The sequence below is a fragment of the Caulobacter sp. GW821-FHT10A06 genome, from assembly GCF_059415805.1.
The window spans coordinates 1-230,686 of sequence record NZ_JBWKNY010000005.1; the positions used below are offsets into that span (position 1 = coordinate 1).

Sequence of the window (230,686 nt, forward strand, 5' to 3'; positions counted from 1 at the left end):
AGATCCTCCCCCTAGCGGGGGAGGTGGCGCGAAGCGCCGGAGGGGGAACAAGTCCTGGCTCCGGCTACTTCCCCCTCCGTCGGCTGCGCCGACACCTCCCCCGCTAGGGGGAGGGTCTTTGACAGCGCTACTCGATGAACGCTTCGACCACTTCCCGCGTCCCCACCAGAAACGCATCCGCCACGAGCGCCAGCGGCCGCACATCCACCTCGGACACGCCGCGCTCGACCAACCCCGCGAACCGATCGTAGAGCCCCGGATACTCCCGGTTCTCCCCAACCTCCACGGCGGCCCCGTCGATCTCCAACTCCGCCCCGCCTAGCGACAACTTCAGCACCCCGTCATCGGTCCACGCCGTGATGTCCCAGGTCTGCGGCCCCGTCTGCAGGAAGTCCAAGTCAGCGCTAATCTCCGCCCCGCCCAAGGTGGTCATCTCCACCCGCCCCGCGATCGGTGACTGCACGTTCTCCGGCACCTGCAACCGTGCATCCGTCACGAACACCTCGGCCGGCATGATCTCCGTCAGGATCGACAGCGCGTTGATCGCCGGATCGAAGACGCCCATGCCGCCGGCCTGCCAGATCCAGGTCTGGCCGGGATGCCAGCGGCGGACGTCCTCGCGCCATTCGATGGAGAGTTTGCGGACCTGGCGCGAGGCCAGCCAGGCCTTGGCCTGCGGCACGCCGGCCGCGAACCGCGAGTGCCAGCTGGTGAACAGCACCACGCCATGCTCACGCGCCACGGCGGCCAGTTCGGCGACCTCGCTGACCGTGGCGCCGGGCGGCTTTTCCAGGAACACGTGCTTGCCGGCGCGCAGGGCGACCAGGGCCGTCTCGCGGCGCGCCTGGGGCGGGGTGCACAGGGCGATGGCGTCCAGCGCCGGGCCGTCCTTCAGCATCGCCTCGATGTCGTGGAAGACCGGGATCCCGCCCAGGTCCGGTTTGCTGCGGCTGGCGGCGGCGACGAGGTCGAAGCGGGGATCCGCGGCGATGGCGGGGATGTGCTGGTCATGGGCGATCTTGCCCACGCCGACGAGGCCGATCCGGATCAAGCGTAGTTCCTCCCGTCGGCTTCGCGCCGTCAGCGCTAATTATATTATAAATGGGGCGGCGCAAGGCGGCGGGCAAAAAAAGAGCGTCACCCGGAGGCGACGCTCTTGAAGAGGGAAGAGACATAGATGAGCCCGGCGGGACAGGGGTAGGCTAGATCCCGCCTGACCCGCCTACTTCGCCGCCGGGGATACCGGCAGGCTCCGGGCCGCCAGGGTGACCTGGGCGGTGGAGGAGAGGGCCCGGGACGAGGATCCCAGGGCGATGTCGTACTGGCCGGCCGCGATCGACCAGCCATGAGCCTTGCCGTCCCAGGTCGCCAGCAGACGCGGGTCGACCGTGACGGTCACGCGCTGCGTCGCGCCGGGGGCCAGGGAGACCTTCTTGAAGCCGGCCAGGCGCTTGGGCGCTTCCCAGCCGCCGGCCTTGGGGCCGACATAGACCTGCGGCACGTCTTTGCCGGCGCGGGCCCCGACGTTCTTGACGTCGAAGCTGACCGTGACCTTGTCGCCGGCGGCGCTGGCCGTCAGGTTCGAATAGGCGAACTTGGTGTAGGACAGGCCGTAGCCGAACGGGAACAGCGGCTCGATCTTCTTCAGGTCGTACCACTTGTAGCCGACGGCGGCGCCTTCGATGTCGTAGTCGGTGTCGAACAGCTCGCCCTCGGCCTTGCCGACGCCGTCCAGCTTGGGACGTGGCAGGTCGGCCACGCTCTTGGGGAAGCTGACGGGCAGGCGGCCGGTGGCGTCGATCTCGCCGGTCAGGACGCGGGCGATGGCCTCGCCGCCGGCCGTGCCCGGGAACCAGGCCTCGACCACGGCGCCGGCCTTGTCCAGCCACGGCATGACCACCGGACCGCCGGTCAGCAGCACCACGACGGTCTTCTTGTTGGCCGAGGCCACAGCGTCGATCGTGGCGTCTTGGGCCTTGGGCAGGTTCAGGTCCTGGACGTCCCAGGACTCGGTGGTCCACTGGTCGGCGAAGACCAAGGCCAGCTCGCTTTGCGCGGCCAGCTTGGCGGCGCGGGCCGGATCCGTGCCGTCGTCATAGACGATCTTGGCGTTGGGATAGCGGGCCTGCAGCGCCTTCAGCGGCGAGGACGGATAGTAGATCACCGGGCCCGGCCAGGTGGCGGGCTCCAGGCCCTTCACCGCGCGGCCGCCGGCCGGATAGACCTGCGACGAGCCCCCGCCCGACAGCACGCCGACATCGGCGTGGCCGCCAATCACGGCGATGGTCTTGGCGGTCTTGGCCAGGGGCAGCAGGTCGCCGTCGTTCTTGAGCAGGACGATGCCCTCCTCGGCGTCGGCCTGGGTGATCTTGGCGTGGGCGGCCAGGGTGGCGGCCGGCAGGTCATGACCCTTGGGCTGGGTCACCGGATGGTCGATCGCGCCGCTGGCGAACAGGGCGCGCAGCACGCGGCGGGCCATGTCGTCGATGCGGGCCTGGCTGACCTTGCCCGAGGCGAGATCCGCCTTCAGCGGCGCGCCGAACCAGGCCTGCTGGTCGAAGGCCTCGCCGGCCGACTCCTGGTCGAGGCCCGCATTGGCGGCCTTGGCCGACGAGTGGTCGGCGCCCCAGTCCGACATGACGTAGCCCTTGTAACCCCAGTCCTTCTTCAGGACGGTGTTCAGCAGCCAGTCGTTCTCGCAGGCCCACTCGGTGTTGACGCGGTTGTAGGCGCACATCACCGAGTGCGGGTCCGACTGCTCGATGGCGAACTGGAAGGCCAGCAGGTCCGAGGTGCGGGCCGCGGCGTCGCTGATGTTGCTGCTGACCACGAAGCGGCCGGTTTCCTGGCCGTTCAGGGCGTAGTGCTTGATCGTCGAGATGATGTGGTTGGACTGGATGCCCTTGATCTGGGCGGCGACCATGACGCCGGCCAGCAGGGGGTCTTCACCGCCATATTCGAAGTTCCGGCCGTTGCGCGGCTCGCGCATCAGGTTCACGCCGCCGGCCAGCTGGACGTTGAAGCCCGAGTCGCGGACCTCCTTGCCGATCATCGCGCCGCCCTTGAAGGCCAGCTCGGGGTTCCAGGTGGCGGTGGTGGCCATGCCCGAGGGCAGGGCGGTGCGCTGGCGCAGGTCCTGGTGGCTGCCCTGGGTGGCGACGCCGACGCCGGCGTCGGTCTGCCATTGGCCGGGGATGCCAAGGCGCGGAACGCCCGCCACGTAGCCAGCCGAGGCCTCCAGCGAGTCCTTGTGGCGCGTGTACTTCGGTTTCATGTCCGAACCGAAGTAGCCGAAGATGACCGTGAACTTCTCGTCGTTGGTCATCGCCTTCAGCACTAGGTCGGTGCGGGCGTCGGCCGAGAGCTTGGTGTTCATCCACGGATGGGCCGGCTTGGTCGCGGCGGGCTTCTTCGCGGCGTCAGCCAGGGCCGGGGCGACGGTCAGCGCGGACGCCGAGGCGCCGATCAGCAGGGCGAGCGAAAGGCCCCGCCAGGTCGCCAGCGAAGTCGTCTGGGTCATGTTTCCTCCGTGGTCTCGTTCTTGCGCCCCGCGCGGCGCTGCGGCCACGTCGAGGAAGGGATTAAGGTCGTCTGCGAGGCGGCGGACCGTCTCGGGCGGGACCGGTGGACTCGCGCACCACCAGCGAGTGCTGCGCGAGGAAAGGGGTGTTGGTCTTGCCGGCGCCCTCGTTGGCGCTCCAGGCGGCGAAGGTCTGCATCGCGCGCAGGGCCATCTGGTCGAACGGCTGGCGGATGGTGGTCAGGGTCGGCCAGATCACGCCGGCGATGGGCGCGTCGTCGAAGCCCACGACGGACAGATCGTCGGGGATCCGCAGGCCCCGGCGCTGGGCCTCCATGCAGGTGGCGGCGGCCATGTCGTCATTGGCGGCGAAGATCGCGGTCGGCGGATTGTCGATGTCCAGAAGCTTCTGGGCCGCGTCGATGCCGGTCTTGAAGGTGAACTCGCCCTGCACGATCAGCTCGGGCGACGGACGCGGCAGTCCTCGGGCGGCATAGGCTTCAAAGAAGCCGTTGCGGCGGTGGGTGCTGGCGGCGTGATCCGGATGGCCGGCGATGTGGCCGATACGGGTGTGGCCCAGCGAGAACAGGTGCTCGACGACCTCGCGCGCGGCGGCGCGGTCGTCCATGCCGATGGCCGGGAAGTGCGGGTCGGGCGTGGTCGGCGTGATCATCACGCAGCGCACGTCCAGCTCGCGCATCAGCTCCTTCATCGGGCCGAAGTCGCACTCGGGCGGCAGCAGGATCATCTCGCGGATGCCGCTGTCGGTGACGAATGCGCGGACGCGGTCGGCCCAGCCGGGGATGGGGCCTTCAGACAGGTCGACCGACAGGTGGCGGCCGGTCTCGACGCAGGCCAGCAGCAGGGCGTGGTGGACGCGGGTGTGGTAGCCGCCTGACGGGTCGCCCATCAGCACGCCGACCGAGCCGGAACCCTGCGAGCGCAGGCTGCGGGCCACGGCGCTGGGCTGATAGCCCAGGTCGGACATGGCCATGCGGACGCGATCGCGCGTCTTGGCGCTGACGCTGTCGTGATCGTTGAGAACGCGGGAGACGGTCTTGGGCGAAACGCCCGCCCGCTCGGCCACGTCGTTGATCGTCGTCATCGGTCCCCGTACCCGCTCTAACGCCAAGCTTCCCCGGCGCACCCCATCAGCCAATGGCGGCGCCCGCAAGGCGGCAAGCAACCAAACGAATAGTCCATGTTGTCCTGTCTGTCATGTCGTCAGGACAAAAATGGGTCAAAAAGAGTCGACCTATAGGACAAATTAAGGACATTTCACGGGGCAAATGCGCCTATTTCCTGGGTTGTGACATATCTGTTGTGCCCGTTTGCGTGACAGGGCGGCAATGTTGCGAAGTAACCGGTGTCTATTTGAAAAAATCGAATGAAAGCAATGTTTATGGCGCTTTTGATTTAACGGGTTCAGCGGGAGTTGCGTTCTAAAGCTACGCCCAGGGTTGTGCTGCGACACGCCGAAAACCCTTGTCCCACAAGAATGACAACGTTGACATTTTTGTTGACTTGGCCGGGACATCTGACGAATGTGACATCGTTCGATGAAGGCGCGGGGCTGGAATCGGATGAACGGGCGCCGGGGCCGCCGAGGGTTTTGGACAATCGCCAGACAGCGGTTGGACAAGGCCAGCAAAGCCTCAAACGTCTTTCGACAGCCGCCGTCAGAGCGGCGGCGCGAGAGGCGGGCAGGCGGCCAATAAGAACGACTTAATTTGGGGAGCGAGAATTGTCACAGGAAGCAAGGACAGCCGTGCTCAAGCGCGGCCTGACGTTGGCGCTTGTCGCCGGCGCATCACAGCTGGCCCTGGCCACCGGGGCCTTCGCCCAGGACGCCAACGCCAACGACGCGACGGTCGAGGAAATCGTCGTCACCGGCGTTCGCGGGTCTCAGATCAAATCGGTGGACGTCAAGCGCCGCGAGGCCTCGATCGTCGACGCCATCTCGGCGGAAGACATCGGCAAGCTGCCGGACGTCACCATCGCCGACTCGCTGCAGCGCATCTCGGGCGTCCAGATCCAGCGCGACGCCGGTGAAGGCAAGACCGTCAACATCCGCGGCCTGCGCCAGGTCATCACCCTGCTAAACGGCGAACAGTATCTCAGCGCCGGCAACATGGGCTCGGCCCAGCCGGACCTGCTGGACGTGCCGTCGCAGCTGATGAACCAGGTGCTGGTCTACAAGTCGACCAACCCGAACAACGCCCTGTCGGGCATCTCGGGCACCATCGACCTGCGCACCCGCCGTCCGTTCCAGTTCGGCGAAGGCCTGACCTTCACGGGCGCGGCTGAAGCCCAGCGCGGCGACCGCACCAAGAAGGACGACTACCTGCTGAACGGCGTCGTCAACTGGCGCAATGACCGGGTCGGCCTGATGGTCGGCGCGGCCGCCAGCAAGTCGAACCTGGGCAACAACTATTCGGGCACCGTCGGCCTGTCGGGCAACAACGACTGGGGCGGCGGTTTCTCGCAAAGCTACATCTCGCCCCACGGCTACGAGAGCTTCAACCGCGTGGTCGAGCGTAAGCGCCTCGGCATCAACGCCGCGTTCGAGGCCGACCTGGGCGAGGGCTTCACCCTGATCGCCGAGGGCTTCTACGCCAAGCTCGACGAATACAACCGCGCCGTCGGCATCAACATCTCCAACCGCTGGGACGGCGGCGCCTTCGGCACCTGGAACAAGCCGACCGTGTCGAGCCCGGTGGGCATCGGCAACTGGGTGGCCGTCGACGAGTACGACATCAACGCGTGGTGGGTGAACAGCTTCACCGTCAACCGCACGACCAAGTCCAAGACCAAGAACTTCAACCTGGGCCTGGACTACGACAACGGCGGTCCGTTCACCTTCGAAGCCCGCGCCATCCGCGCCGACGGCGATCGTCTCAGCATGAACGGCCAGGCCCAGGGCGACCTGAGCAACTGGCGCTATGCCGACGGCCGCTTCAACCTGTTCCGCGACCCGGCCGACCGCACGCGCGGCACGTTCTATCCGAAGGCGATCTGCGACAAGTTCGCCGCCTCGCGTCGCACCAACGCCGTCACCGGCAGCGCCGGCGGCTGCTATCTGGATCCGAACCCGCAGGGTTACGGCGCCAACCCGCAGCTGCACTACAACATCAGCGGCGATCACCCGGTGTGGAGCGGCTTCGACCGTCCGCTGGCCGGCGGCCTGGGCGCGGGTAAGTCCCTCAAGGACTACATGGCGAACAAGGACAGCTACGCCATCGGCGCCTTCTCGTCGGAAGGCAACAACGAAGTCAATTCGGACATGAACGTGTTCCGCGCTGACGGTCACTACAAGTTCGACGACAAGCTGCTGGGCTTCATCACCAAGGTCGACGCGGGCGTTCGCCAGAGCAAGCGCACGGTCGAGGTCGAGCAGTTCCACCTGTTCTCGGGCTTCTACGGCGGCACGCCGGGCGCGGTGCAGGCCAACGGCTCGCCCGTTCCGGCCGGCGGCTGCGAGGCCCAGTGGAAGGCCATCGACGTCGTCATGAACCAGAACCAGTGCCAGGCGGGTGAGTTCGTGCCCGATCCGGTCACGGGCAAGCCGGTCTTCCAAGGCTACACGGTCAATGCGCCGACCGGCCTGTCGACCTACAACAACGTGCAGTGGGTCGACGACCTGGGCGGCATCACCAGCGGCATCCCCGGCTTCTGGGCCATCGATCCGCACGACTTCGACGACGCGGAAGCCTTCCACAAGAAGGTGTTCGGCGGCGCCATCCGCGTGCAGGTCCCCGGCCAGACCTACGACGTCCGCCTGAACGAGCAGAGCGCCTATGGCGTGATGAACTTCGAGGCTGGCGGCCTGTCGGGTAACTTCGGCCTGCGCGTCATCGAGACCGAACTGACGGTCAAGCAGAACCTGACCGGCGACACCCGCAACTACGGCGACACCAACGCCGACGCGGGCGACCAGGTCACCCGTCGCAAGTACACCGACTGGCTGCCCTCGCTGAACGCCAGCTATGACTTCAACGACAAGCTGAAGTTCCGCTTCGCCTACTCCAAGACGATGCAGCCGCTCGACCTGGGCAACTACGGCGGCGGTCTGAAGATCAACACCGCCGACTGCGGCGCGGCCCTGCCGAACGTCCGCTGCGTCACCAGCGCGGAATCGTCGGGCAACCCGATGCTGAACCCGTGGCGGTCGACGAACTTCGACGGCGCCATCGAGTACTATGTCGGCCGCGCCTCGATGTTCAACATCTCGGCCTTCAAGCTGAAGATCGACAGCTTCGTCACCAACGGCGTCACCACCGGCCGCTTCCCCGACCAGGACGGCGTCATCCGCCGCACGGTCAATGTCACCCTGCCGATCCAAGGCGACGGTGGCTCGGTGAAGGGTGTCGAAGTGGGCGCCAAGCTGGCGGTCAGCGACTTCATCGACAATGCCGGCTTCTTCTCGAACTTCGGTGTGGACACCAACTACACCTACTCGCCGAGCAACGAGTCGCGCACCGGTCTGGACGGCGAAGAGCTGCCCTTCCAGGACAACTCCAAGCACCAGTTCAACCTGATCGGCTGGTACCAGAACGACAAGCTGCAGGCGCGCGTCGCCTACAACTATCGTACGGACCGCCTGGCCGAGGTGATGAGCAACAACATCCCGATCTACCAGGACAGCACGGGCTATGTGGACGTGAACGTCAGCTACAACGTTCGCGACAACATCACCGTCTACTTCAACGGTTCGAACGTGACCGGCGAGATCGAGGATTATTACGCTCGCTTCGCCAAGGGTAAGACCCAGTACATCCGCCAGAACGAGTTCGAGCCCCGCTACACGCTGGGTGTCCGCGCTCGCTGGTAACAGCCACCCTCTAACCTCCTGCGGCCGCCGTGGAATCCCCACGGCGGCTTTCTTTTTTTGAGAGCCCAGCTGTCCGGCTCACGCGCGAGCCGATAGCCTGGAGCCCAACCGGACAAAGAGCCGGGAGTCGGGAGTAAGGCGATGCAGGACAAGCGTATCCGCAAGCTGGTGATCGTGGGCGGGGGCACCGCCGGCTGGATGGCGGCCGCGGCGCTGCGGCGGCACTTCCAGGGCGGCCCGATCGAGATCACCCTGGTCGAAAGCTCCGAGATCGGCACGATCGGCGTGGGCGAGGCGACCATCCCCACCATCCGCGGCTTCTACCAGCAGCTGGGCCTGACCGACATCGAGGTGATGCGGGCCACGGGCGCGACCTGCAAGCTGGGCATCCGCTTCAACGACTGGGTCCGCGAGGGCCAGTCGTTCATCCATCCTTTCGGCCTGTTCGGTCAGGACCTGCGGGGGATCAGCTTCCATCACTATTGGCGCAAGCTGGCCCAGGCCGGCGAGCCGACCGACATCGCCGACTACTCGCTGGGCGCCTCGCTGGCGGCGGCGGGCAAGTTCATGGCCCCGTCGCGCAACCCGCCCTCAACCCTGTCGATCTTCGACTGGGCCCTGCACTTTGACGCGGCCCTGTTCGCGCAGCTGATGCGGCGGGTGGCCGAGGACAATGGCGTGCGCCGCATCGACGCCAAGATCACCAAGGTCAATCTGCGACCCGAGGACGGCCACGTCGCCTCGCTGGACCTGCACACCGGCGAGACGGTGGAGGGCGAGCTCTTCATCGACTGCTCGGGCTTCCGGGGCCTGCTGATCGAGGAGGCGCTCCAGACCGGCTATGAGCACTGGAACGACGTGCTGCTGTGCGACCGCGCCTATGCGGTGCAAAGCGAAGGCGTCGGCGACCCGATGCCCTATACGGACGTCACCGCCCAGAGCGCCGGCTGGCGCTGGCGCATCCCGCTGCAGCACCGTTACGGCAACGGCTATGTCTATTCCTCGCGCCACATCAGCGACGAGGACGCCCTGGCCGAGCTGAAGGCGGCGATCCCCGATCCGCTGCTGCACGAGCCCCGCCAGATCCGCTTCAACCCCGGCCGCCGCAAGCAGGTCTGGAACAAGAACGTCATCGCCCTGGGCCTGGCGTCCGGCTTCCTGGAGCCGCTGGAGAGCACCTCGATCGCCCTAATCGAGACGGGCATCGAGAAGATCAAGATGCTGTTCCCGGACAAGGACTTCGCGCCAGCGCTGGTCGACGAGTTCAACGACTGGTCCAAGCGCGAGATGGAGCGCGTGCGCGACTTCATCATCCTGCACTACTGGGCCAACAAGCGTGGCGACACGGCGTTCTGGCGCGACTGTAACGCGGTGACCTTGCCGGAGACATTGCAGCACAAGGTCGACCTGTTCACCCAGCGCGGCCACTTCATCCGCTACCGCTGGGAGATGTTCCAGCCGGCCAGCTGGATGGCGATCTATGCCGGCTTCGAGCTGTTGCCCGACATGGTCGATCCGGCCCTGGACGGCATCGATCCGGCGACGCTCAGCGCCCCCTTGGCCGAGATGCGCAAGGCCATCCGCGAGGTGGTCGCCGCCGCCCCGCCGCACGGCGCCTTCCTGGACCAGTATTGCCGACCCGCGCCCATGGCGGCGCAGTAGGACTTCGCGATGACCAACACCAACCCCAACGCCATCAAGAAGATCGTCATCGTCGGTGGCGGCTCGGCCGGCTGGATCTCGGCGGCGATGCTCAGCCACTACTTCAAGGACGGCGGTTGTGAGGTCGAGCTGATCGAGTCCGAGGAGATCGGCACCATCGGCGTGGGCGAGTCCACCATCCCGCCGTTCCTGCAGCTGATCTCCAGCCTGGGCATCGACGAGCGTGAATTCATCCAGGCCACCCAGGCCAGCTTCAAGCTGGGCATCCGCTTCGAGGACTGGAAGCGCAAGGACGAGCGCTACTACCACCCGTTCGGCGCCATCGGCGGCCAGATCGGCGCGCACGAGTTCTACCAGTGCTGGCTGCGGGCCAAGGCCAACGGCCACCCGTCGGGCCTGCAGGACTTCGCGCCCGGCACGGTGATGGCCGACCAGTGGAAGTTCATGCTGCCGTTCAAGGCCCAGCGCACCCTGATCGCCGGGGCCGGCTACGCCCTGCATATCGATGCGCGGCTGGTGGCCAAGTTCCTGCGCGACTTCGCCGAGGCGCGGGGCGTCAAGCGCACCGAGGGCATCGTCACCGACGTGGTCACGCGCCCGGACGGCGGCGTCGCCAAGGTCATCATGAAGAACGGCCACGAGGTCGAGGGCGACCTCTTCATCGACTGCTCGGGCTTCCGCGCGCTGCTGATCGGCAAGACCCTGGACGTGCCGTTCAACGACTGGTCGGACGTGCTGCTGTGCGACCGCGCCGTCGTCGTCCAGACCGAAAACGTCGGCCCGCCGCACCCCTACACCCTGTCCAAGGCCGAGGCCGCCGGCTGGCGCTGGCGCATCCCGCTGCAGCACCGCGCCGGCAACGGCTACGTGTTCAGCTCAAAGCACCTCAGCGACGACGAGGCCCGCGACACGCTGGTTCGCAACGTCGAGGGCCAGATGCTGATGAATCCCATGTTCATCGCCTTCAAGACCGGCATGCGCCAACGCCCGTGGGAGAAGAACGTGGTCGCGGTGGGCCTCGCCGGGGGCTTCATCGAGCCGCTGGAATCGACGGCCCTGCACCTGATCTATCGTGGCATGGACTACCTGCTGCGGTTCTTCCCCGACCGCGACTTCGCCCCCTCGCTGGCGGCCGAGTACAATCGCCGCGTGACCGCCGACTACGAGGAGATCCGCGACTTCATCGTGCTGCACTACTGCACGACCCAGCGCGAGGACACGCCATTCTGGAAGGCGGTGCGCGCGGCTCCGGTCCCCGAGACCCTCAAGACCCGCATCGAGCTCTTCAAGGCCCACGCCGTGCTGCGTGAGGGCGTCGACGAGATGTTCCGCAACCCGTCCTGGCAGTCGGTGATGGAGGGCATGGGCATCCGGCCCGACCGCTATCAGCAGCTGGTCGACACTGTGCCCTACGAGGTGATCCGCCAGACCCTGGACCAGTCCAAGCCGATGCTGGCCGCCCAGGTCGCGGGCCTGCCCAGCCACGGCGAGTTCCTGGCCCAGAACTGCCCAGCGCCGCCGCCGGAAGCGATCGCGGCGCCGTTCAAGACGGTCGCTTAAAGCCGCTTCACCGAGATGATCTTCACGGGCGGGTTCAGGATCTGGCCCTTCATCGACGGCACGTTGGTCGGGCCGTCGGTGCGGCCGGACAGGATCTTCTTCACGACGTCCATGCCCGAGACGACATAGCCGAACACCGCATAGCCCTGGGCCGCGTCGGACTTGCCCGGCTTGGCGTCCAGATAGGGCTGGGGGCTGGCGCAGATGAAGAAGTCGGCGGTGGCCGAACCCGGCGCGTCGCGGCCCATCGAGATGGCGCCGGTCTTGTGCTTGAGGCCCGTCTTCAGCGTGCTCTCGTGGGCGATCGGCGGGGCGCGGCGGGAGTAGGGCTTGGGCTGGCCCTGGATCGAGCCGGCGCCCGGCGCGCCCTTGGCCCGGTTGGCGCGGAAGAACTGCCCGCCGTCGAAACGATGCCGATCGGCATAGGCCAGGAAGTTGGCGGCCGTGATCGGGGCCTTTTTGTCCTCCAGCTCGACGACGATCGTGCCCTTGTCGGTCTCGATGGCGACGCGCGGCTTGCCGGCGGCGAAAGCCGAGGTCGAGGCCAGCAGGGCGAGGGCGGCGCCGATGACGGCGCGGCGGACGATCTGGGTCATGGAGTCCTTCCGAAAGCTCGGCGCGGACCCTAACCGATGGCCGGCGCCCGCGTGAAGAGCCGGCGCGGATGCAGGAGGCCCGGCAGGCTGGGCAGCAGCTTCATGCCGAAGTTCCAGCAGTTCCACGCCACGACGCCGGCGATGATCGCGCCGGCCCAGGCGAAGACCAGCGAGGCGTCGGTCACGCGGGTCCACACGCCCATCACCTTGAAGTGCAGCAGGTAGATGAATAGCGACGCCCCAGCGATCATGTAGACCGGCTTGGACAGCAGGCGTGGCCACGGGATCTTGGGCACGAAGAGCACCAGCGCCGCGATCGGGGCCAGAACGGCCGCGTCGCCGATCGTGTAGAACGGCGAGCTGGCGATGGCGTAGGCCGCCGCGGCGATCGTGAAGGCGATGCGGCCCTTGCCCTTCAGCAGACCGGCGAGCGCCGCCAGGGCGAAGGTCGCCATGTGGGTGGTCGGGGCGTGCTTGAACACCGACATCATGTCCAGCGGCGCGCGGCCGAAGTCGGGCACGAAGAAGAACGGCAGGATGAAGCGGCCCAGCAGGCCCACGGTCAGGACGGTCACGGCCGTCGCCAGGGCGGGCTTGGTCACCTTCAGCACCCGGTCCAGCAGCCAGAACACCGCGCCGTACAGCAGGATGACGTGGAAGGTGCAGTGGATGTACCACATCACCGGATCGTGGCCGCCATAGGCGTTGGGGCCGTCGGCGGGCAGGCCGCGATAGTCGAGGAAGTCGGTGTAGAGCAGCAGGCTCGACAGCCGCACTGGGTCGTGGGTCACAAGCTTCAGCGCCGTATTGGCCAGCTCGTAAGCGAACAGCGGCAGCAACAGGCCCTTCAGCAGCCGGCCCATCGGCTTGAGCGAGCGCTGGTGGTCCATCTCGTTCAGCTGCAGCGTGCCGAAGATGTAGCCCGACACGAACAGCAGGGCGCTGGTGGCGCTGCCGCCGGTGAAGATCAGCTGGAAGTGGCTGGCGACTACGCCGCAGATGGCGACGGCGCGCAGCAGGATGGCGCTCTCGATCCAGCCGAACAGTCCGGCCTTGGCCGCTTCGCCGCCGCTGGTGGCGGCCAGCTGCGCCAGGGTCATGGTGGTCCAGCTCTCGGGGACCTGGCCCAGGGCCTCTTCCAGCGACAGATAGGCGGTGACGTAGGACAGGCTGTCGCCGCCCAGGCTGGCGAAGCTGTCGTCGACCCCGACCTCCCGCGCGAATAGGTCGCTCCAGTCGGTGACCAGCGTCTTCTCCAGCGGGCTGGTCGCGGCGCGGGTCGGCGCGGCGGCGGGACGGGCCTGAGCCTGGGCGATCAGCGCCTGGCGATCGACCTTGCCGTTGGGCAGCAGCGGCAGGGCGGGCAGGACGAGGATGGTGTCCGGGACCATGTAGTCGGGCAGGCCCGCGACCAGGCGCGTGCGCAGGGCCTCGGGATTCAGGGACAGCTCGCCGTTCAGCGGCTGCACGAACAAAGCCAGGCGCGCGGTGTCGACGCCGATGTTCAGGGTCACGGCCTGGGAGACGTAAGGCGCGCGAAGGGTGGCGGCGGTGACCTCGGCCATCTCGACGCGATAGCCGCGGATCTTGACCTGGTCGTCTCGGCGGCCCCGGATCATCACGGCGCCGTCGGCGCGACGTTCGCCCAGGTCGCCGGTGTCGTAGGTCTGCGGGCTGGGCGGAGCAGGCGGCGGCAGGCGGCCTTCGGTCACCGGGCCCAGGGTCAGGAACGACGAGCGGATGACGATGGCGCCGTCCTCTTGCGTCTCGACCTCGAAGCCGTCGGTGCTGCGCCCGATCGGCAGGCGCTCTTCATCGTCGGCGTGGCGCGGCACACGGTAGAAGGCGGCGGCCTGGGGCGTCTCGGTCGCGCCGTAGAAGTTGACGCTCTCGACCTCGGGCGCGATGGCGCTGACGGCGTCGACCAGGCTGCGGCGCAGCACGTCGCCGCCCCAGAAGACGTAGCGCAGGTCAGGCAGGGCGGGGGCCTTGCCGGCGGTCAGCAGCTGGCCCAGCGGCGGGGTCATGTGGGCGGCGGTCGGGCGGACCTTCGCGAACCACGTCGCCAAACCGCCAGGGGCGGTGAGTGTCGCCTGATCCGGAATGTGCAGCGACGCGCCCAGGCTCAGCGGCGTGAACACGTCACGCAGCACGGGGTCGTGCGACAGCCCCGACAGCAGGGTGAAGCGGTCCGGGGCGCCCAGGTCGAAGGTGCGCGCCTGCCAGCCGACGAAATTGACCAGCGGCCGGTGCGAGACCGCCACGCACTTGGGCTCGCCGGTGCTGCCGGAGGTGAACAGCAGATAGGCGGGGGCGTCAGGATCGACCGTCGGCAGGACGGCGTCCGTGGCCTCGGCGGTCAGCGACACCGGCAGGCGAGGCAGGTCCGAAAGATCCTCCGGCGCGGGGCCGGCTTCCAGCAGCAGGCCGGGGCGGCAGATGTCGAGCATCTTGCGCAGGCGGGGCAGGGGATAGGCCAGGTCCAGCACCACGAACGGCGCGCCGGCGCGGGCGCAGGCCAGCATGGCCACGACCAGGCGCGGACCGCGTGTTGCCAGAATTCCGGTCAGCACGCCCGGCGTCAGCTGCGCCGCCAAGGCGCGCGACAGGCTCTCCAGCGCGCCATAGGTGACCTCGCCCTTCGCATGGGACAGGGCGACGAAATCCGGCGTGGCGCGGGCCTGGGCTTCGAACCGGCTGTGGATCAGGGACGCGGGCATCGGGCGGCGTTATGTTGCGGAAGGTTGCCGGATGTTGCCGATGCGACCTTAAGAACCCGTTCCGCCCGCAAAACCAGCGTTCTTCAAAACGTGGTAGCGCTACCGGAAATCCTCGGTCTATGAATCCCGTTCTGTGAGTTAGGCTTTAAGCGACCGGCGGGAAAAGCACGGCGCATCGAGGGAAGGGACAAGCGTAATGGGGGCTGACAGCCAAGCCGCGCCCGCTAAAGGGCGCGACGCGCTGGTGATCGGGGCGTCGTCCCTGGGCACAGTGTTCGAGTGGTACGACTTCTATCTCTACGGCTCGCTGGCCGCGATCATCACCAATCACTTCTTCTCGGGCGTCAACGAGACGACCGGCTTCATCCTGGCCCTGCTGGCCTTCGCCGCCGGCTTCGCGATCCGGCCGCTGGGCGCGGTGATCTTCGGACGCCTGGGCGACATCTGGGGCCGCAAGAACACCTTCCTGATCACTATGCTGCTGATGGGCGTCTCGACCTTCGTGGTCGGCCTGCTGCCGTCCTACGCCCAGATCGGCGTGGCCGCGCCGATCGCCCTGGTGGTCATGCGCCTGGTCCAGGGCCTGGCCCTGGGCGGCGAGTACGGCGGCGCCGCCACCTACGTCGCCGAGCACGCCCCGCCCGGCAAGCGCGGCTTCTACACCAGCTGGATCCAGACCACGGCGACCGTGGGCCTCTTCCTGTCGCTGGCCGTGATCCTGGTCACCCGCACCCAGCTGGGCGAGGAGCAGTTCAAGGCTTGGGGCTGGCGCATCCCATTCCTGGTCTCGATGCTGCTGCTGGGCGTGTCCCTCTGGATCCGCCTGAAGCTGCACGAGAGCCCGACCTTCCAGAAGATGATCGCCGAGGGGAAGGGCACCAAGAAGCCGCTCGCCGAAGCCTTCGGCAACTGGAAGAACCTGAAGATCGTCCTGCTGTCGCTGGTCGGCCTGACCATGGGCCAGGCGGTGGTCTGGTACACCGGCCAGTTCTACGCGCTGTTCTTCCTGGAAAAGACCCTGAAGCTGGACGGGGCCCACGCCAACACGCTGGTGGCGATCGCCCTGCTGATCGGCACGCCGTTCTTCGTCATCTTCGGCTGGCTGTCGGACAAGATCGGCCGCAAGCCGATCATCATCCTGGGCTGCCTGCTGGCCGCGGCGACCTATTTCCCGATCTTCAAGGGCATCACGACCTACGCCAACCCGGCCCTGGCCCATGCCGAGGCTTCGTCCCCGGTGGTGGTGTCGGCCGATCCGGCCACCTGCGCCTTCCAGTTCGACCTGATCGGCAAGGCCAAGTTCAACACGCCCTGCGACGTGGCCAAGGCCTATCTGGCCAAGGCCGGCGTCAGCTACAGCGTCCATGCCGGTTCGGCCGGCTCGCCGACCTCGGTGCAGGTGGGCGCTGTAAACCTGGAAGGCTTCGACGCCAAAGGGGCGACCGGCAAGGCCTTCGCCGACGCCCGCAAGGCCTGGGAAGCCGATCTGGGCGACCAGCTGAAGGCCGCCGGCTATCCGGCCAAGGCCGATCCGGCCAAGGTCGACAAGCCCAAGGTCATCGGCCTGCTGGCCCTGCTCGTGATCTATGTGACCATGGTCTACGGCCCGATCGCGGCCATGCTGGTCGAGCTGTTCCCGACCCGGATCCGCTACACGGCCATGTCGCTGCCCTACCATATCGGCAACGGCTGGTTCGGCGGCTTCCTGCCGACCACGGCCTTCGCGATCGTGGCGGCGACCGGAAACATCTACTCCGGCCTCTGGTATCCGGTGATCATTGCCGGGGTGACCGCTATCATCGGTGGGCTGTTCCTCAAGGACACCCGCAACAACGTGATCGACGATTAGGCAGTCGTGGAAACAACCCGGCGGCCGCGTCGCCGCCGGGTTGCCATCCGCCGTTCTATGGGCTTGGCTGCTCCCCAAGGGGAGCGTTGATGACGCAAGACGACGAACACAGGCGCGCCTGGTTCCGGCGGGAGATCCTGCCTTTGGAGCCGGACCTGCTGGCCTATGCGCGGCAGTTCTGTCGTGACGGGCAGACCGATCCCGAGGACCTGGTCCACGAGACCTTCGCCCGCGCCATCGCCTGCAAAACCTGGCGGGAGATCGGAAATCCCGCCGGCTTCGCTACCCGCATCCTGCGCAACTGCGCCCTGGACGCCCTGCGCCGCCGCAAGGTGCTGACCATCACCGCCGTCGCCGACTTCGACCGGATCGAACCGATCGACGAGACGCCCGGCGCCCACATGATGCTCGAATCACGTGAAGAGCTGCGCGCCCTGGCCGACGCGATCGCCGAACTTCCGACGCAATGCCGCCGCGTCTTCACGTTGAGAAAAGTTTATAGTCTCTCGCCGGACGAGATAGCGGTTCGGTTGGGGCTGTCCGTCTCTACTGTAGAGAAGCACTTGGTGAAGGGCCTTCGGTACTGTTCCGAGAAGCTGGGACGTCGTATCGGGCGCAAGAATAAGGTCGACGAAGGACGCTCATGGAGCGCGAGACGGGATCACGACGCGAAACGGTGAGACAGGCGGCCGCCCTCTGGGTGGTCCGGCTTGACGATCCTTCGTGCTCGGCCGCCGACCGCGCCGCCTTCGAGGCCTGGCGCGCCGAAAGCCACGAGAACGAAGCCGCCTTTGAACGCGAGGCCGCCGCCTGGGCGCGCCTGGACCGCCTGCGCGCCATGCGTCCGGGCATGGAACGGCCTGACCGTGACCTGTTGGCGCCCGAGCGCCGCCTGACCCTGCCGCGCTTCAGCCGCTCGCCGTGGGCGCGGGGCATGGCCGCCGTCGCCGTGGCCGCCGTGGTCGGCGCGGGCGTCATGACCTTCGGCTCCGGCACCGCCTACGCCACCGCCATCGGCGAGCGCCGCGTGGTTGTGCTCAGTGACAACAGCCGCATCGAGCTCAATACCGATAGCAAGGTCGTGGTCCGCTACCGCAAGGGCGTGCGCGAGGTGAAGCTGGTGCGCGGCGAGGCCGTGTTCGAGGCCGCCAAGGACGCGCGGCCCTTCGTGATCAAGGCCGCCGACGCGGTGATGCAGGCCGACGCCGGGGCCGAGATGGCCGTGCGCCTGCGCTCGGACGGCGCGGCCGTGACCGTCAAGCGCGGCGCCGTCGCGCTGGATCCCGAGCCCGCCGAGCGCAAGGACGAGGTGCGCCTGACGGCCGGCGTCGCGGCGATCTACAGCTCGGCGGGCCACCGCTCGCGCGTGGTGTCCGACAGCGAGATCGACCGGGCCCTGGCCTGGCGGCAAGGCGCAATCGCCCTGAACGGCCAGTCGCTGGAGCAGGCGGTGGCCGAGTTCAACCGCTACAATCGCCAGCAGATCAGCATCGCCGACCCGTCGATCTCGGGCCTGCGCCTGGCCGGCTATTTCCAGACGACCGAGCCCAAGAGCTTCGTCACCGCCGTGACCAGCACGTTTCCGGTGCGCGCCTCCGAAGACAGCGACGGCGGCATCCGCTTATCCCGCCGGGGCTGAAAAAGTTCGCGTTCTGATGGCGGAAGTTTGAGCCATCATCGTCGGTGATGGTGAAGGCGCCTTCCCATGGGGATGGATGGCGCCCCGAGGGGTTACCAATAAAGATGTCGATCGACACCCGCCGCCGCGCTGTCCGCGGATTCCTGATGGCGTCCGCCGCCGTCCTGGTCCTGGCAGGTCCGACGCTGGCCCAGGAGGCCCGTCACAGCTTCAACATCCCGGCTGGCGATGCGGTGACCGCGCTGCAGGCCTTCGCCAGGCAGTCGGGCAAGCAGGTGCTGTTCCCGTTCGAGGCCGCCAGCGGCAAGCGCACCCCGGCGGTGAGCGGCGACGTGGCCGACGCCGACGCCCTGGCCAAGCTGGCCAAGGCCGCCGGCCTGGTCGTCGCCTCGGACGACGGCAAGACCATCACGCTGCGCCAGGCCCCGGTTGAATCCTCCCCCCAGTTCCAGAGCGCGGGGGCCGGCGCGACGAATGAAGAGCCCCAGATCGTCGAAGCCGTCATCGTGGTCGGCTCGCAGATCGAAGGCGCCCGCACCACCGAAGCCCTGCCGGTAACGGTGGTGGGTGAGAACGACATCATCGCCACGGGCGCGGTGTCGGGCGACGAGCTGTTCCGCGCCATCCCGCAGGCCGGCGACGTGCAGTTCCAGGAAGCCCGCACGACCGGCAACCTGAACGACGCGCGCGGCGACGTGGCTTCGCTGAACCTGCGCAGCCTGGGCACCGGCAACACCCTGGCCCTGCTGAACGGGCGCCGCGCCGTGCTGGCGCCAGGCAGCCAGACCGAGAACCTGGTGCCGGTCCAGACCGTCAACACCAACGCGTTCCCGGTCGCGGGCGTGAAGCGGATCGAAGTCCTGCGCGACGGCGCCGCGGCCATCTACGGCACCGACGCGGTGGCGGGCGTGGTCAACACCGTGCTCGACACCAAGTTCCGGGGCCTGAAGATCGAGACCCAGATCGGCGGCTCGGAAGGCACGGGCTACCGCGAAGGCTCGTTCAACGTGAAGGCCGGCACGCGCCTGAAGGACGGCACCCGCCTGACCTTCTTTGGCAACTACACCGGTCGCAGCCGCCTGATGGCGACCGAGCGCGACTATGCCGCCAGCGAGGATCACCGCGCCCAGATCGCCAACACCCCGTGGGTGGACAACACCACCTTCGACAGCCGCTCGACCTCCAGCCCCTGGGGTTCGTTCACGCTGATCCCGTCGACCACGACGGTGCGCCAGGGGACGACCGCCCTGACGACCTCGGGCGTGTTCCACATCGAGCCGGTCAGCAACACCGCCGCCGGCTGCTCCAGCACCGTTCTGACCGGCAGCCTCTGCATCAAGTCGGGCACCATCACCGGCACGACCGACCGGGTGCTGCGCTACGACGAGAACCCCGACCGCACCCTGCGCGGCGGCGTCGAGCGGACCAACTTCTTCTCGACCGTCGAGCACGACTTCGGCGACGTCACCGCCTATGGCGAGGCGGGCTACTATCACGCCCTGTTCACCGGCAGCCGCGAGCAGTCGGCGCCGCTGACGACCGCCCCGATCACCATCGCGGCCAACGCCTACTGGAACCCCTTCGGACCGGTCGGCAGCGTGAACCGCCTGGCCAACCTGACCGGCGTGCCGACCGGCGGCGTGGCGATGAACATCACCACCTATCGTGTGGTCGACACCGGCCCGCGCACCTACACGGTGACCGACGACAGCTACCGCCTGCTGGGCGGGCTGAAGGGCGCGTGGAACGGCTGGAAGTGGGATTCGGCGCTGCTGTATTCCAAGGCCCGCACCAAGGACATGACGCACAATGCGATCAGCAACACCCTGTTCCAGCAAGCGCTGAACCGCACCGACGCCACGGCCTACAACCCGTTCAACGGCGGCAGCCTGGACAACTATTCGATCGGCGACGCCACGCCGAACGACCGCGCCACGATCAATTCGTTCCTGGTCAACGTCTATCGGATCAGCGAGACCTCGCTGGCCCTGGCCGACTTCAAGGTCTCCAAGAAGGACCTGTTCCGCCTGCCCGGCGGCGATGTCGGCATGGCCGCGGGCGTCGAGTGGCGCCGCGAGACCTATGACGACGATCGCGACGATCGCCTGGACGGCAAGATCAAGTACACCAACAGCGTCACCGGCGTGACCTACGGCACCGACGTGCTGGGCGCCTCGGGCTCGCCGGACGTGCATGGCAAGCGCTCGGTCAAGTCGGCCTTCTTCGAGCTGGCCGTGCCGATCATCTCGCCCGAAATGAACATCCCGCTGGTCGAGGAAGTCAGCCTGCAGATCGCCGCGCGCGGCGAGGACTATTCCGACTTCGGCAGTGTCTACAAACCCAAGGGCGCGATCTACTGGAAGGTCGGCCAAGGCCTGGCCCTGCGCGGCTCGGTCTCGCAGAGCTTCCGCGCGCCGAACCTGCCGCAGTTCTACAGCGACGGCGCGACCGTCTCGAACAGCCGCATCGACTACGGCGCGTGCCGGATCAACGGCACGACCTGCACCAGCGTCAGCACCATCGAGTCGCGCAGCGGCAACAAGGACCTGCAGCCGGAACAGGCCGACAACGCCACGGTCGGCTTCGTCTATCAACCCACCTTCATCCCCCGCTCGTTCGGCAAGCTGACCCTGACGACCGACTTTTGGTCGATCCGCGAGAAGGGCGTCATCGGCGTGGTCGGCGGCTATAACGCCATCGCGCTGGACTACTATCTGCGCCTGCACGGCTCGTCGAACCCGAACGTGGTGCGTGACGCGCCGGTTGGCGGGGTCGCCGTCGGTAACATCGCCTACGTCAACGACACCTATCAGAACCTGCAGCCGCGCATGGTGCAGGGCGTCGACTTCAGCCTGGACTACGACCTGGACGACACCCCCTGGGGCGACTTCGGCTTCTCGGTCAACGTCGCCAAGCTGCTGAAGTACGATCAGGCGCCCAGCCCGGTGGAGTCGCTGCTCCAGGCCGCTGTCGCCGCCGGCGAGCTGCCGGGCCTGACAATCTCGTCGGCTGGCAACCAGATCAAGATGGACGGCTTCCCCGAGTTCCGCGGCACCGCCAACCTGACGTGGCGCTACAACGGCTGGGGCGCGGGCGCCTTCGTGCAGTATGTGGGCGAGGTCTATGACACCGGCCCGGCCCAGGTGAACGGCCAGTACTTCCCGGTGAAGGACTGGACCACGCTCAGCCTGTACGGCCAGTACGCCTTCAAGGACGGGATCTTCGACGGCTCGACCATCCGCATCGGCGCGCGCAACGTGTTCGACAAGGACCCGCCGATCGCCTCGTCGAACTTCGGCTACCTGGGCGCGCTGCACAACGCCACGGGCCGCTACTGGTACATGAACCTGAGCAAGAAGTTCTAGGACATCCCCCAGCGGGGCGGCTCTCCGGAGTCGCCCCGCTTTCGCGTGCGAGGCTCGCCTTGAAACCCTTCCGCCTGCTGACGACGGCCGCCTCGGTGCTGGCCCTGCTGCTCACGCCGATCGCCGCGACCCCGGCCTTCGCCCAGAAGAAGCAGTTGCTGGAATATCCCAGCATCCACTCGCCGGTGGTGGGCGAGAAGGGCATGGTCGTCAGCCAGAACGCCATCGCCACCAAGGTCGGCGTCGAGATCCTGCGCCAGGGCGGCAACGCCGTGGACGCGGCGGTCGCCACCGCCTTCGCCCTTGCCGTGACCTTGCCGCGCGCCGGTAATATCGGCGGCGACGGCTTCATGATGGTCCACATCGCCAAGACCAACGAGACGATCTTCATCGACTATCGCGGCGTCGCCCCCAAGGCCGCCCAGCTCGAGACCTTCGTCGACGACAAGGGCAAGGAGATCGACGAGGTGGCCTCCAAGGGCTACCGCGCCTCGACGGTGCCGGGCACCGTCGCGGGTCTCTACATGGCCCACCAGAAGTACGGCAAGCTGCCCTGGAAGGCGCTGGTCGAGCCGGCCTTCAAGCTGGCCAACGACGGCGTGGTGCTGTCGCCCGACGAGGCCTTCGTGTTCAGTTGGGGCAAGCAGCGGCTGTCCGAGAGCGAGGCGGGCAAGGCGGCCTTCTACAAGCCCGGCGGCCAGCTCTATCGCGCCGGCGAGACCTTGAAGCAGCCGGACCTGGCTTGGTCCCTGCGCCAGATCGGCGACAAGGGCGCCGACGCTTTCTACAAAGGCGAGATTGCCCAGCGCTTCGCCGCCGACATGAAGGCCCATGGCGGCCTGATCACCGCCGAGGACCTGGCCGCCTATAAGCCCGCCGTCCGCCAGCCCCTGACCGGCACCTATCGCGGGCTGACGGTGATGACCTCGCCGCCCGCCAGCGCCGGCGGGGCCACGCTGCTCGAGATGCTGAACATCCTGGAGACCTTCGACCTGAAGGCCTCCGGTCCCAACTCGGCCAAGACCCTGCACCTGGAAGCCGAGGCCATGAAGCTGGCCTATGCCGACCGCTCCAAGTTCTTGGGCGACACCGACTTCGTGAAGGTGCCGCTGCAGGGCTTCACGTCGAAAGCCTACGGGATCGAGCGCGCCAAGCTGATCAATCCCGACAAGGCCACGCCCGCCAAGGACCTGGGCGCCGGCGATCCGTGGGCGTTCGAGAGCCACAACACCACCCACTTCTCGGTGGCCGACGCCGAGGGCAATGCGGTGTCCAACACCTTCACCCTGGGGGCGGACTTCGGCTCGGGCGTGATGGTGGCCGGCGCGGGCTTCGTGCTGAACAACCAGATGAACAACTATTCGCACACGGCGGCCTACTGGGCGAAGAAGACCGGCAAGGCGCCGCCGCCCAACGCCTTGGCGCCGGGCAAGCGCGTGCTGTCGACCATGATGCCGACCATGATCTTCAAGGACGGCAAGCCGTGGCTGGTCACCGGCACGCCGGGCGGCAGCACGATCATCGACACGGTGCTGCAGGTCATCGTCAACACGGTGGACTTCAAGCTGAACGTCGCCGAGGCCACGCACCAGCCGCGCATCTTCCAGGACGCCACCGACGTCCTGCGCGTCGAGCCGAACTTCAATCCCGACACGGTGGCCCTGCTGAAGGGCATGGGCCACCCCATAACCTCGGACGAGACCATGGGCTCCGCCCAGTCGATCATGATCGACAATGGCCTCTATCTGGGCGGCGCGGATCCGCGTCGACCCGGCGCCGAGGCGATCGCGCCCTAGAGGTCGATCCTCCCACCGGAGAGATCTCGACGGACACGATCCATCGGCGCCGAGGCTGCCCCCTCGGCGCCGATTTTCGTTCTACTTCTGGCTCACCGCCGGCCCGTACAGCAGTCCGTTGAACAGGAACTTGAACGTCCCGTACGACTGGGCCCGCTGGGTGATCTCCGGCCCAAAGGCGAAGACCTTGCCCTTGCCGATGTCGATGTCGAGCATGGCGGTCGAGCCCTTCAGCTTGTCCTGGCCGACGGCCCAGCCGCTGCGCAGAGGCTTGTCGGTGTCGAACCAGGCCACGCGCGAGACGCCCTTCACGTCGGGCTTCACGGTGAAGGCCGGGCTGCGGTCGAAGAAGACGTCGACGTCGCTGCCGGCGCCGTAGGCCAGGGGCTGTTTCGGGTCGACCTTGGCGCGCAGCACCGAGCCGGGGATATAGAGCTCGCGGTTGGTCAGGGCCTTGAGCTTGCCGTCCTCCAGCTTGGCGGTGGCGACGTCGACCGGGGCGCCCAGGGCGGTGGCCAGACGGGTGGAGGCGCCGATGGCGACCACCGTGCCGCCGCCCTTCACGAAGTCGGCGATCTGGGGAAGGGTCTTCTCATCGCTCACGCGGCCCAGCCAGGCGCGGTACTGCTCCGGGATCTCGTCCGGCTTGGGCTGGGTCGAGGGACGGCCGGCCTTGAACGGGCCGTCGGCCGGGGCGGGGACCACGCCGTCCGGGAACACCAGCACGTCGTAGTCCTTGGCGATGTCGCCGGCGTCCAGGCGCTGCGGATAGACCACCTGGAAGGGCGCCTCGAACTTCTCGAACATCCAGCGGTTCCAGCCCGAGGGCATCGAGCCGCCATAGACGTCCACCAGACCGATGCGGACCGGCTTGAGGGCAATGGTCGCGCCAGAGGGCTTGGCGCCGACGGCATAGGCGTCGATGCCCAGATCCTTCACGCCGGCCGCGATCACCGCCTTGGCGGCGGGCGAGGCGGGCACCCAGATGGCGCCGGGACCAAAGGCGGTCTTGCCGGCCTTGGCGCCGTCCTTGACCCAGAACACCGGCGCGCCGGCCTTCAAGAGGCGGTTGGTCAGGGTGAAGCTGCCGTTGGTCTCGTGGCTGACCAGCCAGCCCGCGCCGCCGGAGCCCTTCACCGAACCCGGCGCGACCGTGATCAGGTCAGGCACGCGGGTCGTCGGGGCCTCGAAGCCGTCCAGGATGCGGTCGAACTTGATGCCCATCTGGTAGGCCAGGGTGTAGCCGGTGACGTCGTACGGCGCCTTGGGCGGGCCGCCCGGATAGTCCAGGTCGTGCGGGTGGTCCTGCGGCTCGAACATGTCCAGCACGTGGGGGCGATAGGCCTGGGCCGTGCGCACGACGTAGGAGCTGGCGGGATAGGTCTTGCCGGCGATCACGAAGGCCTTGGACGCCTTGTCGACGTCGACGCCGGTCTTGATCAGGGCGTTGAGGAAGGCGACCACGGTCGGCATGTCCGCCTGGTCGGCGGGAATGACATAGGCGCGGGCGTCGCGGCTCTCGGGCGTCTGGATCACCGACTTGTACAGCGTCGGATCGACCGCCTGGCCGAACGGGCCGGGCTTGCCCTTGCCGGCGGCCGTCAGCTCGTCGACCTTGGTCGGGGTCATCGTCCAGCTGTCCTTGCCGCCACGCTGGATGCTGTTGTCGCCCATCTTCCAGATGTTGAAGAGCAGGCGCTCCTTGTTGCGCGAGGCGTAGTCGATCACCGCGCGGTTCATGGTCCACTGGTAGTCCAGCGAGTCCTGCAGCTTCCATTCACGCGGGGCGATGGGGGCTGGGCGGTCGTTGCTGGGCAACTGTAGCTCGGGCACCAGATTGACCGTCGTCGGGGTCGGGCCGCCGATGATCTCGGTCAGCAGGCCGATCGCGTTGTGGAAGTAGGCGACGGACCGCTCCATGCCGTTGTGCCAGGTGGAGTAGGGGGCGGCGCTGCGCGCGCCCGAGCCCTGCTTGTCCTCGGCCACGAGGCGGCTGTGCATGGCCATGCCGACTTCCTGCAGCTCGGTCATGACCAGCGGGTCGTAGTTGAAGTTGAACGGGTCGCGGAACGGCGGGACGAACACCACCATGCCGTTGGGGCCGGTCTGGTGCTGGTTGTAGACGATCTGCGGATACCACTCGCGGAACAGCTGCTTGTTGACGTTGGTCGTCTCGGCCATGGCCGACATGAAGCTGTCGCGGTTGTTATCGTGGCCGATGTACTTGTGGTACAGGCGCGGCAGCGAGTTGAACTCGCGCTTCTTCGGATCCTGGTTGCGCATGTACCAGTCCGCGATCATCTCCAGACCGTCCGGATTATCCTGCGCGAACAGGATGATGCAGTCGTCCAGCATCCGCATCGTTTCGGGATCGGTCTGGGTCAGCATCCGGTACAGGACCTGGATCTGGCCCTGGGTGGTGATGGTCTCGTTGGCGTGCAAACCGGCGTCGATCCAGACCACGGCCTTGCCCTGGGCGGCCAGCTTCGTGGCCTCGTCCTTGGAGACGCCCTCGGCCTTGGCCAGCTTGCGGGCGATGGCCTTGTAGTCGTCCAGCTTGGCCAGGTTGGCCGGCGAGGAGACGATGGCCATCCACTGGGTCCGGCCTTCCTCGGTCTTGCCGATGTCGACCAGCTTCATGCGGTCCGACTGGCCCGCCAGGGTCTTCAGATAGGCCTCATAGGCGGTGTAGTCGGCCAGGAAGTAGTCGCTGCCCACGGGCTGCGCGAAGGCCTTCTCGGGCGGGGTGATGTCGGCGGCGAGAACGCCACTGATCCCACTGAAAGCCAGCACCACGCCCAAGGCCGCACCGGCCATCGCTCCGCTACGCGTCATTTCCAACCCCGTAAGCCTCGGCGGACGCATCGACGCGTCAGCTCCTCCCTAGACTGACGTAAGCTGAGAGCGTTTCCGCACCTGCGGCAACGGCCGGATCAGCCCATTTTTTAACGACCAAAGAAAAAGGGGCCGCCCTTTCAGGCGACCCCCTTCCATCTCATCGGACCATACTCACGCGGTCCGTACGCGAGATAGCTCTCGCGCGGCGGCGCCTAGTACTTCAGGCGGACGCCAACGCGGAAGTAGCGACCCACGGCGCCCGACTGCGAGTAGGTCGGGTTCCAGTTCACCGCGGCGTAGTTGGCCGGGTTGAACATCGGGCCGACGTCGAACAGGTTCAGCACGTCGGCATAGACCGTGGTGTGGTCGTTGACGTCGTAGCCGCCGGTCAGATCGACGCTGATGAAGTCCTTCGTATGGCACTTGAAGTCAGCCGTGCCGTAGAGGCAGCTCTGGTCGCCGACATAGCTTTCGTCGATCGAGCGCAGGCCGCTGACATAGTTCAGGGTGCCGGTGGTGGTGAACGGACCGCGCGTGAAGGTGTTGCTCCACGAAGCGCGGTACTTCGGCGTGCCGGCGCCCGACGACAGCACGTACGGCGCCTGCTTGCCGACGTAGTTATACGTCGTGCCGCCTTGCGTGTACTTGAAGTCGAACAGGACGGTGGCGTCCAGGTTGCTGGTCCACTTGATGTCGGCCGGCAGGTACATCGTGTTCTGGACGTTCAGGTCCATGCCGCTGGTCCGCAGGGAGTCAGCGTTGATGTACGGCGAGGCCACCGACAGGATGCGGGGCAGGGCGTTCGGCGCGTCCGGATCCGGCAGGTCGGCGATGACCGTGTAGCCGGCCGGGATGGCTTCGCCGGCGTAGTAGGCGGCGATGGCGTCACCCGACGAGGCTTGCGCGATCACGTCGTTCTTCTTGATGTGATAGTAGTCCAGCGAGATGCTGAACGAGCGCGTGGGGGCCCACACGGCGCCGAAGGTGTAGCTGGTCGACTTCTCCGGCTTCAGGTCCGGGTTGGCCACGGTGATGTTCGAGAGCGAGTAGGTCTTGGTGTACTCGCTGCCGCCGTGGGCCGCGACGAAGTCGGGGTAGTTCGCGAACGAGAAGTTCGTGAAGCCCTGGCTGGCCGAGTCACCCGATTCCGAGAACGACGGGGCGCGGAAGCCCTTCGAGACGGTGGCGCGCAGGGCGACCGTCCGGATGGGCGTGTACTTCACGCCGATCTTCGGGGACAGGTTGCCGCCGAAGTCCGAATAGTGGTCGTAGCGACCCGAGACGTTGACTTCGAGGTTGTCCAGAACCGGCAGGCCCAGTTCGGCGAAAGCCGAGGCGACGGTGCGGTTGCCGATGGTGCGGGCGTTGCCCAGGCCTTGGGCGTCGTTGACCGGGTTCAGGGCCGGGTCGTTGACGGCTTCGTAGCGGAACTCGCCGCCGATACCCAGCTGGGCGGGGCCGCCCGGCAGGTTGAAGACGTCGCGCGAGGCCTGGAAGTTGACCGAGTCCAGGTCGCTGGTCGAGGTCTTGGCCAGGGCCGGAGCCAGGGCGTCACGGACGGCTTGGCTGTTCTTCGACGGGTCGACGAAGTTGTAGGTGCCGTTCTTCACCGCATCGATCAGCGCGTTGTAGCTGATGAAGCCGTTGTTGACGCTTTCCAGCCAGCCGTGGGCGATCACGACGTTGGCGCGGTAGTTCCAGTCGGCCGCCGAGCCTTCCACGCCGCCCGTCAGGCGCAGCATGCGGTTGGTGTAGTTGGCCGTGTTGGCGATGTCGCTGAAGCGGTAGCGGATCAGCGCGTCATAGCCTTGCGCCGCGAACGGGTTGTTCGGGTTCAGCTGGCCGTTCGACAGCAGAGCCGGCAGGACGATGTTCGACAGGTTGTGCGGGGTCGACGACGAGATCGTGCGCGGGGCGCCGGTGGTCGAGGTCTTGGACTGCACGAAGCTGGCGGCCAGATAGGCCTGGAAGTTGTCGTTCGGCTTCACGGTAAAGCGACCGTACGTGCCGATGCGCTCCTGCTTGGGCTGGACGTCGCCGAACAGGCCGGTGTTCTGGGCGCAGTACGTGCCGCCGGCCGAGGTGGTCAGCGGGGAGTCGCTGGCGCAGGTGCGCAGCGGCTGCCACAGTTCGCCGTCAACCGCGAGGCCGGTCGAGATGTCGCCCGGGGTGCCCATCGTGGCGCGCTTGATCTGGCCGTAGAAGGTGCTGCCGCCGGCGCCCGGGTTGTCGTTCGTGCCGCCCGGGATGCCCAACAGGTCGAACGTGTTGTACGGATAGCCGCGCTGGTCGATGCGGATGCGCTTGTCCAGCTGGTACTCGACGTCGAAATAGACGTTGAACTTGTCGGTGTTCAGGTCGCCGTAGCCGACGTCGCCGTTGAAGCGATACTGGTCGCCGCCACCGTGCTGGGACGTGCCGACCGACAGGTCAGCGCCCATGCCCTGGTAGTTCGACTTCATGATGATGTTGACCACGCCGCCGATGGCGTCGGCGCCGTACAGCGAAGAGGCGCCGTCCTTCAGGGTCTCGATGCGCTCGACCGCATTGAACGGGATCGAGTTCAGGTCGACGAAGCTGCGTTGGCCGTCGTCGGCCAGCGGGTACGACGCGTTGCGCAGGCCGTCGACCAGGACCAGGGTCGAATTGACCGTCAGGCCGCGCAGGGCGACGCCGGTCGAGCCGGCGGCGAAGCCGTTGCCGAAGGCGGCCGGGACCGAGCCCGAGTTGTCGGCCGACAGGCTGCGGATGGCGTCGGCCACCGTGGTGATGCCTTGGGCCTTCAGCGACTCTTGGGTCTGGACGGTGACCGGCGACGGGGTCGCGGTGTCGGTGCGGCGCAGCAGCGAGCCGGTGACGACGACGGCTTCAACCGAGTTGTCGTCCTGGGCCGGCGCCGCGGCGGTCTGAGCGTTCGCGGCGAAACCGGCCAGGGTGGCCACGCCGACGATCATCGAGGTGGCGAGCAACCGACCCCGGGTAAGCTGATACTTCATTGTCGATCCTTCCGGGCCGCCCTCGCCAGCGCGAACGCCGACGTCCTTACAGCCCGATGCAAGATGATGTTTCCCGCCACGATCCGGCGGTTGGCGGGCGGCTTAGGACTCGCAGGCAGAAGCGGTCAATCGCACGCATAGAAGTGTAATGGTTTTGTCTTGAAGCTGTCTCTTTAAGGCAACGTCACAAATCAAATGAGGCGCGAATAAGTCATTCGCATCTCATCTCTGAAACAAGGTTGAAATCTATAACGCCGGTCATGGAACATAACTGAAATTACGCTGTTCGAAGAACGGTGAAGCTTTAAATGTTGTGTTCGTTAAGATTCTAATAGTTGGTTCTATTGAATAACAACGTTCATATCGGCAAGCGCCAGCGTACCCGAAATCGCATATGCGCCGGGGTTTGCGGGCTTCGAAACGACGGGATTGCGCGAGGCTAGAAGCGGCCGCGCGAGACTTCCGAGGCGGCCAGCAGGAAGGCGCCGGATCCGTACAACTGGGTGTCGCCGGCCTCGACATGGTCGGGCGCGTAGCCGACCTGCTGTACCCAGCCCAGCTTGCCGTCCGGCTGCACCGCGCGGGCCAGGGCCGACCAGCCGAGGCGCGCCGAGCGGGCGTACTTCGGATCCTTCAAAAGGCCCTGGTTCACGCCCCAGGCCAGGCCGTAGACGAAGAAGGCCGTGCCGCTGCTCTCGGGCGGGCTGTGCTCTGGCGCCAGCAGCGACACTGACCAGTAGCCGTCGGGCTTCTGCAGGGCCGTGATCCGCGCCGACATCTTGCGGAACAGCGCGACGTAGCGCGGGCGCTCTGGGTGGTTGGCGGGCAGGGTTTTCAGGATGTTGACGACGCCCGCATAGACCCAGCCGTTGCCCCGGCTCCAGAAGATCTTGCGGCCCTGGTCGTCGCGGCGGTCGAAGAAGCGGCTGTCGCGGAAATAGAGGCTCTCGTCCTTGTCCAGCAGGTAGTCGGTGGCGGCCCAGAACTCCTTGGCGCCATAGGCGGCGTAGCGCGGGTCCTTGGTCGCCGCCGACAGGGCCGTCCAGGTCGGCGGGGCCATGAACAGGGCGTCGCTCCAGCACCAGCGGGCCTGGCAGGGTTGCTGCTCGGTGCCGTCGATGAACTTGAGGTCCGCGGTCGGCGGATCGGCCAAGATGGCGTCGAAGCGGGCCTTTACCGGGGCGATTTCGGCGGGGTTGTGGTCGCGGGCGTAGGTCCAGAGCCAGGCCTGGGCGATGACGTGGTCGTCGGCATGCAGCGGGCGCTTGCCCAGGCCCCAGCCTTCCTCGTCGCCATGGTTCCAGATCGCGCCCGCATAGGTCAGGTCGCCGGTCCGCTCGGCGAAGGCGGTCAGGCCCACATAGAAGGCCCCCTGGATCCAGCCGCGCGGCTTTTGCGTGTTCTCGCGGTGCGTCTTCACATAGTCGAACTGGCCATCCATGTGCCACAGCTGCCAGTCGGCGACGGCGCGGCCCAGGGTCAGGGCGGAAGAGGGCAGGTCGACCACCTGCGTTGGCGCGGCAGGCGCGGGGGCAGCGATCGCTGGGGATGCGCTGAAAGCCAGGCAAGCCAAGGCGGCGGCGACCAGTGCGCGCATCGTTCTCTCCCCTCGAAGGTCGTTCTCCACGCCTCTGACGGGCGCTGTCGATCATCGGAGGTTGTCTTACCGATCAGGCCAAAGCCAGACAATTTTGCTGCAACAGGGCTTACCAATTTGGTCAGGCCAATCCTTGCGCTGGAGGCCGGCCACGCTAAGGTGCGCGCCTTCAGTTCCCTGGGAGGGGCCCATGATTTCCGCTTCGATCCGCGCCTTGGCGCTTGCCGCCGGCCTGGCCACTGCGCTGACCGCTGCCCCGGTGCTGGCGCAAGGACCGGTGTGCAAGGCCGACGACGGTTATGCGGGCGCCTTCGAGGGCCGCCGCACCTTCCGCTGGAAGCCGCAGTGGCTGCAGGCGGCCAAGGCCAACCTCTCCGATCCGTCTCTGGCCCCGGCCTACAAGGCCCTGATCGCCCGCGCCGACAAAGCGCTGGCCGGCCCCTACTACGCCGTCACCGAAAAGACCCGCACCCCGCCCAGCGGCGACAAGCACGACTACATCTCGATGGGCCCGTACTGGTGGCCCGACGCCAGCAAGCCGAACGGCGAGCCCTATATCCGCAAGGACGGCGAGGTGAACCCCGAGCGCAATACCGAGGCCTTCGACGCCGTGCGCATGGACAATATGGCCAGCGCCGTAGAAGCCCTGTCGCTGGCCTACTACTTCACCGGCGAGACCAAGTACGCGACCAAGGCGTCCGAGCTGCTGTACGTCTGGTTCCTGGATCCCGACACGCGGATGCGCCCGCACATGACCTATGCGCAGGGCGTGCCCGGCCGCACCCTGGGCCGCGCCGAGGGCGTGCTGGACACCTTCCGCCTGCTGCGCGTGGTTGAGTCGATCGGCCTGCTGGCCCCCTCGGGCGCGATCAAGCCGGCCGAGCAGAAGGCGCTCGAGCACTGGTTCGAGGTCTACACCATGTGGATGCAGGCCGCCGCGACCGGCAAGGAAGAGCGGGCGGCCAAGAACAATCACGGCATCTGGTACGACTACCAGCTGGCCACCTTCGCCCTGTTCGCGCGCAAGCCGGACCTGGCGAAAGAGGTGCTGGCCAGTGTCGGCAAGGGCCGCATCGACCCGCAGATCGACGCCGACGGCAAGCTGCCCGAGGAGCTCGCACGCACCAGAGGGCTGCACTACAGCTACTTCGCCCTGGAGCCGCTGGTCGGCATGGCCGAGCTGGGACCCTGCGTCGGCGTCGACCTGTGGGGCTACAAGGGGCCGAAGGGGCAGGGTATCCGCGCCGCCTACGACTACCTGGCCCAGTTCGTCGGCAACGAGAAAGCCTTCCCCTACAAGGACCTCAAGCCCGAGGACGCGACCAAGGAGGCGCTGCCGCTGTATGACGTGGCGGCCTGGGCCTATGGCGACGCGGGCTTTGCGGCCAAGGCCGACCAGATCGCCCAGCAGACGCCCGGCGCGGCGAGCCGCCTGACCATCGCGCCGTATCGGAAATAAAATGCAGGGCGGCTGTCGGGATGTCCGTCGGCCGCCCGTTCCTTGGGGCGTCACTCAGGGAGAAGAGACATGAGAAAGCTGATCGTCGCCGCCTTCGTCAGCCTGGACGGCGTCATGCAGGCTCCGGGCGGGCCGACCGAGGATCCGACCGGCGGTTTCACGCTTGGCGGCTGGACCGCCCCGCTGTTCGACGACGAGACCGGCCAGGCGATCGGCGGGATGTTCGACAAGCCCTTCGACCTGGTGCTGGGGCGCAAGACCTACGAGATCTTCGCCGCCCACTGGCCGTTCGCCGGAGCCGACGATCCGATCGGCCAGGTGTTCGGCAAGGCGACCAAGTTCGTCGCCACTCGCGATCCCGGCTTCAAGCTGACCTGGCAGAACAGCCGCTGGCTGGGCGCCGATCCGGTCGCCGAGCTCAAGCGCGTGAAGGCCGAGGATGGCCCGGATCTGCTGACCCAAGGCTCGGCCGATTTCCTGCAGACCCTGTTCGCCGCCGACCTGGTCGACGAGCTGCACACCCTGACCTTCCCGGTCGTGCTGGGCCAGGGCAAGCGCCTGTTCCAGGCCGGCGCGGCGCCGCGGACCTTCCGCCTGACGCAGAGCCAGACCTCGCCGTCGGGCGTGGTGGTCAGCCGCTACGAGCGCTCGGGCGCGGTCGAGACCGGCTCGTTCGCGCTGGCCGAGCCGAGCGCGCTGGAGATCGAGCGCCAGAAGAAGCTGGCGGCGGAGGGCTAGATCGCCGAGCGGCGGGCCAGCTCGGTCCGCCGCGCGGCCACCTCGTTGCGCGCCCGTTCCAGGGCGTCGATCTCGGTGGCGGTCAGCAGGTTGTCGATCACCCGGCCCAGGTGCTCGCGCATGGCGTTGCGGGCGGCGGTGGGGTCGCGTTCGCGCAGGGCCATCAGGATCTCCTGGTGGTCGTCGATGCGGGGGCGCACGCCAACCTGGCGGGCGCGTTCCAGCATGGCGCGGCACAGGGGCGACTTGTAGCGCAGGTCCCACAGGTTCTCGACGACGGTGACCAGGGCGCTGTTGCGGCTGGCGCTGGCGATAGTCACGTGGAAGCGGCGGTCGGCGCGGTCGCCCTTCACGTTGTTGTCGTTCTCCACGACCATGTCGTCGAGGATCTCGGCCAGTTCGGTCAGCTCTTCTTCAGTGATGGTGGCGGCGGCCAGGGCGGCGACTTCGCCCTCGATCAGGCGGCGGGCTTCGGTCAGCTCGAAGGCGCCGATGTCGAGGTCGGGCTCGGGGCTCTCGGGACGCGGGGCCTCGGTGACATAAACGCCCGAACCGTGGCGGGCCTCGACCAGGCCGCGGATTTCCAGGGCGATCATCGCTTCACGGACGGTCGGGCGGCTGACCTTGTAGTCTTCGGCCAGATCGCGTTCCGACGGCAGGCGCTGGCCAGGGCGGTGCACGCCATCCCGAATCGCCTCGGCGATCGAGTTGGCCACCTGTTGGTAGAGCTTGCGGGTTTCGGCCGTCGTCGTGGTCATCGTCTACTATCCATCCGACGCTGCGTCGGGCGCCCAGCAACCTATTGCAAGGGCCGCGAGCGCGCTACAGCGCACACATTCGGCCTAAGTGGCAAGACCACTAGCATCTTGCCAGATATGTCTATAGAAGTGGTCAGGCCACTTTACGGTTCCGCTTAGCGCATTAGGTCCATGTTGAAGATCATCGACGCCAAGGTCATCGTCACCTGCCCCGGCCGCAATTTCGTGACGCTGAAGATCACGACCGAGGACGGGACCACCGGCGTCGGCGACGCCACCTTGAACGGCCGCGAGCTGGCGGTGGTCAGTTATCTCAAAGATCACATGATTCCGTGCCTGATCGGTCGCGACGCGCATCAGATCGAGGACACCTGGCAGTTCTTCTACCGTGGTTCGTACTGGCGTGGCGGCCCGGTGGGCATGAGCGCCCTGGCCGCCGTCGACATGGCGCTGTGGGACATCAAGGCCAAGGTCGCGGGCCTGCCGCTGTACCAGCTGCTGGGCGGCGCCAGCCGCGTGGGCGTCACCGTCTATGGCCACGCCAACGGCGAGACCATCGAGGACACCATCGCCGAGGCGGTGAAGTACAAGGCCATGGGCTACAAGGCCATCCGCCTGCAGACCGGCGTGCCTGGTCTGGCCAGCACCTACGGCGTCTCGGGCGACAAGATGTTCTACGAGCCGGCCGACGGGAACCTGCCGACCGAGAACGTCTGGTCGACCTCGGCCTACCTGCAGCATGCGCCCAAGCTGTTCGCCAAGGCGCGCGAGGTGCTGGGCTGGGACGTGCACCTGCTGCACGACGTCCACCATCGCCTGACCCCGATCGAGGCCGCGCGCCTGGGCAAGGACCTGGAGCCCTATCGCCTGTTCTGGCTGGAGGACTCGGTCCCGGCCGAGAACCAGGCCGGCTTCCGCCTGATCCGCCAGCACACCACCACGCCGCTGGCCGTGGGCGAGATCTTCTCGAACGTCTGGGACTGCAAGACCCTGATCGAGGAGCAGCTGATCGACTATCTGCGGGCCACGGTCCTGCATGCCGGCGGCATCACCAACCTGAAGAAGATCGCCGCCTTCGCCGACCTGCACCACGTCAAGACCGGCTGCCACGGGGCCACCGACCTGTCGCCAGTGACCATGGCCGCGGCGCTGCATCTGGGCCTGGCGATCCCGAACTTCGGCCTGCAAGAATATATGCGCCACACGCCGGAGACGGACGCGGTCTTCCCGCACGCCTACAGCTTCAACGACGGCATGCTGCATCCGGGCGACAAGCCGGGCCTGGGCGTCGACATCGACGAGGAACTGGCCGGCAAGTACGAGTACAAGCGCGCCTACCTGCCGGTGAACCGTCTCCAAGATGGGACCATGTTCAACTGGTAAGCCTTAAATTGGCTTGACAACTATCCGTCGGCGGCAAGATTGGTCATGCCAATTTGCCGCCGACGAGCGACCCATGCGACTGCGCACTCTCCTGTTCCTGACGGCCGCCCTGGCTGTCGCCACGCCCGTCGCCGCCCAGCGCGGTCCGCTCTACGCCGGCGCCGTCGCGCCGATGAACCAGACGGTCGAGAAGCGCCTGCTGCCCCAGACCGCCGTCCTGCTGCACAAGCTGCTGGCCGAAAAGCGCGACATGACCCTGGACGGGGTCAAGGTGTTCGAGGCCGACGACAAGTTCCTGCCCGGCAAGATCGCCATCGGCCTGGCCTATCTGATCGTCGACACACCCCGCACCGATCCCAAGTTCGCCGAATACGTCGCCGCCTATCGCCAGATCGCCGACATGACCGTCGATGATCCCAACGACACCTGGGGCATCTACTACTACTGCCAGGCGCTGCTGATGCTGCAGGAGGCCGGGCTGCTGGACCAGGCGGTCTCGCCGGAAGCGCTGGCCAAGCTGAAGGCCAAGCTGGACTGGCGCCGCTTCGTGCGCACCGACGACCTGACCCTGATCAATCTGCCCAACAACTATTACGGCGTCGCCTTCAGCGTGGCGCGGCTGCGCAACCGCCTGGGTTGGGAGGACGCCAGCGCCAGTGAGGCCCTGCTGGGCAAGACCCTGGAGCACTACCGCAAATATTCCGGCGAATACGGCTTCGCCGACGAGACCGACGGGGAGGGGCGCTTCGACCGCTACAGCGTCCTGCTGATCGGCGAGATCAGCCACCGCCTGATCGAGGCCGGCATGCCCGCGACGCCCGAGGTGCGCCAGTGGCTGCGCCGCTCGGTCGACCTGATGCTGCCCCGCCTGAACCTGCGCGGCGACGGCTTCGAATACGGCCGCAGCATCGGGACCTATGGCGAGACGGCCTTCCTGGAGGTGCTGACCGCCGCAGCCAAGCTGGATGTGCTGACGCCAGAAGAAAAGACCATGGGCTACGCGTTCTCATCGCGCGTCGCGGCCCGCTACATGGACTTCTGGTTCGACCCGAAGATGGGCTCGGTGAACCTGTGGGAGCACGGCCGCCGGACCGACACGTACCGGGGCAAGCACCGGATCCTGGGCGAGAACCTCAGCCTGGGCCGGCAGTACATCTACACCAGCGCGATCTGGAACGAGCTGGGCTTCAAGGACAGGGCGCCCGACGCCGGCTACGCGGCGTGGCTGGACAAGCTGCCCAAGCGAACCGTGACCTGGTTCGCGCGGGGGCAGAACGATCGCCTCTTGGTCACGATGCGCGACAAGGGCCGCGTCATCGGCCTGCCGATCATCAACGGCGGCGACGGCCAGCACCAGAACACGCCCTACTATCCGATCCCGTTCTCGCCGGGGATGCTGCAAGGCGTGGCCGACGCGACGTTCCCTCAGCTGTTGCCGCGCATCACCCTGGCCGATGGCGCGCAACTGGCGCCGCTGGCCTATGCCGCTCACGTGAAGATCGCCGAGCAGGGCGCGACGACCACGATCACCTACGACCAGGATCGGCTGGACCGCCTGGGCGGCAAGGCGCCCGTGGCCGACGACCGCTTCAGCGCCAAGACGACCTATGTGCTGGAGCCCGGCCGCATCCGCCGCACCGACATCTTCACGCCCAAGCCCGGGGTGACGGTAAAGGCTGTGGACCTGGCCTTCGCCAGCTTCTCCGGCAAGGCGACCACCAAGGGCGGCGCGACGACCTTCGGAACGGGCGACGTCACCGGCTTCAAGGTCGAGGGTCTGACCTGCTCCACCCGGCCTCTGGCGGACGACAAGGCCTATCGCGCGCCGACCGGGGCGATGACCGCGCTGACCAGCTGCACGGGCGCGGCAGGGGCCAGTGGTCCCATCACGGTCAGCTGGACGATCGCCTATAGATGAGTGGTGGCAAATCGACCGAGTTCACCCCTTCTAGTCACGGAAAAACCAACAGTTCTCACAAAGCTTTGTCGTCTAGGTGACGTAGAATTGTTGTTGTGGCACCGGCGATGCAATGTTGTCCGTTTATGATGTATTTCCATGGTTTATGCGTGTGTTCGACAATGAATGTCGAGTTTACGACCAACATTTATTCCGCATAGCGCTGCTATTTACTCGTCATCCCCGAATTGGGGTGTTAACCTCCAAGCATCATCGGCACGGTCTCTCGAGCGCCGGTGGCTGAGAGACGAAGCTCCGGCTTTCGCTCCCGCTCGATAGAGGCGGAGCACCCACATGCCCACCTTCCTTTTCTACCCGCGACGCGCCGACGGCGTGTCCCTGACTTTCATCGCCGAAACCGCCGAGGACGATGCCGACGCCCTGGAACTGGCGGGTGAGATCGCGTCGGCCCACGACTGCGTCGGCGTGTTCGTGTGGGAGCCCGCGGCCGCCGCCGAGGGCAAGGACCGTTTCGTCGGTGAAGTGGATCGCCACAACGGCGAGACGTGGCATGAAAAAACGTCCGCTGGAGCTTCCGTCTCAGCCTAGGCGTTATTGGGCGACCTTCAGGAGTCGCCCGTGGACAAGCTGTTCGCCAAATTCGCCAATGTCACCGCCAAGGCGACGGGCAGTCCGCCGGCCTTCCTGATCTGCGTCGCCTTCGTGGTGCTGTGGGCGGTGACCGGGCCGATCTTCAAGTTCTCCGAGACCTGGCAACTGGTGATCAACACCGGCACCACCATCGTGACCTTCCTGATGGTGTTCCTGATCCAGAACACCCAGAACCGCGACGGCATCGCGCTGCAGACCAAGCTGGACGAGCTGATCCGCGCCTCGACCGACGCCGAGGACGAGTTCATCGGCATCGAGAAGCTGACCGACAAGGAGCTTGAGGCCATGCACGCCCACTGCAAGGCCCGGGCGGACCGCCACATGCAGGCCTTCCAGCGGGTGGCCGCCGAGGCGGATGCGCGGGCCAAGAAGACGTCGGCCAAGGGCGGCAAGAAGGCGCCGTCCGCCCGCTCTCGCGCGGCTAGCCGGGCCAAGGCGCTGCAGGCAGGGCATCCCCAATAGAGCGTGGCAGCCGAAAGTGTGAGCGGTTTCGGCGCCCGCCACGCGCCACTTTCGAGTCTGTCAACATCAGACCTTCGTAGGGTGGACGTCAGACCTCATCGGCGATAGCGGTAACATCCAACGGGCCCCGACCAAGGACGCCCGACGGGGGAGCGTCGCCTTGCCGAAGCTGAAAGCGCTGCGTTGGTGGATCATCGGCCTGGTCATGCTGGGCGCGATCGTCAACTACCTGACCCGCTCCACCATGGGCGTCGCCGCGCCGACGGTCCTCAAGGACCTCGACATCTCGGTGAAGGAATATTCCTGGATCACCAGCGCCTTCCAGATCGGCATCATGATGCAGCCGGTGTGCGGCTATGTGCTGGACACCCTGGGCCTGCGCACCGGGTTCGCCGTCTTCGCCGCCGCCTGGTCGCTGGTGGCCATGGCCCACGGCCTGGCCAACAACTGGCAGGCCTTCGCCTTCCTGCGCGGCCTGCTGGGCCTGGCCGAGGGCTCGGCCCAGCCGGCGGGCATGAAGACCGTCGCCACCTGGTTCCCGGCCAAGGAGCGAGGCTTCGCCGGCGGGGTGTTCAACATCGGCTCGTCGATCGGCTCGATGCTGGCGCCGCCGCTGGTGGTGTGGGCCGTGCTGAGCTGGAACTGGCGGGCGGCCTTCGTGCTGACCGGCGCCATTGGCGTGATCTGGGTCGTGCTGTGGCTGGCCTTTTACCGCTCGCCCGACCAGCACCCGTCGATGACGGACGAGGAGCGCGAGCGCATCGCGGCGGGGCAGGAGGCGCACCTGACCGACGCGGGCACGAAGCCGTCGGTGATCTCGATCCTGAAGCAGAAGAAGTTCTGGGGCATCGCCCTGCCGCGCTTCCTGGCCGACCCCACCTGGGGCACGCTGTCGTTCTGGGTGCCGCTGTACCTGTCGCAGACGCGGGGCTTTGACCTCAAGCAGATCGCCATGTTCGCCTGGTTGCCGTTCGTGGCGGCCGACCTGGGCTGCATGTTCGGGCCGGTCATCGCCCACTTCCTGCAAAAGCGCGGGGTGTCGCTGATCAATGCCCGCCGCTGGGCCGTCACGGTCGGGGCGGCGATGATGACCGGCATGGCGTTCGTGGGCCGGGTCGAGAGTCCCTACGCCGCCATCGCCCTGTTGTGCCTGGGCGGCTTCGCCCACCAGACCCTGTCGGTGACCGTCATCACGATGGCCTCGGACCTCTTCCGCCGCGACGAGGTCGCCACGGTGGCGGGCCTGGCCGGCATGATGGGCAATCTGGGCGTGCTGATCTTCTCGCTGCTGATCGGCGGGCTGGTCAGCACGATCGGCTACGATCCGTTCTTCATCGCCCTGGGCGTGCTGGACATCCTGGGCGCCATCATCGTCTGGACCTTCATCAAGGACCGCATCGCGCCCAAGGCCGAGCCGGTCAGTCAGCTTCCTGTGTCATGAGTACGCCTGTGATCCGCAACCCCATCCTGCGCGGCTTCAATCCCGATCCCTCGATCGTGCGGGTGGGCGAGGACTTTTACATCGCCGTCTCGACCTTCGAGTGGTTCCCCGGCGTCCAGATCCACCATTCGCGAGACTTGAAGAACTGGCGGCTGCTGAGCCGCCCGTTAGTCCGCGCCAGCCAGCTGGACATGCGCGGCGATCCCGACGGCTGCGGCGTCTGGGCCCCGTGCCTGACCCATGCGGACGGCAAGTTCTGGCTGATCTTCACCGACGTGAAGCGTTATGGCCGCACCACGGTGGGCGGGGCGTCGGGCGCGTCCTTGCGTGACTTCCACAACTACCTGGTCACCTGCGACACGATCGATGGGGAATGGTCCGAGCCGGTCTATCTGAACAGCTCCGGCTTCGACCCGTCGCTGTTTCATGACGACGATGGCAAGAAGTGGCTGGTCAACCAGCTGTGGGATCACCGGCCGGGCAAGAACCGCTTCGCCGGCATCGTGCTGCAGGAATATTCCGCCGTCGAGGGCAAGCTGGTCGGCGAGCGCAAGGTGATCTTCGAAGGCACGGCCATCGGCCTGACCGAGGCCCCACACCTCTACAAGCGTGACGGCTGGTATTATCTGGTCACCGCCGAGGGCGGCACCGGCTGGGGGCACGCCATGACCATGGCTCGCTCGCGCAATATCGACGGGCCGTACGACCTGCACCCCGACACCTACGTCCTGACCTCGCGCGATCGCCCGCACGCAGCCTTGCAGCGCGCCGGCCATGCCGACCTGGTCGAGACCGCCGACGGCGAGACCTATGCCGTCTATCTGTGCGGCCGTCCGCTACCCAATCGCGGCCGCTGCACCCTGGGGCGCGAGACCGCGATCCAGAAGCTGACCTGGGGCGAGGACGGCTGGCCGCGCACTCTGGACGGCTCGGGCGATCCCACGTTGGAGACCCCCGCGCCGGACCTGCCCGAGCAGACCTGGCCCGCCGCGCCGGTGCGCGCGGACTTCGACGGCCCCGACCTGCCGATCGACTTCCAGTGGCTGCGGACGCCCTGTCCTGCCGAGATCTTCAGCCTGACCGCCAAGCCGGGCTCTCTGCGCCTGTACGGCCGGGAAAGCGTGGGCAGCGTCTTCCGTCAGGCCCTGGTCGCTCGCCGTCAGCAGGCGCACTGCTATTCGGCCGCCACGGTGCTGGACTTCGAGCCGGCCCACTACCAGCAGGCCGCCGGGCTGATCTGCTACTACAACGGGGCCAAGTTCCACTATCTGCACGTCAGCCACGACGAGGACCAGGGCAAGCACCTGCGGGTCATGACCTGCACGCCCGACAGCCCCTCGGCCGATAGCTTCACCACCCAGATCCCGCTGGCCTTCGGTCCGGTCGAGCTGCGCGTCGAGGTCGATCTGGAGCGCCTGCGTTTCGGCTTCCGGCAAGGGGGAGGGGCGTGGACCTGGCTGCCGGAGGTGTTCGACGCCTCGATCCTGTCAGACGAAGCCACCATCCCCGGCGCGCCGGCCTTCACTGGCGCCTTCGTCGGCATGGCCTGCCAGGACGCGTCTGGCATGGCCGCGCCAGCCGACTTCGACTGGTTCGACTACGAGGAACGCGCATACCAGCCGTAGAAATTGTGAATTGAGTGAACGGCGTTCAGTCGTAGGGTTCTGGAAAGTCCAGGGAGGACGCCATGAACGCTCCGGTCTCGATCTCGCAGCAAGACGCCGTCGACTATGCCGGCCTGACCGTCACCCCCGTCAGCACGGTGCTGGGGGCCGAGATTTCAGGCCTGGACCTGACCCAGCCGCTCACGCCCGAGATCGTCGCGGCCATCCGCGCGGCCCTGTTGCGCCACAAGGTGGTGTTCTTCCGCGACCAGGACATCGCCTACGAGGATCATGTTCGCTTCGGGCGCTATTTCGGCGAGCTGGAGGGCCATCCGGTCACCGCCCACGTGCCGGGTTTCCCGGAGATCCTGCACATCGAGGCGGCCGACGGCATGAAGCTGCGCGAGGAGATCGTCCCGATCGTCCGCGCCGCCAACAAGTGGCACACCGACGTCACCTTCCGCGAGGCGCCCTCGATGGGCGGGGTGCTGCGCATGCGGCACATGCCGCCGCTGGGCGGCGACACCCTGTTCGCCGACACCGCCGCGATCTATGCCGACCTGCCGCAGAAGCTGAAGGACCAGCTGGAAACCCTGACGGCCGAGCACGACATCATCCAGAGCTACGGCTACCGGGTCGACGAGGCCAAACGGCAGGAGCTGCGGGCGGCCTATCCGCCGATGGTCCATCCGGTGGTGCGCACGCATCCGGAGACCGGTGACAAGCACCTGTTCGTCAACAAGGTCTTCACGACGCGGATCCTTGGCCTGCCCGAGGACGAGGCCAAGACGCTGCTGGCGGATCTGCTGGATCGGGTGAAGGCGCCAGAATATCAGGTCCGCTTCCGCTGGACCCCGAACGCCATCGTGTTCTGGGACAATCGCGCCACGCAACACTACGCGATCTTGGACTACTGGCCCCAGGAGCGGATCGTCGAGCGCGTGACGATCAAGGGCGACAAGCCTTTCCTGGCGGCTTAGAGCGCCAGGCGGGCGGCCTCGATCAGGGCGATCCAAAGCACCAGCGTGGCCGTCAGCGGCGCCACGCGACGCTCAAGCGTGGCGCGGGCGTCGAAGCTGTAGGCGGCGGTCTTGGACGACATGGCGGGCTTCCGGTTCGCAATCGTTTTCATGCGGGCGTTCATAAGAGCGGTGTCGGGCGTAACTCTCAAGCAATTTCCAGTTGCGCGATTTAATCGCGTGCTGGGTTTTGGGTTGGCTTTGCCTTCGTGCGGGACGGATCCCAGGGAAGGTTTGAGCATGACCGGGAAAACAAACCGGCTGGTCTTGCCACATCGGGCCCGGCCAGCCGGCTTAGCACAAAAAGGTGTCGGACGCGGTGGGGTGCGCCGAGTGATCTGACCATCGTCGAGTCTGCGACTTATGGCAACGTTCCGTTCTGTCGCACTCCTGCGACAAACGCGCGCAGAGGCTTAGCCGACTTGGGTTCGCGGCGTCCCGACAACGGGTTTCAGCACCCGGAAGGCGACGAAGACCATGACGGCGGTGACGGTCAGGCAGGCGGCCAGGAACAGCATCGGCGCCAGGTTGTTGCCCGTCCGGTCGCGGATGATCGGCACCACGTTCTGGGCGACGAAGCCGCCCAGGTTGCCGACGGCGTTGATCGCCGCGATGCCGGCCGCGGCGCGGGCCCCGGTCAGGAAGGTCGGCGGCAGGCTCCAGAAGCCCGGCTGGCCAGCGAAGATGGCCGGGGCGGCGATACATAGCAGGGCGAACTTGGCCCAGGTCCCGGGCACGACGACGCTCAGCACCAAGGCCACGGCAGCGATCAGCGGCGGGCCGGCCACGTGCCAGACAGTGAAGCCGCGCCGGGCAGCGTGGCGCGGCACCAGCCACAGGGCCGCGCCGACCAGGATCCACGGGATGATGTTGATCAGGCCGTTCATCGTATTGGACACGCCGAACGCCTTGACGATGGTGGGCAGCCAGTAGCTCAGGCCATAGGCCCCCAGCGGCATGCCGACATACAGCACCGCTAGCAGCAGCACGCGCGGGTCCAGGATTGCCTTCCAGGCGCCGGCATGGCTGATCTCGGTGCCGCCGTTCTCGGCCTTCAGGGTGTCGGCCAGCCAGGCCTTCTGCTCGGGCTCCAGCCAGGGGGCGTGTTCGGGACCGTTGGGCAGCTTCCACAGGACGTAGGGGGTCATCAGCACGGCCGGCGCGCCGGTGGCCAGGAACACCCACTGCCAGCCGGCCAGGCCGCCCAGGCCGTGCAGGTCCAAGAGCGCGCCGCCGACCATGGCCCCGACCGCATTGGCCAGCGCCGAGGCGACCATGAACAGCCCGACCATCCGCGCCCGATGGGCCTGCGGGAACCACAGGGTCAGGACGTACAGCACGCCGGGGAAGAAGCCGGCCTCGGTCACCCCCAGCAGAAAGCGCAGGATGTAGAACATCGTGGCGTTCTGGGTGAAGCCCAGCGCTAGGGTCACTAGGCCCCATGTGAACATGATCCGCGCGAACCAGACCCGCGCGCCCACCCGGGCCAGGATCAGGTTGGACGGCGCCTCGAACAGGAAGTAGCCGATGAAGAACAGTGACGCGCCCAGGCCATAGGCGGCCTCGGACAGGCCCAGGGCCTGGACCATCTCCAGCTTGGCGTAAGAGACGTTCTGCCGATCGATATAGGCGATCAGATACATCACGCAGAACAGCGGCATCAGCCGCGCGGTGACCCGGCGGACGGTGGAGACTTCCAGGCTCATGCGACGGTCACCGGGGTCAGGAGGGCGGCGGCGGGCGTATCGCTCCAGCCGTCGGACGTGATGGCGAAGGCGGCGCGCGCCCGGATGTCGTCGGACGAGGCGCCGACCATCAGCTCGATGCGGCCCTTCTGGATCCGCCACTTGCCGGCGTCCCAGAAGGCGCACTGACGGGCCGAAAGCTTGAAGGTCACGCGCTTGGTCTCGCCGGGCTTCAGCGCCAGGCGCTGGAAGCCGCGCAGCTCCTTCACGGGGCGAGCGACGGCGGCGACCGGGTCGCGCATGTACAGCTGCACCACCTCGTCGGCGGCGACCTTGCCGGTGTTGGTGATCGCCACGGTGACGGCGATCGTGCCGGCGGGACCGATCTCGGCCTTGTCCAGCGTCACGTCCGAATAGCCGAAGGTCGCGTAGCTGAGGCCATGGCCGAACGGATAGACCGGGCCGACGTCGACGTCGTGGTAGCGGGCGGTGTCCTTGGCCAGGTCCGGATCGGCGGGACGGCCGGTGGGGTAGTGGGCGTAGGTCTCGGGCAGGGCGCCCGACGCGCGCGTCAGGCCCATCGGCAGGCGACCGGCGGGCGAGGCGTCACCCAGCAGGATGTCGGCCAGGGCCGGACCGCTCTCGACGCCCAGAAGCCAGGTCATCAGCGAGGCCGGGGCCTTAGCCAGCAGATCGGGAATGGCCAGCGGACGGCCGCCCATGACGATCAGCACGACGGGCTTGCCGGTCGCCAGCACGGCGTCAGCCAGGGCCTTCTGGGCGCCGGGCAGGGACAGGTCCGAGCGGCTGCGGGACTCGGCGCTGTGGTCGAAGTCCTCGCCGACGACCAGCAGGGTCACGTCCGCCGCCTGGGCCGCCGCGACCGCCGCCTGTACGCCCGAGAGGTCGTCGCTGCGCGGGGCGGCGCCGGCGGTGAAGGTGACGCCGGGCAGGCGGGCCTTCAGCGCCGCGACCAGGGTGACCGCGTCGGCTTCCTCGCCGCGCGCCTTCCACGAGCCGATGGCGCTGCGGGCGTCGTCGGCCAGGGCCCCGACCACGGCGACCTTGGCGGTCTTGGCCAGGGGAAGGAGGGCGCCGTCGTTCTTCAGCAGCACGACCGACTTGCGGGCAGCGTCGCGGGCGATGGCGCGGTGCGGGGCGCTGACCATCACGGTCTTCTCCCGCGCCACGTCGCCAAAGCGATAGGGATCGTCGAACAAACCGAGGCGCGCCTTGGTCAGCAGGATGTGCCCCACGGCCTGGTCGATCAGCGGCAGCAGCGCGGCGTCCTCGGCCACGGCGGTCTTCAGGTGCGCGGCATAGACCCCGCCGGCCATGTCCATGTCGACGCCGGCCTTCAGGGCCAGGGCGGCGGCCTGGGCGGGGGTCTCGGCGATGCCGTGGGAGACCAACTCGGCGATGGCGTTCCAGTCGCTGACGACGATGCCGTCAAAGCCCCACTTCTCCCGAAGGTGGCCGCGCACCAGGGCGGCGTTGGCGGTAGTGGGCACGCCGCCGATGTCGTTGAAGGCGGTCATGAAGCTGCCCGCGCCGGCCGTCTTGCCGGCCTCGAAGGCGGGCAGGATCACCTCGTTCAGCGTCCGCTCCGACAGGTCGGCGCTGTCATAGTCGCGGCCGCCGGCGACCGCGCCATAGGCTCCGAAGTGCTTGACGCAGGCCAGCACGGTGTCCTTACCGGCCAGGTCCTTGGTCTGGAAGCCTTCGGTCTGGGCCACGCTCATCACCGAGCCCAGGTACGGGTCCTCGCCCGCGCCCTCGACCACCCGGCCCCAGCGCGGATCGCGGGCGACGTCGACCATCGGCGCGAAAGTCCAGTGCAGGCCCGCCACGCTGGTCTCGACCGCCGCCATGCGGGCGCAGGCGCGATAGCTGTCGGGATCGAAGGTCGCGGCCATGGCCAGCGGCACGGGATACAGGGTGCGGTAGCCGTGGACGACGTCGATGGCGAACAGCAGCGGGATCTTCAGTCGCGACTCCTCGACAGCCACCTTCTGCAGGTCGGTCAGGAACTGGGCGCCAGCCACGTGCAGGTAGCTGCCGACGCCGCCCTTGCGGACCAGGTCCAGGGCGGCCGCGTCGATCTTGGAGTTCAGGGCCTTCTGCCGACCGCCGGCCGGCTGGTGCATCTGGCCGATCTTCTCGTCCAGGGTCATGCGCGCCAGCAGGTCCTTGACCCGCTGGGCATGGGCTTTGGTGACAGGCGCGGCGCGGCCGGGGCGGGGCGCCAGCAGCGTGGTCGCCAGGGCGAAGCCGCCCGCCATCACATCGCGCCGCGTCGTCATGCAATTCCCCGCTATTCTTGGGCGTAAGCCGGCTTTTGGGATAACGCCCCCGCCATGGGAGCGCTATCGCAAAGCCGCGCCCGCCCTCTGCGACTTTGGTCGTAGAGAGCCCGGCGGGACGGGTGATTACTTCCCGGCTTCCTTGTCCTTGTAGAACTGCTGCAGCACCCAGAAGGCCGGCTTGCGGCGACCGGTCGGCGAGACCAGGCCCTTGCGGTTCCAGCCCTGCTGATAGATCGGATGCTGGCGGCGTGGGCTGCGGAAGTCCTTGAGGATCCACGGCGACATGCCGCGCAGGGACGGGATCTTCGCCGCCATGGCCAGGGTCTTCTCGTAGTACTTCTTCTGGAAGTCCTCGGAGAACTTGCGCATCAGCACCGGGTCGCTGAAGCCGGCCAGGGCGTCGGCCCCGAACTCGGAGAACACCATCGGCTTGTCGGTGGGCTTCCAGGCGATGTTGGGCACATCGTCCAGGGCGTCATTGCCGTACCAGCCGTTGTAGGTGTTGATCGACAGCACATCCAGCTTGTCGGCCAGCGGGTCGTTCAGGCTGGTCAGCGGGTGACCGTCCACGGTCTTGCGCTCGGTCAGCAGGGCGGCGGTAACCAGGCGGCTGTCGTCCAGGGCGCGGACGTCGTCGACCAGCTGGTACAGGAAGCTGTTGCGCGGCCCCTCGACCGGGGTCTCGTTGGCCACGCTCCACATGACGATCGAGGCGCGGTTGCGGTCGCGGCGGATGTTGTCGGCCAGCATGTCGCGCGCCAGCTTCAGGGTGCGCGGATTGCCGAAGTCGACCAGCCAGTAGACGGGGATCTCGCTCCAGACCAGCAGGCCCATCTCGTCGGCCAGGCGGGTGGTGACCTCGCTGTGCGGATAGTGGGCCAGGCGCACGAAGTTGCCGTGCAGGCCGTCCTTGACCTCGCTGAGCAGGGCGCGGGCCCCGGCCTCGGTGATGGTGCGGGCGGGATTGTCACCGAACTCCTCCTCGTGCACCGAGATGCCGCGCAGGAAGATCGGCTTGCCGTTCAGCAGGATGTCGCGGCCCTTGGTCTCGATGGTGCGGAAGCCGACCCGGTCGGTCAGCTTGTCGTCGCCGGTCTGGACGACGACGTCATACAGCTTGGGCTTCTCGGGCGACCAGCGGACCAGGCCCTTGGGCGCGGCGGCGGAGGCGGTCAGCACGCCGTTCGCGTCGGTCTTGCCGGCGACGTCGAGGCCCAGCTCGGCGACACGGACATGGACCTGCTGGTTGGCCGCCTGGGCGCCATCCAGCTTCACGGTGGCGGCGATCTTGCCGTCCTTGGTCAGGCGCACCCAGGCTTCGTCGATGAAGGTGCCGGGCGTGATGACCAGGCGCATCGGGCGGGTGATGCCGCCATAGTTCTCCCAGTCGGTCACGGGCGGCGGCACGCCGTCGGCCTGGGGCGTGGAGTCGACGCCGACCGTCAGCTGGTTGTTGCTGGCCCGTACGGTGTCGGTGACCTCGATCGAGAACGGCGTGAAGCCGCCCTCGTGCTCGCCGACCGCCTTGCCGTTTAGGAACACCTTGGCGGTGTAGTTGACCGCCTCGAAGCGCAGGAAGGCCCGCTGGCCGGGCTTCAGCGCCGGCGTGTCGAAGCGGCGCGTGTACCACATCAGGCCCTGGTAGTAGCGCAGGGTTGGATCGTGGCCGACCCAGCCTTGCGGCAAGGTCGCCGTCGCCGCGCGGTCCATGTCGTACTCGTAGAGCGCGGTCGGCTTGGCCTTGGTCAGGGCGTCGACATCGACGTCGTCATAACGCCGATGGCCCGCGCCCGGCGCGCCGCGGTGGAAGCCGGCCAGGCCGTCGCGATACGGGTCGACCGAATAATGCCAGGTCCCTGACAGGTCCTGGCCGTCGCGATTGTCGGCCCGGGTCAGGGTGGGCGAGGAGGCCAGCGCTCCGATCGGCGCCAGCAGGACGAACGCGCACGCCGCGCTCGCCAGAGCCTTCAAACCCGTACCCATCGCGTCCTCCACTTTTGGTTGGCGCAGTTGAAGCACGGCGAGTGGTCAGGGCGCAAACTAAATTGGTCAGGCCACTTGGTGCAAAAGAAAGGGCGGCCCGAGATCGAGCCGCCCCAACTCCGTTCTGTGCTTGAGCCTTAGAAGCTCTTGCGGACCGTCACGCCGTAGGTGCGCGGGGCGTTCGGATAGCCGCTGTAGCTGCCGTCCTGGGCCACGGTCGGGAAGGCCGAGATCAGGCTTTCGTCGTTGGTCAGGTTACGCGCCCACAGGCCGATTTCCAGCTGGCGAGGGGTGTTGATGATCCCCAGGCTGGCGTTGACGATGTTGGTGTCATAGCTGGCCAGGGCCGGCGACACCGTTTCCGTCAGCTGGACCTTGCTGCTGTGGTCATATTCCACGCGCGCATAGCCGTTCCAGTTTTCGCTGATGTCGTGGTTGATCGTCGCCGAGGTCGAGAACGACCACTTGGCGATGCCGGCCGGGGTTTCGCCCGTCAGGTTTCGGAAGTTCGGGATGCGCGTGGTGACCGGATCCCGCGGGCAGCGGACGGTGTCGTAGGCCACGCAGGCCGCGCCGGTGAAGCTGTCGTACTTCGGATCCAGATAGGTGACCGAAGCCGCCAGGTTCAGCCACTGGACCGGACGCCAGGCGCTGTCGACCTCGAAGCCCTTCACGGACTCCTCGCCGGCGTTGACTAGGCTGTAGCCGAGGCCGGTGAAGGCGTTCGACTGGAAGCCCTTGATCGACTGCTTGAACACCGCGACGTTGGCGTAACCGCCCGGGAAGCTGGCCTTCACGCCCAGTTCGTAGACGTCGACATTTTCCGGCTGAGCGCTACGGCCCACGCCGTTGGCGTTCGGCGGACGGCTGTCCGACGACAGGTTGAACGCGCCGGCCTTCCAGCCCGTGGAGTAGCTGGCATAGGCGTTGATCGCGCCGAAGTCATAGGCCGCGCGAATGGCGTAGGTGATCTTGTCGCCCTTCAGCTGACCGGACTCGCTGGCGTTCGGATAGTTGACCGGGCCGTGGGTCGGGTCATTGCCGTAGAAGAACTGCAGGGCGCCCAGGGCGCTGAAGGCGTTGGCCGGAAGACCCAGGGCCGGGAACTGCGGCACGGCGCTCAGGTTCAGCGCCGAGAACGGGTCGTTCATGACCACGTTCGAGCGGGCCTTCTTGGTGTCGTTCATGTAGGCGAGGCCGCCGGTCAGGGTCAGCTTTTCGGTGACCTTGTAGTCGAACTGGCTGAACAGCGAGTACGAGTCCTGCTTCATCTTATAGTAGTCGCTCAGGCCTTGGCCGGCCTGGAAGTAGGTCGAGCCGGGGCGGATCGACGGCGTCACCAGGCTCTGCAGGAATTCGAGCGTGTAGATGTTCGACCGGCCGGTCAGGGCCGGGCGGATCGCGGCCGGCAGGGTGGCCGTGTTGACCACGCCCGACAGCGCGTCGGCGAACGCGCGGACGTCGCTGCCGTAGGTGATGGTGCGGCCGGTATCCAGCTTTTCATTCTGGTAGAAGCCGCCGATCAGCCAGTTGAACGGGCCTTCGCCGTTCGAGGCCAGGCGGATTTCCTGGGTGAACGTCTTGATGGCGTTGGCCGTGCGGTTGTTGGAGATGTCCGCGCCGGTGAAGTCGATGTCCTGGAACGAGGCGTTCTTCTGGTTCCGATAGGCGGTGATGGCGGTCAGCTTGGCGATGCCGAAGTCATGATCCAGCTGGCCCGACACGCCCTTGCCCGACAGCTTGTTGGCCGGGTCGGTGTTGAAGATGACGTCGCGGTCGAAGATCTTGGTGGTGTCGCTGATCGGCTTCTTCAGGATGCCGCCGATCGCCAGGGTGGCCGGACCGTTGAAGATCGAGGTCACGCCGCAGCACGTCTCGTTGATCTTGTTGTAGTCGGCGATGACGCGGAACGAGGTCTTGTCGGTCGGCTCCCACAGCAGGTCGCCGCGGATCGACCAGCGATCGCGGTCGTTGACGTCGTTGCCGGTGGTCAGGTTGGTGAAGTAGCCGTCACGCTTGTTGACGCTGCCCGACAGGCGCACGGCGACGGTGTCGCTGAGCGGGCCGGTGATCGTGCCCTTGAGCTGGCGGGTGTTGTAGTTGCCGTAGGTGCCTTCGACCTTACCGCCGAACTCGAACTGCGGCTTCTTGGTCACGATGCTGATCGCGCCGGCCGACACGTTCTTGCCGAACAGGGTCGATTGCGGGCCGCGCAGCACTTCGACGCGCTCGATTTCCGGAAGGTCATCCAGGGCGGCGGCGGAACGCGAGCGATAGACGCCGTCGATGAAGATGCCGACCGAGCTTTCGATGCCGTCGTTGCCGTTGCCGTTGCCGAAGCCGCGGATGACGAAGTTTGTCTGACCGGCGGCGTTGAATTGTTGGACCTTCAGCGACGGAACGACCGATTGCAGGTCGATCAGGTCGCGGACCTGGGCGCGTTCGATCGTCTGCTGACCGGTGACGGCGACCGAGATCGGCACGTCCTGCAGGGTCTGTTCGCGCTTGGTGGCGGTGACGACGATTTCTTCGATGGAGGTGCTATCGGCCTGCGTGGATTGTTGAGCGAAGGCCGGAGAGGCGATGGCGAGCGCCAGGGCTGAGACCCCCAGCAGATGGACGTTTCTCATAACTAACTCCCTGTTTTTCTTTATTATCGGCCGCGTTTCTTCCCATCCCGCCTCGAGCAATCGCGGGTTTCTTTTGGGGAAGGACGACCATTGTGACGTAGGGGAAGGGCGATCCTGGCCGGCCGACCGGTCCGCGAGACGCGGTCGGTTGACCCTGGTCCTGGATGAAGACGCTTTGCGTCATGTTTCCGCCCCAGCCCGTGCGACCTTGCATGCCGCACGTAACTGACGCTGATTTTAATATGAACTCGATATTCTAACGCAAGTTAGAATTTAACGGATTGATCCCGACGCCGTTCGTGACAAGTGTGAAATATCGACGTTCCCCGACGGAAGAATCGAGGACGTCCCGGAGGAGAGAGCGCGGTTGGCGAAGGTGGGGGATCCCGTGGTTCTGGTCGAAGAGACCAGGCCGATGGCGCAGAGCCTGAAGTCGGTGAAGAAGCGGGAGGCGATCCTGCGCGCGGCCATCGAGACCATCAACGCCAAGGGTTTCGCCGCCGCGACCATGACCGAGATCGGCGCGGCCATCGATCTGCGCGACGCGGCGCTCTACTATTATTTCCCCAACAAGCAGGCCCTGGCCTTCGCGGGCCACGAGCGCTCGCTGGAACGCTTCGAGTCGATCCTGGCGGTGGTCGAGGCCGATGGCGGCACGGGGCTGTGCAAGCTGCGGCGGTTCTTCAAGGCGCTGCTGGACGACGCGGTGACCAACGGGCCGCAGCTCTATTTCGGCGACAGCTCGTACCTGGCCGACGACCAGCGCAAGGCCATCGAGGCCTGGACGGCGCGGCTGTCCAAGCGGCTGGAGCGGTTCCTGGAGGAGGGCATGGCCGACGGCACGATCGTCGCCTGCGAGCCGCCGCTGGTCGTGCAGCTGCTGGTCGGCATGCTGATCTGGCTGACCAAGTGGACGCCCGGCACGCCGGGCCTGACCAACGAGCGCCTGCTGGAGGCGATCGAGACGACGGCGTTGCAGGGGCTTTCGAAGGCCTAGAGGCCCAGCTCCGCGCGGACCTTCTTCGTCAGCTTGGCGGCGATCAGGCCGTGGGCGCTCTTCAGCCAGTCGGCGACCTCATCGGCGTCCAGGTCCGAGAGATCCTCGAACCGCACCCATTTCGCGCGGGCCAGATAGGGCGCGGGGATGGCGCGGCCGGTCTCGGTCAGGACCTCGAACGCCACGTCCGAGACCTTGAACGAGATCCCGCCCTTCGGCACGGCATTGCCGCGGACGGCGAACATCTTGCCGCCGACCTTGAACACGTGGTCATCGCCCCACTGGATCGAGAGCGTCGCGCCCGGCAGGGCCAGGCACGCCTTGTCGAAGGCTTCCGGGGTCATCAGGCGTCGACACCCAGGCCGATGGGGCAAACGACGCCCGTGCCGCCGATGCCGCAATAGCCGTCCGGATTCTTGGCCAGGTACTGCTGGTGATAGTCCTCGGCGAAATAGAACGGGCCGGCGGCGGCGATCTCGGTGGTGATGTCGCCCAGACCCTGGGCCGACAGCGCCTGGGCGTAGGCCTCCTTCGACTCCACGGCCGCGGCGGCCTGGAAGTCGTTGGTGACATAGATCCCCGAGCGGTACTGGGTGCCGATGTCGCCGCCCTGGCGCATGCCCTGGGTCGGGTCATGGTTCTCCCAGAAGGTCTTCAGCAGGGCCTCATAGGTGACGACCCTGGGGTCGAACACCACCAGCACCACCTCGGTATGGCCCGTGCGGCCGGTGCAGACCTCCTCATAGGTCGGGTTCGGCGTCATGCCAGCCGCATAGCCGGCGGCGGTGACGTAGACGCCTGGGACCTGCCAGAACACCCGCTCGACGCCCCAGAAGCAGCCCATGGCCAGGATCGCCGTCTCCAGGCCGTCGGGGTAAGGCCCCTTCAGCGGATGGCCGTTGACGAAGTGGGTTTCCGCCGTCGGGATCGGCTCGGGACGACCGGCCAGGGCCGTGTCGGCGGTGGGCATCTCGAGGGTCTTGGTCGTCGACAACATGGCGGTCTTTCGAGGCGGGAATTCTTGCGCCTCGATATAAACGCTCGCGCCGTCAGTTTCATCCGGGAACGCGCTTGCTACCGGCCGGTCCCTGAGTATATTGCGCGCCTTCCCGCGCCGGGGGTCTCAACCACCCCCGACTCGAGTGCGCTGGTGAGGTGGCCGAGTGGTTGAAGGCGCACGCCTGGAACGCGTGTATAGGGGAAACTCTATCGAGGGTTCGAATCCCTCTCTCACCGCCACACCTTTTCCAATAAATTCAGTAGTTTACGCCGTGATCGGCCCGCGCCTTCGCGCTTATCGTCCTGGCGCGAACCAGGGCGGGCGCACGACGAACTTCAGGCCCAGCGGGTCGGGCGCGCCGGGATAGTAGTCGGTGCTGATCACCTGGGCGCCCGAGCGCAGGGCGACGCCCAGGCGGGTGAGGTCGTGGTTACGGGCCTCGGTGGTGTCGGCGTCGCTGCGGGTGCGGACCATGAAACCTTGCTTCACCAGCGTGGCGATACGCGCTTCCTCGGTCTTGGGATTCTGGATGTTGAACACGGCCGCCTCGGCCTCGGTCTCGGCATAGAGGCCAAACATCACGCGGCCCTGCAGCGACGGGCGCCCGGCGCGATAAGCCTCGGCCGTGCGGGGATTGGAGTCGAGCACCAGCAGCACCTTGCCGCGGGCGCTGGCTTGCGTGGGCCAGCCGCCGGCCAGGACGCCATCGCGCAGGGTGGCGTGGGCGCCGCGGACGTCGTCAGGGGTGATGATGTGATCGCGGCCGAAGGTGGCGATGGCGCTGGCGTCGACGCCGGCCAGATCGGCCTCGGTCCACAGCGGCGGGTCCTGGACGCCCGGGATGTTGAGCCGCTCTTCCTTGGTGTTGATGAACAGGATGATCGGCTGGTGGCCGGGATGGGCCTTGGACCAGCTGGCGATCTCGGCAAAGCAGTCGGACAGGCGCAGGCACAGGGTGCGGGCGTCGACGACGGGCGCGTGCAGCACCTTGGCGCCGGGCGCCTTCATGATCGCCGCCTTGGCGGGGTCATTGGCATAGGGCGCGGCGTAGAGGCCGCCGTCCGGGTCGGCGTAGGGATCGAATTCCAGCTGGCGCACGCCCAGGTCCAGCTGCGCCTGGATCGGCGGATGGCCGTATTCGACGCCGCGCGAGCGCTCGCCCATCACCTGGCGCTGGTGGGCCAGGGCGGCGGGATCGAGGTCGGGGCGATAGCTGTTGTGCGAGCCCAGCCAGTGCAGGCTGTTGATCTTGGGTTCGGTCGCCTGAGCCGAGATGGAGAACGCGAGCGCCGACACGGCGGCGGCGAGGAACAGCGAACGCATGACGACCTCATGAGCTGAAAGAAAAAACGCGGGCCGGACGGTGACCGACCAGCCCGCGTTGAAGTGGACGGCCCTGCTGCGGAGAGGGCCGTCGGGGATCGGGGGGTCTAGAACTTGCCGCGGAGCGTCAGCGAGACCGTGCGGCCCCAGTGATAGATCTCCATCGGCTGGTCCTTGGTCTTGCCGTAGGTGTAGCGGACCTCGTCCGTCAGGTTCGAACCTTCCAGGGTCACCGCGTATTGCGGGGTGATCTGGTAGGACAGCGAGCCGTCCAGCGAGCCATAGGCGTCGATGTAGGACTGGGCGGTGGTGGTGCTGCCGATCGATTGCAGGTAGCGCGAGCGCCAGAACCAGCCGAGACGGGCGCTGATCGGGCCCTTCTCATAATAGCCGACCAAGTTGTAGCTGGTCTTGGACAGGCCAACGAGGTCGTCCTTGATCTGACGATTGCCGGCGAAGTAGTTCGCCTTGCTGTCGACCAGGGTGACCGAGGCCTGCACGCCCAGGCCGTCCAGCAGGCCCGGCAGGAACGAGAGCGACTGGTTGTAGGCCGCCTCGAAGCCGCGGACCTCGGCGTCGCCGCCGTTGACGTTGGACGACAGCAGCACGTCACCGCGGCCCGGCACCTGGATCGTGACGTTCTGGGCGGTGATGTAGTTGTCCATCGTCTTGAGGAAGACGGCGGCGGTCACGGCCGTGGTTGGGGCCGGGTACCATTCCAGCGAGGCGTCGTACTGGTCGGCCAGGAACGGATCCAGGTCCGGGTTGCCGCCCGAGGCCGTCGGCGAGTCGCGGCTGACGCTGATGCGCGGGGCGCTGTCGGTGACGTTCGGACGGTTGACGACGCGCGAGGCCGACAGGCGGCCGACCAGGTCGTCACGCAGGTCGAACTTAACGTTCAGGCTGGGCAGCCAGTTCTTGTATTCCTTCAGATAGCCGACCGGCACCGGGGTCGAGCCGCTGGTCAGCGTGCCGCTGGCCAGCTGCTTGGTCTCGGCGTAGCGCACGCCGACATTGCCGCTGACCGGCACCGCGCCCAGGTCGAACTTGAAGTCGCCGCGCACATAGGCGCTGTGGATCTTCTGGTCGACGATGAACGAGTTGCGCAGGTCGGCCGCCGACCACGGCTGGGCCGCGACCGCCGGGGTATAGAGGCGGTTGTAGTAGGCGTCGCGGGTCGGGCTGACCCAGCTGCGCGGCGTATTGCCGGCGAAGTCCTTCAGGAAGCCCGAGAACGGCACCGGCTCATAGAAGCTGGAACCCAGCGTGCTGAGCGGCACGTTCAGGATGTCGTTCAGCACCCAGTCGCGACGCAGGTAGGTGCGGTTCATGTTGTGCTGTTCGACGCCGAACGCGACCTTGGTGAACCAGCTGTCGAAGACGCGCGAGCCGTCCAGGCGGAAGGTCTCGTCGCTGTCGCGCGAGTCCTTCCAGGTGTAGTCGAACGCCTGGCCGACATAGTTGGCCGGGTTGCTGTAGTCGACCGGCGTGGTCAGCTGCGGGATCGCCGTATAGCCGCGCGAGAAGTCGTAGGTCAGGGGCGCGAAGAAGGCGATGCGGTTACGCGTCGTGGCCTTGCCGTCCGGGTGATAGCTGCGGGCGCGCGAATAGCCGTACTCGGCGTTGAAGCTCCAGGCGCCGGGCGTCCAGGCCTGCTTGATGCCGAAGATCGTCAGGTCGTGGCGGTTCAGGCTGGTCTCGCGCGAGCCCATCCAGCGGACGTTGTTGATCGTGCCGCCGACGACGGTGTCACCGACGACCTTCTGGCTGCCGGCCACGAACTGCGGGACGGCGAAGGTGGTGTCGTCCGGATAGATGTCCAGGCCGAACTCGTCGTAGTCGACGTCCAGGCGGGTCACCAGCACGTCGACGTCGGTCTGGAAGTCGCCGTTCGGTTTCCACTGGCCCGAGACGGCGCCCGAATACAGCTTGCGGTGCTCGGTCTCGATGGTCGGACGGGTGCGCGAGGGCGTGTAGAAGCCGCTGCCCAGCACCGAGGTGAACTTGTTGAGGTTCCAGCCGACTTGATACAGGCGGTCGTTGCGGACGTGGCGCTCGTCATAGAGGCCCGAGGCCAGGATGCCGATGGTCTTGTCGGCATTGGTCCAGCTGCCCAGGCCCGAGACCGACGGATCGGCCTTCTTACGCACGTCGCTGTAGGTTTCGCGGACCGAGAAGGCGGCCTTCTTGCCCAGGTCGAACGGCTTGAAGGTCTTGATGTTGATGTTGCCGCCCAGGGCGCCTTCATCCATGTCGGCGGTCGGGGTCTTCACCACCTCGATCTGCGAGATCAGCTCGGTGGGCAGCACCTCGAAGCGGAACTGACGGCCCTTGGCGCCGCCGTTCTCGATCAGGTCGTTGACGGCGATCGAGCGGCCGTTCAGCTCGGTATATTGGAACTGCGGACCTAGGCCCCGGACGCTGACATACAGGCCCGCGCCGCGTTGGCGGTCGATGGTGACGCCGGTGACCAGCTGCAGGGCGTCGGCGGCGTTGCGGGTCGGGAATTTGCCGATGTCCTCGGCGTTGACGGCGTCCAGGCCGTAGTCGGCCGAGCGCTTCAGCTGGGCGGCGGCCTGCAGGCTCTTGCCGTACGAGGTGATGACGACCTCGTCGACGGCGTTAGCGTCGGCCGGAGCCGGTGCGTCGGCGGCGAAGGCCTGGCCGGCGCCCAGCGCGGCGAAGGCCAGGATGGCGACGGCGCCCGCGCAACGCGCGGGTCTGGTGGAGCGGATCATGTATCCCCCGATCTCTCTGTGTGGCCCGCGGGGAGGCGCGGGTCGGAGGAGAAGAACGGAGGCGCGGTCGCGCCACCTCAGTCCGTCGTCGGTGAATTATTTGCGACGACCTGTTGAAAAGTCTCGGCTTTTATCCGCGTCCGGATGACCTGGCGGTCGGCGAGATGGTCAGGCCGCCCTCGGGCGTCGGGCGCGCCTTCACCGGCAGCAGGGCCTCCAGGGCCGCCCCGACATCGTCCATACGCTGGATGCGCAGCGAGCCGGAGAGGCGCAGGTTCGCGAGACTCGGGTCCGTCAGCGCGACGGGGCGGCCGGCCGCGCGCGACAGGCGCTCGGCGGCCTGGGCCAGGGTCACGCCGGACAGCACCACGCGTCCGTCGGTCCAGGCCGCGTCGCCGGCCACGTCGCCCGGCTGGACGGCGCCGGCGGTCGGCGCGGTTTCCACATAGCGCTGGCCCGGACGCAGGATCACGCTGGGCGCGCCGGCCTGGCTGACGCGCAGCGAGCCTTCGACCAGCGACACGGTCAGGCGGTCGCCGCCGGCCACGTTGAAGCGGGTGCCCAGCACGGTGAGGGTCCGGCCCGAGGCGGCCACTTCGAACGGTCGCCTGGCGTCGTGGCTGACCTCGAAATAGGCGTCGCCACGCTGCAGCGAGACGTCGCGCGCGGTGCGAGCAAAGCGGGTCTCAAGGCGACCGCCGGGGCTGAGCACCACGTGGCTGCCGTCGGCCAGGGTCAGGCGAGCGGCCTCGTGCTCGGGGGCGACATAGAGGTGGGTCTGCGGTTGCAGGCTGATGGCCACGCCGATCGCCAGGCACGCGGCGATCGCCAGGCCCAGGCCGGCCGCGACGGGCCGGCGGCCCAGCCACGAGGTCGGGCGGTCTAGTCCGGCCTGCCGGCGGGCCGACTGGCGCATGGCGCGCACGGCGGGATCCTCGGCCGCCAGGCCCATGGCCATCCAGGCCTCGCGCGTGCGGGCGATCTCCTCGCGCGCCGCCGCCGACTCCAGGGTCCAGGCGTCCAGCACGGCCTGCTCGGCCGAGGTCAGGGGGCGGGTCAGGCTGGCGGCGAGAAGTTGGCCCGGCTCGGGCGGGTCGTTGTCGTAGGTCGTCGTCATTCTGGGTTGGCCTCGATCGCCTCGCGCAGCCGCGCCAAGGCGTTCATCATGTGCTTCTCGACCGCGCTGACCGAGAGGCCCAGCCGCTTGGCCGCCTCCGCCTGGGTCAGGTTCTCGAAGCGGCAGAGCACGAAAACAGAGCGTGCGTTGGGGTGCAGGTCGTCCAGCGCCGCCACCAGCCGCGCCAGCCGCTGGCGTCCGGCCAGGGCCGTCTCGACCGAGGGCTCGTCGGTGGGCAGGCCCGGATCGACCTCGACATGGTGGTCATGGCGGCGCGAGCGGCGATGGCGCTCGTGGTCGACCAGGGTGTTGGAGGCGACGGTGAACACCAGGCCGTCGGGATTGTCCCAGCGGAAGTGGGAGAAGCGGCGCGACAGTCTCATGAAGACCTCCTGCGTCAGGTCCTCGGCGTCCTCGACGCCCAGGGATCGTCTCCGGAAGAACCGCAGAAGCGGGCGGCGGTAGCGGGCGACCAGGCTGTCAAAGCGCGGCGCGTCGCGCGCGGCGTCCTTCTCGGGCGCGGCGGCGGCGTCGCCGGGCGGTTCGCCCTGGATCGGCGCGCCGTCTTCGAAGGTCAGAACGCCCATCGCAGCCTCGCGGACAGATAGCGGCCCCAGTGATGAATCTCCATCGGCTGGTCCTGGCTCTCGCCATAGACGAACCGGCGGGCGTCGGCCAGATTGACGCCTTCCAGCGACAGGGTCGTCGTGCGATTGACCTGCCAGGAGGCGGCGCCGTCCAGCGAGCCAAAGGCGGCAGTGGTCGAGGGGGCGGTGATCGAGCTGCCGATCGAGGTCAGATAGGCTCCGCGCCAGTTGTAGCCCATGCGCACCGAAGAGCGGCCCTTCTCGTAGAACACCACGGCGCTGTAGGTGGCGCGCGACAGGCCCAGGAGGGCGTTGCGGATGACCCGGTCGCCAGCGAAATAGTTGGCCTGGCTGCGCACCAGGGTGGCGGCGGCCTGGACGCCCAGCCCGTCGAACGGCGCCGGCGCCTCGCGGAACACGCGGCTGAACGAGGCCTCCAGCCCCTGGATCCGCGCCTGGCCGCCGTTGACATTGGTCGACAGCAGGATCTGGCCACGGCCGGGCACCTCGATGAAGGTGTTCTGGGCGGTGATGTAGTTGTCCAACCGCCGGTCGAAGACGGCCAGGCTGACCGCGCCGCCCTTGGGGATGTACCACTCCAGCGACACGTCCAGCTGGGTGGCCAGGAACGGCGCCAGGTCGGGATTGCCGCCATTGGCCGTGGGCGTGTCGCGGGCCAGGCTGATGCGCGGAGCGTTGTCGATGACGTTGGGCCGATTGACCACGCGCGAGGCGGCCAGGCGCAGCAGGACGTCGTCGGCCAGGTCGATCCGCAGGTTCGCGCTGGGCAGCCAGTTGCCGTAGTCCTTGCGCCACTGGGCGGGCAGGGGATCGTCGCCGCTGGACACCACCCCGACCGAGGTCTGCCGGGTGCTGGCGTGGCGCAGGCCGATGTCGCCGCTGACTGGAAGGGTCAGCAGGGCGGTCTTGAAGTCGTAGCGGATATAGGCCGAGCGGATCGCCTCGCGCACCACGAACGAGTTGCGCAGGTCGGCCAGGGACGGCGCCTGGGCGGCGATGGCGGGCGTGTAGAGGCGGTCGTAGAAGGCCCGGGCGTCCGGCGCGACCCAGCGGCGCGGCAGGTCGGCGGGCGTCCCCGACAGGAAGTCCGAGAACGGGGTCTGGCCGTAGAAGTCCGGACCCAGGCTGACCAGCGGGACCCCGACCAAGGTGTTCAGGTTCCAGTCCCGCCGGCGGTAGTCGCGCTTGCGGATATGGGCCTCGGCGCCGAACGACAGGCTGCCGCCGCCGAGGTCTCGCCGCGCGTCCATCCGGTACAGCTGGTCGGTGTCTCGCGAGTCCTTCCAGGTGTAGTCGAAGGTCTGGCCGACGAAGCTGGCGGGATCGGCGTAGTCGACGGTCGTGCGCAGCGTGGGGCCGCCGCTCAGGCCGTGGCTGAAGTCGTATTGCAGCGGGGCGAAGAAGGCCACGCGGGCCCGCACCGTGCCGCGGCCGTCCGGGTGATAGCTGCGGGCGCGGGAGAAGGCGTAGTCGGCGTCGATGGTCCAGGGGCCGTGCAGCCATTGCTGATGCATGCCCAGGGCCGCCAGGTCGTGGCGGTTCAAGCTGCGCTCCTGCGAGGCCATCCAGCGGGCGCCGTCGATCACCCCGGCCTGGACGGTGTCGCCCTTGACGACCTGGGTCCCCGCCACAAACCGGGGGCTCGAGACCGAGGCGTCGTCCGGATAGATGTCCAGGCCGTATTCCTCGTAGTGAGCGTCCAGCCGCGTCGCCAAGAGGTCGATGTCCAGCCGCCAGTTCGGCGAGGGCCGCCACTGCAGGGTGAAGTCGCCCGACACCGTGCGGCGGTCCTCCAGCTCGATCGTCGGGCGGGTGCGGGTCGGCGTGTACAGGCCCGGTCCCAGCACAGAGGTAAAGCGGTTCAGGTTCCAGCCGGTCTGGTACAGGCGGTCGTTGCGGATGCGCCGCCGGTCGACCACGCCGCCCGCCAGCAGGCCCAGGCGGCCGCTGTCGTCCACCCAACTCCACACACCCGACACGGACGGATCGGGCTTGCGGACCTGGCCCTGGGAAGCGCGTACGGACAGCACCGAACGCCGGCCGCGCTCCAGCGGCTTGAAGGTGCGCACGTCGATATTGCCGCCCAGGGCGCCTTCGTCCATGTCGGCGGTGGTCGACTTGGCGACCTCGATCTGGTCGATGACGTCGGCGGGCAGGACTTCGAAGCGGAACTGCCGACCCCGGAAGCCGCCGTTCTCGACGAGGTCGTTCAGGGCGATCGGGCGGCCGTTCAGCAGCACGTTCTGGAACTGGGGGCCAAGGCCTCGGACACTGACATAGAGGCCCACGCCCCGGTGCCGCTCCAGGCTGACGCCGGGCGCCAGTTGCAGGGCCTCGGCGGCGTTGGCGGCGGGCAGGCGGGCGATGTCCTCGGCGCTGACCGCGTCCAACACATAGGCGGCGGCGCGCTTGGCCTTCAGGGAGTTGTCGAGGCTGGCGGCATAGGCCGCCGTGACGGTCAGGGCCTCGACTTCGGTGGGTTCCGGATCCGGAGCGGGAGCGATGGACGGGGGAGCGCCGACCGGCGATCCCGTCCGTTCCAGGACGAACACGCCGCGACGCACCTCGCGCACCCGAGCGTCCGTGCCGACCAGCAGCGCCTCGATCGCGGCGCGCGGTGACAGGGCCGGCGGCGGCGCGGTCCGGCCGGGACGTCCGGCCACGAGATCCGGGGCGTAGAGGATCAGCACGTCGCGCTGGGCGGCCAGCCGGGTGAGGCTCTCACCAAGGCTGGCGGGCGTACCGGCCATCGCCCCGGGTGCGACCAAGAGAGCGACCCCGATCACACAGGTGCGGAGACAGGACGACATGCCCGGCGTGGCGGCCCAAGGCTGAAACTGCAGTTTCCTTAGCGACCGCTCATGACAGTCGGGCGACAGCGGCGGTTGGAGACCGGTTCTTCGCCTTCACTGGCCCAAGCGTTAGCGAGGCCGATCCGCATAGGCGGCGAACATGCGGCTGAGCAGCGTGATCGACTTGGGGATCTCCTGGGGATCCGGAGCCAGCACCTGGGCGATCGACAAGCCTCGCGCCGCCCAGACCACCAGCCGCATGGCCGCCTTGGAGTTGGACGCTTCCGACCAGCGGTCGACGCGCTGCAGGGCGTCTTCTTCGATCTTGGCCTGGATCGGGGCCAGGCGGGCCGCCAGGTCGGGGTCGCTACGCGAGCCTTGCAGGATCTCGAGCACCGCCACGCCCGAGGGGCGGCTGAGCACCTCCCAGACGATTTCCGGAAAGGCCTGGATGCGCTGCCTGGCGTCCGGGAAGGCGCTGAGCTTGGCGTCGTAGATGCCCATCTCCTCGTCGAACACCGACTGGACGACATAGGTCATCAGGTCGACCTTGGTCGGGAACTGGTGGAGCATCGCGCCCCGGCTGAGGCCCGCCTCCTCGGCGACCAGCAGGGTCGTGGTCGCCGCGTAGCCCTTCTCGTGCAGGCAGCGGATGGCGGCGTCCAGCAGGGTGGCGCGGGTGCTCGCGCTGCGTTCGGCCTGGGTGCGGCGACGGGGGCGTTCGGTCATGAGACTCATGGATAGACGGGGGCCGACAGTCGGGGCCGGCGCCCCGTCCGTCAATGCTTAGGGCTTGGTCGGCAAGGCCTTGAGGGCCGCGTCGACCTTGGCGATCTGCTCGTCGCTGATCTTGCCGCCGGCATAGGGCTGCAGCTGACGCAGGCTCATCGACTTGAACTGGTCGAAGGACGGATGCGTGGCGATGTTCGGCAGGGTGGCGTCCAGCGCGGCCTTGGCGGCCGGGTCGGCGATGACGGCCTCCAGCGGCGTGTCGGCCGAGAAGGCCGGAGCCTTGGCGGCGGCGGCCGGTGGGTCGGCGGGAGCCCGGGCGAGGGCTGGGGTGGTCAGCAGGGCGGCCATGACGAGGCCGGCGGCGATACGCATCAGGAAGCTCCGTTTGGGTCAGAAGGGCTTGCGTGAACGGTAGGGGCAATTAACATGTAGTCAAGACTGCTTGTAAGTTGCTTGGGAGGGTGATCATGGGCCGCAAGGGTTTCGCACGAGGGCTGCTGGCGGCCTTGTTGATCACGGTGTCCTCGCCGGCCCTGGCCGCCTCCGTGCTGACGCCTCAGCCGAAGATCGCGACCTGGTCCGAGGGAAGCTTGGCCTTGGATGGGGCGTTTGTCATCGCCTGGAATGGCTGTCGTGACGCCTGGCTGGACCGCGCTGTCGCGCGCTTCCAGACCGATGTCGGCCAGCTCACGGGACTGGAGCTGCGCCGCAAGTCGGGGCCGCGTCTCGCGATCGCTTGCGGGAAAGATCCGACGGCGGAGGGGTATCGTCTGGCCGTGACGGCGACGGGCGTAACGCTGGACGCCGACGGGCCGACCGGTGTGCTGCGCGGGCTGGCCACTCTGCGTCAGCTGGTCGAGGTCGCGGGACCTCGCGCCAGCTTGCCGCTCACCCGCATCGACGACGCGCCGCGCTTCGCCTGGCGCGGCCTGATGATCGACACGGTCCGCCACTTCATGGCCCTGGAGACGATCAAGCGCCAGGTCGACGCCATGGAGCGGGTGAAGCTGAACGTGTTGCACCTGCATCTCTCTGACAACGAGGGCTTCCGGGTCGAGAGCAAGCGTTATCCGAAGCTCCAGGCCACGGGGGATGGACAGTTCTATACGCAAGGCGAGGTCCGCGAACTGGTCGCCTACGCCGCCGACCGGGGCGTGCGGATCGTGCCCGAATTCGATGTCCCTGGGCACACCCGCGCTTGGGCCGAGGCCTATCCGGAACTGGGCCTGGCGCCGCTGAAGCCGGCCAACGCCATCTCGGCGGCGCTGGACCGGGCGCTGGATCCGACCAAGCCCGAGACCTACCGCTTCATCGACGGCCTGTTCGGCGAGATGGCCGGCCTGTTCCCGGACGCCTATTTCCACGCCGGCGGCGACGAGGTCAGCGACGCGGTGTGGCTGGATCACCCGCACGTCCAGGCCTTCATGAAGGCGAACGCGATCGCCTCGAAGGCCGCGCTGGAGGCTCACTTCCAGAACCGCGTGCGCGAGATCCTCAAGAAGCACGACAAGACCATGATCGGCTGGGAAGAGGTCGCCGCCAACGGCGCGCCCGGCGACGTGGTGATCCAGGCCTGGCAGACCTCGAACGCCACGGCAGATGCGGTCGCCAAGGGACACCGGACGATCGTCTCGGCCGGCTACTATCTGGACCTGCTGATGCCGGCTGAGTTCCACTATCTGAAGGACCCGCTGGATCCCTCGGCGGCCGGGTTCACGCCCGCCGAGGCGGAGGCTGGCCGCAAGCTCCATCCGATCCTGGCCAAGATCCTGACCGACACCCTGGTCGCCAAGCCGCTGCCGCCGCTGACGGCCGAGCAGGAGGCGCTGATCCTGGGCGGCGAGGCGCCGCTGTGGGCCGAGCTGGTCAGCGACGAGATCATCGACAGCCGCCTGTGGCCCCGCGCCGCCGCCATGGCCGAGCGCTTCTGGTCGCCGCGCGAGACGCGGGACGTCGCCGACCTCTATCGCCGCCTGCCGGTGGTCGAGGACCAATTGCGACTGCAAGGTCTGAAGGGCGACAACGCCGCCATGGCCGGGCGCTTGGCGCCGGGCCAGGCGGGACCGGTGCGGACGCTGCTCGAGGTCGTGGGGCCGGTGCGCAACATGGCCCACGACCATCGGATCAAGGCGATGCTGGCCGGCAAGGTCATCGACCAGCCGCTGACCAGCCTGGCCGACGCCGCGCCGGTCGACAGCCTCGTGGCGCGCCGCTTTGAGACCGACGCCAAGGCCTATGCGGCGGGGGATCGCTCCGGCGCCGAGAGCCTGAAGGCGCGGCTCGTATCCTGGCGCGCCAATGACTCGGCCTTCCGCGCCGTGGCTATGGGGCGAGGGGAGCTGGAGGCAGCGCTGCCGGTCTCAGCCGACATCACCGAACTGGCCGATGTCGCGCTAGCGGCGATCGCGGCGCGGGAGACGGGTAGGGCCCTGGATCCGGCGGGAAAGGCCCGCGCCGAAGCCGTGCTGGCCCGCACTGAGGCGTTCGAGGCCGCGTCGGCCAAGCGGCTGTTCGCGTTCCTGGGCAAGCAGCCCCCGGCGGACCTGATCATCAAGATCACGCCGGGGGTGAGGGCGCTGGTCGGGCCCTAGCGCGTGGCGGCGCGCTCGGTGACGTCCAGTCGGGCGCGCCAGGGATCGCCCTTGCCGACCAGGGCGCCGTCCGGCTGGACGTCCAGCAGCTGGTCCTTGGCGTCATAGCGCGGCCAGACGGGCAGGCCGGGACCGTTCGGGTTGCCGGTTCGCGCGAAGTTGGCCCAGTAGTCGGCCAGGCGCGCGGCGACGGCGGCGTCTTGCGCGGTGACGTCCTTGTAGACCGCCGCCAGCCGGTCGAAGGCGTAGGCGACCTCGGTCGAGTGGTTGGCCCCGAACGGCGAGCCTGGCAGCGCCTCGGGCGCGATGTAGCCGAAGCGGTACTCGAACGCCGGCGCGCCGCGCTTGGCCGTAGCGCGGGCGATGAAACGGGCCGGTTCGACCATGTTGCGGTCGCCGCCGATCGCCGCGTTCAGGGCGTTCAGCGGGACGGTCCCGGCTGGGTCATAGGCCTGACGGGCGGCCTCGGCGTCGGGACCGAAGCGGGCGAAGGCCTCGTCCTTGGTGCGGGCGAAGTCCAGGCTGAGGTCGGCGGTGGTGGCGCCGACGATGGTCGGGACCTTGCGTTGCAGACCCTTGGCGTAGGTCTGCTCGGGCATCCGCGTGATGAAGCGGCCATCGACGACGGGGCCGGAATAGAGCGCCTTGTCGCCCATGAAGACCAGGGTCGCCATGCTGAGATTGTCGGCCACCTTGTCGGCGGGCAGGGCGCGCAGGGCGGCCAGATCCGGCGCGCCTTGCTTCTGGGCGAAGGCCAGGCCCAGGCTCTCGGCCGAGGGCATACCGGGCAGGTCCTGCGACAGCCGCCGCTCGCGCGCCAGGGCCTTGCGGCCGGCGCCGGACTGGATGATCGCCTTGTCGAACGGTGCGACATCACGCGGCGTCGCGGTCAGCAGATTGATCGAGATGCCGCCGGCCGAGCCGCCGACGACCGTGATGTTCCTGGGATCCCCACCGAACGCGGCGATGTTGCGCTGAACCCAGCGCAGGGCGGCGGCCTGGTCCATCAGGCCGTAGTTGCCGGTCGCCTCGTCCGGATGCTCGGCGGTCAGGGCCGGATGGCCGAAGAAGCCGAAGCGGCCCAGGCGGTAGTTGAAGGTCACGAACACCAGGCCGCGCTTGGCCATGGCGTCGCCGAAGGTCTCGGCCGACGAGGAGCCGCCGTTCACGAAGGCGCCGCCGTGGATCCAGACCATGACCGGAAGCCGCTTCTTCGACGCCTGCGCCGGTCGCCAGACATTGGCGAACAGGCAGTCCTCGGCCTGCGGGCCTGGCGGGGGCGAGCCGGGCATGCGGCCCTGGACGCAGTCGGGACCCATCGCCGCCCCGTCGCGGACGCCGCTCCAGGCCTTGGCCGGCTGGGGCGCGCGCCAGCGCAGGTCGGCGACCGGCGCGGCGGCATACGGCAGGCCCTTGAAGGCCAGGACGCCATCCGAGGTCAGGCCCGCGACGGCGCCGCTCTCGGTGGTCACGGTCGAAGGGGCGGCGATCGCGGCCGCGGCGAGCAGGGCCAGCATGCTCATCGGCGGGCGCTTTCGGTCTGGGCGGTCAGGCTGGCCTTGCCCGCCAGGTCGCGTGATCCGGCGGCCTTGCCGACATAGAGGTCGTAGGTCCCGGCCTCCCGCCGCCACTGGCCGGCCTTGGCGTCCCACGAGGACAGCAGGCGCGGATCGGCGGTGATGGTGACCTGTCGGCTCTCGCCGGGCTTCAGCTCGACGCGGGCCCAGCCGGCCAGGCGATGAGTCTTGCCAGGCGGGGCGACATAAAGCTGGGCGACCTCGGTCCCGGCGCGCTGGCCGGTGTTGGTCAGGGTGAAGGTCGCGGTCAGCGCCTCGCCGCCCTGGGGCTTCAGCCTCTTGTAGCCGAAGGTCGTGTAGGTCAGGCCGTGGCCGAAAGTGAACAGCGGCTTTTCGCCCTTCCGCTCGAACCAGCGATAGCCGACGTCGGCGCCTTCGGTGAAGGCCACCTCGAACGGCTCGACCTTGACCCCGACGCCCAGCGGCTTGCGATTGGCGGGATCAAAGCCCGGGATGGCCGGACGCGGCAGCTGGGCGATGTCGACGGGAAAGGTGATCGGAAGGCGACCCGAGGGGGCGACCGCGCCGGTCAGGATCTTGGCGATGGCGTCGCCGCCGCGCTGGCCCGGATACCAGGCCTGCAGCACAGCGCCGACATCCGACAGCCACGGCATGGTGACGGGGTTGCCGGTCTCCAGCACCACGGCCGTGCGCGGATTGGCGGCGGCGACCGCGGCGATCACGGCGTCCTGGCCGTCGGTCAGCGACAGCGACAGGGCGTCCATGCCTTCCTCTTCCGGCCGGACGGCGAAGACCAGCACGATGTCGGCCTCGCGGGCCAGGGCCGAGGCGCGGGCCGGATCGGTCCCGTCGTCATAGGTGATCTCGGCGTCGGGCCGCAGCTTGCGCAGGGCCTCGAGCGGCGCGTTCAGGCCATAGACCGGGGCCAGCAGGGCCGCGACGCCTTCGCGCCCGCGCCGGTCGGTATAGTGGCCGCCGAACGGCATGACCTGGGACGAGCCGCCGCCCGACAGCACGCCCTTGTCGGCGAAGCCGCCGACCACCAGGATCTTGCGGGCCTTGGCCGCCAGGGGCAGCAGGCCGTCGTTCTTCAGCAGCACCATGCCGGCCAAGGCGACACGCTCGGCCACGGCGGCGTGGGCCTGTTGGTCGATCGCCCCGCCAGCCTTGGCCGGGTCGTCGATGACGCCGGCGTCCAGCATCGCGCGCACGATGCGGCGGGCGGCGTCATCGACCCGTTCGGCCGGAACCTCGCCGCTTTCGACGGCGGCCTTCAACTGGTCGAACCACGGACGGTCCTGCGGCGACTCCTGGTCCAGGCCCGCCATCAGCGAGCTCTTGAGGCCGTGGTTGGCGCCCCAGTCCGACATCACCCAGCCGGGGAAGGCCCAGTCGGTCTTCAGCACCTGGTTCAGAAGGAAGTCGTTCTGGCAGGCATAGCCGCCGTTGATCTTGTTGTAGGCGCACATCACCGCCCCGGCCTTGCCGCGCTTCAGCGCGATCTCGAAGGCCAGCAGGTCGGACTCGCGCAGCGCGGCCTCGTCGATCGTCGCGTCATGGACGAAGCGGCCGGTTTCCTGGGCGTTGAGGGCGAAGTGCTTGAGGGTCGAGACGACGTGGCGGCCCTGGATGCCGGCCACCTGGGCCCCGACGATCTGGCCGGCCAGCAGCGGATCCTCGCCGGCATATTCGAAGTTGCGGCCGTTGCGCGGCTCGCGGGTCAGGTTGACGCCGCCGGCCAGCTGGATGTTGAAGCCCTTGGCGTGGGCCTCGGCGCCCAGCATGTCGCCGGCCTGTTGCGCCAGCTCGGGATCGAAGCTCGCGGCCAGGGCCAGGGTGGCGGGCAGCGAGGTGGCCTCGTCGCCGCGCCGCAGGAAGCCGCCCAGATTGCCGACCCCCAGGCTGGCGTCCGACATCTGCTGGGCGGGGATGCCGACCCGCTCGATCGCCTCGACGAAACCCGCCGAGCCCAGCGCGCCCTTGGGGGTGTGCTTGCGCATGATCTCGGGGACGGACGGAGGCAGCGGTATGCCCAGCGACAGCAGACCAAAACCCGACTGGGTGCGCAGCAGGACGATACGCTCGTCCAGGGTCATCGACGCGACCAGCGCCTTGGCCCTGGCCGCATTGTCGGGCGCTTGCGCCATGGCCGGAGCGGCCGTGGAGAGGGCGGTGGTCATCAACAGGATACCGAGGAAACGCTTCACAACAGGGGCTCCGATCAGGCGCGCGACGTCAGTCCGGCGGGCAGGCCGGCGCGGGCGAGGCGGCCCATGTGGTGGGCGCTGGGCTTGGGGGTGCGGGCGAAGGTGGTGCGGTCGACGCTGACCAGGCCGAACTTGGGGCCGTAGCCCGAGAACCATTCCCAGTTGTCGAGCAGCGACCAGTGGATGTAGCCGCGCACGTCGATGCCGTCCTTCAGGCACTTGAAGACACCCGGCACGGCCTTGTCGATGAAGGCGATGCGGCGGCTGTCGTCCTCGGTCGCCACGCCGTTCTCGGTGACGTAGATCGGCTTGTCGGTGTGCTGGGCGACCGCGCGGATCACGCCCTCCAGAGCGTCCGGCGCGAACGGGTAGTTCATCTGGGTCAGCTCGACGCCGGCCGGGTTGGGCAGATCGCTGTCGGCGCCGACGACGGTGTAGGTGTAGTTCTGCACCCCGATGAAGTCGCCCTTGGCCTGGACCCAGGGCAGCATGACCAGGGCCTGCTTGGCGGTGACGCCGCTGTCCTTCTCGGGGTGACGCTCGTCGTTCAGCGACAGGGTGACGCCGACCGGGAAGCGGCCGCCGGAGACCTCCTTAATCGCCGCCCAGGCCGCCTCGTGGGCCTCGATCATGATCGGCTGCTGGACGCGGAAGTCGCCCAGCACCGGCGGCGACCATTTCGGCGCGCCCATGGCTTGGGCGGCGGCCTTCTTGGACATCTCGATGTAGGGCCGCAGCGGACGGACGGCCGGCGACCAGCTGACCAGGGCGCCCAGGTTGGGCTCATTGAAGGTGGCGGCGATGCCGATCAGGTCGCCCAGATGCTGGGTGACGATGCGGCAGTAGCGCACGAACGGCGCGATCCCGTCGCGGGTCTCGAAGCCGCCGGCGGCCGCGAACCAGCGCGGCGTGGTGAAGTGGTTGTAGGTGACGAACGGCGTCATGCCGTGTTTGCGGATCGTCTGCAGCACCCGGCGGTAGTAGGCGATGGCGGCCAGCGAGATTTGGCCCGGCTCGGGCTCGATCCGCGACCACTCGATCGAGAAGCGGTGGGTGTTGAAGCCCAGCGAGGCGGCCAGGGCGATGTCCTGGTCCATGCGGTTATAGGCGTCGCAGGCGTCGCCGGACGGGTCCTTGAAGATGGTCGGCTTGACGTGCTCCATGACCCAAAGGTCGGACGCGAAATTGCCGCCCTCGATCTGGTAGGCCGCGCCGGCCGTGCCCCACAGGAAGCCGTCTTTTTGGGTGGCAGGCTTCTTGGCGGCGCCCTCGGCGGCGGAGGCCGTGGCGGCCAGGCTGGCGCCCAGCAGCACCGCGCGGCGGTCGAAAACGGTCATGGAGACGTCTCTCGATATTCGGGAAAAAGACGGGCCGAACCGAGGTCCGGCCCGCTAAGGCCAAGCTCTTCGGGGAGAAGCGCCTAGAAGCTGAGGTTCAGGCTGGCGCCGACGGTGCGGAACGCGTCGGGGCTCATGATCCGGTAGTAGCCGCCGGGGTTCAGCGTCCCCGAGGCGTACGGCGCGTAGAAGTGCTCGTTCAGCAGGTTGCGGGCGTAGATGCCGACCCGCCACGCGCCGTCGTCACGGCCAAGGCCGGCGTTGAGGTTGAGGATGCTGTAGGCGTCGACGACCGACTTCGGATCGCCGGCCACGGTCTGGGCTTCGCTGCGCCAGGCCCAGCTGAGCGAGGCGTCGACCAGCAGGTTGGCCGCCACCGGACGCTCGTAGGAGCCGCGGATCGAATAGGTCCACTTGGGCGCGTTGGTCAGGCGCTGGCCGGCATAGTTAGCGACGGTGGCCTTGGTGACCGGATCGACATAGCAGCCCACGCCCACCGTCGAAGACACCGGCTGACCCGCGTAGCAGGCGTTGGTGTAGTCCTTGAACTTGGCGTCCGAATAGCTGCCGTTGACGGTCAGGGTGAACTCACGGCTGACCTTCAGGAGGGACTCCAGCTCGACCCCGCGCGCTCGCATCAGGCCGGCATTGGTGAAGGTGAAGCTGGGCGGGGTGGTCGAGCTGTCCAGGGCCTGGGCCTGGAAGTCGCGGAAGTCCGACCAGTAGAGCGCGCCGTTCAGGCGCAGGCGGCCATCCAGCAGGGTCGACTTGACGCCGGCCTCGTAGCTCTTGACGTGCTCGGGATCGACCTCGCGCGGCTTGCCGCCGCCGGCGTTGTCGATCACCGGACCCTTGTAGCCTGTCGCATAGGTCAGATAGGCCATCAGGTCGCGACTGGGCTGGTACTGCAGGCCGATGCGGCCCGAGACATTGTCGGCCTTGCTGGAGCCCTTGTAGTTGGCCAGCGTCCCCAGCGGGACCGTGCCCGGGATCGGCGTGACGACCAACTGGCCGTCGACCTTGTCGTTGGTGTAGCGCAGGCCGGCGATTACCTTCAGCACGTCGCTGAGGGCATACGTGCCCTGGCCGAAGACGGCGGCGCTGCGGGTGCCGCCGGTCTCGTCGCGACGGCCGCCGCCCAGCACCACCGGCGCGCCGAACGCGCCGTAGTAGGCGCCCTTCTGCGTCACCCAGCCGGCCAGGTCGGTGTTGTAGTAGTAGGCGCCGACCACGTATTCCAGCTTGCGGCCGGTGGGCGAGGTCAGGCGGATCTCCTGGGTGAACTGGCTGCTGTCGACCCCGCCGTCGCTGTTGTTGAAGATGTTGATCGGGGCCGCATCGATGTCCGACAGCTGAGTGGTCTGCACCGAACGCCAGGCCGTGATCGAGGTCAGGCTGTGCTCGCCCAGCTGATAGTCGATCTGGACCTGCGCGCCCTTGATCGTGGTGTAGGCGGTCCAGTCGCCGTCCTGGAAACTCTTGAAGACGCCATGGCCGGGCTTCTCGGTGAAGCGGGCGAACTGGGCGTTCAGGGCCGCGCTGGTCCCCAGGCTCTCAATGGTGTGGGCGTCGCGGTTGAAGCCCTCCTGGTAGTCGCCGGCGATCAGGATCGACAGCTTGTCATTGGGACGGACCAGCAGCTTGCCGCGCACGCCCTTGTTCTCGCGGTCGCCGACATGCCAGTCGTGCAGCAGGTTGGGGATCGCGCCGTCCTGCTCCTGGTGGAAGGCCGAGAGGCGGAAGGCGGCCTTCTCGCCCAGCGAGATGTTGGCGTTGCCCTTGACGATTTGCTCGGCGCGCTCGCCGAACGAGTAGGACAGGTCGCCGAAGGTCTCGCCGATCTTGGGGGCCTTGGTGACGATCTGGATGACGCCGGCCGAGGCGTTCTTGCCAAACAGGGTGCCTTGCGGGCCGCGCAGCACTTCTACTCGCTCGACGTCGCTAAAGCCCGTGGCCCCGGGATCGCGCGACAGGCCGATGACCACGCCGTCGACCACCAGGCCCACGGTCTGCTCGGCCCCGCCGGCATAGGCTTGCGTGCCCACGCCGCGGATCTGGTAGCCGCCGCCATTGGCGGTGGGATTGGTGGCCGAGAAGCTGACGTTCGGGGCCAGGTACTGGATGTCGGTCACTTCGCGGAAGGCCGACTTGGCCAGCTCCTCGCCCGAGACGGCGGTCACCGAGATCGGCACGTCCTGCAGGCGTTGCTCGCGGCGGGTGGCGGTGACGATGATGTCGTCCAGCTGGACGACGTCGGACTTCTGGTCCTGAGCCATGGCCGGCATAGCGGCGAAGGCGGCTCCGAAGGCCGAGGCCAGCAGCGCGGCCTTGGTGGTGCGGCGGATGAGTGCCTGCATTGTTCTGTACCCCCTAGTTCTTGTCGTTTCTTGCGTGGCCGGCGAGGGCGGGAGGGGGCGTGAGTCCGCGCTGACCGTCCGCTCCTGCGCGTACGGCCTGGCAAGCCTTTCCTCCTGTCTCATCGACACAAGCAGTCAATACTGCTTGTAAATGAAAGGCAAGGATGAAGTTGGCTCGGAACGGTCGGTGGATGGTGCGTTGTGGGGTTAGGCCTCGGCCCGCTTACGCCAGGCGATGGTCTCGTTGCGCACCAGGGGCTTGGCCCAGAAGGCGACGCTGAGGATGAAGCCCAGTGTCGCGAACACGGCCAGCATCGCCGCGCGCAGGCCGATATGCTCGCCCAGGGCGCCGACCAGCAGCGGCACGACCGCGCCGCCCAGGATCCCCGAACATAGGATGCCTGACAGCGCCCCGTGATGGCGCGGGACCGAGTTCAGGCCCAGCGAGAACACGATCGAGAACATCGCCGACAGGAAGAAGCCGCAGGTCGGGAAAGCCAGCAGGCTGGCGTGGCGGTCGCCGAACAGCGCGACGCCCAGGCAGGCCATGGCCGCCACGGTGATGGCCGCCAGCACGATCTTGGAGTCCAGCAGCTTCAGGGCGACCAGGCCGGCCAGGCAGCCCAGCGACATCAGGCCCCAGAAGCTGGCCACGCTGCGGGCCCCTTCGACCGTCGGCGAATAGCCGTGATAGGTCGCCAGGAACTGGCTCATCCAGTTGGCCAGGCTCTGCTCTGTCCCGACATAGGCGGCGATGCCCAGGAAGAACAGGATGACCTTCGGGTCTTTCAGCAGCTCCAGATAGGCGCTGGCGGCGCCGGCCTTCTCGTCGTCCTTCAGTTCGACGGGACCCAGGCGCATCAGGGCGGTCACGGCGATGACGGCGGCGAAGATCAGGACGAACAGCCAGTAGAGCGAGATCCAGGCCGGGTGGACGGCGAAGGGCAGGGTGGTCGTCATCAGCCTGGAGAACACCAGCGGGCTGACGAACGAGGCCAGGCCGAACACCAGCTGGCCCATCACCGAATAGAAGGCGAAGTGTTGCTCGCCGCCGGCCTGCCGCATCAGCGGATTGATCACCACCTGCAGCATGGCCATGCCCAGGCCGATCACGAACAGCGCCCCCACCGCCACGCCGTAGGTCGGCACGGCTGAGAAGGCGAGCGCTCCGAGCAGGTTCAGCGCGAAGGCGCCCAGCAGGACGGGCTTGGGCCCGACCCGCTCGATCAGCACGCCGGCCGGGATCGAGACCACGCCATAGGCCAGGAAGAACGAGAACGGCAGGAAGCCGGCCAGGGTCAGGCTGAGGTGGAAGTCGGCGATGATCAGCGGCATCAGCGGGCCGATGATGTTGGTCACGAACGAGATCACGAACCACACCGCCAGGATGTAGCCGATCACCAGGCCCCGATTGCGCATCCGCCTTCTCCCCCTCTTGGTGTTCTTCTAGCGCGCCGCGACCGCGAGCGCGGCCAGCTGGCCCGGCGCGATCGATTGGCGCGGGAAATGGCCGATGACGGCCGAGGCCGTGCGGCAGCCCTGGTCCAGCGCCTCGCGCACGCCCAGGCCTGACAGCTTGGCGGCCAGATAGCCGGCGTTGAACGAGTCGCCCGCGCCGATGGTGTCGAACACCGCGATCGGCGGCGCGGCGACCTTGAAGCGGGCGCCGCCATAGGTCGCCACCGCGCCCTTGGCGCCGGTCTTGGCCACCAGGGTCGCGTCCGGGCGCATCATCGGGGCCAGGGCCAGCAATGCGTCGTCCAGGTCCTCGACCCCGGCCAGGCCCTTGATCTCGATCTCGTTGAGCAGGATGTGGTCGCAGCGGGTCAGCCAGGCGGTGGTCGCCGCGCGGGTCTCGAAGGTCCAGCCCTCGGGCGGCCAGCCGGTGTCGATGGCGATCTGGTAGCCCAGCGCCGACAGGTCATCCAGCACCCGGGCATAGGTCTCGCGCATGCGCGGCAGCAGAAAGACGCCGGTCAGCAGGGCGATCGAGCCCGGGGCCGGCGGCGGACCCAGGCGCGGACGCATCTCGTCCCAGCTCTGCGCTTCCAGGTGGCCCTTGGTGGTGAAGAAGGTGCGCTCGCCGCAGTCGTGGATGACGCCGGTCGAGATGGTGGTGGCGGTCTGGGTGACGCCCAGCTGGGCGTCGACGCCCTTGAACTCCTCGGCCAGCCAGCCGCCGAAGGTGTCGCCGCCCACCTGGGACAGCAGGCGGCACGGCGCGCCCAGATGGCGCATGGCCAGGGCGGTGTTGCCGCCCGAGCCGCCGGCGCGCAGCTCGCTGCGCTGCATGATGGTCTCGGTGCCGATCTTGGGCCAGCCCGCGACGGGGCCCAGCACCAGGTCGACGGCGACGTCGCCGATGATGGTCAGGCTGGGCGGGGCGTGGTTCAGGTGGTCCATCGAATGCTCGTGCGCTGCAGCCGAGGTCGCGCGCACGGCTGGATCGCCGTCCCGTTGTCCGCCCCCGGATCTTGGACGGCGTTCGTCTCGCCGTCGTTGGCGATGAACATGCGAACCTTGTCGCGGGCTGTCAATTATTAAAACCAATGGATGGAAGAAATTGACTCGAGCCGGGTATCCCTTGTCCGGCCAGGGTCGCGATGGCAGATCAGACCTTGGAACAGGGAGTTCGACGACCATCCATGGCCACCCGCGGCGCCACCCAGCAGTCCAGCGCCCCCTATAATCGCCGCATCGTGCTGGACGTGATCCGGCGGCGGGGCGAGGTGTCGCGCAAGGAGATCATCGACCTGGTGGCGCTCAGCCCCCAGACCGTGGCCAACATCACCCAGGACCTGGAGGAGATCGGCCTTGTCGTCTCCAAGCGGCTGAAGGGCGAGAAGGTGCGGGGCCAGCCGCCCATGGCCTTCGCCCTGGACCCGCGGGGCGGCGACTCGATCGGCGTCAGCTTGGAGCCCCGCCGGGCCTATGCGGCCCTGGTCAATCTGGTCGGCGAGGTGCTGCATCGCGACGAGGTCGAGATCGACGCCCGCGACCAGGCCGCGACCCTGAAGGCGGTGGTGGCGCTGGTCGGCGACCTGGCGGCGCGCTCGTCCGACGCCAAGCGGCTGTGGGGCGTGGGCGTCGCTTTGCCGGGGCCGTTCGATGTGCCGGGTTTCAGCTTTACCGGCCCCACGGCCTTCGAGGGCTGGACCGATCTGTCGATCCTGGAGGAGCTGCAGAAGGCCACGGGCCTGCCAGTGTTCTACAGCATCGACAGCGCCGCCGGCGCGCTAGGCGAGTCGCTGTTTGGCGTGGCGCGCGACCTGACGGGCTTCTTCTACCTGCATTTCGGCGTCGGTCTGGGCGGGGCGCTGATCGTCGATCGCGCCGCCTACAAGGGCGCGGGCGGCAACGCCACCGAGATCGGCCACATCCCGATCGTGCCGCACGGCAAGGCCTGCTACTGCGGCAATCACGGCTGCCTGGAGCGGTATCTGTCGCTGCACTCGCTGTCGGAATTCGTCACCGGCCGCACCGATGTCGAGCTCTCCAACGCCGAGATCCTGGCTCTGCTGGAGGCCGACGATGAGAAGCTGATGGACTGGTGCCGTCAGGCCTCCAGCCACCTGCGCAACGCCGTCTGCATCATCGAGAACATGCTAGACCCGGCCACCATCGTCATCGGCGGCTCGGCCCCGCGCGCGCTGGTCGAGCGGCTAGTCGCCCTGGCCATGCCGTTGCGCCATTCGGTGCGCGGCCGGGGCGGGGAGGGGGCTTCGCGCATCACCCTGTCCGACCGTCAGGAAGACAGCTCGATCCTGGGCGCGGCGGTGCTGCCGATCCACGAAATGCTGTCGCCTAGCTACGAGGTGCTGCTGCAGGAACGCAAAGGCCGGGCCGAGGTCGAGACCTTCCTGGGCGCCCGTTCGACAGGCCGCGTGACCGCCATCTGATCGATTTCGAGCACGGCGCCCGCTGCCCGTTCAGCGGCTCATTAAATAAAAACATCCAATAGAAGTATATATTGACACCCCGAAAAACCGGCGCCTATCGTCAGGCTGTCGGAAGGGGCGAGACACGCCGCGTCCGGACAAAAACGGTCGAATTGCCAGCGCGAAGGCGGGAGAGCCGGAACCTCGAGTTCCGGGGCTGACGCGCGGCCAACAAGATAAGGGGGAGTATCCGTGTCTCTATTGCCTACCCGCCGCGCCGGTCTGCTCATGACCTCGGCCCTGGCCGCCTTCGCCCTGCCGGGCCTGGCCGCCGCGCAAGACGCCGCCGCCGCCGGCTCTGACGTCGGCGTGCTGGAGGAGCTGGTCGTCACCGCCTCCAAGCGTGAAACCAAGCTGATGCAGACGCCGCTGGCGATCTCGGCTTTCACGCAGGAAAGCCTGGACCGCCAGGGCATCAAGTCCGCCCGCGACCTGTCGGCCACCATGCCCAATGTGCAGCTCAGCACGGGCGCCGACAGCGGCACGGCCGCCAGCATCCGGGGCGTGACCTCCACCGACTTCACCGAGGTGGGCGAGGGCGCCGTCGCCATCCACCAAGACGGCTTCTATTCGCCGCGCTCGCAAGGCGCGCTGGCCCTGATGTTCGACGTCGAGCGGGTCGAAGTGCTGCGCGGCCCGCAGGGCACGCTGTTTGGCATGAACTCGCCGGCGGGCGCGATCAACATCATCCCCGCCAAGCCGTCGTTCAACGACACCTTCGGCAAGGTCGAGGGCGAACTGGGCAACTACAACGCCCGCGGCCTGCGCGGCAGCTTCAACTGGGGTGTCAGCGACACCTTCGCGCTGCGGGCGGCCTTCATGGTCGAGCAGCACGACGGCTACATGGTCCAGGAGCAGGACTTCACCGACATCGAGTCCCCGGCCTACGGCATCCACAAGGATGGCATTCCGGACGTTGACCAGCGCCGCAACCGGCTGGTGAAGCCCAAGGACTACTACAACAACGCCGACCAGTGGGCCGCGCGCCTGATCGGTCGCTGGCGTCCGACCGACAAGCTGGAGTTCACCGGCACGGTCTCGCGGTTCTCGGACCAGGGCGCGGGCGATCTGGACTTCGTCGACTGCAAGCAGGCTGCCGGCACGATCAACGCCTGCAACCATCCGCAGCGCTATGCCAAGATCAACGTGCCCGGCCGCCGCGACATGACCGTCGACGATTTCCAGCTGAAGGTCGCCTACGACGTCTTCGACAAGGCCACGCTGGAATATCGCGGCGCGTATCAGGACCAGAAGCGCGACCAGATCTCGGACGTCGACGGCGGCGCCCACCCCAACGCCCAGTGGTCCTCGATCGGCGACCCGTCGCTGACCTCGCACGAGGCCGAGCTGACCGGCTACTACCCGATCTGGGACGAGGTCTGGTCCACCAAGGGCAGCCGTTACCGCACCACCAGCCACGAGGTGCAGCTGAAGTCGAGCGGCGCGTCCAAGTTCCAGTATGTGCTGGGCGCCTACTACCTGAAGGAAAACAAGCGCATCCGCTACGACATGGAGATGTTGGCCAACAAGACCTGGACCGACGATCCCCACGCCACGTCGTACGATCCGCACCTGGGCTTCCAGCCCGACGGCCTGCCCGACACCTGGATCTTCGACCAGAACAAGCGGACCACGGAGTCCAAGGCGCTGTTCGGCCAGTTCGACTACCGCGTGCTGCCCAAGGTCAACCTGACCGCCGGCTATCGCTACAGCTGGGATCGCAAGACCGACCAGGGCGGCGTCACCTACGCCTTCTGGGAGGGGACCTCCGCCTGGTACAACGGCCACCACACGCCCGACAGCATCCGCGGCCACCAGTCCAACGACCTGAACTTCGACATGGGCGGCGAGGCGCCCCTGGGCGTGGTCGTGCCGGGCGGCGCGCCCAACAACGTGGCCATGAAGTGGAAGCAGGGCACCTATCGCCTGGGCGCCCAGTTCTTCCAGAGCGACGACGTGATGTGGTTCGCCTCGTTGGCCACCGGCTACAAGATGGGCGGCATGTACGAGATGTTCGACACCTGCAACAACGGGTGCCTGAGCCTGCTGACCTATGACCCCGAGAAGGTGAAGACCTACGAGCTGGGCTACAAGGCGACCCTGCTGGAAGGCCGCATGCGGCTGTCGGTGACCGGCTTCTACAGCGACTACACCGACATGCAGAACACCGGCGACAAGGTGGTCGGCAACGACACCAACCCGCTCAGCGCCAACTTCGGCGACCCCGTCCTGGCCTGGACAACCGACAACCTCAACAGCGCCCGCATCCAGGGCGTTGAGGTCGAGTTCGACATCATCCCCTGGGCCCACGGCCGCCTGTCGGGCTACGGCGCGTTCCTGGACACCAAGATCAAGAACGGCGGCACCTTCACCGACGGCTTCGCCTGCGCCGAGCGCGAGATCCTGAACGTCGCCCACTGCGGCGCGCCGGGCTACGACACCATCGTCGGCAACCAGCTGCCGTTCGCGCCCAAGTACTCGATGTCAGTGACCTACGAGCACAGCTTCGACCTGAAGAGCGGCTACGTCCTGCAGCCCTATGTCCAGGTCCGCTGGCAGGACCGCATGTGGATGGACGTCCAGAACCTGGACCTGCCGCACCTGACCAACGGCCAGGCCGCCTATGCCAAGGTCAATGCCAGCCTGAAGCTCTCGGCGCCGCAGAACCAGTTCTATGTCGAGCTGTTCGGCGACAACCTGACCGACAAGGACACCAAGAACTTCGGCGGCTTCAATCGCGGCGTGATCCGCGGGACCTACGATCCGCCGCGCACCTGGGGCGTGCGACTGGGCTATAGCTTCTGACGTAACCCCATTCGTCGGAACCCCTGGGGAGGGCGGGCCAAGGTCCCGTCCTCCCAATTTCCTTGAGGTCGTTGATGATCGGAAGATCGAAGTCGTGCGTCGCGGGCGGATTGCTCGCCCTGCTGTTGGCCGGTTCGGCCCTGGCCCAGCCCCGCCAGGCCGATCTCGACCGCCTCGCCGCCGATCTCAAGCTGACCTACCGCGTGCTGGACAACCGGCCCGCGCCCGAGGCCTGCAAGCCCGATCCGTCCTGCATGCTGGCCCAGATCTCCCTGGCCGCGCCGAGCGCGCCGGCGGCGGGATGGTCGCTGTACTTCAGCAACGTCAACCGCGTGCTGGCGGCCGGTGGCGACGACTTCACCCTGACCAATATCAATGGCGACCTCTATCGCCTGACCCCGACGGTCAGCTTCGCCGGCTTCAAGCCCGGCCAGCCGATCGTCGTGCCGCTGCGCATCGAGGGGCAGCAGCTGTCGGAGCTCTATCCGATGCCCAACGCCTATGTGGCGGCGGAGGACCTCTCGGCGCGGACCGTCGACAGCACCCGGCCCGTGGTCGATCCCGAGACGGGGCTCGAGACCCTGCCGTTCGTGATCCCGTTCACCGACGAGGCCAAGCTGGCGGGCCGCTCGGCGCACGACCTGACGGTCTGGGCGACCGCGCCGAGGCTCTACGCCGCCAATGCGGGCGCGACGCTGCAAACCGTCCCGCGCGGAGCGATCCTGCCGACGCCGCTGAAGACGCAGTTGGGCGAAGGCAATCTGGACCTGTCGCGCGGCGTGGCGGTCTCGCTGAGCGGCTTTGCGAAGTCAGATGTCGCGGTCGCCCTCGCGCATCTCGGCGTGGCCGAGACCAAGGCCGGTGCGCCGCTGCGCATCTCGAAGGCCAAGACCGAACCCGGCGGCTACCGCCTGACGATCGACGGAGCCGGGATCGTCATCGCCGTCGGCGATGGGGAGGGCGCGGCCAACGCTCTGGCGTCGCTGACTCAGCTGGTCGACGCCGGCCGGACGGTCCCGCGCCTGACGATCGAGGACGCCCCGCGCTTCGGCTTCCGGGGCATGCACATCGACGTCGCCCGCAACTTCCACTCCAAGGCCGAGATCCTGGCGATCCTGGACCAGATGGCGGGCTACAAGCTCAACAAGCTGCACCTGCATTTGGGCGACGACGAGGGCTGGCGGGTCGAGATCGCGGGCCTGCCGGAGTTGACGGAAATCGGCGGCCGGCGCTGCCATGACCTGTCCGAACGCACCTGCCTGATCCCGCAGCTGGGCGCGGGTCCCGACGGGACCGGACCGGTCAACGGCTTCTTCTCGCGCGCCGACTACATCGAGATCGTGCGGGCGGCCAAGGCGCGCCACATCGAGGTGATCCCGTCCTTCGACATGCCCGGCCACTCGCGCGCGGCGATCAAGGCCATGGAAGCCCGCGCCGCCCGCCTGCGCGCCGAGGGCAAGCCGGAGGCTGAGGCGGGCCGCTACCTGCTCAGCGAGGCGGCGGACAAGAGCGCCTATCGCAGCATCCAGCACTACACCGACAACACCATCAATGTGTGCCTGCCCAGCGCCTACGCCTTCATCGGCAAGGTGATCGATGAGATGGCCCGGCTGCACAAGGAAGCCGGCGCGCCGCTGAAGCGCTACCACATCGGCGCCGACGAGACGCCCGGCGCCTGGAGCGGCTCGCCCGCCTGCCAGGCCTATGAGGCCAAGACCGGGATCAAGCCGGCGGACCTGGGCGGTCACTTCATCGAGAAGGTCTCCGCCATGGTCGCGGCGCGGGGCGTGGTCCCGGCCGGCTGGAGCGACGGCATGACCCACGCCAAGGCCGAGCGCATGCCGGCCCGTGTGCACTCCAACTACTGGGGCGACCTGGGCGGCGACGGCAGCGTGGCGGCCCACAGCCAGGCCAACCAGGGCTGGGAGGTGATCATCTCCACGCCCAACGTCCTCTATTTCGACAGCCCCCAGGCCGCCGATCCCAAGGAGCGCGGCTACGACTGGCCCTCGCGCTCAACCGACACCCGCAAGGTGTTCGACTTCATGCCCGAGAACCTGCCGGTCCACGCCGAGGTCTATGCGGGCCTGGACGGCCGTCCGCAGACGACGAAGGACACCCAGCCGCTGAAGCCTGGCGTTCGTTTTGTCGGCCTGCAAGGCCAGCTGTGGAGCGAGACCGTCCGCTCCGACGCCCAGGTCGACTACATGCTCTATCCGCGCCTGCTGGCCTTGGCCGAACGCGCCTGGCGCGCGGCCGATTGGGAAGCGCCATACACGGCCGGCAAGGCCTATGCCCATGACACCGGGGCGCTCACCCAAGGCCAGCGCGATGGCCGCGACGCCGAGTGGAACGCCTTCGCCAACCTGCTGGGCCAGCGCGAGCTGGCGCGGCTGGACGCGGCGGGCGTGGCCTATCGTGTGCCGACGGTCGGGGCGGTGATCCAGGACGGCAAGCTGCGGGCAAACGTCGAGTTCCCGGGGCTGGCCATCGAGTACCGCGTCGAGGGCGGCGCCTGGCGGCCCTACGTCCAGGACGCGCCGGTGTCGGGCCGCGTCGAGGTCCGCGCCCGCTCGGCCGACGGCAAGCGCGCCGGCCGCAGCCTCAGTCTTCAGTAAGAACAACAAACGGGGAGGGCGCATGACCGCCACGACGAGACTTTCGATCCTGACGGGCGTGCTGCTGGCCGGCTCGATGCTGGCGGTCGGGGCGAGCGCTCAGGACCTGAAGGTGCACCTGAACCAGGTCGCGCTGGAGCGCGCCGGGCCCAAGGTCGCGGTGGTCGAATATGCCGGCTCCGGCGCGCCATCGGGCTTCTCGGTGGTCAAGGACGGCGCGGTCGTGCGCTCGGGCGCTTTGACGCCGCTGCCGGCCTTCGGCGAGTGGGGCGCCAAGCGCTACTGGCAGGCCGACTTCTCCGACCTTGCCGACGCCGGGACCTACCAGCTGAAGGTCGAGGCGCCGGGCGCCAGCGCCGCGTCCGCGCCGGTCGTGGTCGCCGACGACGCCCTGTTCGCGACCACGGCCGGTGCGCTGGTCAACTACTTCAAGCTCAGCCGCCACACCGACCCGGCCGACCACAAGATCCGGGTCTATGGCACACAGCGCGTGGTCGACGTCTGGGGCGGCTGGAAGGACGCCGGCGGCGACAACGGCAAGTACCTGTCGCACCTGTCCTACGCCAACTTCTTCAATCCGCAGCAGACGGCCTTCACCGCCTGGTCGCTGGCCAAGGCGTACGACATGGCTCCGCAGCGCTTCGCCAAGGCGGGCCTGGATCGCCAGCTGATCGAGGAGGCGATGTGGGGCGCCGACTACCTGCACCGGCTGCTGGCGCCCGAAGGCTATTTCTACATGACCGTCTTCGACCGCTGGGCCACGCCCGGCGCCGAGCGGGTGGTCACCGGCTATGTCGGGGTCGACGGCGTCTACACCAAGAACTACCAGGCCGCCGCACGTGAGGGCGGAGCCGTGGCCATCGCCGCCCTGGCGCGGGCCGCGCGGCTGTCCAAGGCCAGCGGCGTGGCGGGCGCGTTCTCGGCCGATCAGTACCTGACCGACGCCCAGCGCGCCTTCGCTCACATGCAGGCCAACAACCGGCGCTATGTCGACGACGGTCGCGAGAACATCATCGACGACTACACCCTGCTGCTGGCGGCGGTCGAACTGCACCGCTCTACCGGCAAGGCGGTCTATCTGGAGGCGGCCCGCGCCCGCGCCAAGGCGCTGGAGGGGCGCTGGACCGACAAGGGCTGGTTCCGCAGCGACGACAAGGACCGTCCCTACTACCACGGCGCCGAGGCGGGCTTCCCGGTGCTGGCCCTGACCGAATATCTCGACATCGAAAAGGACGCCGCGCGCCAGGCCTCGGCCAAGACGGTGATCGCCAAAAGCCTGAAGGCCCAGCTGGCCCTCAACGCCAAGGTCGCCAACCCCTACGACTACCCGCGCCAGACCTTCCGGATGTGGAAGGACGGCAAGGCCGTCGGCGGCATCCAGGAGGGCTTCTTCATGCCCCACCTGAACGAGACCAAATACTGGTGGCAGGGCGAGAGCGCGCGGCTGGCTTCGCTGTCCTACGCCGCCCTGGTCGGCGGCCGCGTGGTCGACGCCGCGCCGGGTCAGACCTTCGGCGTGTCGCCGGACCTGGCGCGCTTTGCTCAGAGCAGTTTCGACTGGACCCTGGGCCGCAACCCCTACGACATGAGCCTGCTCTACGGCTTCGGGGCCAAGAACCCGCCGCACGCCGACAGCGCCGGCGACATGGTCAAGGGCGGCATCTCCAACGGCATTACCGGCGCGCCCGACAGCGACTCCGGCCGCGGCATCAGCTGGGCGGCCGGGCCGGACGAACAGAACTGGCGCTGGATCGAGCAGTGGATCCCGCACACCTCGTGGATGCTGCTGGCGGTGGCGGCGACCTAGAAGTCGAAGGTCAGCGCTCCCGGTCCGGCGGCGTAGACGGCGTGGCGGTCGCGGGCGCCTAGCCAGCGTGCGCCGGCCGGCGCACGCGCCAGCCGACGACCGCCGTTGGGCAGCCAGATCTCGGCCTCGCAGGCGCCGGGAATGCGCACCTCCAGCGTGGCGTGTCCGTTGGCTTGGCGCCATTGCGAGCTCACCTCGCCGCGCGGGGTCATCTGCGTCGCCTGCGCGCTAGCCAGGCCCGTCGGCAGGACCGGCCGGATCTGCAGGCGCGCATAGCCCGGCGCGGTCGGACGGATACCCGCCAGACCTTCGTAGAACCAGCTGCTGATCGAGGCGAAGTAGTGGTGGTTCCACGAGCGTGAGCCCAGGCCCCAGCCCTCGGGCATGCTGCGGATGTCGTTCTTCAACCAGAAACCCCAGCTGGGCTCGTCGGTGCGGGTCACGACCTTCCAGACCACGTCGCCATGGCCGTGCTCGCTGAGCAACCGGGGCAGATACCGCAGGGCGTAGACGCCGACGTCCAGCTTGAAGCCCTTGGCCGTGATGTCGGCGGCTAGCCCGTCCATGACCGCCTGCGTCTGGCCTCCGGGAACCAGCCCCAAGGCCACGGGCAGCACGTTCATCGTCTGGATGTAGGGCGACGGCTTGCCGCCCTCGGGCGGGGCGATGTAGCGCCGCTGGGCCGCGTCCCAGTAGCGGGCGTTGTAGGCGGCGCGGACCTTGGCGGCCAGCTCGGCCTGGCCCGTGGCCTTCAGCATGTGGAAGGCATAGGCGCTCGAGGTCGCATCGACGGGACCGGTCGGACCGGCGGCGGCGTATTCGCCCAGGCCGTGGTCGTAGCGGTAGTCGGGCGCTTTCAGGAACCGCGCGGTGTAGTCGGCCAGGCGTTTCTGCAAGGCGCGGACGGGCTCGGCGGCCCGCGCGCCGAACCGCAGTTCCAGCTCCTCGGGCAGCACGAAGGCGGCGACGTCCCAGGCCGGCGTCGGTCCCCAGACATAGTTCCAGCCCGGCGAGTTCTCGAAGCCGTATTCGGGTGTCGAGGGCACGATCTCGGGCAGTTCACCGCTGGCCGCCTGGGCGTCGACGAAGTCGCCCAGCCACTTCTCCCAGGTGCGGACGACGTCGAAGTTGATGGCGGCGGCGGCCGATGAGGCCTGGGCGTCGCCGGTCCAGCCGTTCTTCTCCAGACTGGGCGTATCGGTCTGGGCGGCGTGCAGGTTGTTGAGCAGGCCCTGACGGGCGGCGTCGTGGATCTGGTTGACCAGCGGCTCGGCGCATTCGAACTGGCCGATCGCGGTGACAGCCGAATGGATCTCGACCGCCGTGATCGTGTCCGGCGGCGGCGTTCCGTCCAGCCCCGTGACCTGCACATACCGGAAGCCGCCGTAGCCGAAGACGGGCTGCCAGGTCTCGCGACCTTTGCCGGCCAGGGTGTAGCGCCAGGTCATCAGCTGAGCGTCAATCAGGCCGCTGGCGACCTGGATCGCGCCGTCCTTGCGCAGCTTCTCGGCCAAAATCATTGCGACAGTTCGGCCGGCGGGACCCGTGACGGACAGCTCGGGAACGCCGGTGCGGATGCGGCCGAAGTCGAACAGCCAGACGCCGGGTTTGACTTCCTTCACAGAGACCGCCGCATGGCGCGTGATCGGGGCGATCGGCTCGTGGATCGCGGCGACCAGGCGACCGGCGGGGCCTTTCACTGACAGGGCGGCGTCCCACGTGCGGTCATCGAAGCCGGGCGCGCGCCAGCCGATCGGCTCGCGCCGGGCGTCGCGACGTTCGCCGGCATAGATCGAGTCCCACAGGCAGGGACCGTCGGCGGTGCGCCAGGTTTCGTCGCTGGCCAGCACCTGGGTCGAGCCGTCGGCCAGCTGGATCTCCAGTCGCGCCTTCAGGGCCGGCTCGGCCGTCCAGGGGGCCTTGTGGAAGTACCACTCGTTGGGCTCGGCGATGCCGTACCAGCCGCGCGCCAACTCGGCGGCCAGGACGTTGTCGCCGGCCTTCAGCAGGGCGGTGACGTCGTGCGTCCGGTAGAGCACACGCTTGCCGTAGTCGGTCCAGCCGGCCGCGATCGCGCTCTCGTCGACGGGCGCGCCGTTCAGGCTGACCGCCGCAAAGCCGCCGACGGCGACGTGCAGGCGAGCGCGGACGATCGGGCCTGCGACGGCGAAGGCGCGGCGCAGCAGCGGGGCGGGATGGGCCAGCGGGACGACGATGTCCTTGCCCGGCACGCCGGACGCCAGGATCAGCCCCTCCGCGCCGACGTCACCGCCGGTGAAGGGATTGTCGCCATCCTTGAAGTCGCTCTCGAAGCCGGGGCGGTCGGGCGCCTTGAGGCTGACGGCGTGGATCAAGGCCGCTTCGGCCTCGGGGGCCAGGAAGCCCAAGGTTCCCTCGGCCTGCGCGGCGTCATCCAGAGCGCCGACCAGGGCACCGTCCAGGCTGAAGCGCAGGCTGGTCCCGCGCGCCTCAATGGTCAGCCGGCGACGGCGGCCTTTCAGATCCGCCGGCAGCGGCCAAACCTGCAAGCGCTTGAGCTTGACCTGCGAGCTGGCCCCACCGGGATACTGGCGGACCTGCAGCATCAGGGACGGCGCGCCGTCGACCTCGCCGACGCGCAGCATGTAGGCCTCGCCATAGGTCTTGCCCTCGGGACGGGCCCGGAACAAGACGTCGAAGAAGCGGCCCTTCAGCGTGAAGTCGATGTCGAGGGTCTGGTCGGCCCAGCCCCTGGGCGGCGCGGTGTGGCGCCCGATCCAGGCGGCGTCGCCCCAGTCCTCCGGCGCCAGCAGGCCCATCTCGAAGGCGGCCGGCGCGCTCCAGGCGCCGGCCTGGCCGCTCCCATCCCACAGCCGCACGCGCCAGACCCGCCGAGCGCGAGCGGGCAAAGGAGGTCCGGCATAGGTCGCCTCGACCGCGAAGGCGTCGGCGACCTTGCCGCTGTCCCAGGTCAGGCGTCCGGCCAACAGGTCGGCCTCGGAGGCGGCGACCTGCACGCGCCAGGCGCTCTGCCGCGCGACCGGCGGCCGCCACGACAGGCGCGGGCGGGGTGCGTCGAGGCCGATCGGCCCGGCGGCGTGCTCGGCGGCGAGGGCTCCAGGCGCGGCGGGGGCTGCCGCCGCGCGACCGGAGCTGGCCGTCAGGCACGCCGCCAGAGCCGCCGCCCCGGAGAGGGCGTCGCGCCGGGTGGGACCGGACATGGCGGGATCAGTTCGCGGCGGGCGCGGGCGGGGTAGCGGGCGCAGGCACCTTGGCCAGCGCGTCGCTCAGGGTCTTCAGGCCGTCTTCGTCCAGATTGGCCTGCGGGAAGGTCGCCAGCTGGCGCGGCGTGAAGTTCTTGATCACCTGGGCGATGTTGGCCTGTTCCTCGGCCGAAGCCTCGGGCTGGCCGGCCGCCTCGCCGCGCTTGCGGAAGAATTCGCCGAACACGTCGCGCGCCTTGGGATCGGCGAAGATGTCGGCGATCTTGGTGTCCAGCGTGTAGTAGGGCTGGGCCGGAGCGGCGGCCGCGGAAGCCTGGGGCCGCGCCTGGGCCGTGGCCAGCGGGGCCAGGAACAGGGCGGTCGCCAGCAGGGCGGCGCGCGTCGTCATACGCTTCATCGTTACACTCCCCGATCCCCATGCTTTCGCCTCTCGTGGCCGCATGGGTTATCGTCGTTCACGTTATGCAAGTGCATAACGAAAGTCGAGGGGGTTCAGCGAACCATGATCGCGGCCAGGGCCTCGGCATGCTGTTCGATGACCTCGGGATCGGACGGATCCAGGCCCCAGACCTGTCGGACCTCCGGCGCCAAGGTGTAGAACAGCTGGGCGGCGCCGACGAAGATGTAGACGCTGGCGGCCACCGACACCTTGGGCAGGATGCCCTCTCTCTGACACAGCTGGATGAAGCTCTCGGCCGCCTTGCGGGTCTCGACGATGAACTCGTCGGCGGCCCAGCGGAAACGCTCGCTGTCGCGCACGCTCTCCTGGACCATCAGCCGGGCGTGTTCGGGATGACGGGCCGAGTACATCACCACCGAGCGGATCACCGCCTTGGCGAAGTCGCGATACGACTGATAGGCCGGATCGTCCGGGGCGGGCAGCTTCAGCTCCTCGGCCTGGCGCTGGAACAGGAACGTCACGGCCGAGCGCCACAGGGCGTCCTTGTTGTCGAAGTGGTACTTGATCAGCGCGTGGTGGACGCCGGCCTTGGCCGCGATCTCCCGCGTCGAGGCGCCCTCGAAGCCCTGCTCGGAGAAGATCTCCAAAGCCGCCTGGAGGATGCTGGCCTGGGTGGCGGCCTTCTGACGCGCGCGCAGATTCAAGAGATCGTCCTTCGTCGGAGTGGCTGAGCCCAAGGGGCGGGACACTAGCAACAGTCACACAGGAATGGAAATTGGTTCACCGATCGGTGAATCAGTCTCGACATTTCATTATGCAACTGCATAACGTAACGCTTGAGACGGGCCGACAGAGTCCGAAGGAAACGCCATGCTCGCAATGGGCCTTACCGCCAAACGCCTCGCGCCGCTTCTGGCCGCCGCGACCTGCCTGACCGCCTGTGGCGCGCAGGGCCAGACACCCGCGCCGTCGGCGCCGCTGACGCCCGTCGAGGCGGCCGTGCAGGGCGGGGCCTTGCGCGGCTATGTCGAGGACGGGGTGCGGATCTTTAAGGGCGTGCCCTATGCGCAGGCTCCGGTCGGCGACCTGCGCTGGCGGCCGCCGCAGCCGGCCAAGGCCTGGACGGGCGTGCGCGAGGCTCAGGCCTTCGGGCCCGACTGCATGCAGAACCGCGTGGGCTGGGACGACACCCAGACCAAGCTGCCGGTCAGCGAGGACTGCCTGACCCTGAACGTCTGGACGCCGGCGAGCGCGAAAGCCGCGCCGGTCATGGTCTGGATCCATGGCGGCGGCTACGTGATGGGTTCGGGCAGCCAGCCGGTGTTCGACGGCGCGGCCTTGGCCCGGCGCGGCGTGGTCGTGGTGACCTTCAACTACCGCCTGGGCCGCTTTGGCTTCTTCGCCCATCCGGCCCTCGACGCCGAACATCCGGACGAGCCCAAGGCCAACTACGCCTTCATGGACCAGATCGCGGCCCTGGCCTGGGTGAAGGCCAATATCGCGGCGCTGGGCGGGGATCTCAACCGCGTGACGATCTTCGGCCAGTCGGCCGGCGGTGGCTCGGTCAGCCAGATGATGCTGATCCCGCAGGCGCGCGGCCTCTTCCACCAGGCCATCGCCCAGTCGGGCGGCGGTCGTGACGTCTGGCCGCTGCTGGCCGCCGACCGGCCGGGCAAGATCTCGGCCGAGGCCATCGGCGCCGCCTTCGCCGACAAGGCGGGGGCCAAGGACGCGGCCGCCTTGCGCGCCCTGCCGGCCGCCTTGCGCGCCCTGCCGGCCGCCAAGCTGCTGGGCAAGCTGGACTTGCTGAACATGGAGGAGGCGACCTTCTCCGGTCCGGTGGTCGACGGCCGCCTGGTCACGGGCTCGGCGGTCGAGGGCTTCGCGGCCGGTCGTCAGGCAAAGGTCCCGCTGCTGATCGGGGCCAACAGCGACGAGCTGGGCATCATCCCGGGCTTCCTGAAGGGGATGTTCGCCGGCAAGACCATCGCCCAGCTGGGGTTGCCCGAAGACAAGCTGTTGGCGATCTACGGGACCAAGTCGGCGCTGAACAACGACCTGCCCAGCGACGCCACCTTCGTCGAGCCGGCCCACGCCCTGGCGGGATTGGCGGCCAAGGGCGGCCAGCCGGTCTGGAGCTACTGCTTCGGCTACGTCGTCGAGGCCAAGCGCAAGGATTGGCGCGGCGCGCCGCACTCCGGCGACCTGGGTTTCGTGTTCGACACCCTGGGCAAGTTGAAGGACGCGCCGTCGCCCGCCGACCAGGCCGTGGCGACGCGGTGGGCCGACACCTGGGCGACTTTCGCCAAGACCGGCGATCCGGGCTGGGCCCGCTACGACCCGGCGACCGACCAGCGGATGACCGTGACCAACAACGGCGCGGCCCTGGCGGCGACGCCCGACCGCATCCGCGCCCTGGGGGCTCTTCGAGACACCCAAGCGCGCTGAGACATCAAACAAAAAGGGGAGGCAGAAAAAATGAAAAGCTTGAAGACAGCCCTGGTGCTGGGGATCTCGATCAGCGCCCTGGCGACCGGCGGTGCGATGGCCCAGGCGGCCAAGCCCGACGAGACGATGATGATCACCGAGGTGGTCGTCACCGCCCAGAAGCGCGAGGAGAAGCTGCAGGACGTGCCCATCGCGGTGAGTGTGGTTGGCGAGACCGACCTGCAGCGCCGCAACATCGGCAATATCGACCAGCTGAAGCTGCTGGTCCCCAGCTTCGAGGCCACCTCTTTCGGCGTGTCGGTGCGCGGCGTGGGCACCTCGACCTTCTCGACCTCGATCGAGCCGACGGTGTCGACCGTGCTGGACGGCGTGGTGCTGGGCCGGCCCGAGATGGCGCTGGGCAGCTTCTATGACGTGGCCCGGGTCGAGATCCTGCGCGGGCCGCAAGGCATGCTGTTCGGCAAGAACGCCTCGGCGGGTCTGGTCAGCATCACGACCAACGCGCCGAAGCTCGGCCGCGTCGAGGCTATCGCCAATCTGAACCTGGGCCAGGACGGCTACAACAAGTCCGACGCCACGGTGAACCTGCCGCTGGGTGACAAGGCGGCCCTGCGGGTGGGCGGCTTCGTCAACAAGCTGGATGGCGTGCTGACCAACAAGAAGGACGGTCGCACGTTCAACGGCAATGACGAGTGGGGCGCGCGCGCCAAGCTGCTGTGGCGGCCGTCGGACACCGTCGACGTGCTGATCACCGCCGACTACGCCAAGCAGGATCAGTCGATCACCTGGTCGCCCTATCTGCTGAACCCGACCGGCGTCATGGGCCTGGCCCTGGGCGCCTGCGGGGTGAAGGCCTCGCCCAAGAACGCCGACCTGTGCATCGACGGGCCGCAGTACAAGGACCGCGAGAACTACGGCTTCGCGGCCCAGGTCGACTGGAGCCTGCCGGGCGGCCTGACCCTGACCTCGATCACCGCCGGCCGCCGCGACTTCGACTTCAGCAACGGCGATTCCGACAGCCTGCCGATCAACATCCTGAACAACAACATCTCCAACCAGGACCTGCGGCAGGTCAGCCAGGAACTGCGCCTGGCCTCGCCCACGGGCGGCAAGCTGGAGTACGTGGCGGGGCTCTACTACTACCGCCAGAAGACCAACCAGGTGACCGACCAGACCGGCACCTTCGGCGTCTCGCCCGTGCCGATCATCAACTCGACGATCAACAGCCTGGTCGACACCCAGAGCTACGCGCTCTTCGGCCAGGCCAGCTACCAACTGACCGACAAGCTGGCCTTGATCGGCGGCGCGCGCCTGACCAAGGACAAGGTCAGCCTGGACTTCCGCCAGTTCACCCGGCCGGGTTTCTTCGGCATCAACCCGACGGTGACCTTCGACGACACCGCCAAGGAGACCAATGTCTCGTGGAAGGTCGGGGTGCAGTACCAGCTGGCTGAGCGGGCGATGGGCTATGCGACGGTGTCGCGCGGCTACAAGGGGCCGGGCTTCAACCAGACCGGCGTCAGCAACGCCACGACCTCCCAGGAGGTCGGTCCCGAGATCCCGACCAGCTACGAGCTGGGCGTGAAGACCACCCTGCTGGGCGGGCTGGCAGTGCTGAACCTGGCGGCCTTCGCGACCAAGTTCGAGGACTACCAGGCCCAGACCGTCGACTTCACCCTGACCCCGCCGGCCTTCCGCACGATCAATGCCGGCGAGCTAAAGACCAAGGGCATCGAGGGCGACCTGACCGCCGTCCTGGCGCCGGGCCTGCTCGTCACGGCTTCCGCGGCCTATATCGACGCCCAGTACGGCAGCTTCGCGCCGATCTCGTGCGATCCGGTCACCACCCCGTCGGGCTGCGTTCTGATCGCGCCGGGCCTCTACGGCTTCAACGCCTCGGGCAAGTCGCTGAGCGGCGTGTCCAAGTGGAAGACCAGTCTGGCGGCGGTCTATGAGCGGTCGATCGGCCACGGCCTGCAGGTCAACGCCTCGGCCGACTATGGCTGGCGCGACGGCTACAACGCCTCGGCCACGGGTGATCCCAGCACGGCGATCAAGAGCTACGGCATCCTGGGCGGGACGATCGGCATCGGGGCCGAGAACGACCGCTGGCGGCTGGCGGTGTGGGGCAAGAACCTGACCGACAAGCGTTTCCCCAGCGCGCTGTTCACCACCCCGTTCGGCGGCAAGGGCGACTACAGCCAGGTGCTGACGGGCGATGCTTTCCGTCGCTACGGCGTGACCCTGAACCTGCGCTACTGAGATCCTACTCCATCAAGCGCAACGACTGGCCGGAGGGTTTCCCCTCCGGCCTTTTTCGTTTGATCAGGCGGGCTCGACGATGATCGACAGCGGCCCAGCCTCGGCGGCCCAGACGAGCACCTTTTGAGCCGCACGATCGTGGGACCAGCGAGCGGCGGCTTGCGAGGCGGTGACGCTTACGCCGCCGGGGAAGCGAGCTTCGGGCACGTAGATTTCGGTGGGGGCGTCGATCGTGGGATCGGCCTCCAACTCTAGTTCGAACCGGTCGTCGGCGTAACGCGCCGTCGTGATCACCCCCTGGGCCAGCGGCGCATAAGGACGGCAGAAGCCCAGCAGGGCGCGGGCGCCCGCGTCGGGGTCGTTAGGCGTGTCGCCATCGACCTGGTCGGGCGAGAAGATCGACAGGTCCTCCTGGTTCCAGCCATCGCCCACCCGCAGGTCGTTGCGGTTGCTGGCTGTGTAGTTCCACTGGGTCGAGGACAGCTTCAGGGCGTCCAGGGCGTCGTACATCAGCGCCAGGGCCTGGGCGTGGGCGGTCCAGACGTCTTCGCCGCGCTCGCCCCGCGCCCAGGCCTCGAACGCCTCGCCGTGATTGAGGTCGTAGGGGATGCCGAACTCACCGATCAGGGTCGGCGCGCCGTCCTCGCCGAACTTGCTGCCCAGCCAGCCGATATAGGCCATTTGGTTGAAGTACTTGGCCTTCAGCGGGGCGTCGTGCTGGTCGGGGTCGAAGCGCTTCTTGCGCAGGATGTCGATGTCGTACCAGTGGCTGGCGTTGACGCTGCGCTCGGGCATGGTGTCGGGGAAGAACCGGCCGGTGCCAACCAGGTAAGGGCACAGCTCGGCGAACAGCAGCCAGTCCGGACGCACGGCGCGCACCGTCTCGGCGACCCGCGCGAAGAACGGCCCCATGCACTGGTTCTCGTGGTCGATCGGCTGGCCGTCCTTCAGGCGGAAGAAGTCCTCGTCCAGCACTAGGTCGCCGTCGGGATCGAGGCGCCAGGCGCCGGCTTGCTCGAACGGGTCGGGACCCTCGTCCCGCCAGATCGAGGCGCCGGCCGTATTGGCGATCTGGCGGTCGATCAGACGCAGCACGCCGCGCTCGTCGCCCCAGCCCAGATTGGCCACTTCCACGGTGCGACCCCGCGCGGCGCGCAGGCCGTCCAGCGGTGTCCAGGCCGCGCCGGGCCAGACGGGCAGGGGATCCTCGGGCGTCGCCTTCAGGCGCGGCGCGCTCATCGGCAGGCCCACCCAGCCCAGGCCCGGCTCGTTGAAGGTGTCGAAGCCGATGACGTTGTCCAGGTGCGCCACCCGGCGCGCCACGGCGGCCATGGCGCCCAGATAGTGGTCCTGCAGGAAACGCTGGACGTTGTGGCCTTCAACCATCCAATCCGGCGTCAGGATCTCGCCGGCGAAGAAGGCGCTCCAGGCGATGCCATTGGCGGCCAGGCGATAGTTGCTGGCCCAGCTCATCATCGGATAGCGGTCTTCCTGCCGCCGTTCCTCGCTCGTGTAGTCGTAGCGGTGCTGCATGACGTGGGCGGCGTCGGCGGCGTCGAACTTGGTGAAGTCCAGGCCCAGGGCCTCGAACACCCAGCCGGGCGCGCCGTCGCCGCCGCTCATCCGGCTCCAGACGTCCTGGTGGAAGTCGACGAAGACGAACAGGCCGTGAGCCTGCGCCCGCTCCACGATGGCGGTGAAATAATCGAGGTAGTCTTCGTCATACTGGCCGGGTCCCGCGTGCTCGACGGCCTCCCAGGTGGTCAGCAGGCGCAGGGTGTTGAAGCCCCAGCGGGCGATGCGCGCCAGGTGCGCATCAGCTTCCTCCAGCGGGAAGGGGCGACCCACGAAACTGACCGTCCGGTGGTCGGAAAAGTCACTGAGCCGGTCGGTGCCGCCGTCGGGCCAGGGGACCTTGCAATCGCCCCCCAGATTGACCCCGCGCAGGATGGCGTGACGTCCGTGGGCGTCCACGAAACGGCTTCCAAGAACATCGATCGACGGCTTTGACATTCCGCTCCCCCGGGGGCATTGTGATTTCGTTATACAAGTGGTGAATAAACGGGGCGCGCCGGTTGGTCCAGCCCCGAACGGGGAGGCGGAGTTGGGAATTCCAAGCGTTGCGGGGAGTGATGTCCCGAGGCTGACGGCTGTCCGAAAGGCGGCCATCGGCATGGGCGATTTCGGTTTCAACCTGTATTGGCAGACGGCCGGGCTGTACCTGCTGTTCTTCTATACGGATGTGCTGGACCTGCCGGCGGCGACTGCCGGTTTCATCTACATGGCGGCCCTGATCTGGGACGCGGCGCTGGATCCGATCCTGGGCGTGCTGGTCGATCGCACCCGCACCCGCATGGGCCGCTACCGGCCTTATCTGCTTTTGGGCGGAGCGCCGCTGGCGCTCGGGTTCGTGGCGGTGTTCGCCGGGCCGGTCTGGCCGGGCGCCGGGGCGATTGTCTTCGCGGCGGTGACCCACCTGCTGTTCCGCACCCTCTACGCCGTGGTCTCGATCCCCTATGCGGCGCTGTTCGCCCGCATCACCCGCGACAGCACCCAGCGCGGCGACATGGCCGGCGTGCGGATGGTGTTCGGCACCCTGGCGGCCATCGCGGTGGCGGCCCTGACCCTGCCGGTGGCCCAGGCCCTGTCGACGCCCGAGGCGCCGCGTCGCGGCTGGCTGATCCTGGCGGCGGTCTACGGCGTCATCGCCGCCCTGTGCCTGCTGGCCACCGCCTGGGCCGCGCGCGGCCTGGACGTCGCCGACGAGGAAGCCCTGCCGCCGCGCCCGCTGCGCGACGTGCTGCGCAGCCTGGCCGCCAACCGCGCCCTGATGCTGGTGCTGGGGGCGGTGGTGCTGAGCGCCTTCTCGGGGACGATGTTCTCCAAGAACCTGCTCTACTATTTCAAGTACGTGGTCGGCGACGCCAAGCTGGGCAGCGCGGCGTTGGCCATCGGCGCCCTGACGGCGGCGATCTGCGTGCCGGCCTTCGCGGTCGTGGTGCGGCTGGCGGGCAAGCGCGCGGCGTGGCTGATCGGCGCGGTGCCGGGCCTGGCGGGCCTGGTGATGTGGCACTTGGCCGACGGCCACGGCGTCACGCTGTTGTTCGCCGCGGTGGCGCTGCAGGCCATGGGCCTGGCCTCTTACGTGGTCTGCTTCTGGGGCATGCTGCCCGACACCGTCGAGTACGGCGAATGGCGCACCGGCGTACGCACCGAGTCGCTGGTCTTCGGCCTAGTCGTGCTGGGCCAGAAGGCGGCGCTGGGCCTGGGCGCGGGGTTCCTCGGCATCGCCCTGACCCATGTCGGCTACGCCCCAAACGCGACCCAGAGTCCCGAGACCCTGGCCGGCATCAAGGCGATGATGTTCTGGATCCCGCTGGTCGGCGGCATCGCCTCGGCGGGCCTGATCGCCCTCTATCCCATCACCCGCGCGTCGCACGAGAAGATGGTGGCCGAGATCGCCGCCCGTTCGGCCGACGCGCCGGTCGCCCCCACCAAGCTTTCGCTACAAGAGACGGTGATCCAATGACCCGCGCCGCTTATCTGGCCGCTCCCCTGGCCGTTCTGGGATCGCTGGCCCTGGCCGGCCACGCCCACGCCGCCACGCCCTGCGACGACCTGGCCAAGGTCCAGATCGCCGGCGCCAAGATCACCGCCGTCAAGGCGATGGCGATCGGCGCGCCGCAGGAGATCGAGGTGTTCGGCATCCCGCCGCTGCCGACCTCGGCCGCCTATTGCCGGGTCAACGCCACCCTGTCGCCGACCCCGGCTTCGTCGATCAAGGTCGAGGTCTGGCTGCCGGCGGAAAGCGCCTGGAACGGCAAGTTCATGGCCACCGGCAACGGCGGTTACGGCGGCACGCTGGGCGGACCGCGCCTGGCCATGCGTCCGGCGGTCAAGGCCGGCTACGCCGTGGCCGGCACCGACATGGGCCACACCGAGGACGGCGCCGGCGGCTCGGCCGAGTGGGCCCTGAACCAGCCCGACAAGATCATCGACTGGGGCCATCGCGCCAACCACGAGACCGCCGTCTTCGCCAAGGCCCTGATCGCCGCCCACTATGGCAAGGGTCCGCGCCGCGCCTATTTCACCGGCTGCTCGGACGGCGGCCGTGAGGCGCTTATGGAGGCCCAGCGCTATCCGACCGACTTCGACGGGATCGTCGCCGGCGCGCCGGCCAATGCCTGGACGCGGCTGATGGGCAGCTTCGCCTGGTCGTGGAAGGCCGTGCATGAGGCCCCCGAGAGCCGCATCCCCGATGCGCTGCTGCCGGTCATCCAGAAGGCCGCCCTGGCCCAATGCGACAAGCTGGACGGCGTCGCCGACGGTGTGGTCGAGGATCCCCGCCGCTGCCGCTTCGACCCCGTCGTGGTCCAGTGCAAGGACGGCCAGACGAAAGAATGCCTGACCCCGGCCCAGGTCGCGGGTCTTCGCAAGCTCTACCAAGGTCCCCGCGACGGAAAGGGCAAGTCGATCCTGCCCGGCTACCCCGCCGGCGGCGAGGCCACGCCCGGCGCCTGGCCGCTGTGGATCAGTGGCGAGAAGGCCCAGCACCCGTCCTTCGCGCGCTCGTTCTTCGCCAACTTCGTCTATTCCAACACCGGCTGGCAGCTGGCCCAGCTGAACCTGGACAAGGACCTGAAGGCCGCCAAGGCGATCGCCCCGACCGTGGCTTCGGACAATCCCGACCTCTCGGCCTTCAAGGCGCGGGGCGGCAAGCTGATCCTGTTCCACGGCTGGTCGGACGCGGCGATCACGCCGCTGGCGACGATCCAGTATTACGACGCCGTGCGGGGCAAGATGGGCGTGAAGTCCGCCGACAGCTTCTCGCGCCTGTTCATGGTGCCGGGCATGTCGCACTGCTTCGGCGGGCCGGGGCCCAACAGCTTCGACATGCTGGCGACGCTGGACGCCTGGGTCGAAGGCGGCGCGGCGCCCGAACAGGTGATCGCGTCCAAGAAGGACAACGACTACGCCGACCTCCTGGGCATGCCGGCCAAGGCTGTGCGCACCCGTCCGCTGTGCGCCTATCCGAAGGTCGCCCAGTGGGACGGCAAGGGCTCGCCCGAAGTCGCGGCCAGCTTCAGCTGCGTGGCGTCAGGCCGTAAGGGGACCTGATATCGTGCGTACCGTGTCCGCTTCGTCCCGATTGTCGGTGACGACGATCCGATAACTGCCGCCGCCGGGCGCGACGCGGACCACGATGTGGCCTTCGCGCGCGGCCAGGCGGTCGGTCAGCCACTTGTGGGCCATCTCGTTGGCGGGCGAGAGACCGGTGGCGAAGACGTCGCGCGGACCGGGATACAGCCGCTGGCTCAGCATCCGCTCCAGCACGTCGCTGCTGGGGTGGGCGACGTGCCAGGCGGGGATGATCCAGGCGCGGGGCTTCAGCGCCCGCACCACGTCCGCGCCGGTGGCGTCGAACATGCCGTGGTGAGCGGCGACGGCGACATCGACCTGTCCGGAGGCCTGGGCGGCGGGCGTTTCGACATCACGCCAGGGCAGGGTCCCGTCGAAGCTCTGGCTGGTCAGGTCGCCGGCCGCGAAATAGCCGAACGCGCCATAGCGCAGGCGGATGGCGGCCGAGCAGGCGTTCTCGTCGGGGACGTCGTCCTTGGAGAGCGTGTCGATCGCCGGAAACAGGCGGCGGGTCTCGGTTCCGCGTCCGGTCCACACCTCGCCATTGGCCGCCAGGTTGCGGACCTCGGCGCCGGGCAGGGCCAACTGGTCGGCGGCCCCGACCCGGAAGCGCTCGACCTTGCCGCCGGCCTGGATCCGTTCACGGACGAAGGCGACATAGGCTTTCAGGAACGGCGCGTCCGAGGGCTTGGGATAGGCGTAGTCGGGCCAGGCGCGATCGACCAGCTTGCCGATCGGCATGGCCTTGGCGACGTCGTACAGGCCGTCGATATGGTCGGGGTGCAGATGGCTGACCAGGAAGGCGTCCAGCTTCGGCGCGCCCGTCGCGGCCAGATGCCGGCGGGCGTAGCGACCGATCCACTCGCCGGGACGGCGCTCGGCGCTCGGACGAGCGTCAAGGCTGGCCGGCGGCGGCGTGGTGCTGGCTCCAGCGTCGATCATCAGGCTGGAGCCGTCCGGCCCGATGATCAGCGTCGAGTCGCCCTTGCCGGTGCTGATGTGATGGATGTCCAGGCCGCCGCGCCGCCAGGGGCGCAGCGGCTGGCCGACGGTGTCCTCATCAGGAAGGGGAGCGGCCGCGCCCAGCCCCATGCTGCCTAGGGCGGCGCCGAGCAGCAGCCCCCGCCGGGTCACGACCGCCGCCATCAGAACTTGGCCGACAGCATGACGCCGACCGTGCGCGGCTCGCCCAGATACTCGGCCAGCACGCCCTGGGTGGACGGGGTCAGCAGGAAATCGACATCGCCCAGGTTCTTGGCCCAGGCGGTCAGCATCCAGCGGCCGTCCTGGCTCTCATAGCCCAGCGACAGGTTGGTCAGGGCGTAGCTGTCGATATGCAGGTTCGGGTCCTTGGTCGCGCCGGTGTAGTAGCTGTCGGTATAGGCCCAGCTGACCGACCCGGTGACGTAGCCCTTGCCGTTCAGCGGGAAACGCACGTCGGCGGCCACCGAGCCCTTGTTGCGCGGCGACGAGCCCAGCGGATTGCCGGTGTTCACCGCCCCGCCGGGGATGACGAAGTCGTCGTAGACGGTGTCCAGCAGGCCGTAGTTGGCGCTCAGGTTCAGCCAGGGCAGGGGACGCCACGCCACCTCGACCTCGGCGCCCTCGACCGTGGCCTGGCCGGCGTTGGTGATGGTCAGCACCCGGGTGACGTTGTTGAAGAACAGCTCCTGCTTGTCCTTGTAGTCCATGTGGAAGACCGAGGCGTTGATCCGCAGGGTGTCGGCCAGCCACTGGGACTTCACGCCCAGCTCGTAGTTGGTGACGGTCTCGGGATCGAACGGCTGGGCCAGGGCGGTGATCACCGCCGCGTCGGTGTTGAACCCGCCGGCGGTATAGCCGCGCGTCACGCTGCCATAGACCTTAAAGTCCTCGCGCGGCGTCCACGACAGGACGGCGCGCGGCGTGACCTCGCTCCAGTCGGCCTTGAGGTCGCGGGCGGTGAAGCTGCCGGTGGCGGGGCGGATGAAGTCGGTGCGGACCAGCGAGGCGGTCTTCTCGTCGTGGGTGTAGCGCGCGCCTAGGGTCAGGTCGAAGGCGGCCGGCAGGTGCAGCGTGCCGTCGACGAAGGCGGCGTAGCTCTTGGTCTTCACGGCCTGGTCGGTCAGGACGTCGGACGAGGCCACGCCGGTGACGGCGGCCAGGCCGCGCGTGCGCAGCTGGCGCTTGGCGTCCTCGTCGGCGAAATAGACGCCGGCCACCAGGTCGCCGCGCGACCACTTCGGGCTGGCCCAGCGGATCTCTTGCGAGAATAGGCCGACATCGTCGACGTCGCGGTTGACGCTCTGGGTGTTGGTCCCCGTCAGAAAGCGATAGCTGGCGCCGGTGCCCGAATAGTCCTCGCCCGACTGCGACCAGCGATAGCCGGTGATGGCCGTGACCTGGCCGACCGGGGCGTTCCAGTAGATCCGCCCCGAGGCGCCCCACTGGTTGCGCGCGAAGCCTTGGACGTAACCGAGTTCCGAGGTGCGGCGATCGCCGTCAGAACCGGCGGCCTTGGACGACAGCGTGCGGCCGCCGTTGTGGTCTTCGGAATAGTCGGCGCCCAGCAGCACCTCGACATCGTCGCTGGCCTGGAGGCGGGCCTGGGCGCGCAGGCTCTTGCTCTCCAGGTCGTCCTGCTCGCGGCCGGTCAGGCGGTCCTTGCCGTAGCCGTCGTGCTGCTTCAGCGAGCCGGCCAGGCGCAGGGCCACGGTCTCGCCCACGGGGATATCGACGCGGCCGTCGAACTGCTTGAGATCATAATTGCCGCCGCCGATGCGGACCGAGCCCGAGGTGTCGCCATAGGCCGGCTTGCCGGTGTCCAGCACGATGGCGCCGCCGGTGACGTTGCGGCCGAAGAGGGTGCCTTGCGGACCTTTGAGCACCTGCACCGAGTTCAGGCCATAGAGCTCGAAGATCGCGGCGCTGTTGCGGGGAATGAACAGGTCATCGATCACCACGGCCACCGGCTTGTTGGCGCCGATCTGGGTGAAGGTGTTGGTCGCGCCGCGCACCGCGATGGTCGGGCTGGACTGGCTGAACGCCGAGACCAAGAGGCCCGGCGTCAGGCGCGAGATGTCGCGCAGGCTCTCCAGGCGATAGGTCTCGACCGCGCGGCCGGAAAAGGCGGTCAGCGAGATCGGCACGCCCTGGGCGGCTTCCTCGCGCTTCTGGGCGGTGACGATGATGGTGTCCAGGGCGGTCGGCTCGGCCTCGACGGGCGCGCTGGCCGGCGTCGCGACGCGGCGCAGGACGATGACGCCGTTGCTGTCGGAGACGATCTCCAGACCGGTCCCCTCGATCAATTTGCGCAGGGCGGCGCGGGCGTCCATCGGGCCTTTGAGCGCTTGGGTGCGGACGCCTTCCAGGCCGTCGGCCGGAGCCACGACCTGCAGGCCCGCCTGCCGTGCGAAGCTCGAGATGGCCGAGGCCGCGCCCTGGGCGGGCACGTCGAAGGTTCGCTGCTGGGCCGTCGCCGGCAGGGCGCAGGCCAGGAGGGCCAGAGCGGCCGCGCCGCCGGCCAGGGTTTTCTTCCGCATCATGTGATCGCCCCGAAATTCGCCGGTCCCGCGCCGGCCTCATCGGGGTGGAGCCTCGATGTCGAAACTCCCGCCATGCCGTCCTCGAAAAAAGTTTCAGCCGCGGGTGAGACGGATGCCGTCGGTCTCGTTGGTGGCCCGTAGCCCAAGGCTCAGCGCGGCGGCCTTGGCGAAGCCGTCGGGATCGCTGGCCGAGAACAGGCCGGTCATCTTCAGCTTGGCGACCGTGGGATCGTCGATGACGATGCGGCGGTCGGAATAGCGTGCGAACTCATCGGCGGCCTGGCCCAGGGTCAGGCCGTCCAGGTCGATCTGGCCCTGCCGCCAGGCCATGGCCCGGTCGACGGCGGCCGAGCCGACGGTCGTGGGCGTCAGGGCGCCGGCGCTGGCTACCTGTACGGCATGTTCAGCGGCGAGGCGCACAGGCTTGCCCTCGGCCCCACGCCAGACCTCGACCACGCCTTCGCGGACGATGACCCCGACCTGGCCGTCGGCGTGGGTGCGGACCGTGAAGCTGGTGCCGACCGCCCGCACGCGCACGTCGCCGGCTACGACGACGAAGGGGCGGGCAGGGTCCTTGGCGACGTCGAACAGGGCCTCGCCGCGCAGCAGGTCGATGCGCCGCATTTTGCTGTCGAAGGCCGCGCGGATCGTGGTGTCGGTGTTCAGGGTCACGGCCGAGCCGTCTTCGAGCGGCGCGCGGCGGATGTCGCCCTTGGCGGTGGTCACCCGGCCCTTGAGGCTGAGCGCGCCGTAACCGACCGCGCCCACCACCGAGGCGGCGGCCAGCATCCCACCAGTCGCCAGCAGGCGGCGGCGGTCGGCAGCCTTGGCGGCGGGATGCGAGGCGGGCGCGAAGTCGGCGCCCAGGCCGGCGGCGCGGTCCAAGTGGGCGCTGACGGCCAGGGCCTTGGCATAGGCGCCGGCGCGACGCGGATCCTGCGCCGCCCACGCCTCGAGGGCGGCCTGGTCCTGATCCGACAGCGGCCCCCGATCGACGCGCGCGGCCCAGGCGGCCGCGGCGGCGTCAATGTCGGCGCTGCTCTCTCGGATCGTGGTCAACTTCACTCTGTTCCTGGTCGGTACGGGTCCTAGATGCCTGGAAGCGTCCGTTTCCGCCACGTCCCAATGCATTCATCAGCACGCCGATGCCTTTTCCGACGTGCTTCTCGACCGTGTTCTCGGAAACGCCCATGCGGCGGGCGACCTCGCGCTGCGACAGGCCGTGGACCTTGCGCAGGGTAAAGGCCTCGCGGCACTTGGCCGGCAGTCCAGCGATCAGGGCGGCGATGCGCGAGAGTTCCTGGCGATCGGCGGCCACCGTCTCAGGCGAGGGCTCGTCGCTGGGCGGCTCCAGGCCCTCGGCCTCGGCAAGGGCTTCGAAGGCGACGATACGGCTACGGCGCAGGGAGCGCAGCACCACCGACTTGGCGACCTCGAACATGTAGGTGCGGCCATTGAGGATGTGGTCGACGCTCTCCAGGGCCGCGAGGATCGCGTAGGTCTCCTGGACGATGTCGTCGACCTCCAGACCCGCCAGGGGACGGCGGGCCAGCCACGCGCGCAGAGCCGGCTCGTGCGGCAGCGCGTTGCGCGCCAGCCAGATCGCCCGCTGTTGGGTGGCCAAGGTCATGGGACCAGGGTGGTAGCGATGATTTGTGACAATCAAGGCCCACCACCCCGGTCGGTTGAAATCAGCGTCTCGGCTACTGGTTTTTGAACTTGTCCCAGTGTTGGAAGTCGAAGGTTGGCTTCAGGGGAGCGTTGCGGACCTCGAACACCAGGGTGTCGCGGGACGGTTCGCCCTGGTCGCGGGTGACCGTGACGACCGCCGTGTGCATGCCCTCGGCCAGGTCCTTGGGCAGGTCGTAGCGCCAGATGTGCGGCGAGTGGTCGGCGCGCGAGCCGCGCGGCTGCGGCGGCATCGGCGGCAGGCGCTTCTGGCGGCCCTGGACGTAGCCTTGGGTCTCCGGATCGCCCGAGCGGCTCTGGATCGCCGCGCGGGCCATGGTCAGCTGGCGCTGCAGGGCGAAGGGGTCCGAATAGGCCGAACCGCTCAGGACGCGCTCGCCCTTCATCTCCTGGGTGCGGGTCATCGGAGCGGGCGCGCCGCCGTCGACGGCGACCATGACCTTGGTCGTCGAGTCGCCCATCCAGACGTCGGCGGTCAGCCAACTGCCCTGAAGGTCGGCGGGCGAGAGCAGCTTCACGTCCGGCAAGTCCTGGACGCTGAGCGGCGGGACGGGGTCACGTTTGTCCTCGGGCGCGTCGCGCCACGCGAAGATCTTGTCGGCCCAGTCGCGGAAGCGCGGGGTGCTGACCGACAGCCACATGGCCCGGTCGCGCGGCAGGCCGCTGGCGCGATAGTCCAACGTGTAGTCGGTCCCGGTCACCGCGAAGTCGACATAGCCGCGCGGCGAGCCGTCGCCCTGGATGCTCATCGGCGTGCCGTCGATGTCGTAGTCGCCGCCCCACCAGTCGCCGGCCACCGCGCCGGCCACCAGGTGGCGGAAGGGGATGGTGGTGACGCCGATCGTGTCCTTCCAGCCGCCCATCGAGTCGCCGGCCGCCAGGTTTTCCAGTGTGTGGCTATGGCCGGTCAGGGACAGGGCCGGGCGGCCTTTCACCAGGGCGTACAGCCGGTCCATGTTGTCGGTCTGGTGCGGCTGGGACTCGGCGTTGTCGAAGCCGGCGAACGGGATGTGGGCCGCGAACACCACCAGCTTCTTCGGATCGGTGGTCTTCAGCACATTGGCGATGAAGGTCATCTGGTCGGGCAGCAGGCGGCCGTTATAGGTCTTCCAGTACTGCTTGCAGAACGGCCGCTCGCGCGCCTCGTCCGGGTCCTCGCCGCAGGGGAACGAGACGTTGTCCAGCACGATGAACACCGCCTGGCCCATCTCGAACGCGTAGTTGTTGGGGCCGTACGACCGACGCCAGGTGTCGGAGCTGTCGATGTCGTGGTCGGCGTCGTGGTCGTAGTCGTGATTGCCCTGCACCCACCACTGCGGAATGCCCAGCACGCCCATCACCTCGGCCGTGCGCGGCAGCAGGTTCAGGTCGTCGCTGACGATGTCGCCCAGGGCCAAGAGGCAGGCCGGCTTCTTGGGCGCATTGACCAGTTCGCGCACCAGGGAGTCCCGGACATAGCCGACCTCGATGTTCGACGCCGGCTGGACGTCGCCCAGGACGGCGCATTCGAAGTTCTGACCGGTTTGTGTGGGAATGATCGGAAAGTTGATCGAAACGGGCAGCGGGCCGGTCGGCGGCAGGCCGCCGTAACGCAGCGCCTTGGGCGAGCCCTTCGGCTTGTGCTGGTAGGCAAACTGCGGAACCCAGCGCGCATCGGTCGGCACGCGCCAGCCGCTGGGCTGGATGACAAACACCGCCATGTCGGGACGGACGGGCAGGGCGTAGTGGCCCGCCTTGTCGGTCACCACGACGTCCAGGCTGTTGGAGACCTTCACCCCCGCCACGCCTTGCTCGCCCGCGTCGAGGCGGCCGTTGCGGTTGGTATCGTCGAACACCACGCCCGCAATGGTCTTGCTCGAGACGCGGCCGTCCCGGCGCACGTCGATCTTGGCGAAGTAAGGCGACGCCGCGCTCTGCGCATGGGCCGCGCCGCCCAGCAGGCTGGCCGCCAGCAACATGGCGATCGGCAGGGAAGTCTTGGTCACGTGAAGCCCCTTCGTCCGTGAGGTCCGGCCCGTTCTGGCCGACGTCTGACACAGCTGGATGAACCCCACGTCCCCTGCCGCGCGAGGTGAGCGTTTCACCGCGCCGCAACCTGGGTCTGTGAGAGGTTCTGAGGGTTTGTGGTCAAAATGCCCACATAGTGCAAACGAAACTCTCGTGACATGAACATAAAATCCACAAATGTCACAACACATCCACAAACTGCGCTTAAGGGAGACGTCGACGAGGGGGCGGCGACCGTGGAAGCGGCGTCAGGACTCGTCGGGCACAATTTCTCGGGAGAGCAGGTCGTGAGGCATCAAATTCCAGCCGGGCGTCGCTGGCGCGGCATGATGGCGCTGAGGGCTCTGGCCCTGGTCGGCGCGAGCATCCCCATGGTCGCCCTGATGGCGACGCCGGCGGCGGCCGAAGACTACACCAACGTCCAGGCCTCGGGCCGCGTACAGGGCGCCGATGGCAAGCCGATCGCCGGCGCGACCGTGCGGGTCACCTCGGAAGCCCTGGGCGTGAAGCGCTCGGCGGTCACCAACGCCAGCGGGGCCTATGTGATCCCGCAGCTGGCGCCGGGCGCCTACGCCTTCGCGGTCACCGCCGCGGGCTATGACGACTATGCCGAGCAGGGCGTGGCGATCAGCCGGTCGGGCGCGTCGAACCAGTTTACCCTGGCGCCGGCCGGCTCGGTCGAAGCCGTGGTCATCAAAGCCGGCCGCATGCGCACGCCGGACTTCGAGATCACCACCACCGGCGCGGCCATCGAGATCGGCGAGCTGGCCGAACGCGTGCCGGTCGGCCGCTCGCTGCGTGACATCGCCCTGATGTCGCCGGGAGTCGTGCAGGGCTCGTCCTCGGCCAACGGCAACTTCGCCAACCAGATCTCGATCTCGGGCGCCAGCTTCATCGAGAACGCCTTCTTCGTGAACGGCCTGAACATCACCAACTTCCGCATGGGCCTGCTGCCCGTGGAAGTGCCGTTCGACTTCTACAAGTCGGTGGAAGTGAAGACCGGCGGCTATCCGGCCGAGTTCGGTCGTTCGACCGGCGGCTTCGTCAACGCCATCACCAAGTCGGGCACCAATACCTTCCACGGCGGCCTGACCGCGACCTGGGAGCCGGGCGACCTGCGCGACAGCGCGCCCAACACCTTCCGCAACAACTACCAGGACGCCACGGTCGAGCGCGAGGAGTGGGTGGCCGAGCTGGGCGGGCCGATCATCAAGGACCGCCTGTTCTTCTACGGCCTGTACAACCAGCGCAAGCTGAAGACCTTCACGCCCCAGGCCACCGGCAACAACGCCACCCGCGTCAGCGACGACGCGCCGTTCTGGGGCGGCAAGCTGGACGGCTGGCTGACCTCCAAGCAGCACCTGGAGTTCACCTATTTCGACACCACCAAGGACGTGCGGAACCGCAGCCTGAACTACGACCCGACCACCAAGACGGTCGGCGCCGAGACGGGCGGCACCAACCAGCGCTCGGGCGGCGAGAACTATATCGGCCGCTACACCGGCACCTTCACGCCCTGGTTCACCCTGTCGGCGGCCTACGGCGTCAACAAGTTCCGCGACGGCCAGCTGCCGCTGGACACCACGCACGAGCAGGTCGTCGACTACCGCAGCAACACCGCCGGCGTGAACATCGGCCTGAACAAGGTCACCGACGCCCAGTCGTTCAACGACGACAAGCGCACGTTCTATCGCGCCGACGCCGACTTCAACTTCGACCTGTTCGGCGCTCACCACCTGCGAGTCGGCTACGACCACGAAGAGAACACCGCGACCCAGTTCTTCGAGACGATCGGCCGGGGCGCCTTCAAGCTGTACCGCTCGACCGGCTCGGACCAGAGCAACCTGCCGGCCGGCGTCGAGTACGTGACCACTCGCGTCTATCGCAACAGCGGCAGCTTCAGCACCGTCAACCAGGCGTTCTACGCCCAGGATCAGTGGTCGCTGCTGGGCGACCGCCTGCAGGTCGAGGCCGGCATCCGCAACGACCGCTTCGACAATCGCAACGCCGACAACTCGACCTTCTACGATCCGGGCAACCAGTGGGCCCCGCGCCTGTCGGTCTCGGGCGACCCCTTCGGCGACGGCAAGTCCAAGCTGTACGGCTTCTTCGGCCGCTACTACCTGCCGCTGCCCAGCGATCTGTCGCTGAAGTTCGCCGGCTCGCTGGTGACCTACACCCGCTACAACCGCCTGGACGGCGTCGGCGCCAACGGCGATCCGACCATCGGCGCGGCCATCACCACGGCCAATGGCGTCTCGGCCTGCCCGGACACGGGCGTGTCGAACTGCCTGGTCTCGGCCTCGGGCCTGGTGGCCGACACCGCCGAGTCGATCGCCCATAACCTCAAGCCGCAATCGGCCGACGAATATGTGCTGGGCTACGAGCGTCGTTTCGGCGACCTGATCAAGGTGGGCGCCTACTTCACCCACCGCGAGCTGAACAGCATCGTCGAGGACGTCGCCATCGACACCGGCGCGCGCGCCTACTGCATCCGAGCCGGTTTCAGCGCCGCCCAGTGCCAGTCCAGCTTCGGCGGCGGCCGCCAGTGGGTGATCGTCAATCCGGGCGAGGACGTGAAGATCCGCCTCAACAGCCTGCCGGACGGCTCCAAGCCGGTCGTGACGCTGTCGGCCAAGGACCTGACCTATCCCAAGCCCAAGCGCGACTACAACGCCCTGACCGCCACCTTCGACCGCGCCTTCGACGGCAAGTGGTCGCTGTCGGGCTCGTACACCTGGGCCAGCCTGAAGGGGAACTACGAGGGCGGCGTGCGCTCGGAGAACGGCCAGACGGCGATCAACACCACGGCCGACTTCGACAGCCCGGGCTTCCTGAACGGCGCCGACGGCTATCTGCCCAACCACCGGGCCCACACGTTCAAGGCCTATGGCAGCTACGCGGTCAACAAGTGGCTGACCCTGGGCGGCAACGGCCTGGTCCAGTCGCCGCGCAAGTACAGCTGCATGGGCATCGTGCCCAAGGACGTCGACGCCACCGCCTACGGCTACCAGGGCTACGGCTTCTACTGCCAGGGCAAGGTGGTCGAGCGCGGCTCGGCCTTCGACGGCGACTGGGTCACCCAGTTCAACGCGTCGGCCGTGGTGACTCTCCCGACGCCGGGCGACCGCCTGGACGCCACGCTGCGACTGGACGTGTTCAACATCTTCAACTCGCACGCGGTCACGGCCTACCACGAGTTCGGCGACGTCGGCGGCAGCGGCGTGGCGGACACCAACTTCCGCAAGCCCGTCGAGTACCAGACCCCGCGTTATGCGCGGATCCAGCTGCGCGTCGCTTTCTAGCGACCGCTCGTCCCCGGCCGGTCACCCCATCCCCGCCGGCCGGGGGCGCACTTCGATACACCGGGACTCACGGCATACTGTCGTCAGACCCGCACAGACGGACCAAGAATGCTCAAACGCTACGATCGTCAGCGCGACATCCTGAACCTGCTCGAGCCCAACCAGACGCGCGCGATCGCCGATATCGCCAAGGCGTTGTCGGTGTCCGAGGAGACCATCCGCCGCGAGCTGCGGGTGATGGAGGAGAACGGGACGATCGTGCGCCTGCACGGCGCGGTCCGCCTGCCGCCGCAGGAGATCGAAGGCCCCTTCGACCTGCGCATGCAGAAGAACGTGACCGGCAAGACCCGCATCGCCGAGGCGGTGGTCAAGTTCATCGCCGACGGCGACACCCTGTTCCTGGACAGCGGCTCGACCTCCTGCTTCGTGGCCAAGGCGCTGGCCGAGCACCGCCAGCTGAAGATCATCACCAACTCCCTGGCCGTGGCCCAGGCCGTGCGCAAGGACCGGGGCCACACCCTGTTCCTGGCCGGCGGCGAGCTGAACGCGGCCTACCAGTCGTTCTCCGACCGCCATGCCCAGGACTTCGTGGCCGGCTTCCGGCCCAGCCTGTCGGTCCTGACCGTCGGCGCGGTGAGCCTGGAACACGGCCTGATGGACCATTCGCCCAGTGAAGCCCTCATGAGCCGCATCGCCTATTCGACGGCCAGCCGGGTGCTGCTGGCGGTGGACCAGGGCAAGTTCGGGCGCGTGGGCCTGGTGCACACCGCGGCGCTCAAGGATGTCGATGTCCTGGTCACCGACGCCCCGCTGGCGCCCGGCTTCGAGGAAGGTTTCGCCCACGCCGAGGTGGTGATCGCCTAGGCGTGCGACGTCGGGCCGCGTGGAAAATCACCGACGCGGCCTTGCAATGTTATAATATAACAATATCTGAGCTGCCGAGGCCGTAAGCGTAGACTCGGAGCTTTCCATGACCCCGTCCCAAGCCAAGGCGCTGGACCTGTCCGCCGTCGGCCTGTCCGCCCTGTGCCTGGTCCACTGCCTGGCCTTGCCGGGGCTGGCGCTGCTGTTGCCGGTGCTGGGTTTTTGGGCCCAGGCCGAGTGGGTCCACGTCGTTTTCATCCTGGTGGCCGCGCCGGTGGCGGTGCTGGCCTTCATTGATCTCAAGACCTGGCGGCCGCGCTCCGGGCCGATGATCGCGGTCGCGGGCGCGGGTCTGGCCCTGATGCTGGCCGGGGCGCTGGAGTTCCCCGTCGCCGGTTATGAGCGCCCGCTGACGGTGCTGGGCGGTCTATTGCTAGCCGGCGCGCACGTCGCCAACTGGCGTCGGCGTGGGCACGTCTGCCAGGACTGCTAGGCTACCGTTTCGCGGAAGTGCCGGGCCAGCGCCGGACCGTCGGCTCGCAGGCGCACGCTGATCGCGGGGCCGCTATCGGCCCAGGCCGTCTGGCCCAGGCGCTCGCCCGAGGTCGTTACCGACACGGGACTGACGCGGGTCTCGAACAACTCCGGCCGAGTCAGGCTGACCAGGGCCGCGACGTCGTGCAGTACGCATCCGTCCAGCCGTTCATAGGCCTTGGCGTAGCCGCGCGTGACGTCGTGCGCGAAGCGGCCGGCCTCGCCTTGTTCGGCCAACGCGCGAGCGTCGGCGTTGGTCAGGACGCAGGACATCGTCGCGTCCAGCGGGACCAGGGTGACGGGCCACGATGCGGCCAGCACCTCGGCGGCGGCTTCGGGATCGTTGTGGATATTGGCCTCGGCGAAGGGGGTGACGTTCCCGGCCGCGAAGGCCCCGCCCATGATCGTCACGCCCGCGACCAGGTCGGCGATGTCCGGCGCGGCGCGCAGGGCCAGGGCCAGGTTGGTCAACGGACCTATCGCGACGATCGTGATCTCGCCAGGGCGCGCGCGGACCAGGTCGATGATCCGGTCATGCGCCGCGCCGGAAGCGGCCGGCGACAGGATGACATCGGACAGGTCGATGTCGCCCAATCCGTTCTCGCCGTGGACATGCGTCGGCGACGGGCCGCGCGAACGCTTCATCGGCTTGTCCGCGCCCCGATACACGGGCGCCGACAGGGCGAGGCGCGCGCGCAGCCACAGGGCGTTGCGGGTGGTGGTCTCGACGTCGGCATTGCCGAACACCGTGGTGATGGCCAGCAGCTTCAGGTCAGGGCGGGCGCGCAGGTAGAGCAGGGCCAGGGCGTCGTCGACGCCGGGATCGGTGTCCAGGATCAGCAAGCTCATCCGTAGACCGCGCGGCAGACCGCCTCGCACTTGGCCAGGTCGAAGGCGCCGTCGGAACGCACGCCCGACTCCATGTCGATCCAGTAGAGCGCCCCTTCTGGCGCGGCGATGCGGGCCAGGATCTCGGTGACGGTGTCGGGACCGATGCCGCCGGAATAGCCGCAGAACGGACCCTCGGCCGGCGGCGGAGCCGGCCAGCGGTCGGGGCGCGCGCCGGTGCCGAACGAGACGTCGTACAGCCAGTCGACGCCGGTCTGGTTCAGGGGGAAGGCGGCCGAGCACTGCAACACGGCTCGCACGCCCAGCCGGCGGCCATAGTCGCGGGCGGCGGCGACCTGGGCCGGGGTGCTGCCCTTGAAGCTGTGATTGACCTGCACGCGCTGGATCCCAGCCGGGGGCAGGGGCGCGGTCAGCGGGCTGGCGGCGATGGCCTTGGCCGCGTCGCCGCAGACATGGGCCGCCCAGCGCAGTTCGCGCGCGGCCAGCAGACCGTCGCGGATCTCGGCGGAGGGAAAGAGGGCGCTGTCCTCCTCCTGAGCCGGATCGACCAGCACGCCCCACTCGATCGGATAACGGGCCGACAGCGCCTTCAGGCCGGGCAGCAGCTCGAGGCGGTCGACGCCGGTGAACGCGATGAAACTGGGCGGCTGCATGGGGCGATCCGAAGGTCAGAATGTCCTTGCAAACTAACTAGTGAAACGTTTCAGTCAAGTCGTTGAAACGAGGTGAGCGGATGGTGCGGGTAGCGGTCGCGGGCTTCGCGACGATCGACTACGTGGTGCAGGTCGAGGGCGTCTTCACCGGACGCGGCACGCGGCTGATGCGCGAGGCCGCCTGGCCCCGCGCAGGCGGGGCGGCGCTGTACGCCAGCGCGGCCCTGGCGAAGGCCGGCGTGGCCGCCGCGCCCCTGACCTGGGTCGGCGATGATGCGGACGGTGAGGCCTATCGGGCGACCTGTGTCTCTGACGCAGGCGTCGCGGTCATGCCGAACGCCCCCTCGACCCGGTGTCTGCTGATCTACAATGTCGACGGGACCTACGGCTGCCTGCTGCGGCCGGGTCCCGCCGAACTGACCGAAGCTCAATTGCGCCTCGCCGCCGGCGCCGAATGGCTGGTCATCGCCGCGGGTCCGCCGGACATCACTGCCCGGCTCCTCGACCTCGACGGTCCGCGCCTGGCCTGGATCGCCAAGGACGATCCGGCCTGCTTCCCGGCCGAGCTCGTTGCGCGACTGACGGCGCGGGCGGAGGTGATCTTCTGCAACGCCGGCGAACGCGCCTGGCTGGAGAGCGGTCGCATTGCGCCGAGGCCAACCGGCCAGATCCTGTTCGAAACGCGCGGCGCCGACGGCGTCCATGTCGAGGCGGGCGAGACCTTCGACCTGCCCGTCACGTCCCTGACTGTGGACGATGCCACCGGCGCCGGCGACACCTTCGCTGGCGCGGCCCTCGCGGCGCTGATCGCCGGCGCTCCGCCGCGCGCGGCGGCGGAGGCTGGGATCGCTGCGGCGCGCGCGCTGCTGGCGGTTAGGCCGTCCGGTACTTGAAGAGCCCCAGGCTGTTGCCCTCGGTATCCTTGGCGTAGAAGAACGAGCCCACCGGGATCTCGATGACGTCCGAGACGACCTCGCCGCCGCCCTGGCGGACCCGCTCCATGGCGTCGCTCAGCATATCGGTCACGGCGAAGTGGGTGGTCGCGCCGCCGCCGTTCGTCGCTGGCTGTCCGGGATAGATATGGCCCGGCGCATGCCCGCCTTCGGCATGTGGCAACATCCAGATCGGATTGGGGCCGCCGTCGGCTCGGGTCACTTCGCCCTGCAGCAGGGTCTCGTAGAACTTGCACGCACGCTCGGGATCCGAGGCGGGGATTTCGGTGAAGACGATTTGCGCGGTCATGGGCTTGTTCCCTCTCCAGGTTGAACACGCCATTCCTTCCACACCGCTCCTGACAGCCTGCTGGCAGGAGTGATGGTCGCTAGCCGCTGATCACCCCCATGATCGTCGCCGTCAGGCACGTGGTCAGGAACGCCGCCGCCAGGGCCTTGAAGCCCAGCTCGACGACTTCCCCGACCTTCTCCGGAGCCATGGACGACAGGCTGCCGATCAGGATGGCGACGCTGCCGACATTGCCGAAGCTGCCCAGGGCGTAGGTCAGGATCAGCAGGCTCTTGGGTGACAGAGCGCCCGGCGGCAGGGCCATCATGTCGCTGTAAGCCACCACCTCGTTAGCGGCGACCTTGGTCCCGAGGATCGCGCCGACGGCTTGCAGGTCGCTGAGCGGCGCGCCAGTCAGCCAGACGATCGGGGTCAGCAACCAGCCCAGGATCCCGCCCAGCGTCAGGGGCGCTCCAGCATGGGGAACGGCCGCCAGGCCCATGTTGATCAGGGCGATCAGGCCGACGAAGACGATCAGCAGGCCGGCAATGTTCAACACCATCTTCACCGCGTCCAGCGTGCCGAAGGTCAGGGCTTCCAGGCTGCTGCGATAGGGGCTGGTCAGCACGATGGGTTCGCTGGTCGCGCTGGCCTCGCCGGGAATGATCAAGCGCGCCATGCCGATCGCCATCGGGGTGCTGATCAGCGAGGCGATCAGCAGGTGGCTGAAGGCGTCGGGCACCTTGGCGGCGATCAGCGAACCCAGCACGATCATCATCGAACCGCCGATCACCGACAGGCCGTCGACCATGATGATGAAGATCTCGGCGCGGGTCAGGCGGGGCAGGAACGGCTTGATCAGCAGCGGCGCCTCGACCATGCCGAGGAACACGCAGGCCGAGGTCGAGACCCCGACCGGGCCGCTGACGCCGAACAGCTTTCCGAACGCCCAGGCCGCCGCGCGGACAATGACGATCAGCACCTTCCAGTGCCACAGCAGCGCCGACAGCGCTCCGACCAGCAGGATGGCCGGCAGGGCCTGGAAGGCGAAGATGAAGGCCGCGCTGGGGTCGGCCATGCTGAACGGCGCACGGCCGCCGCCCAGATAGCCGAACATGAAGCTGGAGCCGGCCTTCGACGCGGCCTGCAGGGCGTCGACGGCGTGGGTGGCGGCGGCGAAGCCGGCGGTGATGGCCGGGACCTTGGTCAGCAGCAGGGCCAGCGCGATCTGGCAGGCCAGGCCCACCAGCACCGGCCGCCAGGGCAGGGCGCGCTTGTTCTCCGACAGCAGCCAGCCGATGCCTAGAAAGGCGACGACGCCCAGCAGCGCCCGCGCGGTTTCGTTGTCCGGCATGTCCCCTCCGACGGCGATGGCGGGAGCTTATAGAGTGAAACGTTTCAAGGAAATAGCATCATATCACCCCTGCCTAAGCCGTGGGCAGAGAGCGAACACCCCGCCAGTGTGATGAAAATGTCATTGAACTCGAATATGAAACGTTTCACTAAATCGTACCGACACCGCCGAGAGCGGGTCGCCTGAAGGGGGCTTGAGTATGAAGACGTCCATCTGGCTGGCTTCGAGCGCGCTTTGCCTGGTCATGGCCGCGCCCGCCATGGCGCAGCAGGCTGCTCCGACCACTGACACCATCGACGAGGTGGTGGTCACCGCCGAGCGCTTCGGCTCGGGCTTGGCCCGCGCCACGTTCACGATCGGCGCCGAGGACATCCAGGAGCGTCCGCTGGGCGCCGAGATCACCCAGGCCCTGGTCAAGGTTCCGGGCGTGCAGGTCTCGACCGGCGACAGCCGCGGCGGCAGCTTCTCGTTCGAGATCTACATGCGCGGCCTCAGCGACGAGCAGGTCGGCCTGACCCTGGACGGCATCCCTACGGGCGACAGCCGCTTCAACGGCGGCTCGCCGCCGCAGCGCTTCATCGAGAGCAGCAACGTCGGCAAGATCACCGTCTCGCAGAGCGCCGGCGACATCGGCGCGCCGTCGCGCTTCGCCCTGGGCGGCTTCATCGACTTCGTCACCGACGCGCCGCGCAAGGACTTCGGCGCGACGGTCGAGGCGGGCCTGGGCTCGTTCGATTTCCGCCGCATCTATGGCCGCGTCGACAGCGGCGAGATCGCGCCGGGCCTGTCGGGTTACTTCACCTACTCGCACCAGGAGAACGATGTCTGGGCCGGCCGCACCAGCCGGGGCAGCGAGCGCGACCACTACGAGCTGAAGGTCGTCAAAGACTTCGACAACGGCTCGTTCCTGAAGGGCCGTGTCTCGTACAACGACCAGACCGACAACGACTTCAACATCGTCACCAAGGGCGAGTTCGAGGCCGCGCCGCGCAGCGACCGGGCGCTGGACGCCATCACCGGCATCCCGGCCAAGGACATCGACTTCGGCGGGGCTCTGGGCGGCTGGCGCAAAGACTGGCTGGCCTATGCCAACAGCCACTTCGTGCTCAGCGACGCGATCAGCTTCGACGTCAATCCGTACTACCAGACCCTCAAGGGCGAATCCTTCCGCTATCAGGACCGCCAGCGGGTGCTGACCGGCGGCGATCCGCGCGCGGTGACCGGCTACAACGCCAATGGCGGGGCGGTGCGTCCGACCTTGACCACCATCCGCAACAGCAATGTCGTCGGCGGTCCGGCCGACATGCGCGTCACGCCCCGCGACCGTGATCGTTATGGCGTGACCGGCGAGCTGAAGGCCAAGTTCGGCAATCACAGCCTGAGCTTCGGCGGCTGGTGGGAAGGCGGCGACTCCACGGAGAAGCGCAACTTCTATCCGATCATCAACTCGGCCCAGAGCATCGCCTACGACCGCAGCAAGCTGAACTATGTCGAGTACGAGCGCAGCGCCTCGGTCGAGACGACCATGCTGTACGCCCAGGACGAGTTCCGCGCCTTCGACGACAAGCTGAAGGTCGATCTGGGCGTCACCTGGTACGACGTGAAATACGACGCCAAGTCGCCGCTGGAATACAAGGCCAACGTCAAGTTCTCGCAGCACTCGGACATCAATCCGAAGCTGGGCGCGACGTACCAGCTGGCTGACGCCTGGGAGCTGTTCGGCGGCTACGCCAAGAATTTCGCCGGTATCCCGGAAGACGCCTTCCTGGGCTCGACGGCGGTGATCAATCCGAACGATCTGACCCCGGTCTCCACCGAGAACGTCGACCTGGGCCTGCGCTACGTGAAGCCGAACATGGCCTTCTCGATCCAGGCCTATGACGTCGACCTGAAGAACAATGTCGGCATCGTGCCGCGCGATCCGACCGCGACCCTGGACCCGCAGGAAGTGGTCCGAGGCAACGTCGCGACCAAGGCGGTCAACATCGCCGGCATCAAGACCAAGGGCGTGGAGCTGACTGGCTATTACGACTTCGGCGTCGTCGACCTCTACGGCTCGTACTCGCACCAGGACGCCAAGCACGACAACCCGGCCGTCGGCAGCGACGCCCGCAAGGCCCTGGCCGCCGTCGCCGTGATCGGCGGGGCCGGCGTGCGCGACATTCCCAAGGACAGCGTCTACGGCCAGATCGGCTGGAAGCCGCTGCCCGGCCTGAAGATCGACGGCAATGTCCGCTACGTGGGCAAGCGCGTCGGCGGCCATATCGTCGCCCCGACCACCTTCCAGGAACTGGGCGTCGAGATGCTGGACGCCTACACCCTGGTCGGGCTGACGGCGACCTATGACCTGAAGCGCGCCGGGGTGCCGGACCTGCGCTTCCAGTTCAACGTCGATAACCTGTTCGACGAAAAGTACATCGGCGCGGTCAGCGGCTCGACGGCCACCCAGCCGGAGTTCGGCTACACCGCCGCCACCCCGAACGCCCGAACGCTGGACCGCTACTTCGTCGGCGCGCCGCGCACCTACACCCTGTCGGTGCGGGCGCGGTTCTAGGATCAGGTTCGGGGGCGTCTTCTCCCCTTGTTAGGCGCTTCCGGAAGGGGCGGGTCCTCACGATCCGCCCCGATTCTTGACGCTGGCCATGAAAGGTTTCACGTCCTGGCTATCTCCCGACGGAATCCCCGCATGGCCAAGAGCGAAGACCCACCCAAATCCGCTATGGGGCGCAGAGCGACCCTCAAGGAGGTCGCCAAGGCCGCCGGCGTGTCGCTGGCCAGCGCCTCCTACGCCATCAACGGCGCGGGCTCGGTGGGCGAGGCCACGCGCGAGCACATCCTGAAGGTCGCCGCCGAGCTGGGCTATCGGCCCAACCAGAGCGCCAAGGCCATGAAGACCGGCAAGACCGGGGCGATCGGCCTGATCGTGCCGGACCTGACCAACCCGTTCTTCCCGGGCCTGGCGCAGGTGGTGATCCAGGCCGCTCGGGCCCACGGCTACAGCGTCTTCCTGACCGACACCGAAGGCTCGACCGAGGAGGAGCAGCGCGCGGTGAACCTGATGATCGACCACGGGGTCGACGGGGTGATCTGGTTCCCGATCGCCGACGACGGCCCGGTGGGCAAGCTGATCGAGGGCGTGCCGACGGTGGTGCTGGACCGCAACCTGCCGGGCTACGACGTCATCCAGGCCGACTATGCCGACGGCGGGCGCCTGGCGGCCGAGCATCTGCTGGCGGCGGGGCATGTGAACATCGGGGTGATCTCCGGTCCCCACGCCGCCTCCAGCGCCCGTCAACGGGCCGAGGCCGCCATCGCCACGGTGCGCGAGCGGGGCAACCTGGTCTGGCACGTCCACAACGCCTATTCGCTGGACCTGGAGCCCGAGGTCGCCAAGGCGCTGGAGAGCCGCACCGCGACGGCCGTGATCACCGGCGCCGACCTGATCGCCATCGGAGCCATGCGCCATATCCGGTCGATGGGCCTGGTGGTGCCCGACGACGTCTCGGTGGTCGGCTTCGACGACATCCCCTGGGCCCAGTTGCACACCCCGGCCCTGACGACGATCGACATGCCGGTCGAGGACATGGCCGCCGCCGCCGTCGAGGCCCTGATCCGCCGGATGAGCGCTCGCGGCGAGCCGCGCCGGCGGGTGGTGTTCAATGTCGAGCTGGTCTCGCGCGACAGTGTCCGCGTCCTGACGTGAACACGCTGCTCGGCCTCGTCCTGGCGCTGAAGCTGCTGGCGAGCTTCGAGGTTCCTGCGGGGACAGCCGTCGACGGCGCGCCGTTCGGCGGCATTTCCGGCATCGACTACGACCGGCGCACCGGCGAGTGGCTGATGATCTCCGACGACCGCTCGGACAAGGCGCGGTTCTTCGTCGGAAGGCTGGACGACAAGGCCCTGCGCCTGACCCGCCAGGTCCGGCTGAGGCCCGAGGCGGGCGAGCGTCCGGACGCCGAGGCGTTGCGGATCGACCCGCTGAACGGCGACCTTCTCTGGACCACCGAGGGCGATGCTCCGCACGGCTTCGATCCAACGGTGCGCCGCATGGATCGTGAGGGCAGGGCGAAGGGGGCGATCCCGACGCCGTTCAGCTTCCGCGACGGCGCGCGGCCGAACCTGACCTATGAGGGCCTCAGCTTCTCGCCCGACGGTAGGTGGCTGTGGCTCTCGATGGAGGCTCCACGCGTCCAGGACGGTCCGGTCAGCACTGTGGCGGCCGGCGGCGTGACACTGATCACCAAGCTGGATCGCCAGGGTCAGGTCTCCGCGCAATACGCCTACCGCCTCGACCCCATCCAGGCCGCGCCGGCCCGGCGGGGCGACAACGGCATCAGCGAGATCCTGGCGCTGGATACTCACCGCCTGCTGGTGCTGGAGCGCTCCGGCGTCGAGGATGCAGCCGGGCGGTTTGCCTATCACTGCCGGCTCTATGTCGTGGACGTGCGAAAGCCGCTGGAAAAGCGCCTGGTGCTGAACTTCGACCGCCTGGCTGGCGTGCCGACCGCCAATCTCGAGGCCATGGCCTGGGGACCCGTGCGCGAAGGTCGGCGGACCCTGGTGCTGATGTCCGACGACAATTTCGACCCGGCCGCGCCGACGTGGGTCGTGGTGCTCGGCGTGCGCTGAGGTTCAGATCGCCAGGTCGAACGCCGCCGTGGCCACGACCTGGCCGTTCACCAGCAGCTCGACCTCGTGGCGGCCGGGCGCGTGCTTGCGGGTGGTGAAGTCCTTGATCGTCTGGCGCAGCGACAGGTCCAGCCGCTGGCCAGCGGCGATCTGGACGACCTTCCACTTGAACACCTTGCGCGAGGCGCGGCCGCTGGGCTTGGGGTAGGTGATCGCATAGTCGACGACCAGGGTCTGGGCGCGGCCGCCGGTTTCGGCCAGGCGGGTCGACAGCGCGATCGCCTCGCCCAGCTGGATGGCGACGGGCGCGATCGTGAAGTGCTCGGCCCGCACGTCCGCGCCCTCGGTCGCGCCGATCACGGCCAGGGCGCGCGGCTCGCCCTGCTTGATCAGGCCGCGCAGGGCGTGCTTGGCGATCCAGGCGCTGCGCTTGTCGTCCAGCGGCCAGGTCTTGAAGTGCTTCAGGACCAGGTCGGGATGGTCCTTGGTGATGTCGTTGAGGTGGTTGGCCACCGACTTGCGGACATAGACGCTGTCGTCGGTCTTCAGGGCGTCCAGGATCGGCAGGGCCGGGGTCGGGTCCTGGACCAGCGCGTCGAGGCGGAAGGACCAGGGCAGGCGAGGGCGCGAACCTTCGCTGGCCAGGCGGCGGACATGCTCGTCGGGGTCGCGGGTCCAGGTCTCCATGATCTTCAGCGCCCGCGCCTGGTCCTGGCGCAGGAAGGGGCGGATGGCGAACTCGGCGCTGCCGTAGGGCGTGAAGGTCTTCAGCGCCGCCATCGACGTCTCGAAGTGGTCGAGGCCGTACAGGGCGACGTACTCAGGCGGGACCAGCGTGACGAAGCGGTGATTGATACGCGGGATCAGGGCGGTGAGGATCTCGACAGCCGCGTCGAAGTCCTTCGGCAGGGTCTCGCCATAGGCCTGCGCGATCTGGCGTAGCCGCTGCATGATCGACAGCGCGTCCAGGTCGTGGCTGGCCAGCTCCAGGAACCGGGCCGCGTCGAAGGCCGGATAGACGGCGACCGTCTCCTCCGCCAGGTGGCGCAGGCGGGCGCGGTCGAAGATCTCCTTCAGGAGCGGGGCAGGAGCGTCTTGGGAGTCGGTCATGGCCTGACGGCTATCCGACGCCGCGCCCGATAATGGCAAGAGCCGACAGGCAAAGACCCCGGCGCGCTGGGGGAGCACCGGGGCCTTCGGGGCGGATGGTTGTTGGTCTTGTCTCTCGCCCTGCGCTCTCTCGGTCAGAGCAGTTCGTAGGCCGGCAGGGTCAGGAACTCTTCCAGCGTGTCGGACAGCACCATGCGGGTGAAGAGCTCGGCGGCGGCCTCCAGGCGCGGCGAGCCGAAGTCGCGGCGAAGATCGGCCATCTCCTGGGTGAACAGGCTGACGAACAGCTCCGAGGTCAGCACGCGGCCGTCGTCCAGCGCCGCGCCCAGGCGGATCCACTGCCACAGCTGGGTGCGGCAGATCTCGGCCGTCGCGGCGTCCTCCATCAGGTTGTACAGCGGCACGGCGCCCCGGCCTTCCAGCCAGGCCTGGGTGTAGCGGACGCCGACGCGGATATTCTCGCGCACGCCGGCCTCGGTGCGGCCGCCTTCGTGCAGCTCCAGCATCTGGGCGGCGGTGATGTCGAGGCCCTCCAACATCTTGTCGCGCTGGTTGGCGGTCGACATCAGGCGGTTGAAGACCTCCATGGCCACCGGCACCAGGTCGGGGTGGGCGACCCAGGTGCCGTCGTGACCGGCCCCGGCCTCGCGTTCCTTGTCGGCCTTGACCTTGGCGAAGGCGGCCTGGTTGGCGATGTCGTCGCCCTTGACCGGGATCTGGGCCGCCATGCCGCCCATGGCGAAGGCGCCCCGGCGGTGGCAGGTCTGGATCAGCTTCAGCGAATAGGCGCCCAGGAACGCCTTGCCCATGACCATGGCCGAGCGGTCCGGGGTCAGGAAGGCGGGCGTGCGGCCCAGGCGCTTGATGAATGAGAAGATGTAGTCCCAGCGGCCGCAGTTCAGGCCGACGATGTGGTCCTTCAGCTCGAACAGGATCTCGTCCATCTCGAAGGCGGCCGGGATGGTCTCGATCAGCACCGTGGCCTTGATCGTGCCGACGGGCAGGCCGAGGACTTCCTGGGCGCGGACGAAGACGTCGTTCCAGAGGCGCGCTTCGAGGTGGCTCTCCAGCTTGGGCAGGTAGAAATAAGGGCCCGAGCCCTGTTCCAGCGTCGCCTTGGCGTTGTGGAAGGCGTAGAGGCCGAAGTCGAACAGCGCCCCGGCCACGGCCTGGCCGTCGACCTCCAGGTGGCGCTCCATCAGATGCCAGCCGCGCGGGCGGATCTTCAGCACTGCGGGGGTCGGCCCCATGGCGTACGACTTGCCGGACTTGGGGTCGACGTGGGTCAGTTCGCCCTGCCAGCGGTCCTTCAGATTGACCTGGCCCTCGACGACATTGGCCCAGGTCGGGGCGGTGGCGTCCTCGAAGTCGGCCATGAACACCTTGGCCCCGCAGTTCAAGGCGTTGATGATCATCTTGCGGTCGACCGGGCCGGTGATCTCGACGCGGCGGTCCAGCAGGTCGGCGGGGACCGGGGCGACGCTCCAGTCGGCGGCGCGGACGTGGGCGGTGTCGGCCAGGAAGTCCGGCAGCTCACCGGCGTCGAAGCGGGCCTGACGGTCCTGGCGGGCGGCCAGTAGCTCGCGACGACGGGCGTCGAAGCGGCGATGCAGGTCGGCCACGAAGTCTAGCGCTTCCGGGGTGAGTACTTCCGCAGCGCGGCCTTCGACCGGACCGGTGACCTGGATGTTGGCGGCGATGTCGAGCGGCATGGGAAGCTTTCCGTGGGTAGGCAGAAACAGATCTGAGAGGCGACTGCCCCAACTCCGCTCATCCCCGCGAAAGCGGGGATCCAAGCCGAGTTGGGATTTTAGCAGCCGAACGTCAGCTTGGGTCCCCGCTTTCGCGGGGATGAGCGGATTAGGAAGCGCCCTTTTCGCGGACGGTGGGGACGATCTGGTCGCCCCAGTTACCCGTTCCGTCGTGGTGGCGCGAGGTGCGCACCAGTTCCACCGAGTAGCCGGCGGCGATGGCGCGCTGCACGGCGTCGTTGAGGCGGTGGGCGGCCTCGGCGACCCGGTCCACCGCGCGCTTCTGGGCGTCGGTGTCGGGCATGGCGGCGGGGGCGAAGGCGGTCATGGTCATGGTCCTCTTCTGCTGGTTGCGGGCGGCTATTCGGCCGCGAACTGGTTCATGGTGTTGGCGTGGCCGCCGGCCTTCAGGGCGCGCTCGCCGGCGACCATCTCCTTGAAGGTGTCGCCCAGGTCCGAGCCGACCTCGTGCTGGTGCTTCACGGCCGAGACGCCGCGGCGAATCTCCTCGCGCTGCACCGTGTTGACGTAAGCCTGCATGCGCTCCTCGCCGAAGTAGCCGCGCGACAGCTCGTCGACGCTCTTGGCGGTGAGGTGGAAGGTCGGCAGGGTGATCAGGTTGTGGAACACCCCGGCGCGGGCGGCGATGTCGACCTGGAAGCGGGCCAGGCGTTCGTCGGCCTCGCGGCCCAGGTCGCTCTTGTCGTACTCGGCCGACATCAAGCTGTTGCCTTCCGGGTAGCTGTCCTTGTGGATCTTGCCCTCGGCGATCCACTGGTCGCGGACCTGCTTGCGCAGATTGAGCGTCCAGTTGAACGACGGCGAGTTGTTGTAGGTCAGCTTGGCGTTCGGCACGACCTTGCGGACCTCGGCCACCATCGAGGCGATCTCGTCGACGTTCGGGGTGTCGGTCTCGATCCACAGGAGGTCGGCGCCGCCCTGGGTCAGGTTGGCGATGCAGTCCTCGATGACGCGCTGACGGCCGGTGCCGTCCTGGAAGGCGAACAGGCCGTTGGGCATGCGCACGGGCTTGTGGAAGGCGCCGTCCTTCATGATCGCCAGCTCGCCGTCCTTCAGCGGGTTCTCCGGCGTGATGGCCTCGGTCTTCAGCCACTTGATGTAGTCGGCGGCCAGGTCGCCTTCGCCGGCGCTCACGGGGATCTTCTGGGTCAGGCCCGCGCCCAGGCTGTCGGTGCGGGCGACGATGACGCCCTCGTCGACGCCCAGTTCCTCGAAGGCCAGGCGGCAGGCGCGCAGCTTCTCGATGAAGTCCTCGCGCGGCACGGTGACCTTGCCGTCCTGGTGGCCGCACTGCTTGGCGTCCGAAACCTGGTTCTCGATCTGCAGGCAGCAGGCGCCGGCCTTGATCATCTCCTTGGCCAGCAGATAGGTGGCGTGCTCATTGCCGAAGCCGGCGTCGATGTCGGCGATGATCGGCACCACGTGGGTCTCGAAGTTGTCGATGGCCTTGATCGCGGCCTGTTCGGCGACCTGGTCGCCGGCGTCGCGGGCGGCTTTGAGGGTCTTGAAGAGGTCGTTGATGCCGACTTCATCGGCCTGGCGCAGCGAGACGTAGATCTCCTGGATCAGGTCGACGACCGAGGTCTTCTCGTGCATCGACTGGTCCGGCAGGTGGCCGAAGCGATTGCGCAGGCCCGCGACCATCCAGCCCGACAGATAGACATAGGCGCCCTTGGTCGTGCCGCGCAGGCGCTTGACCGACTTGATCATCTGCTGGGCGTGGAAGCCCGACCAGCAACCCAGCGACTGGGTGAACTTTGAGCTGTCGGCGTCGTAGGCGGCCATGTCGGCGCGCATGACCGGGGCCATGGCCCGGGCGATGTCCAGGTGGGTCGGGAAGGTGTTCTGCAGCTTCAGCTGGATGATGTCGTCGATGTCCACACCACCCGGCGCGACGCCGTTCGGATAGCGCGCCAGCAAGGCGTCGCGGTGGTCGGCATAGGTCTTGCGCTGCGTCATGGTCGTTCGATCCCACTACGGGGCCCGGGGCGTTGCGCCTTTGCGGGCCAAGGAAAACTCGTCCTGGTGAGCTAACGCTGCGCTGCGGGATGGGTCGAACCTATTGAAGGTGATTTGTCAAAGATCGACTTTGTAAAATCTGTAAAGTCGTGACAAGTTGACGAAATGGCGACAGGTGACAAGAAGCTCTTTCTGGGTGGGCGGCTCAAGCGGCTTAGGCGCGACCTTGGGGTGACCCAGGCGCGGATGGCCGAGGAGCTGGGCGTTTCCGCCAGCTATCTGAACCTGCTGGAGCGCAACCAGCGGCCGGTCACCGCCCAGCTGCTGCTGCGCCTGGCCGACGCCTATGACCTCGATCTGCGCAGCCTGTCGGCCGACGATCCCGGCGGCGGCGCGGGGCTGGAAGAGGTGCTGGCCGACAAGATGTTCGCCGACCTTGGCATCGGCCGGCACGAGGCGGCCGAGGTCGCCGAGCTGTCGCCGGGCCTGGCCGAGGCCGTCAGCCGCCTCTATCGCGCCTATCTGGATCGCGGCCGGCTGATCGATCTCGGCGCCTTCGAGCGCCCCGACGGGGCGGGGCCGGTGTCGGAGCAATCGCCGACCGACTGGGTCCGCGACCTGGTCGGCGCCCAGCGCAACCACTTCGCCGAGCTGGAGATCCTGGCCGAGAAGATCGTTGCCCAGCTGAAGGCCGATCCCCAGGACCTGGGCCCGGCCGTGCGCGAGCGCCTGCAGAGCAAGTTCGGCGTCCAGACACGGGTCATGCCCGTCGAGGTGATGACCGGCTCGTTGCGCCGCTACGACCATCACCGCAAGCGCCTGATGCTGTCGGAGACCCTGGCCCCGGCCAGCCGCATCTTCGGCATATGCTACCAGCTGGGCCTGATGGAGGGCGGCGAGGTGCTGTCGGACCTGACCGACCGCTTCAAGGCCCCCGACCGCGCCACGCGCCAGCTGCTCAAGGTGTTCCTGGACGGCTATCTGGCCGCGGCGATCATGATGCCGTACGAGCCGTTCCTCAGCGCCATGGAGGCCAGCGGCTACGACATCGAGCGGGTGCGGCCGCGCTTCGGGGTCAGCTACGAACAGGCCGCCCAGCGCCTGACCACCCTGGGCCGCTCGGGCTCGCGCGGGGTGCCGTTCTTCATGATGCGGCTGGACGCGGCGGGGAACATCTCCAAGCGTTTCGCGTCCGGGCCGTTCCCGTTCTCGCGCTTCGGCGGCGCCTGTCCGCGCTGGAACGTGCACGACAGCTTCAAGACCCCCGGCCGCATCGTCACCCAGGTGATCGAGACCCCCGACAGCGAGCGCTACTTCACCCTGTCGCGCACGGTGCGCCGGGTGTCGGGTCTGCACTCGGGGCTGGAGGACGAGCTGGTCGTCGGCTTGGGCTGCGAGCTGAAATATGCCGGCAAGCTGGTGCAGGCGCGGGGCCTGGACATCGCCAATCCCATCACCGTCGAGATCGGCCCCTCGTGCCGGATCTGCGAACGGCCCGCCTGTCCCCAGCGGGCCGCCGCACCGATCAACAGGACCCTGCTGGTCGAGGAGACCAGCAAGTCCCTGTCGCCGTTCCCGTTTGCCCGTTAGGCGGACGCGCGCGCCCGTCTAGCCGCCTCGACCATGTTGGCGACGGCCGCCTTGGTCTCGGGCCATTTGCGGGTCTTGAGGCCGCAGTCGGGATTGACCCACAGCTGGCCGGTCGACAGCCGCGCCTGGGCGGCGGTCAGTAGCTGCGCCATCTCCTCGACCGACGGCACGCGCGGGGAGTGAATGTCGTACACGCCCGGCCCGATCTCGGCCGGATAGGCGTAGCCGGCGAAGGCGTCCAGCAGCTCCATCTTCGACCGCGCAGTCTCGATCGAGATCACGTCGGCGTCCATCGCCCCGATGGCGGCGATGATGTCGTTGAACTCTGAGTAGCACATGTGGGTGTGGATCTGGGTCGCGTCGGCCACGCCCGAGGCGGTCAGGCGGAAGCACGCGACGGCCCAGTCCAGATAGGCGTCCCAGTCGGCGCGGCGCAGGGGTAGGCCCTCGCGCAGGGCGGCCTCGTCGATCTGGATGATCCTGGCGCCTGCGGCTTCCAGGTCGACGACTTCGTCGCGGATGGCCAGGGCGATCTGACGGCAGGCCAGTTCGCGCGGAACGTCGTCGCGGACGAACGACCAGTTCAGGATCGTCACCGGCCCGGTCAGCATGCCCTTCACCGGACGGTCGGTCAGGCTCTGGGCGTGCTGCCACCACGCGACCGTCATCGGCTTGGGCCGCGAGACGTCGCCGAACAGGATCGGCGGCCGCACGCAGCGCGAGCCGTACGACTGCACCCAGGCGCTCTTGGTGAAGACGAAGCCCGACAGCTGCTCGCCGAAGTACTGGACCATGTCGTTGCGCTCGAACTCGCCGTGCACCAGCACATCGAGGCCGGCCTCTTCCTGCCAGCGGATGGCGCGCTCGGTCTCTTCGCGCAGGAAGGTCTCGTAGGCCGCGTCGGTCAGCTCGCCCTTGCCGTGGGCCGAGCGGGCCTTGCGGACCTCCTCGGTCTGCGGGAACGAGCCGATCGTGGTGGTGGGGAAGGCGGGCAGGGGCAGTTGCTGTTCGCGGCGGCGGTCGAAGGCGGCATGGCGCTTGGCCATGGCCTCGGTCGTGGTCGCCAGGCGCGCGGCGACGGCGGCGTCATGGATCTTGGGCGAGACGCGGCGGGCCTGGGCGGCCTTGGCGCTGGCGTCCAGTTCGGCGGCGACGCTGGCGCGGCCGTCGTTCAGCGCCTTGGCCAGGACGGCCAGCTCCTCGATCTTCTGCACGGCGAAGGCCAGCCATTGGCGGACTTCCGGATCCAGCGCGGTCTCGAGCGAGAGATCGATCGGCGTATGCAGCAGCGAGCACGACGGGGCCAGCACGATGCGGTCGGCGCCGCGCCGGGCGACGACGGGCTCCAGGCGGTCGAGCAGGGCCGGCAGATCGGCGCGCCAGACATTGCGGCCGTCGATCACGCCCAGCGACAGGACCAGGCTCTCACGACTGGCCGACAGGGCGCGTTCCAGCTCTTCCGAGCCGCGAACCAGGTCCAGGTGCACGCCATCGACCGGCAGGTTCACGGCGGTGGTCAGGTTCTCGCCATAGCCGCCGAAATAGCTGGTCAGCATCAGGCGCAGACCCGGCGCGGCATGGGTCAGGGCGCCATAGGCCCGGCGCAGCTCACCGCGCTCGAAGTCGGTGAGGTCCAGCGCCAGGCAGGGTTCGTCGATCTGCACCCAGTCGGCGCCGGCGGCGGCCAGGCCCTTGAGCACCTCAACATAGACCGGCAGCAGGGCCGACAGCAGCGACAGCGGCTCGAAGCCCTCGTCCTTGGTCTTGGCCAGCTTCAAAAAGGTCACCGGACCCAGCAGGACCGGGCGGGTCTGGATGCCTTGCGCCTTGGCCTCCAGGAACTCGTCGACGGGCTTGGTCGAGGACAGGGCGAAGGCCTGACCGCGCGACACCTCGGGCGCCAGGTAGTGGTAGTTGGTGTCGAACCACTTGGTCATTTCCTGCGCCGGGACGCCGGTCTTCGGACCGTGGTCGTGACCGCAGGGGGCGAGCTCGACGCCCTGGCTGCCGCGCGCCATGGCGAAGTAGGTGTCCGGCGACACCGGACCGCCGGTCCAGCCGTAAAGCGCCGGGATCGCGCCGACCAGGACGCTGGTGTCCAGCACCTGGTCGTAGAACGAGAAGTCGTTGGACGGGACGTGGTCCGCGCCTAGGGCGAGCTGGCGGCTCCAGGTCTGGGCGCGCAGGTCGGCGGCGACGCCCTGAAGGGCGTTCTGGTCGACTTTGCCCGACCAGTAGCGCTCGAGCGCGGTCTTCAGCTCGCGCCGGGGGCCGATGCGGGGAAAGCCAAGGGTGGCGACGGTGACGGTCATCTTGAAAAAGCCTCTGCCGGTGTTGTGGCGAGGCTGATCGGGACGCGCGCGGACGAGCGCGCACGGAGGACCGGTCGCGCCTTAGGCATGCGACCTGACCGGACACCCCGCCGGAGGACGTTATCTGTCGCGGCAGGTCTCCTGGCTCACGGGTCAATGCTGCTGTCCGGGCCTTCCCGATACGCCGCCGAACCAGCTTGGGCGCATCAGTGACACGTAGTGGACAGCCGCTCGCCGCTTACAGTTGCGGGGGCAGCTCCGGTTTCACACCGAATTCCCATCTTAGCCCCAGAACGTAAGCGAGCACGCGAACGCCCCAGGGAACCACGACACATTCATGGTGGCCTCGACCGGTGCGCGAGTCAATTGGGATATAAAGATATCCTTATATCCAATCGCGACATGCCTATCAGATGATAAAGACCGGGGTCAGGCTCGCTGATAGGGACATAGCGAGTAATGACAATCTTCACGGTACGGCGAGTTTCGGTCGGGGCGGACGTCCCATGGTAGGTAGCCCCTCGCAAGGGGCGGCCGAGAAACCGTATGTTCGCCGGCTCAAGCGTTATGGTCCGCTTCTGGAAGAAGACGTGGCGGCGCTGGAAGCCCGGCTGGGGCGCGTCGAGACCTATCCCACAAGCAAGAACCTGGAACTGACCGGCTCGCCACCGATGTTCCTGCTGTCGGGCTGGGCGTGCCTGGCCCACACGCTGCGGGATGGCCGCCGCCAGATCCTGGCCTTCCTGCTGCCTGGCGACGGGATCGGTTTCGATCTGCTGACCCGTTCGCAGCGCTCGGTCGAGGCCCTGGCCCTGACGCCGCTGAAGGTGCGTCGCGCCCAGCCGGGCTTCATCGCCGGCACGGAGCGGCTGGGCCGGGTGTTCGCCGGCGCGGCGGCGGCGCAGCAAGGACGGATGATCGACCAGATGGTCCGGCTTGGACGCCAGACCGCCCTGGAGCGTATGGCTCACCTGTTGCTGGAACTCCACGGCCGTCTCAGCGAGATCGGCGAGGTGCGCGGCGAGACGTTCCACCTGCCGCTGAAGCAGGAGATCCTGGCCGACGCCCTGGGGCTCAGCCTGGTGCACGTCAACCGCACCCTGCAGCAGATGAAGCGCGACAAGCTGATCGACATGCGCGGCGCCCAGGTGACCCTGCTGGACCGCGCCGCCCTGGAGGCGGCGTCGGACCAGAGTTCCTAGATCGGTTCCTTCTGCAGACGCAGATAGCCGGGATCGAACTCGGCTAGCTCAGCCAGGCGCGCCCAGTCCAGGATCTCGACCTTCTGGTCGCGCCAGGTGATCAGCTCGCGCCGGCGCAGGGTCTGGAGCGTGCGGTTGGCGTGCACGACCGAGAAGCCCAGCACCTCGCCCAACTCCTGCTGGGTCAGGGGCAGCTCCATGCGCATCTCAGTGGCCAGACCGACGATCTCGAGCCGCAGATAGAGTTCGCAGATCAGGTGGGCCAGCCGGGCCGGACCGTTCTGGCGGCCCAGGGCCAGCAGCCACTGGCGGTGCACCGCCGCGTCGACCACGGTCTCCAGCCACAGCAGGCGGGTCAGGTGAGGATGGCGCTCGGTCAGGGCCTTCAGCGCCTCGTGCGGCACGTCCAGAACCACGCAGGTCGAGAAGGCGTGAACGCCGTGGTCCAGATGCTTCATGACGAAGCCGTGCAGGTCGATGAAGTCGCCCGGCACGCTGACCTCGGTGTATTGACGGGCGCCGCTGGCCAGGGCCGAGAAGCGTCCGCACAAGCCGGAGATCAGCAGGCAGCTGACCTCGACCCGCGCCGCGAAGCCGATGACGTTGCGCCCGGCCCGCACCTCGCGGCGGCGAACGGGCAGGGCGCGCAGGGCCTCGCGCTCGACCTGGCTGAGATCATCGCGCCGTTCGAGTTTCCGTATGAACGGATCCATCTGGCCGCCGGCTGTCATGCATGCAAGACGCCGTGGCCAGGCTTAGGTTCCGCCTAGTACCGCGCTCTCACGTTGAACAGCACCCGGCGCGGTTCGCCCCAATAGCCGCCGTTGAAGTAGCCGACGTTGCGATAGTACTTCTCGTCCAACAGGTTGGTGACGTTGACGCCGGCGCTGATCTTGTCGGTGAAGGCGTAGCGGACCAGGGCGTCGGCCAGGAAGTAGCTGCCCTGCGTCACCCGCGTGGCGGCCAGGACCGGCGCGCCGGCGGCGGTGAAGCGGCCGGTCGGGGCGTTCATGTTCTGATAGACCTTGGTCTGCCAGCTCATGCCGCCGCCCAGGGTCCAGCGGCCCAGTTTATAGGTCGAGTTCAGCTTCAGCATGTGCAGCGGATTGACCGTGAACACGCGGGCGCCCTTGGCGTCCTCGTTGAAGGTGTAGGTGTAGCCGCCGGTCACGCTCCAGGCCTTGGTGATCGAGCCCGACACCTCGATCTCGGCGCCCTGGGTCTTCACGCCGCTGACCGCGCGATAGGCCGTCGTGCCGTCGGGCAGGCTGTTCAGCGGCACGGTCGGATCGATTTCCGCGACATTGTCCTGCTGCATGTAGAAGCCGTTGAGCGATGCGTAGAGGCGCTTGTCGAAGAACTCGGCCTTGAGGCCGTACTCCCAGTTGCCGCCGATCTTGGGGGCGATCTGCTCGAAGTCCTTGGTGCGCAGGTTCTGCGGCTGGAAGACGTCGGCATAGCTGACGAAAGCCGTGAGGTTTCCGGTCAGGTCGTACAGCACGCCCAGATAGGGCGCGATGCGGGTCTCGCCATAGCGGCCGGTGGTGTTGACGAAGGCGCCCGTCGTGGCGCTGAAGTTGTCGGTCTGGACGTCCCAGTCGCTGAAGCGACCGCCAGCGATCACCTTCAGGCGGTCGGTCGGGTTCAGGCGCACGGCGGCGTAGAGGCCGGCCTCGGTGGTGTTGGCGATGCTGCGCGGCTTGCCAGTGTTGGACACGGCGGGCAGGCCGATGTCGCCGTTCCAGCTGAAGATGCTGGGGAAGGCGGTCAGGCTGTACGGACGGCTGGTGATGCCGGCGTTGATCGTGCGCAGGTCGCGGCTGAAGACGTTGCCGCCGACGACCAGTTCATGCTGGCGGCCGAACGCCTGGAACGGCCCCGAGGCATAGGCGTCCAGCGACTGCTCGCGGGTCTCGCTGACCGTGTAGGTGTCCGAGATGGTCAGGCCCAGGCCCGTGGTCTTGTCGGCGAAGCCGCCGCTGTTGGAACCGGCGAACAGCAGGCTCTCGGTGTCGGTCGAGCGGTTGTTGTAGGCCAGGCGGCCGACCCAGCCGCCGCCGAAGTCGTGCTCCAGCACGCCGAACAGGTTGCGGCTCTCGCGCTCCCAGCGGTTCCACTTGGCGCCGGCGCTGTACGAGCGCGGCAGCTCGGCCTTCGTCCCATCACGGAAGAACAGCGGCGCGGCGCTCCAGGCTCCGCCTTGCGAGTCCGTGCGCAGATAGTCGGCGCCGAGGCGCAGGCGGGTGCTGTCGGTCAGGTCGGCCTCGACCACGCCGTACAGGCTGGGCGACTTGTCGTGCTGGAAGCGGACGTAGGACTCGCGGTCGGTATAGGCGCCGACCAGGCGGGCGCGGATGCGGCCGCTCTTGACCAGCGGGCCCGAGACGTCGACCTCGGCCCGGCGGTAGTCCCAAGAGCCGGCCGACAGGCTGGTCGAGGCGCGGAAGTCTTCGGTCGGGCGCTTACGGACCATGTTGATCGTCGCCGACGGATCGCCCGCGCCGGTGACCAGGCCCGTGGCCCCGCGTACGACTTCGATGCGCTCGTAGATCGAGGTGTCGCTCAGCACCGAATTGCCACCAGCGCCGGTGGTGTACTGGGTCGACACGCCGTCGAACTGGAAGTTGGTGATGGCGAAGCCGCGCGCGTTGAACAGCACGCGGTTGGAATCGTACTGCTGGACGTTGACGCCCGGGGTCTGGGCGAAGACCTCGGTGACGGTGATCAGGTTGAAGTCCTCGATCCGCTGGCGGGTGAAGACCGTCAGGGACTGGGGCGTCTCGCGCAGGGTCAGCGGCAGCTTGGTCGCGGTGTTGGTACCCTTGACCTGGTAGCCCTCGGTGCGGCCGGTCACCAGCACGCTGTCGACGGTGGTGCCCTCCGTCGTCTGCGCGTGGGCTGCGGAGGTGAGCGCCAGGAGGGCGGCGCTGGCGAGGAGGGCGGTGCGAGCGGGCAAGGCTTGGGTGTCCTTTGGTTCGAAAGGTGCAAGAAAGTCAGGAATTTCAGGGTTTTCGGCGCGGCGGCGCGTAGGTCAGGGCCAGCAGCACCGGCGCGGCGCCGGCGGTCAGCAGGCCCAGCCAATAGATCGGTCCGTAGGCCCAGCCCCAGGCGGCGACCGACGCCGCGAAGCTGAGGATCAGGGCCAGGGTCCCGGCAAGCTGCAGGAGACGCTTGCGCGATTTCATTGGCCGCGCGCCGGTGCGGGCGTGATGGTGGCGGTCCATGGCCAGGGCCAAGGTCGCGAAGCCGACGAGGCTGAGGAGCAGAACCAGCAGCGTCATCCGCGCGCCTCGGCCAGTTGGACGAGAGCGGCTTCCTTGGCGCGGCGCTTGGCTTGCGAGCGGGTCGCGCGCCAGGCGATGGCCAGGAAGCTCGCGCCCAGGACCAAGAAGCCCAGCTCCATGCCGATCAGCGCGCCGTCGCCGGCCTTCAGGCTATCGATCAGGCCACGCGCGGTGGCGGCCTGGTCGAAGGCCGGCAGCAGCAGCAGGGCGACGCCCGTCAGGCTCAACTGCTCGATCCAGGCCTTGTTCGGCGGGCGGACGAAGGCGTGGAGCAAGGTCGCGCCCCAGGCCAGGAACATGGCGTGGACTTCCCAGTCGGCGCGATGGGCCATGCCGGTCGGCAGCAGGCGGTTGGCCCACAGGAAGCCGGTCATGGCCAGCGGCAGGCCGGCGACCGCGCCGACATTCAGCCGCTCGACCAGCCAGAAGCCGAAGTGGAACCTGGCCCCCAGCTTGGCGCGACGCTTGGCGATCCACAGGACCAGGCCCGTGGCGACCATGGCCGTGCCCGCCACGCCCGACAGGAAAAACAGCCAGCGCAGCGTCATCGGCGCGAAGCGGCCGGCGTGCAGGCCGATCATGCCGCCGCGGGTGATCATGCCGGCCGAGCTGGGCGCGACGCTGCTGCGGACCTTGCCCGTCACCCCGTCGAAGACGATCTCCCAGCGGCCGTCGACCAGCTTGTCCGAGGCGCGGCGGGTGACGACGATGCGGGCGGCCTTGTCGTTCGGATTATCGATCCGGATGATGCCGGGCTGACCGCCGTCCCAGGTTCTGGACGCCGTGGCCAGGATCCCGCCGATGTCGGCCAGCGGCGCAGCTTGGCCCGTGGGCTTGACCGGCTTCAGGCGCGGCGCGCTCTCGGCGTAATAGGCCTTGGTGCTGGGATAGTTGGCGGTCACGCCGAACGGCACGTAGATCACCATCAGGGTGACCAGGCCCGTGTAGGTGATCATGGCGTGGAACGGCAGGGCCAGGACCGCCAGGGCGTTGTGGCCGTCCAGCCAGCTGCGCTGCCCCTTGCCGGGCCGGAAGGTGAAGAAGTCGGCGAAGATCTTCTTGTGGGTGATCACACCGCTGACGATCGCGACCAGCATGAACATCGAGCAGAAGCCGACCACCCAGCGGCCCCAGATCACCGGCATGTACCGCAGGTCGAAATGCAGCCGGTAGAAGAGGTTCCCGCCCTCGGTCGCGCGGGCGACGGTCGGCTTGCCATCCGGGCCGATCAGCGTCGCGGTCGGATCGTCGCCGCGCAGGACGGGCTTCTTGCCCTTTTCCTTGTAGGTCGTCTCGGCGCCGCTGGCCCGTTCGTCGGGCAGCATGATCTGCCACGAGGCGGCCTTGGGCGCGGTGGCCTGCAGGTGCGTGATCGCGCCGCGTGCGACGGTCTCCAGGCTTTGGGGCGCGCCGATCTCGGGCTGGGCCCAGCGGGTGATCTCCTCGCGCCAGTAGCTGACCGTGCCGTTCAGGAAGATCAGGTACAGCACCCAGCCGACCAGCAGGCCCGACCAGGTGTGCAGGCCCGCCTGCGATTGCCGGAAACCTTGTTTCATGCCGCCCACACCGCGCCCAGGCCGGCGAGGACGCCGACGGCCAGCAGGACCAGCCCGGCGCGCAGGGCGCTGGCCGCGGCGAACACCCAGACCACCAGGGCGGCATAGATGCCGAACGCGGCGATTGTCGCCCACAGGGTGGCGTCGAGGCGGGCGGCGGGGATCGTGCGGGCCAGCAGCATGGTGCAGGCGGCGGTGACGGCATAGGCGCCGGGAATGGCCAGCACGACGCGCACGGCCACGTCCCAGCCGCCTCGTCCTTTTCCGCGCACGACGCCTGTCGTCTTCACGCCCGACACCCCTTCAAGCCCACCGAAACTTTGATTTCCGGCTCGCTTAAAGTTATTGAGAGGCAGTCGCAATGATATGGTCCGGCTTTGGCCCGATCACACAACATATCGACCCGTTCGCGACTGCCTCCGGTGCGGGTCAGCGGCTGATATCCAATCGCCTCCATCCAGGGATTCCGTTGTCCGTCGAACCGTCCGAACCCCCGATCGACCAGAGTAGCGCCGACCATCCGCCGGTGCGCCCGGTCGTGGGGTTCTACGGTCGCCAGCCGACCGGCTACTACGACCCGCCCCACGTCCACGACCGGGCGCAGTTCTCGTACCGGCTGGAAGGCGTGGCGGCGGTGCGGGCCGGTGACGCCTCGATCGTGCTGCCGCCCGGGCGCGGCGTCTGGATCCCGGCCGGCCTGCGCCACGAGGTTAGCTGCGCGGGTCCCGCCGCCTACAACGTTCTCTACGTGACGACCGCCGCCAGCCCTCAGCCCGACGGCCTGCGGGTGCTGGACATCAGTCCGTTCCTCCACGCCCTGGTCGAGGAGTTCCTGACCTTCGGCCCGTTGTACGACGAGGCCGGGCGGGAAGGGGAGATCGTCCGCCTGATGTTGGGCGAGATCACCCGCGCGCCGCCCTCGACCGAGGCCGGTCCCAAGCTGCCGCAGGATGCGCGCCTGCAACGGGTCTGCGCCGCTCTGCGCCGCGATCCCGCCGACGGTCGCGACATCGACGCCTGGGCGACCGAGGCGGGCATGAGCCGCCGGACCTTCACCCGCAACTTCCGTCAGGAGACGGGCATGAGCTTCGTGGCCTGGCGCCAGCAGCTGCGCATGACCCAGGCGGCCGCCCTGCTGGGCGCAGGCCAGTCCTCGACCCAGGTCGCCCAGACCCTGGGCTTCTCGTCGCTGAGCGCCTTCGCCACCCTGTTCCAGAGGTCCTTCGGGCTGTCGCCGGGACGCTACGCACGTCGGTAATTGAAGTTGAGAATGATTCGCATATACTGCTCCGCGACAGTGGAGTTGGATATGAGCGAGCCAGGTTTCATCGACGACAGGGCGGGTCCGCGGACCGTCTATGCGGGGCCCGCCAAGGCGGTGGTCGACAAGGCCCTGACGAAGCTCGATCGCCACAGCCGCCGGTTCCTGGCGCTGTCGCCGTTCTTCTGCATCGGCTCGACCCGGCCTGACGGGCGTGGCGACGTCAGCCCTCAAGGCGGCGAGGCGGGTTTCGTCCACGCGATCAGCGATACCGAGCTGGCCTTCCCCAACCGACCTGGCGCCGATCGGCTGGACACCCTAGGCAACATCGTCCGCGAGCCGGGCGTGGGCCTGGTGTTCTTCATCCCCGGCGTCGACGCGGTGCTGCGGCTGAACGGCCTGGCGCGGGTGACGACGCGCGAGGACCTGATGGCGCGCTTCACCCACGAGGGCAAACGGCCGCGCTCGGTGGTGCTGGTCGAGATCGACGAGGTCTATTTCATGAACCAGGACGCCAAGAAAAACCTCGACTGACCGTACGGATTTCCCGCGTCGCCGCGTGTTCGAAAGAATGGCCGACGCTGGAGTTCCGCATGCTCCTGGAGCATGAACAGTTCATGGAGGGACCCCGCGACGCGTCGGCGAGCGAGCAAGGCCGCCGCGCCCAGGCGCGCGGGGCGGCGCTGGCGGCGTCCCTCAATGAGCCGCTGGCCGGCTTCTTCCGCCGGCGGCTGGGGCCCTGCCAGGAGGCCGAGGTCGAGGACCTGGTGCAGGAAGTCTTCGTCCGCGCCGCCGACCAGCTGAGCCTGGACGAGGAAGAACACGCCCGGGCCTATGTCTTCCGCGTCGCCGCCAGCGTCTGGATCGACCGCCATCGGCGGCGCCAGGCGCGGCGGGCCGACCGCCATGTGCCCTTCGACCCCGACCGTCACGATGGCCAAGGCGTTGACTTGGCCCGGCAATTGGACGCCCGCGAGACCTTGCGTGTCGCGACCCAGGCGCTGGCGACCCTGCCCGAGCGCACCCGGGCCATCTTCATTCTTCGCCGCATCGAGGGCCTGGCCGTGCGCGAGGTCGCCCATCGGCTGGGCCTGTCGACCAGCGCGGTCGAGAAACACATGGTCCGCGCCCTCGAACACCTGCTGGCGCATACGAGGATCCCGCGATGACCGATCGTATGCTCAGCGACCTCGCGGGCCTGCCGCCGGACCAGGCCGCCGCCCGCCTGCTGGTCGAGATCAACGAGGCCGATCCGGTCCAGGCCGCGCGCCTGGACGCCTGGCTGGACCAGGATCCGACCCATCGCGAGGGTTGGCTGAACGCCCAGGACGTGCTGGCCAGCTTCGACTTCGCCGACGAGCACCGGCCACTGGACCTGCCGCGCCGCCGGGCCAAGGCCTTGCGTGGGCCGCGCTCGGTCACGCCTTGGCTGGCGGTCGCCGCCTGCGCGGTGGCGGCGGTCGGGCTGGCCGTGACCCTGGCGCCGTGGAGGGCCGAACAGGCCGCGCCGGCGGCGGCGGTCCAGACCATCGACTTCGAGACCGCCGATCAGCAGCGCCTGTTCCCGATGCCCGACGGCAGCAAGGCGACCCTGGCGCCCGGCAGCGCCCTGGACCTGGCCTATACGAAGGGCGAGCGACGGGCGAGGCTGGTGCGCGGCCAGGCCTATTTCGACGTCGCCCACGACGCCGCGCGACCCTTCGTGGTCGAGGCCGAGGGGCGGTTGGTCACGGCCCTGGGCACGCGCTTCGACGTGCGCAGTGACTCCGAGGGGCTGCGCGTGACCCTGCTGGAGGGCAGCGTCCGGGTCGACCTGCCGGGCGCCAGCCCCGCCCAGGCCGCCGTCGTGCTGCGACCGGGGCAGGAGCTGCTGGTCACGCCGGGCAAGCCCGAGATGGTGCGCCAGGCCGACACGGCCAGCGCCGAGACCTGGCGCGAGACCCGCCTGGTGTTCGACGACAAGCCGCTGAGCGAGGTGGTGGCGCAGCTCAATCGCTACGCCGTGCTGCAGCTGGTGATCGACGACCCGCGCGTGGCGGCCTTACGCATCACCGGCCAGTTCCGCGCAGGCGACAACGCCCGCTTCGCCCGCGGCCTGGCCAAGCTGTATCCGGTGCGGGCCGTGCCGGACGGCCCGGGCCGGCTGAAGCTGGTGCGGGCCGACTAGGCTCGGCGGTGATCGCGCCGCCAGGCCGTGGGCGTCATGCCCATCAGGCGGCGGAAGCGGTTGGTGAAGTGGGACTGGTCGGCGAAGCCGCAGGCCAGGGCGATCTGGTTCAGGGGCTCGTCGGTGGTGGCCATCAGCACCTTGGCCCGATCCAGGCGCTTGTGGGTGATCAGGGCGCGGGGCGCCAGGCCGAAGGTGTCCTTGCAGGCCCGCCCGAAATAGCCGGGACCCACGCCCGAGAAGGCGGCGATGCGCGCGACGCTGAGCGGCGCGCTCAGGTTCTCGTCGATGAACCGCTCGACCTGGCGCGCTCGCCACGGCGCCAGGCCGCCGATCCTCGGCGGCTGGCGGAAGGTATGGGTTTCGACGGCCCCGACATGTCCCAGCATGATGTTCTCCCCGAGGCGCGCGAGGGGCCTCGACAGTGAACACGCACGGCGCGGGCGAAACCGTACGCCGTGCGCTGGGAGACGTCGGATTTAGGCCTTGATGAAGGCCAGCAGGTCGGGGTTCACCACCTCGGGGTGGGTGGTGCACAGGCCGTGCGGCAGACCCTTGTAGGTCTTCAGCGAGCCGTTCTTCAGCAGCTTGACCGACAGCGGCGCGCTATCCGCATACGGAACGATCTGGTCGTCGTCGCCGTGCATGACCAGGGTCGGGACCGAGATGGCCTTGAGGTCCTCGGTGAAGTCGGTCTCCGAGAAGGCCTTGATGCAGTCGTAGTGGGCCTTGATGCCGCCCATCATGCCCTGGCGCCACCAGTTCAGGATGACGCCCTGGTCGACCTTCGCGCCCGGCCGGTTGTAGCCGTAGAACGGGCCGGCGGGCACGTCGTGGAAAAACTGGGCGCGGTTGGCGGCGGTGGCGGCGCGGAAGCCGTCGAACACCTCCAGCGGCAGGCCGCCGGGGTTCTTGTCGGACTTGACCATGATCGGCGGCACGGCCCCGATCAGCACAGCCTTAGCCACCCGGCCAGCTTCCGAGCGCGCCACATACCGCGCGACTTCGCCGCCGCCGGTCGAGTGGCCGATGTGCACGGCATTCTTCAGGTCCAAATGCTTGGCCACTGCGATCATGTCGGCGGCGTAGGTGTCCATCTCATTGCCGGTGTCGGTCTGGGTCGAGCGGCCATGGCCCCGGCGGTCATGGGCGACGACCCGGAAGCCCTGGGCGTAGAAGAACATCATCTGGTTATCCCAGTCGTCCGCGCTCAGCGGCCAGCCGTGGTGGAACACGATCGGCTGGGCGGTCTTGGGACCCCAATCCTTGTAGAAGATCTGGACGCCGTCCTTGGTGGTGACAAAGCCGCTGCTCATCTGACTATTTCCTTGGGTCTGGGTTTGGGCCGTGCAAGCGGCCTGAGGGGCGGCCATCGCCAGCAGGGCGATGCCGAGACCTCCGCCGACGACGCCGCGACGCGTGACGTCGCCGTCTTCCGTGGGTTCGGTTGAGTTCATCAAAGCCCCCGTTTTTCGAACGCGGACATCCTGGGTCCGGCGGGCCGGAACGGTCTTGCACCAACCGAGCGTGATCCACGGTCAGTTTGTTCAATCCTGGCGGGCGCGACGTCGCCAAGCTTTGGGCATCGCTTGGATCGCCCGGAGCATCTCGTGTCCGATCACCGCCTCACCCGCGCCAACGGCGCCCCCGTCGCCGACAACGTCAACATCGAGACCGCCGGCCCGCGCGGACCCGCCTTGCTGCAGGACATCTGGCTGATCGAGAAGCTGGCCCACTTCGATCGCGAGGTGATCCCCGAGCGGCGCATGCACGCCAAGGGCTCGGGCGCCTACGGGACCTTCACGGTGACCGGCGACATCACCCGCTTTACGAAGGCCAAGGTCTTCGCCGAGATCGGCAAGCAGACGCCGGTGTTCCTGCGCTTCTCGACCGTGGCCGGCGAGCGCGGGGCGGCCGACGCCGAGCGCGACATCCGCGGCTTCGCGGTCAAGTTCTATACCGAGGAGGGCAACTGGGACCTGGTGGGCAACAACACGCCGGTGTTCTTCTTCCGCGACCCGCTGCGCTTCCCGGACCTGAACCACGCGGTCAAGCGCGACCCGCGCACGGGCATGCGCAGCAGCCAGAACAACTGGGATTTCTGGACCCTGCTGCCCGAGGCCCTGCACCAGGTGACCATCGTGATGAGCGATCGGGGCCTGCCGCGCGGCTATCGCCACATGCACGGCTTCGGCAGCCACACCTTCAGCTTCATCAGCGAGGCCGGTGAGCGGACCTGGGTCAAGTTCCACTTCCGCAGCCACCAGGGCATCGAAAATCTGACCGACGGCGAGGCCGAGGCCCTGGTCGGCAAGGACCGCGAGAGCAGCCAGCGGGATCTCTTCGAAGCCATCGAGCGCGGCGACTTCCCGCGCTGGACGCTGTCGGTGCAGGTGATGACGGACGCCCAGGCCAAGGCCTTCCCGTTCAACCCGTTCGACCTGACCAAGGTCTGGCCCAAGGGCCAGTTCCCGCTGATCGAGGCTGGGGTGCTGGAGCTGAACCGCAATCCCGACAACGTCTTCGCCGAGGTCGAGCAGGCGGCCTTCACGCCGGCCAATATCGTGCCGGGCATCGGCGTCTCGCCCGACAAGATGCTGCAGGCGCGATTGTTCTCGTACGGCGACGCCCAGCGCTATCGCCTGGGCGTCAACTTCAACCACATCCCGGTCAATGCGCCCAAGTGCCCGTTCCACAGCTATCACCGCGACGGGGCGATGCGGACGGACGGCAATCTGAGCGGGACCACGCACTACTGGCCCAACAGCCGAGGCGAGTGGCTGGACCGGCCCGAGCTGAACGAGCCGCCGCTGGCCATTGATGGGGCCGCCGCCCACTGGGATCACAGGGTCGATGACGACCACTGGCAGCAGCCGGGCGACCTGTTCCGGCTGATGAATGCAGAGCAGCGCCAGGCCCTGTTCGACAACACCGCCCGTTCGGTCGGCGGGGCCAGCGTCGACATCCAGCAGCGCCACATCGCCAACTGCGCCAAGGCAGACCCGCTGTACGGCGAGGGCGTGGCGCAGGCCCTGGCGCGGCTGGGGCGCTAGGCGGCGTCCGCGAGGTAGCCGGACGTCTTCAGGCCCTCGGCCGCAGCCTCGACCAGGGCCCGCACGCGAGGCGTCTGGCGCACGTCGCGATGGACGCCCAGCCAGACCGTCCGTGTCGGAGGCAGCGAATGGGTGACGATCTCGACCAGGCCCGGGGTCTTCTCGCCGAGGCAGCGGGGCAGCACCGCCACGCCCGCTCCGGCGGCGCAGGCGTGGGCCTGGGCCTCGCGGCTGTTGCTGCGAAGGGCGACGTGGGCATCGACGGCAATGGTCGCCAGCCACTCGGCGTCGACCTGGCCGCCATGCTGCTCGTCCATCTGGATGATCGCGTGGCCGCCCATGCCGGTCCGGCAGTCGGGCGTCCCGCGCCGCGCGATGTAGTCCGGCGAGGCGAACAGGGCGTGCGGCACGTCGGCGACCTTGCGCTGGAAGATGTCGCCCTGGTCGAAGCGGTTGAAGGACAGGGCGATGTCGGCCTCGCGCCGCGTCAGGCTGAACAGCCGCACGTCGGTCAGCAGCTCGATGGTCACCTCCGGATGCTGCAGGGTGAAGTCGGCGAAGATCGGGGCCAACACGCGGGCGGCGAACCACTCGATGGCGGTGACGCGGACAGGGCCGGACAGGCCCGCGTCGTGGCCGATGATCATCCGCTCGACGGCCAGGGCCTCGCCCTCCATCCGCTCCAGCCCCGCCAGGATCGCCGCGCCTGCCGCGGTAGTGACATAGCCGGTCGGGGTGCGGTCCAAGAGGCGCGCGCCGGTGCGCTTCTCCAGCGCCGCGATGCGCCGGCCGACAGTCGGCTGGCTGAGGCCCAGGTCGCGGGCGGCGCGGGTCAGGCTGCCCGACTTGGCCACTGCCAGGAATACGCGGAGGTCGTCCCAGTCCATCGCTCATCCCATGCAAATTTGAATAGCGCGCGAGCGAAACTGGGCAGTCCCGCAACAGAAATCAACCACCACCTTCTTCACAACGGCGGCCGAGGCCGCGCTCATCAAGGGGTTCTTTCGATGTCTAACCTGCGTTCGGCGCTCGCCGCCTCCGCCCTCTCGCTGCTGACCGCCGGCGGTGTCGCCGCCCAGGCGATTACCGCCCCGGCCACGCCGGTCGCCGCCGCGCCGTTCGACATCGTCCGCACCGAGATCGTCTCGAACGGCACGGATGTCGCCTTCAAGGTCCAGGTGCGCGGCAAGGCCGGCGAGCTGAAGCCCAAGGCGACCGGCCAGTTCGCCGGCAGCGCGGTCTACAGTTATGTCTGGCCGACCTCGCTGGACAGCGCCACGGTCGGTTTCGAGAGCGCCCAGGGCATTCTCGCCCTGGCCGTGACCTTCCACCCCGACTTCGACGACGGCGCGGCCGGGGCGGTCAACCGCCACGTCTGGCACCCGCACTGGGTGGTGCTGACCAAGGATCCCGCCTGCGGCCCGGCCGCGCTCAAGGTCAAGGACATCCCCGAAGGCGCCAAGCCCAAGCTGCCGGCCACCTGGCCCGGCGTGCCGCTGCTGATCGACAGCCCGACCTATCCGACGACCCTGGCCACCGACACCGTCGAGGTGAAGGTGCCGGTCTCGGTGATCGGCGCGACCGAGGGCGTCAAGTTCGACGGCGTCACCGCGGCGCTGAAGATCAACGGCAACCTGCACGCGCCGCTGCTGTGCGTGTCCGACGTCTTCGACGTGGCCTCCGGCGATCTGAGCCTGCCGGGCAAGGTCACTTCGGTTCACGCTCACTAAGGAACAAGCCCATGCCATCGCTGAATGGCCCTGCGCCGTCCTGGATGACGACGCAGTGGTTCAACACGCCCGTACCCCTGACTCTGGAGGGGCTGCGCGGCAAGGCCGTCGCGCTCTACGCCTTCCAGATGCTGTGCCCCGGCTGCGTCAGCCACGCGCTGCCCCAGGCCCAGCGGCTGCGCGAGGCCTTCCCCGCCGAGGACCTGGCGGTGGTCGGCCTGCACAGTGTCTTCGAGCATCACGAGGCCAATAGCCCCGCGACGCTCGAGGCCTTCCTGCACGAATATCGGATCAAGTTCCCGGTCGGCATCGACGCCGCCGGGATCGACGACCCGATCCCTCGGACCATGTCGGCCTACCGCATGCGCGGCACCCCGACCCTGGTGCTGATCGACGCCGAGGGCCGCCTGCGCCGTCAGGTGTTCGGCCACGCGCCGGACCTCAATGTCGGGGCCGAGATCACCCGCATGCTGCAAGCCCAAGCCGCCGACGACTGCTCCACCGACGCCTGCGCCATTCCCCAAGCCTAGAGAAGGAGACTACCCATGACCCGTGTGAACCTTATCGACCCGGCCGCCGCGTCCGCCGACGTCAAGCCGGCCCTCGACCAGATCAAGGGCGCGTTCGGCGTGGTGCCGAACATGTTCAAGGCCGTCGCCAATTCGCCGGCGGCGCTCAACAGCATGTGGGGGTCATTCGGCGCCCTGGGCGGCGGCAAGCTGGGCGCACGCCTGGGCGAGGAGATCGCCGTGGCCATCGCCAACGCCAACAATTGCGAATACTGCCTGGCCGCCCACACGGCCCTGGGCCGTCGCGCCGGCGCCTCGGCGGAAGAGATGGCCGAAGCCCAGCAAGGTCGCTCGGCTGATCCCCGCACCCGCGTGGCCCTTACCTTCGCCCTGCGGCTGGTGCGCGATCGCGGCGCGGTGACCGACACCGACGTCGAGGCCCTGCGGGCCGCCGGCTTCGACGACGAGGCCATTGTCGAGATCATCGCCCACGTGGCGCTGAACCTCTTCACCAACTACGTCAATGTCGCCCTGGACGTGCCGGTGGACTTCCCCGGCGTGCGCCTCAAGCCCGCCGCTTAAGGCGGGCCCAGACGATCACCACGAGCGGGACCGCCAAGCCGATCCACGAGACCCAGTCGTTGAGGCCGTCGCCCAGCAGGGCGACGACCAAGCCGATCAGGCTGACGACGGCGATCGCGATCGGGGCGGCCCAGACGCGGCGGAAGGGGCTCATGACGCCTCTCCGCCGCGACGCTTCGAGAGCCACAGATAGAGGCCGGTGACCAGAACGACGATGGTCACGACGTCCAGCAGCGCCCATAGGATCTTCAGCGGCAGGCCGCCATAGTCGCCGAAGTGCAAAGGCTGCGACAGCAGCAGGGCCTGGGCGTACCAGGGCATGCGGCGCATGGCGGTCAGCTGGCCGGTCTCGGCGTCGATCAGGGCCGGGGTCAGGAGCTTCTCGGTGGCCGGCGTCTCGCCCTGCATGAAGACGGCGTAGTGGTGGTTGCTCGAGAAAGAGCCGCCCGGGAACGCCACGAACTGCACCCGCATGCCCGGCGCGGCGGCCTGGGCGGTGGCCACGGCCTGGCCGATCGAGCTCAGATGCGTCGGGGCGGGCTTGCCCTTATAGGGCGCGGTCATGGCGGCCAGTTCATTGGCCTTCCAGACCTGGATGATCGGCTCCGACAGCGTGTTGATCACGCCGGTCAGGCCCACGACGAGGACCCAGGCCGCCGTCACCACGCCCAGCAGGTTGTGATAGTCCAACCACTTCAGCCGGCTGGAGCGCGAGACCCGCACCGTGCCGAAGTCCAGCTTGCGCATGAAGGGCGGATAGACGACCAGGCCCGAGACGATCGCCGCCGTGAACAGCAGGCCCATGAAGCCCAGGAACAGCAGGCCCGGCAGACCCAGGAACATGTCCTTGTGGATGCGCAGGATGACGTCCATGACGCTGCCCGCCGCGCCGCCGGGGGCCAGGATCTTGCCGGTGGTCAGGTCGATGGATGCGAAATGCATCTGGCTCTCGGACGCGTCGGGGCGCGGGCCGCTGGTGACGTTCACCACCGGGCGATCGGTGTCGAAGCTCATGAACAGGCCGACCTCGCCGGGGCGGGCCTTCAGCGCGGTGTCCAGCACCTCGTCCAGGGTCGCGAGGCGCTGACCCGGCGCCGCGACGATCTTCGGATCGTGGTTCAGCGCTCCGTCGATCTCGTCGTGGAAGACCAGCGGCAGGCCGGTGATGCACAGCATCAGCAGGAACGTCGTGCAGATCAGGCTGGTCCACTTGTGGATCAGGGTCCAGGCGCGGACGGTGTTGCGCGTCATCGAGAACTCGGGCGAATGAGAAGCGTTCGCGTAGCGGTTCCGATGGCGTGGGGCAAGGTGGCGCGTCCCCGGTTCGGCGGGCAGGCCTCGCCGGGGACGCCCGCGCCAGCCTCAAGAGGAGAGCCCGAGGCGGCGCTGAGTTTTGCGGCGTCAAAGGGGAGGAAGACGCTGCTGATAAAATTCCTATCAATCAAATAGGAATTGATCGAAGGAGATTTTCTGGAGGCGGTTTCAGCCTAGCCGGGACCGCCCGGACCCTGGAAGTCGAAGCCCGGATCCTTGCGGGACTTGCCCGTCCCGAACGTCCAGGCCAGGCCCACCCGCACCCAGCGGGCGTCGACGTCGCGGACCACCAGGCTCTTCAGCGTCGGGGTGTCGATCACCTGCTTGTCGCGGAACAGGCCGAAGGCGTCCTGCACCGTGACCACCAGCGACAGCCGGTCGTCGATCTTGCGACGATAGCCCAGGTCGATGCCGATGGCGGGCAGGCCATAGCCCTGGGCCGTCAGGCGCTTGCCGCTGATGAAGCCGTTCATCTGCAGCAGGTCCTTGGGCGTGACCTGCCAGTTCAGGCTGCCGCGTCCCTGTACGGTGACCATCGAACGCGTGCCGGGGATGCCCAGGTTGCTGCCGTCCAGCTCGGCCCAGAAGGTGTTGCTGCTGATGTTGTAGGTCAGCTTGGACGTCAGCTTGCCGTTCAGAACCAGTTCCAGGCCGCCGTTGCGGGTCTGAGAGACATTGGCCTTGGTGGTGACGAACACCCCGCCGCCCATGTCGGTGACGACGTCGGACACCACCTTGTCGTTCTCGCGGTAGTACAGGGTGGCCAGCGCCGTCAGCGGCGCCTTGCGATACTGCCAGCCCAGCTCGAACGAGTGGGTCTGCTGGGGTTTCAGGTTCGGATTGCCGATCCGGTAGTTCAGCGGGTCCAGCAGGAACGGCACCGGGTTCAGGTCGAACGGGCCGGGGCGTTGCAGGCGCTGGCTGTAGCTGGCGGTCAGCTTCTGGCGGTCGGTCAGCGGGTACGACAGGTGCAGGCTGGGCATCAGCCGGGTGGTGTCGTTGTCGGTCTTCACGCCGCTGGAGGTCAGGTCCAGCTTCGACTGCTCGTAGCGCAGGCCGGCCAGCACGGTCAGCTTGGCCAGCGGCCGCTCGTAGGTGACATAGGCTTGGCTCAGCTGCTGCTCGTAGAAGAACCGGCTGGTCAGGCCCGGATCGACGACCAGGGTCGACAGGCTGCTCCCGCGCAGGCCGACATTGTCGTAGCCGTTGTCGTCGAACTGCAGGTCGAAGCCGACTTTCAGGGTCTGGCCCGGACCCATGGGCCGGACATAGTCGCCCTTCAGGTCGGTCTGGCGAGTGTCGTAGCCCAGCCGCTGCTGATCCCAGCTGCTGGAGGCGGTCGGCAGGACGGTCGAGGTGTGGCCGGTCCGGGTGCGGTTGTCGTCGACCACGTCGTAGCTGAGCTTCAGGGACAGCTCATGGCCGTCGCCGTCGAACTTCTTTTTCAGGTTCGTGCTGAGCGCGGCGTTGTCGCGCGTCTGGCGGATGGTCAGGTCGCGGTGGAAAGCCTGGGTCAGGACGCCAAGGCCGTCGCGACGGGTGGTGTCGGCGGCGCTGTCCAGGCCCAGCTGGAAGCGGCTGAGACGCGCCTCGCCGCCGATCCGCAGCTTGTCGGAGACGTCGTAGTCGACCGTGCCCTGGCTGGTCAGGCTCTTGAAGTCGTAGGTCGTCTTGCCCTGGGTCTCGTTGTCCAGATTGGCCTGCTGGCGGCGTTCGTAGTCGGCTTGGCTGGCCGGGTCGCGGCGCCAGTTGATGTCGCCCGAGGCCGACAGCTTGCCGCTGTTGTAGCCGATATTGCCGCTGGCCCCGTTGCGGCCCGCGTCGCCAACGGTCAGGCGCAGGCCACTGGTGCGACCCGCGCCCTTGGCCTTCTTGGTGATCAGGTTGATGACCCCGCCGGTGCCGTCGGCGCGGAACTCGGCCGAGGGGTTGGTGATCACCTCGACGCGGTCGATGCGCTCGGCCGGCATCTGTTGCAGCGCCTGGCCGCGGCCTTCGCCCTGGAACAGGCCCGAGGGCTTGCCGTCGATCAGGATGGTGACGTTGGGATCGCCGCGCAGGCTGACATTGCCCTGCACGTCGACCTCGACCGAGGGCAGGTTGCGCAGCGCGTCAGAGATCGAGCCGCTCTGGGCCGTCAGGTCGCCGGCGACGCTGTAGCTGCGGCGGTCGATCGAGGTGCGCACCGCCGGAGCGTCGGCGGTGACCGTCACGGCGCTGACCCCGTTGGCGGCTTCAGCCGGCTTCTGAGGCGGCGGAGCGGGGGCGGTGGCAGCTTGCGCGGCGACGACCGCGGCCCAGACGAGGCCGATATGCACTGATGAATCCCCCACGCGGTCGCCGAACGCGACGACGGGAGAAGATCACTGTTCGTCGGAAGAAACTACAAGTGTACTTTTTGTAATGCGACGAAAGCCTATTTGTGGCCGCTCAACTCGGCCCCGGCGTCCTTGTCGAAGCGGCGGTTCCAGATCGTGGCCGAGGCCGAGATCGCCGTGACGACCAGGAAGGCGACGGTGAAGTCCGAGAGCTGCGGATTGGCGTGGCCGCCGGCCAGCATGCCGACATGCAGCGCCGCCGCGCCGGCGCAGACGCCCATCGACAGCATCAGCTGCTGGAACGTGGCGTAGAAACTGGTCGCCGCGCTCATCCGCTCGGGCGGGATCTCGTCATAGGCGATGGTGTTGTAGGCGGTGAACTGGAACGACATGCAGAAGCCGCTGGCCATCAGGGTCAGGAAGATCAGCGGCAGCGGCCAGCCGGGGCGGAAGAAGCCGCAGATGGCGTAGCCGGCGCTGGCGGCCAGGCCGGCCACGATCATGCTGTCGCGGAAACCAAAACGGCGCAGCAGGCGGGGGGCCAGACTCTTCATGGCCAGCGAGCCGATGGCCCCGGCGATGGTGATCGTCCCGCTGACCGCCGCGCTCATGCCGAACCCCAGCTGCAGCATCAGCGGGATCAGGAACGGCTGGGCGCCCTGGGTGATGCGGGTCAGCGAGCCGCCGATCACCGACAGCCGGAACGAGGGGACCTGCATCAAAGTCAGGTCCAGGATCGGCGCGGCGTGCTTGCGGGCGTGGCGGATGTAGAGCGCGCCGGCGGCTGCGCCGATGGCGATCAGCATCAGGGCGTTGGTCAGCTCGCCGCTGCGGCTGGTCATCTCGAAGCCGAACAGCAGGCAGCCCAGCGACATGCCCGACAGCAGGAAGCCGGGGATGTCGGTGCGCTTGGGCGTCTCGCCGCGCACCTCGTCGATGAACAGGGTGACCAGGACCAGCCCCAGCAGGCCGATCGGGATGTTCAGGTAAAAGATCCAGCGCCAGTCCAGATAGGTGACGATGAAGCCGCCGATCGGCGGGCCGATGATCGGGCCGATCAGGGCCGGCATGATCAGCCACGAGGTGGCCGAGACCATGTCCTGCTTGGCCACCGAGCGCAGCAATACGAGGCGTCCAATCGGGATCATCATCGCCCCACCCATGCCTTGCAGGAAGCGGGCGAGGATCAGGAACGGCAGGTTGGTCGCCTGGCCGCACAGCGTCGAGCCGGCGACGAAGATGACGATGGCCAGGCGAAAGACGGTCTTGGCCCCGAACCGGTCGGCCAGGCGGCCGCTGGCGGGGATGAATACGGCCAGGGCCAGCAGATAGGCGGTCAGGGCCGAGCTGAGATTGGTGGCCGGGACGCCGAAGTCGCGGGCCATGGTCGGCAGCGCGGTCGCCAGGATCGTGGCGTCCATCTGCTCCATGAACAGGGCGCAGGCGATGATCATCGCCACGATGCGGTAGTCGCGGGCTTTGGGGGTTTCGGAGGTCGGGGCCTCGGACGAGACGGTCACGCCGTCGGCGGCGGGCACGATGCCGTCGCGGATCTCGGAGTTGATCGACGCCAGGCCGCGCCGGCGAAACTTCACCATACGAACGACAGACACACGAACAGGGGCATGCGAACTCGACGAGCTGCGGCGTTCCTTCCCTGCCGGTGAGATAGGCCCTCCGCGCACGGAGGGCCATCCACTAAACGGCCGATTTGGGTTTCAGCGTCGTCGCGGCCAGCAGCGCCGCCGTAACCAGCAGGCTCGCGTCGATGATCCAGCCCACCGGGTCGGCCATCGTCCCGAAGTGGAAGCCGGCATGGGCCAGGGCCACCAGGGCCAGCAGGCCGGCGGCGATGCGGCGCAGGGCGATCGAGATGCCAGCCGGCGTCCCGACGATGGCCGAGGCGCAGGCCGCCAAGGTGGCCAGGCCCCAGACCGCCACGGGCGGCGTCGCCGGCGACAGCACCGCGACCAGGGCCGAGAAGGCGTAGGCCACCGGCTGGCTCCAGACGAAGGCGATCCAGACCCGCTCCCAGCGCGGGGCCGGGCGGCCCTTGTCGCGGCGGCGGGCCAGCCAGATGGCGACGCCGCTGGAGGTCACCGCCGTTAGGCCCAGGCCCAGCAGCAGATAGGCGACCTTGACCGGCCAGCCGCCGAACCAGCCGAAGTGCAGCGGAGTCATGGTCGACAGCACGCGCATGCCGACCGAGCCGCTTTCGTAGCCGACCTCGCCCAGGATCTTGCCTGTGCCGTCGACGACCACGGTCTCGCCGCGCGACAGGCGGCCGTCGGTGACCACATTGGCGCCGGCGTGCTGGCCCCTCTCGGTCGGGTGCTCGATGAAGAGGTAGTTCACGCGGCCGTCGGGATAGCGCGCCTTCAGACTTGTCAGGGCCTTCTCGACGCTGAACGGCTGGGCGGCCGGGCGCGGGTCGTCCTTGACCTGGGGACCCGTGAAAAGCGCGTAGGCCTTGCTGGTGTCGCCCTTGAAGGTGGCCAGGGCCAGCACGCCGACGATGATCAGCGTCAGGCCCAGGAAGGCGCCGGTCAGCGAGACCACCAGGTGGAAGGGCAGGCCCCACACCGAGATGCGGTTGTGCAGGTCGGCTTCCTGCAGGCGCTTGGAGCCGCCCCAGCGGAACGCGAAGGCGTCCTTGAACACGCGCGGATGCGACAGTACGCCCGAGACCAGCGACGACAGCAGCGCCACGCCGGTCAGGCCGACAATGAAGCCGCCCCAGGCGCGGGGCAGGTGCAGCACGGTGTGCAGCTCGGCCTGGAACGTCATCCACGGCGTCTGCTGCTCGGCCACCACCTTGCCGTTGGCGTCGGCGAAGTAAGTGTGCTCGCCGCCCTTGGCGTCGTCGCCGTGGACCGACAGGCGCGGATAGGCCGGCTCGGGCAGGCGCACGAACAGGTCGTGGGCCTTGGGGTTCTTGGCCAGCACTTCACGATAGGCGGCGTCGGCGGCCTGGGGCGTGATCTCGTGCAGGACCGGGCCGGCGGGCTGCTCCCAGCGGCCGAACTCCTGGGTGAAGACGGCGATCGAGCCCGAGAAGCAGACCAGGTAGATCAGCGCCGCGAAGGCCAGGCCCAGGGCCGAGTGGCCGGCCAGCATGGCGCGGACGAACTCGGCGGGGACCTTGGGCCAGATCGGCTTGCCGGCGGTTTTCACTTTCGCCGGAGCGGTGGTCGAGCCGTCCATGTCAGAGCGCTCCCTTCAGGAAGGCCGCGCCCAGGGTGGCGACGGCGACGCCGGCCAACACCGCGAAGGCGCGCAGGATCTTGTCGTCCGACAGGGTCCAGGCCATGCCGCCGGCCCACAGGAACGGCACCATCAGCCCACCGATGACCATGCGGCTCTGGATCTGGCCGGGCGCGCAGATGGCGACGGCCAGGCCGCAGCCCAGGGCGGCGATACCGGCTAGCGGACCCGCGAGAAAACCGCGCAGCCAGCCGCGCCAGACGACACGGCGCCGGTCGGACGGCTCGGGCGCCAGCTCACGCTGGGCCTTCTTCTTGGCGTTGCGCCGCTCGACACCGGCGGCGACCAGGATAAGGGCCACGGTCGAGCCGATCGACAGCATGACGAACGGCCCGCGCGCCGGACCCATCAGCGGGACCGAGGCGGCGATCGCCACGGCCAGCAGGCCCCAGCCGCCGAGGATGAACCGAGGCCGGTTCGGGCCGGGTTCGTCCCAGGCCTTCTTCAGCAGAAACGCCCCCGCCAACGGCAGGGGCGCGAGGGCCAGACTCCAGAGCGCGCTCACCAGCGGGTCTCCAGGGTCACGCCCAGGATGCGCGGCTCGCTGAGCAGGGCGATGTTGGCGTCGTCGCGATTGTACTGGCTGTAGGTGGCGTTCAGCAGGTTCTTGGCGAAGACATAGGCGCCCCAGTGCTCGCGCTCGTAGCCGAAGCGGCTGTTGAACACGAGGCGGGTCTTGACCAGCGCTTCCTGGGCCTGGCTGACATCGGCCTGCGAGAACGAATTGCTGCGGTAGTTGCCGTCCAGGTGGGCGATCAGGCCGTTGTTCCAGCGGTAGTCGGCCCCGGCCGCCAGCGTCCAGTGCGGGGCGTAGGGGAACTCCGAACCCGACAGGTTGGTGGTGGCCGTGCCCGCGGTGACCGTGAAGTCGTCGAACTTGGTCTTGGTGTGGCCCGCCGAGGCGTACCAGGACAGCTGCGGCGTGACGCGCTGGTTCACCTCGACCTCGAAGCCGTACAGGTGCGACTTGCCGGCGTTCTTGACCTCGTAGTCATAGGCGTTGAGGCCCATGTTGACGGTCACCTGCTGGTCCTTCCAGTCGGTGTAGAACGCGTTGGCGTTGACCGTCAGGGTCCCGTCCAGCCAGGCGGTGCGCAGCGAGGCCTCGTAGTTCCAGGTGTATTCCGGATCATAGGCCGCCACGGTCGAGCGCGCCGCGTTGACCGTCGAGCCGCCCGAGCGGTAGCCGCGCTGGGCGACCAGGCTGGTGTTGATGTCCGGCGTCCACTCGTACTTCACGCCGACCTTTGGCAGGAAAGCGTTGAACTTGCGCGTGCCGGTGGGCGCGGACGAGTTGGCCTGGGCGACCATGCCGGCCACGAAGGCGTTCACCTGGACCACATAGGGCGCGTAAGGACCGAAGGCCGCAGGCGTCGGATAGGTCCCCGCGAAGCGCGCCGTCTGCACGGTGCTGCTGGTGTTCTCTTCGTGGTCGTAGCGGAAGCCGCCCAGCACCGAGAGCTTGTCGGTCAGGGCGAAGCTGGCGTCGGCGAAGATGGCGCTGGTGTCGATCACCGAGGGCTGGTCGCCGCTGTAGTCGACCGGCACCACCGGCAGGGCGGCGATGTAGAGGTTGGCGAAGGCGTTGGCCTGGGCCGCGGCGCCGGCCTGCTGGGCGGGCGTCGGTGAGGGGGTGCCGGCCAGCAGGGTCGAGGTCAGCACATTGACCAGGGTGGCGCGTGGGAACGGCACGTTGGTCAGGCTGACCGAATAGTCGCGGGCGTCGCGTCGCGCTTGATAAAGGCCGACCAGGCCCTTCAGCCGCTCGCCCTCATAGTTCAGGCGCAGTTCCAGCGAGGTGGTGTCGTTGCGCTGGCTGCGGGTGCCGTACGAGCTGCGGACCGGCAGGAAGTCGAAGTCGGTGGTGGCGTCGCTGGCGACGGCGTTGAACGAGGCGATGGCGTTCAGGGTCAGCTTGTCGCTGAACGCATAGGCGGCGTCGAACGTCAGAATGTCGGACTTGGTCTTGGTGCGGCTGGGATCGCCCGAGGTGTCGATGCGGTGCTTGTAGTAGTCGGGGCGATCGGTGCGCGCGTAGGTGAACAGGTACGCGCCGTCGCGATCGTTGTGGGCGTAGGTCAGCATCGCCCGCAGGCCGGGCAGGGCGCTGGGCGTGAACAGCAGCTTGCCGCGCACATACAGGTTGTCGACCGCGTCCATGTCCTGCTTCAGGACCGGATTGTAGATGAAGCCGTCGCTCTTCTTCTTCTCGACGGCCAGGCGGACGGCCAGCTGGTCCTCGACGATCGGACCGCTGACGGCCAGCGCCACGCTGCGCTCGTCGCCGCTGGCGTAGCCGACGCGGGCGCGGCCCTGGAAGGTTTGGGTCGGGTTAGCCGAGGTGATGATCACCGCGCCGGCCAGCGAGTTGCGGCCTTGCAGGGTCGACTGCGGGCCGCGCAGGACTTCCACCTGGCCGATGTCCCACAGGTCCAGCGGGCCGCCGTAGCTGGCTTCGACCGGCAGGGCCGCGCCGTCGACATAGATGGTGGCCAGGCCGCCGGTGCCGCCGCCCGAGACGTTGCTGTTGCTGACGCCCCGGATCGTGAAGCCGGTCTTGCCGTAGGTTTCGCTCATGTTCGCCGTGCCGGCGACCACATCGTAGAAGTTCCGGATGTTCTCGCGTTCGATCTTGGCGGCGGTGGTCACCGCGACGCTGGTGACGGTCTGCTGCAGCCCCCGGTTGGTCTTTTCGCCGGTGACGATCACGGCCTCGACGGCCGTAGCCTGATCGTCGACGGGCGGGGCGGGAGCGGTCTCGGCCGCGTGGGCCCCTTGCGCCATAGCCAGAACGCCCAGCGCGCTCGCCGCCAACCACATCCGCTTCATCGTCAAACACCCCCACGAAAAAAGTCGTTGGGCGCTTACTTGGTGTTGATGATGAGAGTCAATCTCATTCGCATTCTCAAGAAGGCGATCTTCCTACAAATAGCGCATCCACGGCCAGGGGCTGGCGCGCTTGACCGGGCCGAACCAGCGGCAGGCCAGCCAGCAGGGGATCGCCGCCAGCGCCGCCAGCAGCCAGATCGCGCCGACGCCAGGCAGGGCCCAGGTCTCGCCCTGGTTCGGGCCGAACGCCGTCCGCGCCAGCAGTTGCAGCAGGTGCAGGCCGTAAAGGTGGATCAGGTAGAAGAACAACGGCGCGCCGCCCAGCACCGCCAGGGCGCCAACCAGGCGGGCGGGAGCCTTTTCCAGCCCCGCCAGCAGCAGGGCGCCGACACCCAGGGTCAGCAGCAGGAAGTCGGCCGAGGGCGGGTACTTGGTGAAGTTCAGCCAGCTCATAATGGTCTGGACAGGGTTCGCGCCGACGCTCCAGGGCAGGGGCTCGCCGTAGAGGTTCACGGTGCGTAGCACGACCAGCAGGAGCAACATGGCGAGGCCGCTCAGCACCAGTCGATTACGGCGCTCGCGCCAAGTGCGGACGAACCACGGGCCGATGGCGTAACCCAACGCAGCGACTCCAATCCAGGGCAGCAGCGGATAGGACGTTCGGGCCCTCGCGCCCCAGGGTAGCTCGATGAAACCGCGATCGTGCAGTACCGCCCATAGGGCGTGGCCAGGCTGGCCCGGCGCGATGGTGATCGGATCCAGCAGATTGTGGCCCAGCACGATGACCAGGCCCACGGCGATCAGCCAGAGGCGGGGCAGGCGAACCAGCGCCGCCAGGGCGATCATCGACAGGCCGATGGCCCAGATGACCTGCAGGTAGATGATCTTGGGCGTCAGCGAGAAGGTCCAGGCGAAGCTGACCAGGGTCAGCTCGAGGAACACCAGGAACAGGCCGCGCTTGAACAGGAAGCTTGAGGCGGCCGCCGCACTGCCTTGCTTCTGGCCGTAGAGCCACGCGCCCAGGCCGGTCAGGGCCAGGAACACCGGCGCGCACAGGTGGGCGGCCAGGCGGGTGAAGAACAGGGCCGGTTGGGTGGCCTCGACGTCCATCGGGTCGGAGACCTGGGCATGGATGAAGAAGAACTCCCGCACGTGGTCGACCATCATCAGCAGCATGACCAAGCCGCGCAGGGCGTCGATCGACTGGATCCGGGCGGCGGAGACGGGGGCGGTTGACAGCGTCATGACCAATTGCGTAGCTGTTATGAAATAACATTACAACGGAGTTGTTCCCTTGCCCCTGTCGTGGAGCTGCGCGAGCGCGTGCCTACTGGCCCTGGCCGCCCCTGATGCTGGAGAACCTCCGGAAGCCCATGCGGTGGGCGAGATCGTCATCCTGGGCCGTCGCGGCGCGCCGCGTGACCTGACCTTGGGCGCAGGCGAGGTGACCCAAGCCATGTCGCCCTCCAGCCGCTCGGTCGAGCGCGACCTGCTGGACGCCGTAGGCGCGGGCCGCCTGGCCGACGCCCTGGAGCTGACCAGCGGAGTGAGCCAGCAGAACAACCGCGGCGGCTTCCTGGACAACTTCGCGATCCGGGGCTTCCTTGGCACGCCGGACGGCGGGGCCGAGTACTATGTCGACGGCTTTCTCGCCAACCGAGGCCTGGCCCCGCCGCGCGACCCGGCCACGGCCGAGCGGATCGAGATCCTGAAAGGCCCGGCTGGCGCGCTGTTCGGCGACATCGACCCGGCCGGCCGCGTCAATATCGTCTCCAAGACCCCGCAGTTCGCGCGGGCGGCTACCGTCGCGGCGTCGGTCGGCTCGTTCGGCCTGCGCCGGGGCGAGGTCGATGTGACCGGGCCGCTGAGCGACACCTTCGCGGGCCGCCTCGTGCTTGCTGACGAACGCAGCGACGGCTGGCGCGACCATGTCGACCTGCATCGCCGGGCGGTCGCGCCGTCCCTGACCTGGAAGCCCAGCGACGCCCTGCGGATCACCTATGTTGGCGAGTTCACCACCTTCGACGCGCCGTTCGACCGGGGCGTGCCAGCCGTGAACGGCGATGCCCTGGCCCTGCCGCGCTCGCGCTTCTACGGCGAGCCGGGTGATGGTGTGACGCGCTTCCGCAACGAGCGCCAGCAGCTGACGGCCGAGGGCCGCCTGTCGACCGACTGGACCTGGACCGCCGGCGCGGCCTGGCGCGAAGGCTCCATGCACGGCTTCTCCAGCGACCAGTCGCGGCTGGTCGGGCGCACCCTGTGGCGGCAGCGGCGCGAGCGCGACTACACGGTCGAGGACCTGTCGGGCCGCCTGGAGCTGAACGGCCGCGTCGGTGCGCATCGCCTGGGCTTTGGCCTCAAGGGCTACACGATGGACTACCGGGAAAAGTTGCTGCGCCGGAACCCCAGCGCGACGGCGCCCTACGGCATCGACATCGACAACCCCGTCTTTGGCGGCCAGGCCCTGTCGCTGCTGCCGTTCACCGACAACCGCGAGACCCGCAAGGTCGCCACCCTCTACGCTCAGGACCTGTGGGAGGTCACCGACCGCCTCAGCCTGCTGGCCGGACTGCGCGCCGACACCTATCGCCAGAAGATCCGCAACAACCGCACCGGCGCGGTCGGCGAGACCAAGGACCAGCCGGTCGACTACCGCCTGGCCGCTCGCTATCGCCTCAGCGACGCCTGGACCGCCCACGCCAGCTATGGCCGCTCGTTCCTGCTGAACTCGGGCACCGGCCGCAACGGCCAGGGCTTCGCGCCCGAGGCCGGCAAGGGTTGGGAGCTGGGCGTGTCGGGCGCCTGGCCGGGCGTAGACGTCGCCGTCACCGCCTTCGACATCGACAAGCGCAACATCCTGGCCAACGACCCGGTCGACGCCAGCTTCCTGGCCCCGGTCGGCAAGCTGACCAGCAAGGGCGTCGAGCTGGACGGCGCGTTCGAGGTCACCTCGACCTGGAAGGTGGTGGTCAACTACGCCTGGACCCGCGCGCGGGCCGACGACACCGCCTTCGCCACGCCGGATGTGCTGGACGTGCCCGAGCACCAGGGCGGGGCCTTCGCGGTCGGACGGTTCGACACCGGCCATGGCACAACCTGGTCGCTGACGGCCGGCGCGGCCTACGTCGGCGACCGCGCCGGGGCGCTGGACGGCAGCGGCCTGCGGCTGCCGTCGTACTGGAAGGCCAAGGCAGCTATCGACTATGGGCTGACGGAGAAGATCGATGTCCGGCTCGAGGTCGACAACCTATTCGATGAGCACTACGCCCAGAGCAGCTACAGCCCGGTCTGGATCTTCCCCGGCGCGCCGCGCACCGTGCGGGCGACGGTGCGAGCGCGTCTCTAGAGCGTCTTGGGACCGGTGTCATAAGCCTTGACCTGACGCCGCCCGACCGCCAAGCCAGGGTCTTCACAGTGGCGGAGACCCTGGCATGAGGAAGCGTTCGATCCTGTTGGCTCTGGGCCTGCTGGCGTCCTCGCCAGCGCTGGCGCAGACGCCGTCGAAGGCCTGGGTATCCGACCAGGGCGACGGGACCTATCGCAACCCGGTGCTGGCCGGCGACTACTCCGACCCTGACGTCGTGCGGGTAGGGCAGTTCTATTACCTGACCGCCTCGTCGTTCACGAACACGCCCGGCCTGCCGGTGCTGCGCTCGACCGACCTGGTCAACTGGACCCTGATCGGCCACGCTCTGACCGACATCCCGCCGGTGGCTCACCACATGGCTCCGCGTCGCGGCGGCGGGGTGTGGGCGCCGGCCATCCGCCATCACGGCGGCAAGTTCATGATCTACTATCCCGATCCGGACTTCGGGGTGTTCCTGGTCACGGCCAAGGATCCGGCTGGGCCGTGGTCCAAGCCGGTGCTGGTCGACGACGCCAAGGGCATGATCGATCCGGCGCCCTTCTGGGACGACGACGGCCAGGGCTGGCTGGTCCACGGCTGGGCCCGCAGCCGCGCGGGCTTCGCCAACATCATCAGCCTGCGCCGCCTGAACGCTGCCGGCGACAAGACCGTGGGCGAGCGGATCAAGATCATCGAGCCTGACACCATGCCCGTCGTGGCGACCTCGCGCGGGCCGTTCCCGTGGACCACCACCGAGGGCCCCAAGCTCTACAAGCGCGACGGCTGGTATTACGTTTTCGCGCCCAGCGGCAGCGTGAAGAGCGGCTGGCAGGGCGTGTTCCGCGCCCGCAAGCTGACCGGTCCCTGGGAGGGCCGCAACGTGCTCGACCAGGGCAAGACCGAGGTGAACGGCCCGCACCAGGGCGCGTGGGTCACCACCCCGACCGGCGAGGACTGGTTCCTGCACTTCCAGGACTATGACAGCTACGGCCGCCGCGCGTGGCTGGAGCCGATGGTGTGGAAGTACGGCTGGCCGGTGATCGGCGCCGATGCGGACGGCGACGGCATCGGCGAGCCGGTGCTGACCCACAAGAAACCCAAGAGCGCGACGGTCTCGGCCATCACGGCGCCGGTCGACAGCGACACGTTCGATGGCAAGCTATCCCTGGCCTGGCAGTGGAACTCCAACTCACAGAGTGACTGGGCCGACCTGAAGGCCGCGCCGGGCAAGCTGCGCCTGAAGTCGATCTCGGGCTCGGAGAACCTGTGGGAAGCCGGGGCCCTCTTGACCCAGAAGCTGCCGGCCGAGCGCTTCACCGCCACCACCAAGCTGTCCCTCGCCCCGCGCGCCGTGGGCGAGCAGGCGGGCCTGCTGATGTTCGGCGCCGACTACGCCTGGATCGGCTTGCGCAACGGCAAGGACGGGCTGTCGCTGGTCCGCGTCGACCGCCTGGGCGCCGACGCCCAGAAGGCCGAGCGGGCAACCACCGTGCTGGAGAAGGCGCCGGACACCGTATGGCTGCGTCTCTCCGCTGAACCGACGACCGTGGTCGAGCCGCCGCCGAACGTGACGCCGTACTGGCCGTCGGCGCTGCGCTCGATCCAGGCCAAGGTGAGCTTCAGCTACAGCCTGGATGGCGTGACCTTCCGGCCCATCGGCGCGCCGTTCGTCAGCAAGCCCGGCCGCTGGGTCGGGGCGCAGGTGGGGCTGTTCGCCCAGGCGCCGACCGGCACGCCGGCCGCCAGCTCGACCCGCATCGGCTGGGCCGATGCCGATGAGTTCGTGGTTGGCCCTTAAGCCGCGCGGCGCAGGAAGCGGCCAGCGCGCTGCGGCGTTGGGCCGCCGTCGGACCAGGCCAGTACGCCGTTGACGAAGACGTGGGCAATGCCGCGCGCCGCCTGGGTCGGGGCCTCGTAGGTGGCCAGGTCCAAGATGGTCGCCGCGTCGAACACCGTGACGTCGGCCTTCATGCCCACGGCGATACGGCCGCGGTCCTTCAGGCGGAAGGTCTCGGCGGCCAGGCCGGTCATCTTGCGGACGGCGGCTTCCAGGCTCATCAGGCCCAGGTCGCGGGCATAGTGGCCCAGCACACGGGGGAAGGCTCCCCACAGGCGCGGATGGGGCAGGGTGTCGTGCGGCAGGCCGTCCGAACCGACCATGCAGCAGGCGTGGCTGAGGATGGCGCGCATGTCGCTCTCGGCCATCTGGAAGTAGCTGGCGCCGCCCGGTTGCAGCCGCTCGGCCGCCTCGGGCTGGCTCAGGCCCCATTCCTCGGCGATCGACTTCAAGGTGCGGCCGCCCATTTCGGGATGCGGCTCGGACCAGTTGATCAGGATCTCGACCTCGCCGTCGGCCAGGTCCGGACGGATGATCGTCGAGCCGGCCGTGTAGGGGTAGCAGTCCAGATAGACCGGCTGCTTCTGGCGGGTCTGGTCGATCAGGCCCAGGGTCTCGGCCGCGCGGCCCCAGTTGCGCACGCCGGCGCACTTGTGGTGCGACAGGATCAGCGGGGCGGGGCCTTTCTCGGCGACCTCGAACGCCTCGCGCAGGGCCTCGATGATGCCTTCGCGTTCGTCGCGGATGTGGGCGGTGTAGACGCCGCCGGCCTTGGCCACCGTGTGGGCCAGACCTTGCAGTTCCTCGACATCGGCCGCCTGGGCGGGGGCGTAGAACACGCCGGAGCTGAGGCCCAGGGCGCCCTCGTCCAGGGCGTCCTGCAGCAGGGCGTCCATGCGCGCGCGCTGATCGGCGTCGGCGGGACGCTCCAGGTCGTCCATCGCCACCACGCGCAGGGCCGAGTGGCCGACCAAGGCGGCGACATTGACGCGCGGCACGGCCGCTTCCACCGCCCGGCGGTAGTCGGCGAAGGTGTCGTACGCGAAATCCTCGCGCGCGCCCAAGAGGTTGAAGGGTTCGGCGACGGCGTCCTCGAAACGCAGCAGCGGCGCGGAGATCCCGCAGTTGCCGGCCACCACCGTGGTGACGCCCTGGCTGATCTTGGGCGTCATGTCCGGTTGGGTGATGCAGATCAGGTCGTCGTGCGTGTGCACGTCGATGAAGCCGGGGGCGACGACCAGGCCGGTGACGTCGACGACCTCGCGCGCCTCGATCGCCAGGTCCGGGCCGATGGCGACGATGGTGTCGTCCTTGATCGCCACGTCGGCCGCGAAGGCCTCGCCGCCGCCGCCGTCGATGACCAGGCCGTTCTTGAGGAGGATGTCGGCGGTGATGCTGTCTGTGACCATGATACGCGTCAGAAGAACGTCTTGAGGCCGCCCAGGACGGCGTAGTCGTCGTCGACCTCCAGCAGCAGCGACCACTTGTCGAAGGTCGTGCACGGGTGGGAGATCTCGAAGCCCAGCAGGTCGCCGACCTTGAGGTCCGCGTCGGGCGGGACGGACAGGAAGCCGTGCTGGTCGGCCAGCTTCTCGACGGTGACGTCGGGGGCGGGCTGGGGCGCGGCGTGCAGGCCCTCGCGGAACCACTTGCGGGCCATGGGCAGGTGGATGTCGAACGACACGTCGCGCTTGCCCATCATGACCATGGCCAGGTTCGGCTGCGGGCGCGAGATGACTCGGGTCCAGACCTCCAGCGCGGGCTTCAGGCGCGGCGGCTCGCCGATGACGCTGCGATCGTCCATACGAGCCAGCAGTTCACGATAGAAGCCACTGTCGTGGGTGACGTAGCAGCCGCTGCGCAGCACCGGCACGGCGCCGGGCGTGTCGCCGGCCAGGGCGCGGGCCACGAGGTCGTAATAGGCCGAACCGCCGGCGGTCAGGATGACCTCGTCCGGATTGGCGAACAGTCCCTCGGCGCGGAGCGCTTCGTAGAAGCCCAAGACCCCGCCCAGATAGGCATCGACCTCGGTGGCGTCCTGCTTGGCGTGGTCGGTGAAGATCAGGCCCTCATAGCCTTCAACGCCGTGTAGCTCGACGCGGGGCAGGTCGCGGACCAGGCGGGCCAGGGCCAGGCCCTCGTCCAGGGTGCGCACGCCGCAGCGACCGTCCGGCATGCCCAGCTCAATCAGCAGGCGGGCCGGCGGGGCGTCGGGGAAGCGGGCGAAGACCTCCGAGATCGCCGTCGCGCCGTCGGGGCTGTCGATCAGCACATAACAGGGGCGGTCGGGCGCGGCAGCGGTCAGGCGCGCCAGGCCCTCGATCTCGGCCCGGCCGACCAGCTGGTTAGCCAGGATGATGCGCGGCGCGCCCAGGTCGTGACACAGCTTCAGCTGGATCATGGTCGCGACCGTCAGCCCCCAGGCGCCGCCGTCCAGCTGACGCCGCAGGAGCTGCGGGCACATGGTGGTCTTGGCGTGGGGGGCGAGCTTGGCGCCGGCCTTGTCGACATAGGCCTGCATGACCGCGAGGTTGTTCTCCAGCGCCGAACGCTTGAGCACCGCCGCTGGGACCGGCACGTCGCCGGCCAGCAGGTTGAGGCCGGCGTGGGCCAGGTCGCCCACGGTCTTGATCGCGCCGTCCAGGGGGATCGCTTTCGTCCCCGGCGCCAGTTCCAATCTCTCGATATCGCCCAGCCCCACGCGGTGACCCCTAGGCTTGAGGCTTCAGGGCGACGACCTCGATCTCGACCTTGGCGTCGATCATCAGCGGCGACTGCACGCAGGCGCGGGCCGGGAAGGCGCCGTCGAAATAGCTGGCATAGACGCGGTTGAAGGCGTGGAAGTCGCGGGCGTCGTCCAGCCAGATGTTGGCCTTCACGACGTCCTTCAGGGTGCAGCCGGCCTTTTCCAGGATGGCGACGACGTTCTGGATGGTCTTGTGGGTCTGCGGGACGATGCCGCCTTCGACCACGACGCCGTTCTCGTCCATGGCCACCTGGCCGGACACGAAGACGAACCCGTTGGCGATCGTCGCCTGGCAGAAGGGCAGGGTCTGCCCGCCGGTCCCGGTGGCCGTGGCCCCGATGCGTTCGATCGACAAGAGAACCTCCCAAAAGCTTGCGAAACACGCGCTGTTGCGATCGCAAGAGCCACTATGGATGTAGTGGTGTCAACGAAAATGTAGTGAAACTTTCATTCAAGCTATCATTCAGCCGTCAAATACGATTGCCGGCCGACATCGGCGCCACTATCTATTGCGGCGCAACGGGAAACTGTCCGAAGATGCATTGCGGGGTTAAGGGGAAGACGGGATGAGCAGCCAGCCTGCGACGCAGACCGACGGCAGCGACATCCTTCCGCGACTCGAGTCGATGATGGAGGCGATGACGCGCTCCGATCTCAAGATCGCCAAGCTGATCCTGAAGTCGCCCAACGAGTTCGTCCGTTCCAGCGTCCGCTCGGTCGCCACCGATCTGGGCCTCTCCGAACCGACCGTCCTGCGCTTCTGCCGCACCGTCGGCTGCGAGGGTTTCAAGGACCTGAAGTTTCGGCTGATCCAGGAACTGGCCCTGGCCCAGGCCATGACCGACCAGCGCGAGCGGGCGACGCGTCCGGCCCCCGCGCCGCGCCGTCCCGACCCCGCCGCCCGCAACCTGGCGGCTGGCGACGAGGCCGTGGGTGACCGCGTCTTCGACACCATCATCGAGGCCCTGAACCGCACCCGCGACAGCCTGGTCGAGAAGGACCTGGACGCCGCCGCCGCCGCCATCGCGCGGGCCGGGCGGGTGGTGATCTACGGCATCGGCGGCAGTTCGGCGGCCCTGGCCACCGAGATCCACAACCGCCTGTTCCGCCTGGACGTGCCGGCCATGGTGTTCACCGACGGCTACGCCCAGCGCATGTCGGCGGCGATACTGTCCGAGGGCGACGTGGCGGTGTTCCTGTCCTCCACCGGCCGCCCGCGCGAGCTGCAGGAGAGCATGGAGCTGGCCAAGTACTACAAGGCCGTCTGCATCGCGATCACCGACGGCGAGTCGCCTTTGGGGCGCGACGCCGACATCTGCCTACATGTGGGTTTGGCCGCTTCGGGGGTTGAGGAGTTCCAGCCCAACCCGATGCGGTTCGCGCAGCTGTTCGTGATCGACCGGCTGGCCTATGCGGTGGCGGTGGCCCTGGGCGACCGCGCGCACCAGATGCTGCGCCGGGCGCGGGGGAGTGTGGCGTGGCTGCATGGCATCGCGCCGCAGCAGCCGATCGGGGACTGAGGGCCCGAAACCTCGTCCTTCGACAAGCTCAGGATGAGGTTTCTATTTCAACGGCCCTGCCAGTAGCCCTCATCCTGAGCCTGTCGAAGGACGAGGGCGGACCCGCTAGCGGTTGGGCTCGAGCGTCACCGCATCCAGCGCCCACAGCATGTCCCGGCTGGGCCGGTTGAACGTAAGGCAAACGTCCTTCACGTCCGCCGTCGCTGGGATCTTCGTGGTGATCTCCGACAGCCCAGCCTTGCCAGCCGCCGCCGCGTCGATCGGCAGGATGGCCAGGGTTTCGCCCTCGCACGTCGGGCCACCAGTCTCGCGTTTCCGAACCACCAGCTCGCCGTAAGGGCTGGTCGTTGGCTTGTTGAAGTCGACGATGCGCCGGCCGCCGGCCAGCTGGAAGTTGAACGGCGTCTGGCCGATCCGCGCCGTCAGGGTCGCGCCCTTGGCGAGGTCCGCGCCTTCCCAGACCCAGCAGGGGCGGTAGTTGCCGGTCATGAACACCGGGCGTTGGCCCTCGCGCGGGAAGTCGGCCTCCATGCGCAGTGGCACGGTTTCGCCGCAGAACTTCAGATGACTGCTGACGCGGGCGTTCAGCGCGTGCGTCGAGACGTCGATGTCACGCACGCCGCCCAGCGGCTGGCCGTTCAGGAAGGTGCGGGCCTTCAGCTTCTCGCCGTCCTCCAGGGTCAGCGGCGCGGCATAGAGTGGCGAGGCGGCCGTCGGGGCCTTGCCGTCCGTGGCATAGCGGATCTCGCCGATGCCCAGGGCCGAGGCCAGGCTGACGCTCAGGCGGTTGCCGGCCGGGGCCAGGGTCGCTTCGGGCTCGAACGGCACGCCGTCATGGGCGACGCCCAGCTTATCCAGTTGGCCCAGCGTCACCGGCAGGCCATGGCTATAGCGGCTCCAGTCGCGGCGCGCCGGCTGGGTCCAGCCCAGTTCGGCCACGGCGGTCAGGCGCGGGAAGACCATGGTCTCGACCCGCTTGGCGGTACGCTGGTGCTCGGTGAAGGTGTTGGCCTGCACGCCGATCACGTGGCGCGCCTGCTCCGGCGTCATGCCTTCGGCCAGCTCGTTGAAGGTGTAGAGGCCCTTCAGCGTCGACAGCTCGCTGCGGCCGGGCGGCTCGTTGGCCGACAGGCTCTGGCGGCTGTCCATGTAGAACTGCGGATGCGCCGTCAGGATGGTGTCGTGGCCGTGGCGGGCGGCCTCGGCGGCGCGGTCGACGCCGCGCCAGGCCATGATGATCGAGCTCTGCTGGGCGCCGCCCTCGAGGATCTCGTCCCAGCCGACGATCCGCCGGCCCTTGGCCGCCAGGTGGGCGGCGATGCGGTTGATGAACCAGCTCTGCAGCTTGTCCTCGTTCTCCAGGCCCAGCTCTTTGATCTTGGCCTGAACCTTGGGACTGGCCTGCCACTGGTTCTTGATCGCCTCGTCGCCGCCGATGTGCAGGTAGGGGGCGGGGAAGATGTCGACCACCTCGTCCAGCACCGTCTCCAGGAAGGCGAAGGTGGTGTCATCCACGTTGTAAAGATTGGGGAACACGCCCCAGTCCGACATGCCTGACTCCGGGATCTTTCCCGTGACGCCCAGCTCCGGATAGGCGGTGATCGCCGCGGTGGCGTGGCCGGGCAGCTCGATCTCGGGCACGACCATGATGTTGCGCGCGGCGGCATAGGCGACGATCTCGCGGGCTTCGGCTTGCGTGTAGAAGCCGCCATAGGGCTCGTATTTCGCGGGTGCGGGGCGATAGGCGTCCGCGCCCTTGGGCGTGCGCCAAGCGCCGACGCTGGTCAGTTTCGGATAGGCCTTGATCTCCAGCCGCCAGCCCTGGTCGTCGTTCAGGTGCCAGTGCAGGACGTTCAGCTTGTAGGCGGCCATGGCGTCGATCAGGCGCTTGATCTCGGCGATGCTCTGCATGTGGCGGGCGCTGTCCAGCATGAAGCCGCGCCAGGCATAGCGCGGCGCGTCCTGGATGCTGGCGGCGGGCAGGGCGGGGCCGTTGGTCGCCAGCTGCCAGACGGTGACCGCGCCGTAGAACAGGCCCTTGCGGTCGCCGGCGGCGATGGTGACGCTGGCGGGGGTGATCTCCAGATCGTAGGCCTCGCCGGTGCGCTGTCCGCGTTTGAAGGCGATCGCGTCGGCCGGGACCGCGCCGCCTTCGACGATCTTCAGGGCGGGCTTGCTGGCGCGAACCAGCATGTCGCGCAGCTGTTGCGCCACGGCCTTGGCCTCGGCGTCGCCGGCGGGGACGTAGATCGGGGTCTTGGCGGTGAGCTTGAACACGCCTGACTGGGGCGCATAGGCGGCGGGCCAGGGCACGAGGGCTGGCGTCGTGGCCGCCAGGGCGGGCGAGGTCAGGCAGGAGGCGGCGGCCAGGGCCAGCATCAGGGGGCGAAAAGCCGTCATGTCGAGGTCCTCCCGGCCTTCGCCGCGATCATCTTTGATATTGTGACTACATCGCGCTTCCGTTCAGGTCGAGAGGGGCGCTGGACATTAGACGTTGGCGTAACGGAAGCTGTCGCTTGGGTAGAATTGCTGAAAATCATTGAAAACACGAAGCATCCGGTTGTGGGACCGGTAGCATGGCGCGCGGGCGCGGATTGGTCCTTCATGGCCGGCGCCGCGTTCTTGGGCATCGTGCTGTCTCTTTGAAAAGCAAAGGGAATTCGCCGAATGACGATGTAAAAGTGAGCAATGATGTTATGAGTGCTACATAAATGAATGTTTTGTGATTGACGTTATCTGAGCGCCATGCCTATCCTCGTCTCGTTCTGATCAAGGCCCCTGGCCCAGGAAAATGAGAGCGTATCGAAAGTACGTTTCGAGTCCTGACCGGTCTCCTGAAGTCGAAAAAGAACCAGCGCATCCGTGCTGATAATAAAAAGAAGTAATGCGACGCAGTCAGCGCTCCAGCAGAGGGCGCCAGGAGAGTGGTCTTCTCAGCACGGGGGTAGGGATTTTGTTCAAGTTCAATCGCGGCTTTTATGCCGGCACCGCGTCGGCGCTGGCGCTGTTGTCCTGGGGGGCGACGGCCAACGCGGCGCAACAAGCTGATACGGCGGCCGCCGACGACACGACCATCACGGAAGTCGTCGTCACCGGCACGCGCCTCAATTCGCGTGGCTTCAACCAGCCGACGCCGACCACCACGGTGACGTCGGAGGATCTGGACAAGGCCGCTCAGCCCAACGTCTTCCAGGCCATCACCCAGATGCCGGCCCTGCAAGGCAGCACCGGCCGCTCGGTCGGCGCCAACGGCACCAGCTCGGGCCAGCAGGGCCTGTCCTCGCTCAGCCTGCGCGGCCTGGGCGCGACCCGCACCCTGACCCTGCTGGACGGCCAGCGCGTCACGCCGGCCAACGTCAACGGCGTCACCGACGTCAGCCAGTTCCCGCAGCTGCTGATCAAGCAGGTCGACGTGGTGACCGGCGGCGCCTCGGCCTCGTACGGCTCGGACGCCATCGGCGGCGTGGTCAACTTCGTCACCGACAAGACCTTCGAGGGCTTCAAGGCCCGCTTCGAAGGCGGCGAGAGCAAGTATCACGACAACGACACGGTCGTGGCCCAGCTGGCCGTCGGCAAGGCGTTCCTGAACGACCGCCTGCACGTGACCGCCAGCGGCGAGTTCAGCCGTGAAGCCGGCGTCCTGGCCGGCGGCTTCGGCACCAAGCAGGCCGGTGGCCGCGACTGGTTCACGACGCCCGCCATCCAAGTGCGCCCGCTGGCCTCGACCACCGACGGCCTGCCGCAGTACCGGGTGATCAACAACGCCCAGCAGATCCAGTACGCCCAGTACGGCCTGATCACCAACGGCCCGCTGCAAGGCATCGCCTTCGGCCCTGGCGGTCAGCCCCGTCAGTTCCAGTACGGCTCGAACGGCGTCGCCACCGGCACCGGGGCGGTGACCAACTGCTTCAGCCCGTTCTGCGTGGGCGGTGACCTGTCCGGCGGTATCGGCGCCTCGCCGACCCTGGCCGCGCGCATCAAGCGCAAGGTCGCCTACACCCGCGTCGGCTATCAGCTGAACGACAATCTCGAAGTCTATCTGACCGCCAACTTCGCCCAGGTCTTCTCGCTCAACCAGCCGAACATCGGCGCCGAGCGGACCGGCCTGACGATCCAGTGCGAGAACCCGTTCGTGCCGGCCGCCATCAAGGCCGCCTGCGTCACCAACGGCATCACCAACTTCCAGTTCGGCACCAGCAACGGCGGCTTCGGGCCGATCGACGTCAACATCAAGCGTGAACAGAAGCGCTTCGTGCTGGGCTTCACCGGTTCGCAGAACCTGTTCGGCACCGACTGGAAGTACGACGCCTACTACGCCTACGGCATGAACCGCGTCCGCCTGGACGTGGACAACATCTCGGTCACGCCGCGCTACAACGCCGCGATCGACGCCATCGCCGGCCCAAACGGCACGGTGATCTGCCGCGACCCGATCGCCCGCGCCAATGGCTGCGTGCCGCTGAACGTCATCGGCCAGGTGGCCCTGGATCCGGCCGCGCTGAACTACGTCATGCCCAAGAACGGCCCGCGTCAGCGCTCCAAGCTGATCGAGTCCGTGGCCAGCTTCAACGTCAGCGGCGAGCCCTTCTCGCTGCCGGCCGGCCCGGTGGCCATCGCCGCCGGTGTCGAGTGGCGTGAGCAGGACTACAAGACCCTCGGCGACCCCTATGGCGACGGCATCTGGGCCGAGAACCCCTATACCGACGACTATCCGGCTGACCCGCTGATCCGCACCGTCGGCAACAACTGGTACGCCGGCAACTACCACAGCGGCGCGGGCTACTATCACGTGACCGAAGGCTACGTCGAAGCCAACGTCCCGCTGTTCAAGTCGGACGCGCTGGGCGAAGGCAACATCAACGGCGCGGTCCGTCAGACCAAGTATTCGACGGCCGGCAACGTCACGACCTGGAAGATCGGCGGCGTCTGGAAGACCCCGTTCGAGGGCCTGCGCTTCCGCGCCGTGACCTCGCGCGACATCCGCGCCCCGAACCTGGGCGAGATCGCCGCCCCGCCGGTGGTGACCAACGCCACCGTCCTCTATCGCGGCACCGCCGTGAACGTGCTGCAGGAGATCGTCGGCAACCGCAACCTGCGGCCCGAAATCGCCCGCAACACCGAGGTCGGCGTGGTCCTGACCGAGCCGAAGTTCCTGCCGGGCTTCAGCTTCTCGGCCGACTATTTCGAGATCAAGGTCGATGGCGCGATCAGCTCGCTGGCCGCCCAGGACCTGGTCGACCTGTGCGTCGCCGGGAACCAGGAGATCTGCGGTGCGATGCTGCTGACCAGCACGGTCCCGAACACCAACTTCGTCCGGGTCCAGGCCTTCAACGTCGCCACCCTGCGCAACAAGGGCTTCGACCTGGAAGCCGTGTACCGCAAGAACCTGGAAGACTGGGGCCTGAAGGGCAGCCTCTCGCTGCGCGCCCTGGCCACGCACATGATCGAGTTCAAGACCAATTCGGGCGTCCTGGGCACGATCACGGTGGACAGCGCCGGCGTGAACAGCGGCAACACTCCGGACTGGAAGGCGACGTTCAGCCAGACCTGGTCGACCGACAAGCTCAGCCTGTCGATCTACGAGCGCTGGTTCAGCGACGGCGTCTACAACAACGAGTGGATCCAGTGCACCAGCGGCTGCCCGGTCTCGACCGTGGCCTACCGCACCATCGACAAGAACAAGATGAAGGGCGCGACCTACGTCGACATCGGCGGGTCCTATGAAGTGACGAACAACGCGACGGCCTACTTCAAGGTCGACAACCTGTTCGACAAGGATCCGGCCGGCTCGCCGACGACCAATGTCAGCCCCGGTGTGAACCCGTTCCTCTACGACGTCATCGGCCGGATGTACCGCGCCGGCGTGCGCCTGAGGTTCTAGCCCCCTGGGGCGCGTCGCCGGTCGGCGCGCTCCATCGCCCGCCGCTCTTCCACCTCCCCGGTGGAGCGGCGGGCAGAGCCCCTCCGACGGTCCTCCCCGCCGCGAGGGTTCCTGATTCCCCGGTATTGCGATCGGACCTCGCGAGACCGGGGAATCGCTCTTTTCTAGTCAGAACGCGGAACGTCTCCGCAGCTGAGGGCGAGGCTTCCTGATGGTGTTCGCGGTCGTCGCGCTGATCGCGCTGCTGGTCGTCCTGATCGGCTGGGGCAAGGTCCCGCCGTTCGTCGCCTTCCTGCTGACCGCCCTGGTCGCGGCCCTGTGCTTCGGCATGCCGCTGGATCACGTCGCCAAGTCGATGGAAAAGGGCGTCGGCGACATGCTGGGCAGCCTGACCGCCATCATCTGCCTGGGCGCCATGTTCGGCCGCGCCATCGCCGACAGCGGGGCGGCCCAGAGCATCGCCCGCACCCTGATCGGCGCCGTGGGCCTGCGCTTCATCCTGCTGGCCATGGCCCTGACCGGCCTGATCGTCGGCATTCCGCTGTTCTACAGCGTCGGCTTCGTGGTCATGGTCCCGCTGATCCTGACCATCGCCAAGCGCGCTGACCTGCCGCCGGTTTATGTGGGCCTGCCGTTGCTGTGCGGCTTGTCGGTGGCTCACGGTTTCCTGCCGCCGCATCCCTCGCCGGTGGCGCTGATCAGCCTGTTCGGGGCCGACACCGGCCTGACCCTGGGCTACGGCCTGATCGTCAGCATCGCGGCCCTGGCCGCCGGCGGGCCGTTGCTAGCCCTGACCCTCAAGCGCCTCAACGCCATCCCGCAGGCGCAGGCCGGGGCCGAGACCTCGTTCGCCATGGCCGAGACCGAGGACGCCAAGACGCCCGGCGCCTTCAACAGCTTCACGACCGCGCTGCTGCCGGTGCTGCTGATCGCCGTGACCACGGTGCTGCTGGTGACGATGCCGGCGACCTCGGCCGGCAAGCCGCTGGTCGGCTTCCTGGGCCAGTCGGTGGTCGTGCTGACCCTGTCGCTGATCTACGCCACCTTCAGCCTGGGCGTGCTGCGCGGGCAGGCTTTCACCGGCCAGATGGGCCGCTACGCCGACGCCCTGAAGGACGTCGCCGGCATCCTGCTGATCCTGGCCGGAGCGGGGGCGCTGAAGCAGGTGTTTGTCGACGCCGGGATCAGCGACCAACTGGGCGCCTGGCTGACGGCGCTGCCGCTGCATCCGCTGGTGCTGGGCTGGCTGATCGCCATGGTCATTCGCGTGGCCCTGGGCTCGGCCACCATCGCCGGCCTGACCGCCGCCGGCCTGCTGCAGCCGGTCATCGCCGCCAGCCATGTCGACCCCAACCTGATGGTGCTGGCGGTCGGGGCGGGCAGCCTGATGTTCTCGCACGTCAACGACCCGGGATTTTGGCTGTTCAAGGAGTATTTCGGCCTGGACCTGAAGGGCACGTTCCTGTCGTGGACGGTGATGGAAAGCCTGGTCGGCGTGGTCGGCCTGCTGTGCGTGCTGGGCCTGAGCCTGGTCGTCTAGCCACTCGCGTTTGGGGCGATCCTTGCGGCGCGAATCGTAGCCCTATGGGAACGCGACTTCCCTGACGGAAGAGGGCTCGGGCAGGACCCTGATGTTGAAGCGGCCGACCGATGTGACCCAGCTGGACGGGCTGGTGCGCTACTCGCGTAGCGTCGCGCTGTCACGCCTGGCCCTGGTCGCCGTTTTCGTCCTGCTGCTGATGAGTTTCGCGCCCTGGGATATCTCCGCCCTGGGCGTGGTGGAGTTCGGCCTCTACTTCGGCCTGTTCATGGCCACCGAGGTCGCCCTGCGTGATCCGGACCCGGTGAAGGCCCACAAGCGGCTGGCCTTGCAGTCCGACATCCTGATGCTGCTGCTGGTCAGCAACGCCTGCTGGATGGCGGTGCGGATCCGGCTGTGGGAGGGCTCCCAATACCAGGTCGAGGCGGCGCTGCTGGCGATCTGCGTGCTGCTGTTCGCGGCCCTGCGGGTGCACCTGACGCGGGTCAGCTATCTGATCGGGGTGATCCCGCCGTCCCTGACCCTGGTGTGGATCGCGATCGACTGGAGCCACCCCTTCCAGCTGGATCACTACACCCTGGCCGTGATGCTGTTCGTGGCGGCGGTGCTGCTGGTGACCGCGCGCCAGCAGGCGACGGACCAGGCCCTGACTCGCACCGCCCGCGACCTGACCCGCAACAATGTCGCCATGACCCAGGCCATGCACGAGGCCAAGGCCGCCAACCGCGCCAAGAGCGAGCTCTTGGCTGTGGCCAGCCACGAAATCCGCACGCCGCTGAACGCCATCCTGGGCTTTGCCCGCTCGCTGCGGGGCGAGTCCCTGACGCCGCGCCAGGCCGAGCTGGCCGCCGGCGTGGTCGAGGGCGGCGAGCAGCTGAACCGTCTGCTGGACGGCATCCTCGATCTGGCCCGCGCCGACCCGCTGCGCGCCAAGCTGGACATCGTGCCGGTCGACCTGCGGACCCTGGCGCGCTCCGTGGTCCGGGTCTGGAGCAGCCACGCCCGCGCGATCGGCGTGTCGCTGACCCTGGAGGACGCCGACCCGACCCTGTCGTTCCTGGTGGTGGCCGATCTGGTTCGGGTCGAGCAGACCCTGGTCAATCTGGTCTCCAACGCTCTGGGCGCGGTCTCGGCCGGTGGCAAGGTCACCCTGCGCCTGGCCGGCGTGGTGCAGGGCGGCGACCTGCGGGTGCTGGTCGAGGTCGCCGACACGGGGCCGCCGATCCCCGCCGACGAGCGATTGAAGGTGTTCGAGGCCTGGGACCAGACCGAGCGTGGCCGGCTGCAAGGCGGCACCGGCATGGGCCTGAAGATCAGCGCCCAGAACCTGGCCCTGATGGGCGGCGAGATCGCCGTCGACCCGCCGGCCGCGACCCTGGGCGGGCAGGGCGGGGCGGTGTTCTGGTTCGCGTTCGCCGCGCCGATCCATCGCCTGGTCTCCGCGCCGCCGGTGCGCGAGAAGGGCCAGCCTGGCGAGATCCGCGTCCTGGCGGCCGAGGACAACGCCGCCAACCGTCGGGTGCTAGCGCTGGCGCTGGAGAGCGCGCCAGTGTCGCTGACCTTCGCCGAGGACGGGGCCCTGGCCCTGGACCTGTGGCGGACCGGGGCCTTCGACCTGATCCTGATGGACGTCAACATGCCGGTGCTGGGCGGGCGCGACGCCGTGCGCGAGATCCGCCGCGCCGAGCCGGCCGGGACGCGCATCCCGATCTGGATGCTGACCGCCAACGTCTTCCCCGAGGACGTGGCCCGGTATCGCGAGGATGGGGCCGACGGGGTGTTGCGCAAGCCGCTGGACGTCGCCGCGCTCTACGCCCTGCTGGCCGAGGTGGCCCAGGCGCGCTTCGCCGAGACCTGAACGACGGCTTGCATCAATTGTACGATAAATGATAGTCGCTCCGCAGCGGCGCGCCTCGATGCGCCCGCGACGGAGGAAACATGTCGAACGCCCGTACTTCGCTGATCGCGCTTTCGCTGGCAGCCCTGATGGCCGCGCCGGCGCACGCAGCGCCCCAGACCTATCTGGGCGTCGACATCTCCTACGCCAACGAGATGGAGGACTGCGGGGCCGTCTATCGGGCGGGCGGCAAGACGGTCGAGCCCTACGCCTTCTTCAAGTCGGCCGGCGCCAACGTGGCGCGGATCCGCATCTGGAACGACCCCGACTGGACGCCGTACTCGAACCTGAAGGACGTCAAGCGCAGCATCGCCAAGGCTCGCAAGGCCGGGCTGCAGGTGCTGCTGGACTTCCACTATTCCGACGACTGGGCCGACGGCGACAAGCAGATCGCGCCCAAGGCCTGGGCCAAGCTGTCGACGCCGGACCAGGCCAAGGCGCTGTACGCCTTCACCCACAACACCCTCGCCGAGCTGGATCGCGAGGGGCTGATGCCCGACCTCGTCCAGGTGGGCAACGAGACTAATGGCGAGATCGTCTCCAGCCTCGCCAAGGCGAAAGAGCCGATCAATTGGGAGCGCAACGCCCTGCTGTTCAACGCCGGCATCAAGGCCGTGCGGGACGCTGGGGCGGCCGCGAAGATCAAGCCGCGGATTATGCTGCACATCGCCCAGCCCGAAAACGTCGAGCCGTGGTTCGCGGCGGCGGCCAAGGCCGGCGTCACCGACTTCGACCTGATCGGCATCAGCTACTACAGCAAGTGGTCTAAGCGCTCGATGGCGCAGCTGGGCGAGACGATCAACCGCTTGCGACACCTGTATTCGGCCGACGTGCTGGTGGTCGAGACGGCCTATCCGTTCACCAATGACGGCGCCGACGCCTCGCCCAACCTCTTGGGCGCCGACTCCCTGATCGCCGGCTATCCGGCCACGACGGCAGGCCAGAAGAAGTACCTCACAGACCTGACCCAGCTGGTCTACGCCAATGGCGGGGTCGGGGTCGTCTACTGGGAGCCGGCGTGGCTTTCGACGAAGTGCAAGACCCGCTGGGGCACGGGCTCCAACTGGGAGAACGCGGCGCTGTTCGACTTCAAGGGCCAGGCGCTGGAAGGCGTCCAGTGGCTGACCGCGCCCTACGTCATGCCGGTGGACGTGACCTTCCGCGTCACCGCCAAGGGCGAGGCCGCGCGGTTCATCGACGGCGACTTCCTGGGCGGCGTCGGTCCGCGTCCCATGACCTTGGAGAACGGCGCCTGGACCTATCGCACGCGCCTGATGCCCGGAGCCTCGGTGACCGCCGCCACGGCGACTGACGCGGCCACCGTCGGCGACGCGCCGGCCAAGAGCGCGACCGTGGGCAAGGGCGCCAGCGTCATTCCGTTGGAGTGACTTGCCTTGTGCGATTGATATGATAAATGAGGTTTGTGACGCTCGCGGGAGCGTCTGACGCTGAGGACGCGTCGCAGCCCAAGGCAGCCGCGCCATAAAAACGAAGCGCGGCGCTGTTTCATCAGGGGGAAACACATGACTCGCCATGCCATTCTGCTCGCCGCTGTCAGCGGCATCGCGCTGACCTTCGCTGTCGGCGCCCAGGCCCAGACCACCGAAACCTCGCAGGTCGAAGAAGTCGTCGTCACCGGCGTCCGCAAGAGCCTGCGCGACGCCCTGGCGGTGAAGCAGGGCTCCGACAAGGTCGTCGAAGCCATCTCGGCCAAGGACATCGGCGTCCTGCCCGACGTCACCATCGCCGAGTCCATCGCCCGCCTGCCGGGCGTCAACGCCACCCGCGACCGGGGCAATGACAGCCAGGCCGTCGTGCGCGGCCTGGGCGCGCGCCTGGTGCTGGGCACGATCAACAACCGCGAGGTCGCCTCGTCCGAGCCCGACCGCAACGTGCGCTGGGAGATCTATCCGTCGGAAGTCGTCTCGGGCGTGCAGGTCTACAAGTCGCAGTCGGCCGACCTGATCGCCGGCGGCGTCGCGGCCACCATCAACATCGACACCATCGCGCCGCTGGACTATCGCGGCCCGGCCTTCGTGCTGCGCGCCGGCCCGGTGTTCTATGACGGCGGCAAGGACATCCCCAACTACGGCACGACCGGCTATCGTGGCTCGGGCTCGTTCGTTCACAAGCTGAACGACGATCTGGCCGTGGTCCTGGGCGTCACCGCCCAGCGCCAGAAGAACGGCTATGGCTCGTTCACGGGCTGGGGCTACAACGACAGCAACGCCCGCCCGCCGGCCGGGGCCAGCGACTATTCCAGCGACCTGAACCGCGACGGCAAGGTCGACTACACGCCCTGGGGCGCGCAGATGTCGGCCAGCCGCATCGACCAGAAGCGCACCGGGATCTCGGGCGGCCTGCAGTTCAAGCCGACCGACACGTTCGAACTGAAGGCCGACGCGCTCTATTCGAAGATCAAGATCACCGAGGTCCAGGACCAGACCGTCTGGGGCGCCAACAACTGGGGCAACTGGAACCGCGGCGACGGCACCAACACCGGCTGGAACGACGGCGACTACCACGCCGCCGGCGCGTCCTTCACCCTGATCAACAATGCCGTCGTGGCGGGCCGCCTGCCGTTCAGCTCGGTGCAGACCGTGCTGGCCAAGTACAGCGAGGACAAGGACCTGTTCGCCGGCGGCCTGAACGGCAAGTGGACCGGCGACCAGTGGACCGTCACCGGCGACGTCTCTTACTCCAAGGCCAAGCGGACCAACACCTGGAAGGCCGTGCGCTTCGAGGCCTGGCCGGACTGGACCAGCTTCGACTGGCGCGCCGGCGTGACGCCGACCATCACCACCAGCCAGGAAAGCATCAAGCTCAGCCAGACCGCCGACCTGGCCGGCTCGCACGACGGCCCCGAGCGCCTGAACGACGAGCTGAAGGCCGCGGCCCTGGACTTCGCCCGCGACTTCGGCGGCGACAGCGTCTTCAAGAGCGTGCAGTTCGGTGTGCGCGCCTCGGACCGCACCAAGGATCACACCCGCTTCACCTTCGCCCCGTCGGCCACCGGCGCGACGATCCCGACCAGCCTGCTGCAAGCCTACAAGCTCAGCGACGGGGCCAATGTCCCGGCCCTGCTGACCGGCGACATCGACAAGATCGCGGCGGTCGCCTACGGGGCCAACGCCTTCGCCGTCTCTAAGGCGACCGAGGACCTGGCCTCGCGCTGGGCCGTGAACGAGAAGGTCTATGAAGGCTTCGCCAAGCTGAACTTCGCCGGCGACGGCGTGGGCGGCTCGTGGGTCACCGGCAATGTCGGCGCCCGCCTGGTCCACACCAAGACCAGCAGCGACGGCCAGCAGCAGGACACCGCCAGCGCCTTCAAGGCCGTGACGCTCGACAACGCGTATACCGACCTCCTGCCCTCGGCGAACGCCAAGCTGGACTTCGGCGACGGCAAGCTGCTGCGCCTGGGCGTGGCCAAGGTCATCGCCCGTCCGCCGCTGGACGAGCTGCGCGCCAGCCGCACCCTGGCCAACTGGGCGCCGTGGACCGGCAGCGCGGGCAATCCCAAGCTGAAGCCGTTCGAGGCCATCCAGTTCGACGCCTCGGCCGAATACTACTTCCGTCCGGAAGCCCTGGTGGCGATTTCGTACTACTACAAGGCCGTCGACAGCTATATCGGCTGGAAGCAGACCCCGGCCACGTTCGGCGGCCAGACCTACACGGTCGCCAGCCCGGCCAACGGCGGCAGCGGCCACATCCAGGGCGCGGAACTGACCTTCCAGACGCCGTTCTTCTTCCTGCCGGGGCCGCTCAGCAAGTTCGGCATCTATTCGAACTACGCCTATGTGGAATCGAACCTGAAGGAGTTCTCACCGGTCAATAATCCGCTGCGGATGACCGGCTTGGCCAAGAACACCGCGACGGTGGACCTGTGGTACTCCAATGCCGGCTTCGAGGCCCGCCTGGGCTGGAAGTACCACTCGCCGATGACCGTCATCTACGGCTGGAACGGTTCGGACCTGCAGACCCTGGCGACCGAGAAGACCCTCGACTTCAGCTCGTCCTACCAGGTCAACGAGCGCATCGGCGTCCGCTTCCAGGTCAACAACCTGACCAACCAGGAACTGCGGATGTACCGCGACAACGATCCCAACCGGATCGGCCGTTACGACAGCTATGGCCGTCGTTTCCTCGTCGACGTGACGCTGAAGTTTTAGAATCCAAAGTCCGTTTCCCCGGCGAAAGCCGGGGCCCAGATGGAAGGGCGTTGAGCTGACGCCATAAGCTCAGCGGCCCTCCAATCAGCCCTGGCGCCATGGGATCTGGATCCCGGCTTTCGCCGGGAAGACGGTATTGAGTTGAGGGAGTTGATGATGGTCCAGATCAACCGACGCCAAGCGCTGGCGGTGACCGCCGGCGCGGCGCTGCTGGCAAAGGCCGCGGCGGCGAGCGCCCAGGTCGCGCCGGTCGCCGCTGTGGACCTGGGCCCGCGTGAGCGGACGTCGCTGGACTTCGACTGGCGCTTCGCCTTGGGCCATGCGTCCGATCCCACCAAGGACTTCGGCTTCGGCGCCAACCAGCGCACCTTCGCCAAGGCCGGCGCCAGCGCGCCGTCGTGGTGGGTAGCCGCCGCCGCGCAAAAGGACTTCGACGACAGCGCCTGGAAGCCGGTGACCCTGCCGCACGACTGGGCCGTCGAACTGCCGTTCGCCAACAACCTCGACTACAAACCCTCGGGCAAGCCGGACGACGAGGATCTGCGCGCCGCCCACGGCTACAAGGCGCTGGGCCGCGAGTTCCCGGAGACCAGCGTCGGCTGGTACCGCAAGACCTTCACCCTGCCGGCCAGCGACGCCGGCAAGCGCCTGTCGATCGAGTTCGGCGGCGCCTTCCGCGACGCCGTGGTCATCGTCAACGGCTACATCCTGGAGCGCGAGGACAGCGGCTATTCGCCGTTCCGCGTCGACATTACCGACATCGCCAATATCGGCGGCGACAACCAACTGACCGTCCGCGTCGACGCCAGTCTGGGCGAGGGCTGGTTCTACGAAGGGGCCGGGCTCTATCGCCACGTCTGGCTGGTCAAGACCGCGCCGGTCCACGTGCCGCAGTGGGGCGTCTTCGTTCGCGCCAAGGTCGACGGCACGCTGCAGATCGACACCGACCTGATCAACGAGGGCGACACGGCCCAGGCCTTCGAGGTCAGCCACGCGGTGCTGGACGCCGCCGGCAAGCCCGTGCTGGCCGTTGCTCCCGCCGCCGACCGCATCCCGGCCTGGGAGCGCCAGGGCCTGTCGCAGACGGTGACCCTGGCCAATCCGGTCTTGTGGTCGCTGGAAACCCCGCATCTCTACACGCTGGTCACCGAGACCAAGGTCGGCGGGACGGTCGTCGACCGTTTTGTCACCCGCTTCGGCGTCCGCTCGGTGCGTTTCGACGGCCAACAGGGCTTCTTCCTCAACGACAAGCCGGTGAAGCTGAAGGGCGCCTGCAATCACCAGGATCATGCCGGCGTCGGCGCTGCGATCCCGGACGCTTTGCAGGTCTGGCGGCTGGAGCAGCTGAAGTCGATGGGCTGCAACGCCTATCGCGCCTCGCACAATCCGCCGACGGTCGAGCTGCTGGACGCCTGCGACCGCCTGGGCATTCTCGTGATCGACGAGACTCGCCGGATGTCCAGTGATCCGACCTCCATGGACGAGCTGGAGCGCCTGGTCCGCCGCGACCGCAATCACCCCTCGGTGATCCTGTGGTCGATCGGCAACGAGGAGCCGCAGCAGGCCACTGCGCGCGGGATCAAGGTCGCCAAGACCATGAAGCGCCTGGTCAATCGCCTGGACCCCTCGCGTCTGGTCACGGCGGCGATGGACAACGGCTTTGGCGAGGGCATCAGCACGGTCATCGACGTGCAGGGCTTCAACTATCGCCACGAGAAGATGGACGCCTTCCACGAGCGTTTTCCGGCCGTGCCCATCATTGGCAGCGAAAGCGCCAGCGTGGTGACGACGCGCGGCGAGTACGTCCGTGACGAGGCCAAGAGCTACGTGCCGGCCTACGACACCGACCACCCCTGGTGGGCGACGACGGCCGAGAAGTGGTGGAGCCATGCGGCCGAGCGGCCGTGGATGGCGGGCGGCTTCATCTGGACCGGCTTCGACTATCGCGGCGAGCCGACGCCGTTCAACCGCTGGCCCAGCATCAGCTCGCACTTCGGGGCCTTCGACACCTGCGGCTTCCCGAAGGACAACTACTTCTACTACCGCGCCTGGTGGCGGTCCGAGCCGCTGCTGCACCTGTTGCCGCACTGGAACTGGGAAGGCCGCGAGGGCCAGCCGGTGGCGGTCTGGGCGCACAGCAACTGCGACAAGGTTGAGCTGTTCCTGAACGGCAAGAGCCAGGGCATGCGCGAGGTGAAGGCCAACCACCACGTCGAGTGGTCCGTGCCCTATGCGCCGGGCGTCATCGAGGCCCATGGCTACAAGAACGGCAAGGTCATCCTCCGCGCCCGTCGCGAGACGGCCGGGACGCCGGCCGCCCTGCGCCTGACCGCCGATCGCACGAAGCTGAAGGCCGACGGCCAAGACGTGGCGATCCTCAAGGTCGAGGTGCTGGACGCCAAGGGCCGCATCGTGCCGCGCGCTGAGAATCTGGTCCGCTTCGAGCTCACGGGCGCGGCGGACGTGATCGGCGTGGGCAACGGCAATCCGACCAGTCACGAGCCCGACGTCGCCAATCAGCGCAAAGCCTTCAACGGCCTGGCCCAGGCGATCGTCCGGACCCGGCGGAATCAGTCGGGGCGAGCGAGGGTGGTCGCGATCGCCGACGGCCTGAAGAGCGCCAGCGTCGATCTCGACCTCGGCTGACGCGCCGCAACCAAACTCGAAAATCCATGCACGCATGAGAGGCGGCGGCTAGCGCGATGCTGGCCGCCGTCATGCATTCGTATGCGTGGACACCGGTTTCCACCGCGAAATGTAACGCAACTTTGGCGCGATGGGCGGAATAAAGCGCCTTCGCGGCAGTGCAGCGAGCGGCCAAAAACACCGGTCATTTGTAGTAGAAATACGACCAGAATGGCCTTGAAAAATAATTGCTAGCGCTGTCAATTGGCCATTGCGGCGGTCAAAGACCGATGTTACCGCTAACTAGTCTCTCGTGCATGGGTTGTTCACCCGGAGCGGGAACGGGAAGAGCGACCGGGAAATGCTTCCGGTTCGTAACAATAAACATCGCCCCACAGAGGGCTTTTATTAGGGGGAACGGCTATGAAGCGGCTTCGTCGCTTGCACGCGTCTGCCTCTTGCGTCGCCATCACGGCGGCCATGTTCGCCAGCTCCGCGCTGGCTCAGCAGACCCAAGATAACGCCGTCGACGAGATCGTCGTCACCGGCATCCGCGCTTCACTCGAACGGTCGATCGAGATCAAGCGCAACAACAGCGGCGTGGTCGACGCCATCTCCGCCGAAGACATGGGCAAGTTCCCAGACACCAACCTCGCCGAGTCGCTCCAGCGGATCACCGGCGTGTCGATCGACCGGACCAACGGCGAAGGCTCCCAGGTCACGGTCCGCGGCTTTGGTCCCAGTTTCAACCTGGTGACCCTGAACGGCCGCACCATGCCCACCGCGCGGGTCGCCACGGTCGGTGGCGACCAGTCCGCGGATGGCGCGTCGGGCACCAGCCGCTCGTTCGACTTCTCCAACCTCGCCTCGGAAGGCGTGTCCACGCTGGAGGTCTACAAGACCGGCCGTGCGGCCATCCCGACCGGCGGCATCGGCGCCACGATCAACGTCAAGACCCGCCGCCCGCTGGACGGCAAGCCGGGCTTCAACGGCAGCATCGGGGTCAAGGGCGTCTACGACACCAGCATGGACAAGAAGGTCGATGACTTCGGCCACAAGTACACGCCGGAAGCCTCGGGCCTGATCAATTGGGTCGACGACAGCGAGAAGTTCGGCGTCACCCTGTTCGGCAGCTACCAGAAGCGCGACTACACCTCACGCTCGGCCACGGTGAACGACTGGAACATCAAGTCGTACGCCGACTTCATCAATCCGGACAACGGCTTCGTCCGTCCGGGCGGCGCCACCCAGATCACCAATGCGCCGTCGAGCGGGAGCACCTGGGTCGCGATCCCCAACGACAGCCGCTATCACTTCGCGCAAGGCGAACGTGAACGCGTCAATGGCCAGCTGACGGTCCAGTTCCGTCCGATCGAGACCATGACGATCACGGCCGACGCCCTGTACGCCAACGACAAGACGTTCGAGCGCCGCAACGACAGCACCAACTGGTTCAACCGTCCGTTCGACAAGGTCACCTTCGACAAGAACCCGACGGTCGCCACCGCTGTCCTGCTGTCGGAAAACCTCAGCGGCACCAAGGATACGGGCTTCGAGCAGCAGTACCGCGGCAATGAGGACTCGCTGAAGTCGTTCGGCCTGAACGGCACCTGGGACGTCTCGGACCGCTTCCACGTCAGCGTGGACGGCCACATCTCGAAGGCCGACTCCAAGCCGAACACGCCGAACGGCGCCAGCTCGACGGCGGTCTCGATCGCCGCGCCGATCCTGACGACCCAGACCGGCAACTACGAGGGCGACGTCCCGATCCAGAGCATCACGATCAACGACGCTCTGCGCGGCAACGGCAACGGCCAACTGGACGTCGGCGACTTGGCTAGCCAGGTCGCCCGCACCTGGGCGCAGCGCCAGCAGCAGAAGGTCAAGGAAATCCGGGCCGACTTCCGCTGGGACCTGGACGACAACGGCAGCCGCGTCGAGTTCGGGGGTAACTACCGCGACTCCAACATGCTGCAGACCAGCAAGTCGACCCAGCAGGACCTCGGCAGCTGGGGCATGTCCAGCCCGCGCGACGTCTCGCAATACGCCGGCAGCCTGGTGAAGGCGTTCTGCCTGGCCTGCCAGTACGACGACTTCAATCTGAACCAGTCGGGCGCTGGCCTGGTGTCGTTCCGCGCCAACGCCATTGACCTCTACAACGCCCTGTCGCCGGTCTATGCGGCCAAGGGCAATGCGGTCGGCGTCACGGGCCAGGAAAACAACCGCATCCAGGAAAAGATCGCCTCGGTCTATGGCCAGCTGGTCTGGAAGTCGGAGCTCCTGAATCTCCCGACTGAACTGGTCGCCGGCCTGCGCTACGAGACCACCAAGACCGACGCAGTCTCGCTGGTCCTGGTGCCCAGCGCCATCATCTGGACGGCGGACAACGACTTCACCCTGAAAACCAACGGCGTCTATCAACCGCTGACGGGCAAGGGGAAGTACAACAACCTGCTGCCGTCGATGGACTTCAAGGTCGAGCTGCGGGACGACCTGACGGGCCGCTTCTCGTTCAGCCGCACCATCGCGCGTCCGGACTATAACAACCTGTTCGCCGCCCAGAGCGTCGGCACGCCGAACCGTCCGGTCGCCAACGGGGCCATCCCGCTGGGCGCCATCGGCAACACGGACCTGGATCCGCTGATCTCCGACAACGTCGATGTGTCGCTGGAGTGGTACTACAAGCCCAGCAGCTACATCTCGATCGGCTTCTTCGACAAGCGGGTGAGCAACTTCGTTGGCACCGGCACGAAGATGTCGAGCATGTTCGGCCTGCGTGACCCCAGCTCCGGCGCGCCGGGCACCCTGTCGGGCAACGCCAAGACCGCTTTGGCGGCCATCGGCGCGGGCGTTGGCGACGTGAACCTGTTCACGATGGCGGCTCTGATCCAGACGACCGGCTCGGTGGCGGCGGCCACGGCCCAGTTCCAGGCCAACCGCCTTCCCAGCGGCGACCTGAACCAAGCCTTCGTGGACCAGATCCTGGCGGCCACGGACATCTCGCCCTCGGCGACCGATCCGCTGTTCAACTTCCAGGTCTCGCAGCCGATCAACAAGACGGGCAACATCCACGGCTTCGAAATCGCGGGTCAGCACTTCTTCGGCGACACGGGCTTCGGCATCGCGGCGGCCTATACGCTGGTGCGCGGCGACGTCGGCTTCAACAACGCCGCCGACCCGGGCCAGGATCAGTTCGCCCTGCTGGGTCTGTCGGACACGGCCAACGGCACTCTGATCTATGAAAAGTACGGGTTCTCGGCCCGTGTGGCCTACAACTGGCGGGACAAGTTCCTGCAAGCCACCAATCGCGGCGGCTCGCGCAACCCTGTCAACGTCGCGCCGTTCGGCCAGCTGGACATCAACGTCAGCTACGACGTCACCTCCAAGCTGTCGCTCTCCTTCGAAGGCATCAACCTGACCAAGGAGCACCTGCGCACCTACGCGCGTGACGAGAAGCAGGTCTGGTTCGCTCAAGAGCTGGACCGGCGCTTCCTCCTCGGCGCCCGCTACCGCTTCTAGGACCGGAAGTCTCCTAGCAGTGAGGGCAGGGACCGTCGCGCTTGCGGCGGTCCCTTTCTTCCTTTGAAGTACACGCCTTCAGGGCGTGAGTAGGCGATATGAACCGAGTGCTTCTGAACAATGTCGACCACGCCGACCTGCGCGTGATCGCCGGTTATGGCGTCGCCTTTGGCGATGCGCTGAACCAGGTGCTGGTGCTGCCGACCGAGTTCGAGGCGGTGCAGCGCGAATACCCCATCCTGATCCGCAAGGACGCCGCCGGCGCCTGGCAGGCCGTGGCCTTGCTGGGCCTGGACCGCGACGAGAACCTGTTCCTGGACGAGACCGGCTGGAATGCTCGCTATGTCCCCGCCGTGCAGCGGCGCGGCCCGTTTTCGATCGCCTTGCAACGCGACGAACCGGGCGCCGAGCCTCGGCCGATGATCCATGTCGACCTGGACCATCCGCGCGTCAGCCGCGACGCGGGCGAGCGCCTGTTCCTGCCGGCGGGCGGCAACGCGCCGTATCTGCAAGGGATCAACCAAGCCCTGGGCCAGATCCATGATGGCCTGGAGGTCGTCGGGCCGATGTTCGCTTTCTTCGACGACCTGGGTCTGATCGAGCCGATCGATATCGAAATCAAGCTGGACGACCAGACCAGCTACGACCTGCCCGACGTCTTCACCCTGGCGCCGGACCGCCTGGCGGCCGTGACGGGCGAGGATCTGGAGCGACTGCACCAGTCGGGCCTGCTGCGCGCGGCGCACTGGATCATCTCGTCGATGGGCAATATCGAGGAGCTGATCGCCCGCAAGACCCGCAAGCAAGCGTCTTTGGCATGACCGCGATCACCGCTCGTCGGACGCTGGAGACCACGGTGGCGACGCCCGCCGAGATCCCGTTCGAGGCGGTGCTGGCCGGCCAGACGCCCATGCTGTTCAAAGGCCTGGCCCGCGACTGGCCGCTGGTCCAGGCGGGTCTCCAGTCCGGCCAGGCGGCCCGCGACTACATCCGCGCCCACGACCGGGGCGGCCGGGTGGTGGGCTACACCGGCGACCCGGCCATCGGCGGCCGCTTCTTCTACGACGACACTCGCACGGCGATGAACTTCAAGGCCGAGCGCGCGCCGCTGGAGACCTTCCTGCAGCGTCTTGAGGAGGTCGAGGGCCGCAATGATGCGCCGGCGGTCTATGTCGGCTCCGCCGACTTGGACGCCTACTTCCCGGACCTGAAGGCCGCCAACGACCTGGGCCTGGGGGCCGAGGTGTTCGGGCCCGAGCCGCCGATGGCCGGCATCTGGATCGGCAACCGCACGACGGCGGCCGCCCACTACGACATGTCCAACAACATCGCCGTCTGCGCCGTGGGCCGGCGGCGCTTCACCCTGTTCCCGCCGGACCAGGTGGCCAACCTCTATCCCGGCCCGCTGGAGCCGACGCCCGGCGGCCAGGTGGTCAGCCTAGTCGATTTCCAGAATCCCGACTTCGACGCGCATCCCGGTTTCCGCGAGGCTCAGGGTTCGGCCCAGGTGGCCGAGATGGAGCCCGGCGACGTCCTGGTCTACCCAGCCCTGTGGTGGCATCAGGTCGAGGCGCTGGAGCCGTTCAACGTGCTGGTGAACTACTGGTGGAACAGCGCGCCGGCCCATCTGGACACGCCGATGACCACGCTGCTGCACGGCCTGCTCAGCCTGCGCGACCGGCCCGATTTCGAGAAGCAGGGCTGGAAGGCCCTGTTCGACTACTACGTGTTCGGCCCCGCCGACCGCGCCGGGGCGCCGCTGCCCGAAGCGGCGCGGGGCCCGCTGGGGCCGATGGATCAGGTGAAGGCCAGGCGGCTGCGGGCGTATCTGCTCGACCGCCTGAACAGATAAGATCAGGGGAGGGGACGCCATGACCCAGCAGACGATCCGCAAGGTGGTGATCGCGGGCGGCGGCACCGCCGGCTGGATGGCCGCCGCCGCTTTGGGCCGACAACTGGGCCCGCTGCTGGATATCACGCTGGTCGAGTCTGAGGACATCGGCACGGTTGGGGTGGGCGAGTCGACCATCCCGACGGCCCGTACCTTCAACGCCTTGCTGGGCATCGACGAGCCGGCGTTCATGCGCGCCACCCAGGCGACCTTCAAGCTGGGCATCTCGTTCGAGCACTGGGGCGAGATCGGCGACCGCTACATCCACTCGTTCGGCCAGGTCGGCAAATCCACCTGGATGGGCGGCTTCCATCACTTCTGGCTGCAGGCGCGCGAGCAGGGCTTCGGCGGCGAGCTGGGCGACTACTGCCTGGAGCTGAAGGCGGCCGAACAGAACCGGTTCTACACTGGCGAGCAGAGCCCGCTGAACTACGCCTACCACCTGGACGCCGGCCTCTACGGCCGCTTCCTGCGCGGCATGGCTGAGGGCGACGGCGTGCGCCGTGTCGAGGGCAAGATCGCCAGTGTCCGCCAGCGCGGTGAGGACGGCTTTGTCGAAACCCTGGTCATGGAGAACGGCGACGTCGTCGAAGGCGACCTGTTCATCGACTGCACCGGCTTCCGGGGCCTGCTGATCGAACAGACCCTGAAGGCCGGATTCGAGGATTGGGGCCATTGGCTGCCAACCAACAGCGCCCTGGCCGTCCAGACCCGCTCGACCGAGCCAGCAGTGCCCTATACCCGCGCCATCGCCCACAAGGCCGGCTGGCGCTGGAAGATCCCGTTGCAGCACCGGGTCGGCAACGGCCTGGTCTACTGCAATGAGTTCATGTCCGACGACGAGGCGCGCGACATGCTGACAGGCGAGATCGAGGGCGAGACCCTGATCGAGCCGCGCCTGATCCGCTACCGCACCGGCCGTCGCCGCAAGACCTGGGACAAGAACGTCGTCGCCCTGGGATTGGCCAGCGGCTTCGTCGAGCCGTTGGAGTCGACCTCGATCCACCTGATCATGGTCGGCATCACCCGCCTGATGAAGCTGTTCCCGTTCGGCGGAATCAGCCAGGCCGCCATCGACTTCTACAATCGCCAGGCCGATGACGAGCTGGAGAAGATCCGCGACTTCATCATCCTGCACTACAAGGCGACCGAGCGGACCGACAGCCCGTTCTGGGACCGTGTGCGGACGATGGACATCCCCGACAGCCTGGCCCACCGGATCGCGCTGTTCCGCGAGAGCGCCCAGGTCTACCAGGCACCGGGAGAGCTGTTCCAGACCGACTCCTGGCTACAGGTGCTGCTGGGCCAGCGTGTTCAGTCCCAGACCTATCACCACATGGGCCGGTTGATGCCGCCGCAGCAGCTTAAGGCCGCGCTGGAGGACCTAAAGCGCAACATCGCCGGGACGGTGACGCGCCTGCCGCAGCACCAGGCCTTCCTGGACAGCTACTGCGCCGAGCCGGTCAGTAAGAGCGCTTAAGGCGCGATCGGCGCGAACAGCTTCTGCAGCGTGGCGCCGATGCGGGCCGTGGCCGGGTCGGTGTCGGCCAGGCCCATGCCTTGCAGTTGCCAGCCCAGGCGGGCGCCGACTTCCAGCAGCGGACGGCTGGTGATCTGGGCCTGGGCCAGGGTCTCGACGGACTGCGCGTAGCGGGCGGCGTTGAGGTTATCCAGCGCCCAGGCGCGGGCGGCCTTGCCGGTGTCGCGGCGCAGGGCCTCGTCGGCGACCAGGCGCTCCAGGACGTCGCGCAGCTCTTCGACCACGATCTCGCCGTCGATCTTGAACACCAGGTCGTCAGGCAGTTCGCCATAGAAGCCGGCGCGGGCCACCACGGTGGGACGGCCGCTGAGCATGCCTTCGCAGGCCGAGCCCGAAGCGCCTTCCAGCACCGGCTTGCGCAGGGCGACCATGATGTCGGCCTCGTCCAGGCGGCGGTCCAGGGTCTCGTCGTCGACGGCGCCGTCGATGACCAGGTTCGTGAAGCCCACCTCGGCGGCGACGCCTTCTAGCTTGGTGCGCTCGTCGTCCGAGATCGGACCGACCAGGCGATAGGCGCAGGCCTTCAAGGCGTCGGAGCCGCCGATGGCGCGGATGACGTCGGCCACCCGCTTGTTGGGGTTCATCACCCCGACCGTGGTGAGGGTCAGCTGGCTCTTGGCCTTGGGCGGACCCGGCGGCGTCGCGCGGTCGGGGCAGCACAGCGGGGTCACATCGACCGGACCGGTGACCACGGCCTCCAGCTTGGGCGCGTAGAAGCGCGCGTGGGCCAGGGCGGCCTGGCAGCGGCCGGCCAGCCACTCGGTCATCGGCAGGTGCTGGGCGATCTCGCCCATGTCCAGCATCTGGCCCGAGCGCACGGCCACGGCGTGGGGCAGGGCCGCCTCGCCATAGGTCGCGACGATCTCGGCGTCGTGCCGGCGATAGTCCAGGCCGTTGTAGTGCAGCCAGCCCGAGAACAGGTTGTAGATGTAGAAGTCGTGGAAGATCCCCAGGCACGGCGCGGCGTCCAGGATCGCGAACACGCCGGCGTGGAAGGGATAGTTGTCGCCGATATTGACGATGACGACGTCGAACTCGGTCCGCAGGCGCGCCAGGTCGTAGCGGCGCCAGTGATGGACGGGCAGGGCGGTCGGATGCAGCGGCTCGTCGCCGACCTCATCCTCGCAGCGCAGGATCTCGACCTGGTGGCCCCGCGCGGCCAGGGCCTTGGCGACCTCGGCGCTGACCCGGCCGATCGACGAGCGCAGGACGAAGGGCGTCACCCAGCAGATCTTCATCGCGGTCGGTCCTAGCGCTTCAGCAGGCGCTTTTCAGCGTCGCCGCCGGCGCGCACGAAGGCGATGTTGGCCGAGACCACCTTGGCGGCGTCCTTGGCGTTGGTCGGCTGGGCCGCGCTGGTCGCCTCGTCGATGATGTAGGCCTTGAAGCCGGCGTCGGCGAAGGCCTTGAACCACTGGGCCGGAGTCTGGCCGACGCGCTTGAGGTGCTCGGGGCCGAACTCGGCGACGATGGCCAGGTCGGGGTTCTTGGCGATCACGCCCTGCATGCCGGCCAGCACGTCCAGCTCGGCGCCCTCGACGTCGATCTTGACCACGTCCATGCGCTTGGCCGGGGCGATGTCGTCCAGGCGGACCACCTCGACCTGGATCTCGCGCGAGCCTTCGGTCTCGGGCAGGGCGTACAGCGAACTATGGCCGATGATGTCGCTGACGTGGAAGGTCAGCTGCCCGGCTTTCTCGCCGACGGCCTGGTCGCGCACCTCGACCCAGGACAGGCCGTTGAGATACTTCATCTTTTCGAGGTTCGAGCGCGGAACCGCCTCGGGCTCGAAGGCGATGACCTTGCCGCCCGGGCCAGCGGCAGACGCCATCACAAGGGTCAGCAGACCGATATTGGCGCCGACGTCGGCGACGACCATGCCGGGCTGGACCAGCCGGCGCAGCACGTCGGTGGTGCCGGGCTCAAGGCCCTTGCTGGTGGCGTTGGCCAGCATGGTGACGAAGGTCGGCAGGGCCGTGGGGGCCATGATGTAGCCGTCGCGCATGCGGATCGCGGTCGACTCGGCGTCGTAGTGGATCAGCGGCCGCTGCTTGATTTCCAGCTCGTCGAAGCGCGGACCGAACATGCCGGGAATAGCAGCCAGCTCGCCATAGGCCTGGTCGCCGCGCGTCTGGATGTGCGTCAGCTGAGCCGACATGGTCTGCATGGTCTGGAGGACTGCCTGCAGCATGTCCTGGGTCTGGCCCAGGCGCGCCTGAGCGACGTGCAGCTCGCCGGTCAGATGGTTCAGTTGGCTCTGCGTCGCGCGCAGCTCGTGCTCGACCGTGGCCTGCAGGTAGCGGCGGGCATAGTTGGCCACGGGCGCGACGACCGGCCCCAGCAAACGGCGGGCGAAGCCGAAGCGCCGACGCGGCGGCGGGCCAGCCGGGCCGGTTTCGGGCGAAGCGGTGTCGTTGACGGGAGCGCGCATGGCGGAGCTCATCGCCAGGTCCAGACGTGCGGGCCTCAAGTCAGTCCTTCCCGGGCGCAGCTTCGCAGCCGTCGCCCGTCCTATGCGCAAAAGTCATCGCTGCGGGGCAGCGAGCGGATTCCGGTCTAGACCAGAATCCCGCCGTGCAGGAAGGAATGTTGATCACCCACCAGGTTGATCGAGCTGCCATCGATGAAGTCGAAGGTCATGCTGGTCATATGACCAATCGAGCCCGGGTCGCTCATGACGCGGGAGTCGAACATCACGACCTGCGAACCTTGCATCATGATCGACACGTGGTCGGTATGGGCCACGAAGTAGTCGATGAACTGGTTCACCAGATCCACCGAGGCCTGGCCGACGTGCGTCGAGGTCGTGTGGTTTCCGGAAGCCGGAGGCGTGCCGTTCTGTTCCTCGCCGGACGGATTTTGAGACTCCGATACCGGGGTCGGCTGCGTCTCGTTGGTCTCGTTCGATTGAGTCGGGACCGGCGTGGTCTGGTAGTGGTCGCCGCGCGAGATGATCTCGGCCAGCACGTCCGGAAGCTTGGCGACTTCAATCACCGAGATCTTCTGGGCGGCGGTGTCGCCCACCAGGGCGCGGACCAACTGGACGGCTTCGATGTTGGGAAGCGCGCCGGCGCCCAGCCGGACTTCCAGCGACCAGGTCGCCGCGTTGTGGACCTCGGGCACCGCCAGCGGCGCGGTGTCCATGTCCGCGTGCGCGGGGTCCGCGACGGTCAGCGCCACGTTGGCGGGCGTCGTCAGCTCCGCCGAATGGGGCAGGGTCGACAGCAACGCAACCAGCGACAGGACCGACGAGACGGTCTGGGCGGGCGTGTTGGCGACGGCCGAAACGTGGTTTTCGTTCAGCAGGGCGGCGCCGTTGCCGGACGTCAGGCTGGACGCGGCCGGGCTGCCGAAGTCCAGTTCGGCGGCGGCCGACGCCAGAGCGCCGCGGGCGGCCGGATCCAGGCTGCCGGCGTCGACGGTGAAGTCGGAGGCGAGCAGGGCGGCGGCCAGCACCAGCACCGCCTGGTTGGCGGGCAGCTGGACGGTGTCGTAGGTCGGGGCGTTGGCGGCGGTCACGCCAGCCGCAGCGCCGGACTTGGCGGGGCTGGTGTTGGCGCTCGACGACAGGAGCGCCGGGCGCGAGCTTGGAGCCGAGTTGTTCGCGCCGGTCTCGGCCGCGCGGGCTTCGCCGGTCTTGAAGAAGGCGGTGCCGACCACGGCCACCAGCAGGGCGGCGGGGTGGATCGAAACATTGTCGCCGCTCTGCGAGCGGCGGATCAGCGGGTGACGCGCGACCAGGTTGCGCACCAGCGACGAGAAGTCGAAGCCGCGCGCGATCTCTTCATACGCCGGGCCCGCGATCATGTACTCGCCATCGATGCGCGCGAAGTGGATCACCACCTCGCCGTCGTCGGTGCGGTAGAAGACGAACCACGGCTCGTTCTCGTCGCTGAGGCCACGATCGGTGCCGACGCGGATGCCGGCTTTGATCAGGGCGCCTTCCACGCGATAGAATTCGGCCAGCTCTTGCTGGCTCCAATCGGCGGGAGCGGGCGCATAACGCGGCGAACGCTGGAAGAACGAGAGGACTTGCGCAGCCATATTGGCGGAAGATTCCCACGCGTGAGTAGAGACAGCCGGCACGCGCCGGCGGCGACACGTTAGACGAACTACTCTTCGTTGAACAGGATTTCGTAGGTGATCGGATCGTAGAACCGCATCAGCTCACGCACGAACGTCCGCTCGGGCACTTCCAGCGCCCGGGCCCAGTCGCGGTAACGGTCCGGCGGAATGCGGCCGCGACCCGTCTCAAGCTGCGAAATGAAGGTGTAATAGTCCGCGCCGACCTTGGCCGCCAGCTGACGTTGCGAGAGACCAGCGACTTCGCGCTGCTCTTTGAGCCATCGGCCGCCTTCGCGACGGAGGTCTTGGACCTCCGTGGCGCTGCGACGTTGAGGGTTGCCATACATTATAATAGCCGTCCCGGCGCCCGGGGGCGGAGAGCGCTGTCGCTCGCCTGCCGCGCGCAAAAATACCCTCTCCATATACCCCTTCCATGGTCGCGGTACAAGGAACGCGACATAGGAAAATGCTGTACAGTTAGAAAAATGCTGTACAGCTCGATTTCAGGTATTGTGGACGTATGTCGTTTGCTCTATAGCCTTCGCTGCTCCTATGCGCGCCGTTTGGCCGCAGGGGGGTGTGGGATTATCTTTGGGAGACAAGCCAGATGGCTTACAACATCACCCAGCTGACCACGTTCTTCACGAACGCGAACGCTGGCACCGGGCCGACCACGGCTCAGACTTCTCTGCTGCAAAGCATTGCCAACCAAAACGCCACTGGCACGTTCAACGACCCGCAGGCTTTCCAAGCCGCCGTTGACCTGGCTTCGGACACGACCACTGCGGTCAGCGTCGAAACCTACGCCTTCTTCCTCGGCTTCGCGCCGAGCAAGGCTGGTCTGGCCGCTCTGAACGCCGCCTACGTCGGCACGGGCGCTCAAGCTGGTCTGAACGGCGAAAACCGCTTCATCGCTCAGTCGGTGTCGCTGGCGCTGCAAAACCCGACCGCTAAGGCGAGCTTCTCGTCCACCTACGGTTCGCTGTCGATCCTCGACACCGTCAAGACCGCCTACAACATCATCATCGGTACCGCTGCCGCCACCGCGGCCGGCGTGAACCTGGATGCCGCCTACAAGTTCTTCACGGACCAAACGGCTTACTTCACCGCTTTCGTGAAGCAAGTCCTGCCGGGCCTGTCGACCGCTGACCAAGATCTGGCCCTGCGCGCCGCGATCGTTGGCGAAATCATGCACCAAGCCACGTCGTACAACAACGGCGCCGGCATTGGTTCGTACGCCTCGGCCACCAACAACCTGCTGAAGGACCTGGCGGACGACAACACGCTGACGGCTGACAACAACGCCGGCATCGACCTGTTCACCAACTACGGCAGCGGCGGCGCTCCGGGCACGACCTTCAGCCTGACGGCTGCGATCGACAACCTGGTCGGCACCGCGAACAACGACACCTTCGTTGGTCAGCTGAACGCTTCGGTCGACACCGTCGGCCCGCTCGACGCCATCGACGGTGGCGCCGGCACCGACACCCTGAACCTCTCGGACGGCACCGGCAGCGCGCTGGCTACGTCGGCCCTGAGCGTGAAGAACGTCGAAATCCTGAACCTGACCTCGGTCTCGGCTCTGGCCGGCGGTTCGCTGGACACCTCGGCCTGGTCGGGTCTGACCAACGCCAACGTCGTCCTGCAAGACGCTTCGGGCGCTGACCAAACCGTCACCGCCAGCGGCGCTACCGCCATTGCTCTGACGGCTTCGAAGCAAGCCACCTCGGACCTGTTCGTCCAGGGCGGCGGCGCTGTCAGCGTCACCGCCACGGGCGTTGGCGTCGCGGGCAACATCGTTGTCGGCAGCGTCACGGCTCCGACCGGTGCTGTCACCGTGAAGGCGACCGGCGCTGCTTACGACGACGTCGCGAACCGTACCCAAGGCACCATCGCGGTGACCGGCGGCACGACGGTCAACGTCACGCAATCGGCTGGCATCACGGCTGCTCAATCGACCAACGCCGCCACCGACACCACCAACTTCACGCTGACCCAAGGCGCGATGACGGTGACCGGTACGGCTGCGACCACCACGGTCTCGGTCGCTCAGGACGCCGCTGTCACGGTTGTGGCCGGTAACGTCGCTGGCGACGGTAAGGTCGGTATCGCTACCGGCGCTGTCACGATCACCGACGTCAACGCGGGTAACGCGACGAAGGCGGGCACCATCACCACGGTGAACCTGACCAACGGCACGCAAAGCGTTTCGTCGAACGCCCTGACGAACCTGAACCTGTCGGGCACCAACGCGACCACGGTCGTGCTGAGCACCACCAACACGACGACCTCGAAGACGCTGGCCATCGGTCTGACCGGCGGCACCTCGACCGTTGACGACACCAACGACGTCCTGACGTCGGCCACGGTGACGGCTTCGGGCGCGGCCACGGCCACGCTGTCGGCTGACGCTGTTGTCAACCTGACCCTGGGCGGCTCCAAGGGCCTGACGTTCAACGTCGGTTCGCTGAACGCCCTGAAGACCGTCAACCTGACGGGCGCCGGCGGCGTGACCTCGGACCTGAGCGGTTCGACCACGCTGACCAAGATCGACGCTTCGGCCTCGTCGGGCGCTAACGCCATCACGATCCGTGGCCAAACCACGAAGATCGCGTATGTCGGCGGCACCGGCGCTGACAGCGTCACCCTGACGGGTACGCTGGACGCCAACGCTTCGATCCAGCTGGGCGCCGGCAACGACCGCCTGCTGTCGAACGCCGCCGTTATCGGCGCTTCGACCACGGCTGTTGTTGACGGCGGCGACGGCGTCGACGCTATCTCGTCGGCTCTGATCTCGGCTGTGAACGCCTCGGTCTTCAAGAACTTTGAAGTCCTGAACCTGCAAAGCACGGGCGGCGACATCGTCGACGTCTCGCTGCTGACCGGTTCGACGATCGCCAGCCTGGAGCTGAACGGCGGTACGGGTGCGGCTTCGTACTCGAACGTCACGACCGCTCAGTCGCTGGCCATCACCGGCACCAGCGGCGCTGGTAGCGCTGCCACGGTCGTCTTCACGGGCGTCGGTGGCACCTCGGACGCCTACTCGATCAACTTCAACGCCGCTGTGACCGGTACGGCTACCTCGCCGACCGCCGTCAACGCGCGCGCTGTGACGATCGAAGGCATCGAGAACGTCTCGATCGCTTCGGGCGCCACCGGTGGTGTCGCCGCTAACGCGATCACCCTGTCGGACGCCGCTGCTCGCACGCTGACCGTCACCGGTTCGCAAGCCCTGAGCCTGACCCTCACGGGCTTCGGCACGGCTGGCGCCAACGGCGCGAACATCGACGCCTCGGCCGCCACCGGCGCCATCACGATCAACGGCCTCGCCGGCCTTGGTCTGGTGACCGACGGTTCGACCGTGAAGACGGGTACGGGCGCTGACGTGATCACCGTTGGTGCGATCACCGGCCAAGTGACCCTGACCACCGGCGGCGGCAAGGACATCATCGATGTCTCGACCACCGTTGGCACCTCGGGTTCGGGCGCGACTGCCGCTTCGCACGTCACCGTCACCGACTTCTCGACCTCGGACGCTCTGCGCTTCAAGGACAGCGGTGGTGTTGAAACCTTCGCTTCGACGAAGGTTGACCTGACGGGCGTGAACGACTTCGCCGCGGCTCTGAACGCCGCTGCGGCCGGTGCGACCGTTGGCACGATCACGTGGTTCCAATACGGCACCAACACCTACGTCGTCCAAGACAACGGCGCGGGTGCCACCTTCGGCGCTGGCGACATCGTCGTGAAGCTCTCGGGTCTGGTCGACCTGTCGAGCGCCGTGCTGGGTAACACCGGCGCTGCCTCGGGCCCGACGCTGAGCCTGATCTAATATCCTTGAAACCCGTCGCGCCTCGGCGCGGCGGGGGACTTGGAGGAATTGCGCCGTCCTGGTTCGCCAGGGCGGCGTTTTTCTTTTGCGGCGCGCGCCAAATCGGCCCTCTTGCGCCTCGCGGAACCCTGTGCTCTAGCCGGAAGGCGTAGGGCGCTCATTTTCCGCCACAATTTCGTGGTCGAGACGCGACCTCAGTTGTTACTGTATACGACCCCGCCACCCGGCGCGGCGTCTCGAAGGCCTGACATGATCTTCAACCGCACCGGCAACAAGCCGACCATCCTCGACCAGGCCGTCCTGGTCGCGAAACCGGCGGTGATCACCGCCATGGTCTTCAGCTTCTTCATCAACATCCTGGCGCTGGTCAGCCCGCTGTACATGCTGCAGGTCTATGACCGCGTACTGTCCAGCCGCAACGTCGCCACCCTGGTGGTGCTGACGCTGATCTGCGTCTTCCTGTTCGTGATCTATGGTCTGTTGGAAGCGCTCCGCACCCAGGTGCTGGTGCGCGGCGGTCTGAAGTTCGATGGGGTGGCCCGGGACCCGATCTTCAAGGCGGTGCTGGATTCGACGCTCACCCGCAGGGGGCAGGGCGGCCAGGCGTTCCGCGACATGGACCAGGTCCGCGAGTTCATGACCGGCGGCCTGATCGCGTTCTGCGACGCGCCCTGGACGCCGGTATTCATCGTCGTGTCCTGGATCCTGCATCCCTATTTCGGCATCCTGGCGGTCATCAGCTGCTTCATCATCTTCGGCCTGGCCGTGATGAACGACCGCGCGACCAAGAACCCGATCCAGATGGCCACGATGGCCTCGATCGCCGCCCAGAACGACGCCAATTCCACCCTGCGCAACGCCGAGGTCATGAAGGCCATGGGCATGTGGGGCGGCCTGCAGGCCCGCTGGCGTGTTCGCCGCGACGAGCAGGTGGCCTGGCAGGCCGCGGCCAGCGACGCCGGCGGCAGCGTGATGTCGGGCATCAAGGTGTTCCGCCAGGTCGTCCAGACGCTGATCCTGGGCGGCGGCGCCTATCTCGCCATTCAGGGCAAGATCTCAGCCGGTTCGATGATCGCCGGCTCGATCCTGGTCGGCCGCGCCCTGGCGCCGATCGAAGGCGCTGTCGGCCAGTGGAAGGGTTTCATTGGCGCTCGCAGCTCTTGGGATCGCCTGCAGGTGACGCTGCGCGAACAGGACGACAAGGAAGACCACATGCCGCTGCCCGAGCCGCGCGGCGTGCTGTCGGCCGAGGCGGCGTCCATCCTGCCGCCCGGCGCTCAAGCGCCGAGCATGCGTCAGGCCAGCTTCCGCATCGACGCCGGCACGTCCATCGCCCTGGTCGGGCCCAGCGCGGCCGGCAAGTCGTCGCTGCTGCGCGGCATCGTCGGCGTGTGGCCCTGTGTGGCCGGCGTGATCCGTCTGGATGGCTATGACATCAAGCAGTGGGATCCTGAGAAACTGGGTCGCCACATCGGCTACCTGCCGCAGGACATCGAGCTGTTCCAAGGCACGGTCGCCCAGAACATCGCCCGCTTCACCGAGTACGAATCCCAGGAAGTCATCGAGGCGGCCACGCTCGCGGGCGTGCACGAGATGATCCAGGGTCTGCCGATGGGCTACGACACGCCGATCGGCGAAGGCGGCGCCTCGCTCTCGGGCGGCCAGCGTCAACGTCTGGCCCTGGCGCGTTCGGTGTTCCGCATGCCGGCCCTGGTGGTTCTGGACGAACCGAACGCCAGCCTGGACCAGGTGGGCGAGGTCGCGCTCATGGAAGCGATGCAGCGTCTGAAAGCCGCCAAGCGCACGGTGATCTTCGCCACCCACAAGGTGAACCTGCTGGGCCAGGCGGACTACATCATGGTCATCAACCAGGGTGTGATCTCCGATTTCGGCGAACGCGATCCCATGCTGGCCAAGCTGATGGGCGGCGCGCCGCCCCAGGCGCCGGCTCCCACGCCGATCCGCGCCAACTGATCCGTCCGTTCGCCCCTTTTTTCTAAGGCCGCCTCGCGCGCGCCCATCAGGCTGAAAACAGATGAAGCCCCCTAAGCTCCAACGTCCGACGGACAACTACAAAGGTGTGGCCCGTATCGGCTACATCGTCATCGGCATCACCTTCGTCGGCATTCTGGGCTGGGCGGCGTTCGCGCCGCTGGACAGCGCCGTGATCGCCAGCGGCGTCGTGTCGGCCGAAGGCAACAAGAAGACCGTTCAGCACCTGGAAGGCGGCATGCTCCGCAGTATCCTCGTGCGTGAAGGCGAGAAGGTGAAGGCCGGCCAAGTGCTGTTCGAGATGGATCCGACGCAGGTAGACGCCGCGGCCGGCATCACCCGGAACCAGTACGTGGCGCTGAAGGCCATGGAGGCCCGTTTGCTGGCGGAACGCGATCAGCGTTCGTCCATCAGCTTCCCGGCCGACCTGCTGAGCCAGCGCAGCGACCCGGCCGTCTCGCGCGCGCTCGCCGATGAACAGTCGCAGTTTCTGGAGCGCCGCCAGACGATCTCGGGTCAGGTCGACCTGATGAACGCCCAGCGCGATCAGTACCAGAGCGAGATCGACGGCATCGAGCGCCAGACTCAGGGCCTGAAAGACCAACTGGGCTATATCCAGGACGAGCTGAACGACCTGCGCAAGATCTACGACAAGGGTCTGGTGCCGCGGCCGCGCCTGCTGGCGCTGGAGCGTGAGCAGGCGTCGCTGTCCGGCTCGATCGGCCGCCTGACCGCCGACCGTTCCAAGGCCGTGCAGGGCATGTCCGAGACCCAGCTGAAGATCCGTCAGATCAAGCAGCAGTTCTTCCAAGAGGTCAGCCAGAACATCGCCGAGACGCGCGTGAAGCTGGCCGAGGTGACCGAGAAGGAGGTTGTGGCTTCTGACGCGCAGCGCCGTATCCGGGTCGTTTCCCCGGTCAGCGGCACCGCTCAGAACCTGCGTTTCTTCACCCAGGGCGCGGTCGTTCGCCCGGCCGAGCCGATGGTCGATATCGCGCCGGATGATGAGGCCTTCGTCATTCAGGCTCACTTCCAGCCGACCGATGTGGACAACATCCATGCCGGCATGGTCACGGAGGTCCGTCTCCCGGCCTTCCATTCGCGTGAAATCCCGATCCTGAACGGCAAGATCGAGTCGATCTCGCGCGACCGCCTGAGCGATCCGGAAGGCAAGACCGTCTACTTCCTGGGGATTGTCCGGGTCGATCCCAAGCAGCTGCCCAAGCCCCTGCGCTCCAAGATCACCGCCGGCATGCCGGCTCAGGTGGTCGTGCCGACCGGCGAACGCACCGTGCTGCAGTACCTGTTCTCGCCGCTGCGCGACACCCTGCGCACCACCATGCGCGAGGAGTAGGGCGGGCGATTTCAAAGGCCTGATTTCCCACACCTTTCGGAAAGCGGCGCCGGGCGGCCGAAATGTCGTCGGCGGCGCTTTCCAATCGGCTCCAATAGTGTAGTCAGACACCTTTCATTCTTACTGGAGTCGAGTGTGGCGAAGACGGCTTTGATCACCGGCATCACCGGGCAGGACGGGGCGTACCTCGCGAAACTTCTCTTGGAGAAGGGCTACACGGTCCACGGCATGCTGCGCCGCTCGGCCTCGGCCGACGTAATCGGTGACCGTCTGCGCTGGATCGGCGTCTATGACGACGTGCAGTTTGAGCTGGGCGACCTGCTCGACCAGGGCGGCCTGACCCGCCTGATGCGCCGTCTGCAGCCGGACGAGGTCTACAACCTGGCCGCCCAGAGCTTCGTCGGCGCCTCGTGGGACCAGCCGCACCTGACCGGTTCGGTCACCGGCCTGGGCACGACCAACATGCTGGAAGCGGTGCGCGAGGAATGCCCGCAGGCCCGCTTCTACCAGGCCTCGTCGTCGGAGATGTACGGCCTGGTCCAGCATCCGATCCAGTCGGAGAAGACCCCGTTCTATCCGCGCTCGCCGTACGCCGTGGCCAAGATGTATGCCCACTGGATGACGGTGAACTACCGCGAGAGCTTTGGCCTGCACGCTTCGGCCGGCATCCTGTTCAACCACGAGAGTCCGCTGCGCGGCATCGAGTTCGTGACCCGCAAGGTCACAGATGCCGTGGCGGCCATCAAGCTGGGCCAGCAGAAGACCGTCGACCTGGGCAACCTGGACGCCAAGCGCGACTGGGGCCACGCTCAGGACTATGTCGAGGCCATGTGGCTGATGCTGCAGCAAGAGGTTCCGGACGACTACGTGGTCGCCACCGGCAAGACCTGGACCGTCCGCGAGATGTGCGAGGTGGCCTTCGCCACCGTCGGCCTGAACTACCAGGACCACGTCACGATCAATCCGAAGTTCCTGCGTCCCGCCGAGGTCGATCTGCTGCTGGGCGATCCGGCCAAGGCCAAGGAAAAGCTGGGCTGGGAGCCCAAGATCACCATGCAGGCGCTGATCGCCGAGATGGTGGAAGCCGACATCGCCCGTCGGTCGAGGAACTGATGAGCGCCGGCGTCGTCATCATCGGCGGCGGCGGCCACGCCAAGGTGGTCATCGAAAGCCTGCGCGCTTCGGGGAAGGCTGTGGCGGCGATCGTCGACGCCGATCCGACGCCGCGCGAGGTTCTGGGCGTTCCGGTGGTCGGCGACGACCTGAAGTTGCCCGAGCTGAAAGAGCAGGGGCTCTCCCAGCTGTTCGTCGCCATTGGCGACAACCGCCTGCGCGAGAAGCTGGGGCGCAAAGCTCAGGGCCTGGGTTTTGTCCTGGTCAACGCGATCCATCCCTCGGCCGTGATCTCGCCCAGCGCGAAGCTGGGCCAAGGCGTGGCGGTGATGGCCGGCGTGGCGATCAATGCCGATACGACCGTCGGCGACCTGGCGATCATCAACACCGGCGCCGTCGTGGATCATGACGGCCGCCTGGGCGTGGCGTGCCACCTCGGCCCGGCCTGCGCCCTGGCTGGCGGTGTGACCGTCGGCGACCGGGCCTTCCTCGGCGTTGGCGCGCGGGTGATTCCCGGCGTGAGCATCGGGGCGGACACCACCGTCGGCGCCGGCGGCGTCGTGGTGCGTGACCTTCCGGACGGCGTCCTGGCGATCGGTGTGCCGGCCAAGATCAAAGGAGAGCGTTCTTGAGCAGTCTTCCGCGGATTTCCGTCGCGCAGCCCAGCCTCGACGGCAACGAGCGCGACTACGTGTTGGAATGCGTGGACTCGACGTGGATCTCGTCGGCCGGCCGCTTCATCACCGACTTCGAGAAGGCCTTCGCCGACTATTGCGGCGTCAAGCACGCGATCACCTGCAACAACGGCACGACGGCGCTGCACCTGGCCCTGGTCGCCATGGGCATTGGCCCGGGCGACGAGGTGATCATCCCCAGCCTGACCTATATCGCCTCGTGCAACGCGGTGACCTATTGCGGCGGCACGGTCGTGCTGGTCGACAACGACCCGCGCACCTTCAACGTCGATCCGGCCGCCATCGAGGCCAAGATCACGCCGCGCACCAAGGCGATCATGCCGGTCCACCTGTACGGCCAGATCGCCGACATGGACCCGATCCTGGAGATCGCCAAGAAGCACAATCTGCTGGTCATCGAGGACGCGGCCGAGGCCGTGGGCGCGACGTACAAGGGCAAGATGTCCGGCTCGCTGGGCGACTGCGCGACCTTCAGCTTCTTCGGCAACAAGATCATCACGACCGGCGAAGGCGGGATGATCACGACCAATGACGACGAGCTGGCCAAGACCATGCGGCTGTACCGTAGCCAGGGCATGGATCCGAACCGCCGCTACTGGTTCCCGGTCGTCGGCTTCAACTACCGCATGACCAACATCCAGGCCGCGATCGGTCTGGCGCAGTTGGAACGCGTCGAGCACCACCTGGCCGCTCGCGAGCGCGTGGTGGCCTGGTACGAGGAGAAGCTTTCGCGCCTGGGCAATCGGGTGACCAAGCCATTCGTCGCCGACACCGGCCGCCACGTGTTCTGGATGTACACCGTGCGCCTGGGCGAGGGCCTTGCGACCTCGCGCGACCAGGTGATCAAGGATCTGGACGCCCTGGGCATCGAGAGCCGCCCGGTATTCCACCCGATGCACGTCATGCCGCCTTATGCCCATCTGGCGACCGGCGACCTGAAGCAGGCCGAAGCCTGTGGCGCCGACGGCCTGAACCTGCCGACCCACGCAGGCCTGACCGAGGCCGACATCGACCGTGTCGTCGCGGCGCTCGACCAGGTCCTGGTCTAGCCGATGCGCATCATCCTCCTGTCCTCGATCGTGCCGTTCATCAACGGCGGCGCGCGCTTCATCGTCGAGTGGCTCGAGGAGAAGCTGATCGAGGCCGGGCACGAGGTCGAGCGGTTCTACCTGCCGTTCACCGACGATCCGAACGAGATCCTGCACCAGGTCGCCGCCTGGCGGCTGATGGACCTGACGCAGTGGTGCGACCGGGTGATCTGCTTCCGGCCGCCGGCCTATGTAGTCGACCATCCCAACAAGGTGCTGTGGTTCATTCACCACATCCGCACCTTCTACGACCTGTGGGACACGCCGTATCGCGGCATGCCCGACGACACCCACCACCGGGCGATCCGCGACAACCTGCGGGCGCTCGACACCCAGGCGATCTCGGAAGCGCGGGCGGTGTTCACCAATTCCCAGGTCGTTGCCGATCGTCTGAAGGCGTTCAATGGCCTGGACGCCACGCCGCTGTATCCGCCGGTCTATCAGCCCGAGCGCTTCACCCACACCGGCTATGGCGACGAGATCGTCGCGATCTCGCGCCTGGAGCCGCACAAGCGTCAGGCCCTGATGATCGAGGCCATGCAGTACGTGAAGACCGGCGTGAAGCTGCGCCTGGCCGGCACCGCCTCTAGTCCCGAATACGGCCGCCAGCTGCTGCAGAGGGTTCAGGAGCTGGGCCTGCAGGACCGGGTCATTCTTGAGGACCGCTGGATCAGCGAGGACGAGAAGGCGGAGATGCTGAAAGAGGCTCTCGCCATCGCCTATCTGCCCAAGGACGAGGACAGCTATGGCTATCCGTCGCTGGAAGGCGCCCACGCCAAGAAGGCGATCATCACGACCACGGACTCCGGAGGGGTGCTGGAGTTGGTCGAGCACGGCCGCAACGGCCTGATCAGCGAGCCTGATCCGCGCGCCCTGGCCGAGCAGTTCGACCGCCTGCACGCCGACAAGCAGGGCGTCGCCAAGATGGGCAAGGCGTCGCTGAACCGCCTGGCCGAGATGAAGATCGACTGGAGCACCGTCGTGGATCGGCTGACCGCATGAAGGTGCTCGTCGTCAACAACGCCGCCCCGTTCCAGCGCGGCGGCGCCGAGGAGCTGGCCGACCATCTGGTTCGTCGCCTCAACGCCACGCCCGGCGTGCAGTCCGAGCTCGTCCGCGTGCCCTTCACCTGGGAACCCGCCGAGCGCCTGATCGAGGAGATGCTGATCTCCAAGGGCATGCGCCTCTACAATGTCGACCGGGTGATCGGCCTGAAGTTCCCGGCGTATCTGATCCCGCACCAGGACAAGGTGCTGTGGCTGCTGCACCAGTTCCGCCAGGCCTATGACCTGTCCGAAGCCGGCCAGAGCCATCTCGACTTCGACGAGACGGGACGCACGGTGAAGGCGGCGATCAAGGCGGCCGACAACGAATGTTTCGCGCAGTGCCGCAAGATCTGGTGCAACTCGCCGGTCACCCAAAACCGCCTGATGAAGTTCAACGGCGTGGCCTCCGAGGTCCTGTATCCGCCGCTGAACGACGGCGAGCTGTTCACGGGCGGCGACTATGGCGACTACGTCTTCGCCGGTGGCCGGGTGGCGGCGGGCAAGCGCCAGCACCTGCTGATCGAGGCCCTGGCCCTGCTGCCGGGCAGCCTGCGCCTGGTCATCGCCGGCCCGCCGGAGAACCAGGCCTATGCCGATCGCCTGACCAAGCTGGTCGAGGATCTGGACCTGAAGGATCGTGTTGATCTGCGGTTCGGCTTCCATCCGCGCGCGGACATCGCCCGCTGGGCTAACGACGCCCTGGTCTGCGCCTATCTGCCGTTCGACGAGGACAGCGTGGGCTATGTGACCATGGAGGCCTTCGCCGCCGGCAAGGCCGTGCTGACGGTCACCGACAGTGGCGGCCTGCTGGAGATCGTCAGCCAGGACACCGGCGCGGTGGCCGAGCCGACGCCTCAGGCCTTGGCCCAAGCGCTGGATCGTTTGACGTGCGACAAGGCGCGGGCGATATCGCTGGGGACCGCGGCGCGCGATCTTTGGCGCAACAAGAACGTTACGTGGGAGGCGACTGTGCGTCGCCTTCTTGATTAAGCCATAAATATTAGGTTGAACGCCGCGTTCCGGCGGGGGCCGTGGAAGTCTAGGAAATGCGAGTGCTGTCGAAAGTCTTGTCCGTTCGGACGTCCGTGATCGCCTTGGCCATCGCCATGGCGGCTGTCGGTCGTGCCGACCTCGCGCACGCCGAGACCCTGGCCGACGCGATCACCGCCGCTTACCAGAGCAATCCCAACATCCAGGCCCAACGCGCCGCCATGCGCGCCCTGGACGAGAACTACACCCAGGCGCGGGCGGCCTACGGCCTGCAAGCCAACGTGCAGACCTCGGAAGGCTATGGCTACGCCAAGGGCGCGCAGACCCGCAATGGCTTCACCGGGATCGTGAAGGCCCAGGAGGCGACCGGTCTGTCGACCGACATTTCCGTCAGTCAGGCGCTCTACACCAATGGCCGTTATGCCGCCCGTCTCGGCGGCGTCGAGGCCCAGATCAAGGCCGCGCGCGAGAACCTCCGCCGCATCGAGATGGACCTGCTGGTTCGCGTCGCCAACGCCTATGTGTCGGTGCGCCGCGATCGCGAAGTGCTGCGCGTCAGCCAGGGCGGCGAGGCGTGGCTGCGTAAACAGCTGCAAGACACCGAGGACAAGTACGGCGTTCGCCAGGTCACCCTGACCGACGTCCAGCAGGCCAAGGCCCGCGCGGCCCAGGCGAGCACCCAGGTCGCCAACGCCGAGGCCCAGTTGAATGTCAGCGTCGCGGCCTATGCCTCGCTGGTCGGCCACCTGCCCGACAATCTCGAACCGGAACCGGACGTCGACGGTTTGCCCGCGACGCTGGACGAAGCGTTCAATCAGGCCGAAGAGGCCAACCCGACCCTGAATTCGGCCCTCTTCACCGAAAAGGCGTCCCGGCTGGGCGTCGCCGAGGCGCGGGCCCAGCGCCTGTTCTCGGTCTCGGCGCGCGCGGACTATCGCAACGGCCCCTACGTTCCCTACAGCGCCAAGGACTCCAACCGCACCGACACGATCAACGCGTCGATCACCCTGAGTCAGCCTCTGTTTTCCTCGGGCCAACTGAACTCGCAGGTTCGTCAGTCGATCGAGGAAAACAATCGCGACCAGCTGCTCATCGAGGACGCCCGCCGCAACATGGTGCTGGGCGTTTCGCAGTACTGGGATCAGTTGACCGCCGCCCGCAAGTCGCTGGTCTCGATCGAAGCGGAAATGAACGCCGACCGCATTGCCTTCCTGGGGGTGCGTGAGGAAGAACGCTTCGCCCTGCGCAGCACGATCGAAATCCTGAACGCTCAGGCCGAATTGCAGGCCGCCCAGATCAACTTCCTGCGTGGTCGCGCCAGCGAATATGTCGGCCGCCTGCAACTGATGGCCCAGGTCGGCACGCTGGAAGTCGGCAATCTGGCGCCCGGCGTCCAGCCCTACGATCCCACGCGGCACTTCAAGAAGGTTCGTTACAAGGGCATGCTGCCGACGGACCTGGTGGTCCAGACCGTCGACAAGATCGCCCTGCCGATGCAGGCCAACAAGCCGAAGCCTGGCGACACCACGCCGATCCGGCCGCCGTCGTCCGAGCTGCCGGCCGCGCCGGTGTCGGCCGACAAGGTCATGCCGCCGCCGTCGATCAACGAGTTGCCGCCCCTGACGGACGACTCGCCGGTCAAGACCTCGCCGAGGGGCTAGAGCGGCAGCAGGCCGCGGGTCATCCGCAGCCAGGCTTCACGATCGAACGAGACATGGCCGTTGCGCGCCGTCGCAGCGGCCATTTTCTTATGCCAGACGTCGTCCGACAGCATTCGCGCAAGCTTGGCCGCCGCGTCATCGACATCGGCGTCGGCCCACCGTCCTGTTCGGTAGATCTGGCCATCGCCCTCGACCGGGATCAGCGTGAAGTCGACAAGCTGACTCGAGGCCGGATCCATGAACTCGACGGTTGAGGACCAGCCGGTCGCCAGGGTCGGCTTGCCCAGCCAGATCCCCTCGGCCAGCAGCAGGCCGTAACCCTCCGAGCGGTGCAGGGACAGGATGACGTCGCTGCTGGCCGTCAGCAGCGCCATGTCGTCAGCCGACAGGTTCTCTGTCATCAGGCGGATCGACGGATCTTCGGCGACCAGATCCTGGAGCGCCTGAAAGGTCTCGGGATAGAGGTCGGCTCCGACGACCTTGCAGACCAGCAGCGCCGGCCGGGCGGCTGCGGCATGGGCCTTCTGAAAGGCCGCGAGCGCTGCGTAGGGGTTCTTGCGTTGGGCGGTCGAGCGCAGGTCGAAGGCCATGAGTATGACGACGTCGTCGTCGGGGAAGCCAAACCGCGCGCGATCGGGAGCCGGGCGTGGGTTCAGATACAGCGGGTATGGGGCGGGGGTGACCTGCACCCGGGCCGGCGCGATCTTGCGGATGGCGTCGGCGGCGAAGATGGAGGGCGTCCAGACTTCGTCGACCAGGTCGAAGGCCGGGATCCAGTCGGCTGGCGCGTCCTCCAGCTCCCAGGCCCAGTAGCCGATATGGCGGCGGCCCTCCAGCGGGCGCCCCTCGGTCTCGCGGGCCCAGCGCAGCAGCTCCGGCGGATTGATGTGCGAGATCACCACCCCGCGCTCGTTCTCGACAGGCGGCGAGAAGGGGACCGCCAAGTCGACTGGAAAGCCAACGCTGGCCGAAAGGTCGATGGCGCGCACAGGCAGGCCGGCGTCGGCGAAACCTCGGGCCAGCATGCGGGCGCCTTCGCCCAGGCCATGCACGGCGCCGTGGAAGCCGACCACGGTCACCGGGGGGGCAGGCGGCAGGTTGCGACGTCGAGCGCGGCGATGGGCTCTTGCCTGCGCCACACGAAGCTTCCGCGTCTTGGCGGCGTCTTCCAGGGCTTCCGCGATCGCGCGCCAGGCCGCGCCGGGCGCGCCTGCGGTCATGTGCGCGGCGCGACGCACCGGAACGGGCAAGTCGCGCCAGAGCGCGAGGAGGGAAGACTTCATAGGCGTGCCGGCAGCTTCGATCGCGGTCCTGTGGACGACTGACCTATAGCGATGCCCGGCGCCGACGCCATGATGAAAGACGACGGGCCCACAGCTTAAATCACGGCTTGAACTTGCGAGTCGCAACCAACCATGCAGCAATTCACCGGGGTCGGGGTTTGCTGAGCAGTGGGGATACTAGGTGTCGACTGAATGGAATTCCGGCTACGTCACGGACGTAAATTACACGCTCGGCTACTACAGCGAGCTGAATCCTATCCGTTGCCGCCTTCCGTTATTGTTGGTCGGCCGTCATGCGCCGAAGATCGAGAACGCCTGCGAGCTGGGCTTTGGTCAGGGGCTGTCGGTCTCGATCCACGCGGCGGCCCAGCCGGGCGTCAACTGGTACGGCACTGACTTCAACCCATCGCAGGCCGCCTTCGCTTCGGAAATGGTCCGGTTGTCCGGCGCCGAGGCCAAGCTCTACGACGAAGCCTTCGCCGATTTCTGCGCGCGCCAGGATCTGCCGGACTTCGATTTCATCGGCCTGCATGGCATCTGGACCTGGATCTCGGACGCCAATCGCGCCGTCCTGGTCGACTTCATCCGCCGCAAGCTGCGTCCGGGCGGAGTGCTCTACATCTCGTACAACACGCTGCCGGGGTGGTCGGCCTCGGCGCCGATCCGCCATCTGATGAAGCGCCATGCCGACGTGATGGGCGCGCCAGGCCAGGGCATCATCGGCCAGACCGACGCGGCGCTGAACTTCATCGATCAGTTCCTGGCCCTGGAGCCGCTCTACGCCAAGGCCAATCCCGGCGCCGTCGAGCGCCTCAGCCAGATCAAAAGCCAGGATCGCAAGTACCTAGCCCACGAGTACATGAACCGCGACTGGCATCCCATGTACTTCGCCGACCTCGAGAACTGGTTGAGCGACGCCAAGGTCGGTTTTGCCTGCTCAGCGCACGCGACCGACAACATGCATGAGCTGAACCTGACGCCGCAGCAGACCGAGTTCCTGCGCGGCATTCCTGACGTGTCGCTGCGCGAGACGATCCGGGACTATTGCGTCAACAACCAGTTCCGGCGGGACTACTGGATCCGCGGCGTGCGGGACCTGATTGGTTACGAGCAGGTGACGGCGCTGCGCGAAGAGCGGATCGTGCTGACGATGGCGCGGGAAAGCCTGCCGACCAAGGTGCGTGGCGTACTCGGTGAGGCGTCGCTGATCGACACGATCTATGGACCAATCTTCGAACTGCTGCTGGACCATAAGCCGCATACGATCCAGGAGTTGGAGGCCCACGTCGCCCCCAAGGGCGTCCAGTTCCCTCAGCTGGTATCCGCCCTTACTATCTTGCTCGGCATGAACGTGATCAGTCCCGCGGCCTCGGTGCAGGATGTCTCCAAGGCCAAGGTCCGGACGCATGCCTTCAACAAGACGATCGCGCGTCGGGCTCTTGCGGTCGGTGATGTCGGCGTGCTGGCTTCGCCCGTGACGGGTGGGGGCGTCGGCGCCACACGGTTCGAGCAACTATTCTGGCTGTCCAAGCAAAATGGCGGCAAGACGCCGGCCGACTGGGCGCAATTCACCTGGTCCGTGCTTAAGGCGCAGGGGCAGGCGATCCTCAAGGACGGCGCAGCGCTGCAGGGTGAGGACAATCTGACGGAACTGCGAGCCCAGGCTGAAGCGTGGAACGCCAGGGCCTTGCCCGTCTGGACCGCTCTTGGCATCTGATCATTCTCGTTAGGCGAGAGTTCGCGTCACAAAGGCTGCGAACCATGGCTCGGCGTCGCCTCGCAAGAGGCGCGCCGATTTCGCCTCTCCGGAGAATGGTCGCAAAACCGTCAAGCGCTTTGGGAGCAGATTTGAGCGTTTGAAAATGTAGTTCAGGCTCAGCGGTGATGTTTGGTCGATCCTCTAGTGTTTATTCTTCACTGATCGATAAGGGCATTGCTGAGTAAATCTACTTTGGAGATTTCAATAAATCCAATGGCCCTGGAGGCCTTCAATGGAGGGCGGCGGTCGACGCCCGATATTGCGAGCGTCGCCGAGGGAATCTGGCTGGAGCGTTGCAATAGCGGAAGTTGCAACACGAATTCACGACCAAATGTCGGTTTCCCGTAGCTAGGTGGTTGCGAAACGCCCGAGGTTAAGGTATGAAGAACTTGTCTACCCACAAGACTTCCCATTAGCCCCGCCGGAGACTGAGTCACCGGCGGGGCTTATTGCATTCGGGGCCTTGGTGTTCGCGATCAGATGAACGCCACGTCCGGGGCGGTGTTCCTCCGGCCAAGCTTTCGGATGCCGAAATTCGGTTCGGTCTAGATCCGGTCTTCCGGCGGCGGCGGGTTCAGGCGCGTCAGGTGCGGACCGTGGACGACCGGCTGGCGCTCCAGGATCTGCCGGACCTTGCGGACCGCCGCCGAGGCGCGGCTGCGGCGCTGGCGCCAGAGCAGCAGGGTCATGGCCCCCAGGGTGGCGCACAGGAAGGGCAAGGGGCCCAGCAGCCACACCGCGGCCGCCAGGGCGAAGTAGTAGGCCCGGACGCCGGCGTTGAACGCCGATAGGGCCGGATTGAGGATGCCGCCCGCGGCTTCCGCATATTCGGCCAGCACGGCCGGCGGGGCCCACATCGGCGCGGCGCCGATCGCGGCCAGGCAGTAATTCATCTGACGGATCGACCAGATGAAGTCGAGCAGGCCGCGCGCCAGGGCGATCAAAACCAGGCCCAGCTTGATCTGGAACATCATCGGCGTGGTCTTGGCCAGCACGGCCAGGCCCTCGACGCTCTTCCAGGCGGTGTCGCCGCCGAACAGCACGCCGGCCGCCGCGGCGATCAGGATCAGGTTCGACGAGGCGAAGAAGCTGGCCGAGTTGATCGCATGGCCCAGCAACTGGCCGTCCAGCAGGGCGATCTCGCGCACCGCCATCTCCTGCATCCACCGGCGACGGATCACGGTCATGTCGGTGTTCAGCACGCCGCCGCCTTCGCCCAGGCGCTTGAGCATGGGCTCGTACAGCAGCCAGCAGGCGGCGAAAACGGACAGGACGATGGTATCGAGCACGTGCATGGGGGATTTCTAGCCCGACAATTAGAGTCGGAAAACGGGGTTCAGTCCCAGATCAATCCTCGTGGATCAGGCTGTGATGCCGCGTGTCCTTCAGGATGACCGAACAGATCAGGCCCAGCGCCATCACGCCGGCGACATAGAGATAGAAGGTGCTCTCCAGCCCGCCGTGCTTGAAGGCCAGGGCGACCATCTCGGCCGTGCCGCCGAACAGCACATTGGCCAGGGCGTAGGGCAGGGCCACGCCCAGGGCGCGGATCTCGGCCGGGAACATCTCGGCCTTCACCACCGCGCTGATCGAGGTGTAGCAGGACTGGAAGGTCATGCCGGCCAGGATCAGAACGAGGGCCGTGGTCACCGACGCCGTCTGGCTGATGCCGGTCATGATTGGCCAGATGGTCAGGGCGCCGCCGCCGAAGGCCAGGATCAGCATCGGCTTGCGCCCGAACCGGTCCGACAGCCAGCCGGCCAGGGGCTGCAGCAGCATGAAGCCGATCATCGACAGGGCGCTGATCTCGGAGGCCTGGCCCTTGCTGAAGCCGGCGGTATTGACCAGGAACTTCTGCATGTAGGTGGTGTAGACATAGAAGGTCAGCGAGCCGCCGGCCGTCAGGCCCATGATCAGCAGGCTCTCGCGCGGATGGCGGCGCACCAGCGGCACGATCAGCGACACGAAGAACAGCACCAGGAACACCGCGCCCAGGATCTGGGCGGGCCTGGCCAGCGGGCCAGTGGTGACGCCCGTGACGCCGGCGATCACGGTCAGCACCAGGAAGACCGCCGCGCTAGCCACCTGGCCGCGCGACAGGGTTTCGCGCTGGGCGGGGCGCTTGAAGGCGATGCTCTCTTCCAGACCGCGGCGGATCCAGAACACTACCACCGCCAGAAGGGCGCCGATGACGAACGGCACGCGCCAGGCCCAGGCCTTGAGCTCGGCCTCGCCCACGAAGCGCTGCAGGATGATCAACACCGCCAGCGCCAGCAGCTGTCCGGCGATCAGGGTCACATAGTGGAAGCTGGACCAGAAGCCGCGGCGGGCCTTGCCGGCCATCTCGCTCATATAGGTGGCGCTGGCGCCGTACTCGCCGCCGACCGACAGGCCTTGCAGCACGCGCGCGAAGAGGAGAATGGCGGGGGCCCACAGGCCGATAGTGTTGAAGCCGGGGGTGACGGCGATGATCAGCGCGCCGCCGCACATCAGGGCCACCGAGACTGACAGAGCCGCCCGGCGGCCGGCGTGGTCGGCGTACATGCCCATCAGCCAGGCGCCGATCGGGCGCGCGACGAAGCCCAGGAAGAACACCGCCGCCGCCTGCAGCAGCTGCACGGTCTGGTCGCCCTTGGGGAAGAAAGCGGGCGCGAAATACAGGGTGAAGGCGGCGTAGGCGAACCAGTCGTACCACTCGACCAGGTTGCCGGCCGAGCCGCCCAGGATGGCCTTGGCGCGGGCCAGCGGCGACAAACGCACGCTGCCCGCTTCGGCGGTCGCCGTCATGTGTATCTCCCCCTCCCGTTACGAAGGGGGAGACTAAGCGAACGCTGGTCTAGCGAATAGACCCGCTAGATCCTGCCGAGCAGGACCAGGATGATCAGAATAACCAGGATCAGGCCCAGGCCGCCGCTGGGGAAGTAGCCCCACGAACGGCTGTGACCCCAGGTCGGCAGCGCGCCAATGAGGGCCAGGATCAGGATGATGATGAGGATCGTGCCAAGCATGGTCCGAAGTTTCCCTCCAATCCCGCGTCAGCCACCGTGGCGACGCTTAGGTTCAGGACTTCGGAATTCTTGGCGACGCTTATCGGTTCCGCGCCAAAAGGTTCCCGTAAGCTGGGGGTGTCTTTATGCCGGGGTGTCTTCGGCTTTTCTCAGCTTGATGGCCCACAGGGCGCCGATCACGCCGCCCTTCACGCGCGGCAGCAGCGCCAAGGTCAGGGCCGCCAGCGGGATCAGGGTCAGCGGCGCGACCAGCCACGGCGAGGCTTCCCAGATCCAGGGGAAGAACAGCAGCGGCGCCACCAGCAGGTGGCCGACCAGCAGGATGGTGAAATAGGCCGGGCCGTCATCGGCGGGATAGCAGCCCAGCTCGTGCCCGCAGGCCTCGCACTCGGGATCGACCTTCAGGTAGCGCATGTACAGGCGACCGTCGCCGCAGTTGGGGCAACGGTGCAGCAGGCCGCGCTTGAGGCCGGTCAGGAGGGACGGAGAGGGCTGGGTCTCTGACATGGGCGCTCATATGCGCTTTCGGGCGCGGCGAGAAAAGGGCGACCAGCCGTCGCACGGCGACGATTTGTCCAGGATCTGAGTAAGTAACGGTGAACCTGTTCCCGGATTTTATCGGCGCATCGTCATGCAAACGATGTCTCGATCATCTTTTGGGTTGGTCCTGGTTAATGGAGAATAGTCTTCAGACCGGTGTTCCGGGAATTGGAGTCCTCGATCCGGGGTCTTCGGAACTGCGACGACGCGCTGACGTTGATCGGGTGTTCTGAAAAGTGGAGGCGACGCATGACGCCCGACCCTCGAAAACCCACCGATCTGGGCGCTGAGCCGCCCCGCAAGGGCGAGGCGGCTTCCAAGGCCGAACACGCCGTCCGTCACGCGCCCGAGAGCGCCGTCGCCGCGCATGAGAAGCGGACGATCGGCGCCGAGACGTCGCGTGAGGAAGACGCTTAGGGTCTTTTTGCTTGGTCGCGCGATGGCCGCCGAAACCGGCGGCCACTTTCGGCTATCGCGCTCCTAGCGCTTGGCGTCGCGCGCGGCGCCGGCGACGGCCTTGCCCGCCGACGAGACGTCGCGACCGGCGCCTTCGATGGTGTTGCAGGCCGAGACCAGCAGGGCGGCCGCGGCGGCGGCCAGGACGACGATCTTACGCATGAAATGAAGCTCCAGCTTGGAAGGCGCGGGACCTTAGCCGTGAGGCCCGCCGGGCCACAAGAGCCCGGCGGATCAAGGTTTAGCGAACCCGGCGGACCGAGCTGTAGCGGTCGTTCTGCTTCTTGGGCAGGCTGGCCGTGTCGTAGTCGTACCGCCAGCACTTGCCCTGATAGTAGGCGTGCTCGCAGAACTCCCACGCGCCGCGCGAGATGCGCATGGACGAGACGCGGTCGTTGAAGCCCAGGCGCGCCAGGTCGGGTGTGTCGCCGCGCAGCGGGCGGGCCTCGCCACGGAAGCCGTCGTGCTCGAACAGCACGACCTCGCCGCCACGATCCCAGCCGCCCCGACGATCGTCGCGCCGATCGTCTCTGCGGTCGTCGCGGCGATCACGGTCGTAGTTGCGGTCCTGGGCGACGGCTCCGCCGGCCATCAGGGCGATGGTCCCGCAGACGATCAGGAAAGCGGATTTACGCATGGGGCTATCTCCTTAGCGAACGCGACGGATGGAGCTGATCTGGTCGTTCCACTCGCGGGGCAGGATCGCCTGGTCGGCGTCCAGGCGGCTGCAGCGGCCTTGATAGTTGGCGTGCTCGCAGATCTCCCAGCGACCGCCGCGACCGATCTGGATCGACGAGGCCTTGTCGTTGAACTTGACCGCGCCCAGGTCGGGCATGTCGCCGTTCACCTCGAAGGCGCGGCCCTGGTACTGCGGATCCTCGAACATCACGACGCCGTCACGGCCGCCGCCGGGACGACCACCGCCGCCATTGTTCCAGCCGCCACCGTTGTTGCCGCCGCCGCCGTTCCAGCCGCCACTGCCGTAGCCGACGCATTGCAGGCGGCCGTCACGGTTTTCCAGGCCCTGCCCGCCGCAATCGCGAGTGCGGGCGCTGGACCATTCGAAGCCGCCACGGCTGGTCTGGCATCGCGCCCAGACCTGGCCGTTGAAGGCGGTGATGTCGCGGCACGACTGGGTGTACGAGCCGCGCGGCGGATCGTCGTAACGACCGTTCCAGCTGGGGGCCTGGGCCGAAGCCGCGCCGGCCATCAGGAGAGCGGAAAGGGCCGCGAGGCCGAGGGTCTTGTGCATGTCAGTTTCCCCACCGAGAGGCGTCGTTGTTGACGCCAGCTAGCCGTCCCCCAACTGAACGGCAGCTGAACGGCCAAGTTTTAGCGCTCAACGATCTTGAGGGCGATAGTCGACCTTAACGTGTCCCTTCAGTTGCGCTTCCGTGAACCAGACGGGCTTGGTCTTCATGGCCACGAAAAGCGGCGTCTGGTCGGCATAGTGGGGCGACTTGGCGTCCAGGGTGGCCGAACCGAACTGGTGGATGCTCTCCGAGTGGAGCTGACCGGCTTTGTCCCAGGTGACGAACATGATGAAGGTGTCGCCGCCGTCGGCGGTGGTGGTGCCGTCCTTCTCGGGCTTGCCCCAGACCGAGCGATAGGTGTCGGCCGCGCCGTCAATGGCCAGGTTCACCGTTCCGCGCCGGATGCGGTTGACCTGGCCCCACTCTGGATCCAGGCGGCCGAAGTGGGTCTTCAGCTGAGTGATCGCCGCGCGCAGGCTGTCGATCGGCGTCGGGGCCGGATCGCCATTGCTGCGGGCGAACAGGATCGGCTGAGTCATCAGCGCCGCCAGGGCCGCGCCGCGATTGTGGACGTCGGCCTTCTTGTCCCAGGCGCGCAGAATTTCCTGAGCCTTGGCCAGGTCGACGTCGCCCTTGGGGTCGATCGCGATGACCTCACGGACCATCTGCATCACCGACGAGCGGTCGCTGAAGGTCACATCGAACTTGTGCGTCCGGAAGCTGGCGTCGGTGATGGCGTTGTCGGTCCCGAAGGTCTCCAGCGCCCGCCAGGCGCGGTTGGTCATGTTGGCTTGCAAGCCCATCGAGGCGGGGAAGGCCTCGGGTTTCAGATTGTCGGCCGCCTCGCTGGCCTGGAATGGCGTGTTGTTGGAGTTGAAGACCAGGCCCGACTTGGGATTCCACAGCTGCGGGGTTTGATCGACGGGGCGGTAGCCCTGCCAGATCAGCTCCGAACGATCGCCGGGCAGGACGCCCGCCCAGTCGGCTTGCGCAGTGCGGTTCGGATACTGGCCATTGTGCACGAAGCCGATATTCCCGGCCGCGTCGGCATAGACATAGTTCAGGCTGGGAATGGCGTGGGTGGCGATGGCGGCGCGCCATTCGTCCATCGTCTTCGCCCGGTTCAGTCGCCAGTACTGCAAGGGCTGGCGCCACTCGCCCATGCCGGCGTATCGGATGGCGAAGACGCCGTGGTCGGTCTCCAGCACCGGCCCGTGCACCGAGCGCAGCACGGCCTTCCTGACCGGCAGGACGATGGGGCCGAAAAGCTTCACGCGCAGGGTGACCCAGCGCTTGTCGAAGTCCTTCCACTGGCCGTCCAGGCGGTACTGGTTCTTGTTCTGCGGGTTGATGGTCAGGCGGTAGATGTCCACCAGGTCGGGCTTGGAGACCGTGTTGGCCCAGCCCAGCGTGGCGTTGTGCCCGTGCAGCATGAACGGCGCGCCAGGGAAGAAGCCGCCGGCGACGTGCCAGCCCTGGCCGCTCTCGACGACCGCCTCGTACCAAGCCACCGGGCCGGTATAGGGCTGGTGCGAATTGACCAGCAGGCGTGTGGCGCCGTCCGCGCTGCGGGCGGGTGCGGTCGCCAGGCCGTTGGAGCCCTTCGGCGGCGGCCCCTTTTCCTGCGGCGCGGTCAGGTGCTTCAGCTCGGTGTCCAGGCCGTAGAAGAACGGCTGCTTGAAGATGAAGCCGGCCTCGATGTCCTGGCCGGTCAGGGGCAGCAGGCCCGCCTTGACCTTCTCCGGATGCTTGGCGGCATAGACGCTGACCCCGTCGGCATAGGCCTCCATGATCTTGCGTAGGTCGGCCGGCAGCTGGCCGTAGTGAGCGTTGGTCGTGGGCCAGACGTCCAGCAGGGCGGTGACATAGTCGGTCGGCGCGGCCTTGGCGCCCTTGTCGCGGGCCAGCACGCCGCGCGTGGCCAGCACCACGTCCTGCAGGGTCTCGAAGTCGTCCTCGCTCTGGGCGTAGCCAAGGCCGAAGGCCGCGTCGGCGTCGGTCTTGCCCAGGATGTGCGGCACGCCCCAGTCATCGCGGCGGATGCGGACGTCATAAGCCTTGGCCTTGTCTAGCAAAGCTTGCCGGGGCGGGGCCTTAGGCAGGCTGGCCTGGTCGATGACGATCAGCGCCGCGCCCGCCAGCACGACAAGCGCCAGCAGCGCGCCAACCCCGCGCAGGATCCACTTCATCCGAGCCTCCCCGACCCACTCTGTTTGTTACCGCTGATCATGCGGGGTCGGTTTGGTCGTGCCTAGAGCCGGTTTCGACGAAAGCTGATCGGAATGTCTAGATACCGTCGTTCGTCGTTCCTAGCTGTGCTGCTAGTTTCGACCCAACAACAAGGGAGGCGCGCCCATGGCCCGCAAGCACGTGGTTTCGGTACTAGCCGCTCTGGCGCTCAGCGTCGGCGGCGTCGCGTTCGCTGAAGTCCCGACCAACATCGCCAAGGCCGTCGCCGACCCGTCGCGCCCGGCCGCCGACACGGCCCGCGACGCCGCCCGGCATCCGGGCGAGATCCTGGCCCTGGCCGAGATCAAGCCGGGCGCCACGGTCGTCGACTACGTGATGGGCGGCGGCTACTTCACCCGCATCATCTCGGGCGCGGTTGGCCCGAACGGCACCGTCTATGCCTACCAGCCGGCCGAGTTCATCAAGTTCATGGCCAAGTACGGCGAGGACCAGAAGACGGTCGCCGCCGCCCTGGCCAACGTGAAGCCGCTGAACGGCCCGATGGTCGGCCTGGACCTGCCCGACAATGTCGACGCGGTGATCACCGTCCAGAACTATCACGACATGCACCTGAAGCCGTTCCCGACGGACACGGCCGCCAAGGCCAATGCCGAGATCTTCAAGTCGCTGAAGCCGGGCGGCGTCTTCCTGGTCATCGACCACGCCGCCCTGGCTGGCGCGACGACGGCCCCGGACCTCCTGCACCGCATCGACATCGCCCAGGTGAAGGCCGAGGTCGAGGCCGCCGGCTTCAAGCTCGAGTCCGAAAGCCCGCTGCTGGCCGACAAGGCCGACACGCACACGGTCAGCGTCTTCGACCCGTCGATCCGCGGGAAGACCGATCAGTTCATCCTGAAGTTCCGTAAGCCCAAATAGGGCGTCATGAGGCGCGGGCTTCCGCGCCCATGAAGATCACCTTGGCGCCCTTGTTCACGGCCGAGCCCAGCTCGGCCGCGTCCCAGTTGGTCAGCCGCACGCAGCCGTGCGAGGCGCGCTTGTTGACCAGCTTGGGATCGGGCGTGCCGTGGATGCCGTAGGTGTCCTTGGTCAGGTCGATCCAGGTCGAGCCGACCGGATTGTTCGGCCCGGCCTTGATCGTCAGCTTGGCCTTGGGCTTGCCGAAGGTCAGTCGCGAGGGGTCATAGGTATAGGTCGGGGCAGGGGCCAGGGTGCGCACGGCCCACTCGCCGGACGGGGCGGGGCGCTCGGTGCTGCCGACCGTGGCCGGATAGACCGCCAGCTCGACCCCGTCCTTGTCGAAGGCGCGGACCTGGCCCAGGGCCTTGTCGATCTCGATGCGGTCGACCTTGCGATCCAGCTTATCGGCGCCGGCGCCCGTGACCACGATGTTCGTGCCGGCGACCGCGAAATCGACGCCGGGATTGAGCGCCTGCAGCAGCGCCTCGTCCATGTGAAAGCGCTCGGCCAGCAGCTCCAGCGGCGTGTGGTAGTTCATGGCCGGCAGCTTCGCCATCGCCTCATAGTCTTCCTTGGGCAGCACGGGCGCGAAGGGACCGGCGACGTCCTCAGGCGTGATTTGGTAGTCGACCAGCACTGGGCCGCCGTCGCCGGCGGTCAGGGTGTCGACCAATTCCTGGGTGATCTCGCCATTGGCGGTGATGTTGCGTGAGCCCTGGTAGGCCTTGATCGCCAGGGTCAGGTTAGTCCCGTCGCGACCGTCGATGACGCCGGGCGAGAAGTGGGCGCGGTCCAACAGGGTCTGGATGCGGACCAGCAGGTTGCGGTGAGCGTCAGGGTCCGTCGCGGCCGGGTCGAAGGTCGCGGCGTTGATCGTCTGGGCCAGCGGCGAGGCGGCGGCCACGGCGGGCGGGGCCGGGACCAGCGGCGTTGGCGCTGGTGGCGTCTTCTGAACCGTCTTGGCGGGCGCGGGCTTGGCCGGAGGCTTGTCGTCGCAGGCCGACAGGGCCAGGACGGCGATCAGGGCGAAACGGGAAACCAGGCCGGTCATGTACTCTCCACGGGGGAACGACTCTCCCGTCTCAAGCCTTGAGCCATGGCGAAGTTCCACCCGTTGCGAGGATCGGCTTGAAGGCGCTGCGTCGACTGCTCTGGGGTCTGGGCCTGCTGCTCCTGGCGGTCGGCGGCTTCTGGCTGTGGGTCTATTGGCCGTCAGGGCAGCCTTCGCCCAAGCCGACGCCGCCACGTGACGAAGTCGGCTATCTGCCGCCGCAGCATGTGCCGTCGATCGATCCGCCGCCGCTAGCCGGGGCCCTGCCGCTGGCCGGCGCGCCCGAGACCTGTGACGGCAACGACGCGCCCGACACCGCCGCCGCCGTCAACGCCGCCTCGCTGTCGACCCTGGCCTGGACGCCGTTCGGCAAGCCCGAGACAGGCTGGGAAATCTACGCCCCGCGCATCGCCGCCGAGATCGGCACGACCTGCGGTCCGGGCTCGAACGGCTTCGCCTCGGCCCTGGCGCGCTGGCAGGGGGCGCACGGCCTGCAGAAGACCGGCGTGGTCGATCCGACGGTGTTCTCGGCCATGCTGGTGCGCTGGCACCTGGCGCGGCCCTTCGTGCGCGTCAATCGCGAAGGGATCTGCCCCGGCGCGCCGCCCGAGGCCAATCTGGAGCTGGCCAAGCCCGAGGAGAGTTATGGCGGCAAGGCCATCCGCATGCGCCCCGGCGCGCTGGCGGCCTACCGCAACATGGTCGCCGAGGCCAAGGCGGCGGGCGTGCTGCCGCGCCCGGAAGCCTTGCGGATCTTCTCCGGCTTCCGCGCCCCGGACGCCGACGCCCAGCGCTGCGCAAGGGACAAGAACTGCCAGGGCCTGATCCGCACCATCTGCTCGGCCCACCGCACGGGCCTGGCCATGGACGTAGTGATCGACGCCGCGCCGGGCTTCGGCCCTGACAGCTCGGCCGACGCCAACCGCCTGGCCATGGCGCGTTCGCCCTTGTTCCGCTGGATGGTCGTCAACGCGCCGCGCTTCGGCTTCGTCAACTACGCCTACGAGCCCTGGCACTGGGAATGGACGGGCGAACCGCTGTTGCCCGGCGTGCCAATCTCCAGCCTGCCTCAGGAGGGCTCGGAGCCGGTTACGGAACCTCCGGCAGCGCCCACTTCTGGAAAGCCGGCCGCGCCCGCAGGCGCTCGTAATAGGCGGTGAGCGTCGGCCAGTCCTCGCGCGCGATCGGCGAGAACAGCCAACGGTGCACCGACAGGCCCAGCACGATGTCCGCCAGGGTAAACTGGTCGCCGGCCACATAGGCGCCGGTGTCCACGAGGCGTGCGCTGAGCAGGCCCATGGCCGTGTTCCAGGCCGTGACGCTGTTTTCGATCTGCTTGGGATCGTCGAAGCCCGGCGACTTACGCACCAGGCCGGCGAAGGCATAGCGCCAGGCGGTGTTCAGCTCGGTGCACTGCCAGTCCATCCACTGGTCGACCAGCGCCCGTTGGCGGCGGTCGTCCGGGAACAGCGGCGTGCCGGCCGCCACGTAGCGGCAGATGGCGTTGCTTTCCCACACCGGTCCGTGCTCGTCGATGAGGACGGGCACCAGGGCGTTCGGGTTCAGCTTGACGAACTTCGGGTCGCTGGTGGGCGCGAAGCCCTGGCCCCAGTCCTCGCGCTCATAGGCGATCGCCAGCTCGTCCAAGGTCCACAGCACCTTGCGGACATTGATCGACGAGGTGCGGCCGAGGACCTTGGGGATCGTCACCGGGTCATCCAGGGCCGAGACTTGCCGGTGGGCGCGACGGCGCTGGCGCGGTCGACCTTGCCCGTCGAGGCCTTGGCCCCGTGGCCGTGCTTGCCCTGGGCGGCCTTCTTCAGGCGCAGGGCGCGCTGCATCGGGGTTTCGTTCTCAGGAACGTCTGGTTTATCGGTCATAAGGGCGATGTAGGCCTCGAATGGCGCCTTGAGAAGGCCGCGCTTGCAGGTCAGTCTGGAAAGATGTCGTCCCGCCGTTCGGTTCCCGTCCTGATCGCGCTTGCCGCTCTCGCGGCGTCCGCTGCTCACGCCCAGGTCAAGGGAGAGCCCAACGAGGTCTCGCCGGTGTTGATCCTGCCGCCGACCCTGCCGCCGAACGTCACCGCGACCTATCCGGCCCAGGACCAGACGGTGGCCCCCGGCGTGCTGATCCTGAAGGTGGCTTTCGACCAGCAGATGTCGCCCGGCGCCTGGAACTACGCCCCGGCCGAGGGCGCCGAGCCGATGGACTGCGTGAAGACGCCCCGCCTGCTGCCCGACCAGAAGACCTTCGTCCTGCTGTGCCGGGTGCTGTCCAACAAGACCTATGGCGTGACCTTCAACGCCGCGCGCGCCGGCGGCTTCGCCAATCTCGGCGACAACCCGGCCCACACGACGGCCCTGACCTTCAAGGTCGACGCCGAATATCCGATCACCACGGTTCGCCAGGCGATGGAGAAGGCCAAGCTGCTGCCCGACCAGATGCCGGTGCAGGACGCCCCTATGGCTGTCGCGTCCGGGGCGAGCAGCCGCTAGCCTTCTAACTGAAGCGTGTGGCGCGCGAGCCGCGACTCCCTCATCATTATGAGATGATAGGGGAATCGGGGCGCGAGTGGACGGGGGCTGACCTCGCTGTGGTGGTGGGCGACTATGTCTCCCAGCTGGAGAAGACGCTCGCGGGCAAGCCGTTCGACCGCGCCACCCACGACCGCACGGTGCGTTTCGTCACCGGCAAGTCGGACATGCCGATCACTTGGAAGCAGGGCGAGATCTCGGCGGTGCTGTCGCTGATCGGCCTGCCGATCCTCAAGGACATGCCGCCGCGGTGGTCCTATGACGAGGCGCTGCTGGACGCCGTCGAGGACCAGCTGGCCATGAAGCCGACCCTGCTGGCCTCGGCCGTCCGTCCCGCCGCCCTGTTCACCGCGCCGTCGGCCATGCCGCTGATCGAGACCGCGCCGCCCAAGCCGATGCCGATGGACGATCGCCTGATCCGCGCCATCCAGCGCTTCGACATGTCGGGCCGCGAGGCCGACGACCGGTTCCTGAAGGGCCTGGGCGTGGCCAGTGTCGTGGCGCACGAGGCCCGCCGCCTGTCGGATCGCGGCCGTCCGGACCTGGCCGGCCGCATCCGTCCCGCCCGCGACGGCGACGCCGAGGGCTGCGACGTGATCAGCTTCGGGCTGGACGAAATCCCGCGCCTGATCGTGGTCAAGGCCACCCTGGCCGGCGAGGTGGCCCCGTTCGGCCTCAGCCACGCCGAGTTCGAACTGGCCAAGGCCCAGCCCAGCGCGTTCCGCATCCGCCGCGTCTACGACCTGCTGGGCGAGGCGCGCTTCTACCGGATGAAGCCGCCTTTTCACTGAGGCCAGCTAGGCCTTGAACACGTGCGCCGCCATCACCGCCAGCCCGCCCAGCGTCCGGCCGTGGTTCAGCTCGCCGGGCAGCCGCATCAGCGTCTCGTAGAAGCCCAGCGGGGGCAGGGCGGTCATCACTGTGACGATCTGCTTGCGCGATAGCCCCTTGGCCACCCGCCCGCCGCTGGCGTCGACCCAGTCGGCCTTGCGTACGGCGTTGACGACCTCAGCGTTCGGGCCCCGGAAGGGCGTGATCTTGTGGTGCCAGTGGATCAGGTCGCGGACCAGCGCCGCGTCCAGGTCCGGCGCGCGAGCCTGGCGGGCCAGTTCGGCGTGGGCCTCCGACGGTTCGAGATAGGCCAACGCCCGGTCGGTCCATAGCCCGACATCGTGATGCGCCAGGGCGAAGGCGATCGGCGCGAGCCATTGCTGATCCCCGTCCAGGAAGTGCAGGGCGTAGGTCAGGACCCGATAGACGTGATTGCGATAGCCGGGAAAGTCCGCGCCGACCCGGTCGCGCACCAGGACCAGCTCGCGCTCGATGATCGGGTCGTGATCGATGACGGCGATGGACATCGCCGCAGTTCATCGTATCCGGCGATCTCTCGCTAGAACGGACCCGCCGAAAAGGGCGCCGACGCCTATTTGTCGCCTTGCTCTTGCGAGTCACTTGCATTTTGTGGCGAGCACGGTCATGAGAGCGTCACTGTCGGGGTGGGCGCCTCCAGGGAGATGGTCCGCCCTTGTGTCGCGAATGACTCTTATTCGCAATAATCGGGGATTATTATCGATGCACACCATCCATTGGACGCGAGGCCTGCTGTTGGCCGGCGTCGCCCAGATCGTTTTCGTCGGCGCCGCCCACGCTCAAGCCAAGCCGGCCGACGCGCCGCAAGAGGCGCCGACCGCCACCGCCAGCCAGCTGTCGCTGGGCAAGGTCGTGGTCTCGGCCGGTCAGGAAAAGGTGGCGATCGATACGCCCCAGGCCGTGACCACCCTGGACCAGGACGACATCGACCAGGCCCAGGCCTCGACCATCGGCGACCTGCTGACCGCCATTCCGGGCGTCTCGACCATGGGCGGCGTCGGCGCGCTGGGCCAGGGCTTCAACATCCGCGGCATGGGCACGGGCCTGGCCGACAGCGACAGCCGCATCCTGATGCAGATCGACGGCACCACGAAGTTCTTCGAGCAGTACCGCATGGGCTCGTTCTTCAGCGATCCCGAGCTCTACAAGCGCGTCGAGGTGCTGCGCGGCCCGGCCTCATCGACCCTGTACGGCGCCGGCGCGCTGGCGGGTGTGGTCAACTTCACCAGCAAGGACGCCTCGGACTTCCTGACCGGCGACGACCGCTTCGCCGTGCGCCTGCGCGGGGGCGGGGAGAGCAATTCGGACGCCTATTTCGGCTCGGGCGTGATCGCCGCCAAGCCGACCGCGAACCTGGACGTCCTGGCCATGTACACCCTGCGCCGCAGCGACGAGTACAAGAACGGCTCGGGCCAGATCGTGCCGACCTCCAAGGCCGAGTCCGACAGCTACCTGCTGAAGACCCGCTACTACATCGGCGGGAACAAGAAGCATAACCTCTGGGCGTCGTACCAGAACTGGAAGAACGACAGCGTCCAGATCTACGACCAGGCCCAGGCCTTTGGCACGACGCCGGTGCGCCGCAAGACCACCGACGAGACCGCCGTGGTTGGCTACGAGAACGATTTCGCCGGCAACGACCTGCTCGATTTCAAGGCCCAGGTCTCGTACGCCAACACCAAGGTCCATCAGATCGAGACGACCTTCCTGCCGGGCGTGCTGGAGTCGCAGTTCTCGTACAAGACCTGGCAGGGCCGGGCCGAGAATGTCTCGGAGTTCAAGCTGGGCGAGGACGGCGTGGCCTTCTTCACGGTCGGCGCCCAGGCCAGCAAGCAGGAGCGCCGCAACCCGCGTCGCACGGCCACCGGCACGAACCACGGCGCGGCCACCCACCCCGAAGGTGACATGGAGAAGTACGGCCTGTTCGCCCAGGGCGAGCTCGTGGTCGGCAAGCTGACCCTGATCCCCGGCGCGCGCATCGACTGGACCCGCCTGGCTCCCGGCCTGGGCGTGACCACGACCCAGAAGGTCAACGACAGCGCCGTCTCGCCCAAGATCGCGGCCATGTACGCCCTGACCGAGGCCTTCTCGGTGTTCGGCTCGATCGCCCACACCGTGCGCATGCCGGTGCTGGACGAGATCTACAGCCGCACGGCCGCGACCTCGACCAACTACAGCCTGAACCTCAAGCCCGAGAAGTCGGACAACTACGAGGTCGGCGGCACGCTGCAGCTGCGCAACACCTTCACGCGCGGCGACCAGACGCGGATCAAGACCACGTTCTTCCAGAACAATGTCGACAACCTGATCGCACGCGGCACGACGACCTCGGCCTACTTCATCAATATCGGCGAGGCCCGCTACAAGGGTGTCGAGGTCGAGGCCGAGTATGGCGCCAAGCGGGTCTTCGCGCGCGCGGCCCTGTCGATCATCGACGGCGAGGACCGTAAGACCGGCCTGCCGCTGAACACCATCCCGGCCAACACCCTGAACCTGACCCTGGGCTACGTCTTCCCCGAGCAGAACCTGACGGTGGGCTGGCGCGGCGAGATCGTCGACGACCAGGACGAGGTCTCGACCGCCTCGCTGCGCACGCCGGGCTATGACGTGCACAGCCTGTTCCTGACCTGGCGTCCGCAGGCTGGCACGCTGCAGGGGCTGAACGTGCAGGTCGGCGTCGACAACCTGTTCGACCGCGACTTCCGGCGTCACCTGATGTCGCTGGACGCCGAGGGCCGGACCTTCAAGCTGACCCTGGCGCGCACCTTCTAGCATGCGCGCGCCCTGGCACATTCGCGCCTGGGCCACCGGGGCGTCGTTGGCGATCAACGGCGCCCTGGCTCTGGGCGTCATGCATATGGCGCCCACCCTGGCGACGGTCGCCCAGGACGAGACGGCGATGCTGATCTCGCTGGGCGATCCGTCTCTGGCCGACCCCGACAACGCGACCTCGCCCGACGCCACGCCGGCGCCGGAGGAAGCGCAGCCCGCCCCGTCGCCGGTCGCGCCGCCGGAAAAGGTTCGGGTCACCCCGCCAGCGCCAGACGCTTGGACGGTCGCCGCGCCGCCCGCCAAGCCGGCCCCGCCCACGACCGCGACGACGGACACCGACGCCCGCTCGGCCTCGGCCGCGCCCGCCGCGACCCCGGCCGCCGCCAAGGCCATGACCGCCACCGTCGCCAAGCCGCCCGCCGGCTCGGACAAGGCCGACAGCGTCCAGGCGCACGCCGGCTCCAGCACCAGCTACATCGCCCGCGTCCGCGCCCTGCTGGAAAGCAACAAGGCCTATCCCAAAGCCGCCCGCATGCGGAAGCAGCAGGGCGTCGCCCGCGTCGTCTTCGTCATCGACCGTTCGGGCCACGTGCTGGACTGCCGGCTGGCCGCGCCGACGGGTCATCCCCTACTGGACCAGGAAGTCCTGGCCATGGTCGCCCGCTCCGACCCGTTCCCGGCCCCGCCGCACACGATCAAGGGCGACCGCATCGAACTGGACGCGCCGGTGGAGTTCTCACTGGCGCGGTGACGCCACGAAAAACGCCCCCGCCGACGAGCGACAGGGGCGTTCTGAAAGTCTCTGCGCTAGGCGCTGAAGATCAATCCTCGTCCATCTTCAGCGCCGCGATGAAGGCTTCCTGCGGGATCTCGACCTTGCCGAACTGGCGCATGCGCTTCTTGCCGGCCTTCTGCTTGTCCAGCAGTTTGCGCTTACGCGAGGCGTCGCCGCCGTAGCATTTGGCGGTCACGTCCTTGCGCAGGGCGCGGACGGTTTCGCGGGCGATGATCCGGCCGCCGATGGCCGCCTGGATGGGGATGACGAACATGTGCTGCGGGATGAGTTCCTTCATCTTCTCGCACATGCCGCGGCCACGGCTCTCGGCGCGGTCACGGTGGACCAGCATCGACAGGGCGTCGACCGGCTCGGCATTGACCAGGATCGACATCTTCACCAGGTCGCCGACGCGATAGTCCTCGAGCTGGTAGTCGAAGCTGGCATAGCCCTTCGAGATCGACTTCAGGCGATCGTAGAAGTCGAACACCACTTCGTTCAGCGGCAGGTCGTAGATGACCATGGCGCGGCTGCCGACATAGCTGAGCTCGCGCTGCTGGCCGCGACGGTCCTGGCAGAGCTTGATCACGCCGCCCAGATATTCGTCCGGGGTGAAGATCGTGGCCTTGATCCAGGGCTCGGAGATGTTCTCGATCTGCATCACGTCCGGCAGGTCGGCCGGGTTGTGCAGCTCCATCTCCTCGCCGTTGCGCATGTGGATCTTGTAGACGACCGACGGGGCGGTCGCGATCAGGTCGAGGTCGAACTCGCGGCTGAGGCGCTCCTGGATGATCTCCAGGTGCAGCAAGCCCAGGAATCCGCAGCGGAAGCCGAAGCCCAGCGCGGCCGAGCTTTCCATCTCGTAGGTGAAGCTGCCGTCGTTCAGGCGCAGCTTGCCGACGGCGGCGCGCAGATCCTCGAAGTCGGCGGCGTCGACCGGGAACAGGCCGCAGAACACCACCGGCTGGACGTCCTTGAAGCCCTTCAGCGGCTCGGCCGTCTGCTTCTTCTCGTCGGTGATGGTGTCGCCGACGGCGGCGTCGGCCACTTCCTTGATCGAGGCGGTGAAGAAGCCGACCTCGCCGGGGCCCAGCTCCTGCACGTCGGTGGCCTTGGGCGTGAACACGCCGACCTTGTCGATGCGGTGGGTTGCGCCGGTCTGCATCATGCGGACCTGCTGGCCGGCCTTCAGCGTGCCGTCGAAGATGCGCACCAGCACGACCACGCCCAGATAGGCGTCGTACCAGGCGTCGACCAGCAGGGCCTTCAGCGGCGCATCGCGGTCGCCCTTGGGGGCGGGCAGGCGGGTGACGATGGCTTCCAGCACGTCGTGGATGCCCAGGCCCGACTTGGCGCTGGCCAGCACGGCGTCGCTGGCGTCCAGGCCGATCAGCTCCTCGATCTGGGCGCGCACGCGCTCGGGCTCGGCGGCCGGCAGATCGATCTTGTTCAGGACCGGGACGATCTCGTGATTGTTGTCGATGGCCGAATAGACGTTGGCCAGGGTCTGGGCTTCCACGCCCTGCGAGGCGTCGACGACCAGGATCGAGCCTTCACAGGCGGCCAGCGAGCGCGAGACTTCATAGGCGAAGTCGACGTGCCCGGGGGTGTCCATCAGGTTGAGGATGTAATCCTCGCCGTCGTCGGCCTTGTACTTCAGGCGCACGGTCTGCGCCTTGATGGTGATGCCGCGCTCTTTCTCGATGTCCATGTTGTCCAGGACCTGCGCGCTCATCTCGCGCGCGGTCAGGCCGCCGGTCTCCTGGATCAGGCGGTCGGACAGCGTGGACTTGCCGTGGTCGATGTGGGCCACGATGGAAAAGTTGCGGATCTTGTCGAGAGGCGTCGAAGTCATGCGCGTGCGTCTAGCACATTTGGCCCGCTTCGCGAGGGGCGTTACTCGCTAGGTCTGCGGCGACGCGTCGCGCATGCTTAACCGGTCGTTAAGTTTGGAGCCGCAAACCGGTCTCAATGGCTTGCAACAGTGTTGCAATGAAATCGATCCGGAGCGCTCCCATGGACCGTCGCAAGCTGATCCTCTCGGGCGCCGCCGCCGGCCTCAGCGCCGCCGCCACCGATGCGCTGGCCCGTCAGAGCAACTACAGCGAACAACTGCCGCCGCCGCAGCCGATCGGCCCAGCGCGGCCGGCTTCCGCCGATCCCTACGCGTCCTCGTCGCCGCAGCCGGTGGCGCAGGACTCGTACAACGCCCCGCAACCCGCGCCGGCCTCGAACGGGTCGCAGCCGGTCTATGACACCGGCCGCGCCCAGACCTATTCGGCCGACGAGATGATCCGCGCCACGTCAGACTTCCTGGGCGTGACGGCCGAGAGCGCCGGTTCGGCGATCGAGCGGATCTTCAAGGACAAGGGCCAGCCCACCGCCTACATCGCCGGCGAAGAGGGCTCGGGCGCCTTCGTGGCCGGCCTGCGTTACGGCCGGGGCCTGCTGTACATGAAGGGCCGCCCGACCCTAGAGGTCTTCTGGCAGGGCCCGACCATCGGTTGGGACTGGGGCGGCAACGCCAGCCGCAACTTCACCCTCTGCTATAACCTGCAGTATCCGGACGCCATCTTCCGCCGTTTCCCCGGCGTGGAGGGCACCGCCTACCTCGTGGGCGGCTTGGGCGTGAACTACCAGAAGGCCGACGAGATCACCCTGGCCCCGATCCGCGCCGGCGTCGGCCTGCGCCTGGGCGCCAATGTCGGCTATCTGGGCTACAGCCGCCAGCGGCGCTGGCTGCCGTTCTAGGCGGGGCGGCTCAGCCGCCCCAGACCTGCTTCAGCCGCGCGTCACGCCCGCAGCCGGTGCGATAGGCGAAGTAGTTGAGCTTGTTCCGCTTGGCGTAGTCGCGGTGATAGGCCTCGGCCGGATAGAAGGTCTGCAGCGGCAGGATCTCGGTCTTCATCGTGCCGGTCTTCAGGCGCTTGGCGGCCTCGGCGCGGGACTTCTCGGCGATCGGGCGCTGGGTGGGCGTGATGAAGACGGCCGGGCGATAGGACGGGCCGCGGTCGCAGAACTGGCCGCCGTCGTCGGTCGGGTCGACCAGCTTCCAGTAGCGATACAGCAGGAAGCCATAGTCCAGCTTGGCCGGGTCGTAGGTGACGCGCACCGACTCGTAGTGGCCCGAGGTCTCGCTGGTGACGTCGCGATAGGTCGGGTTCTTCAGGTGGCCGCCGGTGTAGCCGCTCTCGACCTTGATGACGCCCGGCACGCCCTGCATGTCGTGCTCCATGCACCAGAAGCAGCCGCCGGCGAACACGGCGCTTTCGGTCTTCAGCGTGGCGGCGGCCGAGGCGCTGACGCCGGTGAGAGCAAAGAGAGTGGCGAGTAGGGCGAGCAGGCGGCGCATCGAGGTCTCTCCAGAAAGCGGACTCGGACAGAGATACGCACGAAAGCGGGCGAAGGTTACAGCTGTCAGAAGGTTATTGGCGCCAGCCGAAACCCACGCCGCGCACGCTGGGACAGGCGGCCAGGCGCGAGGCCAGCACCTCGGCCCGGGCGTCGCCCTGGTCGTCGATCTCGAGCCTAATGGTCATGTGCTGACCCTCGGGAGCGGCGGACAGGGCGCGCAGGCGGGCCTGCTGGACCGAGGCCACGCCTAGCACCCGCATCAGGGCGTCAGGCGTGTCGTCGGTGGTGACGAGAAACAGGCGACGTTTCTCGTCTTCCGGTTTGGCTACGTCTACGAGCGCGCTCACGGGCGGAGCCATTGGTGTTCGACCGAAGCCGAATTGACGCCGGGCCAGGCGGCCAGGTCACGGGCCAGCAGGCGGGCGGCCTGGTCGCCCAGGTGGCGCACCTTCAGCGAGGCTTCGACGATGTGGCCCACCGGACGCATGGTCAGGCCGCACAGTTCCGCGCCGCTGTCGGCGAGGCCCTGGCGCACGGCTTCCAGCGCGCTGGGGGCGTCGCGGGCGGCCAGCAGCAGCTGGTGGACGGTGACGCCTTCCTGGTCGCTATGGAAGGCTGGTGGAGAGGGCAGGTAGCTCATTGGAGTGGTCCCTTGCATGAGAGGCTTGGAGACCGAGGGAGCGCGCAACAAAAAACCCCGCTCGTGGGAGCGGGGCTTTTGGAGATCTTGCGATCCTTCGGCTTTGGTTTTGGTAGGTTTCCTACCGCTGCTTGCGCCGATTTTGCCCCGTCCGAATGGGAACGGTTTTAATCTGGGTGTTAATCATATTCCACATCGACACCGCGCACGACATCGCAGCCACGGCGGCGAGGCCGGTGGTCACGAAGGCGGCGAAGGCGAAGGTCGATTGCATGTGGAAACGATGAATCCCGTTAGCGCCTAATACAGGTAGCGTGACGTTTGCACTTGCGCAAGGTCTTGCCTGTGCGATGGGCGTTAGGTCGCGGCAGGGGCGGGTTTTGTCCGCGGCAGGGCGAGGCGCCTAAAAGCTATGCAGCTCGAAGATCCTCCCCCTAGCGGGGGAGGTGTCGCCGCAGGCGACGGAGGGGGAAGAAACCGGATCGCCCGCTCTTCCCCCTCCGGCCTTCGGCCGCCTCCCCCACGGGGGGAGGATCTAGTTCTTAACCCCGCAGCTTGCCGCCGGCCTTCTCGGCCGCCGCGACGACCTTCGCCGACAGCGCGCCGATCTCGGCGTCCGTCAGCGTCGCCTCGCGCGGCTGGACCACGACCTCGATCGCGACCGACTTGAAGCCCTCCGGCACGCCGGGGCCTTCGTAGACGTCGAACACGCGCGCGGCGGTGATCAGCGCCTTGTCGGCGCCGACGGCGGCTTTCACCAGGTCACCCGCGGCCTTGGTCTTCTCGACCAGGAACGCGAAGTCGCGGGTCAGCGGCATCAGGGCCGAGGGCGAGAAGGCCGGACGGGTCTTGATCGCCTTCTTCTTCGGCTCGGGGATCGCCTCCAGGGTGATCTCGAAGCCGTAGACGGGGCCGGCCACGTCCAGGGCCTTCAGGACCGCCGGGTGGATCTCGCCGAACTCGGCCATCACCGCCTTGGGGCCCAGTTGCAGGCGCGCCGAGCGACCCGGATGCCACCAGGACGAGGCCGAGCCTTGGGCGGTCTGCAGCGAGGCCACCGGCGCGCCCAGCTCTTCCAGCAGGGCCAGCAGGTCGGCCTTGACCGTGAAGACGTCGCCTTGCGCCGCCTTGTCCCAGCCGCGCGGGGCCTTGGGGACCAGGATGGCCGCCACGACGGTGCGCTGGTCGTTCGGACGCTCGCCATGGAAGGTCGGGCCGATCTCGAACAGGGCCGCGTCAGGGAAGCCTTGGCGCGCGTTGCGGCCGGCCGCCTCGATCAGGTTGGGCAGCAGCGACGGGCGCATGCAGTCCAGTTCCGAGGCGATCGGATTGGCCAGCAGCAGCTCGGGCTGACCGCCACCGAACAGCGCGGCGGTCTTGTGATGCGTGAAGCTGAAGGTCACCGCTTCCGAGTAGCCAGCAGCCGCCAGGGCGCGACGGGCCGTGCGGGCGCGAGCCTGCTTGGCCGTCAGGATGCCGCCGACCGCGCGCGCCACTTCCGGCAGTGGCGTCGAGGGCAGAGCGCCGTAGCCGGCGATGCGGGCGACTTCTTCCACCAGGTCGGCCTTGCCTTCCACGTCGCGGCGGAAAGTCGGCGGGGTCACGCAGACGGCGGCCTCGGCATGGGTCGCGAACTCGGTCGGTGAGACGTCCTTGGGGGCGTCCAGCTTGAAGCCCAGGTCCGTCAGGATCTTCAGCGACTTCTGCGGCTCGATCTCCAGGCCCGACAGCTGGCCGACATAGGCCGGGTCGAACAGGATCGGCTTCGGCGCGGGCAGGACCTCGCCGACGAAGAAGACCTCCGACGGTTCGCCGCCGCACAGTTCCAGGATCAGCTTGGTGGCCAGCTCGATGCCGGGGACCAGCGAGCCGGTGTCGACCGTGCGGGCGAAGCGGTACTGGGCGTCGCTGGCGATGCCGGTGGCGCGGCCGGTCTGGGCCGTGCGGATCGGGTCGAACCAGGCGCTTTCGACGAAGACATCGGTGGTCTCGTCCGAGCAGCCGGTGCTCTCGCCGCCCATCACGCCGCCCAGGCCGATCGGGCGTTCACCCGACGCGTCGGCGATCACCGACATTTCCGGGGTCAGCTCGTAGGTCTTGCCGTCCAGCGCGATCAGGTGCTCGTCGCCGTTCAGGCCGTGGCGGCCCAGACGCGTCGAGATCACCGTCCCCGACAGCTTGGCGGCGTCATAGACGTGCAGCGGGCGGGCGCGGTCGTAGGTGATCAGGTTGGTGACGTCGACCAGGGCGTTGATCGGGCGCAGGCCGATGGCGGTCAGGCGGTCGGCCAGCCACTTGGGCGAGGGACCGTTCTTGACGCCGCGGATGTAGCGACCGGCGAAGGCCGGGCAGGCTTCACCATCGACCGTGACGGTGATCGGGCTCTGGAACGTGCCCGGGATCGCCGCGATCGAGACGTCCTTCAGCTTGCCCACGCCGGCGGCGGCCAGGTCGCGGGCGATGCCCACGACGCCCAGCCAGTCGGGACGGTTGGGGGTCACTTCGAAGTCGATGACGGCTTCCAGGCCCAGGGCGTCCACGGCCGAGGTCCCGACCGGCAGGGCGTCGGGCAGCTCCATGATGCCGTCGCTCTCGGTGGCGTATTCCAGCTCGGCGGCCGAGCAGAGCATGCCGTTCGAGACGACGCCGCGCACGGGCTTCTCGACCAGGGTCACGTCCAGGCCGGGCACATAGGCGCCGATCGGGGCGTAGATGGTGGTCAGGCCCGGACGGGCGTTCGGCGCGCCGCAGACGATCTCCTTGCGGCCGTCGACGGTGTCGACCTGGCAGACCTGGAGACGGTCGGCATTGGGGTGGCGGGCGGCCTCGACGATCTTGCAGACCGTGAACGGGGCCAGTTTGGTCGCCGGATCGATGACGTGCTCGACCTCGAGCCCGGCCATGGTCATGGCCGCGACGATCTCGGGGACGGTGGCGGTGGTCTCAAGGTGATCCTTGAGCCAGGAGAGGGTGAATTTCATCGTTCTGGTCTCAGCTCAGGCCCGAGGCGGCGTTCGGCGCGGCGAAGGCGCTGAAGCCGTAGTGCGACAGCCAGCGGACGTCCGACGACCACATGTCGCGCAGGTCCGGCATGCCGTATTTCAGCATGCCCAGGCGATCGACGCCCATGCCGAAGGCGAAGCCCTGGTACTCGTCGGGATCGATGCCGCAGGCGCGCAGCACGTTCGGGTGAACCATGCCGCAGCCCAGGATCTCGAGCCACGAGGTGCCTTGGCCGATCTTGATCTCGCCGCCCGAGCGGTCGCACTGCACGTCCATCTCGGCCGACGGCTCGGTGAACGGGAAGTGGTGCGGGCGGAACTGGGTGGTGACCGCGTCGGTCTCGAAGAACCGGGCCAGGAAGGTTTCCAGGGTCCACTTCAGGTGGCCCATGTGGATGCCCTTGTCGATCACCAAGCCCTCGACCTGGTGGAACACCGGGGTGTGGGTGGCGTCGTTGTCCACGCGATAGGTGCGGCCCGGCGCGATGATACGGATCGGCGGCTTCTGGCTGACCATGGTCCGCACCTGCACGGGGCTGGTGTGCGTGCGCAACAGCATGCGTTCGCCGCTCTCCTTCGTGTTGAAGAAGAAGGTGTCGTGCATTTCGCGGGCCGGATGCTTCTCGGGGAAGTTCAGGGCCGTGAAGTTGTGGAAGTCGTCCTCGATGTCCGGACCTTCGGCGACGGCAAAGCCCATCTCGGCGAAGATGGCGATCATCTCGTCCATGGTCTGCATGGTCGGGTGAACGCTGCCCTTGCGACGGTGCGGAGCGGGCAGGGACAGGTCCAGCGTCTCGCTGGCCAGGCGCGCGTCGAGCTCGGCGGCCTCCAGGCCGGCCTTCTTCTCGGCGATGGCGGTGGTGACCTTGTCGCGGAGCGCGTTGATGGCCGCGCCGCGGTCTTTGCGCTCCTCGGGGCTCATCGCGCCCAGGGTCTTGAGCAGGCCCGAGATCGAGCCGGTCTTGCCGACGGCGGCCACGCGGACGGCGTCGAGCGCTTGGAGGTCCGCAGCGCCGGCCACCTGGGCCAGGACGTCGGATTCGAGAGTGTTGAGATCGGTCATGACGGGCATCCGTCTAGGCGGTTTTGGGAACGGTTGGAACCGGTAAGCGTCCCGCCGCGCCAAGGAAACGCGCAGCAAAAAGCCCTCCGGTTCGCACCGGAGGGCTTTTCTAGATCGCAATCGGGACGGACCCGAAAAAGACCTTAGGCGGCCAGGGCGGTGCGGACCTTGTCAGCAATAGCCTTGAACGCAGCCGGGTCGTTGCCCGCGATGTCGGCGAGGACCTTACGGTCGATCACCACACCCGCCACGTCCAGGCCGTGGATAAACTGCGAGTAGGTGAAGCCTTCGAGGCGAGCACCGGCGTTGATGCGTTGGATCCACAGCGAACGGAAGGCGCGCTTGCGCACCTTGCGGTCACGGTACGCGTATTGACCAGCCTTATCGACGGCGGCCTTGGCGGTGCGGATGGTGTTCTTGCGGCGGCCGTAGAAGCCTTTCGCCTGTTCAAGAACCTTCTTGTGCTTGGCGTGAGCAACGACGCCACGTTTAACGCGAGCCATGTGTCAGCGCTCCTCTTAAAGGCCGTAGGGCAGGTACGAACGGATGGTCTTGGCGTCAGCCTCGCTCATCACCTTCGTTCCGCGGTTTTGGCGGATGTACTTGCCGTTGTGGCCGATCAGACGGTGGCGCTTGCCGGCGACGCCGGCTTTCAGCTTACCCGTGGCCGTGATCTTGAAGCGCTTCTTAGCGCCCGATTTGGTCTTCAACTTCGGCATTTCGCGTCGGAGCTTTCGCCCCGTCCTCTGGGATAGCAAGACGAACCGCCATGGCATGCCTAGTGGCCAGGCGGTTCCGGAAAGGCGGCGTTGCTACAGGAAAGACACGGTCCTGGCAAGCACTTAGGCCGCGGCCTTGGTGCGTTGGACGATCACGAGGGCGAATCCGATGGCCGGGACCATCAGGGCCGCGCCAAACCAGTAGGGGCCGCCGATGTTGAGGCCAAACAGCGGGCCGGCCAGCAGCGGGCCGCCGATCCGGGCCAACGAGCCCGCGGCCATGTTCAGGCCCAGCATCTGCCCCTGGCGGTCCGGCGGGCTGGCGCGCGAGATCAGAGCCGCCACGCACGGGAAGACCAGGGACTGGCCAAAGGCGGTGCAGGCCACGGCCACAACGGCCACGGGCGGGCTGGGGATGAACGGTGTGATCAACAGGGTCAGGGCGATGATCGACAGGCCCGTGGTCAGCACGCGGCCTTCACCGAACCGGCGGGCCAGACGTCCGGTCAGCAGGCCCTGGCCCAGCGAGGCGATGACGCCGATGATCGCGAAACAGGCGGCCACCTGGCTGGGGCCCCAGCTGAACCGGACATCGGCATAGAGGCCAAACACCGCCTCCATCCCCGCGAAGGCGCCGGTCGAGATCAGGGTGACCAGCAGCACGCGCGACAGAATCGGATGGGCGGCCGCCGCGGCCAGGGCTTCGCGGCGG

General features: G+C 67.8%; 169 protein-coding genes, 1 tRNA gene and 1 riboswitch (1 of these 171 cut by a window edge). Of the genes, 76 read left to right on the forward strand and 94 right to left on the reverse strand.

Annotated features, from left to right (window positions below):
• Nucleotides 1-127: 127 nt before the first annotated feature.
• The 3 genes from AC07NF_RS14985 to AC07NF_RS14995 form a co-directional block, all read right to left on the reverse strand.
• Nucleotides 128-1,051, reverse strand: coding sequence for a Gfo/Idh/MocA family protein (locus AC07NF_RS14985; RefSeq protein ID WP_494629405.1), 924 nt, complete (start codon nucleotides 1,049-1,051; stop codon nucleotides 128-130).
• A 171-nt stretch (nucleotides 1,052-1,222) separates the two neighbouring features.
• Nucleotides 1,223-3,520: a beta-glucosidase family protein gene (locus AC07NF_RS14990; RefSeq protein WP_494629402.1), complete on the reverse strand. Its 2,298-nt coding sequence runs from the start codon at nucleotides 3,518-3,520 to the stop codon at nucleotides 1,223-1,225.
• A gap of 61 nt (nucleotides 3,521-3,581) precedes the next feature.
• Nucleotides 3,582-4,625: a LacI family DNA-binding transcriptional regulator gene (locus tag AC07NF_RS14995; RefSeq protein WP_494629400.1), complete on the reverse strand. Its 1,044-nt coding sequence runs from the start codon at nucleotides 4,623-4,625 to the stop codon at nucleotides 3,582-3,584.
• 639 nt (nucleotides 4,626-5,264) lie between these two features.
• On the opposite strand from AC07NF_RS14995, the gene AC07NF_RS15000 reads away from it, so the two are divergent.
• From AC07NF_RS15000 to AC07NF_RS15010, 3 genes are all read left to right on the forward strand, one after another.
• A complete protein-coding gene (locus AC07NF_RS15000; RefSeq protein ID WP_492813010.1) occupies nucleotides 5,265-8,351 on the forward strand; it encodes a TonB-dependent receptor in 3,087 nt (1,028 codons plus the stop codon).
• 141 nt (nucleotides 8,352-8,492) lie between these two features.
• The gene (locus AC07NF_RS15005; protein ID WP_494629397.1) at nucleotides 8,493-10,013 is read left to right on the forward strand and encodes a tryptophan halogenase family protein; all 1,521 of its coding nucleotides are present in this window, start codon (nucleotides 8,493-8,495) and stop codon (nucleotides 10,011-10,013) included.
• Nucleotides 10,014-10,022: 9 nt separating this feature from the next.
• Nucleotides 10,023-11,573, forward strand: coding sequence for a tryptophan halogenase family protein (locus AC07NF_RS15010; protein ID WP_494629395.1), 1,551 nt, complete (start codon nucleotides 10,023-10,025; stop codon nucleotides 11,571-11,573).
• Here the strand turns inward: AC07NF_RS15010 and AC07NF_RS15015 are convergent.
• Nucleotides 11,570-12,169 carry a peptidylprolyl isomerase gene (locus AC07NF_RS15015; RefSeq protein ID WP_494629392.1) on the reverse strand — a complete coding sequence of 200 codons (600 nt, stop codon included), beginning with the start codon at nucleotides 12,167-12,169 and terminating at the stop codon, nucleotides 11,570-11,572. The genes AC07NF_RS15010 and AC07NF_RS15015 overlap by 4 nt on opposite strands.
• A gap of 29 nt (nucleotides 12,170-12,198) precedes the next feature.
• Complete coding sequence (locus AC07NF_RS15020; RefSeq protein WP_494629390.1) at nucleotides 12,199-14,889, reverse strand: AMP-binding protein; 2,691 nt, start codon at nucleotides 14,887-14,889, stop codon at nucleotides 12,199-12,201.
• 196 nt (nucleotides 14,890-15,085) lie between these two features.
• Here AC07NF_RS15020 and AC07NF_RS15025 point away from each other — a divergent pair, with 196 nt between their 5' ends.
• From AC07NF_RS15025 to ggt, 5 genes are all read left to right on the forward strand, one after another.
• Entirely contained in the window at nucleotides 15,086-16,738 is a 1,653-nt protein-coding gene (locus tag AC07NF_RS15025) for an MFS transporter (RefSeq protein ID WP_492813002.1), read from the forward strand.
• An 86-nt stretch (nucleotides 16,739-16,824) separates the two neighbouring features.
• Nucleotides 16,825-17,418 carry an RNA polymerase sigma factor gene (locus tag AC07NF_RS15030; protein WP_492813000.1) on the forward strand — a complete coding sequence of 198 codons (594 nt, stop codon included), beginning with the start codon at nucleotides 16,825-16,827 and terminating at the stop codon, nucleotides 17,416-17,418.
• A complete protein-coding gene (locus tag AC07NF_RS15035) occupies nucleotides 17,382-18,377 on the forward strand; it encodes a FecR family protein (protein ID WP_494629387.1) in 996 nt (331 codons plus the stop codon). Before AC07NF_RS15030 ends, AC07NF_RS15035 begins: the two co-directional genes overlap by 37 nt.
• Before the next feature lie 104 nt (nucleotides 18,378-18,481).
• Nucleotides 18,482-21,742, forward strand: a complete 3,261-nt coding sequence (locus tag AC07NF_RS15040) for a TonB-dependent receptor domain-containing protein (protein ID WP_494629385.1) — start codon at nucleotides 18,482-18,484, stop codon at nucleotides 21,740-21,742.
• A 59-nt stretch (nucleotides 21,743-21,801) separates the two neighbouring features.
• The gene (gene ggt, locus AC07NF_RS15045; protein ID WP_494629383.1) at nucleotides 21,802-23,538 is read left to right on the forward strand and encodes a gamma-glutamyltransferase; all 1,737 of its coding nucleotides are present in this window, start codon (nucleotides 21,802-21,804) and stop codon (nucleotides 23,536-23,538) included.
• Between the two features lie 81 nt (nucleotides 23,539-23,619).
• Here ggt and AC07NF_RS15050 read toward each other — a convergent pair whose 3' ends face one another.
• The 3 genes from AC07NF_RS15050 to AC07NF_RS15060 all read right to left on the reverse strand — a co-directional run bounded on the left by AC07NF_RS15050 (nucleotide 23,620) and on the right by AC07NF_RS15060 (nucleotide 30,969).
• A complete protein-coding gene (locus AC07NF_RS15050; protein WP_494629381.1) occupies nucleotides 23,620-26,403 on the reverse strand; it encodes a M14 family metallopeptidase in 2,784 nt (927 codons plus the stop codon).
• Nucleotides 26,404-26,588: 185 nt separating this feature from the next.
• On the reverse strand, nucleotides 26,589-29,372 hold the full coding sequence (locus AC07NF_RS15055; RefSeq protein ID WP_494629379.1) for a TonB-dependent receptor: 2,784 nt from the start codon (nucleotides 29,370-29,372) through the stop codon (nucleotides 26,589-26,591).
• Between the two features lie 439 nt (nucleotides 29,373-29,811).
• Entirely contained in the window at nucleotides 29,812-30,969 is a 1,158-nt protein-coding gene (locus tag AC07NF_RS15060; RefSeq protein WP_494629377.1) for a glycoside hydrolase family 88/105 protein, read from the reverse strand.
• A gap of 190 nt (nucleotides 30,970-31,159) precedes the next feature.
• On the opposite strand from AC07NF_RS15060, the gene AC07NF_RS15065 reads away from it, so the two are divergent.
• Nucleotides 31,160-32,428 carry an alginate lyase family protein gene (locus AC07NF_RS15065; protein ID WP_494629375.1) on the forward strand — a complete coding sequence of 423 codons (1,269 nt, stop codon included), beginning with the start codon at nucleotides 31,160-31,162 and terminating at the stop codon, nucleotides 32,426-32,428.
• 69 nt (nucleotides 32,429-32,497) lie between these two features.
• Complete coding sequence (locus AC07NF_RS15070) at nucleotides 32,498-33,166, forward strand: dihydrofolate reductase family protein (RefSeq protein ID WP_494629373.1); 669 nt, start codon at nucleotides 32,498-32,500, stop codon at nucleotides 33,164-33,166.
• On the opposite strand, the gene AC07NF_RS15075 is transcribed toward AC07NF_RS15070, so the two are convergent.
• Nucleotides 33,163-33,924, reverse strand: coding sequence for a FadR/GntR family transcriptional regulator (locus AC07NF_RS15075; protein ID WP_494629372.1), 762 nt, complete (start codon nucleotides 33,922-33,924; stop codon nucleotides 33,163-33,165). The genes AC07NF_RS15070 and AC07NF_RS15075 overlap by 4 nt on opposite strands.
• A gap of 171 nt (nucleotides 33,925-34,095) precedes the next feature.
• On the opposite strand from AC07NF_RS15075, the gene manD reads away from it, so the two are divergent.
• The 7 genes from manD to AC07NF_RS15110 all read left to right on the forward strand — a co-directional run bounded on the left by manD (nucleotide 34,096) and on the right by AC07NF_RS15110 (nucleotide 42,363).
• Entirely contained in the window at nucleotides 34,096-35,307 is a 1,212-nt protein-coding gene (gene manD / locus AC07NF_RS15080; protein WP_494629369.1) for a D-mannonate dehydratase ManD, read from the forward strand.
• A 73-nt stretch (nucleotides 35,308-35,380) separates the two neighbouring features.
• On the forward strand, nucleotides 35,381-37,225 hold the full coding sequence (locus AC07NF_RS15085) for a hypothetical protein (RefSeq protein WP_494629365.1): 1,845 nt from the start codon (nucleotides 35,381-35,383) through the stop codon (nucleotides 37,223-37,225).
• 333 nt (nucleotides 37,226-37,558) lie between these two features.
• Nucleotides 37,559-37,813, forward strand: a complete 255-nt coding sequence (locus tag AC07NF_RS15090) for a hypothetical protein (RefSeq protein ID WP_494629361.1) — start codon at nucleotides 37,559-37,561, stop codon at nucleotides 37,811-37,813.
• A 30-nt stretch (nucleotides 37,814-37,843) separates the two neighbouring features.
• Nucleotides 37,844-38,338 (forward strand): low affinity iron permease family protein, encoded by a 495-nt coding sequence (locus AC07NF_RS15095; protein ID WP_494629359.1) that lies wholly within the window; start codon nucleotides 37,844-37,846, stop codon nucleotides 38,336-38,338.
• A gap of 205 nt (nucleotides 38,339-38,543) precedes the next feature.
• Nucleotides 38,544-39,779, forward strand: coding sequence for an MFS transporter (locus AC07NF_RS15100; protein WP_494629458.1), 1,236 nt, complete (start codon nucleotides 38,544-38,546; stop codon nucleotides 39,777-39,779).
• Nucleotides 39,776-41,404: a glycoside hydrolase family 43 protein gene (locus AC07NF_RS15105; protein WP_494629357.1), complete on the forward strand. Its 1,629-nt coding sequence runs from the start codon at nucleotides 39,776-39,778 to the stop codon at nucleotides 41,402-41,404. Before AC07NF_RS15100 ends, AC07NF_RS15105 begins: the two co-directional genes overlap by 4 nt.
• A 62-nt stretch (nucleotides 41,405-41,466) precedes the next feature.
• The gene (locus AC07NF_RS15110) at nucleotides 41,467-42,363 is read left to right on the forward strand and encodes a TauD/TfdA dioxygenase family protein (RefSeq protein ID WP_494629353.1); all 897 of its coding nucleotides are present in this window, start codon (nucleotides 41,467-41,469) and stop codon (nucleotides 42,361-42,363) included.
• Here AC07NF_RS15110 and AC07NF_RS15115 read toward each other — a convergent pair.
• The 5 genes from AC07NF_RS15115 to AC07NF_RS15135 form a co-directional block, all read right to left on the reverse strand.
• Nucleotides 42,360-42,485, reverse strand: a complete 126-nt coding sequence (locus AC07NF_RS15115) for a hypothetical protein (RefSeq protein WP_494629351.1) — start codon at nucleotides 42,483-42,485, stop codon at nucleotides 42,360-42,362. The genes AC07NF_RS15110 and AC07NF_RS15115 overlap by 4 nt on opposite strands.
• Before the next feature lie 330 nt (nucleotides 42,486-42,815).
• Nucleotides 42,816-44,108 carry an MFS transporter gene (locus tag AC07NF_RS15120; RefSeq protein WP_494629349.1) on the reverse strand — a complete coding sequence of 431 codons (1,293 nt, stop codon included), beginning with the start codon at nucleotides 44,106-44,108 and terminating at the stop codon, nucleotides 42,816-42,818.
• Nucleotides 44,105-46,390, reverse strand: a complete 2,286-nt coding sequence (locus AC07NF_RS15125; RefSeq protein WP_494629347.1) for a glycoside hydrolase family 3 N-terminal domain-containing protein — start codon at nucleotides 46,388-46,390, stop codon at nucleotides 44,105-44,107. Before AC07NF_RS15125 ends, AC07NF_RS15120 begins: the two co-directional genes overlap by 4 nt.
• A 126-nt stretch (nucleotides 46,391-46,516) precedes the next feature.
• Nucleotides 46,517-48,376, reverse strand: coding sequence for a glycoside hydrolase family 2 protein (locus tag AC07NF_RS15130; RefSeq protein ID WP_494629344.1), 1,860 nt, complete (start codon nucleotides 48,374-48,376; stop codon nucleotides 46,517-46,519).
• A gap of 137 nt (nucleotides 48,377-48,513) precedes the next feature.
• On the reverse strand, nucleotides 48,514-51,006 hold the full coding sequence (locus AC07NF_RS15135) for a TonB-dependent receptor (protein WP_492812963.1): 2,493 nt from the start codon (nucleotides 51,004-51,006) through the stop codon (nucleotides 48,514-48,516).
• A 367-nt stretch (nucleotides 51,007-51,373) separates the two neighbouring features.
• Between AC07NF_RS15135 and AC07NF_RS15140 the strand changes: the two genes are divergently transcribed.
• A complete protein-coding gene (locus AC07NF_RS15140) occupies nucleotides 51,374-52,003 on the forward strand; it encodes a TetR/AcrR family transcriptional regulator (protein WP_494629342.1) in 630 nt (209 codons plus the stop codon).
• Here AC07NF_RS15140 and AC07NF_RS15145 read toward each other — a convergent pair.
• Both AC07NF_RS15145 and msrA (AC07NF_RS15150) read right to left on the reverse strand, forming a co-directional pair.
• Complete coding sequence (locus AC07NF_RS15145) at nucleotides 52,000-52,347, reverse strand: MmcQ/YjbR family DNA-binding protein (protein WP_454717463.1); 348 nt, start codon at nucleotides 52,345-52,347, stop codon at nucleotides 52,000-52,002. The genes AC07NF_RS15140 and AC07NF_RS15145 overlap by 4 nt on opposite strands.
• Nucleotides 52,347-53,000: a peptide-methionine (S)-S-oxide reductase MsrA gene (gene msrA / locus AC07NF_RS15150; RefSeq protein WP_494629334.1), complete on the reverse strand. Its 654-nt coding sequence runs from the start codon at nucleotides 52,998-53,000 to the stop codon at nucleotides 52,347-52,349. Before msrA (AC07NF_RS15150) ends, AC07NF_RS15145 begins: the two co-directional genes overlap by 1 nt.
• A 152-nt stretch (nucleotides 53,001-53,152) precedes the next feature.
• Between msrA (AC07NF_RS15150) and AC07NF_RS15155 the strand changes: the two genes are divergently transcribed.
• Nucleotides 53,153-53,242 (forward strand) — tRNA-Ser (locus AC07NF_RS15155).
• Between the two features lie 55 nt (nucleotides 53,243-53,297).
• Here the strand turns inward: AC07NF_RS15155 and AC07NF_RS15160 are convergent.
• From AC07NF_RS15160 to AC07NF_RS15190, 7 genes are all read right to left on the reverse strand, one after another.
• On the reverse strand, nucleotides 53,298-54,326 hold the full coding sequence (locus AC07NF_RS15160) for a phosphatidylinositol-specific phospholipase C domain-containing protein (RefSeq protein ID WP_494629332.1): 1,029 nt from the start codon (nucleotides 54,324-54,326) through the stop codon (nucleotides 53,298-53,300).
• A gap of 107 nt (nucleotides 54,327-54,433) precedes the next feature.
• Nucleotides 54,434-57,064, reverse strand: a complete 2,631-nt coding sequence (locus AC07NF_RS15165; RefSeq protein ID WP_494629330.1) for a TonB-dependent receptor — start codon at nucleotides 57,062-57,064, stop codon at nucleotides 54,434-54,436.
• A gap of 130 nt (nucleotides 57,065-57,194) precedes the next feature.
• Nucleotides 57,195-58,181 carry a FecR family protein gene (locus tag AC07NF_RS15170; protein WP_494629328.1) on the reverse strand — a complete coding sequence of 329 codons (987 nt, stop codon included), beginning with the start codon at nucleotides 58,179-58,181 and terminating at the stop codon, nucleotides 57,195-57,197.
• The gene (locus AC07NF_RS15175) at nucleotides 58,178-58,768 is read right to left on the reverse strand and encodes an RNA polymerase sigma factor (protein WP_494629325.1); all 591 of its coding nucleotides are present in this window, start codon (nucleotides 58,766-58,768) and stop codon (nucleotides 58,178-58,180) included. Before AC07NF_RS15175 ends, AC07NF_RS15170 begins: the two co-directional genes overlap by 4 nt.
• Nucleotides 58,756-61,539, reverse strand: a complete 2,784-nt coding sequence (locus AC07NF_RS15180) for a TonB-dependent receptor (RefSeq protein ID WP_494629323.1) — start codon at nucleotides 61,537-61,539, stop codon at nucleotides 58,756-58,758. Before AC07NF_RS15180 ends, AC07NF_RS15175 begins: the two co-directional genes overlap by 13 nt.
• Nucleotides 61,540-61,710: 171 nt before the next feature.
• Entirely contained in the window at nucleotides 61,711-62,310 is a 600-nt protein-coding gene (locus AC07NF_RS15185) for a TetR/AcrR family transcriptional regulator (protein WP_492812948.1), read from the reverse strand.
• A gap of 57 nt (nucleotides 62,311-62,367) precedes the next feature.
• Nucleotides 62,368-62,685, reverse strand: a complete 318-nt coding sequence (locus AC07NF_RS15190; protein ID WP_492812946.1) for a hypothetical protein — start codon at nucleotides 62,683-62,685, stop codon at nucleotides 62,368-62,370.
• Nucleotides 62,686-62,780: 95 nt separating this feature from the next.
• Between AC07NF_RS15190 and AC07NF_RS15195 the strand changes: the two genes are divergently transcribed.
• Nucleotides 62,781-64,904, forward strand: a complete 2,124-nt coding sequence (locus AC07NF_RS15195) for a beta-N-acetylhexosaminidase (RefSeq protein WP_494629319.1) — start codon at nucleotides 62,781-62,783, stop codon at nucleotides 64,902-64,904.
• On the opposite strand, the gene AC07NF_RS15200 is transcribed toward AC07NF_RS15195, so the two are convergent.
• The 6 genes from AC07NF_RS15200 to AC07NF_RS15225 all read right to left on the reverse strand — a co-directional run bounded on the left by AC07NF_RS15200 (nucleotide 64,901) and on the right by AC07NF_RS15225 (nucleotide 74,746).
• A complete protein-coding gene (locus AC07NF_RS15200) occupies nucleotides 64,901-66,427 on the reverse strand; it encodes a carboxylesterase/lipase family protein (protein ID WP_494629316.1) in 1,527 nt (508 codons plus the stop codon). The two genes, AC07NF_RS15195 and AC07NF_RS15200, sit on opposite strands and share 4 nt — an antisense overlap.
• Complete coding sequence (locus AC07NF_RS15205) at nucleotides 66,424-68,649, reverse strand: beta-glucosidase family protein (protein ID WP_494629312.1); 2,226 nt, start codon at nucleotides 68,647-68,649, stop codon at nucleotides 66,424-66,426. Before AC07NF_RS15205 ends, AC07NF_RS15200 begins: the two co-directional genes overlap by 4 nt.
• Nucleotides 68,650-68,663: 14 nt before the next feature.
• Complete coding sequence (locus AC07NF_RS15210; RefSeq protein WP_494629310.1) at nucleotides 68,664-69,986, reverse strand: glycoside hydrolase family 1 protein; 1,323 nt, start codon at nucleotides 69,984-69,986, stop codon at nucleotides 68,664-68,666.
• 83 nt (nucleotides 69,987-70,069) lie between these two features.
• Nucleotides 70,070-72,343, reverse strand: a complete 2,274-nt coding sequence (locus AC07NF_RS15215; protein ID WP_494629308.1) for a TonB-dependent receptor — start codon at nucleotides 72,341-72,343, stop codon at nucleotides 70,070-70,072.
• Nucleotides 72,344-72,550: 207 nt separating this feature from the next.
• Nucleotides 72,551-73,762, reverse strand: a complete 1,212-nt coding sequence (locus AC07NF_RS15220) for an MFS transporter (RefSeq protein WP_494629306.1) — start codon at nucleotides 73,760-73,762, stop codon at nucleotides 72,551-72,553.
• 27 nt (nucleotides 73,763-73,789) lie between these two features.
• Nucleotides 73,790-74,746 (reverse strand): carbohydrate kinase family protein, encoded by a 957-nt coding sequence (locus AC07NF_RS15225; RefSeq protein WP_494629303.1) that lies wholly within the window; start codon nucleotides 74,744-74,746, stop codon nucleotides 73,790-73,792.
• A 242-nt stretch (nucleotides 74,747-74,988) separates the two neighbouring features.
• Here AC07NF_RS15225 and AC07NF_RS15230 point away from each other — a divergent pair, with 242 nt between their 5' ends.
• The 4 genes from AC07NF_RS15230 to AC07NF_RS15245 all read left to right on the forward strand — a co-directional run bounded on the left by AC07NF_RS15230 (nucleotide 74,989) and on the right by AC07NF_RS15245 (nucleotide 83,511).
• Entirely contained in the window at nucleotides 74,989-76,242 is a 1,254-nt protein-coding gene (locus AC07NF_RS15230) for an ROK family transcriptional regulator (protein WP_494629301.1), read from the forward strand.
• Nucleotides 76,243-76,473: 231 nt separating this feature from the next.
• The gene (locus tag AC07NF_RS15235; RefSeq protein WP_494629299.1) at nucleotides 76,474-79,086 is read left to right on the forward strand and encodes a TonB-dependent receptor; all 2,613 of its coding nucleotides are present in this window, start codon (nucleotides 76,474-76,476) and stop codon (nucleotides 79,084-79,086) included.
• Between the two features lie 74 nt (nucleotides 79,087-79,160).
• Nucleotides 79,161-81,704: a beta-N-acetylhexosaminidase gene (locus AC07NF_RS15240; RefSeq protein ID WP_494629296.1), complete on the forward strand. Its 2,544-nt coding sequence runs from the start codon at nucleotides 79,161-79,163 to the stop codon at nucleotides 81,702-81,704.
• Between the two features lie 22 nt (nucleotides 81,705-81,726).
• Entirely contained in the window at nucleotides 81,727-83,511 is a 1,785-nt protein-coding gene (locus AC07NF_RS15245; RefSeq protein WP_494629294.1) for a glycoside hydrolase family 9 protein, read from the forward strand.
• Here AC07NF_RS15245 and AC07NF_RS15250 read toward each other — a convergent pair.
• The 3 genes from AC07NF_RS15250 to AC07NF_RS15260 form a co-directional block, all read right to left on the reverse strand.
• Nucleotides 83,508-86,711 (reverse strand): family 78 glycoside hydrolase catalytic domain, encoded by a 3,204-nt coding sequence (locus AC07NF_RS15250; protein ID WP_494629291.1) that lies wholly within the window; start codon nucleotides 86,709-86,711, stop codon nucleotides 83,508-83,510. The two genes, AC07NF_RS15245 and AC07NF_RS15250, sit on opposite strands and share 4 nt — an antisense overlap.
• Before the next feature lie 7 nt (nucleotides 86,712-86,718).
• Nucleotides 86,719-87,111, reverse strand: coding sequence for a hypothetical protein (locus tag AC07NF_RS15255; protein ID WP_494629288.1), 393 nt, complete (start codon nucleotides 87,109-87,111; stop codon nucleotides 86,719-86,721).
• Between the two features lie 95 nt (nucleotides 87,112-87,206).
• Complete coding sequence (locus AC07NF_RS15260; protein WP_494629285.1) at nucleotides 87,207-87,818, reverse strand: TetR/AcrR family transcriptional regulator; 612 nt, start codon at nucleotides 87,816-87,818, stop codon at nucleotides 87,207-87,209.
• A 166-nt stretch (nucleotides 87,819-87,984) separates the two neighbouring features.
• On the opposite strand from AC07NF_RS15260, the gene AC07NF_RS15265 reads away from it, so the two are divergent.
• Both AC07NF_RS15265 and AC07NF_RS15270 read left to right on the forward strand, forming a co-directional pair.
• Nucleotides 87,985-89,562 carry a carboxylesterase/lipase family protein gene (locus AC07NF_RS15265; protein WP_494629281.1) on the forward strand — a complete coding sequence of 526 codons (1,578 nt, stop codon included), beginning with the start codon at nucleotides 87,985-87,987 and terminating at the stop codon, nucleotides 89,560-89,562.
• A gap of 30 nt (nucleotides 89,563-89,592) precedes the next feature.
• Complete coding sequence (locus AC07NF_RS15270) at nucleotides 89,593-91,824, forward strand: TonB-dependent receptor (protein WP_494629279.1); 2,232 nt, start codon at nucleotides 89,593-89,595, stop codon at nucleotides 91,822-91,824.
• A gap of 63 nt (nucleotides 91,825-91,887) precedes the next feature.
• On the opposite strand, the gene AC07NF_RS15275 is transcribed toward AC07NF_RS15270, so the two are convergent.
• On the reverse strand, nucleotides 91,888-93,798 hold the full coding sequence (locus tag AC07NF_RS15275; protein ID WP_494629277.1) for a cellulase family glycosylhydrolase: 1,911 nt from the start codon (nucleotides 93,796-93,798) through the stop codon (nucleotides 91,888-91,890).
• Between the two features lie 199 nt (nucleotides 93,799-93,997).
• Between AC07NF_RS15275 and AC07NF_RS15280 the strand changes: the two genes are divergently transcribed.
• The gene (locus tag AC07NF_RS15280) at nucleotides 93,998-95,353 is read left to right on the forward strand and encodes an MFS transporter (RefSeq protein WP_494629273.1); all 1,356 of its coding nucleotides are present in this window, start codon (nucleotides 93,998-94,000) and stop codon (nucleotides 95,351-95,353) included.
• A complete protein-coding gene (locus tag AC07NF_RS15285; protein ID WP_494629270.1) occupies nucleotides 95,350-96,942 on the forward strand; it encodes a tannase/feruloyl esterase family alpha/beta hydrolase in 1,593 nt (530 codons plus the stop codon). The genes AC07NF_RS15280 and AC07NF_RS15285 overlap by 4 nt, the downstream gene beginning before the upstream one ends.
• Here the strand turns inward: AC07NF_RS15285 and AC07NF_RS15290 are convergent.
• The 5 genes from AC07NF_RS15290 to AC07NF_RS15310 form a co-directional block, all read right to left on the reverse strand.
• A complete protein-coding gene (locus AC07NF_RS15290) occupies nucleotides 96,922-98,109 on the reverse strand; it encodes a ComEC/Rec2 family competence protein (protein WP_494629268.1) in 1,188 nt (395 codons plus the stop codon). The two genes, AC07NF_RS15285 and AC07NF_RS15290, sit on opposite strands and share 21 nt — an antisense overlap.
• Nucleotides 98,109-100,487, reverse strand: a complete 2,379-nt coding sequence (locus tag AC07NF_RS15295) for a TonB-dependent receptor (protein ID WP_494629266.1) — start codon at nucleotides 100,485-100,487, stop codon at nucleotides 98,109-98,111. Before AC07NF_RS15295 ends, AC07NF_RS15290 begins: the two co-directional genes overlap by 1 nt.
• A 93-nt stretch (nucleotides 100,488-100,580) precedes the next feature.
• On the reverse strand, nucleotides 100,581-101,546 hold the full coding sequence (locus AC07NF_RS15300) for a FecR family protein (RefSeq protein ID WP_494629263.1): 966 nt from the start codon (nucleotides 101,544-101,546) through the stop codon (nucleotides 100,581-100,583).
• Entirely contained in the window at nucleotides 101,512-102,117 is a 606-nt protein-coding gene (locus AC07NF_RS15305; protein WP_494629258.1) for an RNA polymerase sigma factor, read from the reverse strand. Before AC07NF_RS15305 ends, AC07NF_RS15300 begins: the two co-directional genes overlap by 35 nt.
• Before the next feature lie 73 nt (nucleotides 102,118-102,190).
• Nucleotides 102,191-104,161, reverse strand: a complete 1,971-nt coding sequence (locus AC07NF_RS15310; RefSeq protein ID WP_494629255.1) for a calcineurin-like phosphoesterase C-terminal domain-containing protein — start codon at nucleotides 104,159-104,161, stop codon at nucleotides 102,191-102,193.
• 309 nt (nucleotides 104,162-104,470) lie between these two features.
• Between AC07NF_RS15310 and AC07NF_RS15315 the strand changes: the two genes are divergently transcribed.
• The 3 genes from AC07NF_RS15315 (at nucleotide 104,471) to AC07NF_RS15325 (ending at nucleotide 108,845) form a co-directional block, all read left to right on the forward strand.
• Complete coding sequence (locus AC07NF_RS15315; protein ID WP_494629252.1) at nucleotides 104,471-107,488, forward strand: TonB-dependent receptor; 3,018 nt, start codon at nucleotides 104,471-104,473, stop codon at nucleotides 107,486-107,488.
• 108 nt (nucleotides 107,489-107,596) lie between these two features.
• Nucleotides 107,597-108,352 (forward strand): DeoR/GlpR family DNA-binding transcription regulator, encoded by a 756-nt coding sequence (locus tag AC07NF_RS15320; protein ID WP_494629248.1) that lies wholly within the window; start codon nucleotides 107,597-107,599, stop codon nucleotides 108,350-108,352.
• A gap of 106 nt (nucleotides 108,353-108,458) precedes the next feature.
• Complete coding sequence (locus AC07NF_RS15325; RefSeq protein ID WP_494629245.1) at nucleotides 108,459-108,845, forward strand: MerC domain-containing protein; 387 nt, start codon at nucleotides 108,459-108,461, stop codon at nucleotides 108,843-108,845.
• Here AC07NF_RS15325 and AC07NF_RS15330 read toward each other — a convergent pair.
• Together AC07NF_RS15330 and AC07NF_RS15335 are read right to left on the reverse strand one after the other, a co-directional pair.
• Complete coding sequence (locus AC07NF_RS15330) at nucleotides 108,842-109,735, reverse strand: nucleoside hydrolase (protein WP_494629241.1); 894 nt, start codon at nucleotides 109,733-109,735, stop codon at nucleotides 108,842-108,844. The genes AC07NF_RS15325 and AC07NF_RS15330 overlap by 4 nt on opposite strands.
• Nucleotides 109,732-110,388: a phosphoribosylanthranilate isomerase gene (locus tag AC07NF_RS15335; protein ID WP_494629237.1), complete on the reverse strand. Its 657-nt coding sequence runs from the start codon at nucleotides 110,386-110,388 to the stop codon at nucleotides 109,732-109,734. The genes AC07NF_RS15330 and AC07NF_RS15335 overlap by 4 nt, the downstream gene beginning before the upstream one ends.
• Before the next feature lie 80 nt (nucleotides 110,389-110,468).
• Between AC07NF_RS15335 and AC07NF_RS15340 the strand changes: the two genes are divergently transcribed.
• Nucleotides 110,469-111,281 carry a PfkB family carbohydrate kinase gene (locus AC07NF_RS15340; RefSeq protein ID WP_494629234.1) on the forward strand — a complete coding sequence of 271 codons (813 nt, stop codon included), beginning with the start codon at nucleotides 110,469-110,471 and terminating at the stop codon, nucleotides 111,279-111,281.
• Here the strand turns inward: AC07NF_RS15340 and AC07NF_RS15345 are convergent.
• Together AC07NF_RS15345 and AC07NF_RS15350 are read right to left on the reverse strand one after the other, a co-directional pair.
• Nucleotides 111,262-111,630: a VOC family protein gene (locus tag AC07NF_RS15345; RefSeq protein WP_494629230.1), complete on the reverse strand. Its 369-nt coding sequence runs from the start codon at nucleotides 111,628-111,630 to the stop codon at nucleotides 111,262-111,264. The two genes, AC07NF_RS15340 and AC07NF_RS15345, sit on opposite strands and share 20 nt — an antisense overlap.
• 79 nt (nucleotides 111,631-111,709) lie before the next feature.
• Nucleotides 111,710-112,963 (reverse strand): NupC/NupG family nucleoside CNT transporter, encoded by a 1,254-nt coding sequence (locus AC07NF_RS15350; protein ID WP_494629227.1) that lies wholly within the window; start codon nucleotides 112,961-112,963, stop codon nucleotides 111,710-111,712.
• A gap of 199 nt (nucleotides 112,964-113,162) precedes the next feature.
• Between AC07NF_RS15350 and AC07NF_RS15355 the strand changes: the two genes are divergently transcribed.
• The 3 genes from AC07NF_RS15355 (at nucleotide 113,163) to AC07NF_RS15365 (ending at nucleotide 117,592) form a co-directional block, all read left to right on the forward strand.
• Complete coding sequence (locus AC07NF_RS15355; RefSeq protein WP_494629223.1) at nucleotides 113,163-115,517, forward strand: TonB-dependent receptor; 2,355 nt, start codon at nucleotides 113,163-113,165, stop codon at nucleotides 115,515-115,517.
• Nucleotides 115,518-115,649: 132 nt separating this feature from the next.
• Nucleotides 115,650-116,666, forward strand: a complete 1,017-nt coding sequence (locus AC07NF_RS15360) for a LacI family DNA-binding transcriptional regulator (protein WP_494629221.1) — start codon at nucleotides 115,650-115,652, stop codon at nucleotides 116,664-116,666.
• A complete protein-coding gene (locus tag AC07NF_RS15365) occupies nucleotides 116,663-117,592 on the forward strand; it encodes an esterase-like activity of phytase family protein (RefSeq protein WP_494629219.1) in 930 nt (309 codons plus the stop codon). Before AC07NF_RS15360 ends, AC07NF_RS15365 begins: the two co-directional genes overlap by 4 nt.
• A 3-nt stretch (nucleotides 117,593-117,595) precedes the next feature.
• On the opposite strand, the gene AC07NF_RS15370 is transcribed toward AC07NF_RS15365, so the two are convergent.
• From AC07NF_RS15370 to AC07NF_RS15385, 4 genes are all read right to left on the reverse strand, one after another.
• Nucleotides 117,596-118,702 (reverse strand): DNA alkylation repair protein, encoded by a 1,107-nt coding sequence (locus tag AC07NF_RS15370; RefSeq protein ID WP_494629217.1) that lies wholly within the window; start codon nucleotides 118,700-118,702, stop codon nucleotides 117,596-117,598.
• Nucleotides 118,703-118,836: 134 nt separating this feature from the next.
• A complete protein-coding gene (gene aceB / locus AC07NF_RS15375) occupies nucleotides 118,837-120,414 on the reverse strand; it encodes a malate synthase A (RefSeq protein ID WP_494629215.1) in 1,578 nt (525 codons plus the stop codon).
• A gap of 148 nt (nucleotides 120,415-120,562) precedes the next feature.
• Entirely contained in the window at nucleotides 120,563-120,781 is a 219-nt protein-coding gene (locus tag AC07NF_RS15380) for a hypothetical protein (protein WP_494629456.1), read from the reverse strand.
• A gap of 32 nt (nucleotides 120,782-120,813) precedes the next feature.
• The gene (locus tag AC07NF_RS15385) at nucleotides 120,814-122,433 is read right to left on the reverse strand and encodes an isocitrate lyase (RefSeq protein ID WP_492921004.1); all 1,620 of its coding nucleotides are present in this window, start codon (nucleotides 122,431-122,433) and stop codon (nucleotides 120,814-120,816) included.
• A 165-nt stretch (nucleotides 122,434-122,598) separates the two neighbouring features.
• Here AC07NF_RS15385 and AC07NF_RS15390 point away from each other — a divergent pair, with 165 nt between their 5' ends.
• Nucleotides 122,599-124,023: a helix-turn-helix domain-containing protein gene (locus tag AC07NF_RS15390; RefSeq protein WP_494629209.1), complete on the forward strand. Its 1,425-nt coding sequence runs from the start codon at nucleotides 122,599-122,601 to the stop codon at nucleotides 124,021-124,023.
• Here AC07NF_RS15390 and metE read toward each other — a convergent pair.
• On the reverse strand, nucleotides 124,020-126,335 hold the full coding sequence (metE, locus tag AC07NF_RS15395; protein WP_494629206.1) for a 5-methyltetrahydropteroyltriglutamate--homocysteine S-methyltransferase: 2,316 nt from the start codon (nucleotides 126,333-126,335) through the stop codon (nucleotides 124,020-124,022). The two genes, AC07NF_RS15390 and metE, sit on opposite strands and share 4 nt — an antisense overlap.
• 114 nt (nucleotides 126,336-126,449) lie before the next feature.
• Nucleotides 126,450-126,679, reverse strand: a riboswitch (cobalamin riboswitch).
• A 162-nt stretch (nucleotides 126,680-126,841) separates the two neighbouring features.
• On the opposite strand from metE, the gene AC07NF_RS15400 reads away from it, so the two are divergent.
• Nucleotides 126,842-127,537, forward strand: a complete 696-nt coding sequence (locus AC07NF_RS15400) for a Crp/Fnr family transcriptional regulator (RefSeq protein ID WP_494629201.1) — start codon at nucleotides 126,842-126,844, stop codon at nucleotides 127,535-127,537.
• Here the strand turns inward: AC07NF_RS15400 and AC07NF_RS15405 are convergent.
• The 5 genes from AC07NF_RS15405 to AC07NF_RS15425 are packed head-to-tail and all read right to left on the reverse strand — an operon-like array spanning nucleotide 127,534 to nucleotide 132,667.
• On the reverse strand, nucleotides 127,534-128,250 hold the full coding sequence (locus tag AC07NF_RS15405; RefSeq protein ID WP_494629198.1) for a Crp/Fnr family transcriptional regulator: 717 nt from the start codon (nucleotides 128,248-128,250) through the stop codon (nucleotides 127,534-127,536). The genes AC07NF_RS15400 and AC07NF_RS15405 overlap by 4 nt on opposite strands.
• 53 nt (nucleotides 128,251-128,303) lie before the next feature.
• A complete protein-coding gene (locus tag AC07NF_RS15410; RefSeq protein WP_494629196.1) occupies nucleotides 128,304-130,493 on the reverse strand; it encodes a TonB-dependent siderophore receptor in 2,190 nt (729 codons plus the stop codon).
• Nucleotides 130,494-130,539: 46 nt separating this feature from the next.
• Nucleotides 130,540-130,818: a DUF3325 domain-containing protein gene (locus AC07NF_RS15415; RefSeq protein ID WP_494629192.1), complete on the reverse strand. Its 279-nt coding sequence runs from the start codon at nucleotides 130,816-130,818 to the stop codon at nucleotides 130,540-130,542.
• Nucleotides 130,815-132,377 carry a PepSY-associated TM helix domain-containing protein gene (locus tag AC07NF_RS15420; protein ID WP_494629191.1) on the reverse strand — a complete coding sequence of 521 codons (1,563 nt, stop codon included), beginning with the start codon at nucleotides 132,375-132,377 and terminating at the stop codon, nucleotides 130,815-130,817. Before AC07NF_RS15420 ends, AC07NF_RS15415 begins: the two co-directional genes overlap by 4 nt.
• Complete coding sequence (locus AC07NF_RS15425; protein WP_494629188.1) at nucleotides 132,374-132,667, reverse strand: hypothetical protein; 294 nt, start codon at nucleotides 132,665-132,667, stop codon at nucleotides 132,374-132,376. The genes AC07NF_RS15420 and AC07NF_RS15425 overlap by 4 nt, the downstream gene beginning before the upstream one ends.
• 179 nt (nucleotides 132,668-132,846) lie before the next feature.
• Here AC07NF_RS15425 and AC07NF_RS15430 point away from each other — a divergent pair, with 179 nt between their 5' ends.
• Genes AC07NF_RS15430 through AC07NF_RS15445 form a run of 4 tightly spaced genes read left to right on the forward strand, consistent with a single transcriptional unit; the run spans nucleotide 132,847 to nucleotide 135,805 of the window.
• Nucleotides 132,847-133,635, forward strand: a complete 789-nt coding sequence (locus tag AC07NF_RS15430; RefSeq protein ID WP_494629185.1) for a helix-turn-helix transcriptional regulator — start codon at nucleotides 132,847-132,849, stop codon at nucleotides 133,633-133,635.
• A gap of 51 nt (nucleotides 133,636-133,686) precedes the next feature.
• Nucleotides 133,687-134,172 (forward strand): pyridoxamine 5'-phosphate oxidase family protein, encoded by a 486-nt coding sequence (locus AC07NF_RS15435; RefSeq protein ID WP_494629182.1) that lies wholly within the window; start codon nucleotides 133,687-133,689, stop codon nucleotides 134,170-134,172.
• A gap of 59 nt (nucleotides 134,173-134,231) precedes the next feature.
• Nucleotides 134,232-134,807: an RNA polymerase sigma factor gene (locus AC07NF_RS15440; RefSeq protein ID WP_494629178.1), complete on the forward strand. Its 576-nt coding sequence runs from the start codon at nucleotides 134,232-134,234 to the stop codon at nucleotides 134,805-134,807.
• Nucleotides 134,804-135,805, forward strand: coding sequence for a FecR family protein (locus tag AC07NF_RS15445; RefSeq protein WP_494629177.1), 1,002 nt, complete (start codon nucleotides 134,804-134,806; stop codon nucleotides 135,803-135,805). The genes AC07NF_RS15440 and AC07NF_RS15445 overlap by 4 nt, the downstream gene beginning before the upstream one ends.
• On the opposite strand, the gene AC07NF_RS15450 is transcribed toward AC07NF_RS15445, so the two are convergent.
• Nucleotides 135,802-136,194 (reverse strand): helix-turn-helix transcriptional regulator, encoded by a 393-nt coding sequence (locus AC07NF_RS15450; protein WP_494629174.1) that lies wholly within the window; start codon nucleotides 136,192-136,194, stop codon nucleotides 135,802-135,804. The two genes, AC07NF_RS15445 and AC07NF_RS15450, sit on opposite strands and share 4 nt — an antisense overlap.
• A 90-nt stretch (nucleotides 136,195-136,284) precedes the next feature.
• The gene (locus AC07NF_RS15455) at nucleotides 136,285-137,121 is read right to left on the reverse strand and encodes an alpha/beta fold hydrolase (protein ID WP_494629453.1); all 837 of its coding nucleotides are present in this window, start codon (nucleotides 137,119-137,121) and stop codon (nucleotides 136,285-136,287) included.
• Nucleotides 137,122-137,415: 294 nt separating this feature from the next.
• Between AC07NF_RS15455 and AC07NF_RS15460 the strand changes: the two genes are divergently transcribed.
• Nucleotides 137,416-138,858: a catalase gene (locus AC07NF_RS15460; protein ID WP_494629172.1), complete on the forward strand. Its 1,443-nt coding sequence runs from the start codon at nucleotides 137,416-137,418 to the stop codon at nucleotides 138,856-138,858.
• Here the strand turns inward: AC07NF_RS15460 and AC07NF_RS15465 are convergent.
• Nucleotides 138,855-139,745, reverse strand: coding sequence for a LysR family transcriptional regulator (locus AC07NF_RS15465; RefSeq protein ID WP_494629170.1), 891 nt, complete (start codon nucleotides 139,743-139,745; stop codon nucleotides 138,855-138,857). The two genes, AC07NF_RS15460 and AC07NF_RS15465, sit on opposite strands and share 4 nt — an antisense overlap.
• A 120-nt stretch (nucleotides 139,746-139,865) precedes the next feature.
• On the opposite strand from AC07NF_RS15465, the gene AC07NF_RS15470 reads away from it, so the two are divergent.
• Genes AC07NF_RS15470 through AC07NF_RS15480 form a run of 3 tightly spaced genes read left to right on the forward strand, consistent with a single transcriptional unit; the run spans nucleotide 139,866 to nucleotide 141,679 of the window.
• Nucleotides 139,866-140,588: a hypothetical protein gene (locus tag AC07NF_RS15470; RefSeq protein ID WP_494629168.1), complete on the forward strand. Its 723-nt coding sequence runs from the start codon at nucleotides 139,866-139,868 to the stop codon at nucleotides 140,586-140,588.
• A gap of 11 nt (nucleotides 140,589-140,599) precedes the next feature.
• Entirely contained in the window at nucleotides 140,600-141,118 is a 519-nt protein-coding gene (locus AC07NF_RS15475; RefSeq protein ID WP_494629166.1) for a redoxin domain-containing protein, read from the forward strand.
• Nucleotides 141,119-141,133: 15 nt separating this feature from the next.
• The gene (locus AC07NF_RS15480) at nucleotides 141,134-141,679 is read left to right on the forward strand and encodes a carboxymuconolactone decarboxylase family protein (RefSeq protein WP_494629164.1); all 546 of its coding nucleotides are present in this window, start codon (nucleotides 141,134-141,136) and stop codon (nucleotides 141,677-141,679) included.
• Here AC07NF_RS15480 and AC07NF_RS15485 read toward each other — a convergent pair.
• The 8 genes from AC07NF_RS15485 to AC07NF_RS15520 all read right to left on the reverse strand — a co-directional run bounded on the left by AC07NF_RS15485 (nucleotide 141,663) and on the right by AC07NF_RS15520 (nucleotide 152,649).
• Entirely contained in the window at nucleotides 141,663-141,833 is a 171-nt protein-coding gene (locus AC07NF_RS15485; RefSeq protein WP_494629161.1) for a hypothetical protein, read from the reverse strand. The genes AC07NF_RS15480 and AC07NF_RS15485 overlap by 17 nt on opposite strands.
• Nucleotides 141,830-142,930 (reverse strand): PepSY-associated TM helix domain-containing protein, encoded by a 1,101-nt coding sequence (locus AC07NF_RS15490; RefSeq protein ID WP_494629159.1) that lies wholly within the window; start codon nucleotides 142,928-142,930, stop codon nucleotides 141,830-141,832. The genes AC07NF_RS15485 and AC07NF_RS15490 overlap by 4 nt, the downstream gene beginning before the upstream one ends.
• 236 nt (nucleotides 142,931-143,166) lie before the next feature.
• A complete protein-coding gene (locus AC07NF_RS15495; RefSeq protein ID WP_494629157.1) occupies nucleotides 143,167-145,311 on the reverse strand; it encodes a TonB-dependent receptor domain-containing protein in 2,145 nt (714 codons plus the stop codon).
• 98 nt (nucleotides 145,312-145,409) lie between these two features.
• Nucleotides 145,410-146,909 (reverse strand): MFS transporter, encoded by a 1,500-nt coding sequence (locus AC07NF_RS15500; RefSeq protein WP_494629155.1) that lies wholly within the window; start codon nucleotides 146,907-146,909, stop codon nucleotides 145,410-145,412.
• Nucleotides 146,910-147,009: 100 nt separating this feature from the next.
• Complete coding sequence (locus tag AC07NF_RS15505; RefSeq protein ID WP_494629153.1) at nucleotides 147,010-148,515, reverse strand: PepSY-associated TM helix domain-containing protein; 1,506 nt, start codon at nucleotides 148,513-148,515, stop codon at nucleotides 147,010-147,012.
• A gap of 1 nt (nucleotide 148,516) precedes the next feature.
• Complete coding sequence (locus AC07NF_RS15510) at nucleotides 148,517-149,080, reverse strand: hypothetical protein (RefSeq protein ID WP_494629152.1); 564 nt, start codon at nucleotides 149,078-149,080, stop codon at nucleotides 148,517-148,519.
• Nucleotides 149,077-151,404 carry a TonB-dependent receptor gene (locus tag AC07NF_RS15515; RefSeq protein ID WP_494629149.1) on the reverse strand — a complete coding sequence of 776 codons (2,328 nt, stop codon included), beginning with the start codon at nucleotides 151,402-151,404 and terminating at the stop codon, nucleotides 149,077-149,079. The genes AC07NF_RS15510 and AC07NF_RS15515 overlap by 4 nt, the downstream gene beginning before the upstream one ends.
• 93 nt (nucleotides 151,405-151,497) lie before the next feature.
• On the reverse strand, nucleotides 151,498-152,649 hold the full coding sequence (locus tag AC07NF_RS15520; RefSeq protein ID WP_494629145.1) for an acetyltransferase domain-containing protein: 1,152 nt from the start codon (nucleotides 152,647-152,649) through the stop codon (nucleotides 151,498-151,500).
• A 49-nt stretch (nucleotides 152,650-152,698) separates the two neighbouring features.
• Here AC07NF_RS15520 and AC07NF_RS15525 point away from each other — a divergent pair, with 49 nt between their 5' ends.
• The gene (locus tag AC07NF_RS15525; protein WP_494629143.1) at nucleotides 152,699-154,750 is read left to right on the forward strand and encodes a TonB-dependent siderophore receptor; all 2,052 of its coding nucleotides are present in this window, start codon (nucleotides 152,699-152,701) and stop codon (nucleotides 154,748-154,750) included.
• A gap of 85 nt (nucleotides 154,751-154,835) precedes the next feature.
• On the forward strand, nucleotides 154,836-156,548 hold the full coding sequence (locus AC07NF_RS15530; protein WP_494629139.1) for a glycoside hydrolase family 43 protein: 1,713 nt from the start codon (nucleotides 154,836-154,838) through the stop codon (nucleotides 156,546-156,548).
• Here AC07NF_RS15530 and AC07NF_RS15535 read toward each other — a convergent pair.
• The 3 genes from AC07NF_RS15535 to AC07NF_RS15545 are packed head-to-tail and all read right to left on the reverse strand — an operon-like array spanning nucleotide 156,545 to nucleotide 159,688.
• Entirely contained in the window at nucleotides 156,545-157,996 is a 1,452-nt protein-coding gene (locus AC07NF_RS15535; protein WP_494629135.1) for an N-acyl-D-amino-acid deacylase family protein, read from the reverse strand. The two genes, AC07NF_RS15530 and AC07NF_RS15535, sit on opposite strands and share 4 nt — an antisense overlap.
• Before the next feature lie 8 nt (nucleotides 157,997-158,004).
• Nucleotides 158,005-159,288: an alanine racemase gene (locus AC07NF_RS15540; RefSeq protein WP_494629132.1), complete on the reverse strand. Its 1,284-nt coding sequence runs from the start codon at nucleotides 159,286-159,288 to the stop codon at nucleotides 158,005-158,007.
• 10 nt (nucleotides 159,289-159,298) lie between these two features.
• Nucleotides 159,299-159,688, reverse strand: coding sequence for a RidA family protein (locus AC07NF_RS15545; protein WP_295107190.1), 390 nt, complete (start codon nucleotides 159,686-159,688; stop codon nucleotides 159,299-159,301).
• A 211-nt stretch (nucleotides 159,689-159,899) separates the two neighbouring features.
• On the opposite strand from AC07NF_RS15545, the gene AC07NF_RS15550 reads away from it, so the two are divergent.
• On the forward strand, nucleotides 159,900-160,853 hold the full coding sequence (locus tag AC07NF_RS15550) for a MurR/RpiR family transcriptional regulator (RefSeq protein WP_494629129.1): 954 nt from the start codon (nucleotides 159,900-159,902) through the stop codon (nucleotides 160,851-160,853).
• A gap of 105 nt (nucleotides 160,854-160,958) precedes the next feature.
• On the opposite strand, the gene AC07NF_RS15555 is transcribed toward AC07NF_RS15550, so the two are convergent.
• On the reverse strand, nucleotides 160,959-163,253 hold the full coding sequence (locus tag AC07NF_RS15555; protein WP_494629127.1) for a beta-N-acetylhexosaminidase: 2,295 nt from the start codon (nucleotides 163,251-163,253) through the stop codon (nucleotides 160,959-160,961).
• A 553-nt stretch (nucleotides 163,254-163,806) separates the two neighbouring features.
• Here AC07NF_RS15555 and AC07NF_RS15560 point away from each other — a divergent pair.
• The 10 genes from AC07NF_RS15560 (at nucleotide 163,807) to AC07NF_RS15605 (ending at nucleotide 183,855) form a co-directional block, all read left to right on the forward strand.
• On the forward strand, nucleotides 163,807-166,734 hold the full coding sequence (locus tag AC07NF_RS15560) for a TonB-dependent receptor domain-containing protein (RefSeq protein WP_494629124.1): 2,928 nt from the start codon (nucleotides 163,807-163,809) through the stop codon (nucleotides 166,732-166,734).
• A 211-nt stretch (nucleotides 166,735-166,945) separates the two neighbouring features.
• A complete protein-coding gene (locus AC07NF_RS15565) occupies nucleotides 166,946-168,274 on the forward strand; it encodes a GntP family permease (protein ID WP_494629121.1) in 1,329 nt (442 codons plus the stop codon).
• Nucleotides 168,275-168,365: 91 nt separating this feature from the next.
• Complete coding sequence (locus AC07NF_RS15570; RefSeq protein ID WP_494629119.1) at nucleotides 168,366-170,132, forward strand: response regulator; 1,767 nt, start codon at nucleotides 168,366-168,368, stop codon at nucleotides 170,130-170,132.
• Nucleotides 170,133-170,212: 80 nt separating this feature from the next.
• A complete protein-coding gene (locus tag AC07NF_RS15575; protein WP_494629117.1) occupies nucleotides 170,213-171,559 on the forward strand; it encodes a glycoside hydrolase family 53 protein in 1,347 nt (448 codons plus the stop codon).
• Nucleotides 171,560-171,694: 135 nt separating this feature from the next.
• On the forward strand, nucleotides 171,695-174,340 hold the full coding sequence (locus AC07NF_RS15580) for a TonB-dependent receptor (RefSeq protein WP_494629115.1): 2,646 nt from the start codon (nucleotides 171,695-171,697) through the stop codon (nucleotides 174,338-174,340).
• A gap of 156 nt (nucleotides 174,341-174,496) precedes the next feature.
• Nucleotides 174,497-176,986, forward strand: a complete 2,490-nt coding sequence (gene galA / locus AC07NF_RS15585) for a beta-galactosidase GalA (RefSeq protein ID WP_494629448.1) — start codon at nucleotides 174,497-174,499, stop codon at nucleotides 176,984-176,986.
• 402 nt (nucleotides 176,987-177,388) lie between these two features.
• Complete coding sequence (locus AC07NF_RS15590) at nucleotides 177,389-180,484, forward strand: TonB-dependent receptor (protein WP_494629113.1); 3,096 nt, start codon at nucleotides 177,389-177,391, stop codon at nucleotides 180,482-180,484.
• A 98-nt stretch (nucleotides 180,485-180,582) separates the two neighbouring features.
• On the forward strand, nucleotides 180,583-181,305 hold the full coding sequence (locus tag AC07NF_RS15595) for a SapC family protein (protein ID WP_494629111.1): 723 nt from the start codon (nucleotides 180,583-180,585) through the stop codon (nucleotides 181,303-181,305).
• Nucleotides 181,230-182,336 carry a cupin-like domain-containing protein gene (locus tag AC07NF_RS15600; protein ID WP_494629446.1) on the forward strand — a complete coding sequence of 369 codons (1,107 nt, stop codon included), beginning with the start codon at nucleotides 181,230-181,232 and terminating at the stop codon, nucleotides 182,334-182,336. Before AC07NF_RS15595 ends, AC07NF_RS15600 begins: the two co-directional genes overlap by 76 nt.
• A 19-nt stretch (nucleotides 182,337-182,355) precedes the next feature.
• Nucleotides 182,356-183,855, forward strand: a complete 1,500-nt coding sequence (locus AC07NF_RS15605; RefSeq protein ID WP_494629109.1) for a tryptophan halogenase family protein — start codon at nucleotides 182,356-182,358, stop codon at nucleotides 183,853-183,855.
• On the opposite strand, the gene AC07NF_RS15610 is transcribed toward AC07NF_RS15605, so the two are convergent.
• The 4 genes from AC07NF_RS15610 to AC07NF_RS15625 all read right to left on the reverse strand — a co-directional run bounded on the left by AC07NF_RS15610 (nucleotide 183,852) and on the right by AC07NF_RS15625 (nucleotide 188,327).
• Nucleotides 183,852-185,153, reverse strand: coding sequence for a glycosyltransferase family 4 protein (locus tag AC07NF_RS15610; RefSeq protein ID WP_494629106.1), 1,302 nt, complete (start codon nucleotides 185,151-185,153; stop codon nucleotides 183,852-183,854). The genes AC07NF_RS15605 and AC07NF_RS15610 overlap by 4 nt on opposite strands.
• Before the next feature lie 11 nt (nucleotides 185,154-185,164).
• Complete coding sequence (locus AC07NF_RS15615; protein WP_494629104.1) at nucleotides 185,165-186,346, reverse strand: FkbM family methyltransferase; 1,182 nt, start codon at nucleotides 186,344-186,346, stop codon at nucleotides 185,165-185,167.
• 125 nt (nucleotides 186,347-186,471) lie between these two features.
• Complete coding sequence (locus tag AC07NF_RS15620; protein ID WP_492812804.1) at nucleotides 186,472-187,959, reverse strand: hypothetical protein; 1,488 nt, start codon at nucleotides 187,957-187,959, stop codon at nucleotides 186,472-186,474.
• A gap of 68 nt (nucleotides 187,960-188,027) precedes the next feature.
• Entirely contained in the window at nucleotides 188,028-188,327 is a 300-nt protein-coding gene (locus tag AC07NF_RS15625) for a helix-turn-helix domain-containing protein (RefSeq protein WP_492812802.1), read from the reverse strand.
• A 260-nt stretch (nucleotides 188,328-188,587) separates the two neighbouring features.
• On the opposite strand from AC07NF_RS15625, the gene AC07NF_RS15630 reads away from it, so the two are divergent.
• The 9 genes from AC07NF_RS15630 to AC07NF_RS15670 all read left to right on the forward strand — a co-directional run bounded on the left by AC07NF_RS15630 (nucleotide 188,588) and on the right by AC07NF_RS15670 (nucleotide 201,748).
• Nucleotides 188,588-191,809 (forward strand): beta strand repeat-containing protein, encoded by a 3,222-nt coding sequence (locus tag AC07NF_RS15630; RefSeq protein WP_492812800.1) that lies wholly within the window; start codon nucleotides 188,588-188,590, stop codon nucleotides 191,807-191,809.
• A gap of 252 nt (nucleotides 191,810-192,061) precedes the next feature.
• On the forward strand, nucleotides 192,062-193,783 hold the full coding sequence (locus AC07NF_RS15635; protein ID WP_492813542.1) for a type I secretion system permease/ATPase: 1,722 nt from the start codon (nucleotides 192,062-192,064) through the stop codon (nucleotides 193,781-193,783).
• 61 nt (nucleotides 193,784-193,844) lie between these two features.
• The gene (locus AC07NF_RS15640) at nucleotides 193,845-195,155 is read left to right on the forward strand and encodes an HlyD family type I secretion periplasmic adaptor subunit (RefSeq protein WP_494629094.1); all 1,311 of its coding nucleotides are present in this window, start codon (nucleotides 193,845-193,847) and stop codon (nucleotides 195,153-195,155) included.
• A 135-nt stretch (nucleotides 195,156-195,290) separates the two neighbouring features.
• Nucleotides 195,291-196,268: a GDP-mannose 4,6-dehydratase gene (gene gmd, locus AC07NF_RS15645; protein WP_494629093.1), complete on the forward strand. Its 978-nt coding sequence runs from the start codon at nucleotides 195,291-195,293 to the stop codon at nucleotides 196,266-196,268.
• Nucleotides 196,268-196,900: an acetyltransferase gene (locus tag AC07NF_RS15650; protein WP_494629090.1), complete on the forward strand. Its 633-nt coding sequence runs from the start codon at nucleotides 196,268-196,270 to the stop codon at nucleotides 196,898-196,900. The genes gmd and AC07NF_RS15650 overlap by 1 nt, the downstream gene beginning before the upstream one ends.
• A complete protein-coding gene (locus tag AC07NF_RS15655; protein WP_494629087.1) occupies nucleotides 196,897-198,012 on the forward strand; it encodes a DegT/DnrJ/EryC1/StrS family aminotransferase in 1,116 nt (371 codons plus the stop codon). Before AC07NF_RS15650 ends, AC07NF_RS15655 begins: the two co-directional genes overlap by 4 nt.
• Nucleotides 198,013-198,015: 3 nt before the next feature.
• Nucleotides 198,016-199,053 (forward strand): glycosyltransferase family 4 protein, encoded by a 1,038-nt coding sequence (locus AC07NF_RS15660; RefSeq protein ID WP_494629084.1) that lies wholly within the window; start codon nucleotides 198,016-198,018, stop codon nucleotides 199,051-199,053.
• Nucleotides 199,050-200,087, forward strand: a complete 1,038-nt coding sequence (locus AC07NF_RS15665) for a glycosyltransferase family 4 protein (protein WP_494629082.1) — start codon at nucleotides 199,050-199,052, stop codon at nucleotides 200,085-200,087. Before AC07NF_RS15660 ends, AC07NF_RS15665 begins: the two co-directional genes overlap by 4 nt.
• Nucleotides 200,088-200,143: 56 nt before the next feature.
• Nucleotides 200,144-201,748 (forward strand): TolC family outer membrane protein, encoded by a 1,605-nt coding sequence (locus AC07NF_RS15670; RefSeq protein ID WP_492812787.1) that lies wholly within the window; start codon nucleotides 200,144-200,146, stop codon nucleotides 201,746-201,748.
• On the opposite strand, the gene AC07NF_RS15675 is transcribed toward AC07NF_RS15670, so the two are convergent.
• A complete protein-coding gene (locus AC07NF_RS15675) occupies nucleotides 201,745-203,031 on the reverse strand; it encodes a glycosyltransferase (RefSeq protein ID WP_494629079.1) in 1,287 nt (428 codons plus the stop codon). The genes AC07NF_RS15670 and AC07NF_RS15675 overlap by 4 nt on opposite strands.
• 181 nt (nucleotides 203,032-203,212) lie before the next feature.
• Between AC07NF_RS15675 and AC07NF_RS15680 the strand changes: the two genes are divergently transcribed.
• Nucleotides 203,213-204,748, forward strand: coding sequence for a methyltransferase regulatory domain-containing protein (locus AC07NF_RS15680; RefSeq protein WP_494629076.1), 1,536 nt, complete (start codon nucleotides 203,213-203,215; stop codon nucleotides 204,746-204,748).
• Between the two features lie 587 nt (nucleotides 204,749-205,335).
• Here AC07NF_RS15680 and AC07NF_RS15685 read toward each other — a convergent pair.
• From AC07NF_RS15685 to AC07NF_RS15700, 4 genes are all read right to left on the reverse strand, one after another.
• The gene (locus AC07NF_RS15685; protein ID WP_492812782.1) at nucleotides 205,336-206,085 is read right to left on the reverse strand and encodes a DUF599 domain-containing protein; all 750 of its coding nucleotides are present in this window, start codon (nucleotides 206,083-206,085) and stop codon (nucleotides 205,336-205,338) included.
• Nucleotides 206,086-206,137: 52 nt separating this feature from the next.
• Nucleotides 206,138-207,577: an MFS transporter gene (locus tag AC07NF_RS15690; protein WP_494629073.1), complete on the reverse strand. Its 1,440-nt coding sequence runs from the start codon at nucleotides 207,575-207,577 to the stop codon at nucleotides 206,138-206,140.
• Nucleotides 207,578-207,642: 65 nt separating this feature from the next.
• Nucleotides 207,643-207,798 carry a DUF3309 family protein gene (locus tag AC07NF_RS15695; protein ID WP_165185512.1) on the reverse strand — a complete coding sequence of 52 codons (156 nt, stop codon included), beginning with the start codon at nucleotides 207,796-207,798 and terminating at the stop codon, nucleotides 207,643-207,645.
• A gap of 123 nt (nucleotides 207,799-207,921) precedes the next feature.
• Nucleotides 207,922-208,305 (reverse strand): DUF983 domain-containing protein, encoded by a 384-nt coding sequence (locus AC07NF_RS15700; protein WP_494629069.1) that lies wholly within the window; start codon nucleotides 208,303-208,305, stop codon nucleotides 207,922-207,924.
• A 282-nt stretch (nucleotides 208,306-208,587) separates the two neighbouring features.
• Here AC07NF_RS15700 and AC07NF_RS15705 point away from each other — a divergent pair, with 282 nt between their 5' ends.
• Complete coding sequence (locus AC07NF_RS15705; protein ID WP_494629065.1) at nucleotides 208,588-208,755, forward strand: hypothetical protein; 168 nt, start codon at nucleotides 208,588-208,590, stop codon at nucleotides 208,753-208,755.
• Nucleotides 208,756-208,818: 63 nt separating this feature from the next.
• On the opposite strand, the gene AC07NF_RS15710 is transcribed toward AC07NF_RS15705, so the two are convergent.
• The 4 genes from AC07NF_RS15710 to AC07NF_RS15725 all read right to left on the reverse strand — a co-directional run bounded on the left by AC07NF_RS15710 (nucleotide 208,819) and on the right by AC07NF_RS15725 (nucleotide 212,236).
• Complete coding sequence (locus tag AC07NF_RS15710; RefSeq protein ID WP_291873655.1) at nucleotides 208,819-208,956, reverse strand: entericidin A/B family lipoprotein; 138 nt, start codon at nucleotides 208,954-208,956, stop codon at nucleotides 208,819-208,821.
• 79 nt (nucleotides 208,957-209,035) lie between these two features.
• Nucleotides 209,036-209,431, reverse strand: coding sequence for a beta/gamma crystallin-related protein (locus AC07NF_RS15715; RefSeq protein ID WP_494629062.1), 396 nt, complete (start codon nucleotides 209,429-209,431; stop codon nucleotides 209,036-209,038).
• Between the two features lie 12 nt (nucleotides 209,432-209,443).
• Nucleotides 209,444-210,046, reverse strand: coding sequence for a beta/gamma-crystallin (locus AC07NF_RS15720; protein WP_494629058.1), 603 nt, complete (start codon nucleotides 210,044-210,046; stop codon nucleotides 209,444-209,446).
• 87 nt (nucleotides 210,047-210,133) lie between these two features.
• Complete coding sequence (locus AC07NF_RS15725; protein WP_494629056.1) at nucleotides 210,134-212,236, reverse strand: acylase; 2,103 nt, start codon at nucleotides 212,234-212,236, stop codon at nucleotides 210,134-210,136.
• A gap of 166 nt (nucleotides 212,237-212,402) precedes the next feature.
• Between AC07NF_RS15725 and AC07NF_RS15730 the strand changes: the two genes are divergently transcribed.
• On the forward strand, nucleotides 212,403-213,152 hold the full coding sequence (locus tag AC07NF_RS15730; protein WP_494629053.1) for a class I SAM-dependent methyltransferase: 750 nt from the start codon (nucleotides 212,403-212,405) through the stop codon (nucleotides 213,150-213,152).
• 4 nt (nucleotides 213,153-213,156) lie between these two features.
• Here AC07NF_RS15730 and AC07NF_RS15735 read toward each other — a convergent pair whose 3' ends face one another.
• Nucleotides 213,157-214,245 (reverse strand): L,D-transpeptidase family protein, encoded by a 1,089-nt coding sequence (locus AC07NF_RS15735; protein WP_494629049.1) that lies wholly within the window; start codon nucleotides 214,243-214,245, stop codon nucleotides 213,157-213,159.
• A 77-nt stretch (nucleotides 214,246-214,322) separates the two neighbouring features.
• Between AC07NF_RS15735 and AC07NF_RS15740 the strand changes: the two genes are divergently transcribed.
• Nucleotides 214,323-215,405 carry a D-alanyl-D-alanine carboxypeptidase family protein gene (locus tag AC07NF_RS15740; protein WP_494629044.1) on the forward strand — a complete coding sequence of 361 codons (1,083 nt, stop codon included), beginning with the start codon at nucleotides 214,323-214,325 and terminating at the stop codon, nucleotides 215,403-215,405.
• Here AC07NF_RS15740 and AC07NF_RS15745 read toward each other — a convergent pair.
• The gene (locus AC07NF_RS15745) at nucleotides 215,335-215,955 is read right to left on the reverse strand and encodes a glutathione S-transferase family protein (protein ID WP_494629042.1); all 621 of its coding nucleotides are present in this window, start codon (nucleotides 215,953-215,955) and stop codon (nucleotides 215,335-215,337) included. The two genes, AC07NF_RS15740 and AC07NF_RS15745, sit on opposite strands and share 71 nt — an antisense overlap.
• Complete coding sequence (locus tag AC07NF_RS15750; protein WP_494629040.1) at nucleotides 215,952-216,125, reverse strand: hypothetical protein; 174 nt, start codon at nucleotides 216,123-216,125, stop codon at nucleotides 215,952-215,954. Before AC07NF_RS15750 ends, AC07NF_RS15745 begins: the two co-directional genes overlap by 4 nt.
• Before the next feature lie 63 nt (nucleotides 216,126-216,188).
• Here AC07NF_RS15750 and AC07NF_RS15755 point away from each other — a divergent pair, with 63 nt between their 5' ends.
• Together AC07NF_RS15755 and AC07NF_RS15760 are read left to right on the forward strand one after the other, a co-directional pair.
• Nucleotides 216,189-216,740 carry a hypothetical protein gene (locus tag AC07NF_RS15755; protein WP_494629038.1) on the forward strand — a complete coding sequence of 184 codons (552 nt, stop codon included), beginning with the start codon at nucleotides 216,189-216,191 and terminating at the stop codon, nucleotides 216,738-216,740.
• 53 nt (nucleotides 216,741-216,793) lie between these two features.
• Entirely contained in the window at nucleotides 216,794-217,570 is a 777-nt protein-coding gene (locus AC07NF_RS15760) for a protein NO VEIN domain-containing protein (protein ID WP_492812760.1), read from the forward strand.
• A 6-nt stretch (nucleotides 217,571-217,576) separates the two neighbouring features.
• Here the strand turns inward: AC07NF_RS15760 and AC07NF_RS15765 are convergent, their stop codons facing one another.
• The gene (locus AC07NF_RS15765; RefSeq protein WP_494629035.1) at nucleotides 217,577-218,137 is read right to left on the reverse strand and encodes a hypothetical protein; all 561 of its coding nucleotides are present in this window, start codon (nucleotides 218,135-218,137) and stop codon (nucleotides 217,577-217,579) included.
• A 214-nt stretch (nucleotides 218,138-218,351) separates the two neighbouring features.
• Here AC07NF_RS15765 and AC07NF_RS15770 point away from each other — a divergent pair, with 214 nt between their 5' ends.
• Nucleotides 218,352-220,421 carry a TonB-dependent receptor domain-containing protein gene (locus AC07NF_RS15770; protein WP_494629033.1) on the forward strand — a complete coding sequence of 690 codons (2,070 nt, stop codon included), beginning with the start codon at nucleotides 218,352-218,354 and terminating at the stop codon, nucleotides 220,419-220,421.
• 1 nt (nucleotide 220,422) lies between these two features.
• A complete protein-coding gene (locus AC07NF_RS15775; RefSeq protein ID WP_494629031.1) occupies nucleotides 220,423-221,172 on the forward strand; it encodes an energy transducer TonB in 750 nt (249 codons plus the stop codon).
• A 70-nt stretch (nucleotides 221,173-221,242) separates the two neighbouring features.
• On the opposite strand, the gene lepA is transcribed toward AC07NF_RS15775, so the two are convergent.
• The gene (gene lepA / locus AC07NF_RS15780; protein ID WP_492812752.1) at nucleotides 221,243-223,051 is read right to left on the reverse strand and encodes a translation elongation factor 4; all 1,809 of its coding nucleotides are present in this window, start codon (nucleotides 223,049-223,051) and stop codon (nucleotides 221,243-221,245) included.
• Between the two features lie 161 nt (nucleotides 223,052-223,212).
• Here lepA and AC07NF_RS15785 point away from each other — a divergent pair, with 161 nt between their 5' ends.
• Nucleotides 223,213-223,947, forward strand: coding sequence for a DUF1134 domain-containing protein (locus AC07NF_RS15785; RefSeq protein ID WP_492812750.1), 735 nt, complete (start codon nucleotides 223,213-223,215; stop codon nucleotides 223,945-223,947).
• Nucleotides 223,948-223,957: 10 nt separating this feature from the next.
• On the opposite strand, the gene msrA (AC07NF_RS15790) is transcribed toward AC07NF_RS15785, so the two are convergent.
• The 9 genes from msrA (AC07NF_RS15790) to AC07NF_RS15830 form a co-directional block, all read right to left on the reverse strand.
• Nucleotides 223,958-224,548, reverse strand: coding sequence for a peptide-methionine (S)-S-oxide reductase MsrA (gene msrA, locus AC07NF_RS15790; protein WP_494629028.1), 591 nt, complete (start codon nucleotides 224,546-224,548; stop codon nucleotides 223,958-223,960).
• 73 nt (nucleotides 224,549-224,621) lie between these two features.
• Complete coding sequence (locus AC07NF_RS15795) at nucleotides 224,622-224,909, reverse strand: hypothetical protein (RefSeq protein WP_494629025.1); 288 nt, start codon at nucleotides 224,907-224,909, stop codon at nucleotides 224,622-224,624.
• The gene (locus tag AC07NF_RS15800; RefSeq protein WP_494629023.1) at nucleotides 224,894-225,190 is read right to left on the reverse strand and encodes a hypothetical protein; all 297 of its coding nucleotides are present in this window, start codon (nucleotides 225,188-225,190) and stop codon (nucleotides 224,894-224,896) included. Before AC07NF_RS15800 ends, AC07NF_RS15795 begins: the two co-directional genes overlap by 16 nt.
• 121 nt (nucleotides 225,191-225,311) lie before the next feature.
• Complete coding sequence (locus tag AC07NF_RS15805) at nucleotides 225,312-225,464, reverse strand: hypothetical protein (RefSeq protein ID WP_492812744.1); 153 nt, start codon at nucleotides 225,462-225,464, stop codon at nucleotides 225,312-225,314.
• Nucleotides 225,465-225,732: 268 nt separating this feature from the next.
• On the reverse strand, nucleotides 225,733-228,171 hold the full coding sequence (gene pheT, locus AC07NF_RS15810; protein WP_494629021.1) for a phenylalanine--tRNA ligase subunit beta: 2,439 nt from the start codon (nucleotides 228,169-228,171) through the stop codon (nucleotides 225,733-225,735).
• 10 nt (nucleotides 228,172-228,181) lie between these two features.
• Nucleotides 228,182-229,255, reverse strand: coding sequence for a phenylalanine--tRNA ligase subunit alpha (gene pheS / locus AC07NF_RS15815; protein WP_494629019.1), 1,074 nt, complete (start codon nucleotides 229,253-229,255; stop codon nucleotides 228,182-228,184).
• A gap of 143 nt (nucleotides 229,256-229,398) precedes the next feature.
• Entirely contained in the window at nucleotides 229,399-229,758 is a 360-nt protein-coding gene (gene rplT, locus AC07NF_RS15820; protein WP_492812739.1) for a 50S ribosomal protein L20, read from the reverse strand.
• 15 nt (nucleotides 229,759-229,773) lie between these two features.
• Nucleotides 229,774-229,974 carry a 50S ribosomal protein L35 gene (gene rpmI, locus AC07NF_RS15825; protein WP_018061454.1) on the reverse strand — a complete coding sequence of 67 codons (201 nt, stop codon included), beginning with the start codon at nucleotides 229,972-229,974 and terminating at the stop codon, nucleotides 229,774-229,776.
• 123 nt (nucleotides 229,975-230,097) lie between these two features.
• Nucleotides 230,098-230,686, reverse strand: partial view of an MFS transporter gene (locus AC07NF_RS15830; protein WP_492812737.1) — the 3' portion only. The gene runs 602 nt beyond the window's last position; 589 of the gene's 1,191 nt are visible here — the last part of the coding sequence; its start codon lies off the right edge, out of view — the gene reads right to left on this strand; the stop codon is at nucleotides 230,098-230,100.

Bases quoted from the DNA above. Each gene is read 5' to 3' on its own strand.
- AC07NF_RS15470 (WP_494629168.1), top strand. From the start codon at position 139,866: ATGTCTAACCTGCGTTCGGCGCTCGCCGCCTCCGCCCTCTCGCTGCTG.
- AC07NF_RS15230 (WP_494629301.1), top strand. From the start codon at position 74,989: ATGGCCACCCGCGGCGCCACCCAGCAGTCCAGCGCCCCCTATAATCGC.
- AC07NF_RS15485 (WP_494629161.1), bottom strand. From the start codon at position 141,833: ATGAGCCCCTTCCGCCGCGTCTGGGCCGCCCCGATCGCGATCGCCGTC.
- AC07NF_RS15355 (WP_494629223.1), top strand. From the start codon at position 113,163: ATGAAGACGTCCATCTGGCTGGCTTCGAGCGCGCTTTGCCTGGTCATG.
- AC07NF_RS15200 (WP_494629316.1), bottom strand. From the start codon at position 66,427: ATGAGCATGCTGGCCCTGCTCGCCGCGGCCGCGATCGCCGCCCCTTCG.
- AC07NF_RS15380 (WP_494629456.1), bottom strand. From the start codon at position 120,781: ATGACCGCCTTCGCCCCCGCCGCCATGCCCGACACCGACGCCCAGAAG.
- AC07NF_RS15270 (WP_494629279.1), top strand. From the start codon at position 89,593: ATGAAAAGCTTGAAGACAGCCCTGGTGCTGGGGATCTCGATCAGCGCC.
- rplT (WP_492812739.1), bottom strand. From the start codon at position 229,758: ATGGCTCGCGTTAAACGTGGCGTCGTTGCTCACGCCAAGCACAAGAAG.
- lepA (WP_492812752.1), bottom strand. From the start codon at position 223,051: ATGACTTCGACGCCTCTCGACAAGATCCGCAACTTTTCCATCGTGGCC.
- AC07NF_RS15105 (WP_494629357.1), top strand. From the start codon at position 39,776: ATGAGTACGCCTGTGATCCGCAACCCCATCCTGCGCGGCTTCAATCCC.
- AC07NF_RS15760 (WP_492812760.1), top strand. From the start codon at position 216,794: ATGATAGGGGAATCGGGGCGCGAGTGGACGGGGGCTGACCTCGCTGTG.
- AC07NF_RS15710 (WP_291873655.1), bottom strand. From the start codon at position 208,956: ATGCGTAAGATCGTCGTCCTGGCCGCCGCCGCGGCCGCCCTGCTGGTC.
- AC07NF_RS15450 (WP_494629174.1), bottom strand. From the start codon at position 136,194: ATGCTGGGACATGTCGGGGCCGTCGAAACCCATACCTTCCGCCAGCCG.
- AC07NF_RS15360 (WP_494629221.1), top strand. From the start codon at position 115,650: ATGGCCAAGAGCGAAGACCCACCCAAATCCGCTATGGGGCGCAGAGCG.
- AC07NF_RS15695 (WP_165185512.1), bottom strand. From the start codon at position 207,798: ATGCTTGGCACGATCCTCATCATCATCCTGATCCTGGCCCTCATTGGC.
- AC07NF_RS15050 (WP_494629381.1), bottom strand. From the start codon at position 26,403: ATGCGTCCGCCGAGGCTTACGGGGTTGGAAATGACGCGTAGCGGAGCG.
- AC07NF_RS15550 (WP_494629129.1), top strand. From the start codon at position 159,900: ATGAGCAGCCAGCCTGCGACGCAGACCGACGGCAGCGACATCCTTCCG.
- AC07NF_RS15145 (WP_454717463.1), bottom strand. From the start codon at position 52,347: ATGACCCCGGAAGCCTTCGACAAGGCGTGCCTGGCCCTGCCGGGCGCG.
- AC07NF_RS15665 (WP_494629082.1), top strand. From the start codon at position 199,050: ATGAAGGTGCTCGTCGTCAACAACGCCGCCCCGTTCCAGCGCGGCGGC.
- AC07NF_RS15775 (WP_494629031.1), top strand. From the start codon at position 220,423: ATGCGCGCGCCCTGGCACATTCGCGCCTGGGCCACCGGGGCGTCGTTG.
- AC07NF_RS15040 (WP_494629385.1), top strand. From the start codon at position 18,482: ATGTCGATCGACACCCGCCGCCGCGCTGTCCGCGGATTCCTGATGGCG.
- AC07NF_RS15135 (WP_492812963.1), bottom strand. From the start codon at position 51,006: ATGAGAAACGTCCATCTGCTGGGGGTCTCAGCCCTGGCGCTCGCCATC.
- AC07NF_RS15305 (WP_494629258.1), bottom strand. From the start codon at position 102,117: ATGACCTTGGCCACCCAACAGCGGGCGATCTGGCTGGCGCGCAACGCG.
- metE (WP_494629206.1), bottom strand. From the start codon at position 126,335: ATGACCGTCACCGTCGCCACCCTTGGCTTTCCCCGCATCGGCCCCCGG.
- AC07NF_RS15555 (WP_494629127.1), bottom strand. From the start codon at position 163,253: ATGACGGCTTTTCGCCCCCTGATGCTGGCCCTGGCCGCCGCCTCCTGC.
- AC07NF_RS15505 (WP_494629153.1), bottom strand. From the start codon at position 148,515: ATGGACGGCTCGACCACCGCTCCGGCGAAAGTGAAAACCGCCGGCAAG.
- AC07NF_RS15215 (WP_494629308.1), bottom strand. From the start codon at position 72,343: ATGCAGGCACTCATCCGCCGCACCACCAAGGCCGCGCTGCTGGCCTCG.
- AC07NF_RS15020 (WP_494629390.1), bottom strand. From the start codon at position 14,889: ATGCCCGCGTCCCTGATCCACAGCCGGTTCGAAGCCCAGGCCCGCGCC.
- AC07NF_RS15455 (WP_494629453.1), bottom strand. From the start codon at position 137,121: ATGAGCAGCGGCTTTGTCACCACCAAGGACGGCGTCCAGATCTTCTAC.
- AC07NF_RS15335 (WP_494629237.1), bottom strand. From the start codon at position 110,388: ATGCAGCCGCCCAGTTTCATCGCGTTCACCGGCGTCGACCGCCTCGAG.
- AC07NF_RS15660 (WP_494629084.1), top strand. From the start codon at position 198,016: ATGCGCATCATCCTCCTGTCCTCGATCGTGCCGTTCATCAACGGCGGC.
- AC07NF_RS15005 (WP_494629397.1), top strand. From the start codon at position 8,493: ATGCAGGACAAGCGTATCCGCAAGCTGGTGATCGTGGGCGGGGGCACC.
- AC07NF_RS15735 (WP_494629049.1), bottom strand. From the start codon at position 214,245: ATGACCGGCCTGGTTTCCCGTTTCGCCCTGATCGCCGTCCTGGCCCTG.
- AC07NF_RS15385 (WP_492921004.1), bottom strand. From the start codon at position 122,433: ATGACGCAGCGCAAGACCTATGCCGACCACCGCGACGCCTTGCTGGCG.
- AC07NF_RS15285 (WP_494629270.1), top strand. From the start codon at position 95,350: ATGACCCGCGCCGCTTATCTGGCCGCTCCCCTGGCCGTTCTGGGATCG.
- AC07NF_RS15440 (WP_494629178.1), top strand. From the start codon at position 134,232: ATGCTCCTGGAGCATGAACAGTTCATGGAGGGACCCCGCGACGCGTCG.
- AC07NF_RS15035 (WP_494629387.1), top strand. From the start codon at position 17,382: ATGGAGCGCGAGACGGGATCACGACGCGAAACGGTGAGACAGGCGGCC.
- AC07NF_RS15085 (WP_494629365.1), top strand. From the start codon at position 35,381: ATGCGACTGCGCACTCTCCTGTTCCTGACGGCCGCCCTGGCTGTCGCC.
- AC07NF_RS15070 (WP_494629373.1), top strand. From the start codon at position 32,498: ATGAGAAAGCTGATCGTCGCCGCCTTCGTCAGCCTGGACGGCGTCATG.
- AC07NF_RS15515 (WP_494629149.1), bottom strand. From the start codon at position 151,404: ATGAAGCGGATGTGGTTGGCGGCGAGCGCGCTGGGCGTTCTGGCTATG.
- AC07NF_RS15685 (WP_492812782.1), bottom strand. From the start codon at position 206,085: ATGCACGTGCTCGATACCATCGTCCTGTCCGTTTTCGCCGCCTGCTGG.
- AC07NF_RS15785 (WP_492812750.1), top strand. From the start codon at position 223,213: ATGGACCGTCGCAAGCTGATCCTCTCGGGCGCCGCCGCCGGCCTCAGC.
- AC07NF_RS15320 (WP_494629248.1), top strand. From the start codon at position 107,597: ATGCTCAAACGCTACGATCGTCAGCGCGACATCCTGAACCTGCTCGAG.
- AC07NF_RS15755 (WP_494629038.1), top strand. From the start codon at position 216,189: ATGTCGTCCCGCCGTTCGGTTCCCGTCCTGATCGCGCTTGCCGCTCTC.
- AC07NF_RS15265 (WP_494629281.1), top strand. From the start codon at position 87,985: ATGCTCGCAATGGGCCTTACCGCCAAACGCCTCGCGCCGCTTCTGGCC.
- AC07NF_RS15630 (WP_492812800.1), top strand. From the start codon at position 188,588: ATGGCTTACAACATCACCCAGCTGACCACGTTCTTCACGAACGCGAAC.
- pheT (WP_494629021.1), bottom strand. From the start codon at position 228,171: ATGAAATTCACCCTCTCCTGGCTCAAGGATCACCTTGAGACCACCGCC.
- AC07NF_RS15090 (WP_494629361.1), top strand. From the start codon at position 37,559: ATGCCCACCTTCCTTTTCTACCCGCGACGCGCCGACGGCGTGTCCCTG.
- AC07NF_RS15125 (WP_494629347.1), bottom strand. From the start codon at position 46,390: ATGACGACGCGGCGCGATGTGATGGCGGGCGGCTTCGCCCTGGCGACC.
- AC07NF_RS15225 (WP_494629303.1), bottom strand. From the start codon at position 74,746: ATGGACCACCTGAACCACGCCCCGCCCAGCCTGACCATCATCGGCGAC.
- AC07NF_RS15325 (WP_494629245.1), top strand. From the start codon at position 108,459: ATGACCCCGTCCCAAGCCAAGGCGCTGGACCTGTCCGCCGTCGGCCTG.
- AC07NF_RS15250 (WP_494629291.1), bottom strand. From the start codon at position 86,711: ATGTCCGGTCCCACCCGGCGCGACGCCCTCTCCGGGGCGGCGGCTCTG.
- AC07NF_RS15210 (WP_494629310.1), bottom strand. From the start codon at position 69,986: ATGACCGTTTTCGACCGCCGCGCGGTGCTGCTGGGCGCCAGCCTGGCC.
- AC07NF_RS15435 (WP_494629182.1), top strand. From the start codon at position 133,687: ATGAGCGAGCCAGGTTTCATCGACGACAGGGCGGGTCCGCGGACCGTC.
- AC07NF_RS15595 (WP_494629111.1), top strand. From the start codon at position 180,583: ATGAACCGAGTGCTTCTGAACAATGTCGACCACGCCGACCTGCGCGTG.
- AC07NF_RS15405 (WP_494629198.1), bottom strand. From the start codon at position 128,250: ATGGATCCGTTCATACGGAAACTCGAACGGCGCGATGATCTCAGCCAG.
- AC07NF_RS15670 (WP_492812787.1), top strand. From the start codon at position 200,144: ATGCGAGTGCTGTCGAAAGTCTTGTCCGTTCGGACGTCCGTGATCGCC.
- AC07NF_RS15530 (WP_494629139.1), top strand. From the start codon at position 154,836: ATGAGGAAGCGTTCGATCCTGTTGGCTCTGGGCCTGCTGGCGTCCTCG.
- AC07NF_RS15750 (WP_494629040.1), bottom strand. From the start codon at position 216,125: ATGACCGATAAACCAGACGTTCCTGAGAACGAAACCCCGATGCAGCGC.
- AC07NF_RS15130 (WP_494629344.1), bottom strand. From the start codon at position 48,376: ATGGGTACGGGTTTGAAGGCTCTGGCGAGCGCGGCGTGCGCGTTCGTC.
- AC07NF_RS15625 (WP_492812802.1), bottom strand. From the start codon at position 188,327: ATGTATGGCAACCCTCAACGTCGCAGCGCCACGGAGGTCCAAGACCTC.
- manD (WP_494629369.1), top strand. From the start codon at position 34,096: ATGTTGAAGATCATCGACGCCAAGGTCATCGTCACCTGCCCCGGCCGC.
- msrA (WP_494629334.1), bottom strand. From the start codon at position 53,000: ATGTTGTCGACGACCAAGACCCTCGAGATGCCCACCGCCGACACGGCC.
- AC07NF_RS15705 (WP_494629065.1), top strand. From the start codon at position 208,588: ATGACGCCCGACCCTCGAAAACCCACCGATCTGGGCGCTGAGCCGCCC.
- AC07NF_RS15390 (WP_494629209.1), top strand. From the start codon at position 122,599: ATGGCGACAGGTGACAAGAAGCTCTTTCTGGGTGGGCGGCTCAAGCGG.
- AC07NF_RS15295 (WP_494629266.1), bottom strand. From the start codon at position 100,487: ATGATGCGGAAGAAAACCCTGGCCGGCGGCGCGGCCGCTCTGGCCCTC.
- AC07NF_RS15280 (WP_494629273.1), top strand. From the start codon at position 93,998: ATGGGCGATTTCGGTTTCAACCTGTATTGGCAGACGGCCGGGCTGTAC.
- msrA (WP_494629028.1), bottom strand. From the start codon at position 224,548: ATGCGCCGCCTGCTCGCCCTACTCGCCACTCTCTTTGCTCTCACCGGC.
- AC07NF_RS15185 (WP_492812948.1), bottom strand. From the start codon at position 62,310: ATGACCGAACGCCCCCGTCGCCGCACCCAGGCCGAACGCAGCGCGAGC.
- AC07NF_RS15640 (WP_494629094.1), top strand. From the start codon at position 193,845: ATGAAGCCCCCTAAGCTCCAACGTCCGACGGACAACTACAAAGGTGTG.
- AC07NF_RS15065 (WP_494629375.1), top strand. From the start codon at position 31,160: ATGATTTCCGCTTCGATCCGCGCCTTGGCGCTTGCCGCCGGCCTGGCC.
- AC07NF_RS15700 (WP_494629069.1), bottom strand. From the start codon at position 208,305: ATGTCAGAGACCCAGCCCTCTCCGTCCCTCCTGACCGGCCTCAAGCGC.
- AC07NF_RS15245 (WP_494629294.1), top strand. From the start codon at position 81,727: ATGACCGCCACGACGAGACTTTCGATCCTGACGGGCGTGCTGCTGGCC.
- AC07NF_RS14995 (WP_494629400.1), bottom strand. From the start codon at position 4,625: ATGACGACGATCAACGACGTGGCCGAGCGGGCGGGCGTTTCGCCCAAG.
- AC07NF_RS15330 (WP_494629241.1), bottom strand. From the start codon at position 109,735: ATGAGCTTGCTGATCCTGGACACCGATCCCGGCGTCGACGACGCCCTG.
- aceB (WP_494629215.1), bottom strand. From the start codon at position 120,414: ATGCCGCTCGACATCGCCGCCAACATCCAGGTCACCGGTCCGGTCGAA.
- AC07NF_RS15795 (WP_494629025.1), bottom strand. From the start codon at position 224,909: ATGGCTCCGCCCGTGAGCGCGCTCGTAGACGTAGCCAAACCGGAAGAC.
- AC07NF_RS15765 (WP_494629035.1), bottom strand. From the start codon at position 218,137: ATGTCCATCGCCGTCATCGATCACGACCCGATCATCGAGCGCGAGCTG.
- AC07NF_RS15520 (WP_494629145.1), bottom strand. From the start codon at position 152,649: ATGACGCTGTCAACCGCCCCCGTCTCCGCCGCCCGGATCCAGTCGATC.
- AC07NF_RS15620 (WP_492812804.1), bottom strand. From the start codon at position 187,959: ATGGCTGCGCAAGTCCTCTCGTTCTTCCAGCGTTCGCCGCGTTATGCG.
- AC07NF_RS15100 (WP_494629458.1), top strand. From the start codon at position 38,544: ATGCTGGGCGCGATCGTCAACTACCTGACCCGCTCCACCATGGGCGTC.
- AC07NF_RS15015 (WP_494629392.1), bottom strand. From the start codon at position 12,169: ATGACCCAGATCGTCCGCCGCGCCGTCATCGGCGCCGCCCTCGCCCTG.
- AC07NF_RS15110 (WP_494629353.1), top strand. From the start codon at position 41,467: ATGAACGCTCCGGTCTCGATCTCGCAGCAAGACGCCGTCGACTATGCC.
- AC07NF_RS15190 (WP_492812946.1), bottom strand. From the start codon at position 62,685: ATGCGTATCGCCGCCGGCCTCGTCATGGCCGCCCTGCTGACCACCCCA.
- AC07NF_RS15175 (WP_494629325.1), bottom strand. From the start codon at position 58,768: ATGGGCGTTCTGACCTTCGAAGACGGCGCGCCGATCCAGGGCGAACCG.
- AC07NF_RS15255 (WP_494629288.1), bottom strand. From the start codon at position 87,111: ATGAAGCGTATGACGACGCGCGCCGCCCTGCTGGCGACCGCCCTGTTC.
- AC07NF_RS15290 (WP_494629268.1), bottom strand. From the start codon at position 98,109: ATGGCGGCGGTCGTGACCCGGCGGGGGCTGCTGCTCGGCGCCGCCCTA.
- AC07NF_RS15500 (WP_494629155.1), bottom strand. From the start codon at position 146,909: ATGGTGAAGTTTCGCCGGCGCGGCCTGGCGTCGATCAACTCCGAGATC.
- AC07NF_RS15590 (WP_494629113.1), top strand. From the start codon at position 177,389: ATGAAGCGGCTTCGTCGCTTGCACGCGTCTGCCTCTTGCGTCGCCATC.
- AC07NF_RS15565 (WP_494629121.1), top strand. From the start codon at position 166,946: ATGGTGTTCGCGGTCGTCGCGCTGATCGCGCTGCTGGTCGTCCTGATC.
- AC07NF_RS15180 (WP_494629323.1), bottom strand. From the start codon at position 61,539: ATGGCCGGTACGCCCGCCAGCCTTGGTGAGAGCCTCACCCGGCTGGCC.
- AC07NF_RS15075 (WP_494629372.1), bottom strand. From the start codon at position 33,924: ATGACCACGACGACGGCCGAAACCCGCAAGCTCTACCAACAGGTGGCC.
- AC07NF_RS15610 (WP_494629106.1), bottom strand. From the start codon at position 185,153: ATGAAGATCTGCTGGGTGACGCCCTTCGTCCTGCGCTCGTCGATCGGC.
- AC07NF_RS15480 (WP_494629164.1), top strand. From the start codon at position 141,134: ATGACCCGTGTGAACCTTATCGACCCGGCCGCCGCGTCCGCCGACGTC.
- AC07NF_RS15650 (WP_494629090.1), top strand. From the start codon at position 196,268: ATGAGCGCCGGCGTCGTCATCATCGGCGGCGGCGGCCACGCCAAGGTG.
- AC07NF_RS15805 (WP_492812744.1), bottom strand. From the start codon at position 225,464: ATGCAATCGACCTTCGCCTTCGCCGCCTTCGTGACCACCGGCCTCGCC.
- AC07NF_RS15575 (WP_494629117.1), top strand. From the start codon at position 170,213: ATGTCGAACGCCCGTACTTCGCTGATCGCGCTTTCGCTGGCAGCCCTG.
- AC07NF_RS15770 (WP_494629033.1), top strand. From the start codon at position 218,352: ATGCACACCATCCATTGGACGCGAGGCCTGCTGTTGGCCGGCGTCGCC.
- AC07NF_RS15725 (WP_494629056.1), bottom strand. From the start codon at position 212,236: ATGAAGTGGATCCTGCGCGGGGTTGGCGCGCTGCTGGCGCTTGTCGTG.
- AC07NF_RS15170 (WP_494629328.1), bottom strand. From the start codon at position 58,181: ATGACGACGACCTACGACAACGACCCGCCCGAGCCGGGCCAACTTCTC.
- AC07NF_RS15120 (WP_494629349.1), bottom strand. From the start codon at position 44,108: ATGAGCCTGGAAGTCTCCACCGTCCGCCGGGTCACCGCGCGGCTGATG.
- AC07NF_RS15340 (WP_494629234.1), top strand. From the start codon at position 110,469: ATGGTGCGGGTAGCGGTCGCGGGCTTCGCGACGATCGACTACGTGGTG.
- AC07NF_RS15465 (WP_494629170.1), bottom strand. From the start codon at position 139,745: ATGGACTGGGACGACCTCCGCGTATTCCTGGCAGTGGCCAAGTCGGGC.
- AC07NF_RS15615 (WP_494629104.1), bottom strand. From the start codon at position 186,346: ATGCGCGCTCCCGTCAACGACACCGCTTCGCCCGAAACCGGCCCGGCT.
- AC07NF_RS15475 (WP_494629166.1), top strand. From the start codon at position 140,600: ATGCCATCGCTGAATGGCCCTGCGCCGTCCTGGATGACGACGCAGTGG.
- AC07NF_RS15160 (WP_494629332.1), bottom strand. From the start codon at position 54,326: ATGCGTTCGCTGTTCCTCGCCGCCGCCGTGTCGGCGCTCGCGTTCTCC.
- AC07NF_RS15165 (WP_494629330.1), bottom strand. From the start codon at position 57,064: ATGATCCGCTCCACCAGACCCGCGCGTTGCGCGGGCGCCGTCGCCATC.
- AC07NF_RS15220 (WP_494629306.1), bottom strand. From the start codon at position 73,762: ATGCGCAATCGGGGCCTGGTGATCGGCTACATCCTGGCGGTGTGGTTC.
- AC07NF_RS15025 (WP_492813002.1), top strand. From the start codon at position 15,086: ATGGGGGCTGACAGCCAAGCCGCGCCCGCTAAAGGGCGCGACGCGCTG.
- AC07NF_RS15490 (WP_494629159.1), bottom strand. From the start codon at position 142,930: ATGACGCGCAACACCGTCCGCGCCTGGACCCTGATCCACAAGTGGACC.
- AC07NF_RS15690 (WP_494629073.1), bottom strand. From the start codon at position 207,577: ATGACGGCGACCGCCGAAGCGGGCAGCGTGCGTTTGTCGCCGCTGGCC.
- AC07NF_RS15010 (WP_494629395.1), top strand. From the start codon at position 10,023: ATGACCAACACCAACCCCAACGCCATCAAGAAGATCGTCATCGTCGGT.
- AC07NF_RS15445 (WP_494629177.1), top strand. From the start codon at position 134,804: ATGACCGATCGTATGCTCAGCGACCTCGCGGGCCTGCCGCCGGACCAG.
- pheS (WP_494629019.1), bottom strand. From the start codon at position 229,255: ATGACCGATCTCAACACTCTCGAATCCGACGTCCTGGCCCAGGTGGCC.
- AC07NF_RS15195 (WP_494629319.1), top strand. From the start codon at position 62,781: ATGGGCCGCAAGGGTTTCGCACGAGGGCTGCTGGCGGCCTTGTTGATC.
- AC07NF_RS15420 (WP_494629191.1), bottom strand. From the start codon at position 132,377: ATGAAACAAGGTTTCCGGCAATCGCAGGCGGGCCTGCACACCTGGTCG.
- AC07NF_RS15800 (WP_494629023.1), bottom strand. From the start codon at position 225,190: ATGAGCTACCTGCCCTCTCCACCAGCCTTCCATAGCGACCAGGAAGGC.
- AC07NF_RS15115 (WP_494629351.1), bottom strand. From the start codon at position 42,485: ATGTCGTCCAAGACCGCCGCCTACAGCTTCGACGCCCGCGCCACGCTT.
- AC07NF_RS15400 (WP_494629201.1), top strand. From the start codon at position 126,842: ATGGTAGGTAGCCCCTCGCAAGGGGCGGCCGAGAAACCGTATGTTCGC.
- AC07NF_RS15055 (WP_494629379.1), bottom strand. From the start codon at position 29,372: ATGAAGTATCAGCTTACCCGGGGTCGGTTGCTCGCCACCTCGATGATC.
- AC07NF_RS14990 (WP_494629402.1), bottom strand. From the start codon at position 3,520: ATGACCCAGACGACTTCGCTGGCGACCTGGCGGGGCCTTTCGCTCGCC.
- AC07NF_RS15415 (WP_494629192.1), bottom strand. From the start codon at position 130,818: ATGACGCTGCTGGTTCTGCTCCTCAGCCTCGTCGGCTTCGCGACCTTG.
- AC07NF_RS15240 (WP_494629296.1), top strand. From the start codon at position 79,161: ATGATCGGAAGATCGAAGTCGTGCGTCGCGGGCGGATTGCTCGCCCTG.
- AC07NF_RS15535 (WP_494629135.1), bottom strand. From the start codon at position 157,996: ATGGTCACAGACAGCATCACCGCCGACATCCTCCTCAAGAACGGCCTG.
- AC07NF_RS15715 (WP_494629062.1), bottom strand. From the start codon at position 209,431: ATGCGTAAATCCGCTTTCCTGATCGTCTGCGGGACCATCGCCCTGATG.
- AC07NF_RS15370 (WP_494629217.1), bottom strand. From the start codon at position 118,702: ATGACCGACTCCCAAGACGCTCCTGCCCCGCTCCTGAAGGAGATCTTC.
- AC07NF_RS15350 (WP_494629227.1), bottom strand. From the start codon at position 112,963: ATGCCGGACAACGAAACCGCGCGGGCGCTGCTGGGCGTCGTCGCCTTT.
- rpmI (WP_018061454.1), bottom strand. From the start codon at position 229,974: ATGCCGAAGTTGAAGACCAAATCGGGCGCTAAGAAGCGCTTCAAGATC.
- AC07NF_RS15730 (WP_494629053.1), top strand. From the start codon at position 212,403: ATGGCCCGCAAGCACGTGGTTTCGGTACTAGCCGCTCTGGCGCTCAGC.
- AC07NF_RS15580 (WP_494629115.1), top strand. From the start codon at position 171,695: ATGACTCGCCATGCCATTCTGCTCGCCGCTGTCAGCGGCATCGCGCTG.
- AC07NF_RS15605 (WP_494629109.1), top strand. From the start codon at position 182,356: ATGACCCAGCAGACGATCCGCAAGGTGGTGATCGCGGGCGGCGGCACC.
- galA (WP_494629448.1), top strand. From the start codon at position 174,497: ATGGTCCAGATCAACCGACGCCAAGCGCTGGCGGTGACCGCCGGCGCG.
- AC07NF_RS15720 (WP_494629058.1), bottom strand. From the start codon at position 210,046: ATGCACAAGACCCTCGGCCTCGCGGCCCTTTCCGCTCTCCTGATGGCC.
- AC07NF_RS15060 (WP_494629377.1), bottom strand. From the start codon at position 30,969: ATGCGCGCACTGGTCGCCGCCGCCTTGGCTTGCCTGGCTTTCAGCGCA.
- AC07NF_RS15675 (WP_494629079.1), bottom strand. From the start codon at position 203,031: ATGAAGTCTTCCCTCCTCGCGCTCTGGCGCGACTTGCCCGTTCCGGTG.
- AC07NF_RS15345 (WP_494629230.1), bottom strand. From the start codon at position 111,630: ATGACCGCGCAAATCGTCTTCACCGAAATCCCCGCCTCGGATCCCGAG.
- AC07NF_RS15570 (WP_494629119.1), top strand. From the start codon at position 168,366: ATGTTGAAGCGGCCGACCGATGTGACCCAGCTGGACGGGCTGGTGCGC.